A 222,429-nucleotide genomic window follows, 5' to 3' on the forward strand; every position below is an offset into this window, starting at 1 on the left:
CATCCAGGATGTCGTTGCCGGCGTAGCCGTACAAGCCCGGCGCTGCGCCGAAGCCGACCGCGTTGATACTGGCACCACTCTCATTGCCGTCGCCGCCGAAAATCGTATCGCTGCCGTTCGAGCCATATAGGGCGTCGCGCCCGGGACCGCCGTCGATGTAATGGGACTGCGTGGTCAGACCGCCCTGGTCCTCAAAGACGTAGTCATCGCCGGCGCCGCCGAACTCGTAGTTCGTGCTGACAGTATTGCCGCCCTCGATCAGATCGTTGCCGTCGCCGCCATAAAAGGTGCCCCAAGCCGAACTGCTCCAGCTCGCATACAACCAATCGTTGCCTCCGCCACCCTCCCAGTTGTCCGAGCCCGAGAGGCTGCTTCCCAGCGTATCGTTGCCTTCGCCACCATACATCGTGGACCAGTTCCTCGAGAGGCCGGCACTTCAATGAGCGGTAGCGTAGTGTCGGCGCGGCCAGCGTCATAACGAACCGATCACACATTGCCGGTTCCGAATGCGGCATTACGACGCGAGACAGAGACTGACAGTGACATCGCTCACAGCTAGGACACGGCTGAGATGGCGCGCATCTTCTCGATCATCAAAACAATCTCAGTGCAGTGAATTTTGCGCGTGACAGCAGAGCAGCGGACTGCAGACCCGGCTTTCAGAGTTCGAACACGAATTCATCGGTGAGATGCCGCAACAGAACAACCCGACGGGCAACTCAGCAAAACCTGTCAAGCCTCGCGCGCGAAAATATTTCGCTTTATCAGAAATACAACTCAGTGTATGGTCTGCCCGTCTCACCCGATCGAGGGGCGCTGCGCATCGTCACGGGTGTTGCGGTGAGATGCGGTGGACGCTGATCATGCAAGCGACGAACGCATGCGAGGCGGACGGTGAAGTCGTGTGGTCCTGACGCCCTAGTGGCCGGTGTCTCGTCGCAACACGCGAAGGCGTGATGCGGGGGCGGTGACAAGCAAGCCCAGTCTCGCCGGGGAGAGCACGAAGTAAGCCGTAAAACCATCGCGCAGGGAAAGCCGGATTGCTCCGGTTACACCTGTGGTCCTACCCCCGTGCTTTCTACCTTTGCACGGGACCCATGGGTGCAATCGGCACCCGGCTTTCCCTGCGCCCTCTGTTCAAGGAGAGGGCGGAACGAGAAGCAAAGCTCGGACAAATCATGTCGCGAGAATGCGGAGCTGTGGCCTCACCCACAACTGTCATCGCCCGGCTCGACCGGGCGATCCCGTACGCCGCGGCCTCTCGGCTCAAGCCCCCCTGTCTCTGGAATACTGGATCACCCGCTTTCGCGGGTGATGACACCGAACTAGCTGTTTGACAGTTGAATCAGAAACTCACCCCGTCATTGCGAGGAGCAACGCGGCGAAGCAATCCATCGCATCGCCAAGTTGAAACAGGGATTGCTTCGCTTCGCTCGCAATGACGTGGAGACGGTCTGCGAAACCAGGCTGACCTTACAGCCCGGTATACCCGGCCTTCACATGGTCGGTGCTGCCGTCGAGTTGGCGCAGATAGGTCAGTCCGCACACGGTCAGCCGATGCGTATCACGCTCGCCCGCCTCGAACAGAGTCTGCACGTACTCTGTCACCTTCGCCCGCGCTTCGTCGCTCGCAGCGGACGTGCGGTTGAGCAGCAGATCATACGTCTGCATGATCCGATCGATCGCGGCTTCCATTGATGTCTCCGGGTTGACGCTCAGGCGACCACCAGCGTCTCGGCCTCGAACTTCGCGATCGCCTTGTTGGCGAGGCGGAGCCGGTTCAACTCACCGCGCTGGAACAGCTTCACGATGATGCTGAGGAGGCGCTCATTGGTGGCGAAAGTGTCGGGAATGGCACCGGATTTGCGCAGATAGTTCGAGGCGATCGCGTAGGCGTCACCGACGACCTCGACATTCAGCACCTCGATCCCGCGTTCGACCAGCATATCCCTGCCTTTCTGTTGGCCAAGGGATAAGCTTCGGGGAACGCCTTGGTTCCTTGCCGGGCCCGATTTATTTTCGCAGGTGCAGCATGAAAAGCGCATCGGCCGGGCATGACCGATGCGTTGACTGGAGGAAGGCTGCCGGTCTTCTGGGCGGCCGGCTTGGCCATCAGGCGAACAAAGGAAGGATCAGAGGCGATACAGGATCTGGTCGGTCCAGAAGCGCTCGAGGCGATGCAGCGACTTGTTGAGGCTCGCGAACTCCTCGTTCGAGATGCCGCCGACCTGCTCGACCGTCTTGACGTGCTTCTGATAGAGCGCATCGACGATCTTGCGGACTTCCTGGCCCTGCGGGGTCAGACGGATGCGGACCGAGCGGCGATCGACACGCGAGCGCTGATGATCGAGGAAGCCGAGCTCGACGAGCTTCTTCAGATTGTAGGAGACGTTGGAGCCGAGATAGTAGCCGCGGGTGCGCAGCTCGCCGGCGGTCAGCTCCTTATCGCCGATGTTGTAGAGCAGCAGCGCCTGCACCGAATTGATGTCGGCGCGGCCGCGGCGGTCGAATTCGTCCTTGATGACGTCGAGGAGGCGGCGATGCAGCCGCTCCACCAAAGTCAGGGCTTCGAGATAGAGCGGCTGCACCGGAGCTTGACCGGTAGCGCGATCGGCGGCATCCGCCGCCGTTGTCGCAACGGCTTTCATCATGACACTTCCCCTGTTTGTCGTTTTTATCGACTTTATTTCGACGAAACTTGTGTCCCGCCTGATAGGTCCAACGTAAGGGGGCCGTTTGAATATCCGCTTAAATAAGAGAATAAAGAGATCATGAATTTAAGACAGTGAATCGTGGATTAAGCCCATGGATCAAGGGCTTTTCGCAACTTTTCATTGACGGTGGCAGCCCCCTGTTCACGCTTCGTCTGCCTGTCCTGTCACATTCGGAAACAGCTTCGTTCGAATTCGAAACGGTGGCGTAACGCGTATGAGGGAACCCTTTACGGTGACCGATCGGTTACCGGAAAATTCTCTGAAAATTTTATGGGGTCACGTCGCGGGATGTGCACGCGCTGCACGTAAGCGGCCGGCCACGTGTTGCGGCAGGCAGACCAGTTCCGCCGTCGACCAGCGCAAAGCCGGCTAGCGCGTGCGCCAAGATCCGAAAGAAATGGGTCCCGACGGCAGGTCCCGCAGAGACGCTCCCGCGATGGGGTGTCTCGAAAGGGGTACGATCTGTGGCACCCACGTAACAGAACCAATAGCGCTGTCTTCTCGTTGCGCGCACGACAGCCATATATTGGCAGCCGGTATCCGCTATTCGTCGCGCTGTCGCGGCGAGGCAACAGTCGATCCCGCCGTCGCGGCGTGCGGATCTATGGCGGGCGTTCGCGCGCCGCCATCCAGGCGAGCGCGAGATAGGCCGCGAGCATCACGGCCTCGAGCCCGACCACGGTGAGGCTGCCGCCATAGATGCCGGGAAACATCAGCTCGATGACCGCCATCGAGACAACAGTGGTCAGCCAGACCACGGCGCCCCAGGGCGTCGCGAGCCAGAGACCGACGGCCGCGACGAGCTCGATGACAGCGAAATAGATCGTCGCGGTCTGCCAGGCCATCGACTGGTTCTCGAAGGCCTCCTCCTCGCCGCCGACGAAGCCGGTGACCTGAGCCCAGTGATAGAGGCCCTTGGCGACCGAGACGACGGCCATGATGCGCAGGAAGATGACGAGGCGCCGCGTCCACGCATTGTCGTCCGGCTCGATCCGGTCGGATGAGATCGCGCTCACCGAGATGGCGTTGTCCCGCGCCTGATCGCGTGCAGAGGTGTCAGACATCCGAATCGCCGCAGAACGGCTGCCAAATGGGGTTCATGGCGCAGTCTTGGCCCGCCAGCCGCGCAAAATCAATTGCCGTTGCGGCAAATCAAGGGCGCCAAGGATGCAATAGGGGTGCAATAGCGGCGCAATGACGGCGCCCCTGTCAGGTGCTAGAACTGGACTTATATCAGGTCCAGACCAGCCGTCCCCGAGGAGAGAAGACATGGCGATCAAATTCGGGCGCCCGATCGAACTGCGCGATGCGCCGCGGCGCCAGACCGAGGCCCTCGCCTCCCCCTCGCTCGACCTCACGATCCGGATGCGCCGCAACCGCAAGACCGAGTGGGCTCGCCGCCTGGTGCGCGAGAACGTGCTGACCACGAACGATCTGATCTGGCCGATGTTCGTAGTCGACGGCCACAACACCCGCACGCCGGTGGTCTCGATGCCGGGCATCGACCGCCTCACCGTCGACCAGATCGTCCGCGACGCCGAGCGCGCGGCCAAGCTCAATATTCCCTGCATCGCGCTGTTCCCCTTCACCGAGCCGTCGCTGCGCGACGAGCAGGGCTCGGAGGCGCTCAATCCTGACAATCTGGTCTGTCAGGCGGTGCGGGCGATCAAGAAGGAATTTCCCGATATCGGCGTGCTCTGCGACGTCGCGCTCGATCCCTTCACCAGCCATGGCCATGACGGGCTGATCGAAGACGGCAGGATCCTCAACGACGAGACGGTTGCGGTGCTGGTCAAGCAGGCGTTGACCCAGGCCGAGGCCGGCTGCGACGTGATCGCGCCGTCGGACATGATGGATGGCCGCATCGGCGCGATCCGCGAGGCGCTCGACGACAACGGTTTTGGCGACGTGCAGATCATGTCCTATGCGGCGAAATACGCCTCGGCGTTCTACGGCCCGTTCCGCGACGCCATCGGCTCGGCCAAGACGCTGACCGGCGACAAACGCACCTACCAGATGGACAGCGCCAATTCCGACGAGGCGTTGCGCGAGGTCGAGCTCGACATCGCCGAGGGCGCCGACATGGTGATGGTGAAGCCGGGCATGCCCTATCTCGACATCGTCCGCCGCGTGAAGGACAATTTTGCGATGCCGACCTTCGTCTACCAGGTGTCCGGCGAATACGCGATGATCGCGGGCGCCGCCGCCAATGGCTGGATCGACGGCGAGCGCGCGATGATGGAGAGCCTGGTCGGCTTCAAGCGCGCCGGCGCCGACGGCATCCTCACCTATTTCGCACCGCAGGCCGCCGAGAAGATCAAGGCGGAATCGTAAGTGCGCTACACGGGTCCGGCCGGCGCGGTTGGACGTGGACCGCACAGCGGGCGCAGCGCCTCGCGCTCGCCCTGTGACAGCACCGTCAGCGGGTAGATCGGCGCATTTGTCTCGCGCTTGAAGAACGGATGCGGCCAGGTCCTGCCGCGCAGGCGCCAGCCCAACACCTTGCCGATCACGCGCAGGATCAGCGACGGGTTGAAGCCGGTCGATCCCTTCGGGGCTTCGCCGATGGCATATTTGCCGAGGATTGCGCCGGTTGGCTTGCCGAAAACCTCGTCCACGCGCGACGCGCCGCCGTCGAAGGCCTGCACCGCAATTCCGACGAACGGGACGGCAGGTGTCAGCGAGTTGCCCACCGGCGAATTGCAGCAGGTGGTGTGCCATCGGTACAGCCCCTTTGGCGTCAGCCGCAGCCCGGCGATCTTGTCATGTCCCTGCACGAAGCTGAGCGACGCCGGGGCGACCTGGACGATGTCGGTGCCGCCGTGGACATCGAGCAGATCGGCCCGGCCGACCCGATGCATGAACGCCTGGCAATCGTCGCAGTAGCAGACGACGCGATTGACAGCTGTCGGTGCCGCGTTCGTGACCACGCCTCGAACCTCTCCGCAGCGGCAGCGCAACCCGATTTGTGTCCCCATATGTCCCCCGTCGTCGCACAACCTCCAGCCTACACCGGGGCGGGCGCTTCCGGCCGCCGAATCGCCTGATTATTTCGGCTAGTTGATGTTCGCGCGGACTTGGCAGGCGAGCCTCCTGCTCCCATGTCCTGCGCGGGACTTTCATCGGAGGTTGGTCATGTCCTATGGCAACGACAGCGGCACCTGGCGCAACGACGGCGGCGTTCCCCCGCATGCGTTCGATCCGTTGATGCAGCCGGACTTGTTCCGCGGCGTGCTGACGCGACGCGTGTTTGCGTTCCTGATCGACCTCGTCGTGCTGTCGGTGCCGGTGATCCTGGCGGTGATCTTCATCGCGGTGTTCGGCGTCGTCACGCTCGGCCTCGGCTGGGCGCTGTTCTGGCTGGTGTCGCCGGCCTCGATCGTCTGGGCCATCGTCTATTACGGCGCCTCGATCGGCGGGCAGCACTCGGCCACCATCGGCATGCGCATGATGGATCTGGAACTGCGCACCTGGTACGGCGCGCGCGGCTATTTCGTGCTCGGCGCCACCCATGCGGTGCTGTTCTGGGTGACGATCTCGTTCCTGTCGCCGCTGGTGCTGCTGATCGGACTCCTCAACGGCCGCCGCCGGCTGTTGCACGACATCATCCTCGGAACCGTCGTTATCAACAGCTCGGTCCGGACCCAGGTCAGCCCGGCCGCGCGGGCCTATTATTAGGCCCCCCTAAACCAATTGACCGTTAGCCTCCGGAGGGCGATGCTAACTCGGCTGCCTGTATTGTTTGTGGAGCCCGACGATCTGACGTGACCCAGCACTCGCGTGATACCCCCCAGTTCTATCTGACGGCGCCCTCACCGTGCCCGTATCTGCCGGGCCGGCACGAGCGCAAGGTTTTCACGCACCTGGTCGGCGACAAAGCTGGCGATCTCAACGACTTGCTGACCCATGGCGGCTTCCGCCGCAGCCAGTCGATCGCCTACCGCCCGGCCTGCGACGCCTGCCGGGCCTGCGTCTCGGTCCGGGTGGTCGCCAACGAATTCCGCCCCTCCCGCAACTTCCGCAAGGTGCTGGCCCGCAACGCCGACATCATCGGCGAGCAGCGCACCGCGGTGCCGACATCAGAGCAATATTCGGTGTTCCGGGCCTATCTCGACCGCCGCCACCGCAACGGCGGCATGGCCGACATGACGGTGCTCGACTACGCGATGATGGTCGAGGACAGCCATGTCGAGACCCGGATCATCGAGTACCGCAAGCGCAATGCCGACAGCGCCATCACCGGCCGCGGCGACGAGCTGATGGCGGTGGCGTTGACCGACGTGCTCAGCGACGGGCTGTCGATGGTCTATTCGTTCTTCGAGCCGGGGCTTGAGGCCCGCTCGCTCGGTACCTTCATGATCCTCGATCATATCGCCCGCGCCCGCCGCCAGGGCCTGCCCTACGTCTATCTCGGCTACTGGATCGAGGGCTCGAAGAAGATGGACTACAAGGGCCGCTTCCTGCCGCAGCAACGGCTCGCGCCGTCGGGCTGGCTGCGCGTCGACGCCACGGGTGAAGCGCTGGCCGAGCCGCAGGACTAGAGCATTTTCGGTTCTGATTGAATCAGAACCGAAGCTCTAGATTCTTGTTTTGACGCGTTTTCTTCACGCGAACCGGCGTCCACTTCGCTTGAAAACGCTCTGGCGCGTCAGACGCTCTAGGTGCCGAAGAACGTATCGATCAGCAGCTTCACGTTCAGGATCACGATCAGCCCGGCGACGATCCAGGCCGTCACCGCAACCGGCAGCGAAATCGCGAACGTGCCCATCTTGCGCTTGTCGGACACGAAGCGCACCAGCGGGATCACCGCGAACGGCAGCTGCATCGACAGCACGACCTGGCTGAAAACCAAAAGCTGTGCGGTGCCGCTCTCGCCATAGAGCGCAGCGACCACGATGACCGGGACGATCGCGATGCCGCGCGTCACCACCCGCTGCGCCCAGTTGGGCATCCGCAGGTTCAGAAAGCCCTGCATCACGATCTGGCCGGCCAGCGTCGCCGTCACCGTCGAGTTGAGGCCCGACGCGAGCAGCGCCACGGCAAACAGCGTCGAGGCGATGCCGAGTCCGAGCAGCGGCGACAGCAGCTCGAACGCCTGGTCGATTTCGGCGACGTCGGAATGGCCGCTCTTGTGGAAGGTCGCGGCCGCCAGCACGAGGATGGCAGCATTGACGAACAGCGCCAGCATCAGCGCGATGGTTGAGTCGGTGGTCGCCCATTTGATCGCATCGCGCCGCCCCTCCTCGGTGCGCGGATAGGCGCGGGTCTGCACAATCGAGGAGTGCAGATAGAGGTTATGCGGCATCACGGTGGCGCCGATGATGCCGATCGCGATGTAGAGCATCTCCGGATTGGTGACGATCTCGCGCGACGGCATGAAGCCGCCGATCACGCCGGCAATCGGCGGCGCGGCGGCTGCGATCTGGACCACGAAGCAGACCGCGATGACGATCAGCAGCGCGATCACGAAGGCTTCGAGGAAGCGGAAGCCGCGGTTCATCAGGAGCAGCAGCAGGAACGCGTCGAGCGCCGCGAGCAGCGCGCCGCCGATCAGGGGAATGCCGAACAACAACTTCAGCGCGATTGCAGTGCCGATCACTTCGGCGAGGTCGCAGGCGATGATCGCAGCCTCGCAGGCGAGCCAGAGCACGAAATTCACCGGCCGGGAATAGGTGGCGCGGCAGGCCTGGGCGAGATCGCGGTCGGTGGCGATGCCGAGCCTTGCCGCAAGCGCCTGCAGCAGGATCGCCATCAGGTTCGAGAGCAGGATGACCGACAGCAGCGTGTAGCCAAACTTCGATCCGCCGGCGATATCGGTGGCCCAGTTGCCGGGGTCCATGTAGCCGACCGAGACCAGATAGCCGGGTCCGGCGAAGGCCAGCAGCCGCCGCCACCACAGGCCGCCGGTGGGCACAGCGACGGTCGCGTTCACCTCTGGAAGGCTGCGCGTGTGTCCGGCGTCACCCCGCCAGCCTCCTGGCAAGGTGGTGGGAAGGGAAACGGAAGGCATTTCAGGGGTCCGAGCGTCCATGCTGCCAAGATGGCCGAACTCATTCGTTATTGCAACTCATTTGCAACTGCATCTAGGCTCACGAAGGCGCGACCGCCGCCCCGCCTTCCCGGCACCGCAAAAACCCGCCGCATCCAGGCCCAGGGCGGAGGGATCGCCAGCGATGCCGCACCGAAGGGATCGCTCGTCCAGCGGATCGCTTGCGGACAATCACCAGAACGGGCGCGAGCGTCAGGCCGATGCAGCGGTAACCACAGTGCATGTTCGGCGCAGCGGATCGACGCCGATGCCAATTTCGCGCGTGACACCATTCGCATGGCGAGGACGCTGACGCGTTGTCTGAAAACGGGTGGGATCGGACGTCGTCCAACCACACAGTATGGCCAGATCGAATGTCCCAGGGATTCTGCCATGTCCGCCGATACGCCTCGCCTGCCGGCCACCTTCAATCGCCTCGCCTGGTCCAACCTCGCCGCGCAATCGGCCGAGCAGATCGCGCTTGCGGCTGCGCCCATCGTCGCCGTGCTGCTGCTCGGCGTCGGCGAAGGCCAGACCGGCCTGTTGCAGACCGCACTGACGCTGCCCTTCATCCTGTTTGCGATCCCCGCGGGCCTCTTGGCCGACCGCGTGTCACGGCGGTGGGTGATGGCGGGCTCCGAGGCGCTGCGCGCGGCCGCACTTGCCGCGATCCTGCTGCTGTTGTGGCTTGGCCTGATGACGCTGCCGCTGCTCGCTCTGCTCGGCTTCGTCGCGGTCTGCGGCACGGTCGCCTACAGCGTCGCAGCGCCCGCGCTGGTCCCGTCGCTGGTGACTTCACAACAATTGCCGGCCGCTAATGCTCGCATCGAGCTTGCGCGCACCGTCGCCTTTGCCAGCGGCCCCGCGCTCGGCGGCGTGCTGGTCGGCTGGGTCGGCGCTGCGCCCGCATTCGGCTTCGCCGCGGCGCTGTCGGCGATCGCCGTCGTGCTGCTCGCCGGCATCTACGAGCCGGCGCGTCCGCCCGCGCCGCGACGTCATCCACTGCAGGACATCAAGGAAGGCGCGGCCTTCGTGATGCACCACGCTTTGCTGCGGCCGGTGTTCATCACCCAGTTCATCTTCAACACCGCATCGTTCCTGCTGCTCGCCGTGTTCGTGCCCTATGCGGTGCGCCATCTCGGGCTCAGCGCCACCGGCGTCGGCACGACGCTCGCGATGTACGGGGTCGGCATGGTGGTCGGCGCGCTGTTCGCAACCCGCGTGATGAAGCGGCTGGCGTTCGGCACCGTGATCGGGCTCGGCCCGGTCACCGGCTTCGTCGCCGCGGCCGTGATGGCGCTGACGACGTGGTTTCCGACCCCGCTGCTCGCGGGCCTCAGCTTCTTCCTGCTCGGCGTCGGTCCGATCCTGTGGGTGATCTCGACCACCACGCTGCGGCAATCGGTGACGCCGCCCTCGCTGCTCGGCCGCGTCTCGGCGATCAACATCATGAGCTACGGCGCCCGCCCGCTCGGCTCCGCGCTCGGCGCCATCGTCGGCGGGTTCTACGGCGCCGAAGCCTGCCTCTATCTCGCGGCCGCGATCTTCGCCGCCCAGGCGCTGGTGATCCTGATGTCGCCTGCGGTGTCGCTGAGGCGGCAGCCCGACATGGTCGGTGAACCGGCGCGGTGCTAGCTCTACGTTTTCGTCATTGCGAGCGAAGCGAAGCAATCCATTCCTCCTCTTGCGGAGAGATGGATTGCTTCGTCGCTTCGCTCCTCGCAATGACGGGAGGGTTCAGCTCGCCAGATAGCGCTCGTATTTGCCGCCGACGACCTCGTCGGCGGCAACAGCCGGATCCAGCGTGTAGAGATCCTGCGCGTGGCCGATCCCGCGCAGCACGAAGCGGCCGGTGGAGACCAGATAGTTGCGGCCGGCGGCGTCGAGCCCGGTGCGGAAGTCGGTCGAGGTCAGCAATTCCCGATCGACCGAGGCGCACATCGAGGCGATCCGGCTGACCTCGTTGACGGCGGGCCCGACCACCGTGAAATCCAGCCGGTCCTCGCTGCCGATATTGCCGTAGAAGACCTCGCCGACATGGAGCCCGACATAGGCCGACGTGGTCGGTCGCCCCTCGTTCTCGCGGCGATCATTCAGCACCCGCATATTATGACGGAATCTGTGCTCGGCCCGCAGCGCCGCGCGCTTGGCGCCCGTCATGTTCTCGCTGGTGAACATCGCCAGCACGCCGTCGCCGATCAGCTTCAACACCTCGCCGCCGGCATCGTGGATCGCATCGATCGAGGCCTGCGCGTAGTCGTTGAGGAACGGGATGATCTCGTCGGGGCCGATGCGCTCGCTGATCGCGGTCGAGCCGCGCACGTCGGAGTACCACAGCACGGCCTTGATCTTCTCGGTGATGCCGCGCTGCATGCGCCCGCGCAACACCTGCTCCGCCGTCTCGCGGCCGAGATAGACCCGCCCGAGCGTGCGCGCGATCTCGACCTGCGCCGCCGATTTGATCGCGAGCCCGAGCACCGGCACCAGGTCGCGCAGCGCCGCCATGTGGTTGGCATCGAACCCATCCGAACGGCGGGTGGTGTAGTAGGAGTAGAAGCAGTCCATCTCGCCGATCGTGCCGGCCTCGCCGAAGCGATGCACGAACGCGGCGAAATGCTTGTGGCCCTTCTCGGCAAGGTCGCCGATCATCGAAAAATCGTGCGAGCCGGTGAGATCAATCACCATCTCGTCATGTCCGTTTTCGAGCATGTGGTAGAAGGCCGACCGCCGCCAATTCTGGCCGGCCTCGCCGCTGCTGGTCGAGCCGTATTCGAAGATGTCGGCCTCGTTGCTCTCGCCGTCGTTCCAGCGGAAGCCGCGTCCCTCGAAGATCGGATGCAGGGTGTCGATGAAGACGATCGCCCGCGACAGCGGCATGCCCCCAGCCCGGCAGCGCTCGCAGAAGCCGCGCAGCAGGTCGTTTTCCGGCAGGCCGGTCAGACCCCGGCGGACCAACCAATTCATGAGGCGCAAACGGGGCGTCAGTTCCATACTTTGGATTATGCCGGGCAGTTGGTGCGGGAGGAAGGGCTGGTCGTCGCGTGATAGATGCGGACGCCAATGCAGCATTGCAAGGCCGCCAGCCTCACCATTTCGCGCGGAACACCGCCGCTGAAGTCTGAGATTCCCGCTTCCCTTTGCTGCGGCCTTCGCGCACAAGAGCGCATGGACAATGATGCCAGCCCGCCAAATCCGATCCGACGCTTCATGCAATGGGCGATCACCCCGCCGCAATCCTATGGGGTCTATCTTGCCGGCCTCATCCTGATCTTCACCCTGTCATTCTACGCCGGCACGCTGAAACCGAAGCACGTGCCCGGCCCGCCGGCGACCGCGCTATCAGCCCCGCGCAGCTGATCAGGCCGCTTTGGTCTCCGACGTCGCGATCCAGATTCCGGCGAATACCGCGATCAGGCCGACGACCAGATTGACCGTGATCGGCTCCCCGACCATTTGCTTGGCGAGCAGGCCTGCGGCGATCGGATTGACCGTCATGGTGTTGGCAACGCGGGTTGGCGATGCCCGCTCCAGCGCCAGCACCCACAGGATGAAGGCCAGCGCGCCGCCGGCTATGCCAAGATAGAGCCCCGCGATCCATTGCGACGTGCCGAAATCGCGCAGGGTCGCCAGGCTGCCGGTGAACGTCCCCACCGCCACCAGCGCGGCCGCACCCGCACCCATGCCCACGGCGAGGAAGCCGAGCGCGCTCGAGCGGCGGATGAACGGTCGCGACAGCACGTTGTAGAACGCCATGCAGAGCACCGCGGCGGCCATGATCAACTCGCCGCGCCATGCCCCCGGCGGCGCCGCCGACAGCCCGGAGGCCAGCGCGGCCGCCACGCCGAGCACGGCAATCGAGACCCCGGCCGATTTGCGCATCGTCAGCGGCTCGATGCCGAGCAAGGCGCCGACCACCATGGTCGAGAGCGGCAAGGTCGCCAGCGCAAGGCTGGCGCGCGCCGCCGTCGTGTAGGATATCGCAAGATTGTAGAGCACGAAGAACACGCCGAAGAAGGCGACGCCGAGCGCTGCGACCGCAGGCCAATCCTCGCGCCGCGGCCATTTCGCGCCGAGCAGGACCGCGGCGGGGAGCACGCAGAGAAACCCGATTGCCCAGCGCAGGATCGCCAGCGTGATCGGGTCGGCGTTACCAGCCAGATAGCGCGTGATCGCCGCCGCCGTACCGCCGAGGCAGCTCGAGACCAGTGCAATCGCAACGCCGATCCACTCGCCCATCCTGCACCCCATGCGTTTCGCGTTCGCTTGTGGCATCTTGCCGAGCGAGATCATTCCGGCAACTACCTGACAGGTACTCATGTCGCAGCAGCACGATTTTGCAGCCAGCCTGCGCTGGTGGCGGCAGCGCAAGGGCCACTCGCAACTCGAGCTCGCCGGGCGTGCGAATATCTCCCAGCGCCATCTGAGCTTCCTCGAGCTCGGGCGCGCCGCACCGAGCAGGGACATGGTGATCCGGCTCGCTGCCGCGCTCGACGTGCCGTTGCGCCAGCAGAACGCGCTCTTGGTCGCGGCCGGCTTCGCGCCGGTATGGCGGCAGACCGACCTTGCCGCGCCGGAGCTCGCCCAGATCCGTCGCGCGCTGGATTTTATACTCGCGCAGCAGGAGCCGTTCCCGGCGGTCGTGGTCGACCGGCACTGGAATCTGCTGCTCGCCAATGCTGGCGCCGGGCGGCTGGTGGAATTCCTGGTCGGACCATTGGCTCCCGGCACGCCGGTCAATCTCGCCGACGCGCTGGTCGCGCCCGACGTGCTGCGCCCCTATCTCACCAACTGGGCCGAGGTGGCCGGCTATTTCGTCCGCAGCGTCGAGGCCGATGCCGCCGCCGACGGCACCACCGCGACGGCGGAATTGCTCAAGCGCCTGGTGTCCCATGACGGTGTCGAAGCCGCGTTGGCCGCACCGCCTGCGGGGCCGGCGTCCGGACCGGTGCTGCCGATGCTGTTCCGCAAGAGCGACGTCCGCCTGCAGCTGTTCACCACGATCGCGACGCTCGGAACGCCCCAGGACGTCACGCTGCAGGAGCTGCGCATCGAAAGCTTCTTTCCGATGGACGAGGCGACGGCGGCGCTGTTCCGGAATTGGTCGAAAGCGAGCGGCGCCAAAGCGGCTCAATCATAGAAGTCCGGCGACATTTTCAGTCCGTCGCGCTGCGCTTTGTCGTGGTTGATCCAGAGCTGCGCCTTTTCCTTGGTCAGCGTGTCGGCGATCTTCTGCATCGAGGCCAGCGTCTGGTCCTTGCTGGCGTTCAGGCTCGGCACGCGCCGATTGTCCCAATTATCCTTGAAGTGAACGGCATCGCCGGTGAGCACCACCGCGCCGGCCTTCGGCAGCTTCACCAGCAGCGATTGGTGACCGGGCGTGTGGCCCGGTGTCGACAGGATGGTGACGCTGCCGTCGCCGAACACGTCGCGATCGCCCTCGAGCTTCGTGGCGGGATGCTCAGGCTTGAAACGCGGCGCGTTGTTGGTGCCAGGCCACTCATATTCTGCCTTCTGCACATACAGCATCGCGGCCGGGAACAGCTCGACATTGCCGATGTGATCCGGATGGGTGTGCGAGACGGCGATTGCCTTGATGTCCGACGGCTTGACCCCGAGCTGGTCGAGCTGCGCGGCAAGCGTCTTCGGCCGCCGCCAGGTGACCGCCTTGGGATCGGCAGGCGCCAGGCCGTTCGGCATCTCCGCCACCGCGTCGGGAATGCCGGTGTCCCACAAAAACCAGCCCTGCGCGTGTTTGATCAGATAGCAATTGTCGACGAAGTCCATCGACTTGCCTTCATTCACGCCGGGCGACCAGCGTGAAATGTCACCCGCGACGCCCTCGCCGCAGTTGAGGATGTACAGCCTCTCGACACCGGAATTCGCAGGCTGAGCATATGCCTGCGGCAACGCGGCCACGACCCAGAACAATATTGCAAGACCGATTGCCTTCATCATGTTGCCTTCCCTGGTCGAGCCGATCGCTTCAATGCGCGTGGTCGTGGTCCGCACAGGTCTCGACCTCGACTGTGACGTGGCTGAGGCCGGACAGGCCGCCGAGCCGGCGCTTGTAGGTCGCAGGCGGCAGCGGGTGATCCGAGACTACCGAGATCACGGCGGCGCGGTGGCCGGGGCCGACCTGCCACAAATGCAAATCGGTGACGCGGTCTCCTTTGGTTTCGATGCGTTCGCGGATGGTGGTCTCCAGATGCGTGTCGGCGCTGACATCGAGCAGCACGGCGCCGGCCGCGCGAATCAGGCCGTAGGCCCAGCTCGCGATCACGATGCTGCCGATGATGCCGACCAGCGGGTCGGCCCAGACCCAGTTCGCAACCATCGCGACCAGCAGCGCGCCGATCGCCAGGATCGAGGTCGCGGCGTCGGCCAGGACATGGACGTAGGCGGCGCGCAGGTTGTTGTCATGGTGATGGTGGTGGTCATCGTCATGGTGATGATCGTGGCCATGGCCGTGATGATGGTGACGATCATGGTCATCACGCAGCAGCCAGGCGCTGGTGAGGTTGACGGCGAGACCGAGCGCCGCGACCATGATCGCCTCGCTGTAAGCGATCGGCACCGGGTGCAGCAGCCGGTCGATGCTCTCCCACGCAACCTGGATCGCGATCATGGCCAGGATGATCGCGCTGGAGAACGCGGCGAGATCGCCGAACTTGCCGGTCCCGAACGAGAAGCGTGCATTGCCGGCCTGGCGCCGCGCCAGCAGATAGGCGAGCCCTGCGATGCCGAGCGCGGCCGCATGCGTCGCCATGTGCCAGCCGTCGGCGAGCAGCGCCATCGACCCGGACAGCCAACCTGCGACGATCTCGCCGACCATCATCACGGCCGTGAGCGCCACCACGATCCAGGTCCGGCGCTCGTTCTGGGAATGCCCGGCACCGAGGAAGACGTGCTCGTGGGTCCACTGATTGATCGAATGCGAGTGCATGGCAAGTCTCCGATAAACTGCGCGATCGCGATGCGATCGGCGCCGGTGCTAAAGCGCGATGAGATGAGGTTGAATCATTGTCGCGCCTTAGCTTCTTGTCTGAGCATGATCTTTCCGGAAAACCGCTTCGCACTTTTCCGGATCATGCTCTAGACCATTTCCGCCGGCGCCAGCCGACAGGTCTCGCTGCTGATTTCGACCTGCAGCGTAGCATGGTGAATGCTGAACCGCTCCGACAGCTTTGCACAGACCTGATGCAGGAACGCATCGTCATGTCCGCCGGGGCGCACCAGGTGTGCGGTCAACGCGGTTTCGCTCGTGCTCATCGCCCAGATGTGCAGGTCGTGCACCTCGGTGACGCCCTCGAGCGCGGCCAGATAATCCCTCACTTCCTTGAGATCGATGCCCCTTGGTACCGCATCAAGCGCGAGGTTGACGCTGTCGCGGGCGAGTTCCCAGCCGCTCAGCAGTACGACCACGGCGATGACTAGGCTGATCGCGGGATCGAGCCATTGCCAGCCGGTCGCCATGATGAGCAGCGCGGCGACGACGACGCCGAGCGAGACGCCGGCATCGGCCGCCATGTGCAGATAGGCGCCGCGCACATTGAGGTCGCTGTCGCGGCCGCGCATGAACAGCAGCGCGGTGCCGCCATTGATCAGGATGCCGAGCGCCGCGACCCAGACCACGGTCCAGCTTGCCACCTCGGCAGGCTCGCGGAAGCGGTTGATCGCCTCGACCGCAATGCCGCCAACCGCGATCAGGAGCAGCCCGGCGTTGAACAGCGCCGCCAGGATCGAAGCGCGGCGGTAGCCATAGGTATGGGTATCGGTCGGGCGCTTGCCGGCGAGCCACGCCCCGCCCCAAGCCAGCAGCAGCGCGATGACGTCGGAGAGATTGTGAACGGCGTCGGAGACCAGCGCCAGCGAGTTGGCGGAATAGCCGAAGATCAGCTCCGCGACGACGAAAGCGGCGTTGAGCGACGCGCCGATTGCGAAGGCCGTGCCAAAACTGTCGGGCGCATGGCTGTGCCCGGCATGGGAATGCTCGTGAGAATGACCGCTGTGGTCATGGTCGTGGTCGTGATTGTGCGCCATGGCAACCGTCGCCCGCTATCGTCGGCGACGGTTATAGCGCGGCAAAATGTGGATACTATCACACCGCGCTCGCCGAAGACCGTAGGGCGGACCAGCCGAAGGCGTAATCCGCCGCGACAAGAATGGCGGGTTACGGCTTGCGCCTAAGCGCCCTACGCAACTACTCCACGCCGCGATTGAACTTGTTCGACTTCGGCAGGCCATGGGCGAGCCGGCCGGCGTCGGCGCGGTTGCCGCGCCAGTCGGCCAGTTCCTTCAGGGTCATGCTGTGCTCGCGGCCGGCGGAATCCTTCCAGGTCAGGCCGGTCTTGGAATCGAACACCGCGACATCGGACAGCGAGGCACTGGTGTATTTCTGCAGGCGCATGCCGCGGCCGCGCGCCATCTCCGACACCTGGTCGAGACCGAACAGCACCATCTTGTGGTTGGTGCCGATCACCGCGACGGTGTCGCCGGTTACGGTCGTGATCGCACAAGCCTCGTTCGGCGCATCGACGATGAGCACCTGCTTGCCCTTGCGGGTATTGCCGACGCAGTCCTCTTCCTTGACGACAAAGCCCTGCCCCTCGCTGCTCGCGATCAGGAACTTGCGCTCGCCCTTGTTGACGAACAGCGAGATGATCGCGGCGTCCTGCTCGAGGTCGATGAACATGCGGATCGGCTCGCCATGGCCGCGGCCGCCCGGCAGCTTGGCGACGTCGAGCGAGTAGAACTTGCCGTTGGTGGCGAACAGCAGCAGCTTCGAGGTGGTCTCGGCAAAGAACGAGTGCTCGAGCTTGTCGTCGGTCTTGAAGGCGAGCCCCGAGAGATCCTCGACGTGCCCCTTCAGCGTCCGCACCCAGCCCTTCTCGGAAATCACGACGGTGCACGGCTCGCGCTCGACCAGGGCCTCCTCGATCGCGGCGAGATCATGCTCGGGCGCATCGGCGAAGGTGGTGCGGCGCTTGCCGAGCGGCGTCTTCGGCCCAAAGATGTCGCGGACCTTGCGCACCTGGTCGCTGACCTTGGTCCATTGCTCGCTCTCGGAACCGAGCAAGCCCTCGAGGCCCTTCAGCTCCTTGCGCAGATCCTTGTCCTCGGTGCGGATCTCCATCTCCTCCAAGCGGCGCAAATTGCGCAGGCGCATGTTGAGGATGGCGTCGGCCTGGACGTCGGAGAGCTTGAAGGTCTTCATCAAGACCGGCTTGGGGTCGTCCTCGGTGCGGATGATCTTGATCACCTTGTCGAGGTTCAGAAAGGCGATCAGCTGTCCGCCCAGGATTTCGAGCCGGTGCTCGATCTGGGTCTTGCGGAAGTTGGAACGGCGGATCAGCACGTCACGCAGATGGTCGAGCCATTCGCGCAGGCACTCGGCAAGGCCGACCACCTTCGGAATGCGGCCCTTGATCAGCACGTTGAGGTTCAGCGAGATCTTGCTTTCCAGCTCGGTCAGCCGGAACAGCGACTCCATCATCAGCGCCGGATCGACGGTGCGCGACTTCGGTTCGATGACGAAGCGGACATCCTCCGCGGATTCGTCGCGCACGTCGCCGACCAGCGGCAGCTTCTTCTGGTCGAGGAGCTCCGAGATCTTCTCGTGCATGCGCGACTTCTGCACCAGCCACGGGATTTCGGTGACGACGACCACCCAGGCGCCGCGGGCGCCCTCCTCCACCGACCAGCGGGCGCGGGTCCGGAACGAGCCGCGGCCGGTGGTATAGGCCTCGATGATCGATTCCTTGGAATCGACGACGATGCCGCCGGTCGGGAAGTCTGGGCCCTTGACCCATTTCAGCAGCGCCTTCGACTTGGCGTCGGGCTTCTCGATCAGATGCAGCGCGGCGTCGCAGAGTTCGGCGGCGTTGTGCGGCGGGATCGAGGTCGCCATGCCGACCGCGATGCCCTGCGCGCCGTTGGCGAGCAGGTTCGGGAAACCGCCCGGCAGCACCACGGGCTCTTTCGACTGGCCGTCGTAATTGGCGCGGAATTCGACGCCGTCCTCGTCGATGCCGTCGAGCAGCAGCCGCGCGACCTCGGTCATGCGCGCTTCGGTGTAGCGGTAGGCGGCCGGATTATCGCCGTCGATATTGCCGAAATTGCCCTGGCCGTCGACCAGCGGGTAGCGCGAGGAGAAATCCTGCGCCAGACGCACCATGGCGTCATAGATCGCCTGGTCGCCATGCGGATGGAACGAGCCCATCACGTCGCCGACGATCTTGGCCGACTTCTTGAACGCCGCGCGCGGGTCGAGCCCGAGCAGGTCCATGCCGTAGAGGATGCGCCGGTGCACCGGCTTCAGCCCGTCGCGGGCGTCCGGCAGCGCGCGGTGCATGATGGTCGAGAGCGCATAGGCGAGATAGCGCTCCTCGAGCGCATCGCGTAGCGGCACCTCGTGAATCTCGGCTGGCTCTTCCGGCGGTATCTGTCGTTTTCCCATGGGGAGGCGTTAAACCTTGGCGATGAATCGGGCAAGCCGCGAATCACCGGGAATTTAGGTTGCGAATCGGGCTTAAGGAACCGCGGTCCGGCTCCGCCGCCGGGTCACGGCGTTGATAAATCCGTCGCGGGCGTCGGAATGGCCCTGGCCGCGCGGCTCCAGCACGTGGCGGAGCAGGAACAGGCCGGTGACCTGGAAACCGTCGAGCAGGTCCTGATCCGACCAGCTGTTGGCGCCGGCTTCGCCTTCGCGCAGGAATGCCGGCAGCGGCAACAGCCGGTCGCGCCACGGCTCGCCGGCCGTGCGGGACACGGCGCCGCCGGATTTCGGCGACACGTAGACCAGGTCGGTGGTCTCCCCGGTGGCCGCGCAGTTGTCCAAATCGAGCCCGAAGCCGAGCTCGGTCAGCATCGCGAGCTCAAACCGGATCAGGTGCACAGCGGCAACGCCGGCGTCATCGAAATCGTCGAGCGTCCCCTGCAGCATCTCGTAGATGTCTTCATGCGGATCGCGCTCCGGCAACAGCCGCGCCAGCGCCGCCAGATGCGTGACGCCATAGACGGCGTGCGACGAGGCCAGCAGCGTCGCCGCCCGCAGCCGGGTGCCCTCCAGCGCATACATCCCGAGATGCTCGTCGAGCCGCGCCCGCCACACCGCGGTGACGCTGTTGCCGGGCTGCAGCAGCGGCCGCATCCGCGAGCTGGCGCCGCCGCGCACCAGGCCGAGATGGCGGCCGTGCTCGCGCGTCAACAGCTCGACGATGGCGGAGGATTCGCCATGCCGCCGCACGCCCAGCACGATGCCTTCGTCGGTCCATTCCATGGTTGCAAAAGTATCATGTGGAGCGGATCAGCGCAGCGTAATCCGCCGATATCGCCAGGAAGTTACACGGCGGGTTACGCTTCGCTAACCCGCCCTACGCAGGCTTACGCGTTGAACCAGCCCTGCGCGTCGCCGGTGAAGGAATAATACAGCCCGGCCGTGGTCAGGATGCAGGACACCACCTCGATGGCGCTGTCGAGCTCCAAGCCCCTTTCGCCCATCACCTGCACCAGCGAGATCACCGACAGCACCAGCATGGCAGCCAGCGCCCAGCGCGGCCAGTTCTTGCGGTGCCGCGCGGCGAGCCGGACGAAATACACCAGGAGCAGGATCATGCAGCCGGCCGTCAGCGTCTCGCCCGTGATCATCTGCTCGGTCCTCACGACACTCGGCGTTCGGTCCTGGAACGCCACCGACAGCGCGTCGAGCGTCAGCGACAGATAGAGCAGCACCTCAAACCACAGCACGTTTCTGGGCACATTCATCGCTCTGGGCACGCTCATTGCTCTGGGCACGTTCAAACGCCGATCTATTCCTTGGGGAATTCCAGTCCCATTTCCCGGTAGCGGTCGGGATCGTCGCCCCAGTTCTCGCGCACCTTGACGAACAGGAACAGATGCACCGGCACGCCCATGATCTCGGCGAGCTCGGCGCGCGCCTGCGCGCCGATCGACTTGATGGTGGCGCCGCCCTTGCCGAGCACGATCTTGCGTTGGCTCTCGCGCTCGACATAGATCGTCTGCTCGATGCGGATCGACTTGTCCTTGCGGTCGGTCCAGCTGTCGGTCTCGACCGTCGACTGGTACGGCAATTCCTGATGCAGATGGCTGTAGATCTTCTCGCGCGTGATCTCGGCGGCCAGATGCCGCATCGGCGCGTCCGACATCTGGTCTTCGGGGTAGTGGAACGGCCCCTCGGGCACCATCTGCGCCAGCGTCCGCCGCAGATCGTCGACGCCATCCCCCGACAACGCCGAGATCATGAATGTGTGCTCGAAGCGCATGCGTTCGTTGGCGGCCTGCGCCATCGCGAGCAATTTTTCCCGCTGAACGAGGTCGACCTTGTTCAGCACCAGGATCTTGGGATGCGCGACGGATTCGAGCTTAGCCAGAATCGCCTGCGCCTCCTCGTCGATCCCAGCCTTGGCATCGAGCAGCACGCAGACGAGATCGGCGTCGTGGGCGCCACTCCAGGCGGTCGACACCATGGCGCGGTCGAGCCGGCGCCGCGGCGCGAAGATGCCGGGCGTATCGACCAGGATGATCTGCGCATTGCCCTCGATCACGATGCCGCGGATCAGCGCGCGCGTGGTCTGCACCTTGCGCGAGACGATGGTGACCTTGGAGCCGACCAGCGCATTGACCAGCGTCGACTTGCCGACATTGGGCGCACCGATCAGCGCGACGAAGCCGCAGCGCGTCGCGTCCGCCTGCCCCTTGGCTTCGTCAGTCATTGGTGCCGACGCCTTCACGCTCGATCATCGCGGATGCTGCTGCTTTCTCGGCCGCGCGCTTGTTGCCGCCGAGCCCCTCGGCGGAGGCCAGTCCCGGCAGGTCGACCGCAACGCGGAATTGCGGATCGTGGTGCGGGCCGGTGCGTTCGACCTCGCGATAGACCGGCGTCGGCAGTCCCTTGCCCTGCGCCCATTCCTGCAGCACGGTCTTGGGATCGCGCAGCGGCCGGCGCAGCTTGTGCATCCGCTCGGTCCAGTTGCGCTCGACGAACTGGCGCGCCGCCTCGTAGCCGCCGTCGAGAAAGATCGCGCCGATCACCGCTTCGCAGATGTCGCCGAGCACGGATTTGCGCAGCCGCGCGCCTTCGACCGCCTTCACCATGCCGAGCTTGATGTCCTCGAGCAGTCCGAGCGACTTGGCGACGTCGGCGCAGCTCTCCTTGCGCACGAGGTCGGCGAGCCGCTTCGACAATTCGCCCTCGTCGGCCTTGGGGAACGCCCGGAACAGCATGTCCGAGACGATCAGGCCGAGCACGTGGTCGCCGAGAAATTCCAGCCGCTGGTAGCTGTCAGCGCGGTTGCGGGTGGCGGGCTTCAGCGCGGAGACGTGGGTGAACGCGGTCGTCAGAAGCGCCGGATCCGAGAAATTGTAACCGATGCGCGCCTCGGTGCCGGCGATCGCGGCCTTCTCTTCGGCCGCCTTGACGGCCTTGCTGCGCCGCTTCTTCGGCGCAGCCGTGCCCTCGGCGGCAGGCGTCGGGCTCGGCTCGCCGGCGGGCGCTTGATCGTTGATGGCTGCGGTGTCGTCGTTCATCGCACGATGGAGAATAGGCGGTTCCACCGCACCGCGAACGGCCAGCGCCAGATCATCCAGGCCTGCTCGCCCTCGGCGATCGAGAAGAAGATCATCTGGGCCCGCCCGATGATGTTCTCGAACGGCACGTAGCCGACCTGCGACAGGAAGCGGCTGTCGGTGGAATTGTCGCGGTTGTCGCCCATCATGAAGAAATGGCCGGGCGGAACGGTGTAGACGATGGTATTGTCCATGTAGCTGTTGTCGGTGCAGTCCAGCGCCTCATAGCTGACGCCGTTCGGCAGGGTTTCCTTCCAGCGCTTGACGCGGGCGGTTGCATCCGCCGAGCCGCAAGGGTCCTCGCCGATGAAGTCGCTCAGCCGTTCCCGCTTGATCGGCTCATCATTGATGTAGAGCAGCCCGTTCCTGACCTCGATCCGGTCGCCCGGCAGTCCGATGACGCGCTTGATGTAGTCGGTGGAGTCGTCGCGCGGCAGGCGAAACACCACGATGTCGCCGCGGTTCGGCTCCGAGCCGAAGATGCGCCCCGAGAAGATGTTCGGCGAGAACGGGATCGAATAATGGCTATAGCCGTAGGAATATTTCGAGACGAACAGGTAGTCGCCGACCAACAGCGTCGCCTTCATCGAGCCCGACGGGATGTTGAACGGCTGGAACAGGAAAGTGCGGATGACGAGCGCGATCAGAAGGGCATGGATGACGACGCGGATGGTCTCGCCAAAGCCGCTCTCAGATTTGGTTCCGGTGGTCGCGCTCATTGCTTTCCCAATTCCCGCGGGCCCAGATGCCCGCGCGGTGGCAGAACGTTCTCTCCACGCGAAGCGCTCGATCCCCGCGTGAGGAAAATGGCCTTGATTCTGATCTTGAGGGCAAATCCCGACCTAAACCCGAAATTCGCGTCTCGCTCGATATACCCAGCGGCGTTTTAGACGGTTGTTCGCAAGGGCGCAATCAATCGCCGCCTCAAAACTTCGCAATTCATTGAAATGTCAATGATTTTTTAGTTTGCTAAAGTTTTCCGGCCGATTCCGGCGCCCTGCGCTCATCTGGCCGGAGCAACCGCCGAAATTATGACGAAGGCCTGAGCCAGCGGCCAATCGTCCGTGATCGAAAGGTCGATCTGCGCTTGCATGCCCTCCGGCGTCAGTTCCTGGAGCCGGGCCAGCGCCCCACCGGTCAGCCGCATCGAGGGCCGCCCTCCCGGCAGGTTGACCACCCCCATGTCCTTCCACCACACCCCGCGCCGGATACCGGTGCCGAGCGCCTTGGAGCAGGCCTCCTTCGCGGCGAAGCGCTTGGCGTAGGTCGCCACCACCATCTTCTCATTGTTGGCCCGGCGCATCGCCTTGGCGCGCTCGGCATCGGTGAAGATGCGATCGAGGAATCGCTCGCCATGGCGCTCGATCACCTTCGCGACCCGCGTGATATCGATCAGGTCGGAGCCGATACCGATGATCATGCGCCGACTGCGCCTTGCGCCCTGGCGCGGCCACGATCCATCGCCGCGCGCATCTCACGCACTGTGCCTGCGATGCCGACGAACAGCGCCTCGCCCATCATGAAGTAGCCGATGTTCAGCTCGCGGATTTCGGGCAGCGCGGAGATGATCTCGGCGGTGTCATAGTCGAGCCCGTGGCCGGCGTGGACCTCGAGCCCGGCCGCCTGCGCGAGCTTGGCGCCATCGATGATGCGCTTCCATTCGGCCGCCGCCTTGTCGGTGTGACCGTCGACCGCGGCGTCGCACCAGCCGCCGGTGTGGATCTCGATCACCGGCGCCTTCAGCTTCGCGGCCATCTCGATCTGCCTGGGATCGGCGGCAATGAACAGCGAGACCCGGATGCCGGCATCATTGAGCCGCGCAATGAAGGGCGCCAGCGCATTGTGCTGGCCGACCACGTCCAGGCCGCCTTCGGTGGTGAGTTCCTGACGTCGCTCCGGCACCAGGCAGACGGCGTGGGGCCTGGTGGCGAGCGAAATCCGCAGCATGTCGTCGGTCGCCGCCATCTCGAAATTCAAAGGCTTGGAGATCTCGGCCTTGAGCCGCGCCATGTCCTCGTCGCGGATGTGGCGGCGATCCTCGCGCAAATGCGCGGTGATGCCGTCGGCGCCGGCTTCGATCGCGGCCAGCGCCAGCCGCACCGGATCGGGCCGCGCCCCGCCGCGCGCATTGCGCAGGGTCGCGACGTGATCGACATTGATACCGAGGCGCAGCGGAGGAGCATTTGACATTTTCTTGGACCTGCAAATCTAACTCGTCATGCGCGGGCATAGCGGCCCGAAGGACGGCGTCGCTTCCGCTCGCCTATGTCCCGCGCATCCATCTTCAACCATTGACGCGCTCGACCTTTGCGACGACGGCCTTGGCGCGCAGTTGCGCGATGATAGCGAGGAGATGCTTGAGGTCATAGACCTCAAGATCGATGGTCAGCTCCGTGAAATCCGGCGACTGGCGCGACATGTGGATGTTGTCGATATTGCCGTCGTGCTCGGCGATCACGGTGGCGATCTGGGCGAGGCTGCCGGGCTCGTTCACATTGTGGACCAGGATACGCGCCGGGAAACGCTGCGGCATGGTCTCGTCGATGTCCCAGCGCACGTCGAGCCAGCGCTCCGGCTCCTCCTCGAAATCCTTCAGCGCCGGCGACTGGATCGGATAGATCGTGATCCCCTCGCCCGGCGTCACGATGCCGACGATCCGGTCGCCCGGCACGGCGCCGCCGTTCGGCGCGAATTTCACCGGCAGGTCGGAATTGATGCCGCGCACCGGGATCACCGAGGTGGCGCGCGCCGGATGCGGCGGGGTCTGCGTCTTCAGCTTGGCGGCGAGCCCCTTCTTGGCGCCATAGCGCACCAGGCGCTCTTCCTTGTAGTCGGGATACATCGCGCGCGCGACATCGGAAGCCTTGATCTCGCCGCGCCCGACCGAGGCCATCACGTCCTCGATCGAGGAACGCGCGAGCCGCGGCAATGCGCCCTTCAGCTTGTCGTCGGCATATTCGATCTTGGCGCGGGCAAACAGGCGGTCGACGATGCGGCGGCCGAGGCCGGCATACTGGTCGCGCACGGCATCACGGGTGGCACGCCGGATCGCGGCCCGCGCCTTGCCGGTGCGGGCGAGCGCTTCCCAGGCCGATGGCGGCGCAGACTGCGCCTTCGAGGTCAGCACCTCGACCTCGTCACCATTCTGCAACTCGGAGGACAACGGCGCGAACTTGCCATTGATCTTGCAGCCGACCGCGCTGTTGCCGACACCGGTGTGCACGGCATAGGCGAAATCGATCACATTGGCGTTGCGCGGCAGCGCGATCAGCTTGCCCTTCGGCGTGAAGCAGAACACCTGGTCGTGGAACAGCTCGAGCTTGGTGTGCTCCAGAAACTCTTCCGGATTGGCGCTTTCCGAAAGGATGCCGATGGTGTGGCGCAGCCAGGCGAAGGCGTTGGACTCGTGCTTCATCCGCTCGTGCGGCGAGCCCGCCCCTTCCTTGTAGAAGGCGTGCGCGGCGATGCCGAACTCGGCGATCTGGTTCATCTCCTCGGTGCGGATCTGCAGCTCGACGCGCTGCTTGCCCGGACCGATCACGGTGGTGTGGATCGAGCGGTAGTCGTTCTGCTTCGGCGTCGAGATGTAGTCCTTGAAGCGGCCCGGCACCACCGGCCAGGTGGTGTGGACGATACCGAGCGCGCGGTAGCAGGCGCCGACATCATCGAGGATGACGCGGAAGCCGTAGATGTCGGAGAGCTGCTCGAAGCCGACCGACTTGCGCTCCATCTTGGTCCAGATCGAAAACGGCTGCTTGCGGCGACCGAACACCCGCGCGGTGATGCCGTTCTTCTGCAGGTTCTTGGAGAGCTGGCTTTCGATCTCGCCGATTAAATTGCGGTTGCGCTCGGCCAGCGCATCGAGCCGCTGCTTGACCACGGCATAGGCCTCGGGATCGAGCACGAAGAAGGACAGGTCCTCGAGCTCCTCGCGCATCTCCTGCATACCCATGCGGCCGGCGAGCGGCGCATAGATGTCCAGCGTCTCGTCGGCGATGCGGCGGCGCGAGGCCGGCGGCACGAATTCCAGCGTGCGCATGTTGTGCAGGCGGTCGGCGAGCTTGATCAGCAACACGCGGACGTCGTCGGCAATCGCCAGCAACAGCTTGCGCAGATTCTCGGCCTGCTTGGCCTCGCGCGACACCAGCTCCAGCCGCTTCAGCTTGGTCAGGCCTTCGACCAGCGCCCCGATCTCGTGGCCGAAGACATGATCGATCTCGGCGCGCGTCGCCTCGGTGTCCTCGATCGTGTCGTGCAGCAGGGCCGCGACGATCGTGGCATCGTCGAGCTTGAGGTTGGTGAGGATCGCGGCGACCTCGAGCGGATGCGAGAAATAGGGATCACCGGAGGCACGGGTCTGCGTGCCGTGCGCCTTCATGGCGTAGACATAGGCGCGGTTGAGCAGATCCTCGTTGGTATCGGGGTTATAGGAGCGGACGCGCTCGACAAGGTCATATTGTCGCATCATGCGCGTCCGCGGCTTGGCCGGCCGCTCCGCCGCGGACGACGCCGGCGCCACCGCGACCGTTTCGGTTGCAGCCTGCATCTGGATGGAACTGCGGCGTCGATACGCCATGAACGCGATGCCTCTCCCGCGGGACCGGAACGTCCCACCTTGCTCAATCTAGTGCGCTTTCGAATGAAGCAGCACCCTGCGCGGGCCTTGGAACCGTTCAATTTCCCGCGCCTGCATAGGACGCACCGTAACAGCGAAATTGTCAACAAAAGCAAAGGCCCGGAGCAATGTCCGGGCCTTTTTCAAATCAATCCGAAACGAGGAGCTTATTCGTCTTCCTCGGGCTGCTCCTCCGGGGGCGCCAGGCCTTCGAGGCCCTTCAGCAGCTCTTCCTCGGTCATCCGTTCGACTGCGACCTCGGTGTCGTCGGCATCAACGCTGGCACCGGCGGAACCGATCAGCGGCACGGTGTCGGGCTCGGGCTCGTCGACCTCGACGAACTTCTGGAGCGAGTGCACGAGTTCCTCTTTCAGGTCTTCCGGCGAGATCGTCGAATCGGCGATCTCTCGCAGCGAGACCACCGGATTCTTGTCGTTGTCGCGATCAACCGTGAGTTGCGAGCCCGACGAGATCATCCGGGCGCGATGCGCAGCCAACAGGACGAGGTCGAAACGATTGTCGACCTTATCAATGCAATCTTCGACGGTGACGCGAGCCATCTCGAGGCGCTCCGTGGTAAAAGGAACCGAACATGTTGGTTATGAGGGTTAGTTATAGGGCTAGCCCCGGTTTCGCAAGGTAAAATTTGTGATTTGCCTTCCCAACAGGCTCTGATAACCCGATCTGCCGGGGCCAGAAGGGCCGGAGCGTCTGACGACATGGCTAGGTTGCTGTCCCAGACAAGTAAATCTCTTCATTGCAATGTCAAAGGTCTAGGCTTTTTGCCCTCGCCTCACCATAATTGCGGTGGTGACTGTCGTGGGGAAAGATTCACAGAACTTTAGGCAGCAACGCAGGAAATTGCGCGCGGTCGTTCGCCGCTGCGCTAAAAACACTAACAACCACGCGAGAACACTTTGATGTCGTCACCTGTTTCCAACAAGATCGCGCTCTTCATCGACGGAGCCAATCTGTACGCAACCGCAAAGACGCTGGGCTTCGACATCGACTACAAGCGCCTCCTCAAGGAATTCCAGAGTCGAGGCACGCTGTTGCGGGCGTTCTACTACACGGCGATCATTGAAGATCAGGAGTACTCGTCGATCCGTCCGCTGATCGACTGGCTCGACTACAACGGCTACACCGTCGTCACCAAGGCCACCAAGGAATTCATCGACGCCAGCGGCCGCCGCAAGGTGAAGGGCAATATGGACATCGAGCTCGCGGTCGATGCCATGGAACTTGCCGAACACATCGACCAGATGATCCTGTTTTCCGGCGATGGCGACTTCCGTTCCCTGGTCGAGGCAGTGCAGCGCCGCGGCGTCCGCGTCACCGTCATCTCCACCATTGCCAGCCAGCCGCCGATGATCGCCGACGAGCTGCGCCGCCAGGCCGACGTCTTCACCGATCTCGTCGAGCTGCAATCCAAGCTCGGCCGCGATCCGTCCGAACGTCCGGCCCCGCGCGAACCGCGTCACCACTCCCCGCAATTCCTGCAGCGCGCGACCACCACCATGGCCCCACGGGGAGCCGATGACGATTTCGACGAGTAACCTCGTCGCCGCACCTACGCGCCCCGACAGCAACTGTCAGCTCTGTGTCAGGCTGGCCGACTTCCGCGCACAAGCGCGGGCCCTCCACCCGGACTGGTTCAACTCGCCGGTGGAGTCTTTCGGCGACCCAAATGCGCGGCTGTTGATCGTCGGGCTCGCGCCGGGCATGCAGGGCGCCAACCGCACCGGCCGTCCCTTCACCGGCGATTATGCCGGTGACCTGCTCTACGCGACCCTGCTCGAATATGGCTTCGCCAGCGGCGTCTATCAGGCGCGCCCGGACGACGGCCTCAAGCTGGTCGACAGCCGGATCAGCAACGCGGTGCGTTGCGTGCCGCCGCAGAACAAGCCGCTACCGGCCGAGATCAACACCTGCCGGCAATTCCTGAGTGCCACCATCGCCACGATGCCGAAGCTGCGCGCGATCGTGCTGCTCGGGCGAATCGCCCACGAATCGACGCTGAGGGCGCTGGGCATCCGCTTGGCCGCGGCCCCCTTTGTGCACGGTGCAGTGCATAGCGCGGGTCCCTTCAAGCTCTACGACAGCTATCACTGCTCGCGCTACAACACGAACACGGGCGTGCTGACCACCGACATGTTCCGTAAGGTCTTCGCGACCGTGCGGAAGGATCTCGGCTAGAGCTTCGGATTATCCCTCAACCACTGCAGCACGTCGCCGGCGTTCCGGTCGGGCGGGAACACCGGATAGAACACGTGGGCGATGCGCGCATCGTCGACGACCAAAGCGAGCCGCTTGATCAGCGTCAGGCCCGCCACCGACATCGTCGGCAATCTCAGCGTGTGCGTCAGCTCCAGCGCTTCGTCCGACAGCACCGGGAACGGCAGGTGCAGGCGCGACGCCATTTCGGTCTGGTACGCATTGCTTTGGGTCGACAGCCCGAACACCTGCGCGGCCCCGGCCGCCTTCAGATCGGCGAACAGGTCGCGGAACGCGCAGGTTTGCGGCGTACAGCCGCGGGCGCCGGGGATCATGTCCCAATCATCGACCAGCCCGATCTTGCCGGGCTCGCCGGTTCGTGGATAGGCGAACACCACGGTGCGGCCCTCGAGCGCCGACAACGTGACCGACGTGTCGTTGGTGGCGCGCAAGGTCACCGGCGGGATCGTCATGCCGGTCAGATGCGCCGCGCCGCCGTCGTCCGTGGGCGGTGGGATCTTGCTCCAGTCGACATCGGTCAGGCTGCTCTGGCTCATCGCCCAAATCTCCGTGGGTCGTCATTGCGAGCCAACGGGTCGCGCCAACGCGCGCCCGATGATAAACTTGGCGAAGCAATCCACAGCGCCGCAGTGGATGGATGGATTGCTTCGTCGCTTCGCTCCTCGCAATGACGGCTTGAATTCTATCCTCGCGCCCGCATTAGGCGGCCCTTCTCGCGGCCCCAGTCGCGCTTCTTCTCGGACTCGCGCTTGTCGTGCAGCTTCTTGCCCTTGGCGATCGCGAGCAGCAGTTTGGCACGGCCGCGCTCGTTGAAGTACAGCTTCAGCGGAATGAGCGTCATGCCCTCGCGGTCGACAGCGCCGAGCAGCTTGTTGATCTGCTTGCGATGCAGCAGCAGCTTGCGCGGCCGCTTCGGCTCGTGGTTGAAGCGGTTGGCCTGCAGATATTCGGGGATATTGGCGTTGATCAGCCATATCTCGCCGTTCTTGGAATCCGCATAGGATTCCGCGATCGTGCTCTTGCCGCTGCGGATCGATTTCACCTCGGTGCCGGTCAGCGAGATGCCGGCCTCGATCGTATCCTCGATGGCGTAGTTGAAGCGGGCCTTTCGGTTTTCGGCGACAACCTTGATCGGACGTTCGTTCTTGTCGGCCACTTTAGCCCTTCTTGAGGAGGTCGCGGATTTCCGTCAGCAGCACGACCTCGTCGGACGGCTTCGGCGGCTCGGCGGGCTTGGCCTCATCCTTGCGCTTGAACTGGCTCATGGTGCGAATGACCAGGAACAGCACGAATGCGACGATCAGGAAGTTGAGCGTCAGCGTCAGGAAGTTGCCCCAGGCCAGCACCGCCCCCTGCTTCTTGGCGTCGGCCAGATTGGTCGCGTTGACCGCCTTGGAAAGTCCGGTGAAATAGTTGGAGAAATCGAGCCCGCCCGTGATCGCGCCGATGATCGGCATGATGATGTCGCCGACCAGCGAGGTGACGATCGCGCCGAAGGCCGCACCGATGATGACGGCGACGGCGAGGTCGACGACATTGCCCTTCATGGCGAATTCGCGGAATTCCTTCAGCATGCCCATCCCCTTCTCTTCGACGTTGCGCACGGCATTGTTCACGGCAGGTCCGGTCCGGCTCAGTTGATCAGGCCGGCATGCACCATGGCGCTGCGGACGGCAGTGCGGGTGGCTTCGGTGACCGGCACCATCGGCAGGCGCAGCTTCTCGTCCAGCTTGCCGAGCAGCGACATCGCGTATTTCACCGGCGCCGGGTTGCTCTCGATGAACAGATTGGTGTGCAGCGGCATCAGCTTGTCATGGATCTTCAGCGCCGTGGTGACGTCACCCTTCTGCCAGGCGGTCTGGAATTCCGAGCACAGCCGCGGCGCGACGTTCGAGGTCACCGAGATGCAGCCATGGCCGCCATGCGCCATGTAGCCGATGATGGTCGCGTCCTCGCCGGACAGCTGGTTGAAGTCCTCGCCCATCGCGGCGCGCTGCTGCGAGACCCGCACCATGCTCGCGGTCGCATCCTTGACGCCGGCGATGTTCTTCAGCTCGAACAGCCGCTTCATGGTGTCGACCGACATGTCGATCACCGAGCGCGGCGGGATGTTGTAGATGATGATCGGAATGCCGATCGCATCGTTGATCGCCTTGAAGTGCTGGTACATGCCTTCCTGGGTCGGCTTGTTGTAGTACGGCGTCACGACCAGCACCGCATTGGCCCCTGCCTTCTCCGCGTGCTTGGCGAGTTCGATCGCTTCCTTGGTCGAATTCGAACCGGCGCCGGCGATCACGGGCACCCGGCCCTTGGCCTCCTCGATGCACCACTCGACCACCCGCTTGTGCTCGTCATGGCTGAGCGTCGGGCTCTCGCCTGTCGTGCCGACCGGCACCAGGCCGTGCGTGCCCTCGGCGATCTGCCAGTTCACGAGGCTGCGGAACGCCGCCTCGTCCACCGAGCCGTTCTTGAAGGGCGTCACCAAGGCAGTGAATGACCCCCGGAATTTTGTCTTGGCTGCCATGGACTTCCTCCAAACGCTTCAGGCTATAGGCTAGGTCGACGGACCGTTCTTGTTGGCGCGCTTCACGTCTGTGCGACCGGCACCCGGTCGATGCGAAACGCCACGAAAGGCAATTCATATCGGGTCTGGCCGACAGGCGAAAGGGCCGCACCGTACCTATTCCCAGCCGGTTCCAGCCGCGATTTTGCCGTGGTGCTGGCGCAAACAGCCGCACCGGCAGACTTCTTAGTATTTTGTCCACGTTTTCAATCAAATAAGAAACCCATGTAAGAAACCCATGGCCCGAACGACCAGATGATTCGGGGCCGCAGAGGATTTCCGTGATCCGTTCCGCCCGCGCAGGCACTTTGCGATCGACGGCGCTGGCGACGAGCCTCGCGCTCGTTGTCGGCCTTGCCGTCATCACATCCGATGCATGGGCCGCCGCGGATGCGCCGGCAACACCGTCGGCTGCCGACAACGCCGCTCCCAAAGCCGCGACTCCCAAGGCCGCCACTCCCAAAGCCGCGGCACCGAAGTCTGCCGCTCCCAAGGCGGCTGCTCCCAAGGCCGACGCTCCCAAGGCGGCTGCTTCAAAGCCAGCCGCAACCAAGAGCGACTCCGCAAAGACCGACGCCGCGAAGACAACTGCGTCCGGCGCGGCCAAGACGGACGGTGCCAAGACCGTTCATCCCAAGACCACCGATTCCAAGAGCGCGGGGTCAAAGACCGACACGCACAAGACCGCCGCGCCCAAGACCGCCTCGCCAGCTTCGACGGGAAGTCTGCCGAAGAAACCGGCGCCCGCCAGCGTGGCCGCACCCGCGCTGGTTCCCGCGACCCGCCAGCATGCCGCCCCTGTCGTGCGCAAGCCGGTGGTGCCTGCGGCGGTGGCCGCGACATCGTCAACGTCGCAGTCGGACAAGGACGCGGTCGCCAACGTCGTCGAGCTGCTGCGCAAGCGCAGGCCTTCCGACGCCACCGAGGCCGAGGCCTCGATCTCCGATCCGGTCGCGCGCAAGCTTGCCGAATGGCTGATCCTGCGCAGCGAGGACAATGGCGCCTCGGTCGAGCGCTACCGCAGTTTCCTCGACGCCAATCCGAGCTGGCCTTCGCAGACCTTCCTGCGTCGCCGCATCGAGGCCTCGCTGTGGGACGACCGTCGCGACGATTCCGCGGTCTGGGCTTGGTTCCAGAATGAATCGCCGGTTTCGGCCAAGGGCCGGCTCGCGCTCGCCAAGGTGATGATCGGCCGCGGCGACCGCGGCAATGCCGAGCGCCTGGTCCGCGAGGCCTGGCGCAACGACGGGATGAGCGAGGACACCGAAACCGCCGCGCTCGATCTGTTCGGCTCGTTCCTCACCGCCGGCGACCACAAGGCGCGCATGGACACCATGCTCTACGGCACCGACAACGAAGCTGCCGGCATGCGCGAGGCCAAGCGGCTCGGCTCCGGTTACGTGGCGCTGGCCAAGGCACGTATCGCTGCGACCCGCAAGGGTTCGAACCTGCGCGCACTGCTGGAAGCGGTGCCGGACGAACTCTCCGGCGACACCGGCTATTTGTTCGCGAAGATTCAGTTGCTTCGCCGAGAGGAGAAATTCGCTGAGGCTGCGCGGCTGATGCTGAGTGCGCCGAAGGAGGCCTCCCGCCTCTACAATGTCGACGAATGGTGGATCGAGCGCCGGCTGCTAGCGCGCAAGATGATCGACACCAACGAGTTTCGCACCGCCTATCTGATCGCGCGCGACGCGGCGCTGCCGGCCCGTGACATCTACAAGACCGAGCAGGAATTCACCGCCGGCTGGATCGCGCTGCGCTTCCTCAACGATCCCGCCCTCGCCGCGCAGCATTTCGCGCGGATCGGCGTCGGCAGCGCCAACCCGACTGCGCTGGCGCGTGCCGGCTATTGGCAGGGCCGCGCCGCGGAAGCCGCCGGCCGCGGCCAGGAGGCACGTGCCGCCTATGCACGCGCGGCCGAACAATCCACCAGTTATTACGGACAGCTCGCGCGCGCAAAACTCGGCCTGCCGCAGATCGAGCTGAACAGCGCGCCGCGCGGCCGCGGCGCCGATCGGCTGGAGATCGTGCGCGCGGTGGCGCTGCTGTACGAAATCGACGCGCGCGAGCTCGCGATCCCGATCTTCGGCGACCTCGGCGACAATGGCGATCCGGAAGCGCTGGCCGGCCTCGGCGAGCTGACCGCACGCAACGGCGACGCGCGCGGCATGCTGCTGATGGGCAAGTCCGCGCTCAACCGCGGACTGCCGTTCGACCACTACGCCTATCCGGTCAACGGCATTCCGTCGTTCCGCCAGGTCGGGCCGGAGGTCGAGCAGAGCGTCGTCTACGCGATTGCGCGCCAGGAGAGCGCGTTCAATCCGGCCGTGGTGTCGCCGGCCCAAGCCTACGGCCTGATGCAGGTGACGCCCGACGCCGGACGTTACGTCTGCAAGCGCGCCGGCATCGGCTTCGACCTCAACCGGATGAAGACCGACCCGGTCTACAACGCGACGCTTGGCGCCGCCGAGCTCGGCGGCCTGCTCGAGGACTATCGCGGCTCCTACATCCTGACCTTCGCCGCCTACAATGCCGGCCGCGGCAGCGTGAAGAAGTGGATCGAGCGCTATGGCGACCCGCGCGATCCCAAGGTCGACGCGGTCGACTGGGTCGAGCTGATTCCGTTCTCGGAGACGCGGAACTACGTCCAGCGCATCATGGAGAACCTGCAGGTCTATCGCGCCCGCTTCGGCGGCGGGACCCGGTTGCAGATCGAGGCCGACCTGCACCGCGGCGCCAGCGTGGAATGACCCGGCGGGAGCGGTTTTCAACAGGCTTGCGACGGATCGCGGCCGAATCCCGACGCAACTCATTGTTATAATTAGAATTTCGTGCGATTTGCCGCGTCAGCGCCTCACGATTGGCGCTCCATATAAAGGCTCCAGGGCGGCCGTCGGCGCAGCTGCCACCAAATCACCTTGTCGCAATCTGAATCTGCCGCTTGCGGCTCAGCGCCCTCTCGGGCATATCGGCGCCATTGGAGACGTGGCCGAGTGGCTGAAGGCGGCGGTTTGCTAAACCGTTATAGGCTTGTAAAGGCCTATCGAGGGTTCGAATCCCTCCGTCTCCGCCATCGACTTGGTTGTCCAGCCCGGAGACATGGGTGACGACCTCGTGCCGAACGGGTTGTCGGTGGGTTGCAAGGATTTCTGCTCCAGGTCGAAATATCCGAGATCGCAGTGCGTGAAGCTGACGAGTCAAGTGCCCTCGTCGTCCTCCTTGATGCCGAGTTTCTCGCCAGCCAGGACGGTTGATCTCACAGGAATTTATTTACCCTTTCGGCACCACAAATCGGTCGAAATAAAACTCCGGAAGCGAAGTACCGCGATACTCGTTTCCGGGCGCGACGCAACAGGCAGGAAGCTCCATGACTGATTATAACTTGGAAGGTCCCGTCTGGTCGTCGAAGACCATCACGTGGAGCTTCGCGACGGTCAATTTCTCCGGGCAGCCTGACACATTCTCAACGTTCTTCCAGCCCGGTGAGTATGAACGGGAAATCATCGATGCCTTGAAGCGATGGTCCGCCGTTGCCGATGTGACGTTCGTCGAGGTGGCGGATTCTGCGAGCGTCGACATCCGTTTCGGACTCGGGACTTTTGACGGCCCTTACGGGATTCTGGCTGAGACATCGTACTACTACTCCAACGGCGACTTTCTGCCTGATGTCACAGTCAGCTTTGACCAGGCTGAAAACTACACGTCGTCCTCCAGCGGTTTGACGCTTTCGGGAGGAATAAGTTTCGAGGCCGTTGCAACGCACGAAATCGGCCACGCATTGGGCCTCGATCATTACACCGGCGGCCCGGCGATCATGAACCCCTACGCCAGCGCTGATATAACCAACCTGACGCAGTCGGACATCGATGGCATTCAAGCGCTCTATGGACCGCCCTCGAACCAACCGCAGGTTCCTGCAGGTGACATTGTCACCAACGGCACGGCGGCGAATGATGTTTTGCTTGGAGGAAGCGCGGCCGATGCGATCTACGCGCTCGCCGGTAACGATTATATTTATGCCTACGGAGGCAACGACCTTCTGTTCGGTGGCGATGGCCTTGACGTGTTGCTTGGTGGGATTGGAGACGACGCGCTTTATGGCGGCACGGGCTTCAATTACCTTTTTGGCGGCGACGGCAACGATACCCTTTCTGGCTCGGGGGGAGCCTCGCCGTCCGATGTCAACGTGATGTACGGCGAAGCCGGCAATGACTTCCTCTATGGGGGAACCGGCACCAACTATTTTTACGGCGGCGCTGGCGCCGACACCATGTTCGGTGGCTCCGGTCTCAACATCTTCATCTCGTCAGGCGAGAGTGATGGAAACCTCATCTATGGGGGTTCGGGCCAGAACTACGTTTATGGTTCGAACGGCGGGGACACGGTGACCGGCGGCAGCGGCGTCGACGTTTTCCTTATGGGATCAGGCGCAGATGTAATCAGCGGCGGCGGTGGCGTTGATTATGCGTGGGGCGGCGGCGGCTCGGATACGTTCAACATCAGCGATGCCAACTCAGAGATCATGGTGATACAGGACTTCAACACAGGCGGTGTCCACGACATCTTGAGCTTCACCGGGACCTCCCTGCATTCCTTTGCCGATGTGCAGGCCGCCGAGTTCTATTCGCCAGGGATCAACACGACCATCATCACCGACGCGGCGGGCAACGCTGCCTGGTTGATCGGCCTCGCCCCCGGACAACTCAACGCCAGCATGTTCAGCTTCGCTTAGGAAGCTCGATCGCCGATGTTTGTCAGGCCGCGATGCACGGTGCGCCGCGGTCAAGGCAACGCCGTCGAAAGCATGAATTGAACCCCACCGACGTCAGCCGCCGCCGCGGGTGGACGGATCGAGATTTCGGTTCTCGCCCGGCGGGATCGGCCCGTAGCCCGGATAGACGTAGTGGCCCGGAGGAGCCACCTGCTCGCTTGGACCGGTGGTGACGTGCTGTCGCACGCGGCGGTGATGTGCCGTTGCGGCGTCGGCGGCGGCGCTCCACAGCATTGCCAATAGTCCCACCATCAAAGCAGCACGCATCGCCTTGGCTCCGGTTCTCCGTAATATGATGCGCCGACCGCAAGGCCGCCAGCGTTGGCGGCCTCACGATCGGTCACATCGACGGGATTGAGCCACGATCTGCGTCGCGCTCAGGCGCGCCGCATCCTCAGCAGCGGCCGCGGAAAGGCCTGCGCGCCGGCGACGCCGAGCAGCGCGAGGCCGCCGCCGATGACGTGGAAGGATCGGACCGGCTCGCCCAGCATCACGATCGCGGCCGCAGCGAGACGGCTATCGCTCCGCAGCCGCCGACTGGGCCATCGGCCCCAGGATCCACTCCCTAAACGCCGCGATCTTCGGAAGCCCCTGCCTGTTGTCGGGGCAGACGAGATAATACGCGAACTCCTCCAGATGCACGGTCTCGAGCAGCTGGATCAGTTCGCCGCTCTCGATCTCGTTTGCGACCATCGCCGCCGGCAACAGGCCCGCGCCCTGCCCGGTCAGCACCGCCTTCAGCAGCAGACCGCTGTCATCGAACGAGGGTCCGCGCGGCGTGCGCACCTCCGCAATGCCATTGGCCTGAAACCACAGGCTCCACCCCTTGCGATCGGCGTCATGCACCTGCGGCCAGCCGGCGAGCTCGCCTGAAGATGTCGGCCGCCCGAGACGCGCAACCAGCGACGACGAGGCCACCACCACCATCTCGACCGTGACGACGCGGTCGCTGCGCAGCCCCGGATAGCGGCCGAGGCCGTGGCGCACCGCGACGTCGACGCCGCTGCGCGAGAAATCGACCAGCGTGTTGCTGGTGACGATCCGCAGATCGATCTCGGGATGCGCATCCTGAAACGACGCCATGCGCGGCACCAGCCAGGCCGACGCGAAGAACGGCGTGACGCTGACCGTCAGGGTGCCGACATCGGTCGATGCAGCGACGCGACGCGACGCATCCACGATCTGGCGAAACGCATTGCGGATCGACGGCAGATAGTCGCGCCCGGCGTCGGTGAGATAGATGCCGCGCGGCACCCGTTCGAACAGTTTGACGCCGAGATGGGCTTCGAGCGTCTTGAGCATCTGGCTGACCGCGCCCGGCGTCACGCACAGTTCCTCGGCCGCGAGCTTCACCGAGAGATGGCGGGCGGCGGACTCGAACGCCTTGAGCGCGTTCAGGGGTGGGAGCCGGCTCTCCATGATTTAGATTTTCTAATCTCAATCCCCCAGCAAATCTGGTTTGCCAACTCGGGGCTTCCGGGCGCTCTATCAGCCTATCCTATGGCTGAAAGCCGCGTCAACGCAGGGAAACCCGGACCATAAGAATTAGATTTTCTGATCCTTAGCTACGGCGTCCGACGCGGCATTCGGCCCCCATGGAGCAGCGACATGACTGAGGTTCCACACAAGCTCGCCCTGCATGAGATCGACCCGGGTGGCCACGCCGGCAGACTGGTCGATCGCATCAACGCGTCGCAGGTCGGCAGCCTGCCCGGCACATTGGAGTTTCAATGGCTCGAAGCAGGACGCGGCCAGATCCGCGGTCGCTTCGACATCGCCGCAAAACACTTCTCGCCGCACGGGCTGCTGCACGGCGCAAGCCTCGTCGCATTGGCCGACACCGCGTGCGGGTTCGGCTGCCTTGCGTCCTTGCCGGACGGCGCCATCGGCTTCGCCACCTCGGAGTTGAAGACCAACTTCATCGGCGCCGCGCGCGAAGGCGGCGTGAGCTGCGAGGCCCGTCTCGTTCATGGTGGCCGCACGACCCAGGTGTGGGATGCCGAGATCAAGAGCGAAGCGACGGGCAAGACCATCGCGCTGTTTCGCTGCACGCAGATGCTGCTCTACCCGCCGGGAAAGACTGGCGGTCACGCGGCACCGGGAGAACGATCGTGAGCAATGCCGCCATGCACGCCGGTTATCAAAAAGCAAAACCGTTCTACGGCTGGTATGTCGTCGCCGCAGCCTTCGTCGTGACCTTCATCGGCTTCGGCAGCGCCTACACTTTCTCGTCCTTCGTCGAGTCATTGCAGCGGGAGTTCGGCGCCTCGCGCGGCTCGGTGTCGCTGGTGTTCTCCTTTGCGGGCTTCCTGTATTTCGGCCTCGGCGTCGTCTCCGGCCCGCTCGCCGATCGCTGGGGCGCGCGCAGGCTTGCTGGCCTCGGAATGGCGCTGGTTGGTGTCGGCATGGTACTGGCGGGACAGGCGGCGACCATCCTTCAGGTCTATGCCGCCTACAGCATCGGCATCGGCGCCGGCGTCGGCTGCGCCTATGTCCCGACGCTGGGCGCGGTGCAACGCTGGTTCGTCAGGCGGCGCGGTTTTGCATCGGGCCTCGCCGTCAGCGGGATCGGGGTCGGGACGCTGGTGATGCCGCCGCTCGCGACCTGGCTGATCACAAGCCTCGGCTGGCGTGATGCCTATGTCATGCTGGGCGTTGTCGCCGCCGTCGCCGGCATCGGAGCATCGCTCCTGATCGCCGACGATCCGCGCCGCTACGGCACAGGACCGGATGGCGATCCGCTTGAAGCGGTTTCCGGCGCGCCGCTGCGCCAGGGCGTCTCGATCCGCGGCGCGGTCAAGACCGCCCGCTTCGCCGGGCTTTATGCGGCCTGCCTGATCAGCGCGTTCGGGGTGTTCGTGCCCTTTGTGCATCTGGTGCCCTTCGCCGTCGACCATCAGGTGGCGCCGGCGCTCGCCGTGCTGCTGCTCGGGATGATCGGCGTCGGCAGCACCGCCGGCCGCTTCTTCCTCGGCGGCATCGCCGACCGGGTCGGCCGCGATGCGTTCCTGATTGCGATGTACATCGGCATGGCCGTCTCGCTGGCGATCTGGGCGATCGCCGGCAGCTTCTGGTTGCTCACCGTGTTCGCGCTGCTGTTCGGCGTATTCTATGGCGGCTGGGTTGCGATCCTGCCTGCCGTGGTCACCGACCATTTCGGCGGCCGCAATGTCGGCGGCGTCATCGGCATCCTCTACACCAGCGTCGCGGTCGGAACGCTGCTGGGACCGAGCGCCGCGGGCTTCGCCTACGACGTCAGCCACAGCTACTTCATTCCGGTGGCGATCAGCGCGGCCGCCAATGTGGTCGCAGCGCTGATCGCGATGGCGACGATTCGGACCTCCTCGCCGATCGCGTCAGTCGCGCAGCATTGACGCCTCATGAGACGGTCGCCGCTCGACCATGCTACGCTCGCGATCATGCACTTCGCCTCGCCCAATGCCTGGAATTACCGGCCAGCTGACGATGCCGGCATCGTCGAGCTGGCATCGTGGCGCGGTGCCGGCTCGCTTGGCCTCAGGCCGCATTTCCATGACGAGAGCCAAATCGTGCTGGTGCTGTCGGGGTCGCGCGCCTTCCGCATCGACGGCACGACCGTGACGGTGCCTGCGGGCCATGCCGCGCTCATTCCGGCGGGACTGCTGCATGCACCGATCGCGACACCGGACGAGGAAACGGTCTGCCTGAACGCGTATGTTCCGGCGGGCCGCACCTCCTCATCGCTGCGGGTCATCAGCGTCGGGGCTCGCTGGCAACGCGTCGACCAGATATTGCCCGAACAGATCCTCGAGATCGCCGACGACATCCTGTCCCGCGAACCGTCCCACTCGGCCGGCCTCGCCGACAGGACGACGCTCGGCGTCACCCTGACAGAAAGTGCCGGGCCGATCGGCGCCATCGCCGCAGGCTTCGGGCGAAGCCGCGAAGGCTTCAGCCGCATGGTGAGGCGCGAGCTCGGCGTCTCACCGCACGCCTTCCGGGTGCTGAGCCGGCTCAATCTTGCGCGGCAATTGCTGCGCGCGGGCGAACCGATCGCAGCAGTTGCGGCCGATACGGGGTTTTCCGACCAGAGCCACCTCACCCGCCTGTTCCGCCGCACCTTTGGAACCACACCGGGCGTCTACTGGCGCGATTGAAGCGGCGTCGCAGACGTTCCAGACCGTCCGGCGCCACACCCGCTAGCCTGTTCACCCTGCAAGGGGTGAAGGATGGACATCGAGACAAGTCTTCTGCTGCTCGCGGCCGGTGTCGCGGGAGGCATCATCAATGCGCTGGCGGGCGGCGCGACGCTCATCACGTTTCCGGCGATGCTGGCGGCAGGCCTGCCCGCTGTGATCGCCAATGCGTCGAATGCGGTGGCGATCTCGCCGGGGCATCTGATCGCCGCGCTCGCCGACCGCGGCAGGCTGCCGCCGCCGACACTGCGCACGATCAACTTCGTTGCCGCCTCCACGCTTGGCGGCGCAATCGGCGCCGGGGTCCTGTTGCTGCTCCCCGAGCGGCTGTTCGTGCTGCCGGTGCCGGGCCTGATCGCGTTTGCAACGCTGCTGTTTGCCTTCGCGCCGCAGATCCAGAGCTGGACCGTCGGGCGGCAGACGAGCGCGGCCTTGCCCTCGACCGGCGCGAGCAGTGCTGTTCTCGGGTTGGCGTGTGTCTATGGAGGTTTCTTCGGCGCCGGACTCGGCGTCATCCTGACCGCGGTGCTGTCGATCACGGAGCCCAACGACATCCGGGCGATCAAGGCGTTGAAGAACCTGCTCGCGACCTGCGTGTCGCTCGCCGCCACATTGATCTTCATCGTGCAGGGAGCGGTGCGCTGGCCGGAAACGTTGGTGATGCTGGTCGGCGCCATGATCGGCGGCTATGCCGGTGGCTATTTGATCCGGATCCTTCCCGCGGCCATCGTCCGGCAGTTCGTGCTCGTGGCCGGAGCCGTGATGACCGTGGTCTACGCCGCGCGCTACTGGTTCTAGATGGAGCGAGGGAGCCAAGGCTGGCTCCCGGCTCGATTTTGGTCGAGTTAGTGCGTCGTCATCCAGGCGCGGGCTTCGCGCTGGGCGGCCGCGATCTCGACATCGGACATCTGCTCGGCGACTTCGCGGCGGTGCGCGATCGCGTCGGTGCGTCCCTTGAGCGCCGCCAGGTTGAACCATTTGTGCGCCGCGACGAGGTTGACCACGCCGGAGCGGCCGCTCGCCCAGTACATGCCACGTTCGAACAGCACGTCCTGGATCGCAGTCGCAGCTACCGGGATGGCACTGTCCTGATCGATGACCCCCTGAAACATTGTCGTCATTCCCCTTTTTGTTGTTGGCCGCCCTCCCCCGAGCGCGGCCCCCGTCCACTGTTGAAACACCCTGTTATGTCAGGGCTGATCTATGGATCATGCCCCGCGCTGATCCCTGGGATCACCGCTCACCGTTTGCCGGCTTGTTGGGATGATCATGGCCCATCAAATTTGAAGAGCGGTTTAAGTATCGCGATGAACGGGATGTAAATCGGCGCCGCCAAGCGGGTTTCCCGGAATCGTAGAAGTGCCTGTGCCGCAGGCATTTCCATGCATTCGTGAACGCCGGTTTACCCTGGTGTTTTGGACAACGATAACCATCGCGGCCAATGGCCGACGCCGCCGGCCGCTCGCAGCGGCCATCCGTTTCAAACTTTTACGGAGGGGCCGCAGGGGGGCGCAGATCCCGGCCGACGATCCGCGGGACGTTGAGCGCGATCGGCGCGGGCGCAAACGAACGCGAGGCCGTGCGACCGAACGTCAATCCAGAACTGGAATGGGGAAATGGGTGCCGGGGCGCGAACTGCGCAGGCCGCCGGAACGAGGGGGTCGGCGAACACGTCAGGACCAGATTTCAACTCGGCATTCTCGCCGGTGAAATTGCGGAACCAAGCAGGCTCCGCACCGAACGAAGAAATCTCTGTTTCTTCTGCCGGACCGGTTTTGGGAAGGTTGCCCTCTCCGAAATTCGATCCAGCCGTTTGACCTGATGTCTCGCCGACACCCTCTTTCGTCAGCCAGAGCCTGGGGGTGGGATGTGCCTCTCAGCAGTCCGTCCGGTGGCTCTCGCGACGTGCCGGCATAAGGCCGCCGGCAATCCTCTCAAGGCGAGAGGGTTACTTCTTCTTGGCGACCTTGCGGGTCTTCTTCGCAGTCTTCTTCACTGCGCTCTTCGCCTTCTTCGCCTTCTTTGCCTTCTTAGCCATGTTGCCCTCCGGTATGTGAGATGGCTCTCTACTTCGCTGCGTGCACTCGGGAATCGATATGCACTACTTCCCGAATACACCAACGGATTAAAAAAAACAGTGTCCCGCTTAAGGAAGTGTTGACGCAGCGATGGTCGTACGCGCAGCGCGCGTCGCCGACCAAATCGACGATGCATTCGCGCGACGATGCAAGAAACGCAGCAGCGGCCGACATCGGCATTTGTCAACGTTACAGGAAACGCCTTTATTGCAGGCTCTTTTTGAATTCGCATTCAGTCAATCAACGCGCGATCGTCGTTGCGTTGAGTCGCGAGCTGTGACGAAAAGCGGCGCGGCGCGGGCGCCGAGTCGCAACTTTTGGCAACGAAAAATATTTCGTGGGAAAGATGGCTTTCGCCTCGTTTGAGGTCATCCAGACCCGATTCCGGACGAATCGTGGCTCCGACGATTCGGCGCCGAGGAGCGTCGTCACCACCGCGGACGGAGGGTGTGAGCCAAGATCACGCCGCGTTCACGCGCGCGCGACGACACCAAAGGTGACGGGATGAGAGCATGATCCGGTTGGATCATGCGCCAAGGACAACATCATTGTCCTGTTCGTTCAGATGCCGAGCTTGGACTTCAATAGCTCGTTGACCGCCTTCGGGTTCGCCTTGCCGCCCGACGACTTCATCACCTGACCGACGAACCACTGAAGGGCAGCGGGCTTCGCCTTTGCTTGCTCGACCTTGTCGGGGTTGGCCGCGATGATGTCGTCGACCACCTTCTCGATCGCGCCGAGGTCGGTGACCTGCTTCATGCCGCGCGCCTCGACGAGCGCGCGCGGATCGCCGCCCTCTTGCCACACGATCTCGAACAAGTCCTTGGCGATCTTGCCGGAAATCGCTCCCTCGCCGATCAGATCGACGATCGCAGCGAGTTGCTCGGCCGACACCGGCGAGGCGGCGATCTCGACGCCTTCCTTGTTGAGACGGCCGAACAGTTCGTTGATCACCCAGTTGGCGGCAAGCTTGCCGTCGCGTGCCTTGTCCGCAAGACCTGACAGCACCGTCTCGTAGAACTCCGCGCTCTCGCGCTCGGCCACCAGCACGCTCGCATCGTAGGGCGACAGACCGAAGCCCGTAATAAACCGGGACTTCTTCTGGTCCGGCAGTTCCGGCAGATGCGCCTTGAGATCGTCGACGAAGGCCTGGCTGAACTCGAGCGGCAGCAGATCGGGATCGGGGAAGTACCGGTAGTCGTGCGCCTCTTCCTTGGAGCGCATCGAGCGCGTCTCGCCCTTGTTCGGGTCGAACAGCCGGGTTTCCTGGTCGATCGAGCCGCCGTCCTCGATGATCTCGATCTGGCGCCGCGCCTCGTACTCGATCGCCTGGCCGATGAAGTTGACCGAGTTCATGTTCTTGATTTCGCAGCGGGTGCCGAGCGCGGCCTCGCCGTAACGGCGCACCGAGACGTTGACGTCGGCGCGCAGGCTGCCCTTCTCCATGTCGCCGTCGCAGGTCCCGAGGTAGCGCAGGATCGAGCGCAGCTTGGTGACGTAGGCCTTGGCCTGCTCGGCGTCGCGGATGTCGGGCTTGGAGACGATCTCCATCAGTGCGACGCCGGAACGGTTGAGGTCGACATAGGACATCGTCGGCGACTGATCGTGCAGCAACTTGCCGGCATCCTGTTCCAGATGCAGCCGCTCGATCCCGATGGTGACGCTACGGCCGCCGTCGAGCTCGAGCGACACCTCGCCCTCGCCCACGATCGGCGACTTGTACTGGCTGATCTGGTAGCCCTGCGGCAGGTCCGGATAGAAATAGTTCTTGCGGTCGAACACCGAGCGCAAATTGATCTTCGCGTTCAGCCCGAGACCGGTGAGCACCGCCTGGCGGACGCACTCCTCGTTAATCACGGGCAGCATGCCCGGCATCGCGGCGTCGACCAGCGAGACATGGGTATTGGGTTCGCCGCCGAATGCGGTGGATGCGCCGGAGAACAGCTTTGAGTTCGAGGTGACCTGGGCATGGATCTCCATGCCGATCACGACTTCCCAATCGCCGGTGGCGCTCTTGATCAGTCTGTGCGGGGCGGCAGGTGCGGTCATGGGTCTCGTTGTCCGGATAAGGTGATATCTGGGAAGCATTGGGCTTCGCGCAACCGATCGCGCCAGTCAAGCCGCCTTGCGGCCCCCATTGCAGCCCCCTTGCAGCCCGCGCCGGCACGTGAGGCGCAGATTAAAGCCCTCGCCGGAACTGCTGATAGGCCTTGCTTGCCCGCAGCGCGTCGGCGCCGCCCACAACCAGCTGGTCGACCTGCTCGGGCGGCAGCGAAAGCCGCGTCGGAATAGCGTTCAGGATGCCGGCACGCTCCGGTCCGAGCCGGTCGAAGCCGAGCCGCTCGACATAGATCGCGACGTCGCCGCACTTCCAGCCGGCGCCGACGCCGAGCCTCGTGCGATCCGCCGCCGACAGGCCGCAGCGCCAGCGCTTCAGCTTGCCCGACCAGTCGTTGGCGAGCGCTGTGAACGCCGCGTAGCTCGAGCGCACGCTGGCATCGATCGCGGTGTCGGCGGCGGCCGACACCAGCTCGACGCCGTTCGGCCCTTCCAGCGTCTGCACGAAGTCGCCGGAGATGCCGCGGCCGGCGTCGACCACCAGGAACAGGATGCGCCTGAGCTTGGCTGCCTGCCGTTCGTTCAAAGGCTCGTACGGACGCTGGGCTGCGAGCAGCCCGATGCTCAGCCCCGACAGGCCGTAATTGTCGACGAGGCCGCCGTCGAGCAGTTTGACGTAGCGCATCGAGCCGTCGCGGTAGCGCGCCTGGGCCTCGGCGTAGGAGCGCAGCAGCGGCTGCGCGTTCGGATCGTTGCGCACCCGCTCGAGCCACGGCGGCAGCGGCGCCGCGCAGCCGCCGGGAAAGGTTTCCAGCACGATCGGCGCAAATGCCAGCGGCACCGCGGCGGATGCGGCGACCGCTTCGGCGATACGATAGGAGCGGATGTCGCTGCACAGCGCATCGAACGCCGTCTTGCCGAACACGAACGGCGTGCGGTTGTAGATGTCTGACGCGTTGATCCAGACCCGCGGGCGGCGGTCGTCGGGCAATGCCTCGAACCGCGCGCCATTGAACAGATTGCGATCGAGCCAGTCGGTGAACTGGCTGTCGTTGACGCCGCCGCCCAGCGCGCGCCCGATATTGCCGAGCGAGATCCGGGTCTTCAGTCCCTCCTCGGCGTTGCGCAGCAGGAAGCGCTCGCGGAAATCGTCGAGCGCGGCGCGCCGCTTCAACCCGAAATAGGCGGCGGTGATGGAGCCGCCGGACACACCGGAGACAAAGTCGACGCGGTCGAGCAGCGTCTTGGTGCCTACAGCGCTGGAGCGCGTGCGGTCGAGCTCTTCCAGCACGCCGAAGGAAAACGCCGCGGCGCGCGTGCCGCCGCCGGAGAACGACAGCGCAAGCAGCAGGTCGTCTTCATAGCTTGGCATGTCGCTGATGCCGTTGGTGTCGGCAGCCACGGCGCCGAGCGGCACATTGCCGGGCAGATTGTAGACGGACGCGCAGCCGGCAAGGCCCGCCGCCGTCACGGCCACCAGCAGCGCTGACAGCCATCCCCCTATCCCCGACCCACGCACGAATACTCTCTTGCCGCTGGCCCCCGCCCGGTTCCGTTAGCCTATCACGGCCAATCTGGGCGGCGGCATGGCGGCCGAAACAGGGTTAATGATCGCGGTGCCTCGGCACCGGCAAACTCAGGCGCTCTACGTCAAAAGCGTGGAAACGATCCGCTCCCACTCCGCCTCGAGCGAGTCCTTGGCAACCGGCTGATTGGCGTGGCGATACCAGTAGTCGGCATTGCCGAGATCGCCCTCGACGCGATGCAGATGGGCATGAACCCAGGCCGAGCTGGCGTCGCTGCCGTCCTTCACGAAGTCGTGCGCCTTGTGCCAGTCGCCCTTCTTCGCCCACCACATTGCCGCAAGTTGCGGCGACAGCGCCGCATCAGGCGCAGCGTCCGCGAGACTGGCGCGGAAATCCGTCATCGCTCACCACCATTTCGGCGGCGTGAAGCGGCCGGCCGCCTGTTCGATCACTTCGCCGAGTGAGAATAGCGTCTCTTCGTCGAACGGTCGACCGATCAGCTGCAGGCCGAGCGGCAGACCCTGCGCGTCCTTGCCCGCGGGCACGGCGATGCCGGGCAGGCCCGCCATGTTCACGGTCACCGTGAAGATGTCGTTGAGATACATCTCGACCGGATCGGCACCGCCCTTCTCGCCGATGCCGAACGCCGCCGACGGCGTCGCCGGCGTCAGGATCGCATTCACGCCCTTGGCGAAGCAGTCCTCGAAATCCTTCTTGATCAGCGTCCGCACCTTCTGCGCCCGCAGATAATAGGCATCGTAGTAGCCGGCGGAGAGCACGTAGGTGCCGATCAAGACGCGGCGGCGCACCTCGTCGCCAAAACCGTCGGCGCGGGTGTTCTCGTACATCTCGATGATGTTCTTGCCCGGCTCGCGCAGTCCGTAGCGCACGCCGTCATAACGCGCGAGGTTCGACGAGGCCTCCGCCGGCGCCACGATGTAATAGGCCGGCAGCGCGTATTTGGTGTGCGGCAGCGACACCTCGACGAGCTCGGCGCCGGCAGCCTTCAGCCATTGCGCGCCCTCGCTCCAGAGCTTTTCGATCTCGGCCGGCATGCCGTCGAGCCGATACTCCCTGGGAATGCCGATCTTCATGCCCTTCACGGACTTGCCGATCGCGGCCTCGTAATCAGGCACGGCGATGTCGACCGATGTGGTGTCCTTCGGATCGTGCCCCGCCATCGAGCGCATCAGGATCGCGGCATCGCGCGTCGTACGCGCGATCGGACCGGCCTGGTCGAGCGAGGACGCAAAGGCGACGATGCCCCAGCGCGAACAGCGGCCATAGGTCGGCTTGATGCCGACGGTCGCGGTGAACGCGGCCGGCTGGCGGATCGAGCCGCCGGTGTCGGTCGCGGTTGCGCCCATGCAGAGCGACGCCGCCACCGCCGAGGCCGAGCCGCCTGACGAGCCGCCCGGCACCAGCGTGGTGTTTGAGCCCTCGCGGCGCCACGGGTTGGTGACCGGGCCGAAGCAAGAGGTCTCGTTCGACGAGCCCATCGCGAACTCGTCATTGTTGAGCTTGCCGAGCAGCACCGCGCCGTCGCGCCACAGCTGCGAGGTCACCGTCGACTCGTAGGGCGGGGTGAAGTTGCCGAGGATTTTTGAGCACGCCGTGGTCCTGATATCGCGGGTCGCGAACAGATCCTTGATGCCGAGCGGAATGCCGGCGAGCGGTCCGCCCTCGCCTTTTGCAATTTTCTCGTCGACAGCCTTGGCCATCTCGCGGGCGCGGTCCGGCGTCTCCAGCACATAGGCATTGAGCACGCGCGCGGCTTCGATGGCGGCGAGATGCGCATCGGTCAGCTCAACGGCGGTGAAAGACTTGCCCGCCAGGCCCTCGCGGGCCTCGGCGATCGTCAGCGATGTCAAATCGGTCATTTATTGATCGGGCTGCAGAAGAAGGGAGAAAGGGTCTTGTCGTTGGCGGGGTCGTCCTGCCGCGCCTTGGCGTTTTCCTTGGCGCGCGCAGCGTCGAGCGCCTCGAGGTGGTCGAGCACGGCGTCGATCGCCTCGTTGGGATCGGCGACCTTCCCCTTGCGCTCCATCACATCGAGGAAGTCCAAATAGGCCTTGTAGGCCTTCTCATCGTCGCAGAGCAGACACATCGGACTTTGTCGCTTTTGTTTGACGCGTTTTCTTCACGCGAACCGGTATTCACTTCGCTCGAAAACGCGATGCTAGAGTTACTCGACCACCTTCGGCACCAGGAAGAAGTGGTTCACGGTATCGGGCGCATTGCGGACGATGTCGTCGGCGATCTCGCCGTCATTGACCAAATCGGCGCGCTTTTTCATCTCCATCGGCGTCACCGAGGTCATCGGCTCCACGCCGTCGATATTCACTTCCGACAGCTGCTCGACAAAGGCCAGCATCGCGTTCAATTCCCCCTGGAGATGGGGAACTTCGGCGTCGCTGACCGCGATCCGTGCCAGATGGGCGATGCGGCGGACGGTCGTGGCGTCTACGGACATTATATAGGGCCCCAAGGCTGAAAAGGTCAGCCCGCCGTATAGCAGAGGCCGGTTTTGCGCCGCAACCGCGCCGGGCGCGCGGCTGGCCTCAGCCCCCCTGTCGGACGGCCGGTCAGGCGCCCGGCAGCCGACGATTCCGGCGGCAAAACCCGCGACGAAACCACTTTGCGGACCCGGCGCAGTCGTCCTGAAACATTCGCGGCGCCTACTCGCCTCAAATAGAAAAGTACGGGAGTCCGTCATGTCGATGCGTGAGACCACCCCCCAGCCGGGAGGCTGGGACCCTGCCCTCTGGTCGATCGGTACCGCGATCGGTGTCGCGATCCTTTACGTGGCCTGTCTGGTCTGAACGAGACGAGAAATAGCCATGTCCCAAGCAAAAATTCTGCAGGACAAGGCCGAGATGTTCGAGCGCCGCGCCGAAAGCGCCACGGATCCGATCTCCCGGCAGCACTACAAGGAAATGGCCGCGCATTATCGCAGGCTTGCGACCGAGCATCTGGAGATCAACCAGAGCGAGCCCGCGCGTCAGGCCTGAGATAGTGCCCCCATCCGCGCCAGCGCGGCGCCGGCCAGCGCCCGGGTCAGCTCGGCTGCGGGCATTTCCTTGCCCATCCGCACCGCCTGCCCGGCCCACAGATTGGTGAAATCGACCTTGCCCTGTTTCTCGGCAGCCGCCTTCAGCGGGCCGAGCGCGGTCGCCGCATGCGGGAATGCCGGCGCGTCCGGTGAGATCGGGCCGACCTCACGCATCACGCGGTTGGCGACGCCGCGCGCCGGACGGCCGGTCATCACATTGGTGATGACGGTCGATTCGTCGCTGGCCTGCGCCAGCGCGATCCGGCCTGCCGCGGTCACCTTGGACTCCGGGCAGCGCAGATAGGCGGTGCCGATCTGCACGGCGGAGGCCCCGAGCGCGAACGCGGCCGCGATCCCGCGTCCATCCGCGATGCCGCCGGCCGCGACGACCGGCAGCTTCACCGCATCGACGACCTGCGGCAGCAGCGAGAACGTGCCGGGCTGCTCGGCGATGGTCCCGGTCAGGAACATGGCGCGATGGCCGCCGGCATCGGCGCCTTGCGCGATGATCACGTCGACGCCGTTCTCCTCGAGCCAGATCGCCTCCTTCACGGTGGTGGCCGATGACATCACGGTCGCACCCGCCGCCTTCACCCGCTGCAGCAGTTTTGCCTCCGGCAGGCCGAAATGGAAGCTGACGATTTCGGGCTTCAGCTCCTCGACCACCGCACAGAATGCCGCATCGAACGGCGCACGGTTCGCGGCGTTGATCGGCGCATCCGGATCGAGGCCGTGTTCGCGATAGTAAGGCGCGAGCCGCTGTCGCCATTGCGCCTCGCGCGCCGGATCGGCGTCGACCGCCTTGTGGCAGAAGAAGTTGAGGTTGATCGGCGCTGACACGCGCTGGCGGATGATGTTGACCTGCTCACGCGCCTTCTCGGCCGACAGCATCGCACATGGCAGCGAGCCGAGCCCGCCGCCCTGTGCCACCGCGATCACCAGCTCCGCATCCATCACGCCGGCCATCGGCGCCAGCACGATCGGGAACTCGGTCTTGAAACGATCGATCAATCGACGGTCTGGCCACATGGTGTGTCTCGCGCGTGTTCAGGTCAGAGAGGAAAGAGAATTGCGCCGGCCGAGCAGGCTTTGCTCGGCTTCGGTGACGATGCGGCCGACGATCTCGGCCGCCGGAACGATATCATGGATCAGCCCGACGGACTCGCCGGCAAACACCGCGGCGATGTCGAAATTGCCCGCAGCGCGCGCAGCGGCGTATTCCGCCGCGATCTCGTCCGCGCGCTGCATCAGCTCGATCTCGCGGCCGCTCCAGCGCTGCAGATGGTCGTTGGCAAGCGATCGCGCGGTGAACGGCGCCGGCCACATCAGCTTGCGCGACCAGTCGAACACCACGCCGCGCACCGTCTCACCGCTCTTCGCCGCGCAGATCAGCTGCTTCGCCTGCTCCGGCGCGTCGGCCTCGACGCTGGCATAGAACCGCGTTCCCATCAGCACGCCGGAGGCGCCGAGCATCATCATCGCCGCGAGGCCGCGCCCGTCCGCGATGCCGCCGGCCGCAACGACCGGCACGCGCCCCGCCGCGAAGTCGATGATCGCAGGCACGATGTCGAGCGTGGTGCGCGAGGCGCCGTGACCGCCCGCCTCGGTGCCCTGCGCGATCAGGATGTCGGCGCCGCAATCGAGCGCCGCTTGCGCCATCTCCTCGCTCTGCACCTGGCAGATCAGCAGCGCGCCGGCCGCCTTGATCTTGGGTGCGAACGGAGCGGGATCGCCGAACGACAGCATCACCGCGCGCGGCTTCGCGTCGAGCGCGATATCGATCAGCTCGGGCTGCTTGGCGAGGCTCCAGGTGATGAAGCCGATGCCGAACGGACGGCCAAATCCCCTGAGCGTCGCGGCCTCCGCCTCGAGCCAGGCGCGGTCCCCGTAGCCGCCGCCCAAAATGCCGAAGCCGCCCGCGTTGCTCACCGCCCTGACCAGCCGGCTCCCCGTGATCATGGCCATCGGCGCCAGCAGGATCGGATGTGTGATGCCCAGACGTGCCGTCAATTCGGTGCTGATCGGCATGCGCTCGCTCCCTGTTCTGGACTTGCTCTTCTGGACTCGAAGCCTAAGCGGGCCTAACATTCTCGGAAAATGAATACTATAGAACGCTACCATCTCTAATTCAGAACGGTGGTCTCCCATGGAATTGACCGACCTCCTCACCTTTTCCACGGTTGCCCGGCTCGGCGGCATCACCCGGGCTGCAGAAGAGCTCAACACCGTGCAGTCCAATGTCACCCAGCGCATCAAGGCGCTGGAGGCCGAGATCGGCACCGCGCTGTTCGAGCGTCACAGCCGGGGCATGTCGCTGACCGGCGCCGGCCGCCGCCTGTTGCCATATGCGCAGCGCATGGCGGCGCTGTCGCGCGAAGCCGTGCTCGCCGCGCGTGACGATGGCGAGCCGAAGGGTCCGCTGTCGATCGGCTCGATGGAGACCACCGCCGCGGTGCGGCTGCCGGCGCTGCTTGCCGAATTTCATCGCCGCTATCCGGCGGTGCGCCTGACCTTGCGCACCGCGCCGACGGCCGACCTCGTGGCCGCCGTGCTCGATGGCTCGCTCGACGGCGCCTTTGTCGCCGGCCCGATCGAGCACGCCGAACTCACCGCAACGCCCGCATTCGCGGAGGAACTGGTGCTGGTCACCGCGCAGCGCTGGACGTCGCTCGCCGCGTTGCGCGCCGGCACGCCGGAGTCGGGCCCTACCGCGCTGGTGTTCCGCACCGGCTGCACCTACCGGCAGCGGCTCGAACAGGTCTTCACCGAATTCGGCTGGCCGTCGGCGGTCCGCTTCGAGTTCGGCACGCTCGACGGCATGATCGGCTGCGTCGCCGCCGACATGGGCGTCACCCTGCTGCCGCGCGCCGTCGTCGAGCGCGATCATGTGCAGCGCGACGTCCATATCCACAAGCTCAACCCGCAGCACGCGCTTGTCGAGACGTTGTTCATCCAGCGCCGCACCGCGCACCAGTACAGTCCATTGCAGGGTCTCGCCGCATGCCTTGGCGGCGACGAGCGGGTGATTGCCGCCTGAGGCAATCCATGTCCGCCCAGCACCGCATCGATCGCCGCCTCGTCCGCATCTAGAGCCTGATATCGTCGACCGTCTCTATCCGGCGCGGGCCGACGGCGGTCGCCTCGTGGGTGTCGACGGAATCGAGCTCGCCGAAATCGAGCTTGGTCAATTTCGTCAGGTCCGCGATCGAGACCTGGAAGACCTTGACGTCCGCCTCGGACAGCTTCTCCTCGATCCGGTCGATATCCATGATGAGGTCGCGCTGGCTCATCAGGAACGCAGCAGCCTTCAGTCCGCCATTGTCGTCGTCCTTGGTGATCAGGATCTTCCAGAAATATTTTGGGATCTGCACGCCGCCGAAGCTCGGGTCCTTGTGCGCCTTGCCGGCCGGATTGGGCAGATCTCCGCCGTCGGCGTCGGGCCCGTCGAACACCGGCCCGTTCATGACGATGCCCTTCTTCTCGTCGTTTAGCAGCACGTCGCGCGTATAGTCCTCCAATCCGGCCCACAATTGCTTGCCCTGGTTGAACGAGAAGAACTGCGGCGAGCAGTTGGTGAAGTGGAAGGAATCGTCGCCATGCTGCTTGGCCTGCTTGACCGTATCGCCCCACGTGGCGTCGAGGCGGCGGACCAGGTGGCCGCGATCGAACGGATTGGCGCTGCGGTCAGCTTCGAAGGTCGATTGCTTCTTGTAGAACTCGTCGCCGATCTGGAACTCGGGGTCGATGCGGGTATCCTTGAGCCAGGAGTCGCCCTCGCGCTTGCCGACATCCTGCTGCTTGCCGCCGTCGATGTTGACGCAACTGAAGAAGGCGAGCTTCCGCTCCTTGTTCATCACCACGCTGTAGTTGAAATATTTCAGCTCGGACTTCCCCGAACTGCCCTTGAGCGTCGTCACCTTCGATTTCAGCCCGGCCGGAATCTTCGGCAGCGGCACCGACAGCTTGCCGCTGCCGATGAAGTTGGCCTTGTATCCCGGCCGCGAGCCGAGCGTGGTCTGGTCGATGTGGACCGCCTCCATCGCCATGCCGGTTGCGGGTCCGATCTGCGGTCCGGCAGGGACGATCGGCGGCGCTGTGACCGCCGGCGGCGCGGCGGGCGGCGCTGCAAGCGGCATGACCAGCCGCTTGATGACAGGCATCGGAACGCGGATCGGCACCACGAGGGTGGTCGCATCGCCGGTCTGCTCCAGCCACAGATTGGCGCCGGCGATGGGCGGAAGCATGCTGAGGCTCTCGGATCCTGGCGGCTGTGACGGCGGCCGAGGCGGAGGCGGCGCCTGCTGATCGAGCACCGGCTTGATCACCGGATTTGCGGCGACTGCGACCTTGAGGTCGGCGACGATGGCGCTGACGCGGCCCCCCTCATTGGCGATCCAGTCGATCAGCGTCTCGTCCATCGAGGCATCCCAGACCTTGCCGTCCTTGGTCAGGGTACGCCCTTGCGAATCCTTCCTCGGCACGCCGCTGTGATGCAGCGCGATCACCTGCCAGAACCGGTTGAAGGCCGGAGAGCCCGAGGATCCGGCAGTGGTGTCGGTCATGTACCAGACGAAGTCGCCGACATATTTGAGCAGCTTGTTCTCGCGCACACAGACCTGCTTGAGCTCGCCGCCGGGATGCTGGATGATGGTGAGATATTCGCCGGGATCGCCCTTGCCGGGCTCGCCGTTGAGTGGCAACCATCCCCACTCGGCAAGCTCGCGTCCCCCCGCCTGTGAGGTTGGCGCCACCGCGACAATCGAAAAATCCAGCCGGTCATTGGTGTAGAAAAATCTCTCGGGCAGAAAGCCGAACCGGACCGGCGTGCGCTCCATCCCGGCAATGTCGAACTCATAGTCGAAATCCGCGATCGAGTTGGCGGCGTCGGCGGGCTTGCCGAAGACATGATGGTTGGTCATCAAAAGACCTGGACCGATCAAGAAGCCGGTCGCGTAGCCGACCAGGTTGGCGCGTGCATCCTTCAGCTGAATGCGGCAGATCGAGCGCGACGCCAGCGTCCCCTTGGCCAGGTAGTTGATGCTGTCGAGGTCGTTGCCCTGGATAATCCGCTCGAGCCCGATCTGGACCATGGTCGGATCGTCGGTCTGCTCCAGGAGCTGGCGCTGGCGCAGCTGCTTCCGCTCGACCGACATCTTGATCGGACCGTCGCCGAGCTTGCGGTTGAGCTCGGTCGGTGAAAAATCGGCTTGCTTGAGGCGTTGCTCCGAGGCGGCGATGAGACTCGGCTTGATCAGCATGATGGTCTCCGCTCAAAATGAAAAAGGAAATTTCCGCGCGCGAGACCGGCGGAGCGCGCATCCGCAAAAGTCGCATCATCGAAACGAATCGGCGGTCGCCGGGATCGCAACCTAAAATGATACTATACTTTACATTCCCGTATATGGAGAACAGATGTTCGTGAAGGAAGCGCGACATCCGGAACGACAATTTGCCGCACCGGCCACGCGCATGGTAAGCGCTAGCGCCATGCCCGCCCCCATCCTTCCCTTGATCGAAGCCGCGCCGCACTGGCCCGACCGCGGCGCGCTTGTCGGCCTCGACCTCGGCACCAAGACCATCGGCGTTGCCGTCTCCGATCCGGACCGGCGGCTTGCCACCGGCGTCGAGACCATCAAGCGCAAGCAATTCAAGGCCGACGCGGCCCGGCTGCTCGCGATCGCGGCCGAGCGCAACGCCGTCGGCTTCGTGCTGGGCCTGCCGATCAACATGGACGGCAGCGAGGGCCCGCGCGCGCAATCGACCCGGGCGTTCGCCCGCAATCTCGCGGGCCTCACCGCGCTGGCGATCGGGCTGTGGGACGAGCGGCTGTCGACCGCGGCGGTCGAGCGCGAGCTGATCGGGATGGACGTCAGCCGCGCGCGCCGCGCCGAGGTGATCGACGAGCACGCCGCGATCTTCATCCTGCAGGGTGCACTCGACCGGCTCGCGAAGCTGCGCGGGGACCGCTGAGGATGGCCGTGGTGATCGCGGCGCTGCTGCCGGTGTTCCTCCTGATCGTGCTCGGCTTCGTCCTGAGGCGCACGCTGATGCGGCTCGACACCGAATGGCACGGGCTGGAACAGCTGACCTATTACGTGCTGTTCCCGGTGCTTTTGGTGCAGACGCTGGTGAGGGCCGATCTGACCAAAGTGCCGGTCGCAGGCGTCGGCGGCGCGCTGCTGCTCGCCGCGCTCGTGATGAGCCTGCTGTGTCTCGCGCTGCGTGGCCCGCTCGCCCGCGCCGGGGTCGATGGCCCGGCTTTCAGCTCGATCTTCCAGGGCGCGACCCGCTGGCAGACCTATGTCGCGCTGTCGGTGTCGCGCAATCTCTATGGCAGCGTCGGGCTGGCGCTGGCCTCCGTCGCGATGGTCGCGATCATCCCGCTGGTCAACGTCTTCAGCGTCGCCGTACTGGCGAAATATGCCTCGTCCGAGAAGCGCACTGTGGGCGCGATCGTGATGACGGTCGTGAAGAACCCGCTGATCTGGGCCTGCGTGATCGGGCTCGCCATCAACGTCGCGCACATCGCGCTGCCGCAGATCTGGCACGATGTCGCCGACGCGCTGGGCGGCTCGTCGCTCGCGATCGGCCTGCTCGTCACCGGCGCCGGCCTGCATCTGGAAGGCATCTTCCGCCCCGGCCTCGCCGCCAGCGCCGCGCTGGTCCTGAAGCTGGTCGCAATGCCCGTCCTGACCGTCGCACTCGCCGTGTGGTTCGGCGTCAGCGGCGCCAATCTCGCCATCGTCGCGGCCTGCGCCGCGGTGCCGACCTCGCCGTCAGCCTATGTGCTGGCGCGCCAGTTGGGCGGCGACGCCCCGCTGCTCGCCCAGATCATCACGCTGCAGACGATTCTGGCGGCGGTCACGATGCCGGTCGTGATTGCCGCGGTCGGGCTTTAGACCTCCTCATAAGATCATCACGTCCGCTTCTGCTGACAGGTAGCCCGTCGCTCGAAGAATGGCGCCACGCGGCCCGCGCATTCGCCATCGATCCTGCCCCATGCTTTACTCCGCCTCGCCGTAAGAAGTGCTCCGAAAGAGCCAAGAATATTCAGGGAGAGAATTTGATGACGATCGCGCGACGAAATCTGCTCAAAGCGGGAGCGTGCGGAATCGCCGCGTCACTGGGTGCGCCCTTTGTCGGCCGCCCCGGATGGGCTGCGGCCCCGGCTCATACCTTGAAGCTGACGTTTGCCGATACTCAAGCGCATTCTCTCTACGAGGTCCTGAAGCGCTTCTCGGAGGACGTCTCGAAGCGGACCTCCGGTGCGGTCGAAATTCAGGTGTTCAGCATCGGTCAGCTTGGCAGCGGGACCAACATCCTCACCGGCCTGCAGACCGGCATCGTCGATTTTTGCGCTCACACATCCGGCTTCATCGACACCATCTTTCCCAAGTTTCAGGTGCTCGACCTTCCGTTCCTGTTCCCCGATTCGGCTTCGGCAGAAAAGCTGCTCGACGGGCCCGTCGGCTCCAAATTCATGGATATGCTCCCGACCAAGGGAATCTATGGTCTGGGCTGGGGGCACTGGGGGTGGCGCGTCGTTTCGACCATCGATCGCAAGGCTCCGGAGCCTTCCGACATGAAGGGATTGAAGATCCGTGTCCAGCCCGGCGCTATCTTCGCCGCGACGTTCAAGGCGCTCGGCGCAAGCCCGGTCGCCATCGACCTGACCGAAGTCTACCTCGCCCTGTCGCAGCGCGTCATCGATGCCGTCGAGACGCCGATGATCTCGCTCGCTGCCACCAAGCACGATGAGATCGTCAAAACGATCAATCTGACCAATCAGGTTTACAACGTCGGTGTCATGATGGCGAGCAAGTCGAAGTTCGACGCGCTGCCGAAGGACGCACAGGAGGCAATCCGCGCCGCCAGCGCAAATCTCACCAAGGATTGGCGTTCGACGATCGCCACGGCGAGCGAGCAACGAGCAGCCGGCTACAAGGCCAAAGGCCTGACCATCGTGGAACCGAACCGCGACGATTACCGCAAGGCCACCGCAAGCGTCTATCCGCAGTTCAAGGATATCATCGGCGCCGATCTCTACGATGCGGTTCTGAAGGAAGTCGGACATGCATGAAGCGCTCTCGCCGGTGGCTGACGGCGAGCTCGCGAGACCTCATCCTGAACGACAGGAGTCAGCGCGCGGGCCGGTGGCCAATGGGGTCCGCGCAGCGCTCAACGGGATAGACATGGCGTTCAGGGCGATCCTTGTGATCGCGCTGGTGATCCAGCTCGTGATCGTGCTTGTCGGCATCGTCTCTCGGTTCTGGTTCGACGAGTCCATCTTGTGGGCCGACGAGGCTGCGAAGCTGTTCCTGTCGCTGACGGCATTCGTCGGCGGGGCGCTGGCGTTCCGGGCCCGCCATCACACGACCGTCGAATTCCTGACGGCGAAGTTCTCGCCCCGCTGGCGCAATTCGCTCGCGATCGGCATGGACCTGCTGGTCCTGATCGCCGCGGTCGTGGTGGGCGATGTCTCGCTCGACCTGATCTCGATTTCCGCCACGTCGGATACGCCCATCCTCCAGATCAACCAGGCCTGGCTGGTGCTCCCGCTCGCTGTCGGGCTCGGGCTGACCGCCCTGTTCGCGCTCGAGCGTCTGGCGTTTGAAAGTCGGGCCAGCGATCTGATTCCCGCAGCCGTCGTTGTCGCGCTGCTTGTCGGGCTGATCTACGCGGCGAGCGCGATGCCGCCATCGCTGCACCTGCCCAACGGAACGGCGCTCGCCGTCATGCTCGTTGCTTTCCTGCTTGCGATTCTGCTCGGCCTCCCGGTCAGCTACGCGATGCTCCTTGGATCGGTGACCTTTCTCATGGTCAGCGGCGTCGCGCCGCTGATCGCCGTCGCCCAGAACGCCTTTGACGGCACCAGCAACTATATTCTGCTCACCCTGCCGTTCTTCATCTGGGCGGGCCTGATCATGGAGAAGGGAGGCATCAGCCTCCGGCTGGTCCGCTTCGCCATGACGCTCGTGGGTCACATGCGCGGCGGCCTGCTCCAGGTGGTCGTTCTGACCATCTACATGGTTTCGGGTATCTCCGGCTCCAAGATCGCCGACGTCGTCGCGGTCGGCTCCGTGCTGCGGCGAGAGCTCCAGCGCCAGGGCTACAAGCCCGAACAGGGCGCCGCGGTGCTGGCGGCCTCCGCGGCCATGTCGGAGACGATCCCTCCAAGCCTCGCGATGCTGGTCCTGGGTTCGGTCGCTCCGATCTCGATCGGAACCCTGTTCATCGCCGGATTGATGCCCGCAGCGGTTATCGCGTTGTTGCTGATGCTGTTGAACTATGCGTTGTCGCGACGCGCCAACACGCCATCCGCCCCGCGCGCGACCGCATCCGAATTGCTGAGCGCGACAGGCGGGGCCATTCTGCCGCTGGTCATGCCCGTGATCATGGTGATCGGCATTCGCTTCGGTGTCGCTACCCCGACCGAGGTTTCGAGCGTCGCCGTGCTCTATGGCCTGGTGCTCGCATTCGGCATCTACCGCGCCGTAGGCCTGGCGGCACTGTACGAAATTGCCGTGGAATCCTGCCTCCTTGCGGGGATGGTGCTGTTCATCATCGCAGCGGCGTTCTCGTTTGGATGGACTTTGACGGCCGCGAACCTGCCGGCGAACCTGGCCATGTTGCTGCATTCCGCCGGCGACAACCAAACGGTCTTCATCCTCGGAACGATCGTGCTCCTGATCGTCGTCGGCTCGCTTCTGGAAGGTCTTCCGGCGCTGATCATTCTCGGCCCGCTGCTGATGCCGATCGCGACCGGCTACGGCATCGACATCATCCACTACAGCATGATCATCATTCTCGCGATGGGCGTCGGCATCTTCGTCCCCCCGATCGGCATCGGTTTCTATGTGTCCTGTTCGGTGTCGAACAGCCGGCTGGAGGCGACCGGACGCGCCATGCTGCCCTATCTCGCCGTCCTGCTCCTGGGCGTCCTGATCGTGGCTTTCGTCCCCTGGTTCACGCTCGCCGTGCCGCACCTGATCCAGGGACGCTGATCGCGAGAGACGGCTGTGGGAGCGGCTTTCAGAATGATCCATCACTCGGTGGATCGGAGCACCGGCCATGCCCGTCTGCTTGGCCGACATCCGCGTCCTCGCTGCCTATCGGGGACAGTCGTCGGGCGCAGCCTTTCCTGCGAACCGTGCACTCGTCCAGTCGAGCACGGCTTCGGTGCTGGCCTGAGCTGCCCTTCCGTGTCCGATATTTGGCATCGAAAGGATGCGCACTTTGCTGCCAGCGCTACACAGCGCCGCGGCATAGTTCTCCGTCACCTGAGGTCGAATGATCACGTCATCCAATCCTTGGGCCAGAAAGACCGGAACCTCGGCAGGCAGGGCGCCGGGCGAATTCTCGGTCAACAGCGTGTGCCAGGGCTCAACGTCGGACGGATGCTTGGTCGTCAGGAAATACTGTTGCAGCGGCCGCTCGGTGCGTTGACGGATCCATATGTCGAACGGTCCTTCGATGCATTCCTTGGCAAGTTCGTCGATGGCCGGCATGGCCCTCCGGTCAACCACCCTATCCATCTTGGCATCAAAGACTCTTTGCCAGGACCACAACGTCATCGCCGTAATGTTTTTCCCACCGACAGAATCGATGTCTTCGTTCATTAGCTTCACGAGGTCGGTGGCGGGGGCCGCCGCCGCGACACCGAGCAGCGCCAGTTCGGGCGCGTAGGCTTTTGCAATGATGCCTGTGAACAGCGCGGCATGGCCACCCTGCGAATGGCCCCAGACCACAAATCTGCGGCCGCCTCCGGCACCTGGCAACTGGGCGGCAACCCGGGCGGAGTCGATCACTGCACGGGCCTCGCTGATGCCGACCAGATAGGGATGCGGACCCTCGGTCCCTAGTCCAGGATAGTCGGTTGCGGCAACCACGTAGCCGTCGCGTACGAACGACCGCAGCCCCTGGATCTGCTGAAATAAGAAGATAGCCAGCGACGGCGCACAGCGCGGTACGATTCCCGACGTTGGATGGGCCCAGGCCACGATCGGCCTGCCAGCCTGCGGCGGATCACCCGACGGCACAATCACGACGCCCGACACGAGGATCGGCTTGTTGTCAAATCCGGTCGAGCGATAAAGCACACGGTAAGCTGTGGCGCCGAGGGGAGCGCCGTCGATCACCTCCTGCCGAACGAGCGTGCCGGGCGCTCCCGCAACCGCGGATGCCGGTGCACGGTAGAATGCGGTTTGTGCGCCTGCTGCCTCGGCACCGGTGAGCATGCACAAGAGTACAAGCGCGAACCTGAAACTCGTCGGCATGGCTCATGATCCATAGATGAACTTGAGTTCTCCGCTGACGCGGAGCGCAATGCTGACGCCATCAGACAAGAACTGGATACTGTCCAGCGTAACACCGCTGAGTTTTCCCTCCATGCGGAAGCCGTTCTTCAACGGCCGATTCAGCCGCTCATTGGCGGCGTTGAGGAGGTTTTGATACGCGAGGCCGTAGCCGATACCCGGAATTTCCTTCAGCTGATCGAGAATCTGATTCTGCAATTGGGCCGCCTCGGACCGATCGGGCGAACTGCTGGCCGCCAGATTGGAAATCCTCATCGATTGCTGACCGGAGTCGACGTTTAGCGCGCCCGACAGGTAGATCCATTCGCCCGCGGCGCTATCGCTAGCACCGGGTCTGACGATGCGAGCGCCGATCACGAGCTTGCCGGACGACGGATAGACCTGCACTTCCTTCACGGCTGAGCCGACCTTGCTGGCGGACAGAACCTGCATGATCTTGTCACGCAACGTGCCGTAGTCGACACGCACGGGAAGCAGGATATCGAACCTGCCGGGTTGGCTGATGCCGTTACCGAGCGGCGGCAGCGGCGTCGGTGTCAAGGCGGATGGTGCCTGGCCGACCAGCGTTTGTGCCGCGCCACTCAATTCAAGCACACCCGAAAGGCTTCTTGCATTGGCATGCACGCCAGCGAAGGCGGCACTTGCCGGCGTCATTTGCAGCCAGACTGGAGGATCCTGCGAAACCTGAATCGGCTGAAATGCCAGCTCCCAGGCCTTGGCTGCCTTGTCGCGCAGGTCGAGGCGTCGCGCCGCCTCCCTCGCATGCTGCCGTATCCGGCCGAGCTGTTTTCGGATGCTGGGTTCAGCGTATTTTGTCAGCGCGATATCACGCCCGAGAACATGCAGGACCGGCGGTTCACTCCAATGAAAGGAATCGGCAAAATTCAGGTTGATCGACCAGTCCTTGTTCAGCGTCGGTCTGGATTCGATGTCTACCACGGCCCGTCCTTGAGCATCGCCGTGAATGCGGGAGGTAAACCGGTTGGCACCCTGACCTTCGATGCTCCCAAAGATCGGAACCGAGCCGACGATGCGATCATCGTAGCCACGCAGAGAAACAGGTCCTCGATCGACAAAGCCGTCTACGTCACAGTTTGCTCTGACCCTGAACACCAGAACGCGCCGATTAACGCAGCCGATGCGTTCGTCAATAGTCGCCAGCCGTTTTGGAATATCGCGTTCGATCGCGGAAGCGATCGACGGCAATCCGAACTCAACAACCGCTGAAATTCTCGAAGTGGTCGACAGGGTTGACGGCTGATCGGGCATGACAGGTGGCTTTTCGGCCGCGACCGCCCGTCCGGCGAGGCATATGCCGCACAACAGAACGAAATGACCGAGACAATTCCGCGGCCCGCGCTGGTAGCGATCCATTTTCGCTTTCCCTGATCGAACTGATAATCCGCGCATGGTTCTTTGCGCGCAGCCTAGCAGGGGTTCGCATATCTCGCTCGCATGGCTGCAAATCAATTATGAGCCATGCGTTGAGTGCGGAACGGATCAACCGATCAGCCCGCCAGCCACCAGGTCTGGATCGTGGCCGCGAGGTTGTTCAGCCCGTGCAGCAGGATGGTCAGCCAGGTGGAGCCGGTGCGATAACGGAGGTAGCCGAACAGCAGGCCGATCGAGAGCACCTCGCAGAGGAAGAACCAGTCGTACTGGAGGTGCATGACGGTCCAGACGATCGACGACAGCAGGATCGCGCCGTAAGGGCCGAGCGAGCTTTCCGACCAGCCGCGATACAGCCAGCCGCGCGCGAACAGCTCCTCCCAGAGCGGCGCGGCGACAGCGAAGGCGATCACCAGGAGCCACAGCGCGCTGTGCTCCTGCGCCGATTTCAGCACATCGCCCATGAAGCCCGGCGTCACCTCGCGGCCGGCGGCACGGGACACCATGTCCCAGGCGCCGACCAGCACGACCAGCGCGACGATTCCGATGATGACGTTCTTCCACGACGTGCCGCGCAGCCCGAGATAATCGGCGAACGATATCCGGGTCCCGCGGATCGCCAGCCACAGCGCCAGCACCACCATCGGCAGGCCGGCGAGCACCGAGAGCGAGATCGTCAGGCCGTCGGCAACCACATGGGTGATGCCGGCCACCGACAGCTCTGCGCCTTGTGCCATGATGCGGTAGACGATGACGGCGACCTGGCCGAGGAACATCGCCGCGAAGATGACGAGGCCCCACAGCGCGGTGCCCCAGAACTTCCAGACCCGCGGGGGACGTGGTGGCGGTGTAACCGCCGCCGGCGGAGTATCGGGATTGAGTGCGTCCATCAGCAAACCTTCATGGCAGCGCCCGCGCCAGCAGCGCGCGCTGATCGGCATCGGATAGGTCCACCGCGCCGTACATGCCGGCGTGGCGTTCGGCAAGCCGTGTCGCCGCAAACAGCTCGGCATTCTCAGGCGAGACCTGGTTGAGCGCCGCGGCGGCCGCCAGCAGCGCAAGCTTCTCGACCGCCAGCCGTGCGATGCGCTCGCTGTCGGGGCGGCGGAACGATTGTCCGATCGACGCGACGGTCTCCGCGGCACCCGGCAGGCCCTTGGTCTCGTCAGCGAGCGCGCGCAGCACGGCGAGCGCGGCATCGGCCTCGCGGCCGAGCGCACGCAGCACGTCGAGGCACATCACGTTGCCGGAGCCTTCCCAGATCGCGTTGACCGGCGACTCCCGGTAATGCCGCGCCAGAATGCCCTCCTCGACATAGCCGTTGCCGCCGAGGCATTCCATCGCCTCATAGAGGAAGGCCGGCGCGCTCTTGCAGATCCAGTATTTGATCGCCGGGGTCAGCAGCCGCACATAGGCGGCCTCGCCTGCGTCGGTGGGCGCACGATCGAAGGCGCGGCAGAGCCGCATCACCAGCGCGGCCTGCGCCTCGACATGCAGCGCCATGTCCGAGAGCACCGCCTGCATCAGCGGCTGGTCGGCCAGATGTTTCTGGAACACGCTGCGATGGCGCGCGTGATTGAGCGCATGCGCCAGCCCCGAGCGCATCAGCCCGGCGGAGGCGATCGCGCAATCCTGCCGCGTCAGCTGCACCATCTGGATAATGGTGCGGATGCCCTTGCCCTCCTCGCCGATCAATTCGGCATGGGCGTCGTGGAATTCGACCTCCGACGAGGCGTTGGAGCGGTTGCCGAGCTTGTCCTTCAGCCGCTGGAAGTGGATCGCATTGACCGTGCCGTCGGGCGCAAAGCGCGGCATGAAGAAGCAGCTCAGCCCCTGCTCGGCCTGCGCCAGCACCAGGAACGCGTCGCACATCGGCGCCGACATGAACCATTTATGCCCGGTGATGCGCCAGGCATCGCCGTCGCGCTCGGCGCGCGTCATGTTGGCGCGCACATCGGTGCCGCCCTGCTTTTCGGTCATGCCCATGCCGAGCGTCATGCCGCGCTTGGTCCACCACGGCGCAAAGCTCGGGTCGTAGGCGCGCGTGCCGATCACAGGCATCGTCCTCGCCAGAATGTCCGGCTGTGAGGCCAGCGCCGCGACCGAGGCGCGCGTCATCGTGATCGGGCAGAGATGGCCGGTCTCGACCTGCGCCGCGATATAGAATTTTGCGGCGCGCACCACTTCGGCCGCCCCGCCGGCCGGCCTGCCGTCCGCGGTCCAGGTCGAGTTGTGCACCCCGGCATGCGCGGAGTGCGCCATCAACTCGTGATAGGCCGGATGAAACTCGACCTCGTCGCGGCGGTTGCCCCTGGCATCGAACGTCCGCAGTTTCGGCGTGTTCTCATTGGCGACGCGGCCGCGCTCCGCCATCACGGCAGATCCCCAATGCTTGCCGAAATCGGACAGCTCAGCCCTCGCCGCCGCGCCGCCATTGGCGGCGACGGCCGCGACCAGCGGCGCGTCCGCCGTGAACAGGTCGACATCCCAAAACGGCGGCGACTGGTTGAAGACGTCGTGGGTGGCGAACGGAGCCTGCGTCATGGTCTCCTCGAAGATCGGTCTCACTGCGCGGACAACCGGTCTCCGCCGGGGTGGATCACGGGCCAGCCGTGGCGCAATGGAATCGATGGATCATAAGCCTGCGCGCCGGCGCCGGGCAGCGAAAAAATGCGCTTCAGCCAGGACGTGTACTCAAAAATGGGCCCGCGCGGTGCAGGCAGGTGACTTCCGTTCTGGCCCCGAAGTCGGGCATCGGTGAGAGATGATGAAGGCATGTCCGCTAAGGGCCAGAACCGGAAGTCGCCGCAATCAGATCAGTGGAATTGATAGTTCAGCCCGACGCGCAAGATGTTGTCGGTGAAATGGGTGTGCGTGGTGATAGTGCCGCTGAAGGGCGATGTGATTAACCCCAAACCGGGCGGGTTGACGGACGCGCCAGGAAACGGGCCGATCGTGTCGAGCGATCCCAAGTCGACGTAGAGGTATTCCAATTTCCACGTCCAGCCCATCCCATACGAGATTTTACCCTCGACCCCTCCGCCAACCGCAAAGCCAACCTTCGTCCTGGAGTCGCTGAAAGCGTTCGCGCTGGGTGTAAGGGCAGCGTTGGTGTTTATTGACCCACTAACACCAGTAACGCCCGACACTTCGACGCGGCCAAAAGCCAAGCCGCCGGTCCCATAGACTAAAATCTGATCGGTTATCAAACCTCCAACACGCCCACGAACTGTCCCAAACCAGTTAATCTTGGCATCATACGTGGTCGCTGCGGTGCCGTTGAGCGTGCCAGTCAGAAGACAGGTCGGAGGGCCGTTATGAGGAAATACTACAGGCACTCCCGGTGGGCCCGCGGCCGCCAGCGTGCAAACTGTCGTTGAGAATGGAGCGGTAAACGTATTGCCCCCTCGCTCGCCCGAATCTTGAATATCGGCCTCGAAGCCCAACACCCATCTCGGGCTGAATTGATAGTTGTAGCCGACCTGACCACCGCCGCTGGCGCCATTTAGCTTTGCTGTATTCGAGCCCGCAACCGCAACGCTATTGTTTGGAAAGCCACCTAAGAAGGTTGGAAACACAACGGTGGTCGCGTTGCCTACGACATCGGCATCGGCATTGCCCCAGCTGTAACCGACGTTGCCGCCCACATACAATCCGGTCCAGCTATAGACCGGCGCGGGTGCGGGCGGCGGAGCCTTGACCGGGATTTCTGCCGCGAAAACGGGCGTTCCGACCAGCGCAATGGCTGCAACCGCATTTGCCAGCTTGTTCACTACGGCCTCCAACAATCGTCAAGGCTAACACGCTCCTACGGGCCGGGCTGTTACCCGTTCATCACGATGAAACATTTTTGCAGTGACGAAGTCCGAAATGGGTCATTTGCAGACGTTCACGGCCGGTCAAGCCATGTCCGCTCTACCGCTAGACGCTGACAATCCCGGATTTATCAGTGCCTGCCCTAGATGCTTCCATGCCTGGGCGCATGGCGGCCGAGCCAGCGGTCGACCCAGTCGCTCGCGCGAGTGCGGCTCGCCTCCTTCCTGGACGCCTGGACAGGAAAAATGTCGCCGCTGCTCAGTTGCCGGTTATCGGGATAGGCCACCAGCTGCAGGTTCGACTCATGCGCGGCGCCATCCATCGGAGAGATGTAGGCAAACCGGATCTCGATCTTGTGCTTGATGTCGGCGCCTTGCCATTTGGGATGGTGGCGCGACAGCAGCTCGACAAGCTCGCAAGGCAACAGATCGGAGGTCGAGCTCCGCGACCCCTCGGTCTTCTCCATGTAGCATTGCTCCTTGACGCTGCTGACGCGCGCGTCGATCGGCCGGAAGTTCACCCGCTTGTCGAGCTCGCCATAGGCATAGAAGCCCGCGACGCCGATAGCGATGATCCCGTAGAGCCCCAGACGCATCGTCGAACTCCCATCCTGCCCGACCGCCCTGACGGTCAGATCGAACGCGTCTTCTCCGCCTTGCTCTTGGAGGCCAGCACCGGCAACACGTCACCGGCGCGCAGCGGCTTGCCGTTAGGGAAGTAGGACATCTGCAGGCTCGACTGGTGCGTGGCTCCATCGACCGGTGAGACATAGACGACGCGCACCTCGATCTTGTGCTTCACGTCATAGCCCTGCCACTTCGGATGCTCCTTGCGCAGCAGCTCGGCAGTTTCGCAGCGAGTCAGGTCGGACGTAAACGTCGTCTTGGTGATGACCCCGCGCTCGACCTTTTCGAGATAGCACTGCTCGTTGACGCCGCTGATGCGCGCATCGACGCGCTGGTAGTTCGCGCCCTTGTCGTACTGGTCGTAGATCGCGATGCCGGCAGCGCCGACGACAATGATTGCAATGGCTCCGAAACGCATGCTTCGTGCTCCCGTAATGCCCGCACATGATGCGACTGCAATTAAGGAGTGTTGAACGCGCGCTCAGCTACTTCAGCGATGGCAAGCTTTGTCTTGCGAAAATGCCTCGGATTTGAAGGAAATCCGATCCGGCTTTTGGCATCGGCTATTTCGTCGCCGGCGCGATGATCGCTGCCTTCTGCTCCCAGGGCCCGGGATTGAGGATGAGCCCGGAGACTTTGCCCGCCGCGTCGCGGACGAACGCGATCCTGGTGTGATCCTTGTCGTCCAGCGTGAATTCGTTGTTCGATGTGGCGACGAGCGGCGTCGCCTTGCCTTTCTCAAACGCGAGGAGCGGCCAGGCCCCCGCAGCTTCCGCGACGAGCTTGCCCTGCTCGACGCGAAGCTGAAGCTGAACCGTATCGACACTCCGCGCGGCCCGCACAACGCTGAGCTCGCTTCCACCGTCCTGCCCCTTGCGGGCGGTCTTGATCCTGATTGCCGTGTCGGCCTGCCCTCGCAGCCGGGCCATCACGTCGCCGAGCGAACGTCCCATGAGCGGCGTGCCGTCGAGCTCGGTGATCAGATCGCCCGCCATGACGCCGGCCTTGGCTGCGGGGCTGTTAGGAAGCGGCCGATTGATCCTCAGGCCCTCCGGCTCCATCGTGACGAACGCCTCGATGCCGAGCCAACCAGTTTTGCCGTCGGCCAGGCCCTGCCGGTCGCGCGAACTCACCGAGGCGCCGAAATCATACATCCCGGCAAAATCCGCGAGCGCCTCAGGGCTCGCCATCGCTGATCCCGCCGGCGGGGCAGACAAGGACGGCCCGGCAACCGTCAATGCGCCATAGGCGAGATGGTTGATCCCGGCGTAGCGCAGCGCTGCGCGCCCCTTGCTGCCGGGCGTCGCCTGGATCATCTGCAAGCCGATCAGTTTCTCCGCCGGATCGATCCAGAAATAGGTGCCCCAATGTCCGGCCCAGGAATAGCTTCCGACGGCGCCCGGTATCCAGCTGTAGACGGGATTGGTGCGTATCCCGAAGCCAAGTCCAAAGGTCGTCCCAGCACGGCCACCGACTTCGTCACCGCCAAAGATGTGAACATCCGGGGATAGCGCGTTCGTCGTCATCTGCTTCACCGCCTGCGGACTGAGCAGGCGCACGCCATCGAGCTCCCCCTCGTTGAGAAGCATCTGGCAAAAGCGCAGATAGTCGGGCGCGGTCGACACCAGTCCGCCGCCGCCGGAAAACAGCTTCGTCGGCTTCGTGACATCCCAGATCGGTGGCCGTTCCGGCATGGGAGAGTCGACCAGACGGTCGAGCTTCTCTTTCGGCACATAGAATCCGGTGTCGACCATATGCAACGGCGCAAAGATGCGGCTCTGCAGGAATTGGTCGAAAGACTGGCCGGACACGACCTCGACAATGCGGCCGAGCACGTCGACGCTCCAGCCATATTCATGAACCTCGCCCGGCTGATGGACGAGCGGCACGCGGGCCAGGCTGGACACGAAGTCCGCCAGTGTCCTGTCGCGTCGCCATACGACCACCGAGCCGTAGAGCATATGAATCGCCTGAATTGCCACATCGGCGTTCGCGTCCGAGAGACCACGTTCCGGATAGGCAAAGTCCAGTTCCGGATAGATCAGGCCGGAGGTATGCCGCAGCAGATCGCGAACCGTCATCGGCCGCTTCGGCGGATCGAGCCCGTATTCCGTCTTGCCGGTGGCCGGGTCGGTCTTTCGGAACGCGACTCGCATCTCCGCAAGCTCGGGCAGATACCGCGCAACCGGTGCATCGAGGTCGAGCTTGCCCTCGTCGACCAGCATCATGGCGGCGACGCTGGTCACCGGCTTCGACATCGACGCGATCCAGAAGATCGAATCCGTCTTCATCGGAACGGTTTTGGCGCGGTCCTGAAATCCGATCGCCTGCAAATAGGCGAGCTTGCCGCCCTTGGCGATCGCGACGACGGCGCCGGGCAAAAGGCCGTCCGACGGCGAGAAGGCATCGAAGCGGCCCTGGTACCAAGGCGCGATCCGCGCCAGCCGCGCGGCGGAGAAGCCCAGGCTCTTGGCGTCGCCCGGCGTCGTCAGTTCGTCGGCGGACGCCGGCCCCAACAAACAAAGCGCGATCGAGATCGTCCGTATCGACGCGATCAGTTTCATCCGGGGCATCTCCACATCAACGCGGGGTCGCTGCTCGCCGCATCGACGATTGCACGGATGAGACCCCCGCGGCGCGCCGATTTCCGCGCGGGATTGGCCGAATTCTGTAAACGGCCAGATTTACTTCGGAATCGGCGACTGAATTTGACGGCGTGACGATGCCACGTCCGCCTTGCGCTGTTGGGGTGGGCAAATGTTTGAGCCCGCCTAGGTGAATTCGGTCCCGTATTTGAGGGCGATCGCGTTGATCTGGTCCCGCATCAATTGCTTTCGCGGCTCGCCGGGTCGGCTGCAGGTTTCGCGAAAGAAACCGTCGAGGCCCGGGGGCACCATGATCCACAGCAGAACCAGTTCCTGATCTGGGCTACTGAATCCATGCCACGTGTTCCCGGGTATGAAAATCGTTCCGCCTCTCTCGCAGGGGTGGCGCACATCGTTGAGTGTGACCGTGCCGCTGCCTTCCAGAACGTAGAAGGCTTCGTCCCTGTCGAAGTGTCGGTGAAGGGGAATGCCCGAGCCCTTGGGTAGCTGCTGAATACCCAGGCCGAGATGATTGGACCCCGTTATGGGATCGGCCTTGATGAAGATGTTGCCGCCATCACGAAAATGGATCAGGTGTTCACCCTCTCCGGCGCCAAGCACATAGCCCTGCGGCACCGGGCTGTGCGACTTCGCCTCGATTGGCTTGCTGTCTGGCATCGCGTGCTCCATCGGCCGATACGCAACAATGAAAAGGCCACAATAGCAAAATGCAGCGCGAGCGACGCCCGTGGCCAAGGCGGCTTTGGGTCATTTTCTACAGCGGCAGCTGTGGTCCTAGCGCGCCCGCGTGATCGGGAAATCATAGGCGGCTGCGCCCGCGCCCGGCAGCGAGAAGTGCCACCATTCCTTCGAATAATTCACAAAACCCTGGCGGGCCATCGCCGCGACCAGCCTGGTCCGCCAGCTCCGCTGCGCCGGCGTGATGGAGCTGGCAGCGGTATGACCCTTCACGTCGGAGCAGTCATAGCCGGTGCCCATGTCGACGCTGCCTTCGGGCGCCCGCGCCGCGGCCGGCGCGGTGCAGTCGGCGTAAGCGCGCGCTGGATCGAACGTCGGCGAATTGTCCGCGGTCAGATCGACCAGCGTCAGATCGAGTGCAGCTCCGGTCGAATGACCGGAATGGGTGGCGATGTAGCCGAGGCGGAACAGATCGGCTTTCGAGAACGCCGGGTTGTAGCGCCGCTCGGCGGCGGTCTCCCTGCCGTTCTTCGACCACGCCACCATGTCGGCGACGGCACGGGCCGGCCGGTAGCAATCGAACATCTTCAGCGACAATTTCTGCCGCGCCAGTTCCTGCTGCACGGCCTTGAGCCGCAGCCCGACCTCGCGCTTCACCACGCATTCCGCCGCGCCATAGCCCGCGAGCGGCCGGCCCATGAAATTGTTCGAACTGGCGTAGCGGATGTCCTGGATGATGGTCGGATCGATGTCGCGCAGAAACGCGAAGCCGCCGGGCAGGCCCTGGGCCACGCCTTGGGCAAGGGCCGGTGAGACCAGGCCCACAACAGCGACGAGGATCACGACAATTTTCACCAGCTCTCGCTCCGGCGCAGTCGCCGGGCTCGTCCCAGCGATCCACGTCTTGTTCCGGAAAAGCCAGCAAAAGCAAGGCGTGGATGGCCTGCGACAAGCCAGGGCACGACGGCGGAGAAACCGGGCCACATCTTACTCGGGGAAAACTCCCCCTAGCCCTCTTCGCGCTTGCCCCACCGGCCATCCGCGCCTATAGCTCTCGCTTTAATGACCCCATCATTGAAATCGACATTTGTCCTCGGTCACCGGCATCTGCTGGGCATCGAGGGCCTTTCCGCTGACGACATCACGGGCCTGCTCGACCTCTCCGAGGAGTATGTCGAGCTCAACCGCCAAGTCGACAAGAAGCGCGCCAGCCTGCGCGGCCGCACCCAGGTCAATCTGTTCTTCGAGGCCTCGACCCGGACCCAGTCCTCGTTCGAGATCGCCGGAAAACGCCTGGGCGCCGACGTCATGAACATGTCGGTGTCATCGATGTCGACCCGCAAGGGCGAGACCTTAATGGACACCGCGGTGACGCTGAACGCGATGCACCCCGACATCCTGGTGGTGCGCCACCACGCCTCCGGCGCGGTCGAGCTGTTGGCGCGCAAGGTTGACGGTTCCGTGATCAATGCCGGCGACGGCGCCCACGAGCACCCGACCCAGGCGCTGCTGGACGCGCTGACCATCCGCCGCAACAAGGGCCGGCTCGAGGGGCTGACGATCGCGATCTGCGGCGACGTGCTGCATTCGCGCGTCGCGCGTTCCAATATCTTCCTGCTCAACACGATGGGCGCCCGCGTCCGCGTGGTGGCGCCCTCCACGCTGCTGCCGTCCGGCATCGAGCGGATGGGTGTCGAGGTCGCGCGCGACATGCGCGAGGGGCTGAACGGCGCCGACATTGTCATGATGCTGCGGCTGCAGCGCGAGCGCATGAACGGCTCCTTCGTGCCGTCGAGCCAGGAGTACTTCCACTATTTCGGCCTCGACCAGAAGAAGCTCGGTTACGCCAAGCCGGACGCGCTGGTGATGCATCCGGGCCCGATGAACCGTGGTGTCGAGATCGACACTTTCGTCGCCGACGGCGCGCAGTCGCTGATCCGTGAACAAGTTGAAATGGGTGTGGCAGTGCGCATGGCGGTGCTCGAAGCGCTCGCCCGCAACCTGCCGAACGCGTGACGCCATGCTGACTGACCGCCGCCCCATCCTGCTCGCCAACGCCCGCGTCATCGATCCGTCCCGCGACTTCGACGGTCCGGGCGACGTCCTGATCGCCGACGGCGTGATCCGTGACGCCAAGCGCGGCATCGGCGCCGCCGGCGTCCCCGAAGGCACCGACATCGTCAATTGCGCCGGCAAGATCGTGGCCCCCGGCCTGATCGACATGCGCGCCTTCGTCGGCGAACCCGGCGCGAGCCATCGCGAGACCTTTGCCTCCGCCAGCCAAGCCGCGGCCGCCGGCGGCATCACCACCATCATCTGCCAGCCCGACACCTCGCCGGTGATCGACAATTCCGCGACCGTCGACTTCGTGCTGCGGCGCGCCCGCGACACCGCGATCGTCAACATCCATCCGATGGCGGCCCTGACCAAGGGCATGCAGGGCCAGGAGATGACCGAGATCGGCCTTCTGAAGGCCGCCGGCGCGGTCGCCTTCACCGACGGCGACCGCAGCGTCACCAACGCCCAGGTGATGCGGCGCGCGCTGACCTATGCCCGCGATTTCGACGCGCTGATCGTGCATCACACCGAGGACCCGAACCTGGTGGGCGAAGGCGTCATGAACGAGGGCGAATTCGCGACCCGGCTCGGGCTTGCCGGAATTCCCACCGCCGCCGAGTCAATCATGCTCGAGCGCGACATGCGGCTGGCGGGGCTGACCGGCGGGCGCTATCACGCGGCCTCGCTGACCTCGACCGAGTCGCTGGAGATCCTCAAGCGCGCCCGCGACTCCGGCTACAACGTTTCGGCCTCGGTCTCGATCAACCACGTCACGCTGAACGAGAACGACATCGGCCCCTACCGCACCTTCCTCAAGCTGGCGCCGCCGCTGCGCACCGAGGACGATCGCAGGGCGCTGGTCGCAGCTTTGGCCTCCGGGTTGATCGACGTCGTGATGAGCGATCACAATCCGCAGGACGTCGAGGTCAAGCGGCTGCCGTTCGCGGAAGCGGCGAGCGGCGCGGTCGGCTTGCAGACCATGCTGCCGGCAGCGCTGCGGCTGATCCACAATGGCGAGATGGATTTCAAGACGCTGATCCGGGCGATGTCGACCCGGCCGGCGGAACTGCTCGGCCTACCCGGCGGCACGCTGCGCGCAGGCGCCCCTGCCGACATCATCGTGATCGACGCCGACACGCCCTGGGTGCTCGACCGCGACGATCTCAAATCGCTGTGCAAGAATACGCCGTTCGACGACGCCCGCTTCTCCGGCCGCGTGACGCGGACGATCGTCGGCGGACGGACCGTGTACGAGCACGTCTAAAGCTAAAGCGTTTTCGGGCGAAGTGGATACCGGTTCGCGTGAAGAAAACGCGTCAAAACAAAAAATTGGAGCCCCGTTCCGATGCAATCGGAACGGAAAAGGCTCTAAATCTGAGTGGAACTCAACGCGCCGCGAGCTGCAACATCGCTTCCATCGTCGTTCCGACGACGATAGCTGCGACGTAAACGACAAAGAACAGCTGCTCCAACCGCCTGCGAACAGAAGCCATGATAAGCTCCCTCATTTCCAACGCCATGGTGCGGGTTGATGGTTAATATTTCATTGACGGAATTGGCCGAAATCGACCGGACCGGCCGTCCAGGGAACCGCCGCGATGTCTGCTGACGCGATGCTGCTGCCCGCCTTCCTGATCGGCTATCTCCTAGGCTCGATCCCGTTCGGCATGGTCCTGACCAGGCTCGCCGGCACCCAAGATCTGCGAACCATCGGCTCAGGCAATATCGGCGCCACCAACGTGCTGCGCACCGGCCGCAAGGGCCTCGCCGCGGCGACGCTGATCGGCGACATGCTGAAGGGCACTGTCGCCGTCATCATCGCGGGCACGATCGACGGCCCGAACGCCGCGATGCTGGCGGCGCTCGGCGCGTTCCTCGGCCACCTTTTCCCGGTCTGGCTCAGGTTTCGCGGCGGCAAGGGCGTCGCCACCTACCTCGGCGTGCTGCTCGGCCTGTTCTGGCCGGCGGCGCTGATCTTCGCCGTGATCTGGCTCGGCACCGCCTACACCACGCGCTACTCGTCGCTCTCGGCGCTGATCGCCGCATTCGTGACGCCGCTGTTCCTGTGGTGGTTCGGCCACAACGCCCTCGCCTCGCTGTTCGCCGTGCTGACGCTGCTGTTGTTCTACACGCACCGCGAAAACATCCAGCGCCTGCAGGCCGGCACTGAAGGCAAGATCGGCGAGAAGAAGTAGCGCAATCGCACCGCTACCGCTTCAGCGCATCCTCGACAAAGCTCGCCGCCGCCAGCGCCTTGGCATCGCCGCCAAACCCCGCGATCACGGTCACGCCGACCGGCAATCCGCCCTCGGCGATCAGCGTCGGGACGTTGACGCAGGGCACGCCCATCAAGGTCCAGAGCCGGTTGTAACGGGGGTCGCCGGTCGATGCCAAACCCGCGGGAGCGGCGCCCGGCGCCGACAGTGTCAGCAGCACGTCGACCTCGGCGAAGATCGCGGCCAGCGCCTGCCGCGCGCGCAGCGTGATGTCCATCGCCGCGTCGTATTCGGCCGGCGTGCCGCCCTTGCTCTCGTCGAGCCGGCCGCGCAGCAGCAGCGGCGGCATCGCATCGTAGTGCTGGCCATACTCCCAGGCGAACGATTGATGCGCCTCGAACTCTTGCACCACCGGATGGATCCGCCACGCCTCGGCGACGATCTCAGGCATCGCGAGTTCGCGAACGGTCGCACCCGCCTGCTCCGCCGCCCGCGCCGCCTTCTGCAACGCCTCCGCGCCGGACGTTTCAGGTGCGCCGGCAAAAGCCTGCGTCACCACGACGATGCGCGGCGCCGCGACCGAAGACGGCACGATCAGTTCCGGCCGCTTGGTCATCGCAGCCAGCCCCAGCGCGACATCGCGCACGCCGGCGCCGAACAGCCCGACGGTATCGAGCGTCCAGGAAAAACACTTCACGCCGACGGTCGGCAGCAGCCGGTAGCTCGGCTTGATCGCGGCGACGCCGCAGAACGAGGCCGGCCGGATCACCGAGCCGCCGGTCTGCGTGCCCAAGGCCAGCGGGATCATCCCGGCGGCAACCGCGGCGGCCGAGCCCGACGACGATCCACCCGGTGTGTGCGCGTGATTGTGCGGATTGAGGGTTGCGGTCGGATCGTTCGCCGCGAATGCCGTCGTCGTGGTCTTGCCGATGATAGTGGCGCCGGCCTGCTTCAGCGCCATCACGACAGGCGCATCGGCGCGCGGCTGATGGGCGCGATAGATCGCAGCCCCCATCTCGGTCGGGAAGTCAGCGGTATCGATGATGTCCTTGATGCCGACCGCAATACCGCGCAGCGGCCCGGCAGTCTGCCCCCGCGCCTTGTCGTCATGGCGGACGAAGGCGCCAATGGTCTTTTCCAACGCGCCGATCGCCTCCAGCGACTGGCCGATGGCGGCCTCGGGCGACAGCGCGCCCTGCTCGATACGCGCTTTGACGTCGGCAAGTGAGATCATGGTCGGCTTCCCCGGAATTGGCGACCGCTTGTAGCGCGTCACGCCCACTGCGCCAATGTCGTGGTTGATCACAATCCCAGGTTGGGCGAAGCTACGCTCCACATGCATGACCGGACGCCCAGCGCTGTAAAACTCACCGACACCGAGCGGCTCAACCGCCTGCGGCTGATCCGCTCCGACAATGTCGGCCCGCGCACCTTTGCATCGCTGCTGCGCCATTTTGGCGATGCGGCACACGCGCTGGAGCGCCTGCCCGATCTCGCGCGCCGCGGCGGCGCGTCGGGCCCCGGGCGCATCACGAGCGAGGCCGACGCGGTTGCTGAGCTCGCGGCCTGCGCGAGGCATGGCATCGACCTCATCGCGCCGGAGGAAGCGCATTATCCGGCGCGGCTTGCCACCATCGACGACGCGCCGCCGCTGCTTGCCGTGCGCGGCGCGCGCGACACCCTGATGCGCCCGATGATCGCGATCGTCGGCTCCCGAAATGCCTCCGGCGCCGGGCTGAAATTTGCAGGCACTCTCGCGCGCGATCTCGGCGACGCCGGCTTTGTCGTGATCTCCGGCCTCGCCCGCGGCATCGATCAGGCGGCGCATCGCGCGACCGTTGCGAGCGGCACGATCGCCGTGCTCGCCGGCGGCCACGACAGGATCTACCCGCCGGAGCATGAGGATCTGCTGGCTGCCCTGCTCGAGCGCGGTGCGGCGATCTCGGAGATGCCGCTCGGCCACGTACCGCGGGCGCGCGACTTCCCCCGCCGCAACCGGCTGATCTCGGGCGCCTCGCTCGGCGTCGTGGTGGTGGAGGCCGCACATCGCTCGGGCTCGCTGATCACGGCGCGGATGGCCGCCGAACAGGGCCGCGAGGTGTTCGCGGTGCCGGGCTCGCCGATCGATCCGCGCGACGCCGGCGCCAACGATTTGATCAAGCAGGGCGCCACGCTGGTCACCGAAGCCGCCGATGTCATCAGCGCGGTGACGCCGATCATGGAACGCCCCGTCATGCTTGGCGCGCGCGAGGAGGACGAGCCGCTGGACTTCGCCACCGATGCGTCCGATCGCGCCCGCATGATCAATCTGCTCGGGCCGAGCCCGATCAGCCTCGACGATCTGATCCGGATGGCCGATGTCTCGCCCGCCGTCGTCCGCGCGGTGCTGCTGGAGCTCGAACTCGCCGGCCGGCTCGAGCGGCACGGCGGCGGGCTGGTGTCGATGATTTAGCTTGCTACGCCGCCCGCACCGTCATCCTGAGGAGCCGCGCAGCGGCGTCTCGAAGGATGCACGGCCCCGATGTCGCCGAGTTGAGAGAACCGGGCCGTTGACCCTTCGAGACGCGCGCAAGAGCGCGCTCCTCAGGGTGACGGATCACTCGTTACGTCCGTCAAACCGCGTCCGCGCACCTTCGATCTCCGGCAGATGCGCGAACGCCCATTCGCCGAGCGCCTTCACGGGCTCCGCCAACCCGCGGCCGAGATCGGTCAGCTCGTAGTCGACCCGCGGCGGGATGGTCGGAAACACCGTGCGGGTCACCAGGCCGTCGCGCTCCAGGCCGCGCAGCGTGAGTGTCAGCATCCGCTGCGAAATGCCGCTGATCATGCGCTTCAATTCGTTGAAGCGCTTCGGCCCGTCGATCAGCATCATGATCACGAACACGCTCCATTTGTCGCCGACCCGCGCCAGCACGGAGGCGACCGCGCGGCAATCGCTGTGATCGGGACTGGGCCGCGGCGGCGGGGCAGTCACATGGATGTTCTCAGGTCTCATCGCTGTGCTCGGGTTTCAAAAATGTGCGTTCTTGCGGACATTTAGGGCGGTCACTCATATAGCGCCAGTTACAAACCTATACCAAAGGTGACCCCTGCCATGAAACTTCTGCACATCGACTCCTCGGTCCTCGGCCCCCACTCCGTCAGCCGACAGGTCTCGGCCGCCGCCGTCGAGCGGCTGCGCCAGGCCAATCCCGGCCTCGTCGTGAGCTACCGCGATCTCACCAAAACCCCGCTCGCCCACCTCTCCGGCCTGCATTTGGCCGCGAGCCAAGGCGCCGCGCCGGACCCGTCGGTGCGCGACGATATCGCGACCGGCCAGGCTGTGCTGGACGAGTTCCTCGCCGCCGACATCGTGGTGATCGGCGCGCCGATGTACAATTTCACCATTCCCTCCCAGCTCAAGGCCTGGATCGACCGCGTCCTGGTTGCGGGCAAGACCTTCAAATACGACGCCACCGGCGTTCAGGGACTGGCTGGCAACAAGCGGGTCATCATCGCGATCTCGCGCGGCGGCTATTACGGCGCCGACACGCCGATGGCAGCCCTTGAGCATCTCGAGACCTATCTGCGCGGGGTGTTCGGCTTCATCGGTGTCAGGAATCTTGAATTCATCCCGGCCGACGGCATCCAGGTCGGTCCCGAGCATCGCGAAAAGGCGGTTGCAGGCGCGCTGCAGGCCGCCGGCAGCCTGAACGCCGCTTAACCCCAGAACCACTGTCGTCACCTGCGAAAGCAGGTGACCCAGTATCCCAGAGACGGCCGTTATTGAACCGAGAGGCCGCGACGTACTGGATACCCCGCATGCGCGGGGTATGACAGTTGTGGGCGGGACGAGGTCTTGGCCAAGCGGCAAGCGTGATGCGCGGGCGACTCGCCGGATGCCTCAGAACCAGACGCCCTGAATGCCGGCGATGACGGCGACGAGGGAGATCAACAAGCCGATGCCGGAAAACAGCGCGACCGTCACGAACTGTGCCGTGTCTGAATTCTCGGACGCGGACGAAACTCTGATCGGAGTCGCAATACGAGCTGCTTTGGGCATGACGGCACTCCAAATGATTCCGTGGTGAAAAAATTCCCCGCCCTTTTCAGGAGTCCCGGGAGTACGTCAAAGGTTCAATTCACGCAATGATAGTCGCGCACGCAATCGGCCGGTATGAAGCGCTTCACACCGGCCGGTTCGTTACAATGAGAAACAATTTAGCCGCGATAGATCGGCGCGCCGGCGGGCGAAGCCGTTGCGCCGCCATCGATGAACAGTTCCTGCCCTTGCACATGCGCCGCGTCGTCGGACGCCAGGAACAGCACGGTCTTCGAGATATGATCGGGCTCGCCGATGCGCCCGAGCGGCGTGGTCTTGCTGATCCGCGCCTCGAACACCTTCTCGGCCTCAGGCGTTGCGATCGCCGCGCCCCAGATCGGTGTCCGCACCGCGCCCGGCGCCACCACGTTGACGCGGATGTTGCGCGGCGACAGTTCTGACGCCATCACCCGCGCCATCGCGCGCACGCCGGCCTTGCTCGCGGCATAGGCCGAGTAGCCGGGATTGCCGAGCACCGAAATCACCGAGCCGTTGAGGATGATCGACGCGCCGTCGTTGAGATACGGCGCGACCGCCTGCACCGTGAAGAACACGCCGGTGAGATTGGTGCGGATCACATTTTCGAAAGCAGCCAGCGTGGTGCCGCCGACCGGCGTCTGGCCGGGAATGCCGGCATTGGCAAACAGCACGTCGTATTTGCCGAACTTCTCGGCGCCCTGCTTTACCGCGGCTTCCAGCGCCGCGACATCGGTGGCGTCAGCCACCACCGCCAGCGCGTTCGGCCCGAGTTCCCTGGCCGCCGCCGCAAGCGTCTCCTTGTTGCGCCCGGTGATGACGACCTTGGCGCCCTCGGCCACGAACAGTTTTGCCGTCGCAAGCCCGATGCCGCTGTTGCCGCCGGTGATCAACGCCGTCTTGTTTGCCAGTCTCATGTCCGCCTCCAGTTGGTTGCATTATTAAACTTCATTGCCTACCTAGGGCATCAGGTTTAATATTGCAACCACACAAGACCGTGATGGCCCAACTTCTGGAGACCGCGCCGTGAAACGAACCAGCCTCGCAGGCGATTCTTGCCCGGTGGCCCGCGCGCTCGACGTGTTCGGCGACTGGTGGTCGTTGCTGATCATCCGCGACGCCAGCCTCGGCCGGCGCCGCTTCGGCGAATTTCAGGCGAGCCTCGGCCTCGCCAAGAACATCCTCACCACGCGGCTGCGCACGCTGGTCGAGCGCGGCATCCTGAAGATGGTCCCCGCCTCCGACAGCAGCGCCTATCAGGAATATCTGCTGACGCCGAAGGGCCACGGCATCTTTCCGATCCTCGTCGCGCTCCGGCAATGGACCGAGGAGTTCGACGAGCACCCGGACGAGATCGCGACCATCCTGGTCGACCGCGACAAGGGCAAGCCGGTGAAGAAGCTCGCGCTGTTTTCGCAGGACGGCCGCGTGCTTGATGCCGCCGACACGGCGCTGAAGCCGCGGCCTCCTGCGAAGCGCGCGCGGCGTGTATCGGCCTAACTCCATTCATCAAGATGTCAACGGTGTTGCCCATTCGACACGACGGGCAACTCAGCAAAAGCTGTTAATCCTCGCGCGTGAAAATATTTCGCTTTATCAGAAATGTAACTCCCTGCGCCCTCTGTTCAAGTGAGGGCGAAACGAAATGCAAAGCTCGGACGATTCATGCCGCGAGAACATAGATGTTTGTCTCAGGGACCGCGCAACACGCTCAGTGTCGTCCCGGCGAAAGCCGGGATCCATAACCACCGATGCTGCTTGTCGCGCAACGCTGGAACGACGAGTCCCGGTCACAACAACCGCCGCGGCGTATGGGTCCCGGCCTGCGCCGGGACGACGCCAGGGAAGGAGCCGTGGGCTCTCTCCGCTGTCATGCCCGCGCGTGTGGGCATCCGGTACGCCGCGGCCTCTCGGCTCAAGCAGCGGCGTCTCTGGAATACTGGATCACCCGCATGCGCGGGTGATGACACCCGTTGTCACGACAACTTCCTTCGGCTGCGGACACGCAACTGCTCATCGGCTTCCAGGCGGGCCATCGCGAACAGCCGGTCGAGGACCTCGAATTTGTGGCGCTGGGCGAGTTTGGCGAGTTCGGTCGCGGCGGCTGCGATCGGGACCAGAGCGTCATCCGGACCGCCGTCCCCACCTGTCTCGTCGCCCGCCGGATGCCTTGCGCTTCCGGCCGCCCCCTGTGCTGCTCAAAAGGCCTAGTCCGATTCCCACCCTATATATAAAGAGATACGCCGTTTCCGGCCGCAACTCTAGGACGTATTTTTCAACTCTTGGGATAGGAACTCCACAGCCTAGACCCTCCCTTCAATATCTGGCGATTTGACAGGGACCGCCTCAACACCCATGTTCGCCCCGACACGGCGGGCCGCGAGTCTAGCGGAACCCACCTTCAAGTTTTCCCGTAAGCTATTGGAATGACATGAATATCGTCATTGTTGAGTCGCCTGCCAAGGCCAAGACGATCAACAAATATCTGGGATCCTCCTATGAGGTCCTGGCGTCGTTTGGCCATGTCCGCGACCTCCCGGCCAAGAATGGTTCGGTCGATCCGGACGCCAATTTCCAGATGATCTGGGAGGTCGATGCCAAGGCCGCGGGCCGGCTCAACGACATCGCCAAGGCGCTGAAGGGCGCCGACCGTCTGATTCTCGCAACCGACCCTGATCGCGAGGGCGAGGCGATCTCCTGGCACGTGCTGGAGGTGATGAAGGAGAAGCGCGCGCTGAAGGACCAGAAGGTCGAGCGCGTGGTGTTCAACGCCATCACCAAGCAGGCCGTCACCGACGCCATGAAGGCGCCACGCCAGATCGACGGCGCGCTGGTCGACGCCTATATGGCGCGCCGTGCGCTGGACTATCTTGTCGGCTTCACGCTCTCGCCGGTGCTGTGGCGCAAGTTGCCCGGCGCCCGCTCCGCCGGCCGCGTGCAGTCGGTCGCGCTGCGGCTGGTCTGCGACCGCGAGCTCGAGATCGAGAAGTTCGTGCCGAGGGAGTACTGGTCGCTGGTCGCGACGCTGCTGACGCCGCGCGGCGACGCCTTCGAGGCGCGGCTGGTCGGCGCCGACGGCAAAAAGATCGCGCGGCTCGACATCGGCTCCGGCGCCGAAGCCGAGGACTTCAAGAAGGCGATCGAGGCCGCGCTGTTCAAGGTCGCGGCCGTCGAGGCCAAGCCGGCCCGGCGCAATCCGCAGGCCCCCTTCACCACCTCGACCCTGCAGCAGGAAGCGAGCCGCAAGCTCGGCTTCGCGCCGGCGCACACCATGCGCATTGCGCAGCGGCTGTATGAAGGCATCGACATCGGCGGCGAGACCACCGGTCTGATCACCTATATGCGAACCGACGGCGTCCAGATCGATCCGTCCGCGATCACCCAGGCCCGCAAGGTGATCGGCGAGGACTATGGCAACGCCTATGTGCCGGACGCGCCGCGCCAGTACCAGGCCAAGGCCAAGAACGCCCAGGAAGCGCACGAAGCGATCCGCCCGACCGATCTGTCGCGTCGCCCGGCCAGCATCGGCCGCCGGCTCGATACCGACCAGGCCAAGCTCTATGAGCTGATCTGGAAGCGCACCATTGCGAGCCAGATGGAGTCGGCCGAACTCGAGCGCACCACTGTCGACATCGAAGCCAAGTCCGGCGCCCGCACACTCGAGCTGCGCGCCTCCGGCCAGGTCATCAAGTTCGACGGCTTCCTCGCGCTCTATCAGGAAAGCCGTGACGACGAGGAGGACGAGGATTCGCGCCGCCTGCCCGCGATGAGCCAGGGCGAAGCGGTGAAGCGCCAGAGCCTTGCCGTCACCCAGCATTTCACCGAGCCGCCGCCGCGCTTCTCGGAAGCCTCGCTGGTGAAGCGGATGGAAGAGCTCGGCATCGGCCGGCCCTCGACCTACGCCTCGATCCTGCAGGTCCTGAAGGACCGCGGCTACGTCAAGCTCGAGAAGAAGCGGCTGCACGGCGAGGACAAGGGCCGCGTCGTGGTCGCGTTCCTGGAAAACTTCTTCTCGCGATACGTCGAATACGACTTCACGGCCGATCTCGAGGAACAGCTCGATCGCGTCTCCAACAACGAGATCTCCTGGCAGCAGGTGCTGAAGGATTTCTGGAGCGGCTTCATCGGCGCGGTGAACGACATCAAGGATCTGCGCGTCGCCGAGGTGCTCGATGCGCTCGACGAGATGCTGGGCCCGCACATCTATCCGCCGCGCGCGGATGGCGGTGACGTTAGGCAGTGTCCGACCTGCGGCACCGGGCGGCTCAACCTGAAGGCCGGCAAGTTCGGCGCCTTCGTCGGCTGCTCGAACTATCCGGAATGCCGCTACACGCGGCCGCTCGCGGCCGACAGCGCCGAGAGCGCCGACCGCGTGCTCGGCACCGATCCCGACACCGGGTTCGATGTCACGGTGAAGGCCGGCCGTTTCGGCCCCTACATCCAGCTTGGCGAGCAGAAGGATTACGCCGAAGGCGAGAAGCCGAAGCGCGCGGGGATTCCGAAAGGTACCTCGCCTGCCGATGTCGATCTCGAACTGGCGCTGAAGCTGCTGTCGCTGCCGCGCGAGATCGGCAAGCATCCGGAAACCGGGCAGCCGATCACGGCCGGCCTCGGCCGGTTCGGGCCGTTCGTCAAGCACGAGAAGACCTATGCCAGCCTCGAGGCCGGCGACGAGGTGTTCGACATCGGATTGAACCGCGCTGTCACGCTGATCGCGGAGAAGATCGCCAAGGGTCCGAGCGGCCGCCGCTTCGGCGCCGACCCGGGCAAGCCGCTCGGCGACCACCCGACGCTGGGCGCTGTCGCGCTCAAGAACGGCCGTTACGGCGCCTATGTCGCGGCCGGCGGCGTTAACGCGACGATCCCGAGCGACAAGACGCCCGATGAGGTCACGCTTGCGGAGGCGATCGCGCTGATCGACGAGCGCGCGGCCAAGGGCGGCGGCAAGGCAAAGGGCAAGAAGGCGAAGGCGGCAAAGCCCGCAAAAGCCAAGGCCGAAACGGCCGACGGCGATGCCGAGGCCAAGCCCGCCAAGAAGGCGGCGTCCAAGAAGGCCGCGGCGAAACCAAAAACGGATGCGACCAGCAAGGCGCGCGCGCCGGTCGCCTCCAGTGCCAAGACGTCGCCTGCAAAGTCATCGGCACCCGCGAAAGCGCCCGCGAAGAAGAGCGCCGGCAAGGCACGAGGATAAGTGAAACCAAAACCCGACCATGGCTTTCCGGGCCGGGACGCCATCGTCGCCTTCATCCGCGCCAATCCAGGCAAGATCGGCACCCGCGAGATCGCGCGCGCGTTCGGCCTGAAGAACGCCGACCGCATCGAGTTGAAGCGGATCCTCCGCGAGCTCGCCGACGACGGCACGGTCGCCAAGCGCGGCCGCAAGATTCACGAGCCGGCGGCGCTGCCGCCGACCGTGCTCGCCGACATCACCGGCCGTGACAGCGACGGCGAGTTGATCGCCACACCCGCCGAGTGGGACTCCGAAGAAAACGGCACCGCCCCGAAAATCCGCATCGAGACGCCGCGGCGGCCGAAGCCCGGCACCGTCGCCGGCGTCGGCGACCGCGCGCTGTTGCGGGTCGAGGTGACCAACGAGCGCGACGGCACGCCCTATCGCGGTCGCGTCATCAAGGTGATCGATCACGGGCGAACCCGTATCCTCGGCATCTTCCGCAAGAACCCTGATGGCGGCGGCCGCCTGATCCCGGTCGACAAGAAACAGGCCGGCCGCGAGCTCAACATCGCCCAGGCCGACAGTGGCGGCGCCGAGGACGGCGACCTCATCAGCGTCGATTTGATCCGCACCCGCGGCTACGGGCTCGCCTCCGCCCGGGTCAAGGAACGGCTCGGCTCGATCGCAAGCGAGAAGGCCATCAGCCTGATCGCGATCAACACCCACGACATCCCGCAGGTGTTTTCGGCTTCTGCACTGCGCGAAGCCGAAGACGCAAAGCCCGCGACGCTGCAGGGCCGCGAGGACTGGCGCGACGTGCCGCTCGTCACCATCGATCCGCCGGACGCCAAGGATCACGACGACGCGGTTCATGCCGAGGCCGATCCCGATCCGAACAACAAGGGCGGCTTCATCGTCCATGTCGCGATCGCCGACGTCGCCTTCTATGTGCGGGCGGGCTCTGCGCTCGACCGCGACGCACTGCAGCGCGGCAACTCGGTGTATTTCCCCGATCGCGTGGTGCCGATGCTGCCCGAGCGGATATCCAACAATCTCTGCTCGCTGGTACCGGGCGAACCGCGCGGCGCGGTCGCGGTGCGGATGGTGATCGGCGCCGACGGCCGCAAGCGCTCGCACACCTTCCATCGCGTGCTGATGCGCTCGGCCGCGAAGCTTGCCTACGCGCAGGCGCAGGCCGCGATGGACGGCAGGCCCGACGACATCACCGGCCCCCTGGTCGATCCGATCCTGAAGCCGCTGTGGTCGGCCTATGAGTTGGTCAAGCTCGCGCGCAACGAGCGCGACCCGCTCGATCTCGATCTGCCCGAGCGCAAGATCCTGTTGAAGCCCGACGGCACCGTCGACCGGGTGATCGTGCCGCAGCGGCTTGATGCACACCGGCTGATCGAGGAGTTCATGATCCTCGCCAACGTCGCCGCGGCGGAGATGCTGGAGAAGAAGGCGCTGCCGCTGATCTACCGTGTGCACGACGAGCCGAGCCAGGAGAAGGTGCACAACCTCCAGGAATTCCTGAAGACGCTCGACCTGCCCTTCACCAAGCAGGGCGCGCTACGGCCCGCGCAATTCAACCGCGTGCTGGCGCAGGTCTCGGGCGAGGACTACGAGCCGCTGGTCAACGAGGTGGTGCTGCGCTCGCAGGCGCAGGCCGAATATTCCGCCGAGAACTACGGCCATTTCGGCTTGAACCTGCGCCGCTACGCGCATTTCACCTCGCCGATCCGGCGCTATGCCGATCTGATCGTGCATCGCGCGCTGATCCGCGCGCTTGGCCTCGGCGAAGGCGCCTTGCCGACGGATGAGACCGTGGAGACGCTGGCCGAAATCGCCGCGCAGATTTCCGTCACCGAGCGCCGCGCGATGAAGGCGGAGCGCGAGACCACCGACCGGCTGGTCGCGCATTTCCTTGCTGACAAGGTCGGCGCCTCGTTCCAGGGCCGGATTTCCGGCGTGACGCGATCCGGCCTGTTTGTGAAGCTCGATGACACCGGCGCCGATGGCCTGATCCCGATCCGCACCATCGGGAGCGAATATTTCAACTACGACGAAACCCGCCACGCGCTGATCGGCTCGCGCAGTGGAACCATGTATCGGCTTGGCGATGTCGTCGACGTGCGGCTGGTCGAAGCCGCGCCGGTAGCGGGCGCGCTGCGCTTTGAGCTATTATCCGGCGGTCAGGCAATTCCGCGCGGCAGAAAACGCGACGGCGCAAGGCCCGAGCGCAGCGCTGCGGGATTTGGCAAGGGACCAGGCAAAGGAACTGGCAAAGGAACTGGCAAGAAGGCGCACAAGGAGCGGAAGGCGCGCAACAAGAAGGACCGCAAGCCGGCGAAGTCCAAGCCCGGCAAATCGAAGCGAGGCACGTCATGGAAGTGACACCGCCGACAGTGGTCTGGACTCGCGACGGAGCCGAGCCCGAGAAGCGCGACGTGTGGACCGCGATGAAGCGCGGGTTCCTCAGCCGCTGCCCGCGCTGCGGAAGAGGCAAGCTGTTTCGCAAGTTTCTCAAATGCGACGGCCATTGCCCGGTCTGCGACCTCGATTTCTCACCGCATCGCGCCGACGACCTGCCCGCCTATCTCGTCATCGTCATTGTCGGCCATATCGTGGTACCGACCGCGCTGTGGATCGAGACCGATTATTCGCCGCCGGTGTGGCTGCAACTTGCGATCTATCTGCCGTTCACGCTGTTCGCATCGCTGGCGCTGTTGCAGCCGGTGAAGGGAGCCGTGATCGGATTGCAATGGGCCCTGCGCATGCATGGCTTTGACGAAAATGCCCCTAGCGACATCCCACCGGTCTAGCTAAACCGGACCCCAAGAAGGAATGAAAGGGATGAAATGACTCAAGCTGCCGCACCCGCCGCCGTCGTCCACCAGGGCGAAAAAGAAGCCGATCATCATGCGTACTTCCGGCCGAAGGATGCGGCGACGCTGATCCTGATCGATCGCTCCGGTGCCAAGCCAAAGGTGCTGGTCGGCAAGCGCCACGACAAGGTGGTGTTCATGCCGGGCAAATTCGTCTTCCCCGGCGGCCGCGTCGACAAGGCCGACAACCGCGTGCCGGTCGCAGCCCCGATCACGCCGGAGCTCGAAGCCAATCTGCTCAAGGGTAGCCCGAAGATCACGCCCGGCCGCGCGCGTGCGCTGGCCAATGCCGCGATCCGCGAAGCCTGCGAAGAGACCGGGCTCTGCCTCGGCCGCAAGGTTGAGAAGACACCGAAGGTGGACGGTCCCTGGGCGCCGTTCGCCGCCGCCGGCCTGCTGCCCGATCCGTCCGGCCTGTTCCTGATTGCGCGCGCGATCACCCCGCCCGGCCGCGTCCGCCGCTTCGACACCCGCTTCTTCACCGCCGATGCCTCAGCGATCGCGCATCGCGTCGAAGGCGTCGTGCATGCCGACGCCGAGCTCGTCGAACTGGTCTGGGTCGAGATCGGCTCCGAGCCGCTCGCCGATGCGCACGCCATGACCAAGAACGTGCTCGCCGAACTCGACCGCCGTCTCGCCACCGGCCCGCTCCGCCACGACGCGCCGGTGCCGTTCTTCCATTTCTACGGCGGCAAGATGCACAAGGACGTGCTGGGGGCATGACCCCTGCTGCGCCGGACGCAATGTCAGGTCAGTGCACGGCTGACATCACCGAGGGCAGCATGTGCGCGGCGACCACCCTGTGTCCCTCCGGCGTGAAGTGAATGTGGTCCGGTTGCAGATAATTGCGCAGGACTGCATTCCACCACATCGGGATCACGCGGATGCCCCGGCTGCGAAGCCGCGCCTCGATCGCCGCGAGCTCGGCAGCTTGATCCCCTTGATGCAATCGCCTGGCGTTCCAGCCGCCCCCGACCCGGTCGAGCAGCACGATCTTCGTTCCTGCGGGGACCGCGGAATCGAGCCGGGCCAGCATGCCCGCGTTGGTATCGCCGTTGATGCCGGCGTTGGTGACTTGAACGTGACGGCCCTTCGCCGCCAGCATGCCTTCCAGTTGTGCCGGCCAGGCGTCCGAACTGCTGACGCCCCGGCCCGCGACATTGCTTGCGCCGATCGCAACGATCTGCGCCCGCGCCGGGCTGCCAAGACAGAGCGCGATCGCGACCAGGAAGCCCCCGATCAGCCATGGCCTTGCCGGATAGATCATGTCCCCCTCCACGATGACAAAGGCGTCGGGTTGAAAATATCCTCTGCTCGTCGCCCAGATTGCAAGATTCTTCTTAAGGACCCTCATGGCGTTGTCCGCGGCGCTCCCTATCTGTTCCGCTAACGACACCAAGAACGGAACGGGGCAATGGCGAAGCGTCAACTCAAGCTCGGCGCGTTCATGCGGCCGATCAGCATCCACACCGGCGCCTGGCGCTATCCCGGGGCCTGGCCTGACGCCAATTTCAACTTCGACCATATCAAGCAGCTGATCCGGAAGCTCGAGGCCGGCAAGTTCGACGCGTTTTTCATGGCCGACCACCTGGCCGTGCTCAACATGCCGATCACCGCGCTGAAGCGCAGCCACACCGTGACCTCGTTCGAGCCGTTCACCCTGCTCTCGGCACTGTCGGCCGTCACCGAGCATATCGGCCTGATCGCGACCGGCTCGACCACCTTCGACGAGCCCTATCACGTCGCCCGGCGCTTCGCCTCGCTCGACCACATCTCCGGCGGCCGCGCCGGCTGGAATATCGTCACCACCTCCAATCCGGACGCGGCGCTGAATTTCGGCCTCGACGATCACATGGAGCACGCCGAGCGCTATAAGCGCGCCCGCGAGTTCTACGACGTCGTCACCGGCCTGTGGGATTCCTTCGCCGATGATGCGTTTGTTCGTGACGTCGAGTCCGGGCTGTTCGTCGATCCCGACAAGATGCATGTGCTCAACCACAAGGGCAAATATCTCTCGGTCCGCGGTCCGCTGAACATCGCCCGCCCCGTGCAGGGCTGGCCTGTCATCGTGCAGGCCGGCGCATCCGACGACGGCAGGCAGCTTGCGGCCGAGACCGCGGAAGCCGTGTTCACCGGCGGCGGCAGCCTTGCGGACGGACAAAAACTCTATGCCGACATCAAGGGCCGGATGGAGAAGATCGGCCGCGATCCCGAGCATCTGAGGATCCTGCCCGGCGCCTTCGTGGTGGTCGGCGACAGCGTCGAGGAAGCCAAGGAGAAGCGCGCGTTGCTCGACAGCCGCGTGCATTACGAGAGCGCGATCGCCTCGCTCTCGGTGATCCTCGGCACCGACGCGTCCGGCTTCGATCCCGACGGGCCGTTGCCGTCGATCCCGGAAACCAATGCCAGCAAGAGCGGCCGGCAGCGCCTCGTCGACGTCGCCGCGCGCGACAAGCTCACCGTGCGCCAGCTCGCCCAACGCGTCGGCGGCTATGGCGGGCTCGCCTTCGTCGGCACGCCGCAGACCATCGCCGATCAGATGGAGGAATGGCTGACCGGCCACGGCAGCGACGGCTTCAACATCATGTTCCCCTATCTGCCGCAGGGCCTGTTCGAGTTCGTCGACAAGGTCGTCCCCGAATTGCAGAAGCGCGGGATCTTCCGCAAGGAGTACGAAGGCAAGACCCTGCGCGAGAATCTGGGCCTGCCGCGGCCGAAGAACCAGTTTTTCGAGGCCTGATCGGGCGCAGACGATCGATGCTAGTCGGCGTCGGGCTCGGTGCCGACATAGTCCTTCGGCCGCAGCTTCAGCTCGGCACCGAGCGTCTGCGCAAACTCGTTCGCCTCGTCGCGGCGGCTGAAGGAGGACACTATGACTGGCCTCGTGCCGCGGCCTCCGCACAGGCTCACGTGATACGCGGTGAAGCTGCAATCGGGATCGGAGTGATCGATGATACTGATGAACTTGAACTCGCTGAGTTGGCGCAGGCTGCGAAACTTCAGCGGACCGAATTGCCTGGTGACGATCAGCCGCCGCGAAATCGGGTCGACCTCGATGAAGTAGCGCAGCGTCGCCAGGATCAGTCCGGGCACGCCGATCACCAGCGCAAAGCCGGTCAGAAACAGCAGCCCGACCCAGTCCTCGCTCCAGTAGCCCGATCCCGTCAGATCGACCTTGAGGATCAGGCCGATGTTGTAAGCGAAGTAGAGGCCGCCTGCGAGGAACGGCACCGAGGCCAGGCGGAAGTACCACTCCTTCAGCCATTCGATGCGCACGCCCTGGCCGTCATGGGTGATTGCAACCGACATCCTGTCCTCTGCCATCAGCTGGAAACGGGAACAGGCGGTAGTCGGCAGTCCGGTGTGCCAGGTTCGACGAAAATCGCCCGTTTTGCAGCGAAAAGCCGCGAAATCAGGCCCGTTTCGGCCGGGAAATCCTTGACTTCCCACGGTTTATGGCTAGTTTCCCGGCCAAACGCGGGCCGATTTGGCCGGCTCCCGATATCTCTGCATTTTCGAGGTTTTGCACATGGCCAAGGCGGTCACCATCAAGGTCAAGCTCGTGTCGACGGCCGATACCGGCTTCTACTACGTCGCCAAGAAGAACTCGCGCACCATGACCGACAAGCTGGTCAAGAAGAAGTACGACCCGGTCGCGCGCAAGCACGTCGAGTTCAAGGAATCCAAGATCAAGTAAAATCGCCTGCTTCTGACGTTTCAAACGGGGCCCTTTGGGCCCCGTTTTTGCTTCGTGCCCAAGCATCATCCCTGATGCGTCCCGGACCGCCCCGGGCGAAGGGCTCGCATGATTGCAACCTTGGACGAGGGAAACGTCGGCGGCTATTCGGTCGCCTACGGCCGCGAGGACATCTACTTTCCGGTCTATGTCACGGCCGCCCTGGCCGCGATCTTCCTGACCGCGAGCTGGATCACGGGCGCGATCTACTGGCTGGCGCTGGCGGCTGCGGCGGCCGGCTTCACCTACTACAACATCCCCCTGCTGGAGGCCGGTCGTCCGACCATCGGGGCCAACCAGTACGGCATCTTCATCCAGGCCTTCGGGCTGATCCGCTGGCGCGCCATCGCGCGCATCGACCTCGTCGAGATCGCCGAGCGCGCGATGACCGTTCACGAGTTGCAGATCGCGCTCAATGGGCCGCTCGGCAGCGCGCTGGTGGCCGATTGGCGCAAGCGGCCGGCCTATCGGCTGCTGATGCGCTTGCCGTGGCGCATGGACCAGCGTGGCGTGGTGCGCGTCGATCTCGAGCCATTCGACCGGACGCCCGACGAGATCCACCGGACGTTCCTCAGGATGTGGCGCTACTACCGGAGCTAGCGCTTGAACGCCTCATCACGCAGATGCGCATCTGCGATTTGCGCATCCGGATTGTGCGTGATGGTCATGAACCAAACCAGGCTGAAGAACAGCGACCACGCTGTGTTCCAATAGAACCAGTTCATGGGATCACCTCGAACAGCTTTGACCCGCACCGGCCAGCGAAGATCGCCGGCCTTGCGGAACGCCGCCCAGTCTACTGCACGACCTCGCCGTGCAGCGCGAGATCCAGTCCTTCCCGCTCGATCTCCCGCGTCACGCGAAGCCCGACGAAGAGATTGATCACGAACAGGATGACCAGACTCACGACGGCATCATACACGAAGACGGTCGCGACGCCGATGCACTGATTGATGAACTGCCCGGCATTGCCCTCCAGAACGCCTGCCGTACCACCATACTGCTCGACCGCGAACACGCCCGTCAGCAGCGCTCCGACGATGCCGCCGACGGCATGGACACCGAAGCAGTCCAGCGCGTCGTCGTAGCTGAACATCCGCTTCAGCCCGGTGCATCCCCAGTAGCAGCATACGCCGGCGGCGATGCCGATGGCGAAGGCGCCGACCGGCCCGACGAAACCGGAGGCCGGCGTGATCGCGACGAGGCCGGCGACGGCACCCGAGCAGATGCCGACGACGGTCGGCTTGCCCTTCAGCGCCCACTCCACCAGCATCCAGGTGAAGCCCGCCACCGCCGTGGCGATCTGGGTCACCAGCATGGCCATGCCTGCCTGCATTCCCGCCGTGACGGCGGAGCCGGCGTTGAAGCCGAACCAGCCGACCCACAGTAGCGAGGCGCCGATGAATGTCAGCACCATATTGTGAGCCGGACCCGTCTCGACGCGCTTGCCAAGCATGATGGCGCACATCAGCCCGGCCACGCCGGCATTGATGTGCACAACGGTGCCGCCGGCGAAATCGAGAACTTTGACATACGCGGCGTCGTTGCCCGCCGAGAAGATCCCGTCAGGCCCCCAGACCCAATGCGCGATCGGCGCATAGACGAAGATCGCCCACAACCCGATGAACCAGAGCATGGCAGAGAACTTCATCCGCTCGGCGAACGCACCGGCAATCAGCGCCGGCGTGATGATGGCGAACGTCATCTGAAAGCAGATGTAGACAGACTCAGGAATGGTCGCGGCGAGTGGATTGGGATTGCCGATGCCACCCTTACCGATGTCACTCAGGATGTCCTTGAGGAACATGCGATCCAGACCGCCGATAAACGGCGTGCCGGCACGGAACGCCAAACTGTAGGTCAGGACGGCAAACAGGATCGTGACCAGGCAGGTGAGGGCGAAGCTGGTCATCACGGTATCGCCGACATTCTTCTTGCGCACCATGCCGCCGTAGAACAGGCCGAGGCCCGGCACCGTCATCATCAAGACGAGTGCGACGGATGTCAGCATCCACGCGGTGTCGCCGGAGTTTGGTGTGCACTTCTCGAGAATCTTGCCGCCGCAGGCCGGCGGCGCCGCGTCCTCGGCCAGCGCGAGGTCGCTGAACAGCAGGCACAGAAACGCTACTCCAAGCAGCGCAACCACTGTCCTCACGAGCTTCTGGCGCGTGTATGTCCCAGACTCCATCATCTTCCTCCCATCACAAGAAATGTTGCTGTTCGGAATGGGCGCGGCGCGTTCGGGGCGTGAGCACCGAGAGGCCACTTGCGCGTTCGGTTATCGGGATGTCTCGAAGTGCCGCGATGCGGGTGGCAGGATGCGGCGAAGTCAGAGCGGCATCACGCCGGACGTCGGGCACAAGGGCCTCCTGCTCGGCGGCGCGGCGAAGGCCGTGGTGCGCGGATGGCTGGAGAGTGACGGCGACTAGCCTCATCGCGGCCAGCCCTTCCCATAGTCCCCAAGCCGGAAAGCCTAAGCGACGGCGTCCGGCACGAATTCTAGCCAAATTCAATCAAGATTCGTGCCACCAGTGCGTACGGAGTAACGCTTTGAAAGCGCTGTTACTTCAATCGCCGTACGGAACCATGTCGCGCTGCGCTGCGCGTTCTCGCAGCAAGCGATCGACTGAAAAATAGGCAGACATCGGCGGCTGCCCACGGACGTGGCAGCCACCGACCTGGTCGGGATCGGAAGCTAGGCGGCCTTGAGCAGCGGCGGCTGCGCGGGCCGGATCAGCGCGAAGGCGACTTGGATGATGCCGCCGGCAAGGCCGAGCGCGACGCCGATCCGCCAAGCCATGGTGTAGGAGCCGAGCGAGTCGTAGATCACTCCGCCGCCATAGGCGCCGAGGAGGCTGCCGACCTGGTGGCTCATGAAGGCGAGGCCCTGGATCATCGCCTGCCAGCGCAGCCCGAACATCTCGGCGACTGCGCCCGCGACCAGCGGACCGACGCCCATCCAGAGGAAGCCCATGATGGCGCCGAACAGCAGCGTCGAGCCCGGCGTTGCCGGCAGCATGAAATACCAGGCGAGCGCCAGCGAACGCAGGATGTAGATCGCGCCGAGCAGCGCGAGCTTGTTCCAGCGCTGGCCGGCCCAGCCGAAGAACAGCGAGCCCAGCACGTTGAAGCCGCCGATCATGCCGAGCGTCTGTGCGCTCAGCATCGGATCGAGCCCGCAGATCGCGAGATACGACGGCAGATGCGTGGTGAGAAAGACGAGCTGCATGCCGCAGACCATGTAGGCGCAGGTCATCACCACGAAGGATGCGTTGCCGAACGCGGTCTTCGCCGCGGTCGCCGCAGTGGCGTTGCCGATATCGTCGGCCGCGGGCTTCGGCAGCGGAATGCTGTCGACGCGCCCTGCGAACCAGGCGGCCGGAATCATCGCGATCGACAGGATGACAAAGCCGGCGAGCCCGACGCGCCACCCGAATCCTTCATTGAGCATCTGGCCGAGCGGCGCCGAGAGTAGTGCGCCGAGCGAGCCCGCACCGGAGACGATGCCGAGTACGGTCGAGCGCACCGTCTCCGGCACCGCCCGCGCGGCAACCGACATCGCAATCGCCGCCGCGGTACAGGCCAGCGAGGTGCCGATCAACACGCCGCCGCCGATCATGACACTGACCAGCCCATGCGCGGTCGTCATCAGCACGAGGCCTGCGATATAGAGCAGCGCGCCGACCACCATGATGGGTCGGAAGCCGTACCGCACCGTCATCGCACCGGCGAGCGGCTGCAGGAAGCCCCAGGCGAGGTTCTGCACGGCTAGCGCCAGCGTGAAATCGGATATCGAGATGTGGATGTCGTGCGTCAGCGGCTGCATGAAGATGCCGAGGCTCTGCCGCAGCCCCATGCTCAGCGTGAGCATGATGGAAGCACCGATCAGAATGGGAAGCGTGGGACGCAGGACCTGCAACAGGGGCATTGTTCTTGTTCTCCCAAATGGGCACGGCACGAGTGCCGCGGCCTGCGATTCACGCTTGTTTTGGTTACACAGACCTGTGTACTTAGGCTACACAGGGGGCGAGCTGTCAAGCAAAGAGGATCACGGCCGGCGCATGGCTTCCCCGCCTCCCAAACAGACCATGAAAGAGCGGATCCTCGAGACCGCCGACAAGCTGTTCTACCTGCAAGGCATTCGCGCCATCGGCGTCGACACCATCGCGGCCGAGATCGGCATCAGCAAACGCACGCTTTACAATCACTTCCCGTCGAAGGACGCGCTGATCGAGGCTTATCTGCAGCGCCGCTTCGTGCAGCCCCGCCCCTCCGACAAGCCGCCGGCCGAGCAGATTCTCGCGACCTTCGATTCGCTGGAGCGGCGCTTTTCAGCGCGGGATTTTCGCGGCTGCCCGTTCGTCAACGCGGTGGCCGAACTCGGCCCGGAGGACGACGACCGGACCGTCAGAAACATCGCTGTTGCCTTCAAGGAAAGCCGCCGGGTCTGGTTTCGCGACCTGCTGCGGCAACTCGGCGTCGCCGATGCCGAGGGACTGGCGACCCAGCTCACGCTGCTGGTCGATGGCTCGATCGCGCAGGACCTGGTGCGCGACGATCCCGCCATGGCGCGCGCGGCGAAGGAAGCCGCCCGCGTGCTGCTGGCGAATGCGGGGGTCAAGGTCGGCAAAACCGATCCCGCAGCCAGGAAGCCAGCTGGCTGAATACGGTTGCGTCCCGAAGCGGCGTTTGGTTGGTAGCGCTGACGACGCGCGACGGCGTCCGAAGGAATATTCCGTCAGGCGAGATTGACAGCGACCGCGCCAAAGGGCCCGCGGCGCAACAGGGGAGCGACCATGGAAGATCTGAAGGTGACCGCGACCGGCTACGATTTCGCGCCGGCGCGCGCGGCCATGCAGCGTTATATCGACAACGATCTGCTGTCCGGCATCTCGTCGGCGGTCATGGTCGGCCGCGAGCTGGTCGATGTCAGCTGCGTCGGATGGGCCGACAAGGAAGCGCAGATCCCGCTGCGCACTGACCACATCTTCCGGGTCTTCTCCAACACCAAGCTCATCACCTCCTGCGCGGCACTGCTGTTGGTCGAGGATGGCCGCTTCCAGCTCGACGATCCAATCGAGAAATTCATCCCGCAGCTGCGCAACCGCAAGGTCCTGCTGAAAGGCGCGACGTCGATCGACCAAACCGAGCCCGCGAAGAGCTCAATCACCATCCGCCAATTGCTGAGCCACAGCGCCGGTCTGAGCTACGGCTTCTTCGATCCCGGCACCGTCATTTTCAAGGCGCTCAACGAGCGCGGAGTGCACAATCCCAATACGAGCTTGGCTGAGATGGTCGACGTGCTGGCCGATCTGCCGCTGATCTATCAGCCGGGCACGTCGTGGGAATACTCGCTCGCGATCGACGTCGTCGCGCGCCTGGTGGAAGTCGTCAGCGGCCAGACCTTTGACAAGTTCATCAAGGCACGCATCCTCGATCCGCTCGGCATGGTCGATACCGGCTTCGTTGTTCCGCAAGAGGATCAGGGTCGCCTTGTTGCGTACTACGCCGGCGCCGATCTGATGGAGCCGATGAAGCCGGGTCTCACCCGCACCGACAATGCGCCCTTCCCCGGCGCCTATCTGCGTCCGGTCGCAAGGCTCAATGGCGGCGGCGGCCTGGTGTCCACACTGCCCGACATGGTTGCGCTGATCCGCAGCCTGCTGCCCGGCGGACCGACGCTGCTGAAGCCGGACACGATTGCGCAGATGATGACCAACCAGTTGCCCGAGGGACAGTGGATCCGCTTCGCGATGATGGGCGAGCAACCCGGCAAGGTGCACGGACTTGCCGGCGGCCTGATCCAGAAGCCCTCGCCGATTGATCATCCCGACGCTGCCGGCGAATTCTATTGGGGCGGCGTTGCGGGAACGCAGTGGTGGATTTCGCCGAAGACCGGGATGGCCGGCGTCATGATGGCGCAGCGCCAGATGGCGTTCGTCCATCCGTTCTCGTTCGAGTTCAAGCGGATGGCCTACGACGCGGTGAAGCGCGGGCGCTAGGTTCATCTATCCTGTCGTCACCCGCGCATGCGGGTGACCCAGTATTCCAGAGGCAGTGTCGTTTAAACGAGAGGCCGCGGCGTACTGGATACCCCGCATTCGCGGGGTATGACGATGGATATGACGGTGTGAAACGCGGACGTTATGCCGCCGCAGAAACCACGCGGTTGCGGCCGTCGTGCTTGGCGCGGTAGAGCGCGGTGTCAGCTCGCTTGAGCACGTCGGTGACCTGCTCGCCCTTGCGCTCCAGCGTGGTGAGCCCGATCGAGATTGTGACCGTGATCCGCTTGCCGCCCTTTTCGACGGAAAAGGGCTCGCCTGCGATCGAGCGGCGCAGCCGCTCGGCGACCATGCCGGCGACGTGCAGGTCGGTCTCCGGCATCACGATCACGAACTCCTCGCCGCCATAGCGGCAGGCGAGATCGATGCCGCGGATCGACTTGCGAATCCGGACGGCGAATTCGCGCAGCACGTCGTCACCGGCGTCGTGGCCGTAGGTGTCGTTGATCGCCTTGAAGTAGTCGATGTCGAGGATCATCAGCGCCAGCGGCTTGCCGCGAACCGAGGCCTGCTCCGCGAGCGTCGCGAGGTGGCTCTCCATGTAGCGGCGGTTATTGAGGCCGGTCAGCGCATCGGTGATCGCCATCTCGATCGAGTTCTGCACATTATCGCGCAAATGATCGGTGTAGCGGCGGCGGCGGATCTGGGTGCGCGCGCGCGCCAGCAGTTCGTTCTTGTCGACGGGGCGCAGCAGATAGTCGTTGACGCCGATCTCGAGCCCGCGCATCAGCCGCGCGTTGTTGTCGGCATCCGAAATGGCGAGGATCGGCACCTGGCGGGTGCGCTCCAGCGAGCGGGCCTGGCTGCACAGCCGCAGACCGTCATAATTGTCGAGGCTGAGCGACACGATCAGCAGGTCGTAATTGCCCTCGGCGGCGTGGAACAGCGCGTCCGCCGGATTGATTTCGACATCGACGGTGTGCTCGGCAGACAGGATCGGCGCCAGCTTCTCGTAGGATGACGGCCGGTCGTCGACCAGGAGGATGCGGCCGCCGGTGCCCCGGTCGGCGATCGCGCTGCGCTCGGGCGCCTGCATGCCGATCTCGAGCGAGGTGATGGCGCGCATGCGCAGCTCGTCGGTCATCATCTTCAGCCGCGTCAGCGAGCGCACGCGCGCGATCAGCACGACGTCGGACACCGGCTTGGTCAGGAAATCATCGGCGCCGGCTTCAAGCCCGCGCACGCGGTCGGCAGGACTGTCGAGCGCGGTGACGATGACAACGGGAATGAAATGGGTCGCAGGGTTCGACTTCAACCGGCGGCAGACCTCGAAGCCATCCATGTCCGGCATCATGACGTCGAGCAGGATGATGTCGCATTCGGCGCGGGTGCAGATTTCCAGCGCCTCCGTCCCGTTGGAAGCAGTCAGCACATCGAAGTATTCGGCTGACAGGCGGGCTTCCAACAGCTTGACGTTCGCCGGAACGTCATCGACGACGAGGATACGCGCGGACATGGCACCACAACTCCCCTATCCGATAAAGCGTCGGACAGTCTCAATAAATTTGCCGACCGAGATCGGCTTGGACAAATAGGCTTCGCAGCCGCCCTCGCGGATGCGTTCTTCGTCGCCCTTCATTGCGAAGGCGGTGACCGCGACCACCGGAATCGCGCGCAGATCGGGATCGTCCTTGATCCAGCGCGTGACCTCGAGGCCGGAAACCTGCGGCAGCTGAATATCCATCAGGATCAGGTCGGGGCGCAGCTTGCGGACGAGATCGAGCGCTTCGAAGCCATTGCTGGTGCCCGAAGTCTGATAGCCGTGCGCTTCCAACAGATCGCGAAAGAGCTTCATGTTGAGCTCGTTGTCCTCCACGATCAGGACGGTTTTGGCCATCCCGTCCCTCCCAAACCCAGGAGACAGGCCCCGCTGCGGCACCTCACGCACCGCGCTTGGGGCGCGTCGAAAAAGTGAATTCAAACTAGCGCCAGAATCGGTCTAACCCGTTAATCCCGTAGTCCAAACGTCCGCGGTGAGGTTTCCGTTGCTTGAACACCTGCGGAAGACTCGGGCATGATGGGCCTCTCAATAGAGACCATAAGTTAACGGAAAGGCAAACCGGCGCGTTGAAAAAGCCTGTTCACAACCCCCGGGAAGTTGCTGAAATCGTTGCGATTCAGGCGCTCGGTTTTATTGCCGGCGATCCTGAGCGGCTGGGTCTGTTTCTGGCCGAGACTGGAATCGGTCCAGAGACGCTGCGGAACGCCGCATCCGACCCTCAATTTCTCGCGAGCGTGCTCGATTTTGTGATGCGCGACGACGCCACCGTGACGGCGTTCGCGAAGGCCTCCGAGCTGCACCCGACCAACATCGCTGCCGCCCGTCAGGTGCTGGGCGACCCGCAATGGGAGCGCGACGTGCCGTGACGACGGCACCGGCAGCTCACGACGGCCCCCTCAGTTTCTGCCGAGACTGCCTCGGCGATCTCGATATCAAGGTGAAGCGCTGCAGCCAGTGCGGGTCGCCGCGGCTGGTGCGGCATCGCACCCTGCCCGCGCTGACGCTCGCGCATATCGACTGCGACGCGTTCTATGCCACCGTCGAGAAGCGCGACAATCCCGATATCGCCGACCGCCCCGTCATCATCGGCGGCGGCAAGCGCGGCGTGGTGTCGGCCGCCTGCTACATCGCCCGCACCTACGGTGTCCGCTCGGCGATGCCGATGTTCAAGGCGCTGGAACTGTGCCCCGACGCGACCGTGATCCCACCCGACATGGCGAAATATGTCCGGGTCGGGCGCGAGGTGCGCCATGCCATGCAGGCGCTGACGCCGCTGGTCGAGCCGCTGTCGATCGACGAGGCCTTCCTCGATCTCGCCGGCACGCAGCGCGTCCACGGCATGATCCCGGCCAAGGTGCTCGCCAAATTCGCCCGCGATGTCGAGCGCGACATCGGCATCACCGTCTCGGTCGGGCTGTCCTGCAACAAGTTCCTCGCCAAGATCGCCTCCGACCTCGACAAGCCCAGGGGCTTCGCCACGCTCGACCAAGACGAGGCGCGCGAGATGCTCGCAAGCAAACCGGTCGGCTTCATCTACGGCGTTGGCCCTGCGACGCAGGAGAAGCTGGTGCAGCGCGGCTTCCGCAACATCGCCGATTTGCAGCGCGCCGACGAGAACGAGCTGATGAAGCAGTTCGCCAGCGAAGGCCGCAGGCTGTGGCGGCTGGCGCGCGGCATTGACGACCGCAGCGTGGTGCCCGACCGCGGCGCCAAGACCATTTCGAGCGAGACCACCTTCGAGACCGACATCCGCGACTTCGCAACGCTCGAACGGCTGCTCTGGAAGCTGTCCGAAAAGGTCTCGGCGCGGCTGAAGACTTCTGAGCTTTCCGGCTGCACCATCACGCTGAAGCTGAAGACCGCGGACTTCCGTCAACGCACCCGCTCGCAATCGATCCAGACCCCGACCCAGCTCGCCGCCAAGATCTTCGCGGTCTCGCGCGAGATGCTGGTGAAGGAGATCGACGGCACCGCCTTCCGCCTGATGGGCACCGGCGTCAGCGCGCTGCGCCCGGGCTCGCAGGCCAACGATTCCGACATGCTCGACCGCCGCTCGGCGCACGCCGAACGCGCCATCGACAATCTGCGCAAGAAGTTCGGCAACGCCGCCGTGATCAGGGGCATTGCGTATGAGGGGCCGGCAAAGCCGGCGGAGGAGTAGTCTCCAGTCGTCATGGCCGGGCATAGCCGTCCGAAGGACGGCGTCGCTTCCGCTCGCCTATGCCCGGCCATCCATCCAGAATGATTCTTTGAAGAGCGATGGATGCGCGGGTCAAGCCCGCGCATGACGATCGGTATCAATCCGCGACCGCGACCGCCTCGATCTCGATCAGCCATTCCGGAGCCGCGAGCGCGCTGACGCCGACGAGCGTACTGGCCGGCGGCTCCATGCCTTCGAAGAACGCCGAGCGCGCCTTGCCGATGATCGGGCGGAGCTCCGGCTTGTAGCCGACCACGTAGGTCGTGATCTTGACGATGTTGCCGTAGCTGGCTCCGGCGGCCTTCAGCGCCATGCCGAGATTTTGCATCACCTGCGTCGTCTGCGCGGCGAGATCGCCGGCGCCAACCACCCGGCCCTCCTCGTCCACGGACACCTGTCCCGAGATGTAGATCGTGCGCGCGCCCGACGCGACGACGACGTGGGAGTAAGCCGGATTGTGATGAAGGCCGCTGGGCCGAAGATGGTCGCGCTTGCTCATGATGTGCCTCCCTGACACGCGTGTTTTGGGAAGCGTACTCGCGTCGGACGGTTCCGGCCAGAGCGGTCTCGGAGTGCTCAGGCTTGCTCCGCGGTCGTCCCGGCGAAAGCCGGGACCCATAACCACCGAAGGTGATTGCTGCGCGACGTTGGGGCCACAGCCCCCTTCAACAACTCAACCCTGTGGTTAGTCCCGGGTCGCGCGGAGCCTGTCATCGGGCGGCGCTTCGCGCCGACCCGTTGGCTTGCCCGGGACGACGCCAAATGGGTGGCGCTAGCCAGCCATCACTTGCAAGGCTTGGAATCCCTAACGTCGAACTTGTCCAGCGCGCCCGAGATCACGAAATCGTTGTAATCCAGCACCAGCGCGCGGGAGACACCGTTCTCGTAGAGTTCGAACGACATCGCGTAGACCGGGGTCTGCTCGCCGTCCTTGGCCCGTGCGTCGCTGTCGTAATAGCTGACCGTCACCGGCCAGCGCGTCATCGTTTTCATCGCATCGCTCGCCGTCGACGGATCGGGCGACGACGGCGTGCGGTCGCCTGCGATCGGCCGGCCGATCACGGTCAGCGTGTTGTAGACCTTCTCGCCATTGTCGGAGCCGTCATAGACGGTCTGTTCGAGCACCGATTTGCCGTCGCGGGCGGCGACGATGATGTGCTGGATCTGCTCGGTCGGGAACAGGACCTTGCCGTCGATATTGAACGTCTTCTTCACCGGCTGGGTCAGCTTCACGGTGATATGATCGCCCACCCGCTCGGCGATGCCGTCCACCGGCGCCGGTTCGCTGTCGTTCATCCGCGTGTCGATCTTGAAGCGGTAGCTTTTGCCCGCCGCATCCTCCCAGGACGAGGAGCGCAGATCAGAGAGCGTCACCTTGCCCTCGCCGCTGTCGAGCTCCGACACCTGGCGGAATTCGGAGGTGTAGCCCTCGCAGGAGCTGCCGGAGAAATTGTAGAGGATGCGCCCGCGCGCATCGCTGACCGAATTGGAGCCGCGCGACTTCACCAGGCTCAAATCGTACAGCGCCTGATGCGCGAGAAACGGCCCGCTGGCCGCAGCGGCGGCCGGCCCCTGAACCAGACCGGACCCTGCGGCAACGGCAATCGACAGCACCAGGGCACGCGACGGCTTCCGAAACGGCAGGATCATGATTTCTCCTCAGGGAGGCAGGGATTCGCCACAATAGTGACGGTGGTATTGCGCCGCAACTGGGGCAAATTTTACAAAATGGCAATGTGCGCGGTGAAAATGCCGTCAATTTCGACCGCTTTCCGTGCGATTCCACACCCAACAGCAACGTTATTGCTGCCGTACCGTCGCTTGCAACCGGCGGCACGATGCGCGAAACAAACCCGGCCCTGACCGCGTTTCAGGCTTCGTGCAAATCCAATTTGGGGATCAAAAATGGCGGGTACCGTCGAACAGAAACTGGCGTCACAGGGCATCACACTTCCCGAGCCGACCTCCCCGGTCGCGAACTATGTGCCCTTCGTCCGCAGCGGAAACCTGCTGTTCGTCTCGGGCCAGGTCTGCTTCAACGCCGAAGGCAAGCTGATAGCCAAGGGCAAGCTCGGCGCCGGCGTCACGATCGAGCAAGGCACCGAGGCGGCGCGCGGCTGCGCGATCAATCTGCTGGCGCAGATCAAGGCCGCGCTCGGCGACCTCGACAAGGTCGTGCGCGTGGTGCGGCTCGGCGGCTTCATCAACTCCGCACCGGACTTCTTCGACGGACCGAAGGTCCTGAACGGCGCCTCCGACCTGATGGTTGCGGCGTTCGGCGACAAGGGCCGTCACGCCCGCACCACCGTCGGCGTAGCCTCGCTGCCGGCGGATGCCGCGGTCGAAGTCGAAGGCGTGTTCGAAGTCTCCTGACCGATGCGTGCCCCTGATTGGCTGACAAAGCGGCCGGTCGCCCATCGCGGCCTGCACGATGCCGCACGCGGCATCATCGAGAACATGCCGGCCGCGGCCACCGCCGCGGTCGCAGGCAATTTCGCTATCGAGTGCGATATCCAGCTTACCTCCGACGGCGAGGCGATGGTGCATCACGACGATGCGCTCGGCCGCCTCACCGAGGGCTCGGGCCTGCTGTCGACCAAGACCGCAGCCGAGCTGAAGGCGGTGAAGTTCAAGAATACCTCCGAGCAGATGATGACGCTCGGCGATCTCTGCGCGCTGGTCGCAGGCCGCGTTCCGCTGGTGGTCGAGGTGAAGAGCCATTTCGACGGCGACCGCAAGCTGGTAGCTCGGATGGCCGAGGTGCTGTCGTCCTATTCCGGCCCGGTGGTCGGGATGTCGTTCGATCCCGACCAGGTGCTGGCGCTGCGCGAGATCATGCCGGCCCTGCCACGCGGCATTACCGCCCAGCGCACCTATGACGACAGTTCCTGGACCAAGCTGACGCCGGCGCAGCGCGACAGCATGCTCTATCTGCGCCACGGCTTCAAAACCGAGCCGCATTTCGTCGCCTTCTGGGTCGACCAGCTACCGGCGCCGGCGCCCTGGATCGCCCGCAAGGTGTTCGGCTGCTCGCTGCTGGCCTGGACCGTGCGGACGGCGGAACAGCGCGAACGCGCCGCGCGCTACGCCGACCAGATCATTTTCGAGGGGTTTACACCGGGAACCTGACATGTCCCCTTGCAGCCTTGAAGTCGTCGCTGCGATGCACGATCTTGGCAAGGGCTGGTAAGGCGTTGGTCAAGCGTTGGTCGTCATCGGCGATGGCGGAATGCGGAGCATGATCCGGAAGTGGAGCCAGCTGTTCCGGAAAGATCATGCTCGAACGAGGCACCGGTCTTCATTCTCGATGGCGTCTTCTGAAATCACCCTAGAGGCTGTAGCTGACATCGGCGGCATTCCACCCGCCGAATGGGACGCCTGCGCCAATCCGAAGCCGGATGCGGACAGCATCCATCACCTCGACACGCTGGCCTCGCCCGGCTCCGCAGGCAATTGCCAGGCGACCGCAAGTTCAAGCTATAACCCGTTCGTTTCCCACGCTTTTTTCGCAGCCGCCGAAGCCTCCCATTCGGCCTGCCCGCGGACCGGCTGGGGGCCGCGGCACCTGGTGGCAAAGCTCGATGGCCGGATCGTCGGTGTCGTGCCCTGCTATCTGAAATCGCACTCGCAGGGCGAATACGTGTTCGACCGCGGCTGGGCCGAGGCCTATCACCGCGCCGGCGGCAGCTATTACCCGAAGCTGCAGGTCTCCGTCCCCTTCACGCCAGCGACCGGGCCGCGGCTTCTGATCCGTGACGGCGTCGACCGCGAGGCAATTGGCTCAGCGCTGGCGCGGGGCCTGCGGGCGCTCTGCAACGCCACCGAGGCCTCGTCGGTGCATGTGACATTTGCCCGTGAGGATGAGGCAAAATTCTTGGGCGCGCATGGCTTCCTGCAGCGGACCGACCAGCAGTTCCACTGGCACAATGCGGGCTACAAGACCTTCGACGATTTCCTCGGCTCGCTGAACTCGCGCCACCGCAAGGGGATCAAGCGCGAACGCCGCGAGGCGGTCGCCGCCGGGATCACCATCCACTGGCTGACCGGCTCCGACATCACCGAGGACGCTTGGGACGCGTTCTTCGAATTCTACATGGAGACCGGCTCGCGCAAATGGGGCCGGCCGTACCTGACCCGACAATTCTTCTCGCTGATCGGCGAGAGCATGAGCCGGGACGTGCTGCTTGTCATGGCCAAGCGCAACGGCCGCTGGATCGCGGGCGCCATCAACTTCATCGGCTCGGACACGCTGTTCGGCCGTAACTGGGGTGCGGTCGAGCACCACCCATTCCTGCATTTCGAGGTCTGCTATTATCAGGCGATCGACTTCGCGATTCAGCGCGGGCTCAAGGTGGTCGAGGCCGGCGCGCAGGGCGAGCACAAGCTGGCGCGCGGCTACCTGCCGCAGATCACCCATTCGGCGCACTACATCGCCGATCCCGGACTGCGCAAAGCGATCGCCGATTACCTCAAGCGCGAGCGCGACTATGTCGCCGAAGTCGGACGCGAGCTGGCCGAGGCCGGTCCGTTCCGGAAGACTGCCGACGACGACGCTTGACGTTTGGATCGCGACCGAGACATTAGACTTGCAGATTTAGACCTGCAAAATCCAGGGAGCCGCCGCCATGCCCGCCGCCTATGACAACAACAATCCCTTCGCAAAAATCCTGCGCGGCGAATTCCCCTGTTACAAGGTCTATGAAGACGAGCACGTGCTTGCCTTCCTCGACATCATGCCGCGCTCGCCCGGCCACACGCTGGTGATCCCGAAGGCCCCTGCCCGCAACATCCTCGACATCAAGGCTGACGACTACGCCCATGTCGCGCGTGCCGGCCACAAGATCGCCGCCGCTGCGATGAAGGCGTTCGAAGCCGACGGCATCACGGTGCAGCAGTTCAACGAGCCCGCCGGCGGCCAGGTGGTTTTCCACCTGCACATGCACGTGATGCCGCGCAAGGACGGCATCGCGCTGCTGCCGCCTGCGAGCCACAAGGAAGACGGCAAGGTGCTGGAGGCGAATGCGGCCAAGTTGATCGCGGCGTTGAAGTGACGCCCTCGTCGTCATTCGTTGGCCCATCCCACAAGGTTGATCACTGAGGCTGGTGATCACCCAAAGCTTAACTGGTTCTGGCGAGAAGCAAGTCGGCTTGCGATGAAGTCCATAAAGCTTTGGATTGCGCTTGAGAGATATCGCCGCGTCGGATGGAACAGGTAAAGCGGGACATCTTCGGGTCTCCACGCAGCAAGAACCGGCACGAGGCGCTTGTCGCTCACCGCATCCCGGCATATGTAGCTCGGAAGCAGCGCGATGCCTGCGCCAGCGATCGCGGCGTCACGCAGCAGGCTGTAGTTGTTGGCTGCGATGGATCCACTAATCGGCACATTGCGCTTGCCGGTCGCGCTCACAAGGGTCCACTCGGGTATCCGGCCCCCAGTCGGGAACCACAGGCAGGAATGCCGGCGTAGGTCGGTAGGCTGTTTCGGCTTTCCCCTATTTTTCAGGTAACCTGGGCTGGCGTACAATCCTCGATGCATCGCCAGTACCTTGCGTGCAATGAGCGAGGGGCTCCCAACGAGGTTCACTCGAATTGCTATGTCGACGCCCTCCTCGACGAGGTCGACGAGGCGAGACGTTGCATCGACCTGCACCTGTACCTCCGGATATTGACCGACGAATTCGCCGATCAGCGGGCCCAAGAAATTCACAGAAAACTCGACGGGAGCCGTCATGCGAATGAGCCCCCGCGGTGCCTGGTGCGCGCGTCTCAGCGCAAGTTCGGCATCCTCGATCTCAGCTATCGCTCTGACGCAGCGTTCATAATAACTCACGCCTAGATCGGTTGGCCTCACCTGGCGCGTGGATCGAGCCAGGAGCTGCACGCCGAGGCGTTTCTCCAAGCGGGCGATCTTTTGGCTCACAGTCGATTTGGGAAGGCCCAGCTTCTCGCCGGCCGCAGTGAAGCTCTTGGCTTCGACCACCCTGGCGAAAACGATAAGTTCGTCGAGGCTCATTTGATTGTCCATTTTTCCGAACAATATGTTTCGATCAGGCCAGCTTATCCATCTTTTCGAACAGAGGTAAGAGCTGCCGAAAGGTTCGCCGGATGCACCGGCCGAACCGCTGACCTCAGCCGCACGAACTGGGGCTCTCCACACCCGTCAAGGGGGGGATCGATGACAGCTCTGCGGAACGTCAGCTCGTTGTTTCGCTCGCTCAGCAAGTTGGGCGATCGCCTGGAGCCGCTTGGCTACCGGCTTTGAATATTCGCTGATCCTGTTGGCGCTCGCACTGGCCTTCCTCGTCAAGGGAGGCGGCCCGTATTCGGTCGATCGTTTGAGCGGCAGTGGAAATTAGGTCTCGCGCAGGCCGTCAAGGGAGGTCCAGGTGTTAGAGAGAAGAAAGAAAATAAATCTGATGTTCGCGAGCGCCGTCGGAACCACGCTCGAGTGGTACGATTTCTTTATCTTCGCCGCATGCTCCGTCCTGGTTTTCGACAAACAGTTTTTTGCGGCAAGTGATCCATTCCTGGCCACCCTGCTGGCGCTCGGCACATTCGCCGTCGGCTTTATTGCCCGTCCGCTGGGCGGCATTGTGTTTGGCGTTGTAGGTGATCGCATCGGGCGCAAGCGCCTGCTCGTTGCCAGCCTGATCGCCATGGGCGCGGGCACTTTCGTGATCGGTCTGCTGCCGACGTACGCGAGCATCGGCGTGGCCGCACCTATGCTTTTGGTCGCGCTTCGCATCGTGCAGGGTGTCGCGGTCGGCGGCGAAGCGACGGGTGCAATCCTCATCGTTGCGGAAACGATGCCTGCCGCACAGCGCGCCTTCTGGACCAGTTTCACAATGTTGGCCGGTCCGGCGGCCAATGTCATCGCAGCGAGCGCTATTGGCACTGTTCAGCTGATCTACGGCAACGACGCCTTCGTCGCGTGGGCCTGGCGAATTCCGTTCTTCCTGTCGGGGTTGCTAGTGCTTCTGGGATTCTGGACGCGCAGACAGGTGGAAGAGTCTTCAGCGTTTCTCGAGTTGGCCGCTCGCCCGGACAAGGTGGCGCATGCGCCGCTGCGTGAGGCGTTCACTCATCACTTCAGGGAGATGGCTCAGACGTTCTGCGTCAAGGCAGCGGAAAATACGCTGCTGTATCTCTTCTCGACCTTTCTCCTGCTGATGGCGACCAAATTCCTGGGCTTCTCGCGAGGTCAAGCTCTCAATGCCTTGCTCTGGGGCTCGGCGCTAGAAGTGTTCGTGATCCTGCTAGCGGCGCAGCTTTCCGACAAAGTTGGACGGCGCCCGATCATTCTCGTGGGCCTCGTCAGCAGCATCGCATCTGGCTTTGGCCTGTTCACCCTCGCTCCCGGGAGCAGCTACGTCCAGCTTCAGGTCGGCGTTGCTCTATGCCTTGCTTCCCATGGGGTCATTCTCGGTGCGATGGGTGCGTACCTGTCGGAACTGTTCCCAACGTCGGTTCGCTACACCGGTCTGTCCACGAGCTATCAGCTCGCCTCTGTCCTGGGTGGCTCCATCGCCCCGATCGTCGGAACCGTGTTGCTGGAAAAAACCGGAGCAAACTTGTCGGTCGCTTTCTATGCAGCCGCGATTGCATGCCCCGCGCTCATCTGGGTTTATCTCGCGCCGGAGACCAGGGCGCGCGAGTTCTCTTCCGACAAGGCCGGCCCGCACCTGGACCGGTATCCGCAAGCGATCACCGAGCAGCCGACATCGCAAACGCAAGAGCGCGTGCCCAACTGATGCCACCAAGCAAGATCTCTCAAAGAGAGAGCTATGAACGTCAATTCACTCCGTCTCGAAATCCCCCGGCTGCGGCGGGGCGAGCGGGGTGAACTCGCAGCGGTCGGGCTTGACGTCGATCAGGGGCGTCTCGTCGAGGCAGTCGAGCCCGCGCACCAGGATGACGTTGCCCTCGACGCCGACCAGCTTGACGATCGAGGTGCCGATCGGGTTCGGCCGCACCGGTGAGCGCAGCGAGAAGGTGCCGCGGGTGTTGCCGTTGTTCTTCGGGCTTTGCAGCACGATGTCGCGGCGCGACTGGTGCAGCCAGTACAGCACTTCGAGATTGCTGTAGAAATCGACGCCCTTGATCGCGGCAACCCAGGGCTCAAAGATCTCCAGCCGGCACACCGGGCCGTCATGCCGCCCCTGCCGCGGCGTCGCCAGCCGCGAGGTCCAGGGCGTGCGGATACGGCCGATGAAGACCAGGCCGGCATCGCGCGCCGCCGGCATGTCGACGGCGACCTCGCCCTGGCGCAATTCCATTTCACGTACCATGTGTCAGTCCAACGATATGTTCAGCGCCTTGACCACGCCCGCCCATCGCGCGCGATCCGCACCTACGTATTTGTCGATCTCGGCCTGGCTCTTCGGGCGCAGCGGCGGGAAACCGATCTTGACCAGCGAAGCGCGAAACGCCTCGTCGTTCAAGGCCCGGTCGAGGCTGGCCTTGATCTTGTCGGCGATCTCGTCAGGCACTTTCGACGGCGCTGCGATACCATACCAGACGCTGACCGCATAATCGGGATAGCCGCTCTCGGCAATCGTGGGCAGATCGGGCAAGTCGGAGATCCGCTCGGTCGAGCTAACGCCGAGCGCGTGCAGCATGCCGGATTTGACCGGCGGCAGCGCGGTGCCGAGCGTGTCGAACATCAGCTGGATATTGCCGGACAGCAGATCGGTCAGCGCCGGCCCGGCGCCCTTGTAGGGCACGTGGGTCATCTCGACGCCAGCCATCTGCTTGAACATCTCGCCGGCGAGATGAACCGTGCCGCCGGTGCCGGCCGATCCGAAATTGAGCTTTCCGGGATTCTTTTTGGCGTAGGCGACGAACTCGGCGATCGTCGTTGCCGGCACCGAGGGATGCACCTCCATGATCATCGGCGCGTCGGTGATCACCGCCAGCAGCCGAAAATCCCTGGTCGGTTCGTAAGGCAGCTTTTTGTAAAGCAGCGGATTGAGCACGAAGATCGAGGCTGCCGTCACGAACAGCGTGTAGCCGTCGGGATCGGAGCGCGCCACGGCTTCGGCGCCGATCGCGCCCTGCGCGCCGGCCTTGTTCTCGACCACGACCACCTGCTTGAGATCGCGCCCGAGATACTCACCGACGATACGGCCGAGCACGTCGGTCGGTCCGCCCGCGGCATAAGGCACCACCAACTTGATCGGACGCGCCGGATAATCGGCGGCAGGCGCCGGCAGCGCCGCCACCAGCACGGCGGCCAGAGCAACCATGAATGCCGATGATGCGCGCCGCTGCATGCCGTTTCCCCCGTTGTTGTTGTTGGGGACGAGAGTAGCGGATAATGCGTGCGCCGCAATCAGCCGAGCCAGTATTTGCCCGCCAGCATCACGATTTCACCCGCGATCACGCCGGCGAAGATCGATTTTCTCGTCAGCATGAACACCGCAAAGCCCGCTGCGACGGCGCCGTAGCGCAGCCAGTCCGGAACGCTGGCGAGCGCGCCCGGCGGCTGCACCACGATCTGCGCGATGATCCCGGCAAGGATCGCGGTGGCGACTGCCCTCACCCAGACCAGCAGCTCGGAATTCTCGTCGATGCCGCCGCCGAACCACAGGCCGAGCATGCGCCAGATCTGGTTGGGGATGACGCCGGCAACGAACAGGATCGCCAGCGCGTGCCAGTCGCCGATGAAGCCCGTCATGCGCGCGCCCTCACGCTGCCTGCCCTCGCCCGGTGCACGCCATAGGCGATGGTGCCTGCGACGACGCCGCTGACCAGGATGTCGACGCCGCTGTTCAACATCGCCGCCAGCGGGAACAGCAACAGCCCGAGCACCAGCGCGATGACGTCGGCGAGCTCGCGGCAGTTGCGCGCGGTCGAGAACAGGAAGGCGAGCGGCGTCAGCATCAGCATGCCGGCGGCCAATAGCGGCGTGAGGTTGGCGGCGAGCGTGTAGCCGATCGTGTTGGCGATCAGGCAAACGGTCACCAGCCCGCAGCCGAGCCCGTGGATGAAGGCGATCCGCCTGATACGCGGCACCTGCGGCAGGAAGCGGAAGCACTCGACCCACAGCGTCACCGCCGTCAGATGCGCCACCAGGATCAGATGCCGCCGCTTGGTGTCCTCGGTGCGCATCATCGGCAGCACCGACACCACCATCGGAAACAGCCTGATCGCGCTGACGGTGACCGCGATCGCCGACTGCAGCACGGTGGCGCCGGAGCCGAGCGTCGTGATCACGATGATCTGCGCGGGCCCCGCCCAGACGAACGCCGTGCTCGCCAGGGTCCAGCCCAGCGAGAAACCGGAATCATGCGCCAGCGCGCCGATGCCGAGATAGGTCGCAAACAGCACCAGGGTCAGCACCGTCGCGCCGATCGACCGCGCGCCCCACAGGAAAGCGCGGAACGAGGTCTGCCATTGCGGAGAATCGAGCGGAGGAAGCGCCACGGGATACCGGATGGTTTTGCAATGGCGGCGGCTTAGGGCGCGATGCTCAAGCGGTCAAGCGAATGGCTGCACAGATCCGGTATGCAGTAGCCCGGATAACCTCTGTCCGTCATTCCGGGGCGATGCGCCAGCATCGAACCCGGAATCTCGAGATTCCCCGGTGCGCAACTGCGCACCTGAGGTTCACGCTTCGCGTGCCCCGGAATGACGATGATGCGAAGCGCAATTCGAGATATCCGGATTTCGCTTCGTCCGGGCTACGGGACTTAGACATCACGCCCTGTTCTTCAGCACGAAGCACGCGCCGCCCGCCTTGCGGATGCGGCTGCAGAGGCCGTCGGCCTCGGGGCGCGTATCGGCGCCGATGCGCACCTGGTAGAAGGTGGCGCTGCCACGGGTCCGCAGCCGCGAGCTCAAGAGGCTCGGATCCTGATCGCCGATCACGCTCGACAGCCGCTTGATGGCCCGGGCATACATCGCAAGTGCCTTGTCGCGGCTGAAGCCGGCGGCGAGCTGCACGCCCCACAGCTTGGCGGCCGACAGCGTGACGTGCTGCTCGAGCCCGGCCACGAACGGATTGGGCGCGCGCTTCAACAGCGCCATCAGCTGGCGGCAGCTCGTGGTCGGCGCGCGCGCCGGCATCTTGCCGCTGCGGCCGGCGGCGGCCCAATCGTCGACGCTGGAGCCGGTGATCGCGGTGACATAGTTGCGCGTCTCCTGCGGCATGTAGCCCGAGCCGGCGAGCCAGTCCTGGATCCGGCGCGGGCCGGCATTGTAGGCGGCCGCCGCAAGGCCGAGATTGCCGAACTGGTTGCGCAGCTCGCTCAGGAATTCGGCCGACTTCGGCAGCGCCTGTACCGGATCGAGCGGATCGAGCAGTCCGCGCTCGTTGGCGGTGCCCGGCATGAACTGCGCGATGCCCTGCGCGCGCTGGCCGTTGCGGGTGACGGGCCCCACCGCATCGGCCTGGAAGCGGCTCTCCTGCCAGATCACGCGGGCGAAGAATTCGAGCGGCAAATCGTTGGCCCGCGCCGCCGACTCGATCATCAGGCACATCGCCTCGCGGGTGTCGCTCTCGCGCGCGTCATCTGCGGGCTTGTCGGCCGCGGGCGTGTCCGCTGGAGGTGCCGCAGGTTTGTCGGCCTGCGTCCCCGGAGGCGTCGCAGGCTGCTCCGCTGGCAGAGCCGCGGGAGTCTCGGCAGGCGTGGCCGGCTTGTCCGCCGGCGGCGATGCGGGCTGCTCGGGGCCTGGCGGCGTCGCCGGGGCTGCGGCAGGCGCGTCCTCCGCGCCGGCGCCGACCGGCGGCAGCAGCGTCAGAAGCATGACCAATGCGGCGCAAAGACCCGTTCGCATCGCAAATCTGTTCCCGCGCAACGCGGCTTGACACCGCAGTCTCGTGGTCTAGCTATGGACCGAAATGATGGCGCGCAAAAGGGAGCGCAAAATGGCCGCAGCCTCCGACGATCAAACAGGCTTTGCCCCCGACGACGACGCCCCGATCGGCTACATGAAGCGAACCCGCGATTATTACGCGGCGATCGGCTACACCACCCCCTACCGCTGGGCGCATTACACCTCCGCCCCGTTCCAACCCCTGAACAAACCGCTGAGCCAGTCCCGCGTCGCCATCATCACAACGGCGGCACCGTTCGATCCCATCAGGGGCGACCAGGGTCCCGGCGCAAAATACAATGGCGGGGCAAAATTCTATTCGGTCTATGACGGCGACACGTCGCAGCCACACGATTTGCGGATTTCGCACGTCGCCTATGACCGCACCCACACCGCGGCGACCGACAGCGGCACCTGGTTCCCGCTGGCGCAGCTCAAGCGGCTCGCCGCGGCCGGCAAGATCGGCGAAGTCGCTCCGCGCTTCTTCGGGGCGCCGACCAATCGCAGCCACCGCGTGACCATCGAGACCGACGCGCCCGAAATCCTCAAACGCTGCCGTGACGACAAGGTCGACGTCGCGGTGTTGGTGCCGAACTGCCCGGTCTGCCACCAGACCGTCAGCCTGGTCGCGCGGCATCTCGAAGCGAACGGTATCCCGACCGTCGTGATGGGCTGCGCCAAGGATATCGTCGAGCACGCCGCGGTGCCGCGCTTCCTGTTCTCGGATTTCCCACTCGGCAACTCCGCCGGCAAGCCGCATGACGAGGCCTCGCAGGCGTTCACGATGGAGCTTGCGCTGCGCGTGCTGGAGCAGGCTCCCGGTCCGCAGACCACCGTGCAATCGCCGCTGCACTGGAGCGAGGACGCTTCGTGGAAGCGCGACTACAGCAACGCCGACGCACTGAGCGCCGAGGAGCTGGCGCGCCTGCGCCGCGAGTTCGACGCGCAGAAGGAGATCGCGAAAGGCCTGCGCGTCGCGTAGCACAAAGCTGAGCGTCGAAGGCCATCGCTTGCCAAGCTGACAGTGTCATCGCCCGGCTCGACCGGGCGATCCAGTATTCCAGAGACACTGGTCAGTGACGGAGAAGCCGCGGCGTACTGGGTCCCCCGGTCAAGCCGGGGGACGACACGCGAAGGCAAAATGCCTACGCGCGCACCGGGACGACATCATGTGACGTCCCTTGCTCGTTGCCCGCATAACGCCGCGCCAGCGCCGCGCAGGTCATCAGCTGGATCTGGTGGAACAGCATCAGCGGCAGCACGATCAGCCCGACCGACTGGCTGGCCAACAGCACGCTCGCCATCGGCAGTCCGCTTGCGAGGCTCTTCTTCGAGCCGCAGAACATGATGGCGATCCGGTCGGCGCGGGAGAAGCCGAGCAGCTGGCTGCCGAAATGGGTGATCAGCAGCACGGTTGCGAGCAGCAGTGCATCGAGGCCGAGCACGATGGCCATCTGGGTCGCATTGACCTGGTGCCAGATGCCGTGGCTGACGCCGTCGCTGAACGCGGTGTAGACGATCAGGAGGATCGAGCCGCGGTCGACCAGGCCGAGCATCGCATGATGCCGCTCGACCCAGCGGCCGATCAGCGGCCGCGACAATTGCCCCGCCACGAACGGCAGCAGCAGCTGCACCACGATGTCGAGCGCGGCATTGCCCGAGAACCCGCCATGGCTCGAGAGCAGCACGCCCGCCAGCAGCGGCGTCGCGACGATGCCGAGCAGATTGGAGGCGGTCGCCGAGCACAGCGCCGCCGACACATTGCCATGTGCGATCGAGGTGAAGGCGACCGACGACTGCACGGTCGACGGCAGGATGCAGATCAGGATCACGCCCGCCCACAGCGCCGGCGTCAGTAGATGCGGCGCCAGCGCATGCGCTGTGAGCCCGAGCAGCGGGAACAGCGCGAAGGTCGAGAGGAAGATCACGAGGTGCAGGCGCCAGTGCCGGGCGCCCACCAGCGCCTCCGACGTCGACAGGCGGGCGCCGTGGAGGAAGAACAGCAGCGCGATCGCAGCATCGGTGGCATAGCCGCCGATCACGGTGCCCTGCCCGTGCAGCGGCAGCAGCGTGGCGAGGCCAACCATGCCGACGATGGCGGCGATGTAGGGGTCGACGGGCACGAATGAGCGCAGGCGGGTGATGGTCATGGCGGCTCCCTTTCCTTGATGGGAAAGTGCGTCTTCGCAGGGCGATTGTGAACCGCTCTTACCGATGTTATTGTCATTACGTTATGTAATGACGGACCGCCGGCATGCTCGACCCGACCCAGCTCGAAACCTTCCTCACCGTGGTGCAGACGCAGAACTTCACCGAGGCCGGCCGCCGCCTCGGCCTGAAGCAATCGACGGTGAGCCAGCACATTCGCAAGCTCGAGGCCGCCGCCGGCCGGCGCCTGTTCGTGCGCGACACGCATTCGGTCGTCCTCACCGCCGACGGCGAGGCGATGACCGGCTTTGCGCGTCCGATCCTCGAGGCCAATGCGCGCGCCCGCGATTACTTCGCGGGGTCGCAAATACGCGGCAAGGTCCGGTTCGGCGCCGCGGAGGATTTTGCCAATTCGCGCCTGCCCGATCTGCTGCGTGACTTCGTCCGCCGCCATCCGCAGGTCGATCTCGAGCTGACGGTGGGCTTGAGCGCCGTGCTGTACCAGCAGCTTGACGCCGGCGAGCTCGATCTCGTGCTGGGCAAGCGGCGGCCCGGCGACGCGGCGGGGCAATTGGTGTGGCAGGACCGCCTGGTGTGGACCGCCGCGCCCGGCATGCGGCTTGATCCCGAGCAGCCGCTGCCCCTGATCCTCTACCCGCCGCCGAGCGTCAGCCGCAGCGTGGTGCTGGAAGCGATGGAGCGGTTCGGACGGCCCTGGCGCATCGTCTGCTCCAGCGGCAGCCTCAGCGGCCTTCGCGCCGCGGCGCTGGCCGGCCTCGGCATCACGCCGCAGGCGCAGGGCCTGATCCCCGACGGATTGGAAGCGATGCCGGCGTCAGGCCTGCCGCCGCTTGGCAGCGTCGAGTTCGTGGTCCGCACCGCGCGCCGGACCAAGCGCGGCCCGGCGGTCGAATTGGCGCAGGCCATCACCGCGCACGGCGGCCGGCTGCGGCCCTAACCACGGCGATGTCAGCTCGGATCGGTGCTGCGGCAGACTAGCTGCACCTCTCCCGCTTGCGGGGAAGGTCGGATCGCATCGTTAGATGCGATCCGGGCGGGGGCTCTCTCCACGATACGACTGGCGGAGAGAGCCCCCACCCTAGCCCTCCCCCGCAAGCGGGAGAGGGAACGCAGTTCCGATGTGGCCTGCGCTCGCTCTATCCGAGCATCTGCAGCGTCAGGCGGACGGCGCCGCCGCGAGTTGCACCGCGCCCAGCATGCCGGTTCGTTCGTGGCAGCCGAGATATTCGAAGAACTGCTCGTCGGCGGCGGCGACGGTGACCTCGTGATACAGCCTGAGCTTCGCGCTCGGCCCCAAGGTCGACAGATACTTCATCGCCGCGCCAAAGATCCTGACATGGGTCGGATGCGATTCCGCCCAGCGCTCCAGCGCCGCCAGCGACTTCCACCAGCTCTGGCCGTAGGATTTTTCGGTCAGCCGCCCCTCGGCGTCGACCACGCGCAAGTAGCGGTTGGCGTAGCAGCCGATCGGCACGCCCTCGTCGCGCAGGAAATCCATGCCCTCGCGCAGCACCGGCTCGACATCGTCGAGATACATCTTGCGTTCCGACGCTTCCGTGTCGCTCCAGTCCTGCCCGGAGCGGATCAGGCAGAGATTGTCATGCGCGACCACGCGGATGCGCGCGCCGTCGCGGATCACGCGCGGCTCGCCGTTCGGCGACATCGCGTCGGTTTGCGACAGCGGAATGCGGTCGCGCATGCCGCCCCAATAGGCGTGCTCCTGCACCTCGCCGCTCATGCCGTCGGCAAGAACGGCGACGCCCTCCGGGCGGCCGAGCGACGAGAACAGCGTCTCGTAGCGCGCAACATGCGGCCGCAGCACCTCGATGAAGCGGCCAACGCCGCCACCCGCCGCGCCGCCACCGGTCCAAGCCTCGCGCGCGCCGTCGAACCAGGCATCGAAACGCCCGGCATCGTCCCAATAGGCCACCGAGACGACATTGGTGAAGCCGGCCTGGTCGATATATTGCGCGCGATCCCAATGGGTCGGGCCGTTGTCCCCGGCAAAGCGTTTTGCGATTTGCGCCAGCGCCTCGGCCGCTGCGGCGGTCGGCTCGCCACGAAACTGCACGCCGAAATAGGCCATGATGACGCTTTTGACCGCGGGCTTGTGGCGCGCGACGAACGATGGATAAGGCGGCGCGTAGTCGTCGGGCACGCGACGATGACGGGACCGTTCTGCTTGCAGATGAGTGGGAATCGCGGATTCCATGGCAGTCGCCTCCGTTTGGATTTCCCGATGCTTCAGCTCGCGGCCGCGTCGATCTCCTCAAAACTGTCGAGCGGCAGCGCGAAATGTTCGACCCGCTTCGAGGGCTTCTTGTTCAGCAGCAGACGCGTCACGTCGGGGCGCGAATAATGCCCGGCCGGATCGGCGGCGTTCTTGGCGATCCCGATCGCGCCGAGATCGATATCGGCGAGCAGCAGGCCTTCCTGATCGGGCGGCAGTTTCTCGGCAATCGAGCTGCCGTCCGGCCCGTAGATCGCCGCGTGTCCACCGCCGACATGCAGCAGCCCGTGCTTGTCCTCGCGGTCGCACATCTCGTCGATCATCGCCTGCGAGACCGTGGCGCAGGGCGCCAGCACGAAGCAGGAGCCTTCGACCGCATAAACGCGCGAGGCCGCGTTGTTGACCTCCCAGCCGAGCGCCGGCGCGAACGGATCGTACAGCGAGAAGCTCGGCCAGGCCGCGACATGCACCTGCTCGTTCTGGGCGTACATCGCGTATTTCGACAGCGGCTGCAGGTGCTCCCAGCAGCACAGCGCGCCGAGCCGGCCGATGCCGGGGCGGTCATGCACCGCAAGGTCGCTGCCGTCGCCCTCGCCATAGACGGTGCGCTCGGCATGGGTCGGCCGCAGCTTGCGCCGCTTGGCGATGGTCTCGCCGTCGGGTCCGATCAGCCATTGTGCGAGGTAGAGGCTGCCGCCGTCGCGCTCGGACAGGCCGAGGACTGCGGTCATGCCGGCCTTCTTCACCGCCAGCCTCAGCTTCTCGGCCTGCGGGCTGTCATAGCTCAGCGAATTGTCGAAATAGCGCTGCACAAACCCGCGCCCGATCGCCCAGGCCGGCGAGTCCAGCCAGATGTACCAGGGATAGCCGGGGATGAAGGCCTCGGGGAACGCGATCAACTTTGCCCCTTTCGCGGCGGCCTCCTCGATCAGCGCGATGCTCTTCGCAACGGAGGCGTCAAGGTCGAGCCAGGCCGGTGCTGCCTGCACCACCGCAACGCGATATTTCGGATGTTCGATACCCATGATGTCCTCCTCGCGCCGGCCATTCCGGCCGGTTCGTACTTGATCGGCCCTATCAGCCTCTGACATCATGCTGCCCCGGGACCGGGAATGCCGTTCGACCAGGACGGAAGGAAAATTCGACTGCGGAGGCGATTCCCCAGCCGTCCCCGGTACGAAGCTTGCTTTGTTGGAGTGGTCAGCGTTTGCACTCGTGAAGGGAGGAAATCATGCCGGCCCTGTTCACCACGGACAACGCGCCCACGCATCGGCGCCTCGCGCTCTGGCGGGACATCGTCTGCGACGTGTTCGTGCAGCTCGACTGCAAGTCCGAGCTCGGCAGCGCCTTCCACGGCGCCATCACCAGCGCGCAACTCGGCGCGGCGAAATGCTCGGTCGTCTCGTCAGGCCAGCAGCGGGTGCTGCGCACCCCGTCGCGGATCGCGCGCGCCAGCGAGGACTTTGTCCTCGTCGCGCTCGGCCAGCGCGGCTGCGGCGCCGTGCTGCAGGACGGCCGCGAGACCGTGATCCAGCCGGGCGAGTTCGCGTTCTACGACACCACGCGGCCCTATGAATTGCGCTTCGACGACGACTTCACCCAAACCATCTTCCAGGTGCCGCGCGCGATGCTGCACCGGCGCTTTGCCGGCACGCAGGGCCTCACCGCGACCACGTTCTCATCGGATCGTCCGGTGCAGCGGCTGGCCTGGCAGTTTATCTCGGGCCTCTCCGACGTCGCCGACAAGCTCGATCCGGACAGCGCGATCCGCCTCGCCGATCAGGCCGCCGACCTGCTCGCGATGGCGATAAGCGAACGGCTCGGCGGCGCGGCGCTACAGGCCTCGACGCACCGCTCGGCGCTGCTCTACCGGCTGAAGGCGCATGTGCTCGCGCACCTGCAAAACCCCGATCTCGGCCTCACCGAGACCGCCGCCGCGCTCGGCATCTCGCCGCGCTATGTCAACAGCCTGCTCGCCGACGAGGACACCTCGTTCCAGCGCTTCGTGCTGGCGCAGCGGCTGGAGCGCTGCAGGCGCGACCTCGCCTCGCCGGCGCACGCCCATCGCCATATCGGCGAGATCGCGTTCGCCTGGGGCTTTAACGATCTCTCGCATTTCGGCCGCGTGTTCCGCGACCATTACGGCCTGTCGCCGCGCGATTGGCGGCACAGCCGGCTGCCGAACTGACTTCCGGGTCCTTTGCGGCGCAAAATAGCCGGGAATCCGGACCTTAACACATGCAAACAATTTACACTAACTGCAACGGGTTCCGTTGGTACCCTTCTTTTCGCTTTGGCGGAGCGGTACATTCCTGCCGTTCATTTGGAGTATTTCCCATGCAGGACCGGCGCCAGAGCCCACGCGACAAGGTACTTTACGGTGCGGTTGCGGAGATCAATGAGCGCGGCTCGACGATGGATTGTGTCGTCCGCAACATCAGCGAAGGTGGCGCCTGCGTCGAATTCGGCGACGCCACGCGGCTGCCCGAAGAGATGAATCTGAGCATTGCGCGCAAGGGCCGCTCGTTCCTCGCGCGCCTGATCTGGCGCCAGGCCAACAAGGTCGGCCTCGCCTTCCGGATCATGACCTCGGACACGCCGGTCAGCGATCTCGACGAGCGGGTCCGCCGCAGCGAGATCAAGAAGCGGCAGCTGCAACGTCGCATCAAGGAGTTGCTCGGTCAGGGCTAAGGCGTCCACGCGCGGCTCGCCGGCCTCGTTTCGATCGCTGCCGGCGTCTGCCATTTCGGGGGTTGCAAAGGTCAGGCTAATCCAGCATCCGGTAAGCCCGCCGATGCTGGAACCGAGAGCAACTTCACGACATGTCGTCCGCGATCATTGAGCATCCCGACGGGCTGCCGCAGCCGCAGCGCAATTGGGCCATTCTCACGATCGCGCTCGGCCTCGTGATGGCCGTCGTCGACGGCTCGATCGCCAACGTGGCGCTGCCGACCATCGCCCGGGATCTCGACGCCAGCCCCGCATTCTCGATCTGGATCGTCAACGGCTACCAATTGGCGATCACGATCTCGCTGCTGCCGCTGGCCTCGCTCGGCGAGATCATCGGCTATCGCCGGGTCTATCTGGCGGGGCTCGTGCTGTTCACGCTGGCCTCGCTGTTCTGCGCGCTGTCGCACACGCTGCCGCTGCTGACGGTTGCCCGCATCCTGCAGGGATTTGGCGCCGCCGGAATCCTCAGCGTCAACACCGCGCTGGTCCGCTTTATCTATCCGCATTCGCTGCTCGGCCGCGGCATCGGCGTCAACGCGCTGGTCGTCGCGATCTCGGCCGCGGTCGGCCCGACCATCGCCTCGTTCATCCTGGCGATCGGGACCTGGCCCTATCTGTTCGCCATCAACGTCCCGCTCGGCATCATCACGCTGGCCCTGGGCTGGCGCTTTCTGCCGCATACCATGCCCGCCGTGCACGCCTTCGACTGGCAAAGCGCTGCGATGAGCGCCATCGCATTCGGATTTGGCATCAGCGCGATCGACAGCGCCGGCCATGGCGAGGCGCTGTATCTCTGCGCCCTGGAGTTCGCCATAGCCGCGGTCGCCTCGCATTTGCTGTACCGGCGGCAGCAGCATCTGCCCTCGCCGCTGCTGCCGGTCGACCTGTTGCGGATCCCGATCTTCGCGCTGTCGATCGGCACCTCGATCGCCTCGTTCTGCGGCCAGATGCTGGCCTTTGTCGCGATGCCCTTCTACCTCGAGAACCATTTCGGATATTCCGCGGTGCAGATCGGCCTCCTGATCACGCCCTGGCCGATCGCGGTCGCATTCGCCGCGCCGCTCGCCGGCTGGCTGGTCGAGCGCTATCCAGCCGGCCTGCTCGGCGGCATCGGCCTACTGCTGTTCGCATTGGGATTGGGCACGCTGGCATTCATGCCGGCCCACGCGACGCCGATCGACGTGATCTGGCGCATGGCGCTCGCCGGCGCCGGCTTCGGCCTGTTCCAGACCCCCAACAACCGCACCATGATCGCCGCCGCCCCGCGCGAGCGCTCGGGCGGCGCCAGCGGCATGCTCGGCACCGCGCGCCTGCTCGGACAGACCATCGGCGCCGCCCTGGTGGCGTTGCTGCTGGCGCGCTATCCGGCCGACGGCACAAGGCTCTCGCTCATGGTCGGCGTCGGCTTTGCGCTGGTCGGTGCAGTGCTCAGCACGCTGCGGCTGTCATCCGTCGGCAGCCGCGGCGCCGACCAAGTGCGAGTCCATGAGGGCCAGCGCCTAAAGGGCGAGTGACGCCGCGCGCCCTCCATCGCCGCGAACAAAAAGGCCGGCTGTTAGCCGGCCCTTTCATTTAATTAATCGTTCGCTGGCGCCTCAGGCCTTGACCATCGGCCCCTTCGAGGCCGGCCCCTTGGTGCCGCCTCCGCCGCCGTTGTTGGGACCGCCCTTCGGCGGCTTGCGCTTGCGCGGCGGCAGATTTTCCGGCTTCGGCGTGACAGGGCCCTCGACATATTCGAAGCCGATCTTGTCCTTGTCGGTCGCCTCGTCCTTGACCAGGACGACGCGGACATGTCCGCCGCCCTTGAGCTGGCCGAACAGCACCTCATCCGCGAGGGGCTTCTTGATGTGCTCCTGGATGATGCGCGCCATCGGACGCGCGCCCATCTGCTCGTCATAGCCGTGCTCGATCAGCCATGCCTTGGCGGGCTCGGACAGCTCGATCGTGACGTCGCGGTCGGCGAGTTGCGCCTCGAGCTGCAGCACGAACTTCTCGACCACCATGCCGATCACGTCGGCATTGAGGTGCGCGAAGGAGACGATCGCATCCAGCCGGTTGCGGAATTCCGGCGCGAACTGGCGGTTGATCGCCTCGTGGTCGTCGCCTTCCCGCTTCGAGCGGGTGAAGCCGAAGGCCTGCCGCGCGAGGTCGGCCGCTCCCGCATTCGTGGTCATGATCAGGATCACGTTGCGGAAGTTGACCTGCTTGCCGTTGTGGTCGGTGAGCCGGCCATGGTCCATGATCTGCAGCAGCACGTTGTACAGATCCGGATGCGCCTTCTCGATCTCGTCGAGCAGCACCACGCAATGCGGATGCTGGTCGACGCCGTCGGTGAGCAGGCCGCCCTGGTCGAACCCGACATAGCCGGGAGGCGCGCCGATCAGGCGCGACACGGTGTGCCGCTCCATGTATTCGGACATGTCGAAACGCAACAGCTCGACGCCAAGCGAGGCTGCCAGCTGCTTTGCGACCTCGGTCTTGCCGACGCCGGTGGGGCCCGAGAACAGATACGAGCCGATCGGCTTTTCCGGCTCGCGCAGGCCGGCCCGCGACAGCTTGATCGACGCAGCCAGCGCCTCAATCGCCTTGTCCTGGCCGAACACCGTGCGCTTCAGCGTCTGCTCGAGATGCTTCAGCACCTCGGCATCGTCCTTCGACACGCTCTTCGGCGGGATCCGCGCCATGGTCGCGATCGTGGTCTCGATCTCCTTGATGCCGATCGTCTTCTTGCGCTTGCTCTCGGCGACCAGCATCTGCGCCGCGCCGGACTCGTCGATCACGTCGATCGCCTTGTCGGGCAGCTTGCGGTCGTGGATGTAGCGCGACGACAGCTGGACGGCCGCCTCGATCGCCTCATTGGTGTATTTCAGCCGATGGTAATCCTCGAAATAGGGTTTCAGGCCCTTGAGGATCGCGATCGCGTCTTCCACCGTCGGCTCGTTGACGTCGATCTTCTGGAAGCGCCGCACCAGCGCGCGGTCCTTCTCGAAGTGCTGACGGTATTCCTTGTAGGTGGTCGAGCCCATGCAGCGGATCGTGCCCGAGGCCAGCGCCGGCTTCAGCAGGTTGGACGCGTCCATCGCGCCGCCGGAGGTGGCGCCGGCGCCGATCACGGTGTGGATCTCGTCGATGAACAGGATGGCGTTCGGGTGCGCCTCCAGCTCTTTCAGGACCTGCTTGAGCCGCTCCTCGAAATCGCCGCGGTAGCGGGTGCCGGCCAGCAGCGTGCCCATGTCGAGCGAGAACACGGTCGCGGCCGCCAGCACTTCCGGCACATCGCTGTCGACGATGCGCTTGGCGAGGCCTTCGGCGATCGCCGTCTTGCCAACGCCGGCTTCGCCGACGAACAGCGGGTTGTTCTTCTGGCGGCGGCACAGCACCTGGATCGCACGGTTGATCTCGGCATTGCGGCCGATCACCGGATCGATCTTGCCGTCACGCGCCTTCTTGTTGAGGTTGACGCAATAGGTATCGAGCGCCTCGCCCTTTTTCTTGGCGTCCTCGTTGCCCTTGGTCTCGGTTTCCTCGTCGACGCCGCGCACCGGCCGCGCCTCGGAGACGCCGGGCCGCTTGGCGATGCCGTGGCTGATGTAGTTGACGGCGTCGTAGCGCGTCATGTCCTGCTCCTGCAGGAAGTACGCAGCATGGCTCTCGCGCTCGGCGAAGATCGCGATCAGCACATTGGCGCCGGTCACTTCCTCGCGACCGGACGACTGGACGTGAATCACCGCGCGCTGGATCACGCGCTGGAACCCGGCCGTCGGCTTCGCATCGTCGGCGCCGTCGGTCACCAGGTTCTCGAATTCGGTCTCGAGATAATTGACGAGGCTGGTCCTGAGCTTGTCGAGATCGACGCTGCAGGCCCGCATCACCGCCGCCGCATCCGAGTCATCGATCAGCGACAGCAGCAGATGTTCGAGCGTCGCGTATTGATGGTGACGCTCGTTCGCGATCGCCAATGCACGATGCAAGGATTGTTCAAGGCTTTGAGAAAAAGTAGGCATTCGCGTCCTCTATGGCCCCCGGCCATCATGATCGCCATTACCGGGTCAGGCAATAACAACCTTCGTGATCGCCATTGATATAGTTACGACGGATCGTGGCGAAAGACCGGCCCCAACACGATGGTTTTCCTCTAAATTGCAGGCACCGGAACGTCGCATGCGGTCCACGCCCGTGATCATACGGGACGCGCGGTTGCGTCATAAAACGCGATGCAAGACCCGTTCCGCGGCCCGCGGCGGGTCAATCGTTCCAGCGAACTACTTCTTTTCCATCACACATTGCAGTGGATGCTGATGCTTGCGCGCGAAGTCCATGACCTGCGTCACCTTGGTCTCGGCGATCTCATAGGTAAACACGCCGCACTCACCGATCCCGTGATGGTGAACATGCAGCATGATCTTGGTCGCCGCCTCGGCGTCCTTGTTGAAGAATCGTTCCAGCACGTGAACGACGAACTCCATCGGCGTGTAGTCGTCGTTCAGGATCAGGACACGATACAGGTTCGGGCGCTTGGTCTTCGGCTTGACCTTGGTGATGACCGAGGTCGACGGGCCGGTGCCCGCGCCGTTGCGGTTGTCGTCATTGCTCATTGTCGGCGCGTGCGCGGCGGCGACCGCCGGCATGGACGAAACCGGCTCGGAGATCAGGGCTGTAGACGTAAGTCGCAACATGGCTCAGGCGTTCGAATTCCCCAAGGGAAACCGGTTGGCGATTGGAAGGTGGTCGCGATGGCCGCAAGACGGATCGCGGAACCCCCAGCAATGCTTTCCAGATTGCCGCTTCCGGTTCGATCCGGCGGCCGGATCGACCTCCCGAATATGGGCCTCGCGACGCCCTGCCGCAAGCGCAGAACCGCAGCGGCCCACCGGTCCGATTCCCGGCGCGGCAACCCTCGGAAGGTTAATCATTTCTGCCTGATTTGACAAAGGACTCGGGCAGCCAATTTAGACGCCATTGAGGATAGCGAACGCTTTTGCCCCGATTTTGAGCCTTCCGCAGGGCCGGCTGCCGGGTTTCCCCAGCCCGATTCACCATCTGTTTAGCCGCGCGCGTAGAGATGGCCCAGCAATCCATTTTGACGAGAGCCCCATGCTTGGTTCAGCCATTTTCAATCGCTTCCGCTCGGCTGCCCGCCGGTTTTCCGGGGCAACTGACGGCAATGTCGCGGTGATCTTCACCCTCGCAATCCTGCCGCTGATCGCCTTCGTGGGTGCCGCGATCGACTACACCCGCGCCAACACCGCCCGCTCGTCGATGCAGGCAGCGCTCGATTCGACCGCACTGATGCTGTCCAAGGATCTGACCATGGGCAGCATCACGGCCGCCCAGATCCCGAGCAAGGCGCAGACCTATTTCGCCGGCCTTTATACCAACAAGGACGGCCAGGGCATTGCCGTCTCGGCGACCTATACGACCCCGACCGCCAGCACGGCGGCGACCATTCTGCTGAACGGATCCGGCTTCATCAAATCCGATTTCATGCAGCTTGCCGGTTTCCCGACCATGAATTTCAGCAGCTCGACGACCACCACCTGGGGCAACGTCAAGATGCGCGTCGCGCTCGCCCTCGACAACACGGGATCGATGAAGGACGACGGCAAGATTACCGCGCTGCGCAACGCGGTGGCCGCAACCGGCGGACTGATCGACCAGCTCAGCGCGCTGAGCAAGAGCAACGGCGACGTCTACATCTCCGTCATTCCGTTCGCCAAGGTCGTCAACGTCGGCACCAGCAATTCCGGCCAGAGCTGGATCGACTGGACCGACTGGCTCAATCCGCCGACCACGCAGCCCGCCAACGGCACCATGCAGGCAAGCCTGCCGATGAACTGGCATGCGGTCGGACCGGGTGCGAAATGCCCCTGGACCACCAGCAGCGGCGGCTTCAGCTGCGTCAAGAACCCGACCAGCACGTCGACCACGAACTACATCCCCTCGAGCGGGACCTATTCCGGCTACATCTGCCCGAGCGTCGATGCCAACTCGCACACGCGCTACAATGGCTGCTGGGTAAGCACACAGGTCGGCACCACCGCGCAGGTATTCTGCACGGGGTCGTCGTCCTGCGCCTGCCCAACGGATTCCACGGGCAACGCCGTCTCCGGCTGCAGTTGCGCGACCAGCGGCGGCGTCAAGTCGTGCTCCGGCTATATCTATACCCACAACTGGACGCAGCCAGGCCCCAACGACACGACCGACAATCTGGGCCAGCCCCGCGTCAGCGCCGTTGTCGGATGGACCAACAACAAATGGACCGCGACCACCCAGACACCCACCGTGCAGAACGACTGGCGGCAGGCGTCCACCAATCCGATCAGCAACTGGACGGGCTGCGTCGCCGACCGCACCCAGCCGAACGATGCGACCGGCGTGCTGCCGGCGTCGTCCGACGTCACCACGTTGTTCCCGGCCAACGAGTACTATGAGAACAGCACTTACTACTGCAACACCAGCGTTTCGACGCCGCTCGAGGCGATCATTCCGCTAAGCTACAGCTGGACTACGCTCAAGAATGCGGTCAACGCCATGCAGCCGACCGGCGGCACCAACCAGGCGGTCGGACTGGCCTGGGCCTGGCAGTCGCTGCTGGTGGGCGGTCCGCTGAACGCACCGGCGGAGGATTCCAATACGACCTACAACCGGGTCATCATTCTCTTGTCCGACGGTCTGAACACCGAGGACCGCTGGCCCGACTACGGCGACGGCAGCTCGCAGGCTTCCGGCAATCCGATCGACGCAAGGCAGGCGCTGATGTGCCAGAATCTGAAGGCCGCGACGGATAGCGGCGGCCGGCCGATGTACACCATCTACACAATCCAGGTGAACACCGGCACGCCCGCCGATCCGACCTCGACCGTCTTGCAGAACTGTGCGAGCAGCGCCGACAAATTCTACATGCTGACCAGCTCCACCCAGATCGTGACGGCGTTCAACTCGATCGGAACGGCGCTGAGCAAGCTGCGGCTGGCGAAGTAACCGCCCGCTTCACGCACAACAAAAAAGCCCGGCCGCAACGGCCGGGCTTTTCGTTTGTCTTTATCTGTGAGGCTTACTGAGCAGCCGGCGTGAACTTGGAGACCAGGCCCTCATAGGGCTTGAAGGTCTGCTTGGCGCAGTCGCTGTACAGGCCGGCGATCTTCTGCGATTCCGCGACGAAGGTCTCGTAGGACGAGCGCAGGTACTCGGTCTGCGCCTCGAGCGCCTTGTCCAGCGACTTCACGCCCGACAGCTTCTCGACGAACGACTTGGTGTCTTCAAAGGACTTCTTGGCATAGTCGCCATAGGCGGTGGCAATGGCCTGGACGCCGCTCTGCAGGTTATTCGCGGAGGCGGTAACCGACTCCATATGCTCTTTGCCGTAGCTCTGAATGTCTTCGATCTTGACCATGGATAGAATGTCCTTTTCCCAGACTTGAACGCGCAAATTCCCATGCCGGGAAGCTCCCGGCCCCCTGACGGCAATAGGAATATCGCATCGCACAATAAAGTCAACAAATATTGTGCAACGCACAATCAGACAGCCCGAATCTTCGGCATTTGCGCTAAACCCCGGGCAACTGCGCAACGGTTGCTTAATCTTTTGGAAACTCGGTCCGCCTAACCTGATTCCCGGGCTCTTGTTCGCCTTCCAACAGACGGCTCCGAAAGCTGTTTGTGAACAACACCTTAGCTAGAAGAGCGACCTGAGCGGCCACCGCGGCGAATGGGTTCTGCCCGAAGTGGTTGGTTGCGCAGGCAAGGATCGATGGCCGCCGGGCACAATTTCGCCTCACGAGCCAGTGATCTAGATAGAAATTGGGACGGGGAAGTAGATGCTTCGAACAACCTTGGCCTCCTCGCGGGCGCTGCGAGTTGGCGTTCTTGGGCTCGTTACCGTCACGACGGCGATCCTGATCACCAGTGATAGCGCGGAGGCGCGCCGGCACCGGCGCCACTACGCACGGCACCACAACAGCGAGCCCGCGCGCGAAAGCTACAGCCCGCAATTCGCGACGATCATTGTCGACGGCAACACCGGCTCGGTGCTGACATCAAACAGTCCCGATGGCCTGCGCCATCCCGCCTCGCTCACCAAGATCATGACGCTCTATCTGCTGTTCGAGCGCCTCGATTCCGGAAAGATGAAGCTCGACACCGAGATGCCGGTGTCGGAGCACGCCTCCGAACAGGACCCGACCAAGCTCGGCCTGCGGCCCGGCCAGACCATCAGGGTCGAAGACGCCATCAAGGGCCTGGTCACCCGTTCCGCCAATGACGCCGCAGTCGTGATCGCCGAGGCGATCGGCGGCAGCGAAGACGATTTCGCCCGCATGATGACCCGCAAGGCCCGCGCGCTCGGCATGAGCCGGACCACCTATCGCAACGCCTCGGGCCTGCCGAACGACGAGCAGATCACCACTGCGCGCGATCAGTCGACGCTCGGCCGCGCGATCCAGGACCGCTTCCCGCGCTACTATCGCTACTTCTCGACGACGGCTTTCAATTTCCGCGGCCACACCATCACCGGTCACAATCGCCTGCTCGGCAGCGTTGAGGGCGTCGACGGCATCAAGACCGGCTACACCCGCGCCTCCGGCTTCAACCTCGTGACCTCGATCCACCGCGGCAATCGCTTCCTGGTCGGCGTGGTGCTCGGCGGCCGCAGCGGCGGTTCCCGCGACGCCATCATGCGCAACCTGCTGGCCGAGAATATCGGCAAGGGTGCGACCACCCGCACGGCCGCCGCGATCACCGAACGCAATCCGGCCGACGCCAATGTCGAGGTCGCCGATGCGGACGATGCGCGCGCTTCGGCGGAGACCACGCCGGTCGCAGCGGCGGAGCCCGCCGCGCCTGCCCCGATGCCGGCGCCGCGCCCGGCCAAGCCCTCCCTGATGGCGGCCGCAGCCGCCGCCCTGCCGCCGCCCCCGGCAAAGCCGGAGCCACAGGCCAAGCCCGAGCCGGCGCCTCTGACCTCAGGCGTGATCCAGACCCAGCCGATCGCCGCGATCCCGGGCTCGGCTGAACCGATGAAGCCGGTCAAGGTGAAGACCGTCCAGGTCAAGGCCGGCCAGATCAAGCTCGCCGCTGCCGGCCCGGCGCAGGCCGCGCCCCCGATCACCAGCACGATCCTGTCGCGCGGCGAGATCCCCGAGACCTCCAATGCGATGATGGCGCGCGCCGCCGAGACCTCGAGACCGGAGATGCCGCCGCAGCCGGCCAATTTCGGCACCGGCAACGGCATCCTCGGCGTGCTGCCGGCTTCGGCCGTGCGTGCGCCCGCCCCGCCGGCGCCTCAGGCCGTGGCGTCGATCGAGCAGCCCACCCGCAGCCTGCAGGCCGCGCCGCAGACCAGCGCCGCCAAGCCGAGCGCCGCGCACACCGGCTGGATCATCCAGGTTGGTGCGCTGGAGACCGAGGGCGAGGCCAACAAGCGTATCGACCTCGCGCGCAGCTCGGCCCGCGGCCTGCTCAGCAAGGCGGATCCGTTCACCGAGGTCGTCGCCAAGGACAATCGCAAGCTTTACCGCGCCCGCTTTGCCGGTCTCGAGCGTGACCAGGCCGAAGCGGCTTGCAAGACGCTGAAGCGCGCCGAGATTTCCTGCATCACCGTTCGCAACTGATCGACGCCGAAGTTTCGTTTCTGATTGAATCAGAACCGAAACTCTCGCTTCTTTGTTTTGACGCGTTTTCTTCACGCGAACCGGTATCCATTTCGCTCGAAAACGCTTTTGACTGCTGATCTCAAAGGGCCGGCGCCAAAAGCGCCGGCCTTTTGCTTTGCATGCCGCCACAAGAAAAGCCGGGCCGTCAGCGCGCGGCGCAATCATGAAACTTCTCGTCAAGCTTTTACGGTTAAGTTTTCCCGAAAGAAGATCGGTCACGCCGGACAGCGGCAGGCCAGACAGGGCGTCGATCAGAGACGGAAGGCAGCTCTCGGCTGTGGCGTTGTTGGCGTAGCCGGAGTTAGAGATGCGTGCGAAGCAGAGTGTCCTTGGCCTCGTTCACACGGGCCGCGAGGTACGTCGAGCCCCCTTGGTCGGGATGGAGTTTCTTCATCAAGGTGCGGTGAGCCCGGCTGATGTCGTCACGCGACGCGCCCGGCTGCAGGCCAAGGATCTGATAGGCCTCCTCCTCGGTCATTTTGCCGCTCGCCGCCGCACGGCCCTGCCCCCCTGCCCGGTGGCCCTGCGCGTCCTGACGCCAGGCGGGAAAGCGGCGGTCCAGATAGCTTTCAAGTAGCGCGACGCTCTCGGCGTCGAAGCTCGGGACCATCGCCAGGAGCTGCGACAGGTCGAACTCGTCGAGCGTGCGGCCGGCCTGCGGTCCGGCCACGATCTGGCCGCTGAGCACACCGCTGCCGTGATCGAGGCTCATGTCGAGATATTGCGAGCGCACCCGCGAGCTCTGCCCCGCACTACGCGAACCACCGAACATGCCGCCGAAATTGGGGAAACCGGTGTTGCCGAACGGCGACCAGCCGAGCAGTCCGGCGCCGAAGATGCCGAGCGGAATCGCCACCGCCAATTCGCCCCGCACGCCGGTAAAGGCGGCAACGGCGAGCGCTAGCACCCCGCCTCCGATCTTGATCGCGCGCGCAAGCACGGCGGGATTGGCCGCACGAAACATCTGCAGCGCGGAATACAGGACGACAATTGCGACGACGCCGGCGATCAGGGTTGGCATGCGCAGAATATAGGCGGCCCGGCGACAAAAAGCATGCGAAGCTTCGTCTCACCGGAGCGTGAAGCGCAACCGCGTGGCGCCGGCCCCCGCCATTGAGTAGCTTGCGCCGACCGCACCGGAGGACAGTCGATGGCGATTGACGGACTGATCAGCCTTCGCAGCAATGTCGGGCCGAAGCAAACGGCCGATCGGCTCAAGTCCGAACTCGAGACGCTCGGGCTGACCCTGTTTGCGCAAATCGATCACGCCGCGGGCGCCGTCGGCGCCGGTCTCGCGCTCCGCCCCACCGAGCTCTTCGTGTTCGGCAATGCGAAGGGCGGCACCCCGCTGATGCAGGCCACACAAACGATCGGGATCGATCTGCCGCTCAAGGCGCTGGTCTGGCAGGACACCGGCGGCGACACCTGGCTCTCCTACAACGATCCGGCCTGGCTCGCCGAACGGCACGGCGTTGCGGAGACGACCCAGGCAGTGACCGCCGCCATGTCGGCGTTGCTCGGCGCAATTGCAAAGACCGTGACGTCAGGCGGGGCCTGACGCGGCGCACCCCCTACTTCATCTGGCCGATCAGCTTCGCCGCTCCGCTTGCGGTCTTGGCCAGCTGCAATAGCGCCTCGCGGCCACCCGCGGCATAGGCCGCGGCGGCGCGCAGCAGCTCGCGGAGCTGCGCGGCTGCGCCGGGATCGAACCTGCACCATGCGCCGCCGGTCAGCCGCGCGATCTCGCGGAACGCGTGCTCGGCAGCCGCGTCGTGACCTTCCTGGAACATGAAGACCGGTACCTTGAGCAGGCCGAGCTCGCCAGCCTTGGTGCAGAGGTCGTCGACGCTCTCCTCCATCGCGTCGCCCACGAACACCAGCGCGCGCACGCCTGATCCGACCGCTTCGCGGCGCGTCTCCGACAAGACCTTGCCGATCTGGGTATTGCCGCCCTGGCAATCGATCTTGGTCATCAGCCGCGCGAGCTGCGCGCTGTCGGAGATCCAGCCGGTGGCACGGCATTCATTGAAGCCGCGGTAGTACACCAGGCGAATATCGAGGCTGCCGAGCGAGCCGGCCTCGCGGAACATGTCGGCTTGCAGCGTGCATGCCATGTCCCAGGTCGGCTGCCGGCTCATCGTGGCGTCGAGCGCGAACACCAACCGGCCGCGTGCGCCGGCGCGATGCGGCGACATCGCCCGCGCCTTCGCCACGAACGCGGCGATGTCGTTCGCGGTCGACGACGGCACGTCCGGAGTGTCGGCCGGGCGTACATCGCTTCCGGATGTCGGTTTGATTGTCTTGCCGGCCATCAGCGCTTGCCTCGTGCAGCAAACACTATGTGGGCCGCGCCATGGGATTGGTCAACGTAGCGGATCGATCAAGATCGCGGGCCCCTCTGCCCGGATGGGATCCCGGGCGGCGCCGTCAATTGGTGATCGACGGGTCCTTCTTCGTCTCGGTCTTGGTCAGCGAGAGCGACTTCTTGACCTTGTCGGTGAAGGTCTGACGCTTCTCGATCGGCACGTAGAGCGAGACGGGACCGGGCTCCAGAATCTTCGGCGGCGCATTCCTTGTGTCGACCGCCGCGACATCGCTGTCGGTATCGGCAAGGAATTTATCGAGCATCGCCTGGATCGAGTCCTTGGCCTTCTCGGGCCCGGTGTCGCGCATGTCGTTGTGCTGGAAGTTGGTGTTCACAACGGTGATGCCGGCCTTCTCGCACTCCTCCGCATCGGGAACGACGCCGGGATCAGGCTTGAACTGCGAGTCGTGGGAACGGAACGACAAAATCTTGAACCTGCCGTCGGTCATGAACGGCACGCGCAGATTGTCCAGCGTCACCACCTTCTTGATTTCGTCGGGATACTGCTTGGCGAAATACATCGCGATGTCGCCGCCATTGGAATGGCCGACCATCGTCAGCTTGCTGTAATCGGCGTTCGGGTGACGCTTCTTCATCTCCTCGATCGCGAATTTGATGTTGGTGATGCCGCGCTGATATTGCGGCAAGCGGCCGACATAGATCTCGCCGACCTTGGTCACCATCGGTCCGTCCGACGGCAGGTCGTTCTGAATGCTGATGGTCAGATAGCCGCGCGCTGCGAACACGTTCGCGAGGAAGGAATATTCGGTGAATTTGACGGTATTGCCATGATTGAGGATCGCAACCGGCAACTTGATCATGCCAGCGTCGGCCTGCATCTCCTTGTCGAAGCGCACGGCAACGTCGACTGCGACCGGCCGCTCATCGCGCGTCGGATCCTTGAACATGAGAGTTTCGTGACGGATCGCCCACTTGCTCGCGGTGAAGTAAGCCGCAGTGACCACCACGCAGAGCGAAAGCAGAACGGAAATTCCACGCTTCATGACGTCCTCAAGGCGCCCGCCTTACAGGGCTGATTTTCGCCGGAAGCTCTTCGGCCTCCTTTTTTAGAATATATGTCACAGCGCCGTGACAGGAAGTCCAAATATTGTGGCTTCGACGCCATAACGTTGTGCGCTGCACCTATAGTTTGTGCATTTGCTTCTACCGCATTGGCGCGACGGCACCGCAGCACCTCACCTGCCGGCATGCCGGATAAGGGAACGATGGCATCCCGAGTCAAACCAGATTTCGGCTGCTTTGTTCCGGCTTTTTGGCCACTCTGTGGCAAAAATCACCGGAAAACCACGGATTTCAACCGATTTCGGTGTAAATGACCAGTTTCAGGCCGGGATCGTCATTGGCCTGGAAACTGGCGTATTCGAAACGCAGCCGGCCGCGCCTGGGGTGGCTGAGCGTCTTCCGGCCGGCGACGCTGCTGCCGACATCGTGGGTTCCCCACCACGCATCGAATTCCGGGCAGCCCCCGCGCAGCCGCGTCAGCAGGTCGAGGAAGGCCGGATCTCCGGCCCAGAGGTCGTGCGTCCGGCGGAATTGGGCCACCATCCGCCGCGCCTCCTCGCCCCAGCCGGCAGCAAACAGCCGGCGGGTCTCGGGATTGGTCAGCATGCAGATCAGGGTGTTGCGCTCGCCTTCAGGCAGGCGGCCGAAGGCAAAGACGTCCTCGGCGGCCGCATTCCACGCCAGCACGTCCCATCGCCGTCCCGTGACATAGGCCGGCTGGTTGAGGCTCTCGACCGTGCGGCGGATCGCAGGCGGCACGATCTCGGCCACGAACGGCCGGCGATCGCCGTCCTTGGCGAGCGCCCGCAGATGCGCGTGCTCGGCCTTGCTCAGCCGCAGCGCCCGCGCCAGCGCGTCGATCGTGGTGGCCGACGGGCTCACCGAGCGTCCCTGCTCGAGGCGGATGTACCAGTCGACCCCGATGCCGGCGAGTTCAGCCACTTCCTCGCGGCGCAGGCCGGGCGTTCGGCGCCGCCGGCCGACCGGCACGCCGGCGAGCTTGGGCGTCAGCTTCGCTCGCCGCGATCGCAGGAAATCACCAAGCTCGCTTTGCCGTGCGGTGGCCATCCCGGGCTCCCTCTGCGTGGGTCTGATTATCCTAGGATAATACCAGGTCTTCTTCGCTGCAACGGACCGCACGATCATGCCGATCTCAGCCCAAGCGCGAGGCAAGTGCGAGACAAGGAAGAGATCAAATGAAAGCAGCAATCTTGAAGTCGTTCGGTTCGCAGCTCGCGATCGAGGAGATTCCCGCGCCGGTCATCGGCACCGGCGAAGTCGTCGTCGACGTGAACGCGACCCGCGTGCTGTCCTATGCCGACGAGGTGTTCAGCGGCGCACGCAACTACCTGCTCGAGCTGCCGGCCGTTCCCGGGCCCGGCGCGATCGGCCGGGTGCGCGCCGTCGGGCCGGACGCGACGCATCTCGTCGCGGGCGATTGGGTCTATTGCGATCCCACCTTCCGCTCGCGCGACGACTCTATCTCGCCCGACATCACGCTGCAGGGCTGGAGCGCGCGCGGCGAAGGCGGGCTGCGCCTGCAACGCCACTTCCGCCACGGCTCGTTCGCCGAGCAGACGCTGGTGCCGACCGAGAACGTCAAGCGGATCGGCAGCATCGATGCGGCCGACGCGCCGTCATGGTGCGCGCTCGGCACCTGCCTCGTACCCTATGGCGGCTTGCTGGCGGCGCGGCTGCAGCCGGGAGAGACGGTGCTGGTGAGCGGCGCCACCGGCAATTTCGGCAGCGCCGGCGTCGCCGTTGCGCTCGCGATGGGCGCCGCCTGCATCGTTGCGCCAGGCCGTAACGAGAAGGTGCTGGCCGATCTGGTCCGGCGGTTCGGACCGCGCGTGCGCCCGGTCAAGCTCAGCGGCAACGAAGACGACGATCGCCAACGCATGCGGAAGGCTGCACCGGGGCCGATCGACTGCGTGCTGGATTTGATGCCGCCGTCGGTCTCGACGACCACCGTCCGCGCCGCGATCATGACGGTGCGCCCTTACGGACGGGTCGTGCTGATGGGTGGTGTCGGCATGCAGGGCGGACCCGGGCTCGACCTGCCCTATCCCTGGATCATGCGCGAATGCATCAGCATTCACGGTGTCTGGATGTATCCGCCGGAGGCCACCTTCGGGCTCGTCAACCTCGTCCGCGCGGGCCTGTTGCAACTCGATCAGTTCGAGGTGACGACCTTCGATCTCGATCACGTCAACGACGCTGTGGCACATGCGGCCGCCAATGGCGGGCCGTTCCGGATGACGGTGCTGGAGCCGAACTGAAACGCGTCAGGAATAAGAATCGAGCCACAAGCGCATCAATGCGTCACTCGGCTGGCCGATACCTCAGTCCGGCTGGCCGATTCCTCGGACGTCATCCGGTTCGAGCGGGTCGGACGCGTGCTTTGCCAGCGCGAGCCGTCTGAATTCAGTCGGTGTCACGTCGGTGGCCGCCTTGAAGGCCCGATTGAACGGGCCGACCGACTGGAATCCGGCATCCATGGCGATGGTCAGCACAGGCACTTGCTTTTGCCCGGGGTCGGCCAGGGCCGCCTTGGCTTCATCGATCCGGTAGCCATTGAGGAAGGCATTGAAGTTGCGGTGCCCGAGCCCTTCATTGATCAACTGCCGCAGCCGGTATTCCTGAACGCCGAGCTCTGCGGCCAGCGCGCCGATGGTCAGTCCTTCACGCCGATAGGCGCATTCCACGGTCATCAGCCGCTGCAACCGGCGCAGCAATTCGGCGTCGACCGCGGACGGCTTATCCTCTCCAGGTGCCACAGCACTGGTCTCGCCCGGAACCCTGTCCGTGGTAGGCAGAAACGCGGATGCCTGCTGCATTCTGGCCGCCTGAAACAGGCTCCATCCACTGAGGCTCAGCAGCACCCAGAGCCCAACCGCGTTGGCGATGCTCCAAACGGAGGAGCCGAACGCGGGCCAAAGGCCGTGAAAAAAACCCGCGAGGCTATAGGTCACCGCGCCGACCAGGACGACGGCGCGCAACCGCCGTCGTCCCGCCACCAGGTCCAGGCGCCACGTCGGGAGTATCTGCGCCGCAGCCAAGAGAGCGAGGCCGAGATAGACCAACGACAGCGGTTGATCGAGGTCACCTCTGAGCACGGTTCTTGCGGGCCAGACGTCAAACAGTTGCGCGCCGGGAATGGCGACCAGCAAGGCACCATGCCAGGGCCGCAGCACGAAATCGTCATCGAAGGTCGCGCGCGCCCAGAGCCAGAGCAGGACCGCCCCGCTGCTGGACAGAGCGGCCAGGATCAGGCTCCAATATGGCCATGGCCGCGGAAATCCCGGCGCTGAGGAAATCGCTGATGCCGCGACGGCGACCAGCAGGGCGGCGCTCAGGCGCGCCGGCGTGTCCCTGCGGTCGCGCAGCAACACGCCGGCGATCAGCAACGACAATCCGACGGCCGCGCCCCGACAACCCAGATCGATCGCCATCAACGCGCTGCTGCTCACGATCGCTAGCTGCCGATGATGTCGTGGACTTCCAGCGGCTTGTCGACCTGGCTGAACCATTCCGCCCGGTTGGCGGCCCGGCGGCGGCCGCGCTCGTCGAGCGGCAGCTTGAGCTGGCGTAATAGGCCCATCACCTCCTCGCGCGCGGTGACGTGCCCGAGATTCGGGCGGGTGCCGAGCGTCGCCTCGTCGATGTCGTCGAGCGCCGTCAGCCCGCGCGGGAAGAATTCTCGATAGACCACCCGCTCGGCAAAGCCGTCGACCGAACGGAACCCGAGTTGCAGCGACAGCTGCTTCAGGCCGTCGGCGACCAGCTGCTTGTTGCGCGAGCCGAGCATCGACAGGCGGTTGCGCACCACGATCCAGTCGGTCGAGGCGCCGTCGAGCTGGCGCCGTTTGCGTCTGGTGTCGCGCACCATCTCGGCATAGTGGCTCTCGCCGGTGACCGCGTAGGTCGCGGCATCGACGGTGCCCAGGACGTCGAAATCGAGGAAGCTGTCGTTGATCGGCGTCACCAGCGTATCGGCCATCGAATGCGCGAGCCGCATCAGGTAGCTGTCCGAGCCCGGCGTATCGATGACGATGAAATCATGGGCGCGTTCCACGGCGCTCACCGCCGCCATGAACTGCAGGAATTCGGCGTTCTCGTTCTCCTCGATCTGCATCGTCTCGCCGTACTTGATGCAGTGGTGCGCCGGGAGCTCGAGATCGAGCCCGGAGCGCCGCGCCCAGGCCTGGCGATTATTGATGTAGCGGGTGAAACTTTGCTGGCGGCAATCAAGATCGATGCTGGCGACGCGCTGTCCGGCCTTCAAGAGCGCGACCGCGATATGCAGGGCGGTGGTCGACTTGCCCGAACCACCCTTCTCGTTGCCCAGCACGATGACATGTGCGGAGCCGGACTGACCCTGACTAGCCTGCACCAACATGATTCAAACCCCGGCAATGATCTTCAAATCGCGCACGGCTGCGGTCAAGTGAAATGCATCACCGCGAGAGGAAATCAGTTGCAGCCGTCCTTAATGATGAATCGATCAGGCAAGATGGCTGCGTCGATCGGCGGCATGACTGCGTGATCCACGCGCGTCCGGGATCGGGTAAGGCTGGTCGCGACACGGCGGTTTGCCGATAGCGGTGCGGACTTGGTAAGCTGCGCCACCCGCCGAACCGCAAACATCCCACCCCGATCGCCCACGAGTTGAGACCAGATGCCGAGAAATCCCACCGTCGTCCGTACCGTCCCTGCCCTTCGTCGCGCCGTCGACGCCTTCCGCGCCAAGAAGGCGGCCGTCGCGTTGGTCCCAACCATGGGAGCCCTCCATGACGGCCATGTGTCGCTGGTACGGCTTGCCAAGCGCCGCGCCAAGCGGGTCGTCGTCTCGATCTTCGTCAACCCGACCCAGTTCGCGCCGACGGAAGATTTCGGCTCCTATCCGCGCACCTGGAAGGAAGACGTCGCCAAGCTCGCCGCCGAAGGCGTCGACCTGATCTGGCATCCGGAGGTGAAGGCGATGTATCCGGACGGCTTCGCCACCCGGATCGTGCCGGAGGGTCCGGCCACCGCCGGACTCGAGGATCGCTTCCGGCCGCATTTCTTCGGCGGCGTGGCCACCGTGGTCGGCAAGCTGTTCACCCAGGTCCGGCCGGACGTTGCGATCTTCGGCGAGAAGGATTTCCAGCAGCTCCGGGTCGTCACCCAGATGGCTGTTGACCTCGACCTCGGCGTCAAGGTGATCGGGTCCAAAACGGTGCGCGAACGCGATGGCCTCGCGATGTCCTCACGCAACGTCTACCTCTCGGCGGAGGAACGGCGCACCGCCCCCGAGCTGCATCGGGTGATGAAAGAAACGGCAGGCCGCCTGCGTGCCGGCGAGGACACCGCAACCGCGATGGCCGCCGGCGCCGCGCTGATCACCAAGGCGGGCTTCGTGCTCGATTATCTCGAGGTTCGTCACGCCGCCTCGCTGGCGCCGATCGGTTCGCTGAAGGAAGGCCCGATGCGGATGCTGGTGGCGGCACGGCTCGGCAGCACGCGCCTGATCGACAACATCGCGGTGTAGCCATGCTGGGTTGAGCTTGCTCCCCTGCCGCGACGCAGGGATGATCGCGCCTTTCAGGGGCGGTCGGAATGAACAATCTTTACAGGCTAGGCATTCTTCTCGGTATCGCGCTGCTGACCACCGGCCTGGCGCAGGCTCAGACCCGGCCGCCAGTCGGCGGGGTCAATTCGTCGCCCGGCGCGATGATCTTCTATGTCGCGCATGGCGCACTCGATTCGTGCGGCCCCGGCTGCTCGGACTGGATCGCCGCCGAGGGCGTCGTGCAATGGGACACCTACAAGCGGCTGCTGGCGATCCTCGACCGCCAGGCCGGGCACAAGCTCCCTGTCGTGATCAATATCAAACAGGGGTCCGACCTCACCGTCGCTGCCAGCCTCGGCCGGATCCTGCGCGGTCGCGGCATCGACGCCGCGGTCGCGGCGACCGAGGTCGAGGCCTGCAACGGGAAATCCGACGCGGACTGTTTTGCACTGAAACGCCCTGGCGGCCCGCTGGATGCGAAGGAAAAGCTCTCCGATGTCCCCTGCGAGCTTGCCTGTGTATTGGTGCTTGCAGGCGGCGTGCATCGCAGCCTGCCGCCCGGCAATCGCGTCGTCCTGACCGCCAGAATGGCGATCACCAACCGGCTCGCGCCCAACGTCTCGGACGAGCACCGCGAAAGCCTGACCTCGATCTTCACCGATCAGTTCCGGCGCTATCTCGGCGAGATGGGGATCGATCACGAACTGCTCGACGTCACCGTCAACAGAGCGGGTGGCCGCTATGTCGAAATCCCGGCATCCGAATGGGGCCGGCTGCATCTCGTGACGCAGTCGCAGTGATCCTCGGCAGCCGCCGTCCGATTGCTTACAGCAATCCGATTGTTCAGAGCAATCCGAGGTCGCGCAGCTCGCGGCGCATCGGCTCGGGCATCGATGCCACGCTGGCCGCGCTCGATTTGGTGAGATCTGCCGGCGCAGAGTCCGCGGTCAGATAACGCCAGCCCTGGAACGGCCGCATCGGCCGCGGCGAAACCGCGATCACCTTGGGCTGCATCACCAGCCGGCAGCGTCCGATGCCGTCCTTGTCGCGGAACGGCTCGATGGCGATGATCTTCTCGCGCGCGGCGATCTCGCCGCGGATCACCCAATAGAGCGAGCCGCCGGCAAGGAGCTCCTCCTCGCGCTTCGGCGTCATCCGCGTGATGTGGACGTGACGGAGCGGCAGGCCCTTTTTCTTCGCGGTCGCCATCCGTTCGGCGACCCAGCCCTTGAGTTCCTTGACGGAGTCGCAACCGACGGCGAGCTTGATGAGATGAAGCGGCATGTGCCGGATGTAGCGGCCGGCGCGCGCTTTGAAAAGGGAGCGCTATCCGCGGCGGTGGATATCGGGACTTACTGCGCGAAACAGTGCAATGGCGACGGCTGAGGCCGCCGTCATCGCGCTCATCGTCACGCTTATTCCTGGCCCTCGGCCGCCGCCGGCGCACTCGCAGCGGCGGGTGCCGGCGCGGGCGCGGCGGCAGCCGGCGCGATCTGGACCGGGCGCTTCGCCGCCGGTGGCCGCTTCGGAGCGGCAGGCGGCGCGGCGGCAGCACGGGCGGCCGGCGGCGGAGCCGCGGCACCCGGCTTCGCCGACGGTTCAGGCGTCATGATGCTGACCGGCGGCGTCGACGCCGCGCTCGGGAACTCGGCGTTGGTTGGCCTGCCCGTGGGAATCGACTGCGGCAGCGCCGCGACCAGACCGGCGGCCGACGGCTGGCCAGCGGGCGCGTTCCACGACGAGGCGTAGCGCGTGACCAGGTTCTCGTAGGTGCGCTCGTTCATGTTGGCGATGATCTGATGATTATCGCCGAGCGAGCGGAACGCGGGGCACGCGGTCGGTGTGCAGTGGTCGCGCGCCATCAGCGCGTAGGCGACCAGGCCGTAACGGTCATGCTCGATGGCGCGGCGCAGTGCCTGCAGCTCGGTGGTCGAGTTGCGCTCCGCCGCGGCGAGGTCGCCGAGCGCGGTCAGGCGCGAGACCTGGGCCGCCGCATAGCTGACTGCCGCCGCCGCGGTATCCGATGCGCCGAACAGCACCTTCTCGCAGGCATTGAGAACGGCATCTCCGGCGAGGTCGTCGACGCAGGCCAGCGCCGGCACCGTCTGGCCGGTCAATTGCGCGGTGCGTGTCTCGGCCGGCGACGCCGTTCCGCCCTGCCCGAAGCCGCGGATCGTCGCGGCGACCGCAACCGCGATCGACAGCAGCGTGATGACGGTCAGCGCGCCGTTGGCGACGGATTTTTCCGCGCGCAGCAGCGTGACCAGAACGACCACCCCAAAGAACCCGGCGGCGGCCAAGGTCAGCCACATCGGGAAGGTCGGCGAGCGCCACACCTGATCCAGCGAAGTCCAAGCCCAGTTCATGCGCGATGTCCCTCAACGCAGCGTAAGCACAATCGGCGATGGCCAACGCCGCCACCCCGGCACTCGACCTTCAGCAGAATGTGTCTGCGAACAGGGCCTTTTGACGGCGACGGCGCGGAACCCGCTCCAGCCACCGGCTTGCGCACAACTCCGTCAGGACAGCGCGAGCTGACTCTCCTTGGCCACCCGTTCGAACGCTTCGGTCGAGCTCTTGATTCGATACTGGCAGTCGTCACCATCGGTCGGCAGCAGGCGGATCACCTGGTAGGTGCCGCTCGCGGCGGGGCGCGCCACATTGCTGGCCGTGAAATAGACGGTCTCGCCAATCGAGTACTTATGCTTCAACGCCCTCTCCATTTTCTTAGAGATTGCTGGCTGAGCTGACAGTCCCGATAGCTCTGGCCGGCATTTTGAACCCTGCGGCAACCTAGCACAGGGCAGGGCTCAAAATCCAGCAACATTGGGGCATGGCGAAGGTGCGGTTTTTGCAGGTTTTTCAGGGCGATAGGCAGCAATTTATGTGCCAGCCAGAAATTGCCCGCAGACCCGGCCGAAACCGGGTTCCACCGTCCCTCAGGCGGTATGCGGCAGCTTGCCGTTGGGGCTCGCGCTGTCGACCGCCGTCGGCAGTTGCTGGGCCAGCACCTTGGACAGTTCGTCGACCGGAATGTTGAACTTGGCGGCAAGCTGCCTGACGGTGTCGCTGCCGAGCACCTCCTGAAGCTGTTCGGCCGTGATCGGCAGGTTCTGGCCGGTGCCGATCCAGGATTTAACCTGCTCACCAAGCCCGGCTTGCTGGAGCTTGGCGACGATCGCCGACAATCCGCCCTGCCCGCCATTGCCCATCACCTCGCCGAGCACGACTGGGATCACCGTTGCCCCGAGCTGGCCAAGCATGCCCTTCAGCTCCGGCGAGTTCTCCAGGGAATCCAGAATGCCCATGGTCTAAGTCCTTTCACGACTTGCAAAACCGGTCGTTCGGATTCGACGCCTTCGGCCCCGCGGCGTCAAGCCGCGATCTTTGCCGCCGCTGTCACATTTCGGAAGCGCAAGACGCAGTCAGGCGTCCTCGAATCGATCGATCCGCAGCGTCTCGGCAAGGCCGTCTCGCGTCCATTCCTGGAACGCCGGCAGCGACATCATCGCGTCGACATAATGCTGCGCCTCGACCTTCACCGGGATTGCATAGGTGCGGAAGCGATGCACTACGGGGGCGTACATCGCGTCCGCCCCGGAGAAGGCCCCGAACAGGAACGGGCCCTCTTTGCCGTAGCGCGCATGGCACTCGGCCCAGATCTCCTGGATCCGCGCCACATTGGCGCGCGCATCGTCCGACAGCGCGACAGCGCGGATCGGCCGGTGCAGGTTCATGCCGCACTCGCTGCGCAGCGGCACAAAGCCCGAATGCATTTCGGCCGAGATCGCACGGGCATGCGCGCGCGCGGCGCGATCCGATGGCCACAGCTTCGACTCGGGAAATCTTTCGGCGAGATATTCGATGATCGCCAGCGAATCCCACACCGCGACGTCGCCGTCGATCAGCGTCGGCACCTTGCCGGCCTTGCTGAAGCTCAGGATGCGGTCCTTGTCGGCCTTGTTGTCGGTGTAGAGCGGAATGAAGACTTCCTCGAACGGGATGGCGTTGGCGCGCAGCGCCAGCCAGGGCCGCATCGACCATGACGAATAGTTCTTGTTGCCGATGACGAGCTTGAGCATGTCCGGAGAATCCTGTTGCCACCGCATTTTGCCATAGTGCATTGCACGCGTTCAACCTGTACATGACGCGGAACGCCGCGCGGCGCGGCAGCCGCGCATTGACGGAGGCAGCCGCGCGTTCACGAAGGAAGGCACCATGACCGGCTATTGGGCCGACATCCTGGCCGTCAGCTTCTTCGCGCTGGAATGGCTGGTCTACGCCATCACACTGGAGCACAGCGCCTATGGGCGCGACAGCCTGTCGGCGCGGATGCATGTCTATCGCGAGATCTGGGTGCGCAATCTGCTCAACCGCGAGGCGCGGATGGTCGATATGCAGATCATGGCCAGCTTGCAGAACGGCACCGCGTTCTTTGCCTCCACCAGCCTGATCGCGATCGGCGGCGGGCTGGCGCTGCTGCGCGCCACCAACGACGCGCTCGCGGTGCTCGGTGCATTGCCGGTCAACCTCTCGCCCTCGCCCGCGCTGTGGGAGATCAAGTGCATCGGGCTGATCCTGATCTTCATCTACACGTTCTTCAAATTTGCCTGGGCCTATCGCCTGTTCAACTATGTCGCGATCCTGTTCGGCGCGATGCCGCCGGCCGGCCAGCGCGACACGCCGGAGGCCGAGGCCCACGTGGTCCGCACCACGCGGCTGTTCGAGACGGCGGGCCGGCACTTCAACCGCGGCCAGCGCGCGTTCTTCTTCGCGCTCGCCTATCTCGGCTGGTTCGTCAGCCCCTGGGTGCTGTTCGTCACCACCGCCGCCGTCGTGATCGTGATCTGGCGCCGGCAGTTCGCCTCGAATGCCTGGCAGGCGATGGGAAGCTGACGCTCGTCCCTGCCCTACGACGCGAAGTCGTGCGGCGTGAAGTCGAGGTCGAGCACCTTCCATTCGCCGTAGCGATCCCTGGGCAGCATCGCGTAGGGCTGGCAGGCCTCCAGCGCATCGGTCGCGCTCTTCAGCAACAGCGGCCCCTTGGCCGACGCGCTGGCCTCGATCAGCAAGGGCGATGAGGCGAGCTTGCCGTCGGGCTTCATGAACACCCTGAGCTTGACCCTGACGTCGTCGGCACTGCTCAGCGTCGGCGGCAGCTTCATGCAGCTCTTCAGATGACGGCGGAATTCGGCTGCTACGCTGGAGCCGACGTCGGCCTTCTCGGTCGCCGCCGCGTCGAAATTGTCCTTGCCGGGTCCGGGGCCGGCCGGCGCGTCGGCGGGGGCCTGCACGGAGATATCGGGCGGCAGCCCGAGCATGACGTTGTATTTGACCGAGAGATCAGGTTCGGGCTGCACATAGGCGGGTGATGCCTGCGGAGCCGGTTGCTGCGGCATCGGTGGAGGCGTCGGCGGCGCGGGCGGCACGGCCGCCGCCGTCTGCTGCGGCGACGGGCTGGGCTTGGGCGCCGGTGGCGTCGGCTGCTTCTGCGCGGGCTGCGGCGCGTTCTGTTGCGGCTGAGGTGCAGGCGTCTGCGCGGAGGGCTCCGGCTTGGCGGTGTCGATCGGCTTGTCGAGCGACGGCAATTGCAATTCGGGCGTCGGCGACGGGCTCGGCACCGGTTCGGGCTCGGTCTTGATCTCGGACTTGGCCGCCTCCTGCGGCGTCACGATCTCGACCGGCACCGTGTCAGCGGCGACGGGATCGAACTGATGGACCTCCGAATAAAGGAAAATCAGCGCGAGCAGCATCAGGTGTACGAACACCGACGCCATCAGATCCGCGTTTGGCCGAAACTTCATCCCACTCGATCACGTCGTGATGCTCCCCTGCCCGGCACCATAGCGGGCAATCAGGACCGGCCTCAATCCCATTCTGGTTCGGGCGGCGGATTCCGGCGGGGAGCCACCGCCCATCATCAGCGCGCAGCAACGTCTCAGTAGCACGCGCGGTTGCGTGTCCTGCAGGGCCGGTTGTTGGCTTGCCCGGTCGTTTGCCCGGCCTTCTTGGCACCGGCCTTCGGCGGGTTCTGCTGGGCGACCGCATCAGTCACTAAAAGCGGCGCCGTTACAGCACCCGCGAACAGAATACTCAAGAGAACGACTATGATTTTCATCGAAACCTCCCTTGAAAATGTCGGCCGGGAAAATCGGGCAAAAGAGATCGGCCGCAGCAAGGCGAACGGAAAAGGATTTCGAAGTCAAGGTATTTTGGAACCAGAGATTGCAAGCAGGGCCGAAGACCAGTCAGGCGATGCAGCGGGTCACCCGGTGGCCGGGCAACGCGCCCATGCGCAATGCGCCGACTATCGCGCGTTGCCGCTGCCGATTGCCGAAATCTCGCGCATGTCTTCATCCGACAATTCGAAATCGAAGATGCCGATGTTTTCCTGGAGCCGCTCGAGCTTCGAGGTGCGCGGGATCGCGGACACATTCTGTTGCAGCAACCAGCGCAGGCAGACCTGGGCGGCGGTCTTGCGATAGCGGTCGCCGATCCGCCCCAGCGCACGGTCGCCCTTGACCCGCCCCTTCGCGATCGGGCTGTAGGCGACGAAGCCCATGCCATGGCGCGCGCAGGCTGAGATCACATCGGTCTGGTCGAGATAGGGATGGTACTCGGACTGGTCGCAGGCGAGCGGCTCGGGGCACGCCGCCACGGCCTCCTCGATCAGCGCCACGCTGAAGTTCGACACGCCGATATGCCGCGCCAGTCCCGCCTGCTTGACCCGCGCCAGCGCGCCGAGCGTCTCGGCCAGCGGCACATGCGGATTGGGCCAGTGCAGCAGCAGCAGGTCGACCTCGGTCAGGCGCAGCCGCGCCAGGCTCTCCCTGGCGGAGCGTTCGAGATCCTTTGCCATGAAATGCGTGGTCCAGACCTTGGTGGTCACGAACACATCGTCGCGCTTGACGCCGGAGGCGCGCAGTCCCTCGCCCACCTCGCGCTCATTGTCATAGATCTGGGCGGTGTCGATGTGGCGATAACCGAGCCGCAGCGCCTGCTCGACGATGCGCGCGCAGACCCGCCCGCGCAATTCCCACGTGCCGAGCCCGATCGCGGGGATGCTGGCGCCGTTGCCTTCGACGACTTTCATCCGCCCATTATGCGCGCGTGACGACAGCCTGCCAACTCACGTATCGGTTCCGCAGGCGGTCGCGGCGGGCTTACCGCTCCACCTGATAGCCGTCGGTCAGCGTCTTCAGGAAGGCGATGACGTCGGCTTCCTCCTGCGCCGTCATCGCAGGCGTGTCGCCCAAATGGCGCTCGAACGGCGGATCGCTGACGTCGACATTGCCATGGTATTTCCCCGGCAGGTCGTCGTATTTGCGTACTGTTCCGTCGGCTGCACGGGGATACACCTTCTCCGGATTGGTATCGCGGAAATTATAGAAATCGAGCACCTGCTCGAGGCTGCTAAAGACACCGTTGTGGAAGAAGGCGCGGCGCGTTGCGGTGTTGCGCAAGGTCGGCGTCAGAAACATCCCGCAATATTGCGTCTGCTCAGCGACGTCGGTGCGCTGCGGACCGCAGACCCCGAGATCGAAATAATTGGCATCGGCGTTGCCTGCGAGCGCGGCATTGCGCGGCGCGCCGAGCGCCTCGTACTGATGGTCGGTGAACAGCGGCGGCAGGCCGTCACGGGTCGGCGCCGAGGTATGGCAGCCGGCGCAATTGGCCTTTTCCGGATCGTTGAACAATTGCAGGCCGCGCAGCTCGGTCTCGCTCAGCCGCGCCTTGCCCTCCAGCCAGTAGTCGAACTTGCTGGTGTAGGGATGGAAGCTCACCTCCTCCACCTGATAGCGCGCCACCGCGAACATCGCCTCCGCGACCAGGAGCCGCCTGTTGTCGAAGATGCCGGCGCCGAACAACTCGACGAAGCGCTTGGCGTAGGGCTCGCCGCGCAACTTGTCGGCCACGATGTCGAGGCTGCCGCCATCCATCTCATTGGGGTCGAGCAGCGGCATGATCGCCTGATCCTGCAGCGTGTCGGCGCGGCCGTCCCAGAACAGGCCGCCCTGCGGCACGATGTTCGCCGCCGACGCGGCGGTCGCGGTCGCGGTCTTCTTCGCGCGCGCGGCTTGCTGGCCGATTGCTGCCATCTGCGCGAGGTCGACGACGTTGTCGTCTTCGTCCTTCTCGGGGCCGATGCTGAAATTCGGGTGACGTTCGAGATAGGTCAGCGACGGAACGGCGCGCGCGCCCTGCCGCTGCAGCGTGCGGCCGCCGAGCATCACCGGTCCGTCATTGGGCGGCCCGTAGGCGTGGTCGGGGCTGTGGCAGGAGGCGCAGGACAACGCGCCCGACGACGACAGCGACGCGTCGTAGAAGATCTCGCGGCCGAGCTGCGCCATGGAAGAAAGCGGCGCGACGGGCGGCCGCCTGAGCTGCACCGGGTTCGGATTTGTCCCCGGGAGTCCTTGGGTCTCGACTGCCGCAACGGCGCCGGCCATGGAGAGCAGGCCAGCGCCGAGAAGCCAAAGAGTGCGGCCGTTCATACCAGGTCCAGTGTCGTTAGGGCGCTTTCGCGCAAACTGGGGACCAGTTCGCGCGAGTAAAACGCATCAAGACCGTAAGCAGAGCTTCGGTTCTGACTGGATCAGAACCGAAGAGCTTTAGTGATGATGGTGATCATCCGGCGGGCTGACGATGACCGTGCCGGCCGTCGGATCGAGGAACAGCGCGTCCTGCCGGTACTCGTGGTCCTGGCCGTGGCCGCGATCGAAGTCAAACATGTCAGCGATCGATTCGACGCTGTCGTCGAATGCGCCGCCGCCAAGACGCTGGCCGTGCAGCCAGTTGTCTTCGATGAAGCGAACCACGGAGGCCTGCGAGATGCGGGTGTGGCTGACGAAGTTCCTCTTGGCGAAGGGCGAGATCACCAGGAACGGAACGCGCGTGCCCGGCCCGCAGCGGCCGTTCACCGGCTTGCCGTCGAGGCCCTTCGGCTGCGTCTGCTTGCCGATACCGCGGCCGCACTGGCCGGGACCGTTGATTTGATCGGCGGTCGGATCATACGAGGCGCTGGTCGGCGCAACGTACTGGTGGTCGTACCAGCCGTCGGAGTCGTCATAGGTGATGATGACCGCGGTCTCGCCCCACTCCTTCTGCTTCTGCAGGAAGTTGATCAGCTCGACATTGCCGGCCTGCTCGTCGAGCGGATCGGAGTTGCCGGGATGACCGTCCTGATAGGCCGGCATCTTGATGTAGGAGACGGCCGGGAAGTTGCCGGCTTTCACCGAGGCGTAGAAGTCGTCGAGATCGTAGGCGTGATTGGCCGGATCGACAGTCTTGCTGCCAGGAACGTAGGTGTGGCCGACGGCGTTCACCGAGCTCGGCCGCGCATGGGTCGGGTTGGCGGTCGACTTGTAGTACTGGAACCAGGCGTGATGCGGGATGTAGTCCACGATGGTGCCGTTGACGTTGCTCGAGAAGGTGCTGCGGCCGCAGTTGGTGGTGCCGTTGGTGTTCTTGAGCGTCAGGTCGAAGCCGCCCATGAAGCTGCCCCAGCTGATCTGCTCGGCATTGAGCAGGTCGCCGATGTTCTTGCTGGTCATCAAGACCTGGCTGGTCGTGCTCGAGCAGGAGTCGTAGGCAGGATCGGTATCACCGATCAGCGTCAGGCCGCCCTGGCCATCGGCGATCGACGATGACGTGCCGACGATGTTCTGCGCACCGTTGGTCTGGCCGGAAACCACCTCGAGCGCGCCGGGCGTCGACGGACCAAAGGTGTCGGTCCAGTGATTGTCGCTCATCGCGAAGTTCTGGGCGTAATTCCAGAACGCGGTGACGGTGTTGCCGTCGAAATAACCCATCACCTGCCCGTTGGTGCCGAAGGCGCCGACGCCGCCGGCAGTGCCGCGCCCGGTGAATTCCGGAAACAGATCTTCCTTGCCGTTGTCGACCGCCTGCTGCTCGGGCGTGTAGGAGTGGTTCTGCGAGCGCGTGTTGGCCTGGGTGCGGTCGAGACGGAACGGATTGGTCGCGCCGGTGCCGTTGGCCGGATTGAGGTTCGGGTTGTTGGTCAACAGATTGGCGTTGGCGAGATTGTTCACCTTCGGCGTATGCGGCTTCGCAACGAAGGGAATCGAGCCCGACGGATTCGTCGCCTTCGGGTAGGTCGCGAAGTAATGATCGAACGAGCGGTTCTCGTTGAAGATGACCACGAGATGCTTGATCGGCGTGGCGGTGTGAATGTCGTGCGGATGACGATGATCGCGGTCGTGATCATCCTGCGCGGCGGGAGCGCTGCTCGCGATCGCCGCGGCGACCACACAGAATCCGACCGTTGAAAGGAATTTCGCCTTCACTTCTTGCCCCATTTTTTAAGGATTTATGACGTCAACGTGCGACACATTAGCCAGCGCGCGTAACAGCTCTGTGTCGGTTTTGCGATTGCCGCATCATCGCGACATAATCGTCGCGCGTTCGATTCACGCGGCGGTTGCAGCGCGCGCGAACGGATATTGAATCGATGTCATTGAAGCGATGCCGGCAAGCGCGTCGGCGTTATGCGCAGCCCAACCCTACTATCTTGCTCTCAGTGCCGCATCCGCTACCCGTATGGCTTCCGCCTGGTCATCCGACGCAATAATCGCTTCATAGATGGCCTCGTGAAGCTGTCTGGAGTCGGGAGAGAGGGCAAATGCCAGTGCTGCCGCCGCACGCGCTTTGCGAAATACGAGTAAAGCCTGTGACGACGTGGCGTCAGATTCCCCGCTGAGCTTGAAGTATTGCTCGTCAAACCGCGCGGTTAAGGAGTCGAGCCTCTGCCGCACACCGGGCTGGGCGCTTCCGCCATGACGAAGAAGGACCCGGCCAAACCCGGTGATATCGAATCAAGACGCAGGAGATTCTCCATCACGGAACCTTCAATGGTGTTACGGGAGTTTCTCCAACTCCCTCAATGAGCAATGCGCAGGAGACGTAAATCGGACGTGTGGCGCCAGCCACGCAAAAACACGCTCATCAGATCAATTCATTTTAACTACTTGATATCGTCATATCCGTAGAATTTTGGATTTGACAGAATTTGATTGACCAGCGACTCCGCCTGACTCTCCAGGTCAAGGTGGGTCAGAATCTCGATCATTTTCGATTGATCAACTGCACGGACTGCCTTGTCCCATTCTGCCAACCGGCCAGAAACGACGATCCGTTCGTTCAATGTCATGCCAGCGTAAGGTGATTGCACATTCTGGCTCCGTGAACGCAACTCGTGGCGCGCATGTAAGCGGAAGATCGTCCACTGCCCAACCGTGTCACGAGACTTGCTGCGCCTCACGGGGAATAACATCGGAGCTGCCGAACTGATAGCCCTACTCTTTCATCCCGTGATCGAAGCACTCACGCTCGGGGATTGCGCTGCGGCCCACGGCCGCTTTCGACCTGCGAGAGGATCGCCGACGATCCGGTTGTATTCGTCGGGCTCCTCGATGTTGATGGCGTGGCCGCTATTCGGCATCACCGCGAGCGCGGCCGACGGGATGCTCTGCTTCATCAGGATGCCCGGCAGCAGGCACGGCCAATCCGCGTCGCCGGTGATGATCAGCGTCGGCACATTGATGCGCTTCATCTCGTCGACCAACGTGTAGAGCGACGGACGCTCCTTCCACCCCGGGTGCGGTCCCGCCGAATTGCCAATTACTGAGTTGCCTGATGTCAAGCCCCGGAGAAGGCGTCTTCAGTTTTTCCGAATTTGCTCTTGACGCGGACCCCAACTCACCGGTCTAATGCCGCCGTCTCACCCGATGAGGGGCGCTCGCGATCGTCACGAACGTTGCGGTGAGATGCGGTGGACGCCGATTGCGCAACTGACGAGGACGCAAGAGGCGGACGGCGAAGTCGTGCAGGCCTGACGCCCTAGCGGCAGTGTCCTCTCGTAAAGCGCGCAAGCGTTTTTGCGAGGGCGGTGACAAGCAAGCCCGGTCTCGCCGGGGCGAGCACGTATAAGCCGTAAGCCATCGCGCAGGGAAAGCCGGAGTTCCCGGTTACACCTGTGGTCCTACCTCCGGTGCTTTTTGTTGCACCGGACCCATGGGTGCGATCGGCACCCGGCTTTCCCTGCGCCCTCTGTGTGAGATGAGGGCGGAACGAAGAGCAAAGCTCGGACAGAACATGTCGCGAGAACGCGAATGTGTGAATCACAACTCGCGCAACACACTCAATGTCGTCCCGGCGCAGGCCGGGATCCATAACCACAAAAGTCTATTGTTGAGCGTCGCTGGAACGACGAGTCCCGTTCACTACAATTGCTGCGGCGTATGGGTCCCGGCCTTCGCCGGGACGACACTGAAATTGTGGCGCATATGCGCAATCAATTGGTTGAGGACGGAGCCCGCCGTATCAGTTCAAGCCGCCGTCGGCTCGCTCGACAGCGCCGCGAACACCGTTTCCGGCGAATGGGCGATCACGGCGAGCAGCGCGCGGGCGGGGCCGCGCGGGGCGCGCTTGCCCTGCTCCCAGTTGCGGATGGTTTCGACGGGCACGCCGAGCTTGGCGGCGAATTCGAGCTGGGTCAGTTGCGCGCGGCGGCGCAGATCACGCACGACCAAGGCGCGCACCGCCGGTTGCGAGGTTGCGGGCGACATGGTCGGCACCGCCGGGTGTGCGGGCACGAGCGGGACTTCCTGTCCGTCGCGCAGTTCGACGATCCGTCCGTCCGCCTTGAGCCGCAAGCGCTGCATGATGGCCCCCGTGATGGCCCCTTGGAGATGGAAGCATCATCCGCGAACCCCGTTAAGGCGCGATTAACGATAAACCAGCCGGCTGGCGCTGGCCTATTTCAGCCCGAACCACAGCGTGGCGATGCCGAGGAACGAGAAGAAGCCGACCACGTCGGTGACGGTCGTGACGAAGGTGCCGGAGGCAACCGCGGGGTCGGCCCGCACCCGATCCAGCACGATCGGAATCAGGATGCCGCCGAGCGCGCCGGCGACCAGGTTGCAGATGATCGCAAGCCCGATCACAAGGCCAAGACCGGGGATCTTGAACCAGGCCACCGCGGCGATGCCGGTGATCACGGCAAAGGCGATGCCGTTGACGAGACCGACCATAGTCTCGCGCAAGACGACACGCATCGCGTTCGCCGATCCGAGCTCGCGCGTGGCAAGCGCGCGCACCGCGACCGTCATGGTCTGGGTCGCGGCATTGCCGCCCTGGCTCGCCACGATCGGCGCCAGCACCGCGAGCGCCACCATCTTCTCGAGCTGGCCCTCGAACAGGCCGAGCACCGACGAGGCCAGGAACGCAGTGGCGAGATTGACCAGCAGCCAGTTGAAGCGGCCGCGCGCGATGGTCCAGACCGTGTCGGACAGCTCTTCGGGATGGGTGACGCCGCCCAGCGCCTTGAGGTCCTCGTCGGCCTCCTCCTCGATCACGTCGACGACGTCGTCGATGGTGATGACGCCGACCAGCCGGTCGACGGTATCGACCACGGGAGCTGCGACCAGATTGTACTTGCCGAACATCCGCGCGACCTCTTCCTGGTCCTCCAGCGCGGAGACGCGGCGACGGTCCTCGTCGATCAGGTCCTTGACCGGGACCGGGCGACGGGTGCGCAGCAGCACGTCGAGCGGCACGGCGCCGAGCAAGTGCTTGTCGGCGTCGACGACATAGATCTCGTAGAAGCGGTCCGGCAGATCGGGCGTGTCGCGCATGTAGTCGATCGCCTGCCCGACATTCCAGTCCGGCGGCACCGCGATGAACTCGGTCTGCATCCGCCGGCCGGCGGAATTCTCCGGGTACAGCAGGCTGCGCTCGATGTCCTCGCGCTCGGCCGCCGGCAGCTTCTCCAGGATCTCTTCCTGGTCCTCCTCGTCGAGGCTTTCCAGGAGCTCGACGGCGTCGTCGGATTCGAGTTCGCGGACGCCCTCCGCCACCGTCTCCGGCTCGAGCTCCTCGAGGATCTCCTCGCGGACCGTCTCGTCGACCTCGTTGAGCGCCGAGAAGTCGAAATCCGTGCCGGTGATCTCGACCAGGGTGACGCGGTCGTCCGGCTCCAGCGCCGCGATCAGGTCGCCGAGATCGGCCTCGTGCAGTTCCGCGACCACCTCGCACAGCAGCGGCCGGTCCGCGGCGTGAATGGCCCGGGTGACCTCCGCGACGAATTCAGGGCGCAGCTCGCCCTCCTCGTCCCGCATCGGCATCCGGGCCAGCGGGTCGGTCTCGGCGGGTTCGGCAACGTCGAAATTCTCGGCCATGCCGTGTTTCGCCGGTTTGACAGGAGGGGAAAAACTGCTCTGATGAGTGCGGAACGGATTACCTAATCGGCGGTGCCCAGTGCAATGAGAAATATTGCAATGAGAAATATGTCGAGCGGCCAACGGTCAATCCTGAACGTCGTCGCGGCGCTGATCGCCCTCGCGCCGGCTGCGCTGATCGCCTCCGCGCAGGCCGCCGAGTGCCAGCGCAACGACGCGCTCGGCACCTCGCGTGTGCTCGAGGTCGATCCTGCGACCTATCCGCGCGTCGGGCTGAAGAGCTTTCCGCAGACCCTGCCGCTGCGCGACGGCGAGATCGTGCTGACCTTCGACGACGGCCCGACGCCGGGCACCACCGACAAGGTGCTGGCGGCGCTGGCGAGCGAATGCGTGCGTGCCACCTTCTTCATGGTCGGCCGCAACGCGGCTGATCATCCCGATATGGTCCGCAAGGTCGCGCGCCTCGGCCACACCATCGGCTATCACACCTGGGACCATCCGCATCTCAACAAGCTCCCGTTGGACCAGGCCGAGGCGAACATCAATCGGGGGATAGAAGCGGTCGGCAAGGCCCTGCGCGGAACCGAGAGCACGACCCCAAGCACGCCGTTCTTCCGGTTCCCGTACTTCGAGTCGACGCCCACCCTGCTGAATCACCTGGAAAAGCGCGGTATCGCGGTGTTCGGAGCCGATTTCTGGGCCAGCGACTGGGTCAAGATGTCGCCCGAGGAGGAACTCAAGCTGCTTACCGGGCGGCTCGAAGGCCACCGCAAGGGCATTATCCTGCTGCATGACGCGCAAATGCGAACAGCCGAGATGCTGCCGGCCTTTTTAAGGTATCTGCGTGAGCATAATTATCACGTCGTCCACATCGTCCCGGCGGCGATGAAGACCGTGTCCGACCGGTCACATTGAACCCGGAACCAGAACTGGATTACAGACCGTTAAGGCGGCGTTCATGGCGCCATACCTAAGGATTCGTCAGTGCGTTTGGAATGCGGCCGAATTTGATGATTGCGAACGTCCTGGTGACTATCCGGAAGCGGTCGCGGACCGTGATCGGCGCGGCGCTGCTCGGCTGCTGCTTCATGGCGCCGCAGGCCGTTCGCGCTGCGGATTGCCCGGGTAACCCCAACGCACTCGGCACCTCGCGAACCCTCGTCGTCGATCCCATGGAGCATCCGCGGATCGGCACCATGCAGTATCCGGAGACACTGCCGCTCGCCGATCACGAGGTGGTGCTGACCTTCGACGACGGCCCGCTGCCGAAATACAGCAACCAGGTGCTGGCGATCCTCGCCAGCCAGTGCGTCAAGGCGACCTTCTTCACCATCGGCTCTCAGGCCCGGTTCAATCCGGAGGGCGTGCGCAAGCTGATCGCGGCCGGACATACCGTCGGCACGCACAGCCAGAACCATCCTCTGACGATGAACAAGATGCCGCTCGAAAAGGTGAAGCAGGAGGTCGACGACGGCATCGCCTCGACCCTGGCCGCGCTCAACGGCGACAAGAGCAAGCTCGCGCCATTCTTCCGGATTCCCGGCCTGATGCGCGCCGAGATCCCGGAAGCCTACCTGGCCTCGCAGGGCATCCAGGTGTGGAGCGCCGACTTCCCGGCTGACGACTGGCGCCACGTCTCGCCGCAGCGGGTCTATGATCTTGCGATCCAGCGCATCGAGGCCAAGCACAAGGGCATCCTGCTGCTGCACGATATCCAGCCGCGCACGGTGGCAGCGCTGCCGCGAATCCTCAACACGCTGAAGGAGCGCGGCTACCGCATCGTTCATGTGGTCCCTGCAACGGCGGACCGCCCGGCGACACCGACCGAGCCGCAGCAATGGTTCATGCATCCGCCGACCGAGACGGTGGCGATCACGCGCTGGCCGAAAATTCCGAACTTCGTGTTCACGGCGACCCGGACGCTGCCTGCACCTGTCTTTGCAGACATGGACTGGCGCGACGCCGACATCCTCGATCACGCGCAGCGCAGCCGAATAGCGGGGCCTGTCCGCACGCTGTGGCCGCAGCCGCAGCTCGCGCAGCTGGCGGCGGTCTCGACATTGCCGATTCCCTCGTCCGACGTGTTTCGTGTTCCCGAAGCGCTGGACCTGACCCTGCTCGCGACGCGATCGGCGGCCAGTCGCCGGATCGCGCAACGTCCGACAATTGCCCCGGGCGCCGTCGGACCGCGCGCGCAGGCGATCTCCGCGCGCCAGGCCAGGCATCCGAAGCAGGCCGCGCATCAACCTCCCGCTGCGGCTCACGGCAGAGCCCACGCCGCGCCCGGACACGCCGCGCCGCCGGCTGCGAGCAATGCCTCGGTCCGCCTCGCCAAACGCAACCCACGCGCCGAAGCGTCGGCCGGCAAGCGCGTGGCCGACTGAGGAACTAACTGGCGACGATCTTGGCGACGCAGAGCAGGATCACCAGCGCCAGGAAGAAGATGTCGATATAGGATTTGATCTCGCCGGCATGCCTGAGCTCGGTGACACCGGCGACGATCTGCCGGCGCGAGGCGGTCGCATTGGGCCCCTCGCCGGCCGCCGCTGCCAGCCGCCGCGTCTCGCCTTCGAGGCGCTCGATGCGCTGGAAGAAGGTGAACGAGCGCAGGCCCGAGAATGCATGCATCGCCGCATAGACCAGAATCAGGATCGCGACCGTCGCGCGCTGCTCGTACTTGTCGAGCAAGTTCAGCGTGAAATAGACCAGCCCCAGGAACACGAAATTGGAGAGGACACGGTAGGCGTAGCTAGCAAAGATCATCAGGCGCTCCGGGTGGGGCAGGCTTTACGGCCGCGCACCCGCGAAACTACCCGCGCGGTGTTACAGGATCCCGTCGGCCGGCACCTCCGCATCACCGGCCGGCTCCCGATCCGGACGCCACGCCGGCATCGCCGGCGTGCAGTCCCTCATCGAAAAATCCAGCGATTTCAAGGATCAGCTGAGGTGTGGTGCGCTCGGAGGGACTCGAACCCCCACGGTGTTACCCACTGCCACCTCAAGGCAGCGCGTCTACCAATTCCGCCACGAGCGCTAAGGATGTCGGATGGAACCCTAAGGCGCCGCCGCATCGACGGGGCGATGTAACAAATCATGCATGCAGGGACAAGGCGCTAAATGCGAGAATTAACTGCGAACTCCGGGAGATTTCGGCAGCATTTGCTTGACCTCGACCGCAATCCTGTTGCGGTCGACCAGCACCACGCCGCTGGCCACCGGCAGGTTGTTGGCGAGGATCTTGACCTCGTCGGCCTCGGTGGCATCCAGTTCGATGATGGCGCCGCGGGACAGCCGCATGACCTGATGAATCCGCATGGTGGTCGTGCCGAGGACCACCATGAGATCTACGCTGACTTTATCGAGGGTGGGCACTTATGAACCGCCGAACCGGAACTAAATTGTGCATTCACCTGACCACGTTAGGGTTAGCTAATGGTTAACGACCGCCAAAGCCTCGATTTGACGACCTTTGCGCGCCCTTCGGGCGGCGGCGCGGTCGAATGGCGGATTTCGGACGGCCCGGTGCCCTACCCCGATTCCCTCGCGACGATGGACGCAAGGGTGGCGGCGATCGCGGCCGGCGAGGCAGCCGAGCTGGTGTGGCTGCTCGAGCACCCGCCGCTCTACACCTCCGGTACCAGCGGCAAGGCCGATGACCTGCTCGCTCCGCGCTTTCCGACCTTCCAGAGCGGCCGCGGCGGCCAGGTCACCTATCACGGCCCGGGCCAGCGCGTTGCCTATGTGATGCTCGACCTCAAGCGGCGCCGGCCGGACGTGCGCGCCTATGTCGCCTCGCTGGAGGAATGGATCATCCGCACGCTCGCCGCCTTCAACGTCCGCGGCGAGCGCCGCGAAGACCGCGTCGGGGTCTGGGTACGGCGCCCGGACAAGGGACCGGGCTTTGAGGACAAGATCGCCGCGATCGGCGTCCGGCTGCGCCGCTGGGTCTCATTCCACGGCATCGCGATCAATGTCGAGCCGGAGCTCTCGCACTTCCAGGCGATCGTGCCCTGCGGCGTGGTCGACCCACGTTACGGCGTCACCTCGCTGGTCGATCTCGGGCTGCCGGTCACGATGGCCGATGTCGACATCGCGCTCCGGCACACCTTTTCCGAGGTGTTCGGCGACAGCGCGGCGCGCCTGCCGGAAGCGACGGCGCTGTGACCTGATGCGCAAGTGGTTCCTGGTCGCGTTGATCGTTCTGGCCTCCGCAAGCCTGGTCTATCGCCTGCTGGACACTCCGGTCGAAAAACTTCGACAGAACGCAACACTGCAGCGCGTGCAGGATTTCATGACGCGTCATGGCAGCGAAAAGCCGGTCGCTTTCGTCGGCGACAGCCTGGTCGAAAGCGCCAGCTTTTCGCCTGCGATCTGCGGACGACCCGTCTTCAACGCGGGTTATGCCGGTGCGATCGCTAGCGGCGTGCTTCAACTGGTCAAGGAGTTCGAGCGCATCAAATTTTCCCCGGGCATTGTCGTGATCTCGGTCGGCGTCAATGACAGCCTCGTGGTCGACCGGCGTCCCTTTGCCGAGTCCTATCAGGAGATCGTACAGCGGGCCGGCGCGCATGGCGCCAAGGTCTTCCTCGTGTCGCTGGCACCGATTGCCGGATCGGGCGTGCTGGCAAATGCCATCGACCGGTCGCGCTTCGCCGACATCGACCGGGTGATACGGCAGACCGCCCGTGATCGTTCGATCCCGCTCATCGATGTCGGCACGTTGCAGACGCAGGCGAGCCCCCAGGTCGAGGACGGCATCCATCTCAGCGCAGATGGCTATGCCGCCTGGACCGGCACGATCGAGAGCACAATCGGCGGGCAGTGTCCTTGAGGCGCGCGCCAGCCGGACAACTGGCAATCATGCCGCTGCTTGCTGCGGCGCGACCTCGAGCTTGCCGGCAATGTAGCGGCGCTCCTGGGTCAGGCCGCCGAAGCCGTAGGCATCGCCCTTCACCTCGTCGACATGGGCGTAGCTCTCGGTGTGGAGCGGGCCGAGCAGTTCGCCCATCCGGCTGAACAGCGCGGCGAGATAGGCCGCCTTCTCGTCCTTGGTGTTGGTGCCCTCCGTAACGTGGATGTCGAGCCAGTAGCTCGCGAGCCCCTGCTCGGCGAGCGACTTGCCACCCGCGAACCAGTCGGCGGCATCGGCCGACTTCACGATGATGGCGGTGACCTTCGGATCCTTGTGCAGGATCCCTGCGGTCAGGTCTGACACCGCAGCGGCGATATCGGACTTCAGCGACGGCCTCTCGCGCGAGGTCGCATAGGTGACGGTGATGAGCGGCATGATCGGTCTCCTTGAATTCGGTTGGCGCGGGTCAACCGCGCCTCCCCTAGCTAGACCTTTCGCCATCATCTTGGTATCTTATCTAGATGGATAGCAATGATAACGATTGTTGATCATCAATGACGACGCTCGATATCGATACCGTGCAGGCCTTTCTCCTCGTCGCCGAACTGCAGGGCTTTACCCGCGCCGCCGAGGCGCTCGGCACCACCCAGGCGGCGATCAGCATGAAGTTGCAGCGGCTCGAAACGCTGCTCGGCAAGCGGCTGGTCGAACGCTCGCCGCGCGCGGTGCGGCTGACCGCCGACGGCGCCGCCTTCCTGCATCATGCCCGCGCGCTGATCGAGGTACATGACCGTGCACTCTCCGGCGAAAAACCAACACGGCAGCAGCTCACGCTCGGGATCAGCGACCACGCCGCAGGTCCGGAGCTGGTGCCGCTGCTGGAGCGGCTGCACGCAATGGCCTCGCAGCTCGCCCTCGCCGTGACCATCGGCTTCTCACGCGAAATGCTCGACGCCTACGATGCCGGCGAGCTCGATGCTGTGATCGTGCGCCAGGAAGGCAGCCGGCGCGGTGGCGAGAAATTGACCGAGGACGAATTCGGCTGGTTCGCCACCAAGCGCTTCGTGTGGCCGCGCGGCGAAGCCTTGCCGCTGGCGACGCTCGCGCCGCCTTGCGCGGTACGCGCCTTGGCGGTCCGGGCGCTGGACAAGGCCGGCATCGCGTGGACCGAGGGCTTCGTCGGCGGCGGTGTCACCGCGGTGGTAGCCGCCGCACTCGCAGGGCTTGCGGTCGCGCCGCTCGTCCGCCGGATCGCGCCGCCGGGCCTGATCGACATCGGACCTGCGCACAGATTGCCGCGGCTCGGCATGTCAAAAGTGATGCTGCATTCGAAGGTCAGCGACCCCGCCAAGTTGGCCGCATTGCGGACCCTGGCCGCGACGTTCCGCAGCGTGGCGTCTGCAGCGTAGTGCGGGCACTGCTCTGCGGCATCACGAAGAATGCTCGGCGGCTTCCAGCTCTCGCACGACAAACCAGTAGGTCAGACCCGCAACGAATCCGGCTGCGACGAACAGACAGACGAGTCCTGATGTCCAGACGGCCGGAGACCGCAGCAGCACCGTGATGCTGAGCGCGCCGATCGCAGCGCCTGCGCCGGCGAAGAACCCTGCGGATCGGATCCGGAGCTCTTCGCTAAGCCAGATCGCGATCGCTGCGGGAATCGCGGTCAGCAGGCATGTGATGACGAAAACCAGGAATGAGGGAAGCAGAAGCGCGATGACGCCTCCCAGCAGCCTGATGATGTCGCCGCCGGATGCGACCATCAGGAGGGTCTGGGCAACGCCAGAGAGAACCGCAGTTGCGGCTCCGCATCCGGCGAACCAACCTCCGAAAGCATGGGAACAGCTGCTTGACATGCCGCCCTCCTCACAGGATCGCATCGAACGCGCTACGCAAGGTTTCGTGCCGGAACACAAAACCGTTGCTCAACGCCTTGTTCGGCAGCACCCGCTGGCCGCCGAGCAGCAGCTCATCGGCAAAATCGCCACCGACTGCGCGGAGCAGCGCGGCAGGGACACGGAAGATCGCGGGCCGGTGCAGGCGGCGCCCCAGCTCCTCGGTGAATTTCGTGTTGGTCACCGGGATCGGCGCGGTCGCGTTGACAGGGCCGGACAGTTCGGGCCTCGCGATCACATGCGCGATCAGGCGCACCAGATCGTCGCGCTCGATCCACGACATCCACTGCTTGCCCGAGCCGAGCGGACCGCCGAGACCGAACTCGAACGGCGTCAGCATCCGCGTGATGAAGCCGCCGTCGGTGCCGACCACGAGACCGATCCGCAAATAAGCCACACGCACGCCGTGATCGGCAGCAGGCCTGGCCGCATTCTCCCACGCTTCGCACAGCTCGTGACTGAAGCAGGCGTGGGATTTCGCCGATTCCGTCAGCACCTGGTCCTGCCAGAGCCCGTACCAGCCGATCGCCGAGCCGCTCACCAGCACCGACGGCTTGCGCTCGAGGCGCGCGATCAGCCTGACGACCTCCGCCGTCATGTCGATCCGCGAGGCGAGGATCTTCCGCCGCTTGGCCTCGGTCCACAGGCCATTGCCGATCGGTTCGCCCGCGAGATTGACGATGGCGTCGATCCCTGAGTCGGAAGGCAACTGGTCGAGGCTCGTGATCAGCGTCACCGGCGGCGCCAGCATCTCGGCCTTCGCGGGGTTGCGGATCAGCGCGATGACCTGATGGCCTGACGCGGTGAGGCTTGCGACCAGGCGGCTGCCGATGAAGCCGGTCGCGCCGGTGACGAGCACGGTCTGCCGCGCCGGCAATTTCTCAACCAGCGTCGTGGCCGGCACGCTGGCCATCCGTCCGAGGCGTCTTGCCGCGGCGAAGTCTCGCGCACCGAACAGCGCAGCGCCGAAGGCTACGGCCGTCGCGAACAGACTGAGCAGACCCGCAGAGGCTGGCGCGACGGCCGTCGGCAGCATTGCCCAGCCGATCAGGACCGGCACCAGCAGCACCAGGATCGCGCCATAATTGATCGCCAGCAGCGTATGGTTGATCCGTTCGCTCGGCGGCAGCTTTCGGCTCAGATCCTCCTCGACGAAGTCCATCAGCGTGATGACGACCTCGACGACCAGCACGGCCATGACGGCGATCGCAAAAATGCCGTGCACCTCGAGCCAGCCGAGCACCAGGAACAGCAGCGCGTAGAGCATGTTCCGCACACTGTGCAGCTGCAGCTCATGGCGCTGCGACGGACGCCAGGCCAGCCGCTCGGTGAATTCGTGGTGATAGAAGGTGTCGAACGCCCCCATCGCGATCTGGATGGCGACGAGCGTCCAAAGCAGCGGCGTCATGACGAGGCCTCCCTGAACACGGCGGACTGACGGATCAGCCGGCCCAAACGCGGGTGGATGATCTCGAGCGTGAAGCGGAAGTCGCCGCAGCCGAGATCGGAATGGGTCACGGTGAGAGCGCCGGGCGTGAGCCATTCGGGCAGCTGCAGGCGAAACGGGCCGAACTGCAGCGAATAGCCGACGCTGCGAAACACTAGCGCCTCGTGCTCGACCGCGATCCGCAGCGCCATGCTGACGCCGAAGCCGACATACTCCTCGAGGCCGGTCGGACCGGCAAAACGCTTGGCGGAATGAATCACCTGCGGGAAGCCGTCGCGGCGCGCGCAGATGCGGGTCCAGATCTGGCCGCCGCTTGCCGCATCCTCGGTGACCGTGACGATCATCGGCACGCCGGTCTCGGTGCCGGTTGGAAGCGGACCGCCGATCAGCCGTGCGACCTGTGCCAGCCACCAGCCGGCGCGGCTGCTCGAGGCTTCCTCGACCTCGCCGACATAGACGACGGTGTTGCCGTCCTCGAAGCGTTTCGAAAAACGCCGCCAGATCGCAACCGGCAGGCGGCCCCAATCCTCATCCGGCAGCAATGCGCGGAAGCGATGGTCGTCGAGCAGTTTTGTATCCGGGACCGGCGATGTCTTGAGGCTGGATATCCTTGCTGACGCCATCGCACACTCCCGTTACGCCGCCGCCTCTATTTGGCCCTGCCTGTGGGCAGGAAACTTACGATCTTCTCGCCGAGCCTGATCAGCGCGACCAGCCGCGGCCGCGGCACGTTCAGCATTTGCGTGTACCAGCGGTCGACGAGCTCGGTGAATGTCAGCATCTCCTTCAGCCGCTTGCTGGCGAGCGGACTGATGGCGGGATCGTCGGCCGCGTCGGAGACGCAGGCGCGCAGCGCCGCCAGCGCGGGATCGATCTCGCGCTCCTTGCGCCCGGCCGCGATCTTGGCCGCGACCTCCCAGATATCGGCCTCGGCCTCGAAGTGGTCGCGACGGTCGCCGAGGATCGGCACCCGCCGGATCAAGCCCCAGGACAACAGCTCCTTGATCGAATTGGAGACGTTGGAGCGCGCCATGCCGAGGGTGTCGGCGATGTCCTCCGCGGTCATCGGCGCTTCGGCAAGATAGAGCAGCCCGTGGATCTGGCTGACCGAACGGTTGACGCCCCATTCGTCGCCCATGTCGCCCCAATGCAGGATGAAGCGCTCGACGACGGCAGGCAGTTTTTTCTTGGCGGTTATTTCTGTCATGACAGAAATATCAGACCATTCGGAGCGGAAGTCAAGAGCCGCCGGCGCCGCTCGTGAGGGGGGCGCGCGACCCGGAAGGCCACCCTGTGTGACGCACCGGTGAGTGCACTTGATCGTGGGTGACGCGTTTTCCTTTGTGGTTGCCGAGGTCTTCGGCCAAGCTGATCGGGGTGGACCATTTTGGGCCGTAGACCGGGCTCTCGATGTGAGCCGGCTTCACGGCCGCCAGGGAGATCGCCGATGCCAGCGTCAGACGAGGAGTTCGTCGGGTCCATTCCAGAGCTTTACGACCGGCTGCTGGTGCCGATGATCTTTGAACCCTATGCGCGCGATTTGGCTCAACGCGCGAAGGCTCTTGGCCCGCACGAACTGCTCGAGACGGCCGCGGGCACCGGCGCCGTCACCCGCGCACTGTCGTCGGCGCTCGGCCGCGCCACGAGGATCACAGCGACCGACCTGAATGAACCGATGCTCGAACGGGCGAAATCGCGGATGCCGGACGCGACCGATATCAGGTGGCGGCCGGCCGACGCCCTCAACCTGCCGTTCGACAATGCGAGCTTCGATGTCGTCGCCTGCCAGTTCGGCGCGATGTTCTTCCCCGACAAGCCCAAGGGTTACTCGGAGGCGCGTCGTGTCCTGAAGCCGGGCGGCCGCTTCCTGTTCAACATCTGGGATCGCATCGAAGACAACGAGTTTGCCGACGTGGTGACCCAGGCATTGGCGGAGGTCTTTCCAGCCGATCCGCCGCGATTCCTGGCACGCACGCCTCATGGGCACTATGCGGTCGACCCGATCCGGGCAGATCTTGCGGCCGCGGGCTTCAGCAAGATCGAGATCGATACCGTCCGGAAGCAAAGCCGGGCGAATGCGCCTCGCGATCCGGCGATCGGTTTTTGCCAGGGTTCGCCCTTGCGCGGCGAGATCGAGGCGCGCGGCGGGATCGGCCTTGATGCTGCGACCGAGCACGCCGCAGCAGCGCTCGCGCACCGCTTCGGCAAGGGCGCGATCGAAGGCCGCATTCAGGCGCTGGTGATTTCAGCCGTCGCGTAACAACGTGCTTCAGACCGTCGGCAGGACCGAGAACCGCTCCCCTGCCCGGCGCTGGTTCAAAAGATCGGGATTGACCGCCGTAGCCTGCACGGCATCGACGCGCGCAGAGAACGGACCGCGGTTACATGCTGCGATCATGTCGGTGACGACGTCGTCAGCTCCGGCAAACACCGCCTCGACGCCGCCGTCGCGGCGGTTGCGGACCCAGCCTTCGAGGCCGCGCGAAGTCGCCTGCTCGTCGACCCAGGCGCGGTAGCCGACGCCCTGGACACGGCCGCTGATGGTGACGTGGCGGATCACGCCGCTCATTTCTTCAGACCGAGGAACTCGCCGCTGCGCGCCTTGGTCTCCGCCTCGCGCATCACGCGGCCGGTCAGTTCGGGAGAGGCGATGCCTTTGAGGTTCTTCGGCGAGGTGCCTTCGCGCAGCGCCTTCAGCGTCTCGTAGACGGCCTGGGTAGCGGCGGCGAACGGCGCATGGCCCTGCAGCGCGATCCTGACACGCTGACTGGTCAGATAATCCAGCGCGGTCATCTCCTCCGGCGCGCCGCCGAGCACGATCGGCAACGTCGTCGCGGCCGAAAGCGCCTCCAGTTCGCCGCGCGACTTGATGCCGGTGAAGAACAGGCCGTCGACGCCGACCGCCTCATAGGCCCTGGCGCGTGCAATCGCATCGTCGAGACCAGCGATCGAGACGGCGCCGGTCCGGCCGAGGATCACGAGCGACGGATCGCTGCGGCCGTCGAGCGCGGCCTTCATCTTGCCGACGCCTTCCTCGAGCGAGATCAGCTGCGTCTTGGCCTGGCCGAACGCCTGCGGCAGCAGCGTGTCCTCGATGGTGAGGCCGGCGGCACCTGCGGTTTCCACTTCCCGGACCGTGCGGCGGACATTGAGCGCATTGCCGTAGCCGTGGTCGGCATCGACAAGCACCGGCAGGCTCGAAGCACGCGACATCCGGCGTATCTGCTCGGCGAACTCGGTCAGCGTGATCAGCGCGATATCGGGATCGCCGAGCACGGCGAGCGAGGCGACCGAGCCACCGAACATGCCGAGTTCGAACCCGAGATCCTCGGCAATCCGGATCGAGGTCGCGTCATAGACCGAGCCCGGGCGAATGCAGGTTGACCCACTCAGAATCGATCGCAGTGCTTCGCGGCATTTGCGGAAGGCCATGGTGTTTTCTCCATCCACGTCATTGCGAGGAGCAAAGCGACGAAGCAATCCATTCTTGTTTGTGAGGAGAAATGGATTGCTTCGCTGCGCTCGCAATGACGAGGCAGTTGCTCTTGCTAAGCGAACTCCAGGATCAGCGCATCGACCGCGAGCGTGGCGCCGGCGGCGGCGTGGATCTTCTTGACCGTGCCGTCGCGCTCGGCGCGCAGCACGTTCTGCATCTTCATGGCTTCCACGACCGCCAGCGTCTCGCCGGCCTTGACCTCCTGGCCCTCGGCCACCGCGATCGACACCACGAGACCGGGCATCGGGCACAGCAGCTTCTTGCCGGTGTCGGCCGCCGAGGTCACCGGCATCAGCCGCGCCGACGTCGCCTCGGTCTCGGTGAAGACGTAGACCGGCACCTCATAGCCCTGATGCGCGAGCCGGAAGCCGTTGTTGATGGCCCGCACCTGCAAGGCGACAAAATTGCCGTCGATGGTGCCTTGCCAGACCGGCTCGCCCGGCGCCCAGCTCGACACGAGGTTGTGCGGATTGCCCGGCAGGCCGTCGGCGCCGATGAAGCGCACCGCGATGGCGTCATCCTCGCGCGCGACGTCGAGCGCGATCTCGGCGCGGTCGAGCCACACCGCGCGGCGGCGCTCACGCTGCACCACGCGGCCACCCATCTGGCCGGAAATCTGCCGCTTGCGTTCGCCCAGCACGTGATCGATCGCAGCACCGACCGCGGCCAGCCGCCGCGCGATCTCACCCTCGGGCGCGCGCGCCGAAAACCCCTTCGGGAATTCCTCGGCGATGAACCCGGTCGAGAGCCGGCCCTCGCGCCAGCGCGGGTGGTTCATCAAGGCCGACAGGAACGGAATGTTGTGCCTGATGCCGTCGACGTAGAACGCATCGAGCGCGGTCGCCTGCGCCTCGATCGCGGCCGCGCGCGACGGGGCGTGGGTGACGAGCTTGGCGATCATCGGATCGTAGTGGATCGAGATCTCGCCGCCTTCCTGGACGCCGGTGTCGTTGCGGATGGTGATGCCGTCATGGCTGGCCTCGGCCGGCGGACGGTATTTCACCAAGCGGCCGATCGACGGCAGGAAGTTGCGGAACGGATCTTCGGCGTAGACGCGGGACTCCACCGCCCAGCCGGTCAGCGTCACGTCCTTCTGCGCGAGCGCGAGCTTCTCGCCGGCCGCGACGCGGATCATCTGCTCGACGAGGTCGATGCCGGTGATCAGTTCGGTGACGGGATGCTCGACCTGCAGGCGGGTGTTCATCTCCAGGAAATAGAAGCTCTTGTCCTGGCCGGCGACGAATTCCACGGTGCCGGCCGAATCGTAGTTCACCGCCTTGGCCAGCGCGACCGCCTGCTCGCCCATCTTGCGGCGGGTCTGCTCGTCGAGCAGCGGCGACGGCGCCTCCTCGATGACCTTCTGGTTGCGGCGCTGGATCGAGCACTCGCGCTCGCCGAGATAGATCACGTTGCCATGCTTGTCGCCGAGCACCTGGATCTCGATGTGCCTGGGATCGGTGATGAACTTCTCGATGAAGACGCGGTCGTCACCGAACGACGACTTCGCCTCCGCCTTGGCGAGGTTGAAGCCTTCGGCGACCTCCGATTTGGAATGCGCGATGCGCATGCCCTTGCCGCCGCCGCCGGCGGACGCCTTGATCATCACGGGATAGCCGATCTCGTCGGCGATCTGGACGGCGTGCTTGTCGTCCTCGATGACGCCGAGATGACCCGGCACGGTCGAGACCTTGGCCTTGGCCGCGGCCTTCTTGGATTCGATCTTGTCGCCCATCGCGGCGATCGCGCCGGGATTCGGGCCGATGAACACGATGCCGGCAGCTTCCAGCGCGCGCGGAAATGCCTCGCGCTCGGACAGGAAGCCGTAGCCGGGATGCACGGCCTCAGCGCCCGTCTTGCGGCAGGCCTCGACGATCTTGTCGATCAAAAGATAGCTCTCGGCCGCGGCGGGCGGGCCGATCAGCACGGCTTCGTCGGCCATCTCGACATGCAGCGCGTCGCGGTCGGCCTCGGAATAGACGGCAACCGTCTCGATCCCCATACGGCGCGCAGTCTTGATGACCCGGCAGGCGATCTCGCCGCGATTTGCGATCAGGATTCGTTTGAACATGCTCTTCTTGCTTGGGCTTTTTTCGACTTGAATTTGTCTATTGGGTAGGATCCTCCCCGCGCAATCCGGCACGGGCGATTGGCCACTCCGTCGTACAGCAAATTGCCCCGGAGGCAACGGTCTAATGCAGACCCCGCCCGGTGCTTGGCCAGTCCTTGGCCAGTCCTTGGCGGTAGCCTGAGGGGTATTTCAGCCCGAATAGGTCTTGAAGCGGCCGCGCGAATGCGCCTTCGCCACGGCTTTCATCAGCTCGCTGACCTCGTTCTCCAGGAATTCATTGGCAACGATCAGCGCCCGGATGGTTGCGCGCAAATTGCCGCCGCAAGCCGAGATGGCCTGATCGACAGCCGCTTCCAGCCCGTCATCGTCGTCAGATTCGGGCCGTGCAGACATCATGAGGTATCCGGGATTCAGTTGGCGCAACATGTTCCTATTTTGTTCTCATCAAGTCAATCGGATCTTTGATCGGATGCCACCGCGCACGCGGCTCGCACGAACGGGCCCGCTCTCGAACGGGCCTTGGTTGGATCGCGCCGGCCTGTGCTAGAAGTTCGGCTGCCCGCCCCAAGACCTGCCATCAAGATCTGACGCCCAAGCCCTGACGTCCAAAACCTGACGCCCAAGCCCTGAAGTGAGAATGATGCGGTTTCGAAATCCGGTCGCCACGACGCTTCTCCTGACCAGCCTGTCTGCGACGCTCGGCCTGTCTGCGACGCCCTGCCTGTCTGCAACCCCCGCCCTCGCCGCCTCAGCGGTCATCAAGGATGCCGGCGCCATTCAGCTCGGCAACACGACCTATCGGCTCGACGGCATCGACGCGCCGGCCGCCGATCAGCTCTGCATCGACGAGCATGCCGATGTCTGGAGCTGCGGGATCGAGGCGCGCGACCAGCTCACCAAGCTGATCGGCGGCAAGCCGATTCATTGCGACGATATCGGCGTCGACCCCACCTTCAAGAAGCGCCGCCTCGGCGTCTGCAAGATCGAGGGCGACCCGACCAGCCTAAGCGAGCTGCTCGTCCAGAAGGGCTACGCGCTCAATGTCGAGACGTCGGCCACTGGCCGATTCAAGCCGGATGAAGCGACCGCGAGGGACAATCGTGCCGGGCTCTGGAAGGGCTGCTTCGTGGCGCCGCGCGATTTCCGGACCGGCAAGAAGGACGGCGCCCTGCTCGGCAACGCCTGTCCGGCCGACCGCGACAAGCAGATCCGCGATGCGCTCTTCCCCGATGACCTGCCGATGCCGGCAAGCTGCAACATCAAGGGCAAGTACGCCGTGCGCGCCCGCGTCACCGGCAATGTCGGCATCTATCACCTGCAGGCGTGCCGCAGTTACCCCGGCCTCGACAATCCGGATCGCTGGTTCTGCTCCGAGGAGGATGCCCAGGCCGCCGGGTTCCGCAGGGCCTATAATTGCCGTCCGCCCAAAGACCAAGCCAAGACCAAGTGAAGAGCAAGTGACCGCGATAAATCACGCTGGCAAAGCCGCCTTGTCCTGTGTGAAAATGCGCCAAGAGGTTGCCGGCGCGTATGACCCCACCCGATCCCGCTGATGTGCTCCCCGAAACTGCGGCAGCCGAACGGCTGCGGCAGCACCTTGAGGAGATCGCGCGCGAACGCGATCGTGCCCATCGCGAGCTCCAGCAGCGCGAGGCCGAGCTGGCGCGGATCCAGCGCATTGCCCGGGTCGGCGGGCTCGAGATCGATTTCCGCGACGGCGTGCGCAACCGCCGCTCTCCCGAATATCTCCTGGTGCACGGGCTGCCGCCCGAAGAGGTCAACGAGACCTATGAGAACTGGGTTGCGCGCATTCATCCCGAGGACCGCGAGCGCACCATCCAGCATCTGTTCGGCGTGCTCAAGGCCGGCGGCGAGGACTACACGGCCGAATACCGCATCATCCGCCCGAACGACGGCGAGAGCCGCTGGATCCGCGTCGTCGCCAAGATCGAACGCGACCGCAACGGCCGAGCGCTGCGGCTGGTCGGCGCCGATCTCGACGTCACCGATCAGATGCTGGCGCAGGAGACCCTGCGCGAGAGCGAGGAACGCTTCCGCCTGATCGCCGACAGCGCGCCGGTCCCGATCTGGGTGACGAAGCTCGACCGCACCCGCTCCTTCGCCAACCAGGCCTATCTCGATTTCCTCGGCCTGCCATTCGAGGAAGCGGTCGTGTTCGACTGGCGCAAGGCGCTGCATCCGGATGATCTGCCGAATATCCTGCAAGAGCAGATCACCGGCGAGCTCTCGCTCAAGCCGTTCGTGCTCGAGGCGCGCTACCGCAATGCGGCCGGCGACTGGCGCTGGCTGCGTTCGGAATCGCAACCGCGCTGGGACCCGACCGGCAAGCATATCGGCTTCATCGGCGTCGCCCACGACATCACGGCCGCCAAGGAAGCCGAGATCGAGCTGCGCAAGCTCAACGAGTCGCTGGAGCGGCGCATCCTCGAGCGCACCGCGCAGCTCGAATCCCGCGAAGCCCAGACCCGCGCGATCCTGGAAACCAGCCATCAATACCAGATGCTGCTGAACCGGGATGGCGTCCTGCTCTACACCAACCAGACTGCGCTCGCCGGCATCGGTACCGATGCCGCCGATGTCGTCGGCAAGCCGTTCTGGGACACGCCGTGGTTCGCCGCGACCGACGGCATGCCGCGCCTGATCCAGAATGCCTTCGCGACCGCAATGCGCGGCGAGGAGGTCAAGATCGAGCTGCTACTGCGCCTGCCGGCGGGCGAGCGCTATTTCGATTTCGCGATGCGGCCGCTGCACGACCAGCACGGCACGATCGTCGGCGCGGTGCCGGAGGCGGTCGACATCACCGAACGGCGCCGCGGCGAGGAAGCGCTGCGACAGTCGCAGAAGATGGAGGCCGTCGGCCAGCTCACCGGCGGCGTCGCGCACGACTTCAACAATCTGCTCACCATCATTCGCTCGGCGACCGACTTCCTGCGCCGCCGCGAGCTGCCGGATGAACGCCGCCGCCGCTATATCGACGCGATCGCCGAGACCGTGGAGCGGGCGTCCAAGCTGACCGCCCAGCTATTGGCGTTTGCGCGCCGGCAGCCGCTCAATCCCGAAGTGTTCAATGTCGGCACCCAGGTCGACAGCGTGACCCAGCTGATCCGCCCGCTGGTCGGCGGACGGATCCACATCGAGATCAGGATCGACGATCCCGACTGCTTTGCGATCGCCGATATCGGCCAGTTCGAGACTGCGTTGATCAATCTTGCGGTCAACGGCCGCGACGCGATGAACGGCGAAGGCCTGATGACGATCAGAGTCAGGAAGGCCAACAGCATCCCTGCCCTGCGCGGCCAGGCCTCGCGCAGCGGCGATTTCGTGACGGTCTCGATCCAGGATACCGGCACCGGCATCTCGCCGGAAAATCTCGACGCGATCTTCGAACCGTTCTTCACGACCAAGGAGGTCGGCAAGGGAACGGGCCTCGGATTGAGCCAGGCCTTCGGCTTCGTCAAGCAATCCGACGGCGACATCGAAGTCACCTCTACGCCCGGGCACGGCGCGATCTTCACCATCTATCTGCCGCAGGCGATGCGCCCGGCCGACACCAAGGTCGCAGCCAGCGCGGGCACCGAGCAGACCTCGATCGGCCGCGGCTATCGCGTTCTCGTGGTGGAGGACAATGATGATGTCGGCCAGTTCTCCACCGAGCTGCTCGAGGATCTCGGCTATTCGGTCAAGCGCGCCGCCAATGCCAACGCGGCACTCGCGATCCTGTCGGAGAACGAGTTCGCCGCTGACCTCGTGTTCTCCGACGTGATCATGCCCGGTATGAACGGCGTCGAGCTCGCAGGCGTGATCCGTCACCGCTTTCCCGGCCTGCCGGTGGTGCTGACCAGCGGCTACAGCAACGTGCTCGCCGAGAACGCGCATAGCGGCTTCGAGCTGATCCAGAAGCCCTATTCGGTCGAGGCGCTGTCGCGCACGCTCAGGAAGGCGATCGCCGAGCAGCGGGCTTCCAAGCCCTGATCCCGCCTTCGGGCGCGCCCTATTCGATCACCACATGCGCGACGCCCAGCTGAAGGATGCCAAGCGCGCGGGCCGCCGTGGTCGAAACGTCGATGATCCGTCCGCGAATGAACGGGCCGCGATCATTGACGCGGCACCGGATTGATTTCCCGTGATAGGACACCGTGACCATGCTGCCGAACGGCCGCTTGCGATGCGCACAGGTCATCTCGCCGCTCCTGCCGATGCCGTGATAATAGGACGCAAGGCCACTCTCTGCGGTTGCCATGGACGAGGCAAACAGCAGCATGGCCGCGGACGTAGCTGCGGTTTTCATTGATCGCCTGCCGGTCGAGCCCCGCAAGGGAACGCGGTTCCGGCAAAACAGTTCCCGTCAATATTGGGGAGACGGCGCCAGTCGGCGCCCTAGGTGTTTAGTCCCGGCATTTGCTGGAGCGGATTGAGGGTGAATCGTTCGGGCTCCTTTGTCCAGGCTTTGCAGATATATTCGTAGGGCGTGAGGCCCTTCAGGGTCTTCAGCCGCCGAGCGTAGTTGTATGCGTTAATGAAGTCAGCAAGGTGTGCTTCGAGCTGATCGTGTCGATCGTAATGATAGCGTTGGACGGTCGCTTCCTTGATCGTGCGGTTCATGCGCTCGACCTGCCCATTGGTCCAGGGATGCTTGATCTTGGTCAGCCGATGTTCGATGCCATTCTCTTGGCAGCGCATATCGAACATATGTGTCACGTATCTTGCCGTCGGGCCGTCCGCGTAGCGCGGCAAGAAGGTGAACTGGATCCCATTGTCGGTGAGAACCGTATGGATCTTGTAGGGCACAGCCGCGATCAGAGCTTCGAGGAAGGCGGAGGCGGAGGTCCTTCCCGTCTTCCTGACCAGTTGCACGAAGGCGAACTTGCTGGTGCGATCGATGGCGACGTAGAGATAGAGCTTGCCTTCAGCGGTCTGGAGCTCAGCAATGTCGATGTGGAAATAGCCGATCGGATAAGCCTTGAACTTTTTCTTCGGAGGCTTACTGCCTTCGACCTCCGGCAATCGACTGATGCCGTGGCGCTGGAGACAGCGATGCAGGGATGATCGCGTCAGATGTGGGATGGTCGGCTGAAGCGCATAGAGGCAATCGTCGATTGCGGCAATAGCGTATGCCGCCGGAAAGCAACAATGATCGCCTCCTCCTCGATGGAAAGCACGGTCGATTTGGCTTCCGTTGGGCCTGTCGGGAGATCGGCGACTGTCTCGCGCCCCTTCCACTTCGCGACGGTCTTTTGGTTGATCCCGTAGCGCCTGGCGAGCGCTCTCAGGCTCTCTTGACTATCTTGTATTGCTCGACGGATTGCCTCCGTCGTGGTGGCGCAGCCGTGTAAAACCTGTCCCATAGCGCATCCTTCGAATCGTGCGATAAGAATGCACCATCAAAGCTTGGGACTAAATACCTAGGCCGCGTCCTCGACCGCATCGGCTGCGAGCAGCGTCCGGACGTCCTGCGCGGGAACCGGCTTGCTGAACAAATAGCCCTGCATCTGCGTGCAGCCGAGCATCTGCACGGTGTCGCGCTGCTGGTCGGTCTCGACGCCCTCGGCGGTGGTGATCATGTTGCGGTCGGCGGCGATCGAGACCACCGCGCGGATGATCGAGGCCGAGCCGCTGTTGCGGGTGACTTCCTTGACGAAGCTGCGGTCGATCTTGATCTTGTCGAACGGGAAGCGCTGCAGGTATTGCAGCGACGAGTATCCGGTGCCGAAATCGTCGAGCGCGATGTGGACACCGAGCGCGCGGAGCTGGCCGAGCGTGACCAGCGCCGCATCGTCGTCGGCGATCAGCACCGCCTCGGTGATCTCGAGCTCGAGCCTGCGCGGGTCGAGCCCGCTCTCGGCGAGCGCGCTCGCGACCTTCAGCGCCAGCGTCTCCGACTTGAACTGGACGGGGGACACGTTGACCGCGAGCCGCACATGCGCGGGCCAGGCCGTCGCCTCGGTGCAGGCAGTGTGCAGCACCCATTGCCCGATCTCCTCGATCAGGCCGGTTTCCTCGGCAAGGGGTATGAACTCGGCCGGCGAGATCATGCCGCGCACCGGGTGCCGCCAGCGCAGCAGCGCCTCGCAGCCGGTGACCTCGTCGCTGCGCAAATCGACCAGCGGCTGATAGTGCAGCTCGAAGCCGCCGTCGGCCAGCGCGGTTCGCAAGTCGGCCTCCAGCGCCCGACGCAGATTGGCGTGCTTCTCCATCGCCGGGTCGAAGAACCGATAGGTCCTGCGACCGGCCGCCTTGGCGGCGTACATCGCCAGATCGGCGCATTTGAGCAAGTCGAACAGGTCGGAGCCGTGGCGTGGTGCGATCGCGACGCCGATGCTGGCATCGCTCGACAGCCGATGGCCGAGACAGTCGAACGGCGTGCGCAGCGACTGATAGACGCGCGCAACCAGGTCGCTGACGTCGTCATCCGAGGCAATGTCGCGCTGGACGATGGCGAACTCGTCGCCGCCGAGCCGCGCGATGAAGTCGCCCGAGCCGACCGATTGGCGCAGCTTTTCGGCAACGCGCCGGAGGAATTCGTCGCCGATCAGATGACCCAGCGTGTCATTGATCCGCTTGAACTCATCGATATCGATATAAAGAATCGCGAACTCGCGCGCCGTCGGCTCGAGCAGCAGCCCTTCCGCGTGGCGCTGCAGCAGCGTCCGGTTCGGCAGATTGGTCAGGGCATCGTAATGCGCGAGATATTCGATGCGCGCCTGCGCGCGCCGCCCTTCGGTGACGTCCTCGAGCGTGGTGGCCCAGCCCCCGTCGGGCGAGCGCTTGTAGATCAGATGGATGCTGCGGCCGTCCGGGATCGTGATCACAGCGTCCTGGACTTTGTCGCTGTCCGGGTTGATGAAGCGCGCGCAGTACGCATCGACATCGCCGACGAAAGAGCCGGTCGCCTGGCGATGCAGGATCAGGTCGCGCAGATGGCATCCCGGCTTGGCGATGTCGGGCGAGAGGCCGAACATGTCGATATATTGTTGATTGCAGATCACGAGCCGCGCCGAGTCATCGAACAGCAGCAGACCCTGCGTCATGGTGTTGATGGCGGTGTCGAGCTGCTGGCTCTGCTCGGACAGCCGGCGCTGAGCCGCGTCGTGCTGCCGCCGCAGCTGCCGCACGATCAGGAAGATCGTCATGATGACAATCAGCACCGCGAGCACCGCAGCGCAGAACTGCAGCTTGGTCTGGGCACGCCAGTCCTCCAGCGCGCTCGAGGTTCGCGTGGTGGCGAGGATCAGGATCGGAAAGTGCGACAGTGACTTCACGGCCCCGACATTTTCGTCGCCCGACGCGCCGACGAAGCGTCCCGACAGATTGCCGCCAAGACTGATGACCTTCCGGAACGCCGGCTGATCGGCGATGTTGCGGCCAACCACGCTGGCATCCTGCGGATAGCGCGCGATGATGGTACCGTCGCGGTGGATGATCGAGATCACGGTGTCGCCGTTCAGCGCCAGCGAGGCCACGAAATCCTCGAAATGGCTCGGCTCGACGCCGCGGCTCGCAAAGCCGATGATCTCGCCATTGCGCCCGGTGATCTTGCGCGCAAAGATCGTGGTCCAGTTGCCGGTCACCTTGCTCATCGCCGGCTCGACGATCACGGGCGACGTGGGCCGTCCCGAGGTGAACTCCTGGAAATAGCGCCGGTCCGCGACGCTGATGTCGGGCACCGGCCACATCTCAGACGAGTTGATCAGCCATCCCTTGGCATTGAACAGATTGAGCCCGCCGACATGCGGCAGTGTCGCCAGCCGCGTGCGCAGCATTTCGTGCGCGCTCAGCAGGGACATGCTCTTTTCGAACTGATCGGCGGTCTCGACCTGCTCGGCCCGCAAATAATTCACGACGTCGTCGTGGACGTGCTGGAGATCGACAAGCTGCTGGTCGAAATGCCGCGACAGCAACAGCGCGGTGTTGTTGAGCTCGCGTTCGGACATCTCGAGCGCACGCTCGCGAAACTGCAGCGCAAGATAGCCGGTGCCAAGCGTGATCGCGAGCACCAGCAGCGCGGCACTCAAGACGAGCCACTGGATGGCGCCCATCCTTGTGGTGCGCGACACACCTTTGATCGACAGCCGCCGGTATTCCGGCATCGCGCTGTTCGTGGAGACAACCGACATTTTCCGCCCCTTGCGGCTGCCCTTGTAGGGGAACACAACCCAAGGGGCGGTTAGGAAAATCAGTTATCGGACGGTTAAGAGGAATGCAGACCAGAAGCGATCCACCGTCAGGAGACAGCTCCGGACGCCGCGCCGGCCTCCTTCAGGCTGCACTCGATCAGCGCCCCCTCGATGGTGAATTTCGAGAACGGTGAATATGGCGTCGCGACCTTGAGCGCAGCGAAGAATTGCGAATCGCCCGGGCTCTTCAGAAGAAAACGGATATGGGTGGCCGACAGCGCATCCCTCGACAGCCAGACGACACCCGAGAACAGCGCCACGAGCATCTGCCCGTAACTGCCGGAATCGGTGAGGCCGAGATCATAGATCGGAGAGACGTTGACGAACCGCGCACTGAGCGCCGGCCCGGTATACTTGCTCATCAAGAGACGTCTCACCTGGCAGACCGCATGGACGCGCTCGCCGTCGGTCAGGTGATACAGCCCCTGGCTGTCGCCCTCTCTCGACGCCAGCGCCTCGAAAGCGGTGATGCCTCCGATGGTGGAAAAATCCTCACCGACGCCTTCAGCGTCCTTCCTCCATTGTGCCTTGATGTGACGCCAGGACCGCTCGGGATCCTTGAGTGGCAGAAGCCGCATGGTTGACCGGCGGTTAGCGCGGGGGGCAGTTGATCGCGGGATATTATGTAGCAGGCATTAAGCCTTTGCTTACAGCGGTAGCGTGGTGCGTCAGCGCCCGCGAGGTGCCTCAAACCGTTCATACGAAGATCGGCTAGAATCTACTGCTGCATTCAAGCGGCGATAGGCAGTCGGCCAAGTCCACCACCGCCGATTGCAGCGGGCTCCGAAGTCCCACCCGATGGCCGGACGGAATACCCACGACCGGCGAACGCGTCGACGCAATTCATCGACGCGAATTGTTCTGTTCAGGAAAGGCAGCAGCTCGATGTCTCTGAAGGCGCGATCTGGGGCTGCGGCGCGCAGCACGCGCTTTGTGTCTCGCCCGGCTTCTCGTGCGCGACGCGCGCGGTTCGCTCGCCGGTGCCGTCGCCATAGACGATGCTCTCGCCCGTCGTATGGAACGTCTCCCACGCGATCCCGGCGGGATCGTCGATCCACGACTTCTCCGACTTGGCATAGCAGCACACCGTCTGGCCCTGCTCGATGACCTCGCCGCCTGCCTTGCGCAGCCGTCCATAGACCTCGCCGAGCTCTTCCGCGCTCTCCACCTGAATGCCGAGGTGATCGAGGCCCGGCTCGCGGCCGCGGCTCGAGATCGCGAAGTTGACGCGGGGATCGTCGAGCATCCATTTGGCATAGTCTGACTTCACGACCGTAGGCCCAGCCCCGAACAGCGCCGAGTAGAAGCCGATCGATTGCGAAATGTCCTTGACGGCGACGTGAACATGCATGCGCTTCATGGGGGAGTCCTTCCGGGCGGCGACGCTGGATGGATATTCCACCCCAGGCATGCTCAGATATCAACATCGATATAACGAGGTTCACCTGCGCGATGGATGCGCTCACGCTGTTCGGTTTGTTCGCCGTGACCATGATGCTCGTCTGCTATGCGGCCGAAGATCGCAGCCCCTGGTTCATCCTGGCCTTCGCGGTCTCCTGCGCGCTCGGCTCGGCCTACGGTTTCCTGCAAGGCGCCTGGCCGTTCGGGCCTGGTCGAAGCGATCTGGGCCGTCGTCGCGGCGCGCCGCTGGCTGATGCGCCGAACCGCAGATAGCGTGTAACGTTATAGTATCCACGGCCAATCTGTCGCGAACCCAAACTTGAATGTGCGCGGTCGCGGCGCTAATGAGGTGCCATGGACGCTTCGCGCACCATGATTCAGTCTTTCCTTCACGCAACAGGATCGCGCCGCTGGCGCAGCCTGCTTGCGGGACTGATTTCGCTTGCGCTGGTGCTGTCGCTGTTTCACCCCTGCGCCTGCGACAGTGTCGACGACACTGGATCTGCTGTCTCGATCGCACAATCGAGCAGCGAAACCGGCGATAAGGCTCCTGCTCATCCGGCTTCGCTTCACTGCGATCACTGCCTGACGCACGTCGCCCCCATGATCCCGCAGGATACTGTGATCGCCATCGCGTACGCGCCGCATACATATAGTGACGCGAGCGTGCAGCCGCCGGCTTCAGCCGGTCACCTCTCCCCGTTCAAACCACCACGCGCCTGATCCGGCCGGCTTAACCGGCCGCGACTCGCCGCCGTCAGGCGGCGAGCATGTTTCCGCACAGAACGAAGTTGCGACGGCGCACGGCCAGGAGCGTGCGCTGCGGAGGCGCAGATGAAACGGATCATTCTATTTTTCGCCGGCGTCGCCGCCGGCATTGCACTGGTCGTTCTGGCAGCCGGATGGATCGGCTGGCCGGTCCAATTTCCGGCCACGACGCAGGAGACTGCGACCGCGGGCACAGCGAAGGCCGAGGCCAAGCATGAGGCCGCCGGACATATCGAGCTGAGCGAAGACCAGATTCGCGACGCCGCCATCACGCTCGCGCAAACCAGCGGCGGCATGTTGAAGCGGCATTTCCTCGCGCCGGGTTCAATGATTCCCGACGCCGACCATATCGGCCGCGTCTCGGTGCGCGTGCTTGCGACGGTCACGGAACTGCGCAAGCGCCTCGGCGACGTCGTCGAGAAGGGCGAGATCGTGGCTGCGATCGAAAGCCGCGAGGTGGCCGACGCCAAGAGCGAATACCTCGCCGCGCGGCTCACCAACGATCTCCGGCAAACCCTCTACGCCAGGCAAAAGACGCTGGTCGAGACCCGGGTCGTGTCGGAGAACGAGTTCCTGCGCACGCGGCTGACCGCGAACGACGCCCAGATCAAGCTCGACGGCGCACGGCAGAAGCTGTTTGCGCTGGGCCTGTCGGAAAGCGAGATCGCCGACCTGCCGAACCAGCCGCCGGAGAGCCTGCGAACCCAATTCCTGCGCTCGCCAATCTCAGGCCGGGTATCCGAACGGCGCGTCGATCTTGGCGGACTGATCGGGCGCGAGGGGCAGGAAAGCGAACTCTACGTCATCGTCAATCTCGACGATGTCTGGGTCGATCTGGCGGTTTCACCCGAGGACATCGCCGCGGTCCGCGAAGGTCTGTCTGTCAAGATTCGCGCCATCGGCACCGAGGATGAGACCAGTGCGGATGTAATCTTCGTCAGCCCCCTGCTCGACCGCGATACCCGGAACGCGCGCGTGATCGCGACCCTGCCCAACAAGGACCACCGCTGGAAGCCCGGCACCTTCGTCACCGCAGAAGTGCCGCTCGGAGACGCGCCGTCGACCGTGATCGTCTCGAAGAAGGCGATTCAAACCATCAAGGGGACGCCGACCGTGTTCGTGCGGGATGCCGATGGCTTTGAGGCCAGGTCGGTGCGGACCGGCCGTGAAGACGACGACGATATCGAAATCGTCGCCGGCCTGTCAGCCGGCGAAACTATCGCGGTGCAGAACACCTTCACGCTGAAGGCCGAGATCGAGAAGGACGAGGCGGAGCACGACCATGATTGAGCGCATCATCGGCCTTGCCATCCAGCGGCGCTGGGTCGTCGTCACTCTCGCCGCGATCGCGATGTTCCTCGGTGGCCTTGCGCTGACCAGGCTGCCGATCGACGCGGTGCCCGACATCACCAACAAGCAGATCCAGATCAATACGCTCGCGCCGGCACTGTCGCCGGCGGAAATCGAGAAGCAGGTCACCTTCCCGATCGAGACCGCACTAGCAGGGGCGCCCGGGCTGGAAAGCACGCGGTCGCTGTCACGCAACGGCTTCTCGCAGATCACCGCGGTGTTCAGCGAAGCGACGAATATCTATTTCGCCCGCCAGCAGGTCGGCGAGCGCCTGACGGAAGTCCGGGCACGCCTGCCGCAAGGCGTCGAGCCGCGGATGGGCCCGACCTCGACTGGCCTTGGCGAAGTCTACATGTGGTCCGTGCATTTCTCCGGGCAGCCGGCGCCGGCCAACGGCGCGCCGGGTCTGCAGAGCGACGGACGCTTCCTCACGGCTGATGGCCAGATGCTGCAAAGCGACGTCGAGAAAGACGCCTATCTGCGCACGGTGCAGGACTGGATCATCAAACCGCGGATCAAAATGGTGCCGGGCGTCGCCGGGGTGGATTCGATCGGCGGCTACCTCAAGCAGTACCACGTCTATCCCGACGCGGCGAAGCTGATCGCGCTCGGCCTCACCTTTGCCGACGTCGCCAGGGCCATCGAGAGCAACAATGTCAGCCGCGGCGCGCGCTACATCGAGCGCAATGGCGAAGGTCTTGTGGTTCGGTCCGGCGGCCGTCTCCAGAACATCGATGAGCTCGGCGCCGTCGTCGTCACCACCCGTGGCGGGGTTCCGATCAGGATACGCGACATCGCAACCGTGTCGATCGGCGGCGAGACCCGCACCGGCAGCGCCAGCGAAGACGGCCGCGAGGTCGTGGTCGGCGTGGCGCTGATGCTCATCGGCGCCAACAGCCGAACGGTGTCGGCCGCAGTCGACGCGCGTCTTCGGAGCATCACGCCGTCCCTGCCCCCCGGTGTCGAGGTCACGACGGTGCTCGATCGCACCGAGCTCGTCGATGCGACCATCGGCACCGTGGCTCGTAACCTCTCTGAAGGCGCGTTGCTCGTGATCGCGGTGTTGTTCATGCTGCTCGGCAATTTCCGCGCCGCGCTGATCACGGCCCTGGTGATCCCGATCGCGATGCTGATGACGGCTATCGGCATGTGGCAGGGGCGCATCAGCGCCAATCTGATGAGCCTCGGTGCACTCGATTTCGGCCTGATCGTCGACGGTGCCGTCATCATCACCGAGAACAGCCTGCGTCACCTCGCCGAGAAGCAGCGCGCCCTTGGCCGCGTGCTGACGCGCGACGAGCGGCTGGCGACGGTGCACGCCTCCGCGGTCGAAATGGTCCAGCCGAGCCTCTACGGCCAGGCCATCATTCTGCTGGTCTATGTACCGCTCCTTACCTTCACCGGGGTCGAAGGCAAGATGTTCGAGCCGATGGCGCTAACGGTGATCCTCGCACTTGCCGCGGCCTTCGTGCTGTCGCTGACCCTGGTTCCCGCGCTGATCGCGATCTCCATCAGCGGCCGCGTACAGGAGGAGGAAAACCGCCTCGTTGCCACACTGAAGCGCTGGTATCACCCCCTGCTGCGGCGGGCGGTTGCAACACCGATCCCGGTCATCGCAGTGGCGGTCGTGCTGTTCGGGGCCGCCCTGTTCGGTTTCTCTCGCCTCGGCCAGGAGTTCATCCCGTCGCTCGACGAGAAGAACATCGCGATGCACGCCCTGCGGATTCCCAGCACGTCGCTATCGCAGTCGCAGGCGATGCAGCTCTCGGTCGAAAAGACCGTCAGCCGCTTTCCGCAGGTGTCGTTCGTCTTTTCCAAGACCGGCACCCCGGAAGTGGCGAGTGACCCGATGCCACCGAATGCGTCCGACACCTTCATCATGCTGAAGCCACGTGAGCAGTGGCCGGATCCGTCGATGACCAAGGAGCAGTTGATCGGGGATATCTCGAAGGCGGTCGGCCGGCTGCCTGGCAACGTCTATGAATTCACCCAACCGATCCAGATGCGCTTCAACGAACTGCTCGCCGGCGTTCGTGGCGACATCGCGGTCAAGGTGTTCGGCGACGAGTTCGAGCCGATGCAGAAGGCTGCCAACCAGGTTGCGGCGGCGCTGCGGAGCGTGCGCGGCGCGACCGACGTCAAGGTCGAGCAGACGAGCGGCCTCCCCATCCTCGAGATCAAGGTCGACAAGGCGGCGATTGCCCGGCGCGGTTTGAGCGTCTCCGCAGTGCACGACGTGATCGGTACCGCGGTCGGCGGCCAGGATGCCGGCGTCGTGTACGAGGGCGATCGCAGCTTCGACATCGTGGTGCGATTGCCGGAGAGCGTGCGCTCCGATCTCGAGGCGTTGAGCAATTTGCCGGTCGCATTGCCGAAGGCAACGCCGAACTCACCTGTGCAGAGCCTGCCGCTCAACCGCGTCGCGCAGTTCTCCTTCACCGAAGGGCCGAACCAGATCAGCCGCGAGAACGGCAAGCGCCGCATCGTGGTCACCGCGAATGTCCGCGGCCGCGATCTCGGCTCGGTGGTCGAGGAAGCCCAGGCCAACGTCGCACAATCGGTGAAGCTGCCGCCGGGCTACTGGATGACCTGGGGTGGCCAGTCGGAAAATCTCGCGGCGGCGCGCCAGCGCCTTGCCGTCGTGGTGCCGGCCTGCTTTGCGATGATCTTCCTGTTGCTGCTGGCGGCGATGGGCTCGGCGCGCGATGCCCTCTTGGTGTTCAGCGCGGTGCCGCTGGCGCTGACCGGCGGCATCGCGGCGCTGTGGCTCCGCGGCATGCCGTTCTCGATCTCGGCGGCGGTCGGCTTCATCGCGCTCTCAGGCGTTGCGGTGCTGAACGGGCTCGTGATGCTGAGCTTCGTCCGGCAATTGCGCGAGCGCGGCGTGCCGTTGCGGGAGGCCATCGAGCAAGGCGCCCTCACCCGTTTCCGGCCCGTCGTGATGACCGCGCTGGTGGCCTCGCTCGGCTTCGTGCCGATGGCATTCGCCACCGGAACCGGCGCCGAGGTGCAGAAGCCGCTCGCCACCGTCGTGATCGGCGGGCTGATCAGCGCAACCCTGTTGACGCTTGCCGTGCTGCCTGCGCTCTATGCACGGTACGGACATGCCGGTAGTGCTGCGCGCAATGAGAGAGCCGCGACTCAGCCCGCGGAATGAAGGTGTGCTGACCGGCCGTCGCCAAGAAAAATCCGGCAGTTTCGGCGCCGAGCAGACACTGTAACATTTCTGTCATGTGGCAAAACTAAACGAAGGCGGCGGCGGGCTGCCGCGGGCTTCATTTGGGGGAATTAAAGAATGCGTCGAGCCATTACGTTACTGTCCGCGAGCATGATCGCGCTTTCGGCGGGCGCCGCCGCGGCGCAGAACGCCAAGCCCCGCAACCTCATCCTGTTCGTTCCGGACGGCCTGCGCGGCGGCATCGTGACGCCGGAGACGGCACCGACGATGGCCGAGATCCGCGACAAGGGCATCAACTTCAAGAATTCGCATTCGCTGTTCCCGACCTTCACGATGGCGAACAGCTCGGCGCTCTCGACCGGGCACTATCTCGGCGACACCGGCACCTTCTCCAACACGATCTATACCGGCTACACCTCGGTGCCGGCCGGCGACACCGTGGTGCCGTTCATCGAGAACGACGCCGTGCTCGCCGATGTCGACGATCACTTCAATGGCGACTACCTCAACGAGGAGACGCTGTTGAAGATGGCCCGTGGCCAGGGCTTTAGCACCGCCGCCATCGGCAAGGTCGGCCCGACTCTGCTGTTCGACCACACCGATCGCGGCAAGAACACGATCGTGGTCGACGATTCCACCGGCGGCAAGACCGGCGTGCCGCTCTCCGACGAGGTGAAGGAGGCGCTGACCAAGGCCGGCCTGCCGCTCGCCACCCCGAGCCGCGGCGACAACGCCAAGGCCGGCGACGCCAAGACACCGGGCACGACGGTCGCCAACGTCGCCCAGCAGGCCTACATGGCCGATGTCGCGACCAAGGTCGTGCTGCCGATGTTCAAGGCGCGCAACAAGCCGTTCGTGCTGGTGTTCTGGTCGCGCGATCCGGACGGCAGCCAGCACAACACCGGCGACAGCCTCAACACGATCACGCCGGGCATCAACGGCCCGACCTCGATGGCCGGCATCAAGAATGCCGACAACAACCTCGCCCAGCTCCGCAAGGCGCTCGACGAACTCGGGCTTTCCGCCAACACCAACATCATGGTCTCCTCCGACCACGGCTTCTCGACGATCTCGAAGGAGAGCAAGACCAGCCCCTCGGCCAAGATCGCCTTTGACGACACGCCGAAGGATTTCCTGCCGATGGGCTTTTTGGCGATCGATCTCGCCAAGGCGCTGAACCTGCCGCTGTTCGACCCCAACGACAAGAACGCCAAGGTCACCGACAACGCCCATCCGAAGGCCGGCAACGGCGTGCTCGGCCAGGACCCGGCCAAGCCCGATGTCGTGATCGCGACCAATGGCGGCTCGGACCTGATCTATCTGCCGAACCGCGACAAGAAGCTCGCCGACCGCGTCATCAAGGCGCTGCTCGAGCAGGATTATGTCAGCGGCCTGTTTGTCGACGACAAGCTCGGCAACTTCCCCGGCACGCTGCCGATGTCGAACCTCAATCTGAAGGGCAAGGCAGTGACGCCGAACCCGTCGATCGTGGTCAATTTCCGCTCCTGGTCGAGCGGCTGCGCGATCCCGACCAATTGCTCGGTGCAGATCGCCGACACCGTGCTGCGCCAGGGCCAGGGCATGCATGGCAGCTTCAGCCGCGGCGACACCTTCAACTTCACCGCGGCGATCGGGCCCGACTTCAAGGCGGGCTATGTCGATCCGCTGCCGGTCAGCAACGCCGATGTCGGCATGACCGCCGCGCAGCTGCTCGGCCTGCGTGCGCCGAACAATGGCGGGCTGATCGGCCGGGTGATGTCGGAAGCGCTGCCGAACGGCATCGTGCCGAAGATGGCCGAGGGCACCCTGATGTCGAAGAAGCCGTCGGCCAATGGCCTGCGCACTGTGCTGAAATTCCAGCGCGTGCTCTCGACCCGCTATTTCGACGTCGCCGGATTCCCGGGGCGGACGCTCGGGCTCGAGGAGACCGACGGCAAACAGAAAACGGCGGGGAAGTAATCCCCGCCGCTCTCGTCAAGATTAGTCACTCGGGATGATGGCCTACATCATCCCGATGTCGAACACGTTGGGCAGTTGGGCTGCGAGCGGCAGCGCGGTCGCGCCGACCAGCGTCGCCACCATCGCCGCCAGCGCACGGCCGGTGCGGCGCTGGCCGCGCATCTGGCCCGCGATCCATTCCAGAACCTTGGTGTCGATCTTGGCGCCTTGCGTCGGCGCCCAGCGATCGATCTCGGTGTCGGGCGACAGCGCCACCGTCCGCGGCGGCACCGGCAGGCCGGACTCCGAGGCGGCATGATGGGCGATCGCCTTGGCGAGCAGATCGTCGAACCTGCCGTCATCGCTGCGCTCGGCGGCGGCCTCGTTGATCGAAAACAGTGCCTCGATCTCAGCCCGGCTGACCGGCTGATGCTCGACCGCGGCCGCCGTCAGGATGAGCGCGCACCAGGCTGCGTCATCGGCGTCGAGTGAGCGGGAGAAATGGATACGGCCCTTGGTGGTCGGGCCTTCGCCGGTGATCACGCCGTCGCGCACGATGGTCAGCGCATGGGCAGCGGTCTTGCGGCAGGATGGATGTAACGCACCGCTGAGAGCCTCAGCGGTCTTGGTACTTGGGGCGGACATTGTGGGAGCTTTCAATTCCTATCTTAGGCCAGCTTTTCCATGCGGGCGTAAACGAGTGGTTAATGATTCGAAACTTGCGTTCCGAGATTTTTAGATGGTTGCCAATTGGTCGCTTTGGAAGCTGTCACGGTTCAGTCCTATAGCAGCCGGGGCCGGCGTGATGACGGCGATAAGCGGCTTTATCTGGGCATTTCCAAGCTTTTGTGCCGCATCTGATATTTCGTCGAAGGGGGTTGGATCAAAACAAGTTGCTTGGAATTCCCCAGCCGTGAGAACAATCTCACCTTTTTCATGAACCAGTTCACTTAAGTCTTGTCCCGTCCTATAATGGAACCGATCGCCTCAAATACAAATTCATATGCAACATCAATGAGATGAGGTAAAATCATGACACTTCCGATTGGCACGACCGCACCGGACTTCGAGGCCCAGACCACCGAGGGCAAAATCAAGTTCCACGACTGGATCGGCAACAGCTGGGCCCTGCTGTTCTCCCATCCGAAGGACTTCACCCCGGTCTGCACGACCGAACTCGGCGCGCTGGCCAAGCTGAAACCGGAATTCGACAAGCGCGGCATCAAGCTGATCGGCCTCTCGGTCGATCCCGCGGATCGTCACGCCAAATGGGCCGAGGACATCCTGGAGACGCAGGGCGCCGCCCCGAACTATCCGCTGATCGCCGACACCGACTTCAACGTCTCCAAGCTTTACGAGATGCTGCCGGCCTCGACGTCCGGCGATCCCCTCACCCGCACGCCGGCGGACAATCAGACGGTGCGCAACGTCTTCATCATCGGCCCCGACAAGAAGATCAAGCTGGTGCTGGTCTATCCGATGACCACCGGCCGGAACTTCCAGGAGATCCTGCGCGTCATCGACTCGCTGCAACTCACCGCCAAGCACCGCGTCGCCACGCCTGCCGACTGGAAGCAGGGCGAGGACGTGATCATCGCGGGCTCGGTGACCAACGACGAGGCCAAGACGATCTATCCGCAGGGCTGGAAGGAGCCGAAGCCCTACATCCGCATCGTGCCGCAGCCAAAGTAACGGCAGATACGCATCCTCCGGGTGGCCCGCGCGCAGCCTGTTATCGTCTGGTTCCGCGACGATCTGCGGTTGTCGGATCACCCGGCCCTGCACGAAGCCGCCAGCCGCGGCGTGCCCGTGGTTGGCCTCTATGTTCGCGACGAACAAAGCCCTGCCCTGAAACCTCCAGCCGCGCGCCCCCTCGGGGGCGCGACGCGCTGGTGGTTGGCGCAATCGCTGCGCACGCTCGGCAGGAGTCTCGAGGCAATCGGCGGAACGCTGGTGCTGCGCACCGGACCGGCCGCGTCCGTGATCGCCACGCTGGCGCGTGAAACCGATGCGCGCGCCGTGTTTTGCAACGACATCGCGCAGACGCCGCATCAAGCTGTCGCCGCCGACGTTGAGGCCGCGCTGGCAAGCGACGGAAGAGACTCGCAGATTTTCCCCGGCGACCTGCTCGTCGAACCCAAGGCCATCCGCAACAAGGACAACCGGGGACTGCGCGTCTTCACGCCATTCTGGCGGCGCGTGCAGGGGCTTGGCGATCCGCCGAAGCCGCTGCCGGCGCCGAAGAAGCTCACCTCCGTCAGCGGCATCGCCAGCGAAGCCGTCGACGATTGGGGCCTCGAACCTGTCAGGCCGGATTGGGCCGGCGGCCTGCGCGAGAACTGGACGCCGGGCGAAGCCGCGGCGCAGGCGCGGCTGAAGGCATTCCTCGACGATCGCGTCCGCGGCTACACCGACGACCGCGACCGGCCCGACCGCGACGGCACCTCGCGCCTGTCGCCGCATCTGCGCTTCGGCGAGATCAGCCCGCGCCAGCTCTGGCACGCCGCGCGTTTCGCCGCCGCCGAGCACCCGCGCCTGGCCGGCGACATCGACAAATTTCTCAGCGAACTCGGCTGGCGCGAGTTCTGCCGCCATCTGCTGTTCGACGTCCCCGACCTGGCCGAGCGGAATCTGCAGCAGCATTTCGACGCCTTTCCGTGGAAGCGCGACGCGCGCGCGCTGAAGGCCTGGCAACGCGGCCTGACCGGCTATCCGATCGTCGATGCCGGCATGCGCGAGCTCTGGCACAGCGGCGTGATGCACAACCGGGTGCGGATGGTGGTCGCTTCCTTCCTGGTGAAGCACCTTTTGATCGACTGGCGCGCCGGCGAACAATGGTTCTGGGACACGCTGGTCGATGCCGATGCCGGCTCCAATCCGGCGAACTGGCAATGGGTCGCCGGCTCCGGTGCCGACGCCGCGCCCTATTTCCGCGTCTTCAATCCGATCCTGCAGGGCGAGAAGTTCGATCCCGACGGCGCCTATGTCCGGCGCTGGGTCCCGGAGCTTGCGCGATTGCCCAACGAGCTGATTCATCAGCCCTGGACCGCAACGCCGATCGAGCAAGCCGGCGCCGGCGTCGAGCTCGGCACGAGCTATCCGCGGCCGATCGTCGATCACAAGCAGGGCCGCGAACGTGCGCTTGCGGCCTACGCGAAGATTCGCGGCAAGGATTAGAGCAAGGATCAGGTGCGACGGTTGACCAGCAGCACCGCCGCGGCGCAAGCGGCCATGCCGGCGATCGCGACGTAGTCTAAACGTTCGCCGAACAGCACATAGGCCATCAGCGCGGTCACCGCCGGCACCAGATAGAACAGGCTCGCGACCGAGGTCGCGGCATGGTGGCGGATCAGCCAGTACAACAGCCCGATCGAGCCGATCGACAGCGCGAACACCAGCCAGGCCAGCGCCAGCACGAACTCGCTGGTCCAGTGCACGACATTGCTCTCGAACAGGAAGGCGCCTATGCCGAAGAAGATCGTCACCGCGATGTATTGCACCAGATTGCCGGCGCGCCAGTCGATCTGGTTGCAGTAGCGGCGCTGATAGAGCGTGCCGAGCGTGATCGAGATCAGCGAGACGCCGGAGGCGAGCCAGCCCCACCCCGCTTCGCCCGTCATCGGCCGGTTGTGCAGGATCAGCACGACGCCGGCGAGGCCGAGCACCAGCCCGCCCCATTGCAGCGGCGTGACGCGCTCGCCAAGCCAGCGGTTGGCAATCGTCGAGGTCAGGATCGGCTGCAGCCCCGGGATCAAGGCCGAGAGCCCGGCGGGAATCGAATGCGCGATCGCAATCGCGGTGCCGCCGAGATAGAAGCCGTGCACCAGAAGGCCGGCGACTGTGCTGTGAAACACGCCCGTCCGGTCCGGCCATTTCGGCCGCGCGACCGCGGCGATCACAGCCATCACCACCACAACGAACGCCATCCGGATCGCCAGATAGGTCAGCGGCTCCGCATTGTTGATGACGTATTTGGTGCCGATGAATCCCGTGCTCCACAGCACGACAAAGATCGCCGGCGCCAGGCGAGCGGCAGTTTCCTCGAAGCTCTTGTTCATTGCCGACAGTCATTGCCTGAAGATAAGGCGGCGGGCAATCGCGAATTTTTGCGGGTTGATGCGCCGATGCCATTGCCGTTCGCGTTTAAACAGGCGGTGTCATCACCCGCGCATGCGGGTGATCCAGTATTCCAGAGACGCTGATGCTTGAGCCGAGAGGCCGCGGCGTACTGGATCGCCCGGTCGAGCCGGGCGATGACAGATGTGGGTGGGGACGCAGCTTCGCATTCTCGCGACATGATTTGTCCGAGTCCTGCTCTTCGTTCCGCCCTCTCTTCACACAGCTTCATTTCTGATAAAGCGAAATATTTCGCACGCTAGGCGTGACAGGTTTTGCTGAGTTGCCCGTCGGGTCGCGATGTCGTGCCGAACAGCAGTTCGGCCACAGGCCGTCTGAGCGATGCAATCACGACGATGTGTCCTCAACGATGCCATGCAGGTTTGTCGGATGCGGCGCGCTGCCCTCGCGGATACCCTCCAAGTCAATTTCGCAGCGTCGATCGCGGCGCCTTCCTGATGACACCGGGATCTGCCGTTGCCGATTACCGGCGGCCAAGAATACTGCACAAGAAGAGCCGGCCACGAGCCGGACAAGAAAAAGAAAAATGGACCAGGTGGCATTGGTCGTTGTTCGGGCGGTCGAGAGCGGCGCGACGACGACAAAAGGTATTATCGGCGTGACCGGATTGTCCCGCCTCAAGGTCGAGCGAGCGTTGGGCACGCTGGAGAAGCAGAAACTGCTGTTCCGTGAAAGCCAGGGCTCATGGGCTCTCGGTTTTCCGGTGGCGCCGCCGGTTCGGCAATGCGGTTCATGCACCGCCTGCTGCAAGGTGCTTGAAGTGACCGATCTCGGCAAACCGGTAAACACCGTCTGCAACCACATCCTGTCGGGCGGCGGATGCGAGATCTACGACCGGCGTCCGCGGCAGTGCCGCTCATTCAGCTGCGGCTGGCTGCAAGGCCATCTCGACGACGACTGGTTTCCCGCGACCGCAGGCATGGTGGCGCATTTCGGGCTCGACACACTGAACGTGCAGGTCGATATCGATGCTCCCGACCGCTGGCGAGAGGAACCTTACTTCAGCAAGCTCTGCGAATTGTCGCTCAAGGGCCTCAGGGTGAGCGAACGACGCCCCTATGCCACGCTCGTCATCGTCGGCGACGACAGGTATCTGCTGCTCGGACGGACCATCGTCCCCGATCCAACGCTGTTCGGGACCGCCTTCGTGCCGATCACACACGATACCTTCCACTACTGGAAGGCCAAATCCCTCGAGCATCTGCGGCGGCTGAACGATCGCGTCATGGAGATCCAGCGCATCCAGCAGGAGTTCGGCTATTGCGCCATCCCCGACGATGACGAGCCCACCCCGCCCTATCGGCCTGCTCTGCTGCAGAAGTCGACGGAGCCCGGTGCGATACCCACGACGAGGTGACCGCGTCGCATTCGACCAACTCGCCTGCACAAGCGAACTGCCGGGCTTACTCGGGCAACCCCGCCTTGCGGAAACCTTCAATCAACAGCTTCGCGTTTGATTGCCCACCCCGAGCAATCCACATCGATATTGTAAAGCGGGGATCGATCTCGAGCAAACGAGCCGCTGCCTCATGGGCTTCCACGTCGCGCCCGAGGTGAGCGAAAGCCGATGCGAGACAGCGGTAGCCTCCTGCATTATTGGGGTCCTGACGAAGAACCCTTTTTCCCGCTTCGATTGCGTCGTCAAACCGGTGAAGCTCAATAAAAGCCAACGCCATTCCGAGAAATGACCGATAAAGCAGCGGGTCGACGGGGCTCACGCGGATAGCGCGTTGAAAGCTCTGAATCGCTTCTTCCGACCGGCCCGCAATCTTGTACACAAAGCCTCTGTTGAGCCATCCATCAAACAAATTCGGATTGAGGGCGACCGCGCGGTCGGCCATTTCGATTTCACTTTCATGGTCGCCGACCATGAAGGCCGAGACGACAGCCGCGGTTGCCAATGTATTTGCATCGTTATTGTCGATGCTCAGTGCGAGACGAGCGAATCGAACGGCTTCGTTGCGGTCGAGTTGGGGATCGGTGGAATAGCCCAGAACCAGATTGAGCGCGTGGCTGATGCTTGCCAGGCATGCCGCCGAGGCGAGGCGCGGCTCCAGTTCCAGAACGTGGTGAGCGAGCCTCGTTGCCTCAGCGATCCCGTCACGGGTCGCGCTATAAAAGTGCGGCAATGCCCTGAGAAGAAGGTCATATGCGGTAAGGTTCTCCGGGCGCCGCCGCGTAGCCATTCCAATCTCCGTTCGGAGCAGCTTCGGCTGAATGGCTGAAACAACGGCGACCGCGACTTCGTCCTGGAGCGCAAAGACGTCCGTCAAGTCGCGCTCGAAGCTATCCGCCCAAACGTGGGTGCCCGTCACTGCGTCGATCAACTGCCCCGCGATGCGGACCTTGCCCGACGCCTTCGTACGGAGCCCTCAAGGACATACCGCACACCAAGCTTACGCCCGACTTCCTTGATATCGATGGCCCGGCCCTTGAACGTAAAGCTCGAATTGCGGGCGATCACGAACAACCACCTGAATCGCGACAGTGCGGTCGTGATCTCCTCGACCATCCCGTCGGCGAAGTATTCCTGCTCCGGATCGCCGCTCATGTTCTGGAATGGCAGGACGGCGATCGACGGCCGCTCAGGCACCGTCAGCGGCCTGTTTGAGGATTCATCGTCGGAAGGCGCCAAGGCAGTGGACGCTTCATTCGCTTCGCGGACCGAGCCGACGAAACGAAAGCCCTTGCGGGGTAGTGTCCTGATCAGGCGTTGTTCCTCACCGGAATCGCCTATTGTACTGCGGGCGACATTCAGACGGGTCGTCAGCGCCGCATCGGACACGCTGCGCCCGTCCCAAATGGCGTTGATGAGTTCGTCCTTGCTGACGACCCGCTCCCTGTTGCGGATCAGATAGTCGAGCAGATCGAATACCTGTGGCGTGACCGGAACCAGGTCCGCGTCACGATGCAGTTCGCGCCGGTCCGTGTCGAATGCGTACTCCTCGAAGAGATAGCGCAAGGTGCCAATCCCTCGGGTGGGCCTCCGGTTGTTGCAAGGCCGCCTGGCGCAAAGAATAAGCTGCCGGTGAGGAAAATGTAAGCCGCCCGTGAAGCGCGCACAATCGCGCTGAGGCACCTTGTCCGGGTGGAGAAGAGGTGCAGCAATGAGCACGACCTACACGACGACGAGTTTAGCCCGGACGACCGCATCCACGCCGCGTGGCCCCCGCACCCTCCAAAGTTTTTGGGGTGCATTTCAGGAATGGCGCAAATGGGAGCGGCTGCGCACCGATCTTTGCAGCCTGAGCGATCGGGAGCTGATGGATATCGGGATTGGGCGTGGCGAGATCGACTACGTCGCCTCGCACCGGGATACCGTTCCGCGAGGCATCCGATCCGCCGGATGATGCTGATGTCGGCGGGTCTATCGCTGGCGTCGTGGGCGATCTTCAACGAAGCGAGCAAACTCCATTGGTCACATCGTCCGCAGTCCGAATCCTTGATCTCGCTTGCTCTCGCCGATCTTGCCTGCAGAACATGTTCAGAAACCCAGACGACATCCGCATCGCGCATCGCAACTTCAACGCGCGCGGGTGATCAAAATTCGAGTTGTCACCTTTCCCGTTTTCTGTGTGAACTGCTTCACCTGCGTTCGCAGGCAGGCATTCCAAGATGCGGGCTCGACGCGAACAGAGGAGTCGCTGACATGAGCGACAAGCCATCAACCGGAATGCCCGACTGGCTCACGACGGACATGCTGGTGATCGCGATCTCCATCGCGATCATCGCGCTTGGTATCTGGATCGCTCCCTAAAGCGCGATGAGATTGGGTCGAATCGTCATCGCGCTATAGTTCTTTTGTCTAAGCATGATCTCCGCGCAAACGCTCCGCGTTTGTCGCGAGGGAAAACCGCTTCGCACTTTTCCGGATCATGCTCTAGCCTCGCGCAGCCTTGAAGCGCCGTCATCACTCGAGGCGATATTTTCTTCCATTCTTATTCGGGTCGGTATTGTCGCTTGTCGAGAACACCAGGACCGGGCCGAACCAATTTGTTGTGTCCCGGTGAAGTTCGAACCGGCCGGCGCCTTTGGTCTCGATCTCCCGGCGGTCGCTATTGGCCGGGCCGAGAGGTCGATCATCCTCATACAGTCGCGCAGCGTTGAGCTCGCCGCTGAAATACTTGACGGGGATCAGGTAGGCGTGTCCCTGCAAAAAACGGAAGGTGCCGCGGAGCGTTGGATCGGCCGGGCTCGGAGGCAACAGATAAAGCAATGCGCTCGACGCCAGGGCAAAAAGCGCCGATCCGATCACGATGCGCGTGGTGGCAGATATCCTGAACGACACGTTCTCTCGGGCCCTCGCTTGCCGGGCCCCTCCTCTAGCGCGCGCCTTGATCGCGGACAATGATTGGGCCTCGGCCGGGACCGCAAAGGCCGCACAGCCGAAGGGCGGCACCGGCGTGAGGCCGGAGGACCCGGCCGGCAAGACGTTCCCTGCCCCGGCCCCGTCTCGATACGGCCCGAAGTCCCTGGAGATACGGCCAGGAACAGGCATCCCAGCTGCCCGGCCGGGCCGGCGGGCCTCGCAAATGCGTGATCCTGCGTGACCGTTCCCTGCCTTCATTTGGGCATCGATCGGGAACAGGCTATTCTGCGGAGATGCCAGGATGGCATGCCAGGGCGGCCACCGCAGGGGGGTGCCTGCAATTGACCGATCGATCCCGCGATTCAATGCAAGATGTCGACTTGCGGAATTTTGTGCGGGTCATCTCGGCCTGCACACTGGGGCTTTGGGCATTTGCGGCCGGTCTGTTGATCGGGGTGTTTTGGCTCTCGTAATTCATCGTCACGCGAGACCATGCGGCGCCAGCTGAGGCGCGTGCCCCTACCCGCCGCTGAGATGATGGGCGGCCACGAACAACACAAGCCCGCTCAGCACCAGCGCCGACGCGGCGCCGGCAACGCTGCGCGCGAGTTCAGCCTTCGAAAGATTGGATCTGGTTGCCATCACAACCTCCTGTGCGTACGAGCCGAGGCCCAGCCGCTCCGGCGGTCGGGCTCGCTGGTGGAGCACAATCGCATCATGCGGATGAACGGATCATGAGCGAACGGCAGCATCGCTGCGGCCGTGCCCGGCAAGTCGAAGGCGTCAGTTTTGACGGGTGTCGGACGGCGACGTCAGGCCGAAGACCTCAAGCGCAAACCCGAAGAGGATGGTTCGGAGCGCTGGCGCGCCCGCACCTACCACTCGTCCGGACAGGGATCGACGATGTTCCAGAGATCGACCCCGTTCTTGATCTTCTTCATCTCGGTGGTGAGCCCGCCATTGCGGCGGATCCAGTTCTTCACCGTGTCGGGGTAGTAGGACATCAGGTCGGAGGTGCCGTCGAGGCTGGTGACCTTGATGCCGAAGGTGAAGGCCTTGTCGTAATAGGCCTGGTGGAAGCCGATGCTGGCCTTCGGCGTGACGCAGATCTTGTTCAGCGGCACGATGCCGAACACCAGCGTGCAGGCCGAGTTGCAGATGCCGTCGATCACGACGCGCTCGCGGCGGTCGCGGACCTGCTTGTACTTGGCCTTGTACTCCTCGACATAGCCGCCGTGGTCGCGCGTGATGTGCAGCACGGCCCGCGCGGGCGTCGCAGCCAGAACCGGGAGCAGCAAGGCGGCAAGGAGCGTGATGCGCATGGAACGTTCGAGACCGAGGGAATGCCAGATCCGGGCGGACCTGACCGCAAGACTCTGGCCGGACTGTGTTGGCAATCCGTTAAGCATCCGCAAAAAGGCAAAATTTGGCGCGCTGTGACTGATTTCCCGCAGCTTTTCGCCCGATTCCGGGTTAAATGGGCTTCGGATCGGCCCGAAATGCCGATTCCAGCGTGAATGCCCGGAGGCAGCCCATGACCAAGACCAAGCTTTTCGCCGCCCTCACTGTGACTGTTTCCCTGGCCATCCTGCCCCTCACCCCGGCGGCCTCGGCCCACCCGCGCCACCACCGGCATCACTACCACCACGCCCATTGGGGCCTGCCCTACCACATCAGCTATCTGCACAATTACGGCCCGGGCCCGGCCGCCGGCACTTTCGCCTATTACGACGGCCCCTCGCGCAACAAGTGCTACCAGAGCTCGGCCGCCTATATCGGCCAGGATCGCCGCCGCCATCCCTGCTTCTGAGGGCTTCGCGGGACACGGCCGGCCGGACGCGCGGGCACCGCCTGGCGGCCGCGCGGGGCTGCTGGCCCTCACCGCCCAAGTCTGATAATCGACCCGCAACGCGCTCGTAGCTCAGCTGGATAGAGCATCGGATTTCGATTCCGAGGGTCGGGAGTTCGAATCTCTCCGAGCGCGCCAATAAAGTCCATCAATTGGCTTGAGACAGACCGGAACGGTATTGCCGGTTTGCAGACCGGCTTGCAATTCACGTTTCGCTAACCTGCTGCTCAAGCTCCACAACAGCCTGCTCTGCCAACTCGAATTTGCCGCCGAGATCGTGCGCCTGCAAGATGCGCTCGATGTCCTCTGGGCTGCGCCCGGTGAGCGCGGCGATAACCCCCTGGACGACGCTCCTACCCGCTTCGATTCTATCCGGCGGCGGGTCGAGATCGGGCTAACGGCGAGGAGATAAAATGGATGGCCTAAGTCGCGGTCGCAAATCAGCGATCTTCTTTGCACTGGTTATTATGCTGCCTTCTGCTGCGCAGACGCGGCCGACGGCGCATGCATGGGACGAGTGGCGTGTGGTTGACAAGGAGTGTCGCGATGTCTTGCCTCCTCAGGCAAAGATACGCGCATGCCTCGACTTGCTCGGGGATCGACGACTCTCGGCCGCCTATGTCGCTCCGATCAATGGCGAAATATCGAGCGCGTTCCAAAGCCTGCGGGACTACAGCAACGCCATCAAATACAAGAAGATTGAAATTGAACGCGCGCTTGCCCCGGTGAAGCAACTCCCTTCGTCGGGCGAAGCGCTCCCAGCAACCTTTGGCGCAATGTCCCTACGTTACACGGAGCTCGGGACACTCCAGGCGCTCAATCGCCTGGCCAACTTCAACAGTCAGTCCGATGAAGCGCGCCGAGGTGCCACCGACGAGCAGAACAATTACAACCTGGCGCTTCAGTACAACCCGATGAACTACAGGACATATCGATACCGGGCTGAAATTCGCAGCCTGTTCTGTGATAGCGCGTCTGCGGCTCAAGACCTGGAGGCCGCGGTCAGGTTTGCCGAGACAGCTGGAGATCAGACTGCAGCTCGAGACTACAAGCGCGCCACGCTAGGCGCTTGCATTCCAACGTGGCGCCGAGAATAGATCTGCCGGGGCAGTGTCCTCCACCGTAAAAATCCGGAGCGAGCTCGCCGCCGGCGCCGAGCCCGCGTGCGACCGCTCCTACCGTGCTCTTACGGGCCCGACACTGGCAAGCAACTTGCGACGCATGCGTGAATAGTTCGGCGCCAACCATTCTCGGTGTGCCGAACTCAAACATTCGGAGCACCAAGATGAACATGCATCCTCGTTTTGAGACAGCCCGCGAAAGCACTCCACGAGAGTTGACGATCAGCAAAATATTGGCCGATCTGGTCCTCGCCTGTCAGACGATCCAGGACGACATCACGGCCGAGGAAGTGCGCGCTGGGATTTCCGACCGATCGGACAGAAGGTATTCGATTTTGGCAAGGTCGCTGAACGAGCGGTACGATAATCTCAAGGGAACCATTGCCACCCTTGAAAGGCGTCTCTCAGAAAGAGAACTCGGCGCAGGCATGAAACCATTTCCATGACCCCCCCGCCATGCACCCCCTTTCGTCAGCAGTGCCCGGAAGAGCGACAGCGACAATGACCGAAATGGCGGCGCGGTAAGAATTTTAGTTCTACCCGATAATAATGCTTAATCAGACGCAATCAGAGGAGTAGCGTCGCAAGTCCCTCGGTATCAGTCAGGGACGCGCCCCATGTCTGCTCTCCATGCAAAGCTGGAACGATTTGAGGTTCTTGCCGCCGAATGCGAAATGATCGCTAGCCGTGTGCAGGATGGGAGCAGTCGCGAACTATATCTGCGGTTGGGTGCGCGCTATCGCGACCTGGCGACCGATATGCGGACCGTGATCGCGAGCGTCAACAAAGCTGCGTAGCCGCAGCAAAGACCTCATTTCCGGCCTCCGGTGGACGCCAGCATATTCAAGTCCCACCCGGCGGTTGTGAACGGCTCAAGTCACGGCAACGATGCTCGTCACGAGCCTGCTTCCGCTCGCTGAACGCGAACGTGAGGCGTTGTGAATGCTGTCATGTTGAAACGACGCCAAGTCGGGACTTACATCAGGTTCGCACACCACCACGCTTGGGAGATTTAGCGTGTTCCGAGCAGCAATCTTCATCGCTACCTGTCTGGCTGTAACGTCGCCATCGCGAGCTCAGCAGGTGCGGGTCATCACGGGAGACATCGAGCACATCTACGGGCCTGGCGGTGAGGTCCTCGACGACGCCGATCTGCGCGCACGAAATGAACGCGCCTTTGAAAGAAGAACGCAGCTTGATAAACAGCGCGCGATCGAGATGCGGCAAATCGAGGCAGAGAAAGAGCGATTGAGGTTCGAGCGCGACCGAGCCGCGCTCGCCTATGCAACTGGTCCGACATTGGACTCGACATACGGCAGCGGGCTTTTCGCTTATCGCCATCGGGGCCACGGGAGGATGGGTGTCGCCCCCAGAATGGGCGGTTCGCGACGATGACAATATAAATACTCATCTTATCAATATCTTGCCGGCTCTCCGAGCGCCTGTGAACCACGGGCGCGAGTGCCTCGGGCCCCCCGCCCACCCCGCCTAATAACCTCCGCGTGAACGAAACATCATTTCCTGGCCCTCGAAGCGAGCCCGAAACAAACGGCGCTCAGCATCCCCGGTGTTTTCATCACCTGAACATTTCCGGGGTAAAGCCATGCAGCAAGACAACGGCATCAAATTCCAGGATCTCGACCAGGTTTTGCGTACCGCACAGATCAGGCGTTCCGCCGACCTGGGTCTCTGGATAAGGCAGTACATCCAGAATCTCGGTCTCGCTCGCCAACAGAGAGCGACCGACAGAAAGCACGCGATTGCAACGCAGTCCGACACAAAGCTTCTGGCCCACTGACCCAAGGGAGCGACGACGATGTGGACCCACAAAGTACGCATGCTGGTGGTCGTAAGTCTGCTGGCCGGTGCGGCTGTCATGCTGCTGGCGATGGCTGCTCCTCACCCCGTTTCGAGCGCTGCGCTCGGCAGTGAGTGGCAATGCAGCAAGGCCGGGTTCGTCCTCACGACCTGCCGTCAGGTCCCACCAGCCTGAACCGCTTTGGCATGGGCGGTGCAATGGAGACCATGCTGGGGATTTCAGTGTCCCAGTTCAGGAAGGAAACGCCGCCGGGCGTGTATTTTTGAAACCGGCGGCGTCTTTTCTTGAAACACCCTGCCTCGAGGGACAGGCCTCAAACGGGAAGCCGGTCACAAGCTGCTCGGCTGATCGCAGCACCGCCAGCGCGCCCTCTCGATAGACACCGCGCCGTGATACCTCCCGGCTTGTGATAGTCCGCTTACTCACGCAGCACGCTGCTGATGTCACGATCTGAAGGCATCGATCGCGTGAGCGAGGAGGATGCCAACACTCACAATGAAAAGTATGGAAATCGCTGCGTCAAACATAATGGGCACAGCAAAACGGGCCGTCCGCGATCAGTCAAAAGAAATTCCATCGGCACGAATGTATCGCTCGACGGTTGATGCGTCGGTGCAACAGGGATCGGCGTCTCCCGCAGCAACCGGAAGTATTGAGCAAGCTCTAGATTCATCGTGACGTTCTGTCGTGCGACCACGGTGCCGGCCGATCTGCCGGTCGTTTCCGGCAGACCGGCCTCGCCTCAATGATGAGCCGACACGCTCTTCATGCACTGGGACACGAGATCGGCACCGGCGAAGTGGCCGACGTCGCCCAAGCTGATCATGCCGACCATCCGCTTGCTCTTGTTGATGACGGGCAGCCTGCGGACCTTCAGGGTCTCCATGTGATGCACCGCCTTTGCCAGATCGTCATCTTCCCGGCAGCAGTGGATGCCCTCGGTCATCACATCGCGCGCGGTGGCGCGCATAGAGTTGAAGTCCTTGCTCGCAACACCTTTGCAGACGATATCGCGATCCGTCACCATCCCGATCAGACGATCGTCCTTTCCAATCGGAATACAGCCGACGTCGTGCCCTTGCATCAATCTTGCGATTTCGGTGATCGGGGTATCGGGGCTCACCCAATCGACGCCCTTGTGCATCACGTCCTTGACCTTCATGGAGGACCTCCCTTGCAAGGCAGCAGCCCCCTCGCTTGCAACTATACAGCAGATCGGGCGTGACCGCATGTGGGCCGCGCCTTGATCAGGGCGCGCCGACAGATGGTCGCGCCATCCACCGCATCAGTCGTGCGCGCTGATGCGGCCGCGCAGAGCGTTGGCGGTCAGGCGTGCGAATTGCGCACGACCGAGATGCAGCAGCGTCTCATGATCGCCGGCTTCAATGTAGACGTCGGGCTGCATCTCGATGCTGTCATCGACGATAACGTCAAGCCCGTAACAGATGCCGGCGGCGGGAACCGCCCCGTGCGCGCAGTCCGCGAACAGACGATCGATCTCGCTTTCAGCGGCCATGGCGATATCGTCGCCGAATCTCGCCCTCAGGTCCTCAAGCCTGAGGTGATGTGAGGCCGGCAGCACGGCGAGCATGTAGCCGCCGTCGCGACGCAACACGATCGCCTTGGCCAGGCGATCGCCTGAGACGTGACATGCCTGGGCGCTATGGGTGGACGACATCGTCAGCACATGCGGGATTTCGTCGTACGCAATGTTTTCGGCAGCAAGATATTTGTGCAGTGTGGGAGAAATGGTCATGACGTCACCTCTGGTGCGACATGCAACCATCCACCGTGGCCCTGCCCGCCGCACGATGAGCGGTAGCGTGGTTCTCGACGCAGAGCATAAGTCCAGTTGCTGGGCACTGCAATTCGCCTGCTAATTTGGGCGCCGCGCCAGGTTCAAGTTCCGGGCCTTGTCCAGATTGCGGGTATCGGCCAGCGCCGCCGCGCCCGGCAGGAGGGCCGACGCAAGGTCGGTCTCGGTGAAATCGGCGCCGGCGAGATTGGCGTCGGACAAGTCGGCTCCCACGAGGTTAGCGCGGCTGAGATTGCAATTGGCCAGATTGGCGTTCTGCAGCTTCGCGAATTCGAGATCGGCGCGCGAGAGATTGGCGCCGCTCAGATCCGCATTCCGCAGATCGGCGGAATTGAGCACGCCGCGCATCATGCCCATCGATTGGTTGCGCATATCAGCGCTCAAATCGGCGCCCGCAAGTTTGGCCCCGATCATGCTGGCGCCGGAAAGATCGGCGGTGATGCGTGCGCCGCTCAAATTGGCACCGCCAAGCCTGGCGCGTTGCATCTGGGTGCCCAGCAGCGATGCCCTGACGAGGGATGCGCCGGTCAAATCTGCGTCGATGAGCCAGGCCTGGTTCAGGATGGCCCCGTCGAAGCGCGCGCCCTTCAGGCTGGCGCGGTTGAGTTTGACGAGGCGAAGATTGCCGCCGGAGAAGTCGAGCCCCGAGAGATCGAGGTGCGACAGCCGCTTTCCCTCCAAATCTGCCGTGCGTCGGTTCACCGGCTGTTGACGTGCCGCCTCGAGCAGCGTGTCGACCTCGGCGCGCGTCATCTCCGACGTCGTCATGTCGGGACTGTTGAGGTCGACATCGCGCAGCATGTCCTGCGCGACGGCGTCAATCGGATCCACCAGCAGCGCCGCCATCGCTACAAAAGCAAATGCGAGACGAAACAGCATCGCTGTCTCCGCTTTCCGGCCTTCAGAGTATGAAACCGGATCATGATCCTGGCAATGCTCGTGACAGCGACCGCCGCGTCATTGTGCCACGGCTGAAGCAATACTGCCCATCTTCATCGGCCGAGGCGCCCAGCCTCCAACCAGATGTGTTGGGCTGACGCGAACCGCGCCGCACGCCATGATCCGCTAGCCCCGCACGCCCCTCGCCGCAAACCAGCGCCGGCACGCCCGGCTGAAACTCGTCGCATCGGTGTAGCCGAGCGCGGCTGCCATCTCGTCGCGGGATTGGGTGCCTGCCGCGAGCATCACCCTCGCGCGCTCGCGCAGCACGGCGTCGAGCAGCGGGCGGAAGGCGCCGCCCCCCTCCGCCAGCCGCCGCACCAGCGTGCGCCGCGAGGTGCCGACGAGGCGCGCAGCTTCCTCCTCGCCGAGCCGCTGCGGCAGGCGCGACGCAATCAGGTTCTCCACGATCCGTGTCAGCGCCTCACTGTCCGAGCGCGGCTTCTCGATCGTCTCCAAGGCTTCGATCGCCTTGGCGTGCAATTCCGGATCGGCAAACGGCGACGGTCGCGCGCACAATTCTTTCGGCACATCGAACAGGAAGGCGGCCGCGTTGAACTTCACCGCGCAGGCATAATGCGGCACGAGCCGCTCGGCGTCCGCAGGCGGCGCCCAGGGAAATTGCAGCGTCGCCTGGCCGATCGCATCCTCGAGCAGCTGCGTGTACACCGCGTGCACGTTGAGGCTGACGGCGAGCGCCACGGCGTGCCACAGCGCGTCATCCATCGCCACCGCGGGAGAAATTTCGATCTGGATCGCGCGCGCGGTGCGGCGCAGCCGGTTGCGGATGAAGGGCGCGCGGGTCGATCCGAAGCGCGCGCCGGTGATCAAGGCATCCTCGATGGTCGGTGCCGTCCGGGTCGCGACGTCGAGCGCTCCCTGCAGCGATGTCGACCAGACCGCAGCGGCCGACAACGGCCACAGCTCGCCATGCCGGCGGGTGATGTTGGCGGCCAGCACCACCAGCCCCGACACCGGCATGTGCGCACCCGGCTGGTCGAGCGCCTCGAGCCGGATCCCCGTGCCCTTCAGCAGCTCGTCGCGCTCGCCGCGCGTCTTGCCGAAGGCGCGGACCAGCGCGCGTGCATAGCTCACGGTGACCGGCGCGCGGAGGGCATCTGTGTCAGATCCCTGCATGGTGTCGGCGGCCTCCCCGGGCTGTCTGACGAAATGGGCTTGGCGCAAAATGCCACAAATTTGGCCTGTTGTGAACTGGCGGCGCAGGCCCGCCTCGCGGCATTCTTGATGCAACAACGGCGAATGCCGACGCGACGCGAGATGCTGGAGGGAATGCGATGATCTTCACGGGCACCAATGCCGCTGGCGAAACCATCACCTATCGGGACGGCAAACGCTATCTGTGGATGCTCTCGTTCATCCCGCCGCTGATCCCGCTATTGTCCTACTGGCTGTTCCTGCGGACACACAATCCGCTGGTGACGCTGATCCCCTTCGTCTTCATCTTCATCCTGATCCCGCTGCTCGACGTCCTGTTCGGCGAGGACACCCACAATCCGCCGGCGGAGGTGGTCGCCGCGATGGAGGCCGATCCGTATTATCTGCGGCTGGCGCGCTTCACCGTGGTGTTTCCCTGGGTGAACTACGTCGCCCTGATCGCCTTCTTCGGCACCCAGGAGCTGCCGTGGTGGTCCTACGTCGCGCTGCTGCTCGGCGTCGGCACCATCAATGGCGGCGCGCTCTTGATCGGGCACGAGCTCGGCCACAAATCCGACCGGCTCAACATCATGTTCGGCACGCTCGCCAATTGTGCGGTCGGTTACGCCCACTTCCGCGTCGAGCACAATCGCGGCCACCACACCTGGGTCGCAACGCCCGAGGACCCCGCCAGCGCGCGGTTCGGTGAATCGATCTATGCGTTCGCGCTGCGCGAATTGCCGGGCGCCTTCAAGCGCGGCTGGCGCAATGAGGCCGAGCGGCTGACCAGGCGCGGCGAACCGGTCTGGTCTGTCAACAACGAGATCCTGCAGGGTTTTGCGCTGACATTCGTGGTCGCGGCTATATTGATCGCGCTGTTCGGCTGGAAGGTCGCCCCCTTCATCGTCGCGCATCATTTCCTCGGCTGGTATGCGCTGACCCAGGCCAACTATGTCGAGCATTACGGGCTGCTGCGCGAAAAACTGCCGAACGGCCGCTACCAGGCGGTCGAGCCGCGCCACTCCTGGAACACCAACCACATCGTCTCGAACCTGATGACGTTCCATCTGCAACGTCATTCCGATCACCACGCCAACCCGATGCGCCCCTACCAGTCGCTGCGCGATTTCGACGACATTCCGCGGCTGCCGAACGGCTACACCGGCATGTTCGGACTGGCGGCGATCCCGCCGCTCTGGTTCCGGGTGATGGACCCGAAGACACTGGCCTGGGCCGGCGGCGACAAGAGCAAGCTTAATCTGCGCGACCAGCCGGCGAGTTCGTGATTGCAACTGTCGCCCGGCCTGCAAAACAGGCCGGGCGTCGTCGTCAATGCGCTGCGCCCGCACTCATCGCGACACGTAGCCGGCCGCGAGCGGCTTGAAGCGATAGATCAGATACGGAGCCTTGTTCTCGCCCTTGCCGCCGTGGAACATCGCGGCCGCGGAGATCTGCGACGCCGATACGTACATGTAGCCGTCCGCGGACGCCGTGATGCCGTCGGGCCAGACCATCTCCGCATCGCTCAGATAGGTGCGATATTTGCGATCGGCGCCGATGACGCCGACCGACTTGCTCTCGACTGCGGTCAGATAAAGATTGCCGGCATAGTCGATCGAAAGCCCGCCATTGTTCGGCTTGTCTGAATAGCGCTCGACCTTGGCGCTGAGCTCGGGTGGCGTCAGCTTCTCGTCGTTGAGATCGGCAACCCGCACGCGGTAGATCGAGCGGCCGCTGAGCGGCGCGAAGTAGACCCATTCCGACCTGACATCCATGGTGATCCCGTCACAGCCGACCTTGATGATCGATGGCTTGCCGTCCTTGCCCGACACCGTGAGATCCTTGCCGTCCACCGTGATCGGCAGGTCTTCGGGGATCGTGGAACGGTCTCCGTCAAGCACGCGCCTGGCGCGCCCGGTGTCCATGTCGATGATGATGATCGCGGCATGCGATCCGTCGCCGCCCGGGCCGATATTCTCGTCGGCGATGTAGAACTTGCGATGCTTCTGATCGATCACGATGTCCTGCGGCTGCGATCCCGTCCGCGTGACGGGATCCGGCATGTAATAGATGCGCTCGAGCCGGTCGCTGCGCGTATTCCATCCTACCAGTTTTGGCGTGATGTTGGTGCGGAAGCCCATGTCGATGATCCAGACCACGCCATTCTCGTCCGAGCGGAGCCCGAGCACGTTGTCGAGATACTGATCGGTGCCCTTCCGCGGCGTATTCCACTCTGCGCTCGGAAACGGCTGGAATGTCGTCGGCGACGTCAGCTTCGCGACCCTGATCTCCGGACTGAAGAACGGGTGATGGCTGAAGATCAGCTGGTTGTCCGGCGTGATGGCGATGTTGCCGACCGACTCGGGCAACCGCGCCACGATCTCGGCACGGACCGCCGGCTCGTCCGCACGCGCAACTGATAGCAATACGTTCGCCGTCATCGCGGCGATCAACAAAATCCCTCGCTTCACGCGGGTCCCCTCCCTGTTGCCGTTGATGTGTCGTTGCACGCCGGACCGGCCTTGATCGGCAAGGTTCGGCTTTGCGGGACCAACGTTGCGCGCTAAGTTGGGCGCTGACAATTACGCACAGGAATGTCCGGTAGTATCAGGGAGTGAACCATGAAGGGGCGCGATGCGAAGAGCTATGATTGTGCGGCCGGCTGCCCCGTCGAGGCGACGCTCGATCTGATCGACGGCAAGTGGAAGGCCGTGATCCTCTATCACCTGCTCGGCGATACCATCCGATTCAACGAACTCGGGCGGCGGCTGTCGCGGATTTCACAGCGCATGCTCACGCGGCAGCTTCGCGAGCTGGAAGCCGCTGATCTGATCCACCGCGAGATCTATCCGGAGGTGCCGCCGCGCGTCGAGTATTCGCTGACGGCGCGCGGGCGTTCGCTCGAACCCGTGATCCACTCGCTGTGGAGCTGGGGCAACGCCTATCTCGAGGAGCGAGGCGCTGCGCCGCGCGCGCTCAACGGGGCGTCAGCCTCGGCACAACGCGCCGGGTAGAGCGGAGCAGCGCATGCCGCGGACGAACCTGCTCAACTGGGCGGTCCGGCGCCTGGTGATCTGGCTACTCGTGCTCGGCGGCGGATATCTCTTGGTGTTCGGCGGATCGTCGACGTCCAAGCCGATCCGCAAGAAGATTTCGATCGAGGTGGCGACACCGAACGGCACGGCACGCGGCGCATCCGTGATCGAGATGGTCCACTCGCATGCACCATGGTGGTACCCGGCCGCGGTGAAGGGCGCGACCTCCGAGCGGGGCGAAGCGCCCTACGCCGATCTTGGCGGCAGGCGCTATGTGTTCGTCACCATCAACAACCAGCTCGACGAGAGACCGATCTCGGAAAGCCTTCTGCCGGAATCGATACAGGCCGATGGCAGCTTTCAAGCGAACAGGACGCCGATGATCGTGACCTTTGGCGATATCGAGGATCCGAACACGATCCGGAAGCTCGAGCCCGGCGCATTCGAGCGGGCGTTCGGATCGGGCTATCGTTTGGTGAGCCTAACCGCGACCGATACGCAGGATCCGCCCACCAACGGAACGCTGGCGCAGAAATTTCCGGTGCTGCATCGGCAGCTATCGATGCCGACCCGGCAGCGCGTGCCGCAGCCCTATCAGCGCGGCGATCTCCGAGTGATCAACTGGCGCGCCTTCGAGACGCCGCCAACACCGTGAGCCCTGTGTAGTCTACGCTGACCGCCGCTTCATCGCGCCGATGCCGAGGAATGAACCGTCGACGGACGGATATTGGCTGGTGAATTCGAACGTATCGAAGATCGGCGCTTCGAACTCCTTGAGGGCCGTCCAGAGCAGCGTCGTATCCGGACAGGCCTGGGAGTGGACGTCGTGATGCACGATGATCCTGGCGTGGGCGCGGACCAGCAGATGGTCCAGCATCGCACCGCGCAGGCTGTGATCGCCGTCGATAAAGACGAAGTCCGGCTTCACCCGATCGACATAGGCACTGACGACCGGCGCGGTGGAGAAGGCCTGAAGATAGACCGGCTCGATCTCCGCCCGCTCGCGCAGCAGGTCGAAATAGGCCGTGATGAACGGTGTCGGATCGATCGGATCGACCGCGATCACGGTCTTGAGGTCGGCGCCGCTATTCCGGAGCCACTCCGCAACCAGGATGAACATGCCGCCCCAGCGGCAGCCGATCTCCATGTACGATGAGACGCCGGACGCGTTGCGCGCGAGCCAGGCCAGATACGGCGCAAGCTGGCTCGGATACTGCCAGAGGTGCAGGCCCTTGCCGAAGCTCGCCGACAATTCCGGCGGCTGCTCGCGCAGCAGCTCGTCGTTGAGGCCGAGCGCGGGGATGAACTCCCGCTCGAGGAATGCCACGTCGGTACGCTCTGCTGCGCTCAGTCCGGCGATCGCATCGACTGCCTCACCGACGGAATCGGAGAGATCGGCAAAACGCTGATATCGGTCGGCTTGAGCCTGCGGGACGTTGAGCATCGGCACCATCAACTCTGACGGAAGGGCAAGAGGAGACCGCAGCTGATGCGCCCCCGATGGTTGAACGGCGAGCGCCTCCGTCTCGGGCGCAAAATCTTGCGCTCGGGCCGCAAATATTCCGCCTGGCGTCCCGTGCATTTACGGGAAACCCGCCAACCCACATTCGGGTCGCGCCGGGCGCGCAGCCACGCAGCGCCTTTAACTGCTCGGGATCTTGCGCCGCACCGCCTCCAGGCCGGCGTCGGTGACGCGATATCTCCGCCCCACCTCCGGGATGATCCAGCCCTTGTCGATCATGCCGGCTAGCGTGCTCGGGCCGACCCCCGCGGGAAACGGCCGGCGATGTTTGATCGCGTCGATCGCGACCCGCTCGAGATGGGTGGCGACATGCGACGGGCGGGCACGAAACGCCTTGGCGATGATGAGAACCGACAGGACCTCGGCGCGCCGGCGCACCGCCGACGCGCTGCGGGTTAGTTCGTTGCTGATCTCGAGAGCATTCTTGCCGGCCCCGGCGAGCTGGCGGAGCTTCTCGTCCTCGTCCGAGCTCCAGCGCCGCACGATCCCCATCTGCCCCTCACCGCCTGGATACCCACCTCAAACAAAATGCATACGCAGGCGGCGCTGATTTGCCATGTGACTTTCGGCACCTCTTGAGGTGACGTTCGAGCTATCGCCATCAAGAGGGCCGATCGCGATGCCGCGCGCTGCGGCGCTCAGAGCATGATCCGATTGATCGGATCTTGCTCTGGTCCCTTTGTTTGGTCGCATTTTCTTGACGCGAACCGGTGCCCACTTCGCTGGAAAATGCTTCAGTGCTTGCTGGGTTCGAGCGTGATGAGCACGCCGGTCGGCTCCGGCTCGTGCGGCCGAAGCGACGTCAGCTCCGGATCGCTCCACTCGGCGAGACTCACGACCTCGCCCGTCTGCCCCGGCTTGTCAGAGGTCTGCGCCAGTTCGAGCACCTTGAGTCCGCTGGTATCGACGAAGAAGGTGTGCTCGCCGAACACGCTGTTCAGTTGCGCCACCGCCGGATGATCCTCCGGCAGCACCTGGGCGTTCAGTTGCGTCATGGTCTGCTTGACTTGCGTGGCATTAAGCTTCATCCGCTGCTCCTTCTTGTTGGTTCCGGCCTTGACCGGTTTCCCTGGCTGGCTTCCTTGGTTGGTTTCCCTGGCTGGCTTCCTTCCCGCCCACGCCCCTCGTTCGGGGGCTTCGAAGTCTCGAACCGATCAGGCAACGAAACGTTCCGCACGCGCGACGCATTGACCGCGGGCGTGCGGGTTCCATGTCCATCGATGCGGGAAGCACGGCTTGACGTCACGCATGCGCCCTTCACGGCGCGGAAGGCTTCTTCCTCGCAAGTCCTTCGAGATGCACGCGGCGCGCGGCGGACTTGCGTGCGCGCTCCCTGGTGCGGCAGGCCCGACAACGCACGGCCGTGGTGAACACGTCGCCCTTGGCGGTCTCGTACCACCATTTCTGCTGCAACGGAGTCCACACCTCGGCAACGCCGCAGTCCTTGCACACGAACGGCTCCGGTCGATAGGTTCCGCGCTCGACGAAATCGGGGATCGAATAGCTGTTCGACGGCGCCAGCTCGCTCGTCACCACTGGAACCTCGCCGCGCGCCAGCGCAATCTTGTAGTCGCGAAGACGGCGCTGTTCGGCGGCACGCTGCGCCTGCAGGCGACGCCATTCCTCGGCCTTGCGCCGCTTGGCGTCGATCTCTCCGCGCTTCTGCTTGCTGCTTTTCACGGCGCACACATCCAGGCCAATGCCCTATGGCGCATAGCGGAACCAGGGCGTGTACTCTAAATCCGCGATGTCCGCTCCCCCAACGGCGACGCGGAAGCGGACATTGCACAAAGTCCGAGACGGGCAAGAAGCCGACATGCTGCGGTTTATACCGTGACGTCCGCTTCACCCCCGACACCGGACTTTCGATAGCCAGTGCGGCACGTCCGAAAAGGGCCAAAAGGAGACGTACTGAAGCGACGCACGGTTATGCGAGCAACGATAAGGAGGCGGTTGCGCAGTTCCCGTGGCCCGTTCAACTCTCGGTCGAGGCGTGGGAATATCGCCGGCTAAGGCTCCGGCGGCGACGCCCGTCGGGGTTCACAATCTAGCTGGCACTTTTTTGAATGGCGGTTGGCAGCGTGTCGGATTTGTGCTTTTTGCAATAGGCCGCAACCTTTTCCGAATTCTTTTGCAAACGGTCGTAGTCCAAGACATTATTTTTTGCGGCCGCGTTATAGTAACCGCTCATGAAATACCTTACGAAATCCCGATCTGCTGAACCGTATCCTAGCCAATTTCCACAAGTGATCTTGTTCATGTCCAGCCTGATCTGAGCCGCGGCTGGCGCTGAGGCCGCGCCTATCAAAATCACAGAAACGACAAAAGTCCTGCATCTCATAACGATCCTCCAAACTCTCGAGCCGTCAATTCTTGCCTACCGATTGTTGCAAGCCATACATAACGCTTTCCGCTGGATGGTATTGGCACCATGCCTTTACGTTGGCGATATTTTGTTGATGCAAGGCAAGATCCACAAAAGTCCTGCTGTTCTGATAACTGAACCAGCCGCTCATCCAGGCAGAAAATTTATCCGACTGTGACTGCGGCATAGCGAGATATTGGCTACATATGATCTTGCCCATATCAATGGTTACCTGCGCATTCGCAACGATCGGAACTATCGAGACAGCAAACGTCAGACTGATCAATCTACATCTCATCGGGGTCGTCCTTGATGCTGATCTACCCGGGATTATGGAGAGGACTGCGGCCACAACGACGCAAGAAAACGGAGTGTCGCGCCCGCTCATGTTGATCTAGATCAACAGAAGTCCGCTTGGGGTCAAAAGCCGACCACGACACCTCGCTCGACCTTGGCCAGCTTCCCTCCCGGCAGCGGACATTACGGCATTCCGAGCAAACGTCAGCTAAGGGCCAATAGCAGCCCTTCCAGCGCCGCGCCAGCGCAACAGGTTTTCAGTCGTAGTCGACGAGATCGCGAACCTCAAAGGGCTTTGGCCCGAGCGTCGATGCCTTCGTGGCGGTGCCAGGCAGAATCTCGAAGTCAGGCGTGAACTGAACAAGGATGGCGCGCAGCCGGTCGAATCCACTCCGATCGCCCTCGAATCGCGCTTTGCCGGACGCGAGCAAATCGTCGAAGGACGCTTGACCCATCATCACTTGATTGAGATCGGAGCGATTGACGGTAACTGTCAGATCCGGGTTCTTCGCCTGGAAGCCCTTGATGTTGGTGAGTGTCGCATTGCTCATCTCGATCGCGTGCTGCTCGCCGTTATCTGGCGTGGCGAGGTTGATGGTAAACCGAATCCCATCGGCCTTTTTCGGATCCATGCTAATGCCAATGAAGTCGAGCCACTGTTCGGTGGACATCGCGCGCACGACGTCCGGTCCTGTGCTACGTGGGGGAACGCCCCCCGGGAGACCGTTGCGCAGTTCAAAGGCACCTTGCAGGAAGCTGTTGCGCACGCTGGTACTCTCCGCCCGGTAACCGAGTTGCTCGTACGCATCGGCGAGCAGCCGCCGCGCTTGCTGGTTATGCGGCTCGGCGAAGACCAACTTGTTCAGGATCTCGGTCGCAAGTAGATACTTGCCCTGCCCCAGCAATTCCTCGCTCTTCGCGACGATCTTTGCCGGGCCGCCCATCATCTCCACATACAACGGCGCCGAATCCTTCGGCGATAGGGGGATTAGATTGACCGGATTGCCGTCATAGTGCCCGAGGAACCGGTTGATAACTGCCCGTGAGTTATTCTGCACGTCACCGTGATAGCTGCGCACAGCCCATTGGTCGCGCAGGCTCTTCGGCACCTCGTACACGTTGTGTATCTCGTTGAGGGTCACCCCCCAATTAGCGTAGTGCAGCGCCTGGTTATTCAGGTTGGCATAGGCATCGCGTTGCGCGCGCAGGACTTCCTGAATACGCGCGTTACCCCAGCGCGGCCAGCTGTGTGACGCGAACATTACATCGGCCTCTTGCCCAAATTTGTACAGCGCTTCGTTGATCTCCTTCGACCAGTTCAGGGCGTTACGCACCCGCGCGCCACGCAGCGTGTAGATGTTATGGACGGTGCCGGTGATGATTTCCGACGTCCAGAGGGCTTTGAATTGCGGGAAGTAGGTATTCATCTCGACCGGCGCCTCGGTGTCCGGCGCGTTCTGGAACACCATCTTCACGCCGTCGAGCGTAATCTCCTCGATGTTCTTACCCACCAGCCGGTTCGGCGCAATCAGCCCGGTGTTGCCGTTGGCCACGTTCTTTCCGATCGCCTGATCGACATGGCCATGCGGTCCGCGTTGCAGCAGCACGGCGTACTGCCACTGCGTGCGCCGCGACATCGCATTGCCAGCCAGCACGTTCTCGGCGATCGCCTCCTGCAGGAAACCTTCCGGCGCAATCAACATCACCTTTCCACTGGTGGCGTCGGCCTCGTCGACGACTCCGCGTACCCCGCCAAAGTGGTCGACGTGTGAGTGTGAGTAGACGACCCCCACGACCGGACGCTTGCCGAGCTTGTCGTTGATGAACTCGAGCGCCGCCCGTGCGGTCTCCTGCGCCGTCAGCGGATCGAAGACAATCCAGCCAGTATCGCCTTTGATGAAACTGATGTTGGCGAGGTCGTAACCGCGCACCTGGTAGATGCGGCCCGGAACCACTTCATACAACCCGTAGGCCATGTTCAAAACGGCCTGCCGTTGCAGCGACGGATGGATGCTCTCAAAGTCCTTGCCGGTCAACAGCCAGCCGTAGCTGGCCATATCCCATGCAACGTGGCCAGCGTCGGCCATGATCTTCGTGTAGGGAGGCTCCGCGATGAACCCTCGCTTCGCTTCGTCGAAATCGCGCTTGTCCGCGAACGGAAGTTCGGCCTTCTGGCCATTGCGCAGTTCGATTGTGAACTTCGACGGTGGCTTTCCAAGCGGGTCGAAGTGCTGGGCTGCACTCGCGCCGCCGTCTGTTGGAATCAACGAGGCGCCCGGGGTTTGGCCATACGCGTCAAACGACAACAAACCCGCAAACAATACCGACAGCCCGATCAGCAATTGAACGCTTCTTGTCATTGATACCCCGCTGATGCTGTGATAGTTGGCGCCGAATAGACAAAGTAAGGGCATACCGGGTTGTACCGGTTGATCTAAATCAAGGTCGTCTGCTTTGGGTCAAACTCGGAAGTCGGAACGCGCAACCGTGAGGTCCGCTTCACCCCCGACACCGGACTTTCGATAGCCAGTGCGGCATGTCCGAAAAGGCCATCTTCGGAAGCATTGTCGCATTGACGCGATGACCAGTTCAGCACGATGATCGGGCATTAAAGCGTGCGAAAGGGGCCGCAGCATCCAAGGATATTCCCTGATGATCTACGAGGCCGCGCGTCACGAAGCCCTCAATGGGTCAAGTTGGAACGAAGCGACTTCACGCGAATACATTCAACGCATTGCAGCCGACGCCAACGCAACGTTTTCTCGCCGCGACCTATGGCCAACACATCCGCTGGAGGAAGCCCGTCCGGGCACTCGCTTTCATAATTTATATGTTGGCGCGGGTGGTGTTGCGTGGGCGCTCAACCACCTGAGGCGTATCGGAGCCATTGTCGATCATCCCGATTTTCAGGAAGTAATACCTGAATTAAGGGAGGCCAACCGCGCCCAGATCGAAGGCGGACGGTGGCGCAGCCACGGCGCCGACGGCCTTCTGATCGGTGACGCTGGACTGCTTCTAGTTGCAGGCCGATTGGCGGGGCTGAACACCGTCGCAGATCAATTGGGAGCCGCTGTTGATAATAGTAAGGACAATCCCGTGCGTGAATTTATGTTTGGGTCTCCGGGGACAGCAACCCTATCACTCGCGCTGTTTGAGGAAACCGGTGATGACATTTGGGCGTCGCGGTTTCGTCGCGATATCAGGCTTCTGTGGGATCGGCTTGAAACTTGCGAGGGCGCGGATTGCCTGATCTGGGAGCAAAATCTTCAAGGGCATAAGGCGACACATCTAGGCGCAGTTCACGGCTTCGCGGGAAATGCCTTTCCTGCGTTGCGCGGCCGACATCTCTTGCCCGAGAACGAACAAAAACAATGGCTGGATTGCATTTCTCGCACGCTGCGGGCGACGGCATTGCGCGAGGGGGAGTTGATCAATTGGCCGCAATCGGTTGGCAAACATCGACCGGGCCGCACCGCAATGCTGATGCAGCACTGTCATGGTGCGCCTGGCATTGTGAACACCATGGCTACCTTTCCGGGCCCAGCCATTGACGATCTCTTGACTGCGGCTGGCGAGACGATCTGGCAAGTTGGCCCGCTGAAAAAAGGTAGCTGCATCTGTCACGGCACGGCTGGAAACGGCTTTGCGTTTCTCAAATTGTTCAAGCGCACCGGAAGAGAGATGTGGCTGGATCGTGCTCGACAGTTCGCGGCCCACGCAATAGGCCAGTGTGAGGCAGCAAAGCAGCAGTATGGTCAGTACCGCTACACGTTGTGGACCGGCGATCTAGGGCTTGCGATCTTCCTCTCAAAATGCATTGAAGGCGACGATCTTTTTCCAACCGAAGACTTTTTCTAGCCAAGCATCCAATTTCCGCTGTGAGTCAAAACCGGCAATGCTCTGGGTGAGCAAAAATGTCTGCCTAGACCCCAAAGCCGACGTCCGCGTCGTTATGGGTGCGCGGCCAAAATGCCGGGCAGCACCACCTCATCGATGATGGCATCATTGATGCGCCGCTGTTCGGCCGACGGCTTGTCATAGTTGCCGCAGCATTGCGCGACGACAAGGTCGAGCGCGGGGAATACATAGAGGCGCTGACCGCCCCAACCGATGCCGGCGGCCCAGCGTTCGGGATGCGGCAATACTGCTGCGAAGGACGCGCCGAGATACCATTGGTAGCCGTAGCGGCCGCCATTCTCCATCACGACCGCCGGCGCGAGCACGCGCGTCAGCCAGTCGCGCGGCACGATCTGCCGGCCGCCCCACGCGCCGCCGGCGCGCACGAGCTCGCCGATCTTCAGGAGGTCGCGCGGCAACAGGCGCAGGCCCGAGGCCGCGCGATACTGGCCGTCGCCCACCCCCTTCGCCCAATCGACAGGACCAAACCCCAACGGATCGAACAGCACGCGGCGGCAATAGGCCAGCAAGTCCTCGCTGGTGCCGTTCGAGATCAAGCGCCCCAGGATCGCGGTCGCGCCGCCGCAATAGGTCCATTTGGTGCCGGGCTCGGCAACAATCGGCCGCTCCAGGATGAAGCGGAAGCGGTCGGGCGCCGCCTCCATCGCGATCTCCGAGTTGCGCAGATCGTCGCCATAGGGAACGGTGAGTTCGTCCCATTCGAGGCCGAGCGTCATCGACAGCACGTGATGGATGGTGATGCGGTCGCGGCCCACCTGGCGCGCAAGATCGGCATATTGCGGAAACTGGTCGTACAGCTTCGCCTCCGGCGGCGGCACCTTGCCGGCGGCAAGCGCAATGCCGTAGGCAAGACCGATCACGCTCTTCGATACCGAACGCAAATCGTGCGGCACATCAGGGCCGAACACGACGTTGGCGAGCGGCCCGCGGCCTTCCGCCTCATCGTCCCCCTTGCCGTAATGCTCGAACACGAGCCTGCCACCTCGGCTTACCAGCAGCGCATGCAGGCCGCTGATCGTGCCGGCACTCTCGGCCTGCGTCAGGCGACGGGCGATCTCCTCGGCCGTTGGTTGCGCTGACGCGACCCGCGGCGCGATCAGGCTCGCGCCAAGCCCGGCCAGGACGCTGCGGCGATCGAGCTTTATCGTTGGATTGAGATTCTGCGGCATGTGCATCATCGCCATCCTCCCGATGCCGGCATCGTCAGCCGGCGTGCTGTTCGGGTTTGAGCAATCGGTAGTGCAGGCGCGCATAGCTGCCGAGCTTGCCGATCGCCGCGTTGACGGCGAACAGCAGCAGCATCGCAATTCCGGCGCTGGCGGAGATCAGGCCGATGCCCGCCACCGCGCGCAGCACCAGCTTGGCGATCGACGCGACCGCGGCGAGCTTGAAGACGCTGACCAGGAGCCCGATCCCAACGATGCCGAGCACGAACATCACGAGGCCGAGGATCAGCACGGTGAGCAGCGCCGCGAACAGCAGCGGCAGCAGGAAGAAAATGTCGACCGCGGCAAGCCCGCCGAGCGCCAGCAGCGCTGAAGCTGAATTGCGCAGGCTGTGGTCATCCTCCCAGCGCCGCAGGCCGGTCTCGGTGCGCAGCTCACGCGCCAGCCGCGAGGGATCGCCGAGCGCGACCGCGACGTCCTCTTCGCTGCGTCCCGCCGCAAGGCCCTCGTCGAAATAGGCGCTGTAATCGTCGAGGATGTCCTCGGCCTCGCGCGCCGGAAGGCCGGCCAATCCGTCGGAGAGACGTCGCAGGAAGACGGCCCGGTTCATTTGCGCTCTCCGAGCAGCTGATCGACCGCGTCCGTGAAGGCCTGCCATTCGCGCTTCTGGGCGGTGAGTGCCGCGCGTCCCGCCGGCGTCAGCCGGTAGTATTTCCTCGGCGGACCGCTGCTCGACTCGACGAGGCGCGTATCGACCAGCCCGTCATCCTGCATGCGGCGCATCAGGGGGTAGATCGTGCCCTCACCCATGCCGATGCGTGAAGCGAGCGTGCTCGCGATCTCATAGGCATAGCTTTCGCCACGGGCCAGCAGCGCCAGCACGCACATCTCGAGCGCTCCCTTCTTGAGCTGAACCTGGATCGTCGATTCCGCCATCGAACTCCTGCGGGTGTTGGGTGCTATATATAGCAAGGTACCATGTAATGCAAGGTACTTCCGAGCAACACCGCTTCAAGCCCGATGATCCCGGCTACGGCCCCCGATCGGCGATCAACTCGGACGCTACGCCCGCTCCTTCGCGACCGGCCGCATGTGAATCAGAGCATCGAGCACGACGACGAGGACAGGGCGCTGCTCGTCGTTGGTCAACTCCGTCCTGAAGATCACGACAGCGTCGCGCCGCTCCGGCCTGATGGTGATCCTCTGGATCTGCGACTGGCCGGTCAGCGTGGCTCCCGGGCGGACCGGACTGGGCAATCGAATCTCCAGGCTCCGCCCGACGATCCCTGCCACCTTGCTCCAGATCGCCTCGACGACGAGGCGCTGATAGATCGCAATGGTGTTGAAGCCGCTTGCGATCAAGCCGCCGAACGGACCCGCCGCAGCCGCAGCGGGATCGGTGTGGATCGGCACGGGGTCATACTTGCCGGCGAAGGCAACGATCTCGGCCTCGCCGATCGTATAGCTGCCGAGCTGGAACGTGTGGCCTTCGGTGAGATCTTCCGCATACAGCATCGCGCACCTCCGCGAGGCACAACGATAGACGATCGCTGCGGGCTTTCCATGACCTCTGACGTCATGAACTTCGCGCACGCGACGCCGGGCGCGAAGACGTGACGCGAGCGGCATCGGCCGCTCGCGCAATGCGCATGCCGCGCTATTGCAGCCGTGCCGCCCTCGCCTTGGCGGCCTTCACGGTGTTCTCCATCAGGCAGGCGATCGTCATCGGGCCGACGCCGCGCGGCACCGGCGTGATCGCGCCGGCGATTTGCACCGCCTCGTCGAAGGAGACATCGCCGCGCACCGTGTAGCCGCCGTCCGGCTTCTCGACGCGCGTGGTGCCGACGTCGATGACGATGGCCTGCGGCTTGATCCAGTCGCCGCGCACGAGGCCGGCCTTCCCCACCGCACTGACCAGGATATCGGCCTGTCGGCAGATCTTGCTGATGCCGCGGGTGTGGATGTGGGTCTGCGTCACGGTGGCCTGCTCCTGCAGCAGCAGCGCGGCCATCGGCTTGCCGACGATGTTGGAGCTGCCGATCACCACGGCATGCGCACCGGTGAGATCAGGCCGGATCGATTTGATCAGGCGGAGACAGCCGAGCGGCGTGCATGGCACCAGCGCATCGTCGCCGTGAAACAGCCGGCCTGCGTTGAGGGCATGCAGGCCGTCGACGTCCTTGGCGGGATCGACCGCCGCCATCACGCGCAAGGCGTCGACATGGGCCGGCAGAGGCAGCTGGACGAGGATGCCGTCGATATCGTCGCGCGCGTTGAGCGCCTCGATCCTGGCCAGCAGATCGGCCTCGCTGGCGTCATCAGGCAGGCGTTCGACCTCGCCGCGCAGGCCGAGCCGTTCGGCCATCCTGACCTTGCTCTGCACGTAGATCTGGCTCGCCGGGTCACAGCCAACCAGCACGACCGCCAGCCCCGGTGCGCGGGGCAGCCGGTCCAGTTCGCTTGCAACCTGATCGATGACAATCTGGGCATGTGCATGCCCATCGAGAACATTCGCCGTCATGGGACCTCCGTTTCGAAGCGGTGCCCAGGCGCGCGGCGTTCAGTCTCTGCGCTCCCCGATGGTAGTCCATCCAAGCGCCAGTCGCGCAGATGGCGTGGTCATAGCCGCCCGGCCTGCCAAAGGCAAATCACGACGCCGGGCGAGCGAATTGCCCTGCTTTTTGCCGGTGGATCGGTGCCGGGCGGGCCACGTCTGGGGTAGGATTCGAGCAAAACTTGCGCTAAGCCTCGGCGCTTGCCGGGCTTTTCCGATCCTGGCGCCTCCTTTCCGGTCATCACACCATTTCGGACATTTTCGACATGAGACATATCATCCTCGCGCTGGCGCTCCTCTGCCCGGCTGCCGCGCTTGCACAAGGCACCACCCCTCCCGCCGCGGCCGACAAGCCGGCGGCGGCCGAGCAGCCCATGATCGGCGACAAGCCGCTGGTTCAGGTCGGCAAGAAGCCGGCTGCCAAGAAGGGTGAGAAGCCCGCGGCACCCGGCAAGCCGCAATCGGTCGCGCAGAAGCTCCAGGCCTGCGGGGACATCGACGACGCCACCAAGGAGCGGCTGCTCTGCTACGACGAGATCTTCAAGCCGCAGCCCAAGCCGAAGGCGGCGCCTGCCAAGGGCGTCAACGAATGCCGCTTCGTCAAGGAAGAGGACGAGCGGCTGACCTGCTACAACGGTTTTGCCGACAAGATTCCGCGCCTGCCGCGGTAACCGCGTAGCGCGGCACCTGCGCAATCGGCGCCCGGCGACCGGCCTGATATCGCGGACATGAAAATGCCGCCGCGAGCATTCGCGGCGGCGTATCGATGTGGGCTAGGGAGATCCCGCTTACCAGGTCCCGAAGCCGCCAAAGAAGGCCATGCGCGGCTGCTGCTGCGCGATACGGTAGGGCTGGTACATCCCGGGCTGCGCCAGCCGCATCGGCTGCTGGGGATGGGGGTGGTACCGCGCGACCTTGCGCTTCTTCGGTGCTTGCGGCTGGGCCTGCGCCGGCTGCTCGGCCGGTTTGGCTTCGGCCACGACCGGCCCCTTGCCCGCGTCAGCCTTCTCCGGCGGAATGAACTGGGCGAACGTATTGCGGACGCGGGACTGCGCCGACGCATCGCGGTCAGCCGGCGGGGCTGCAGCGGCCACCACATTCACCTGCGACGGAGCGATGGCCGGCACGCTGGTGTCGTACACCACCCGCTCCGGCAATTTCTGGGTCGACTTGATGCGCACCATGGTCTTGTCGACACCGGGCGACGACAGGCCCTGGCTGGTGACCACGGCCTCTTGCGGCACCACGAGGTTGACGACGAAGAGCAGCGCAAGCAGCACACCACCCATGTACAGGAAATAACGCGCCACAGGCATTTTGGTAGCTCCCCCCGCGCTACGGGCGCGGTTCATCTCGGCGCGACGACATCAGTCATCGCGCAACGAACTCATCGTTTGCGCATGATCACCCGGACAGGCGCCATCGCGCTCCCGGGTCGTTCTCTAACGGTCGGCTTATTAGTTAGTTCCTGCCTGGCCGTTACGGTTCACCCGGCAAGTCAATTCCCGGTCACTTTTTCGGGAATGGGGATTAAACGCGGCTGGCGGTCACGACAGAGCATTTCGCCTTGTTTGCGTTAACGTTGACGAACCCGATCAGCATCCGCGAGTAGGTCTTGCGGCTTTTCATGGCAATGGTGTCTGATATCAGCCGCTTGCGCTCGGTCAGGGGGCTGCCGTCACGGCGGATGAATGCGCAGGCGATCTCGATGTCCTTGACCGCGAAGTCATTGGCGTTGCGCAGAGTCAGGGTCACCAGCGCCTTCGAGCCCAGCCCGCCGCGCCGCCATGATTGCGAGGCGATCCGCAGCTTCTCCAGCGGCGACCGTTCAGCGCCTTGCTCCGACGGCTTCGCCGCCTCGACCGCCTGCGGGGCGGTCGCCATCCCGACCGTGGCCGGCTCATCCGCCGGCGCGGTTGGGGCGGCCTTTGCGGGCTGAGCGGGCTCGGCCTCGGTCGATGTGTATTGCGTAGTGCGGATGACGGCGGGCGAGATCGGCCACAGCTCCTGGTCCCCGGCATCGCTCGGCTCGGGGAGCATGAACCACGCGGCGATCCCGGCTATGGCGATGACCGACAGCAGCAGGCTGGCATAGAAGCCGCCCTGACCGAGACGTCCGGCGGCAGTCCTTTGAAACGACAAGCCGATCCGCATCGTGGTGCCCTCACCCCCTGGACGCCCGATCGAGCCGCCGCACACCGGGGAAGCCACGCAGGCATCGCGCCGAGCGGTTTCCGGACGGCCGCAGGCCGAGCGGCCACGCGAGAAACAATCGCTGACGGCCGGAATGGTTTCATTCCGGGACGACAATCTTGCGACTGCGGTGACGGAGGGATGGCGTCACGGCCGACCGCTCGCTACTTTCGCGCGCGAGAGCGCGTGCCGTGCCCCCAGCTGCGCAAGAACAAAAAGGAGATCGCAATGCCTGTCGTCACCTGGGACCACGTCCATCTGCGCAGCCCCGATCCCGAGGCCACCGCAACCTGGCTGCGCGACATTCTCGGCGGCGAAATCATCCGCGGCCCCGGCCGGATCGACGTCCAACTCGGCGGCGCCCAGGTGTTTATCGCGGAGGTGACGCAAGGCGACGGCGTCAACGCCGCCCCGGTGACGCCCTATCAGGGGCTCGATCATTTCGGACTGACGGTGAAGGACATCGATGCGGTCGCGGCCGAGATCAAGGCCAAGGGTGTCGAGTTCACCAAGGAGCCGACCACGATCCGACCCGGCGTGCGGATCTGCTTCATCCGGGGCCCGCAGGGCATCTCGATCGAGTTACTCGAGCGCGACAAGAAGTACGTGTGACCGACGATCCCCTTCGCTACGTCATGCTGCCGGGCATGAAGCAGCGGATCGTGACGCCCATGTAGCTCTTGATCGGCCAGACCATGGTGCGGCCCGCACGGTTCGGCACGGTGACCACGGCCTCATCGGGAACATCGAACCACTGGCCGTCGAGACGCACGCGATAATGTCCGTCCTTGGACTCCCAATCGACGTCGCTGACCGCGCTGCCGTCGGCATCCGAGCAGCACGGCCCCTTGCCGCTGCGTAGACTGTCGAACCATTCCTTGAGCGGTGAATTGGCATAGCGGCCGTCGGGATCGCGCGCGTGCGCGATTTGCACGGCCACCACCGACACCAGCGTCACCAGTCCGAGCCTGAGTGACACCATCATGAGGCCCGCACGACGGGCCGAAGTTCCATTGGCACTGCGAGGGCGCGCCAAACGGCCGCCGGACTCAATCCAGTCTGTCATCTGTTCGCTCCAGCACTCACCGGCCAGTGCAACCAGAGCTATGCATTTCGCGGGCCACTTTGATTCGCGCGTACGGTCCGCTGTCATCGCGCCGTCACACTGCCTGGCAGGAACCGAGGGTTCACCCGAACGCGGGAGACCCGGGAATCAACCTGCCGCATTGCACGAGGTTGCCCGCTTTGGCATAAAAAACCAATCCGGATTGCTGCGGGCGCGGCAGCCGGTACATGGGACGTTATGAAGAACGGGCTCTACTCAATTCACGTCACCCTGCTGGACGGTCGCGTCGGTAAGGGCAGCGGCGTCATTCTGTTTCGCGACGGCCAGATTCTGGGCGGCGACGCCTACCTATATTACACCGGCAGCTACACGGTGAAAGGTGACGCCTTCAAGGGCGAAGTCCTTGTGCAACGCCACACCACGCCGCGCGACACCGACAACCCGCTGTTCGGCGGGCCCGCCCCGGTCGGCATCGGTGTCTCCGGCACCTTCACCGACACCCGTGGCACCATGAGCGGCACCGCGCTGGTCGGCAAGGCCAGCCTGATCTTCAGCGCCACGCTGCACAAGCTCGCGGATATCAATTAGCGATTCAGAGTGCTGACGATTCCGTCGCCGTCACCCTGAGGAGCGCGCTCTTGCGCGCGTCTCGAAGGATCGACGGCCACCGGCCAGGCCGTGCATCCTTCGAGGCTCGCGCCGCTCGCACCTCAGGATGACGGAGCAAAAGCGAATGACGTTCCGGCCACCGCGAGTCCCACCTACTCCGCGGCCTGCTCCAGCGGTGCGACGCGCGGCAGGATCATCTGGATGCGCGTGCCGTTGCCCGGCGCGGAGTCGAGCGAGAGCCGTCCGCCGAGCCGCGTGGTGACGATGCTGTAGACGATGTGCAGGCCGAGGCCGGTGCCGCCCTGGTCGCGCCGCGTCGTGAAGAACGGATCGAAGGCGCGGCGGCGGACATCGAGGCTCATGCCGCAGCCATTGTCGGCGAAGATCACCTCGACATTGTCGCCGCCGGACGCATGCACCTGGATCTCGACCTCGCCGGCCTTGCCGTCCGGGAACGCATGCGCGACCGCGTTAAGGAACAGGTTGGTCAGCACCTGGCCATACGGCCCCGGATAGGAATTCATGATCAGGTTCGGCTCGCAATCGACGTTGAGCGTCAGATTGTGCTTGCGCAGGCCGGGCCGCAGACTCATCACCACCTGCTCGGTGAGGTCGCCGAGATCGAAGGTGCGCTGGTCCGAATAGTTGCGGTCGGCGGCGACCTGCTTGAACGACTGGATCAGTTCCGCGGCGCGATTGAGATTGGCGACGAGCTGCGAGGACGCGTCGCGCGCCGTGTTGAGGAAATCGTTGAGGCTCGAGCGGCGCAGGTCGCCGCGCTCGACCTGGGTCGCGAAGATCGCGGTCTTGCGCTCCAGTGCGGACGCCACCGTCAGGCTGATGCCGACGGGATTGTTGACCTCGTGGGCGACGCCGGCGACGAGGCGGCCGAGCGCGGCGAGCTTCTCGGCCTCGATCAGCGAATTCTGCGTCTCGCGCAGATTGCGCAGCGCGGCCTCGGCGGAGTCCTTGGCCTTGCGCATCTCCTGCTCGGAGCGCTTGCGATCGCCGATGTCGAGCGCGACCGTGACGATGTTCTCGATGTCGCCCTGCGAGTCCAGGATCGGCAGCTTGTTGACCAGCCATTGCCGCATGTTGCCGGCCGAGTCCTTGTACTCCTCCTCGTAGAAGCCGAGCTCGCGCCGCACCGACAGCACGCGCTTGTCGTTCTCGTCGGTCTTGGCCGCGCCGTAGCGCGACATCAGCTCGGCGGTGGTCTGGCCGAGCGCGTCCTGCGGATCGATGCCGAAGATTCCCGCCATGTAGCGGTTCATCATCACATAGCGCAGCTCGCTGTTCTTGACGTTGATGACGGCAGGCACCGTGTCGATGACCATCTGCAGCATGCGGCGGCCTTCGGCGATGGCGTCTTCGGCGCGCTTCTGGTCGGTGATGTCGCGCACCGTGCCCTCGTAGCGGATCACCTCGCCCTCGTCGTTGCGTACGACGGTCGCGGAATCCGACAGCCACAATATGGTGCCGTCGCTCGCGCGCACCTGGTATTCGTAGTCGCGCACCGTGCCGTCGCGCTGCATCAGCTTCTGATACTGCTCCCGCGCCGCCGGATCGACATAGACGGTGGTTGCGATGTCGTCGATGCCGTTGATCAGGTCCTGCGGCGTGGCATAGCCCATCATGCGCGCCAGCGCCGGATTGGCGTTGAGCAGCGTACCGCCCGGCGTCGTGACGTAGATGCCGTCGACCGACGCCTCGAACAGCTTGTGGTAGCTCTCCTCGGCGAGCCGCTGCTCGGCGAGCGCGCGCAGCGCCGCCTCGCGCGCGTTGTCGGCGTCGACCAGGGTCTGGCGGAACACTTCGGCGGCGCGCGCGATGTCGCCGATCTCGTTGTCGAGATCGGCGCCGGGAATGAACGCGCTTTTCTCGCCGCCCGCGACCTTGCGGATCGATCCGGCGATCCTGGCGAGCGGGCGGACGGTGCGGCGAACCACCAGCACCGAGGCGAACAGGCCGATCAGCACGCCCGCCGTGCCGAGCACGATGCTCTGCCATTTCGCTTCCGCCAGCGTCCGCGCAAAATCGCGCGCCAGCACATGGCCGCGACGGCTGGAGAGCTCGCGCAACAGCTCGGTCACCTTCTGAATCAGCCGGCCTTCGGCGCCGAGCACCTCCCTGTCGATGTCGGCGATCTGGCCCTCGCGGACCGAGACCGCGATGATGGCCTCGGCATAATTGTCGATGGCGCTGCGCAAGGCGGGGTCGGTGACGGTCATCGCCCGCATGCTTTGCGCGGCCTGCTCGGCGGCGGACGTATTATGCGCCAGGAGCGCGGTGGCAATCCGGCTCTGGTCCTGTGACAGCGCGTTGGCCAGCGCCGCATCGCCGCTCGAGTCGACCGCCTTGTCGAAGGCGTCGCGCAGCGCCGGCAGCCCGGCGACGATCTCGGCGCGGCGGCTGAGCAGCGTCGAGATGCGCTCGATCCCGCCGCGATAGGTCGCGAGCCGCTGGGTGACGCCGTCGATCATGTCCTGCTGCTCGGGCGCCAGCTCGATCCGGGTCTTTTTCAGGATTTCGCTCAGCGACTGGGCCGCCTGCGCGACCTGGGCCGACTGCGACTGGCTGCCGGGCTCGGTGACGAAGTCCCGCGCCGCCAGCCGCAGCTCGTTGGTGCGGCGGTCGATGTCCTCCGCGATGTCGCCGACGCTTTGCAGCCGCTGCAACTCGGCGAAGGTCGTATCGATGTGGCGGATCGCGATGACGCTGGCCGTGGATGTGATGATGATCACAGCCAGCACCAGCAGGAAGCTGCCGAATGTGAGCTGGCCAATTGAGAGGGAGAACGCACGCGGCGCTTGCGAATTCGGCGGCAATTCAGCGGTCATGTCATCAAGGCCGGGGTCCAATACGCCCAATATACGGGAAAATACGGGCTTTGGGTAAACATGCTAGGCGGCTGAGCGGGCCGGCGGTGTGATCTGTGTCACCCCGATGATAGCAGCCGGTGGCTGATTCCGGCACAGGGCGACGTCGGGCCTAGTCGGGCGGGATGCCGGCTTCCTTGACCACCCTGGCCCAGAGGGCGACATCCGCCTTGATGATGTCGGCGAAGCGCCCGAGCGGCGTGCTCCTGGCGTCGCAGCCGGCGACATCGAGCTTCTTCCGCACCGCGGCCGAGGCCAGCGCCGTTTCCAGCGCCGCGCTGATATGTTCGACCACCGGCCGCGGTGTGGCCGACGGCACCACGAAGCCGAACCACGGCGTCACCTGCGCCTCGGCATAGCCCTGCTCGGCCAAGGTCGGCACATCGGGGAAATATTTCGAGCGGCCGTCGCTGATCGCTCCAATGAGCCAGATGCTGCCGGACTGCACCTGGGCCAGCGCCTGGTTGGCCGACAGGAAGCTCGAGGTGATCAGGCCGCTTGCGATGTCGGGCACCATCTGCGGATAGCCGCGATAGCCGATCGCGGTGACGTCGATCCCGGCCAGCCGCTTGAACAGTTCGAAGCCGAGATGGCCGGTCGAGCCCTTGCCGGGATGGCTGTAGTTCAGCGTGCCCGGCTTGGCCTTGGCGAGCGCGACGTAGTCGGCGACGGTTTTCACCGGCAGCGAGGCCGGGACGATGAAGAAATTCGGCGCGAGGCAGATCTGGCCGACCGGCGCGAAGTCTTTCACCGGGTCCCAGCGCAGCTGCGTGCTGAGCGCCGGGCTTGCGGCGAAGAAGGTCGTCACCAACAGCCACGTGTAGCCGTCGGGCGCGGCGCGCGCGACCTCCTCGGCCGCGATCGAGCCGTTGGCGCCAGATTTGGCCTCGACGACGATCGTGCCCTTCCACTGCTCCTGCATGTCCTGCGCGACGATCCGCGCGAACACGTCGGCGACGCTGCCCGGTGCATAGGGAAGCACGATGCGGATCGGCCGGCTCGGAAAATCCTGCGCGCGCACCGCGCCCGCCATCGCCAGCAACACCAGGCACGCACCGGCAATGAGGCTGATCCGCCGCAGCATCGTCCCGTTTCCCTACCCCGTGATCTCGTTGCGGGCAGGATGCAGGGACTGGCCGGCGGCAGCAAGGCGCCGGTTTCGGCTGGCGAAACTTCAGACGCCAGGATCGTCATCGCGGCGATGACCTCAGGCGGTGGCGATCTTTCGCGCAGGGATCGTCATCGCGGCGACGCCGATCACGACGCAGGCGAGCCCGATCCAGGCCGTCGGGCTCAGCCGCTCGCCCAGAAATGCGACGCCGAGCGCAACCCCGATCGGTACCCGCAGATAGGCCTGTGCGGTGGTGCCGACCGAGCCGAGGGTCTGGATCAGGCGGAAGTAGATCACGAAGGCGATCGCGGTCGAGAACACCGCAAGCGCCAGCAGAGCGAGCAGCGAGCTCGTCGACGGCGACAGGGTCCAAGGCCGTTCGACGGCGAGGCTGAGCGGAATGAGGATCGCGGCGCCCGCGATCAGCGAGCCGGCGGCAGGCGCCATCGGATCGAGCCCCTTGAAGCCGCGGCTGAAGATCGCGGCGCAGGCGTAGCAGATGGTGGCGGCGACGATCGCGACCTCGGCCAC

General features: G+C 64.4%; 223 protein-coding genes, 3 tRNA genes, 2 pseudogenes and 1 riboswitch (2 of these 229 cut by a window edge). Of the genes and pseudogenes, 87 read left to right on the plus strand and 141 right to left on the minus strand.

Annotated features, from left to right (window positions below; translation table 11 throughout):
* The 5 genes from G6P99_RS26475 to G6P99_RS26495 form a co-directional block, all read right to left on the minus strand.
* A protein-coding gene (locus tag G6P99_RS26475) for a calcium-binding protein (RefSeq protein WP_051346247.1) crosses the window boundary here: on the minus strand, nt 1-406 show its beginning. It extends 656 nt beyond the left edge of the window; the window shows 406 of its 1,062 coding nt (coding positions 1-406); it begins with the start codon at nt 404-406; the stop codon falls past the left edge of the window.
* 1,067 nt (nt 407-1,473) lie between these two features.
* On the minus strand, nt 1,474-1,695 hold the full coding sequence (locus G6P99_RS26480; protein WP_021078384.1) for a hypothetical protein: 222 nt from the start codon (nt 1,693-1,695) through the stop codon (nt 1,474-1,476).
* Nucleotides 1,696-1,715: 20 nt separating this feature from the next.
* Nucleotides 1,716-1,946, minus strand: coding sequence for a hypothetical protein (locus G6P99_RS26485; RefSeq protein WP_029081125.1), 231 nt, complete (start codon nt 1,944-1,946; stop codon nt 1,716-1,718).
* A 186-nt stretch (nt 1,947-2,132) separates the two neighbouring features.
* Nucleotides 2,133-2,651 (minus strand): transcriptional regulator LdtR, encoded by a 519-nt coding sequence (gene ldtR, locus G6P99_RS26490; protein ID WP_018271925.1) that lies wholly within the window; start codon nt 2,649-2,651, stop codon nt 2,133-2,135.
* 665 nt (nt 2,652-3,316) lie between these two features.
* Nucleotides 3,317-3,778, minus strand: a complete 462-nt coding sequence (locus G6P99_RS26495) for a DUF6163 family protein (protein ID WP_029081124.1) — start codon at nt 3,776-3,778, stop codon at nt 3,317-3,319.
* A gap of 205 nt (nt 3,779-3,983) precedes the next feature.
* Between G6P99_RS26495 and hemB the strand changes: the two genes are divergently transcribed.
* A complete protein-coding gene (gene hemB, locus G6P99_RS26500; RefSeq protein ID WP_029081123.1) occupies nt 3,984-5,048 on the plus strand; it encodes a porphobilinogen synthase in 1,065 nt (354 codons plus the stop codon).
* Between the two features lie 5 nt (nt 5,049-5,053).
* Here the strand turns inward: hemB and G6P99_RS26505 are convergent, their stop codons facing one another.
* Entirely contained in the window at nt 5,054-5,644 is a 591-nt protein-coding gene (locus tag G6P99_RS26505) for a DUF6151 family protein (protein WP_198031165.1), read from the minus strand.
* A gap of 205 nt (nt 5,645-5,849) precedes the next feature.
* Between G6P99_RS26505 and G6P99_RS26510 the strand changes: the two genes are divergently transcribed.
* On the plus strand, nt 5,850-6,392 hold the full coding sequence (locus G6P99_RS26510; protein WP_029081121.1) for an RDD family protein: 543 nt from the start codon (nt 5,850-5,852) through the stop codon (nt 6,390-6,392).
* An 86-nt stretch (nt 6,393-6,478) separates the two neighbouring features.
* Entirely contained in the window at nt 6,479-7,255 is a 777-nt protein-coding gene (locus tag G6P99_RS26515; RefSeq protein ID WP_029081120.1) for an arginyltransferase, read from the plus strand.
* Between the two features lie 116 nt (nt 7,256-7,371).
* Here the strand turns inward: G6P99_RS26515 and G6P99_RS26520 are convergent, their stop codons facing one another.
* Entirely contained in the window at nt 7,372-8,745 is a 1,374-nt protein-coding gene (locus tag G6P99_RS26520) for an Nramp family divalent metal transporter (RefSeq protein ID WP_029081119.1), read from the minus strand.
* Between the two features lie 390 nt (nt 8,746-9,135).
* On the opposite strand from G6P99_RS26520, the gene G6P99_RS26525 reads away from it, so the two are divergent.
* Nucleotides 9,136-10,377, plus strand: a complete 1,242-nt coding sequence (locus G6P99_RS26525; RefSeq protein WP_029081118.1) for an MFS transporter — start codon at nt 9,136-9,138, stop codon at nt 10,375-10,377.
* 102 nt (nt 10,378-10,479) lie between these two features.
* Here G6P99_RS26525 and G6P99_RS26530 read toward each other — a convergent pair whose 3' ends face one another.
* Nucleotides 10,480-11,733 (minus strand): adenylate/guanylate cyclase domain-containing protein, encoded by a 1,254-nt coding sequence (locus G6P99_RS26530; RefSeq protein WP_029081117.1) that lies wholly within the window; start codon nt 11,731-11,733, stop codon nt 10,480-10,482.
* A gap of 174 nt (nt 11,734-11,907) precedes the next feature.
* Here G6P99_RS26530 and G6P99_RS26535 point away from each other — a divergent pair, with 174 nt between their 5' ends.
* Nucleotides 11,908-12,099 carry a hypothetical protein gene (locus G6P99_RS26535; protein WP_029081116.1) on the plus strand — a complete coding sequence of 64 codons (192 nt, stop codon included), beginning with the start codon at nt 11,908-11,910 and terminating at the stop codon, nt 12,097-12,099.
* On the opposite strand, the gene G6P99_RS26540 is transcribed toward G6P99_RS26535, so the two are convergent.
* A complete protein-coding gene (locus tag G6P99_RS26540) occupies nt 12,100-12,978 on the minus strand; it encodes a DMT family transporter (protein WP_029081115.1) in 879 nt (292 codons plus the stop codon).
* Nucleotides 12,979-13,057: 79 nt separating this feature from the next.
* Here G6P99_RS26540 and G6P99_RS26545 point away from each other — a divergent pair, with 79 nt between their 5' ends.
* Complete coding sequence (locus G6P99_RS26545; protein ID WP_029081114.1) at nt 13,058-13,879, plus strand: helix-turn-helix domain-containing protein; 822 nt, start codon at nt 13,058-13,060, stop codon at nt 13,877-13,879.
* On the opposite strand, the gene G6P99_RS26550 is transcribed toward G6P99_RS26545, so the two are convergent.
* The 13 genes from G6P99_RS26550 to rpoZ form a co-directional block, all read right to left on the minus strand.
* Complete coding sequence (locus G6P99_RS26550; RefSeq protein ID WP_029081113.1) at nt 13,870-14,697, minus strand: N-acyl homoserine lactonase family protein; 828 nt, start codon at nt 14,695-14,697, stop codon at nt 13,870-13,872. The two genes, G6P99_RS26545 and G6P99_RS26550, sit on opposite strands and share 10 nt — an antisense overlap.
* A gap of 28 nt (nt 14,698-14,725) precedes the next feature.
* Nucleotides 14,726-15,685: a CDF family Co(II)/Ni(II) efflux transporter DmeF gene (dmeF, locus tag G6P99_RS26555; protein ID WP_029081112.1), complete on the minus strand. Its 960-nt coding sequence runs from the start codon at nt 15,683-15,685 to the stop codon at nt 14,726-14,728.
* Nucleotides 15,686-15,834: 149 nt separating this feature from the next.
* Nucleotides 15,835-16,782 carry a cation diffusion facilitator family transporter gene (locus G6P99_RS26560; protein ID WP_029081111.1) on the minus strand — a complete coding sequence of 316 codons (948 nt, stop codon included), beginning with the start codon at nt 16,780-16,782 and terminating at the stop codon, nt 15,835-15,837.
* 160 nt (nt 16,783-16,942) lie between these two features.
* Nucleotides 16,943-19,198, minus strand: coding sequence for a DNA topoisomerase IV subunit A (gene parC, locus G6P99_RS26565; RefSeq protein ID WP_165123942.1), 2,256 nt, complete (start codon nt 19,196-19,198; stop codon nt 16,943-16,945).
* A 72-nt stretch (nt 19,199-19,270) separates the two neighbouring features.
* Nucleotides 19,271-20,020, minus strand: a complete 750-nt coding sequence (recO, locus tag G6P99_RS26570; protein WP_029081109.1) for a DNA repair protein RecO — start codon at nt 20,018-20,020, stop codon at nt 19,271-19,273.
* Between the two features lie 104 nt (nt 20,021-20,124).
* Nucleotides 20,125-20,505, minus strand: a complete 381-nt coding sequence (locus G6P99_RS26575) for a hypothetical protein (protein ID WP_029081108.1) — start codon at nt 20,503-20,505, stop codon at nt 20,125-20,127.
* Between the two features lie 44 nt (nt 20,506-20,549).
* Nucleotides 20,550-21,473: a GTPase Era gene (gene era / locus G6P99_RS26580; RefSeq protein ID WP_029081107.1), complete on the minus strand. Its 924-nt coding sequence runs from the start codon at nt 21,471-21,473 to the stop codon at nt 20,550-20,552.
* Nucleotides 21,466-22,287, minus strand: a complete 822-nt coding sequence (gene rnc, locus G6P99_RS26585) for a ribonuclease III (protein WP_029081106.1) — start codon at nt 22,285-22,287, stop codon at nt 21,466-21,468. Before rnc ends, era begins: the two co-directional genes overlap by 8 nt.
* Nucleotides 22,284-23,045, minus strand: coding sequence for a signal peptidase I (lepB, locus tag G6P99_RS26590; RefSeq protein ID WP_029081105.1), 762 nt, complete (start codon nt 23,043-23,045; stop codon nt 22,284-22,286). Before lepB ends, rnc begins: the two co-directional genes overlap by 4 nt.
* A 284-nt stretch (nt 23,046-23,329) precedes the next feature.
* Nucleotides 23,330-23,746, minus strand: a complete 417-nt coding sequence (gene acpS / locus G6P99_RS26595) for a holo-ACP synthase (protein WP_021078359.1) — start codon at nt 23,744-23,746, stop codon at nt 23,330-23,332.
* The gene (locus G6P99_RS26600; protein ID WP_029081104.1) at nt 23,743-24,516 is read right to left on the minus strand and encodes a pyridoxine 5'-phosphate synthase; all 774 of its coding nucleotides are present in this window, start codon (nt 24,514-24,516) and stop codon (nt 23,743-23,745) included. Before G6P99_RS26600 ends, acpS begins: the two co-directional genes overlap by 4 nt.
* A 94-nt stretch (nt 24,517-24,610) precedes the next feature.
* Nucleotides 24,611-26,902, minus strand: coding sequence for a RelA/SpoT family protein (locus G6P99_RS26605; RefSeq protein ID WP_165123945.1), 2,292 nt, complete (start codon nt 26,900-26,902; stop codon nt 24,611-24,613).
* A 206-nt stretch (nt 26,903-27,108) separates the two neighbouring features.
* On the minus strand, nt 27,109-27,501 hold the full coding sequence (gene rpoZ / locus G6P99_RS26610) for a DNA-directed RNA polymerase subunit omega (protein WP_016844003.1): 393 nt from the start codon (nt 27,499-27,501) through the stop codon (nt 27,109-27,111).
* Nucleotides 27,502-27,861: 360 nt separating this feature from the next.
* Here rpoZ and G6P99_RS26615 point away from each other — a divergent pair, with 360 nt between their 5' ends.
* Entirely contained in the window at nt 27,862-28,497 is a 636-nt protein-coding gene (locus G6P99_RS26615) for an NYN domain-containing protein (protein ID WP_029081102.1), read from the plus strand.
* Complete coding sequence (locus tag G6P99_RS26620; protein ID WP_029081101.1) at nt 28,478-29,137, plus strand: uracil-DNA glycosylase; 660 nt, start codon at nt 28,478-28,480, stop codon at nt 29,135-29,137. The genes G6P99_RS26615 and G6P99_RS26620 overlap by 20 nt, the downstream gene beginning before the upstream one ends.
* On the opposite strand, the gene G6P99_RS26625 is transcribed toward G6P99_RS26620, so the two are convergent.
* The 4 genes from G6P99_RS26625 to dapA form a co-directional block, all read right to left on the minus strand.
* Nucleotides 29,134-29,712: a peroxiredoxin gene (locus G6P99_RS26625; protein ID WP_029081100.1), complete on the minus strand. Its 579-nt coding sequence runs from the start codon at nt 29,710-29,712 to the stop codon at nt 29,134-29,136. The two genes, G6P99_RS26620 and G6P99_RS26625, sit on opposite strands and share 4 nt — an antisense overlap.
* 146 nt (nt 29,713-29,858) lie before the next feature.
* A complete protein-coding gene (smpB, locus tag G6P99_RS26630; RefSeq protein ID WP_029081099.1) occupies nt 29,859-30,332 on the minus strand; it encodes an SsrA-binding protein SmpB in 474 nt (157 codons plus the stop codon).
* A gap of 1 nt (nt 30,333) precedes the next feature.
* The gene (gene mscL, locus G6P99_RS26635; protein ID WP_029081098.1) at nt 30,334-30,750 is read right to left on the minus strand and encodes a large conductance mechanosensitive channel protein MscL; all 417 of its coding nucleotides are present in this window, start codon (nt 30,748-30,750) and stop codon (nt 30,334-30,336) included.
* Between the two features lie 59 nt (nt 30,751-30,809).
* Complete coding sequence (gene dapA, locus G6P99_RS26640) at nt 30,810-31,700, minus strand: 4-hydroxy-tetrahydrodipicolinate synthase (protein ID WP_029081097.1); 891 nt, start codon at nt 31,698-31,700, stop codon at nt 30,810-30,812.
* A 323-nt stretch (nt 31,701-32,023) separates the two neighbouring features.
* Between dapA and G6P99_RS26645 the strand changes: the two genes are divergently transcribed.
* The 3 genes from G6P99_RS26645 (at nt 32,024) to G6P99_RS26655 (ending at nt 36,471) form a co-directional block, all read left to right on the plus strand.
* Nucleotides 32,024-34,489, plus strand: a complete 2,466-nt coding sequence (locus tag G6P99_RS26645; RefSeq protein ID WP_371261174.1) for a lytic transglycosylase domain-containing protein — start codon at nt 32,024-32,026, stop codon at nt 34,487-34,489.
* Between the two features lie 229 nt (nt 34,490-34,718).
* A tRNA-Ser gene (locus tag G6P99_RS26650) sits at nt 34,719-34,812 on the plus strand.
* 294 nt (nt 34,813-35,106) lie between these two features.
* Nucleotides 35,107-36,471 carry a matrixin family metalloprotease gene (locus tag G6P99_RS26655; protein WP_084518463.1) on the plus strand — a complete coding sequence of 455 codons (1,365 nt, stop codon included), beginning with the start codon at nt 35,107-35,109 and terminating at the stop codon, nt 36,469-36,471.
* 93 nt (nt 36,472-36,564) lie between these two features.
* On the opposite strand, the gene G6P99_RS26660 is transcribed toward G6P99_RS26655, so the two are convergent.
* Nucleotides 36,565-36,777 carry a hypothetical protein gene (locus G6P99_RS26660; protein ID WP_029081080.1) on the minus strand — a complete coding sequence of 71 codons (213 nt, stop codon included), beginning with the start codon at nt 36,775-36,777 and terminating at the stop codon, nt 36,565-36,567.
* A 249-nt stretch (nt 36,778-37,026) separates the two neighbouring features.
* A complete protein-coding gene (gene gcvA, locus G6P99_RS26665) occupies nt 37,027-37,929 on the minus strand; it encodes a transcriptional regulator GcvA (protein ID WP_205751515.1) in 903 nt (300 codons plus the stop codon).
* Between the two features lie 189 nt (nt 37,930-38,118).
* Here gcvA and G6P99_RS26670 point away from each other — a divergent pair, with 189 nt between their 5' ends.
* The 4 genes from G6P99_RS26670 (at nt 38,119) to G6P99_RS26685 (ending at nt 41,483) form a co-directional block, all read left to right on the plus strand.
* Nucleotides 38,119-38,625 (plus strand): PaaI family thioesterase, encoded by a 507-nt coding sequence (locus tag G6P99_RS26670; RefSeq protein WP_029081079.1) that lies wholly within the window; start codon nt 38,119-38,121, stop codon nt 38,623-38,625.
* A gap of 11 nt (nt 38,626-38,636) precedes the next feature.
* Nucleotides 38,637-39,884, plus strand: coding sequence for an MFS transporter (locus G6P99_RS26675; protein WP_165128991.1), 1,248 nt, complete (start codon nt 38,637-38,639; stop codon nt 39,882-39,884).
* Nucleotides 39,885-39,890: 6 nt separating this feature from the next.
* A complete protein-coding gene (locus G6P99_RS26680; RefSeq protein WP_029081077.1) occupies nt 39,891-40,646 on the plus strand; it encodes an AraC family transcriptional regulator in 756 nt (251 codons plus the stop codon).
* 72 nt (nt 40,647-40,718) lie between these two features.
* Nucleotides 40,719-41,483 (plus strand): sulfite exporter TauE/SafE family protein, encoded by a 765-nt coding sequence (locus tag G6P99_RS26685; protein WP_165123948.1) that lies wholly within the window; start codon nt 40,719-40,721, stop codon nt 41,481-41,483.
* A gap of 47 nt (nt 41,484-41,530) precedes the next feature.
* Here the strand turns inward: G6P99_RS26685 and G6P99_RS26690 are convergent, their stop codons facing one another.
* The 7 genes from G6P99_RS26690 to gatC form a co-directional block, all read right to left on the minus strand.
* Nucleotides 41,531-41,797, minus strand: coding sequence for a hypothetical protein (locus G6P99_RS26690; protein WP_029081075.1), 267 nt, complete (start codon nt 41,795-41,797; stop codon nt 41,531-41,533).
* 1,527 nt (nt 41,798-43,324) lie between these two features.
* Nucleotides 43,325-44,812, minus strand: a complete 1,488-nt coding sequence (gene gatB / locus G6P99_RS26695) for an Asp-tRNA(Asn)/Glu-tRNA(Gln) amidotransferase subunit GatB (RefSeq protein WP_029081074.1) — start codon at nt 44,810-44,812, stop codon at nt 43,325-43,327.
* Between the two features lie 130 nt (nt 44,813-44,942).
* Nucleotides 44,943-46,304 (minus strand): patatin-like phospholipase family protein, encoded by a 1,362-nt coding sequence (locus G6P99_RS26700; protein ID WP_165128993.1) that lies wholly within the window; start codon nt 46,302-46,304, stop codon nt 44,943-44,945.
* Nucleotides 46,305-46,466: 162 nt separating this feature from the next.
* A complete protein-coding gene (locus G6P99_RS26705; protein WP_029081072.1) occupies nt 46,467-46,748 on the minus strand; it encodes a hypothetical protein in 282 nt (93 codons plus the stop codon).
* Nucleotides 46,749-46,751: 3 nt separating this feature from the next.
* Nucleotides 46,752-48,227, minus strand: coding sequence for an Asp-tRNA(Asn)/Glu-tRNA(Gln) amidotransferase subunit GatA (gene gatA, locus G6P99_RS26710; protein ID WP_029081071.1), 1,476 nt, complete (start codon nt 48,225-48,227; stop codon nt 46,752-46,754).
* The gene (locus G6P99_RS26715; protein WP_029081070.1) at nt 48,224-48,454 is read right to left on the minus strand and encodes a hypothetical protein; all 231 of its coding nucleotides are present in this window, start codon (nt 48,452-48,454) and stop codon (nt 48,224-48,226) included. Before G6P99_RS26715 ends, gatA begins: the two co-directional genes overlap by 4 nt.
* A gap of 78 nt (nt 48,455-48,532) precedes the next feature.
* The gene (gene gatC, locus G6P99_RS26720; RefSeq protein WP_029081069.1) at nt 48,533-48,820 is read right to left on the minus strand and encodes an Asp-tRNA(Asn)/Glu-tRNA(Gln) amidotransferase subunit GatC; all 288 of its coding nucleotides are present in this window, start codon (nt 48,818-48,820) and stop codon (nt 48,533-48,535) included.
* A 367-nt stretch (nt 48,821-49,187) separates the two neighbouring features.
* Here gatC and G6P99_RS26725 point away from each other — a divergent pair, with 367 nt between their 5' ends.
* Nucleotides 49,188-49,358 (plus strand): hypothetical protein, encoded by a 171-nt coding sequence (locus G6P99_RS26725; RefSeq protein WP_156928589.1) that lies wholly within the window; start codon nt 49,188-49,190, stop codon nt 49,356-49,358.
* Here G6P99_RS26725 and G6P99_RS26730 read toward each other — a convergent pair.
* Together G6P99_RS26730 and G6P99_RS26735 are read right to left on the minus strand one after the other, a co-directional pair.
* On the minus strand, nt 49,349-50,428 hold the full coding sequence (locus G6P99_RS26730; protein ID WP_029081068.1) for an NAD(P)H-dependent flavin oxidoreductase: 1,080 nt from the start codon (nt 50,426-50,428) through the stop codon (nt 49,349-49,351). The two genes, G6P99_RS26725 and G6P99_RS26730, sit on opposite strands and share 10 nt — an antisense overlap.
* Nucleotides 50,429-50,446: 18 nt before the next feature.
* Nucleotides 50,447-51,427 (minus strand): NAD(P)H-dependent flavin oxidoreductase, encoded by a 981-nt coding sequence (locus tag G6P99_RS26735; RefSeq protein ID WP_029081067.1) that lies wholly within the window; start codon nt 51,425-51,427, stop codon nt 50,447-50,449.
* Nucleotides 51,428-51,545: 118 nt separating this feature from the next.
* Here G6P99_RS26735 and G6P99_RS26740 point away from each other — a divergent pair, with 118 nt between their 5' ends.
* A complete protein-coding gene (locus tag G6P99_RS26740) occupies nt 51,546-52,436 on the plus strand; it encodes a LysR family transcriptional regulator (RefSeq protein ID WP_029081066.1) in 891 nt (296 codons plus the stop codon).
* 49 nt (nt 52,437-52,485) lie between these two features.
* On the opposite strand, the gene G6P99_RS26745 is transcribed toward G6P99_RS26740, so the two are convergent.
* Nucleotides 52,486-54,657, minus strand: a complete 2,172-nt coding sequence (locus tag G6P99_RS26745) for a DNA/RNA non-specific endonuclease (RefSeq protein WP_165123951.1) — start codon at nt 54,655-54,657, stop codon at nt 52,486-52,488.
* A 229-nt stretch (nt 54,658-54,886) separates the two neighbouring features.
* Between G6P99_RS26745 and ruvX the strand changes: the two genes are divergently transcribed.
* The 4 genes from ruvX to G6P99_RS26765 all read left to right on the plus strand — a co-directional run bounded on the left by ruvX (nt 54,887) and on the right by G6P99_RS26765 (nt 59,403).
* On the plus strand, nt 54,887-55,369 hold the full coding sequence (gene ruvX / locus G6P99_RS26750) for a Holliday junction resolvase RuvX (RefSeq protein WP_029081064.1): 483 nt from the start codon (nt 54,887-54,889) through the stop codon (nt 55,367-55,369).
* Between the two features lie 2 nt (nt 55,370-55,371).
* Complete coding sequence (locus G6P99_RS26755) at nt 55,372-56,298, plus strand: AEC family transporter (protein WP_029081063.1); 927 nt, start codon at nt 55,372-55,374, stop codon at nt 56,296-56,298.
* Nucleotides 56,299-56,465: 167 nt separating this feature from the next.
* A complete protein-coding gene (locus G6P99_RS26760; RefSeq protein ID WP_165123954.1) occupies nt 56,466-57,479 on the plus strand; it encodes a TRAP transporter substrate-binding protein in 1,014 nt (337 codons plus the stop codon).
* Nucleotides 57,472-59,403 (plus strand): TRAP transporter large permease subunit, encoded by a 1,932-nt coding sequence (locus G6P99_RS26765; protein WP_245284675.1) that lies wholly within the window; start codon nt 57,472-57,474, stop codon nt 59,401-59,403. The genes G6P99_RS26760 and G6P99_RS26765 overlap by 8 nt, the downstream gene beginning before the upstream one ends.
* 105 nt (nt 59,404-59,508) lie before the next feature.
* Here the strand turns inward: G6P99_RS26765 and G6P99_RS26770 are convergent, their stop codons facing one another.
* The 10 genes from G6P99_RS26770 to G6P99_RS26815 all read right to left on the minus strand — a co-directional run bounded on the left by G6P99_RS26770 (nt 59,509) and on the right by G6P99_RS26815 (nt 70,678).
* The gene (locus tag G6P99_RS26770) at nt 59,509-60,675 is read right to left on the minus strand and encodes an alpha/beta fold hydrolase (RefSeq protein ID WP_165123957.1); all 1,167 of its coding nucleotides are present in this window, start codon (nt 60,673-60,675) and stop codon (nt 59,509-59,511) included.
* A 3-nt stretch (nt 60,676-60,678) separates the two neighbouring features.
* Nucleotides 60,679-62,088, minus strand: a complete 1,410-nt coding sequence (locus G6P99_RS26775) for a DUF4403 family protein (protein WP_165123960.1) — start codon at nt 62,086-62,088, stop codon at nt 60,679-60,681.
* A gap of 134 nt (nt 62,089-62,222) precedes the next feature.
* Nucleotides 62,223-62,993, minus strand: a complete 771-nt coding sequence (locus G6P99_RS26780) for a CPBP family intramembrane glutamic endopeptidase (protein WP_029081061.1) — start codon at nt 62,991-62,993, stop codon at nt 62,223-62,225.
* Between the two features lie 10 nt (nt 62,994-63,003).
* Nucleotides 63,004-64,647 carry an isovaleryl-CoA dehydrogenase gene (locus G6P99_RS26785; RefSeq protein WP_029081060.1) on the minus strand — a complete coding sequence of 548 codons (1,644 nt, stop codon included), beginning with the start codon at nt 64,645-64,647 and terminating at the stop codon, nt 63,004-63,006.
* A 272-nt stretch (nt 64,648-64,919) separates the two neighbouring features.
* Nucleotides 64,920-65,876, minus strand: coding sequence for an outer membrane protein (locus G6P99_RS26790; RefSeq protein ID WP_165123963.1), 957 nt, complete (start codon nt 65,874-65,876; stop codon nt 64,920-64,922).
* A gap of 185 nt (nt 65,877-66,061) precedes the next feature.
* Nucleotides 66,062-66,514, minus strand: a complete 453-nt coding sequence (locus G6P99_RS26795; protein WP_165123966.1) for a hypothetical protein — start codon at nt 66,512-66,514, stop codon at nt 66,062-66,064.
* A 35-nt stretch (nt 66,515-66,549) separates the two neighbouring features.
* Nucleotides 66,550-66,963 (minus strand): hypothetical protein, encoded by a 414-nt coding sequence (locus tag G6P99_RS26800; protein WP_165123969.1) that lies wholly within the window; start codon nt 66,961-66,963, stop codon nt 66,550-66,552.
* A gap of 145 nt (nt 66,964-67,108) precedes the next feature.
* Nucleotides 67,109-69,109: a serine hydrolase gene (locus tag G6P99_RS26805; protein WP_035976839.1), complete on the minus strand. Its 2,001-nt coding sequence runs from the start codon at nt 69,107-69,109 to the stop codon at nt 67,109-67,111.
* Between the two features lie 207 nt (nt 69,110-69,316).
* Nucleotides 69,317-69,808 carry a cupin domain-containing protein gene (locus G6P99_RS26810; RefSeq protein WP_198031161.1) on the minus strand — a complete coding sequence of 164 codons (492 nt, stop codon included), beginning with the start codon at nt 69,806-69,808 and terminating at the stop codon, nt 69,317-69,319.
* Nucleotides 69,809-69,925: 117 nt separating this feature from the next.
* On the minus strand, nt 69,926-70,678 hold the full coding sequence (locus G6P99_RS26815; protein ID WP_029081057.1) for a M15 family metallopeptidase: 753 nt from the start codon (nt 70,676-70,678) through the stop codon (nt 69,926-69,928).
* A 213-nt stretch (nt 70,679-70,891) separates the two neighbouring features.
* On the opposite strand from G6P99_RS26815, the gene G6P99_RS26820 reads away from it, so the two are divergent.
* The 3 genes from G6P99_RS26820 (at nt 70,892) to plsY (ending at nt 74,082) form a co-directional block, all read left to right on the plus strand.
* Nucleotides 70,892-71,845 carry an aspartate carbamoyltransferase catalytic subunit gene (locus G6P99_RS26820; RefSeq protein ID WP_029081056.1) on the plus strand — a complete coding sequence of 318 codons (954 nt, stop codon included), beginning with the start codon at nt 70,892-70,894 and terminating at the stop codon, nt 71,843-71,845.
* A gap of 4 nt (nt 71,846-71,849) precedes the next feature.
* A complete protein-coding gene (locus tag G6P99_RS26825; protein WP_029081055.1) occupies nt 71,850-73,151 on the plus strand; it encodes a dihydroorotase in 1,302 nt (433 codons plus the stop codon).
* A 334-nt stretch (nt 73,152-73,485) separates the two neighbouring features.
* The gene (gene plsY / locus G6P99_RS26830; protein WP_029081054.1) at nt 73,486-74,082 is read left to right on the plus strand and encodes a glycerol-3-phosphate 1-O-acyltransferase PlsY; all 597 of its coding nucleotides are present in this window, start codon (nt 73,486-73,488) and stop codon (nt 74,080-74,082) included.
* Between the two features lie 13 nt (nt 74,083-74,095).
* On the opposite strand, the gene G6P99_RS26835 is transcribed toward plsY, so the two are convergent.
* Nucleotides 74,096-75,337, minus strand: a complete 1,242-nt coding sequence (locus G6P99_RS26835) for an amidase (protein WP_165123972.1) — start codon at nt 75,335-75,337, stop codon at nt 74,096-74,098.
* Between the two features lie 102 nt (nt 75,338-75,439).
* Between G6P99_RS26835 and dprA the strand changes: the two genes are divergently transcribed.
* Nucleotides 75,440-76,555, plus strand: a complete 1,116-nt coding sequence (gene dprA / locus G6P99_RS26840; RefSeq protein WP_165123975.1) for a DNA-processing protein DprA — start codon at nt 75,440-75,442, stop codon at nt 76,553-76,555.
* Nucleotides 76,556-76,699: 144 nt separating this feature from the next.
* On the opposite strand, the gene G6P99_RS26845 is transcribed toward dprA, so the two are convergent.
* Complete coding sequence (locus G6P99_RS26845) at nt 76,700-77,098, minus strand: winged helix-turn-helix transcriptional regulator (protein WP_029081051.1); 399 nt, start codon at nt 77,096-77,098, stop codon at nt 76,700-76,702.
* Between the two features lie 99 nt (nt 77,099-77,197).
* Between G6P99_RS26845 and G6P99_RS26850 the strand changes: the two genes are divergently transcribed.
* Nucleotides 77,198-77,806: an FMN-dependent NADH-azoreductase gene (locus tag G6P99_RS26850; RefSeq protein WP_029081050.1), complete on the plus strand. Its 609-nt coding sequence runs from the start codon at nt 77,198-77,200 to the stop codon at nt 77,804-77,806.
* Between the two features lie 180 nt (nt 77,807-77,986).
* Here G6P99_RS26850 and G6P99_RS26855 read toward each other — a convergent pair whose 3' ends face one another.
* Both G6P99_RS26855 and G6P99_RS26860 read right to left on the minus strand, forming a co-directional pair.
* Nucleotides 77,987-78,145, minus strand: a complete 159-nt coding sequence (locus G6P99_RS26855; RefSeq protein ID WP_165123978.1) for a hypothetical protein — start codon at nt 78,143-78,145, stop codon at nt 77,987-77,989.
* A 158-nt stretch (nt 78,146-78,303) separates the two neighbouring features.
* On the minus strand, nt 78,304-79,077 hold the full coding sequence (locus tag G6P99_RS26860) for an SDR family NAD(P)-dependent oxidoreductase (RefSeq protein WP_029081049.1): 774 nt from the start codon (nt 79,075-79,077) through the stop codon (nt 78,304-78,306).
* Between the two features lie 109 nt (nt 79,078-79,186).
* Here G6P99_RS26860 and G6P99_RS26865 point away from each other — a divergent pair, with 109 nt between their 5' ends.
* From G6P99_RS26865 to G6P99_RS26885, 5 genes are all read left to right on the plus strand, one after another.
* Nucleotides 79,187-79,660, plus strand: coding sequence for a winged helix-turn-helix transcriptional regulator (locus G6P99_RS26865; protein WP_029081048.1), 474 nt, complete (start codon nt 79,187-79,189; stop codon nt 79,658-79,660).
* Between the two features lie 931 nt (nt 79,661-80,591).
* Entirely contained in the window at nt 80,592-83,351 is a 2,760-nt protein-coding gene (gene topA, locus G6P99_RS26870) for a type I DNA topoisomerase (protein WP_029081047.1), read from the plus strand.
* A complete protein-coding gene (rnr, locus tag G6P99_RS26875) occupies nt 83,352-85,727 on the plus strand; it encodes a ribonuclease R (RefSeq protein ID WP_029081046.1) in 2,376 nt (791 codons plus the stop codon).
* Nucleotides 85,718-86,155, plus strand: coding sequence for a DUF983 domain-containing protein (locus G6P99_RS26880; protein ID WP_029081045.1), 438 nt, complete (start codon nt 85,718-85,720; stop codon nt 86,153-86,155). Before rnr ends, G6P99_RS26880 begins: the two co-directional genes overlap by 10 nt.
* Nucleotides 86,156-86,191: 36 nt before the next feature.
* Nucleotides 86,192-86,941 carry an NUDIX hydrolase gene (locus tag G6P99_RS26885; protein ID WP_029081044.1) on the plus strand — a complete coding sequence of 250 codons (750 nt, stop codon included), beginning with the start codon at nt 86,192-86,194 and terminating at the stop codon, nt 86,939-86,941.
* A 28-nt stretch (nt 86,942-86,969) separates the two neighbouring features.
* Here G6P99_RS26885 and G6P99_RS26890 read toward each other — a convergent pair whose 3' ends face one another.
* Nucleotides 86,970-87,485, minus strand: coding sequence for a GDSL-type esterase/lipase family protein (locus tag G6P99_RS26890; RefSeq protein WP_246709625.1), 516 nt, complete (start codon nt 87,483-87,485; stop codon nt 86,970-86,972).
* A 147-nt stretch (nt 87,486-87,632) separates the two neighbouring features.
* On the opposite strand from G6P99_RS26890, the gene G6P99_RS26895 reads away from it, so the two are divergent.
* Entirely contained in the window at nt 87,633-88,958 is a 1,326-nt protein-coding gene (locus G6P99_RS26895; RefSeq protein WP_029081042.1) for an LLM class flavin-dependent oxidoreductase, read from the plus strand.
* Nucleotides 88,959-88,978: 20 nt separating this feature from the next.
* On the opposite strand, the gene G6P99_RS26900 is transcribed toward G6P99_RS26895, so the two are convergent.
* A complete protein-coding gene (locus tag G6P99_RS26900) occupies nt 88,979-89,527 on the minus strand; it encodes a hypothetical protein (RefSeq protein WP_165123981.1) in 549 nt (182 codons plus the stop codon).
* Between the two features lie 220 nt (nt 89,528-89,747).
* On the opposite strand from G6P99_RS26900, the gene rpmG reads away from it, so the two are divergent.
* Together rpmG and G6P99_RS26910 are read left to right on the plus strand one after the other, a co-directional pair.
* Nucleotides 89,748-89,915: a 50S ribosomal protein L33 gene (gene rpmG, locus G6P99_RS26905; RefSeq protein WP_027537094.1), complete on the plus strand. Its 168-nt coding sequence runs from the start codon at nt 89,748-89,750 to the stop codon at nt 89,913-89,915.
* Between the two features lie 108 nt (nt 89,916-90,023).
* Nucleotides 90,024-90,554, plus strand: a complete 531-nt coding sequence (locus tag G6P99_RS26910) for a hypothetical protein (protein WP_029083313.1) — start codon at nt 90,024-90,026, stop codon at nt 90,552-90,554.
* Here G6P99_RS26910 and G6P99_RS26915 read toward each other — a convergent pair.
* The 3 genes from G6P99_RS26915 to G6P99_RS26925 form a co-directional block, all read right to left on the minus strand.
* Nucleotides 90,551-90,679, minus strand: a complete 129-nt coding sequence (locus G6P99_RS26915) for a hypothetical protein (protein WP_256375187.1) — start codon at nt 90,677-90,679, stop codon at nt 90,551-90,553. The genes G6P99_RS26910 and G6P99_RS26915 overlap by 4 nt on opposite strands.
* Nucleotides 90,680-90,750: 71 nt before the next feature.
* Nucleotides 90,751-92,145, minus strand: a complete 1,395-nt coding sequence (locus G6P99_RS26920; protein WP_166460129.1) for an ammonium transporter — start codon at nt 92,143-92,145, stop codon at nt 90,751-90,753.
* A 504-nt stretch (nt 92,146-92,649) separates the two neighbouring features.
* Nucleotides 92,650-93,882, minus strand: a complete 1,233-nt coding sequence (locus tag G6P99_RS26925; protein WP_165123987.1) for an MFS transporter — start codon at nt 93,880-93,882, stop codon at nt 92,650-92,652.
* Between the two features lie 133 nt (nt 93,883-94,015).
* Here G6P99_RS26925 and G6P99_RS26930 point away from each other — a divergent pair, with 133 nt between their 5' ends.
* Both G6P99_RS26930 and G6P99_RS26935 read left to right on the plus strand, forming a co-directional pair.
* Complete coding sequence (locus G6P99_RS26930) at nt 94,016-94,618, plus strand: TetR/AcrR family transcriptional regulator (protein ID WP_035977595.1); 603 nt, start codon at nt 94,016-94,018, stop codon at nt 94,616-94,618.
* A 132-nt stretch (nt 94,619-94,750) separates the two neighbouring features.
* Nucleotides 94,751-95,956, plus strand: coding sequence for a serine hydrolase domain-containing protein (locus tag G6P99_RS26935; protein ID WP_246709627.1), 1,206 nt, complete (start codon nt 94,751-94,753; stop codon nt 95,954-95,956).
* A 142-nt stretch (nt 95,957-96,098) separates the two neighbouring features.
* On the opposite strand, the gene G6P99_RS26940 is transcribed toward G6P99_RS26935, so the two are convergent.
* Together G6P99_RS26940 and G6P99_RS26945 are read right to left on the minus strand one after the other, a co-directional pair.
* Nucleotides 96,099-97,472, minus strand: a complete 1,374-nt coding sequence (locus G6P99_RS26940) for a PleD family two-component system response regulator (protein ID WP_029083308.1) — start codon at nt 97,470-97,472, stop codon at nt 96,099-96,101.
* 15 nt (nt 97,473-97,487) lie between these two features.
* Nucleotides 97,488-97,853 carry a response regulator gene (locus G6P99_RS26945; protein ID WP_028336390.1) on the minus strand — a complete coding sequence of 122 codons (366 nt, stop codon included), beginning with the start codon at nt 97,851-97,853 and terminating at the stop codon, nt 97,488-97,490.
* A 230-nt stretch (nt 97,854-98,083) separates the two neighbouring features.
* On the opposite strand from G6P99_RS26945, the gene G6P99_RS26950 reads away from it, so the two are divergent.
* Together G6P99_RS26950 and G6P99_RS26955 are read left to right on the plus strand one after the other, a co-directional pair.
* A complete protein-coding gene (locus G6P99_RS26950) occupies nt 98,084-98,383 on the plus strand; it encodes a DUF3572 domain-containing protein (RefSeq protein ID WP_029083307.1) in 300 nt (99 codons plus the stop codon).
* A complete protein-coding gene (locus G6P99_RS26955; RefSeq protein WP_156928793.1) occupies nt 98,362-99,678 on the plus strand; it encodes a DNA polymerase IV in 1,317 nt (438 codons plus the stop codon). The genes G6P99_RS26950 and G6P99_RS26955 overlap by 22 nt, the downstream gene beginning before the upstream one ends.
* A gap of 136 nt (nt 99,679-99,814) precedes the next feature.
* Here the strand turns inward: G6P99_RS26955 and G6P99_RS26960 are convergent, their stop codons facing one another.
* Nucleotides 99,815-100,216, minus strand: a complete 402-nt coding sequence (locus G6P99_RS26960) for a RidA family protein (protein WP_165123990.1) — start codon at nt 100,214-100,216, stop codon at nt 99,815-99,817.
* A 284-nt stretch (nt 100,217-100,500) separates the two neighbouring features.
* Complete coding sequence (locus tag G6P99_RS26965; RefSeq protein ID WP_029083304.1) at nt 100,501-101,367, minus strand: cell envelope integrity EipB family protein; 867 nt, start codon at nt 101,365-101,367, stop codon at nt 100,501-100,503.
* Between the two features lie 255 nt (nt 101,368-101,622).
* Between G6P99_RS26965 and G6P99_RS26970 the strand changes: the two genes are divergently transcribed.
* From G6P99_RS26970 to G6P99_RS26985, 4 genes are all read left to right on the plus strand, one after another.
* Nucleotides 101,623-102,090: a RidA family protein gene (locus G6P99_RS26970; RefSeq protein WP_029083303.1), complete on the plus strand. Its 468-nt coding sequence runs from the start codon at nt 101,623-101,625 to the stop codon at nt 102,088-102,090.
* Between the two features lie 3 nt (nt 102,091-102,093).
* Nucleotides 102,094-102,846 (plus strand): glycerophosphodiester phosphodiesterase, encoded by a 753-nt coding sequence (locus G6P99_RS26975; RefSeq protein ID WP_029083302.1) that lies wholly within the window; start codon nt 102,094-102,096, stop codon nt 102,844-102,846.
* Nucleotides 102,847-103,024: 178 nt separating this feature from the next.
* Nucleotides 103,025-104,275, plus strand: coding sequence for a GNAT family N-acetyltransferase (locus tag G6P99_RS26980; protein WP_165123993.1), 1,251 nt, complete (start codon nt 103,025-103,027; stop codon nt 104,273-104,275).
* 67 nt (nt 104,276-104,342) lie between these two features.
* Nucleotides 104,343-104,768, plus strand: a complete 426-nt coding sequence (locus G6P99_RS26985; protein WP_029083300.1) for an HIT family protein — start codon at nt 104,343-104,345, stop codon at nt 104,766-104,768.
* A 56-nt stretch (nt 104,769-104,824) separates the two neighbouring features.
* Here the strand turns inward: G6P99_RS26985 and G6P99_RS26990 are convergent, their stop codons facing one another.
* The gene (locus G6P99_RS26990; protein WP_035977608.1) at nt 104,825-105,730 is read right to left on the minus strand and encodes a LysR family transcriptional regulator; all 906 of its coding nucleotides are present in this window, start codon (nt 105,728-105,730) and stop codon (nt 104,825-104,827) included.
* A gap of 403 nt (nt 105,731-106,133) precedes the next feature.
* Between G6P99_RS26990 and G6P99_RS26995 the strand changes: the two genes are divergently transcribed.
* Nucleotides 106,134-107,468: an MFS transporter gene (locus tag G6P99_RS26995; protein WP_165123996.1), complete on the plus strand. Its 1,335-nt coding sequence runs from the start codon at nt 106,134-106,136 to the stop codon at nt 107,466-107,468.
* A gap of 45 nt (nt 107,469-107,513) precedes the next feature.
* Here G6P99_RS26995 and tsaA read toward each other — a convergent pair whose 3' ends face one another.
* From tsaA to G6P99_RS27020, 5 genes are all read right to left on the minus strand, one after another.
* Nucleotides 107,514-108,005 carry a tRNA (N6-threonylcarbamoyladenosine(37)-N6)-methyltransferase TrmO gene (tsaA, locus tag G6P99_RS27000; RefSeq protein WP_029083299.1) on the minus strand — a complete coding sequence of 164 codons (492 nt, stop codon included), beginning with the start codon at nt 108,003-108,005 and terminating at the stop codon, nt 107,514-107,516.
* A 3-nt stretch (nt 108,006-108,008) separates the two neighbouring features.
* Nucleotides 108,009-108,989 (minus strand): Bug family tripartite tricarboxylate transporter substrate binding protein, encoded by a 981-nt coding sequence (locus G6P99_RS27005; protein ID WP_029083298.1) that lies wholly within the window; start codon nt 108,987-108,989, stop codon nt 108,009-108,011.
* A 59-nt stretch (nt 108,990-109,048) separates the two neighbouring features.
* On the minus strand, nt 109,049-109,393 hold the full coding sequence (locus G6P99_RS27010) for an AzlD domain-containing protein (RefSeq protein WP_029083297.1): 345 nt from the start codon (nt 109,391-109,393) through the stop codon (nt 109,049-109,051).
* Nucleotides 109,390-110,142, minus strand: a complete 753-nt coding sequence (locus tag G6P99_RS27015; RefSeq protein WP_029083296.1) for an AzlC family ABC transporter permease — start codon at nt 110,140-110,142, stop codon at nt 109,390-109,392. The genes G6P99_RS27010 and G6P99_RS27015 overlap by 4 nt, the downstream gene beginning before the upstream one ends.
* A 273-nt stretch (nt 110,143-110,415) precedes the next feature.
* Nucleotides 110,416-111,495 carry a lytic transglycosylase domain-containing protein gene (locus G6P99_RS27020; protein ID WP_334261682.1) on the minus strand — a complete coding sequence of 360 codons (1,080 nt, stop codon included), beginning with the start codon at nt 111,493-111,495 and terminating at the stop codon, nt 110,416-110,418.
* Nucleotides 111,496-111,586: 91 nt separating this feature from the next.
* Between G6P99_RS27020 and G6P99_RS27025 the strand changes: the two genes are divergently transcribed.
* The gene (locus G6P99_RS27025) at nt 111,587-112,516 is read left to right on the plus strand and encodes a glycine/sarcosine/betaine reductase selenoprotein B family protein (RefSeq protein WP_029083294.1); all 930 of its coding nucleotides are present in this window, start codon (nt 111,587-111,589) and stop codon (nt 112,514-112,516) included.
* 163 nt (nt 112,517-112,679) lie between these two features.
* Here the strand turns inward: G6P99_RS27025 and G6P99_RS27030 are convergent, their stop codons facing one another.
* Complete coding sequence (locus G6P99_RS27030; protein WP_035977593.1) at nt 112,680-113,684, minus strand: bile acid:sodium symporter family protein; 1,005 nt, start codon at nt 113,682-113,684, stop codon at nt 112,680-112,682.
* Nucleotides 113,685-113,788: 104 nt separating this feature from the next.
* On the opposite strand from G6P99_RS27030, the gene G6P99_RS27035 reads away from it, so the two are divergent.
* Nucleotides 113,789-114,640 carry a LysR family transcriptional regulator gene (locus tag G6P99_RS27035; protein ID WP_029083292.1) on the plus strand — a complete coding sequence of 284 codons (852 nt, stop codon included), beginning with the start codon at nt 113,789-113,791 and terminating at the stop codon, nt 114,638-114,640.
* A 219-nt stretch (nt 114,641-114,859) separates the two neighbouring features.
* On the opposite strand, the gene G6P99_RS27040 is transcribed toward G6P99_RS27035, so the two are convergent.
* Together G6P99_RS27040 and G6P99_RS27045 are read right to left on the minus strand one after the other, a co-directional pair.
* The gene (locus G6P99_RS27040) at nt 114,860-115,915 is read right to left on the minus strand and encodes a phenylacetaldoxime dehydratase family protein (protein WP_029083291.1); all 1,056 of its coding nucleotides are present in this window, start codon (nt 115,913-115,915) and stop codon (nt 114,860-114,862) included.
* A gap of 32 nt (nt 115,916-115,947) precedes the next feature.
* Complete coding sequence (locus G6P99_RS27045; RefSeq protein WP_029083290.1) at nt 115,948-116,958, minus strand: carbon-nitrogen hydrolase family protein; 1,011 nt, start codon at nt 116,956-116,958, stop codon at nt 115,948-115,950.
* A gap of 206 nt (nt 116,959-117,164) precedes the next feature.
* On the opposite strand from G6P99_RS27045, the gene G6P99_RS27050 reads away from it, so the two are divergent.
* From G6P99_RS27050 to G6P99_RS27060, 3 genes are all read left to right on the plus strand, one after another.
* Entirely contained in the window at nt 117,165-118,121 is a 957-nt protein-coding gene (locus tag G6P99_RS27050) for a helix-turn-helix domain-containing protein (protein WP_165124002.1), read from the plus strand.
* A 149-nt stretch (nt 118,122-118,270) separates the two neighbouring features.
* Nucleotides 118,271-118,624, plus strand: coding sequence for a PilZ domain-containing protein (locus tag G6P99_RS27055; protein ID WP_029083289.1), 354 nt, complete (start codon nt 118,271-118,273; stop codon nt 118,622-118,624).
* A gap of 131 nt (nt 118,625-118,755) precedes the next feature.
* Nucleotides 118,756-120,177 carry an MFS transporter gene (locus tag G6P99_RS27060; RefSeq protein WP_051346557.1) on the plus strand — a complete coding sequence of 474 codons (1,422 nt, stop codon included), beginning with the start codon at nt 118,756-118,758 and terminating at the stop codon, nt 120,175-120,177.
* Between the two features lie 81 nt (nt 120,178-120,258).
* On the opposite strand, the gene clpA is transcribed toward G6P99_RS27060, so the two are convergent.
* Nucleotides 120,259-122,667 (minus strand): ATP-dependent Clp protease ATP-binding subunit ClpA, encoded by a 2,409-nt coding sequence (gene clpA / locus G6P99_RS27065; RefSeq protein ID WP_029083288.1) that lies wholly within the window; start codon nt 122,665-122,667, stop codon nt 120,259-120,261.
* A 258-nt stretch (nt 122,668-122,925) separates the two neighbouring features.
* Entirely contained in the window at nt 122,926-123,258 is a 333-nt protein-coding gene (gene clpS, locus G6P99_RS27070; RefSeq protein ID WP_029083287.1) for an ATP-dependent Clp protease adapter ClpS, read from the minus strand.
* Between the two features lie 499 nt (nt 123,259-123,757).
* Between clpS and G6P99_RS27075 the strand changes: the two genes are divergently transcribed.
* A complete protein-coding gene (locus tag G6P99_RS27075) occupies nt 123,758-125,644 on the plus strand; it encodes a TadE/TadG family type IV pilus assembly protein (RefSeq protein ID WP_029083286.1) in 1,887 nt (628 codons plus the stop codon).
* A 73-nt stretch (nt 125,645-125,717) separates the two neighbouring features.
* Here G6P99_RS27075 and G6P99_RS27080 read toward each other — a convergent pair whose 3' ends face one another.
* The gene (locus tag G6P99_RS27080; RefSeq protein ID WP_029083285.1) at nt 125,718-126,056 is read right to left on the minus strand and encodes a phasin family protein; all 339 of its coding nucleotides are present in this window, start codon (nt 126,054-126,056) and stop codon (nt 125,718-125,720) included.
* Between the two features lie 424 nt (nt 126,057-126,480).
* On the opposite strand from G6P99_RS27080, the gene G6P99_RS27085 reads away from it, so the two are divergent.
* Nucleotides 126,481-128,271: a D-alanyl-D-alanine carboxypeptidase gene (locus G6P99_RS27085; protein ID WP_029083284.1), complete on the plus strand. Its 1,791-nt coding sequence runs from the start codon at nt 126,481-126,483 to the stop codon at nt 128,269-128,271.
* Nucleotides 128,272-128,614: 343 nt separating this feature from the next.
* Here the strand turns inward: G6P99_RS27085 and G6P99_RS27090 are convergent, their stop codons facing one another.
* A complete protein-coding gene (locus tag G6P99_RS27090) occupies nt 128,615-129,334 on the minus strand; it encodes a DnaJ domain-containing protein (protein ID WP_029083283.1) in 720 nt (239 codons plus the stop codon).
* Nucleotides 129,335-129,463: 129 nt separating this feature from the next.
* Between G6P99_RS27090 and G6P99_RS27095 the strand changes: the two genes are divergently transcribed.
* On the plus strand, nt 129,464-129,871 hold the full coding sequence (locus tag G6P99_RS27095; protein ID WP_029083282.1) for a DUF302 domain-containing protein: 408 nt from the start codon (nt 129,464-129,466) through the stop codon (nt 129,869-129,871).
* Nucleotides 129,872-129,884: 13 nt separating this feature from the next.
* Here the strand turns inward: G6P99_RS27095 and G6P99_RS27100 are convergent, their stop codons facing one another.
* The 3 genes from G6P99_RS27100 to G6P99_RS27110 all read right to left on the minus strand — a co-directional run bounded on the left by G6P99_RS27100 (nt 129,885) and on the right by G6P99_RS27110 (nt 132,769).
* The gene (locus tag G6P99_RS27100; protein ID WP_029083281.1) at nt 129,885-130,625 is read right to left on the minus strand and encodes a hypothetical protein; all 741 of its coding nucleotides are present in this window, start codon (nt 130,623-130,625) and stop codon (nt 129,885-129,887) included.
* Between the two features lie 115 nt (nt 130,626-130,740).
* Nucleotides 130,741-131,682 carry an alpha/beta hydrolase family protein gene (locus G6P99_RS27105; protein WP_051346556.1) on the minus strand — a complete coding sequence of 314 codons (942 nt, stop codon included), beginning with the start codon at nt 131,680-131,682 and terminating at the stop codon, nt 130,741-130,743.
* A gap of 310 nt (nt 131,683-131,992) precedes the next feature.
* Nucleotides 131,993-132,769, minus strand: coding sequence for a helix-turn-helix transcriptional regulator (locus G6P99_RS27110; protein WP_029083280.1), 777 nt, complete (start codon nt 132,767-132,769; stop codon nt 131,993-131,995).
* A 128-nt stretch (nt 132,770-132,897) separates the two neighbouring features.
* Between G6P99_RS27110 and G6P99_RS27115 the strand changes: the two genes are divergently transcribed.
* Nucleotides 132,898-133,980, plus strand: a complete 1,083-nt coding sequence (locus tag G6P99_RS27115) for a zinc-binding dehydrogenase (protein WP_029083279.1) — start codon at nt 132,898-132,900, stop codon at nt 133,978-133,980.
* Nucleotides 133,981-134,043: 63 nt separating this feature from the next.
* Here the strand turns inward: G6P99_RS27115 and G6P99_RS27120 are convergent, their stop codons facing one another.
* Together G6P99_RS27120 and G6P99_RS27125 are read right to left on the minus strand one after the other, a co-directional pair.
* Nucleotides 134,044-135,153, minus strand: a complete 1,110-nt coding sequence (locus G6P99_RS27120; RefSeq protein WP_035977590.1) for an AraC family transcriptional regulator — start codon at nt 135,151-135,153, stop codon at nt 134,044-134,046.
* Between the two features lie 23 nt (nt 135,154-135,176).
* A complete protein-coding gene (locus G6P99_RS27125; RefSeq protein ID WP_029083278.1) occupies nt 135,177-136,100 on the minus strand; it encodes a division plane positioning ATPase MipZ in 924 nt (307 codons plus the stop codon).
* Between the two features lie 279 nt (nt 136,101-136,379).
* Between G6P99_RS27125 and panC the strand changes: the two genes are divergently transcribed.
* Complete coding sequence (gene panC / locus G6P99_RS27130) at nt 136,380-137,231, plus strand: pantoate--beta-alanine ligase (RefSeq protein WP_029083277.1); 852 nt, start codon at nt 136,380-136,382, stop codon at nt 137,229-137,231.
* Nucleotides 137,232-137,299: 68 nt separating this feature from the next.
* Nucleotides 137,300-138,052: a hypothetical protein gene (locus G6P99_RS27135; RefSeq protein WP_084518593.1), complete on the plus strand. Its 753-nt coding sequence runs from the start codon at nt 137,300-137,302 to the stop codon at nt 138,050-138,052.
* A gap of 43 nt (nt 138,053-138,095) precedes the next feature.
* Here G6P99_RS27135 and G6P99_RS27140 read toward each other — a convergent pair whose 3' ends face one another.
* The 5 genes from G6P99_RS27140 to G6P99_RS27160 all read right to left on the minus strand — a co-directional run bounded on the left by G6P99_RS27140 (nt 138,096) and on the right by G6P99_RS27160 (nt 141,334).
* Nucleotides 138,096-138,536, minus strand: coding sequence for a DUF1489 family protein (locus tag G6P99_RS27140; RefSeq protein WP_024581318.1), 441 nt, complete (start codon nt 138,534-138,536; stop codon nt 138,096-138,098).
* A 131-nt stretch (nt 138,537-138,667) separates the two neighbouring features.
* Entirely contained in the window at nt 138,668-139,618 is a 951-nt protein-coding gene (locus G6P99_RS27145; RefSeq protein ID WP_029083275.1) for a hypothetical protein, read from the minus strand.
* A 153-nt stretch (nt 139,619-139,771) separates the two neighbouring features.
* Nucleotides 139,772-139,975 carry a hypothetical protein gene (locus G6P99_RS27150; RefSeq protein ID WP_018272021.1) on the minus strand — a complete coding sequence of 68 codons (204 nt, stop codon included), beginning with the start codon at nt 139,973-139,975 and terminating at the stop codon, nt 139,772-139,774.
* Nucleotides 139,976-140,191: 216 nt separating this feature from the next.
* Nucleotides 140,192-140,560, minus strand: a complete 369-nt coding sequence (locus G6P99_RS27155; RefSeq protein ID WP_029083274.1) for a YidB family protein — start codon at nt 140,558-140,560, stop codon at nt 140,192-140,194.
* A gap of 117 nt (nt 140,561-140,677) precedes the next feature.
* Nucleotides 140,678-141,334 carry a glutathione S-transferase family protein gene (locus tag G6P99_RS27160; RefSeq protein ID WP_029083273.1) on the minus strand — a complete coding sequence of 219 codons (657 nt, stop codon included), beginning with the start codon at nt 141,332-141,334 and terminating at the stop codon, nt 140,678-140,680.
* A 136-nt stretch (nt 141,335-141,470) separates the two neighbouring features.
* Between G6P99_RS27160 and G6P99_RS27165 the strand changes: the two genes are divergently transcribed.
* A complete protein-coding gene (locus G6P99_RS27165; RefSeq protein WP_029083272.1) occupies nt 141,471-142,148 on the plus strand; it encodes a DUF599 domain-containing protein in 678 nt (225 codons plus the stop codon).
* 14 nt (nt 142,149-142,162) lie between these two features.
* On the opposite strand, the gene G6P99_RS27170 is transcribed toward G6P99_RS27165, so the two are convergent.
* From G6P99_RS27170 to mgtE, 9 genes are all read right to left on the minus strand, one after another.
* Nucleotides 142,163-143,056 carry a hypothetical protein gene (locus G6P99_RS27170; RefSeq protein WP_165124005.1) on the minus strand — a complete coding sequence of 298 codons (894 nt, stop codon included), beginning with the start codon at nt 143,054-143,056 and terminating at the stop codon, nt 142,163-142,165.
* Between the two features lie 134 nt (nt 143,057-143,190).
* Nucleotides 143,191-143,370 (minus strand): hypothetical protein, encoded by a 180-nt coding sequence (locus G6P99_RS27175; protein WP_029083270.1) that lies wholly within the window; start codon nt 143,368-143,370, stop codon nt 143,191-143,193.
* Nucleotides 143,371-143,559: 189 nt separating this feature from the next.
* Complete coding sequence (locus tag G6P99_RS27180; RefSeq protein WP_029083269.1) at nt 143,560-144,345, minus strand: aldo/keto reductase; 786 nt, start codon at nt 144,343-144,345, stop codon at nt 143,560-143,562.
* Nucleotides 144,346-144,415: 70 nt separating this feature from the next.
* Nucleotides 144,416-145,747: a cytochrome-c peroxidase gene (locus G6P99_RS27185; protein WP_029083268.1), complete on the minus strand. Its 1,332-nt coding sequence runs from the start codon at nt 145,745-145,747 to the stop codon at nt 144,416-144,418.
* A 117-nt stretch (nt 145,748-145,864) separates the two neighbouring features.
* Nucleotides 145,865-147,559 carry a phospholipase C gene (locus G6P99_RS27190; protein WP_029083267.1) on the minus strand — a complete coding sequence of 565 codons (1,695 nt, stop codon included), beginning with the start codon at nt 147,557-147,559 and terminating at the stop codon, nt 145,865-145,867.
* 677 nt (nt 147,560-148,236) lie between these two features.
* On the minus strand, nt 148,237-148,443 hold the full coding sequence (locus G6P99_RS27195) for a hypothetical protein (protein ID WP_029083265.1): 207 nt from the start codon (nt 148,441-148,443) through the stop codon (nt 148,237-148,239).
* Nucleotides 148,444-148,575: 132 nt separating this feature from the next.
* On the minus strand, nt 148,576-148,824 hold the full coding sequence (locus G6P99_RS27200) for an alpha/beta fold hydrolase (protein WP_156928790.1): 249 nt from the start codon (nt 148,822-148,824) through the stop codon (nt 148,576-148,578).
* Between the two features lie 775 nt (nt 148,825-149,599).
* Entirely contained in the window at nt 149,600-149,935 is a 336-nt protein-coding gene (locus tag G6P99_RS27205; protein ID WP_029083263.1) for a helix-turn-helix domain-containing protein, read from the minus strand.
* Nucleotides 149,936-150,028: 93 nt separating this feature from the next.
* Nucleotides 150,029-151,450, minus strand: a complete 1,422-nt coding sequence (gene mgtE, locus G6P99_RS27210; RefSeq protein ID WP_029083262.1) for a magnesium transporter — start codon at nt 151,448-151,450, stop codon at nt 150,029-150,031.
* 99 nt (nt 151,451-151,549) lie between these two features.
* On the opposite strand from mgtE, the gene G6P99_RS27215 reads away from it, so the two are divergent.
* Both G6P99_RS27215 and G6P99_RS27220 read left to right on the plus strand, forming a co-directional pair.
* Nucleotides 151,550-152,365, plus strand: coding sequence for a polysaccharide deacetylase family protein (locus G6P99_RS27215; RefSeq protein WP_246709629.1), 816 nt, complete (start codon nt 151,550-151,552; stop codon nt 152,363-152,365).
* A 95-nt stretch (nt 152,366-152,460) separates the two neighbouring features.
* The gene (locus G6P99_RS27220; RefSeq protein WP_029083260.1) at nt 152,461-153,834 is read left to right on the plus strand and encodes a polysaccharide deacetylase family protein; all 1,374 of its coding nucleotides are present in this window, start codon (nt 152,461-152,463) and stop codon (nt 153,832-153,834) included.
* 4 nt (nt 153,835-153,838) lie between these two features.
* Here G6P99_RS27220 and G6P99_RS27225 read toward each other — a convergent pair whose 3' ends face one another.
* The 3 genes from G6P99_RS27225 to G6P99_RS27235 form a co-directional block, all read right to left on the minus strand.
* Complete coding sequence (locus G6P99_RS27225) at nt 153,839-154,213, minus strand: hypothetical protein (RefSeq protein WP_029083259.1); 375 nt, start codon at nt 154,211-154,213, stop codon at nt 153,839-153,841.
* A gap of 186 nt (nt 154,214-154,399) precedes the next feature.
* Nucleotides 154,400-154,484, minus strand: a tRNA-Leu gene (locus G6P99_RS27230).
* A gap of 92 nt (nt 154,485-154,576) precedes the next feature.
* On the minus strand, nt 154,577-154,822 hold the full coding sequence (locus G6P99_RS27235) for a FliM/FliN family flagellar motor switch protein (RefSeq protein ID WP_165124007.1): 246 nt from the start codon (nt 154,820-154,822) through the stop codon (nt 154,577-154,579).
* Between the two features lie 60 nt (nt 154,823-154,882).
* On the opposite strand from G6P99_RS27235, the gene lipB reads away from it, so the two are divergent.
* The gene (gene lipB / locus G6P99_RS27240) at nt 154,883-155,614 is read left to right on the plus strand and encodes a lipoyl(octanoyl) transferase LipB (RefSeq protein WP_029083258.1); all 732 of its coding nucleotides are present in this window, start codon (nt 154,883-154,885) and stop codon (nt 155,612-155,614) included.
* A 4-nt stretch (nt 155,615-155,618) separates the two neighbouring features.
* Nucleotides 155,619-156,281: an SGNH/GDSL hydrolase family protein gene (locus G6P99_RS27245; RefSeq protein ID WP_029083257.1), complete on the plus strand. Its 663-nt coding sequence runs from the start codon at nt 155,619-155,621 to the stop codon at nt 156,279-156,281.
* A gap of 27 nt (nt 156,282-156,308) precedes the next feature.
* Here G6P99_RS27245 and G6P99_RS27250 read toward each other — a convergent pair whose 3' ends face one another.
* On the minus strand, nt 156,309-156,737 hold the full coding sequence (locus G6P99_RS27250; protein ID WP_029083256.1) for a tautomerase family protein: 429 nt from the start codon (nt 156,735-156,737) through the stop codon (nt 156,309-156,311).
* A gap of 119 nt (nt 156,738-156,856) precedes the next feature.
* Here G6P99_RS27250 and G6P99_RS27255 point away from each other — a divergent pair, with 119 nt between their 5' ends.
* On the plus strand, nt 156,857-157,711 hold the full coding sequence (locus tag G6P99_RS27255; protein WP_165124010.1) for a LysR family transcriptional regulator: 855 nt from the start codon (nt 156,857-156,859) through the stop codon (nt 157,709-157,711).
* Between the two features lie 21 nt (nt 157,712-157,732).
* Here the strand turns inward: G6P99_RS27255 and G6P99_RS27260 are convergent, their stop codons facing one another.
* From G6P99_RS27260 to G6P99_RS27275, 4 genes are all read right to left on the minus strand, one after another.
* Entirely contained in the window at nt 157,733-158,065 is a 333-nt protein-coding gene (locus G6P99_RS27260; RefSeq protein ID WP_029083254.1) for a hypothetical protein, read from the minus strand.
* A 103-nt stretch (nt 158,066-158,168) separates the two neighbouring features.
* The gene (locus G6P99_RS27265) at nt 158,169-159,605 is read right to left on the minus strand and encodes a TIGR01777 family oxidoreductase (protein WP_029083253.1); all 1,437 of its coding nucleotides are present in this window, start codon (nt 159,603-159,605) and stop codon (nt 158,169-158,171) included.
* Nucleotides 159,602-160,267 carry a DUF4166 domain-containing protein gene (locus tag G6P99_RS27270; RefSeq protein ID WP_029083252.1) on the minus strand — a complete coding sequence of 222 codons (666 nt, stop codon included), beginning with the start codon at nt 160,265-160,267 and terminating at the stop codon, nt 159,602-159,604. Before G6P99_RS27270 ends, G6P99_RS27265 begins: the two co-directional genes overlap by 4 nt.
* A 26-nt stretch (nt 160,268-160,293) precedes the next feature.
* On the minus strand, nt 160,294-160,851 hold the full coding sequence (locus G6P99_RS27275) for a GbsR/MarR family transcriptional regulator (protein WP_029083251.1): 558 nt from the start codon (nt 160,849-160,851) through the stop codon (nt 160,294-160,296).
* A 240-nt stretch (nt 160,852-161,091) separates the two neighbouring features.
* On the opposite strand from G6P99_RS27275, the gene G6P99_RS27280 reads away from it, so the two are divergent.
* Nucleotides 161,092-161,904: a class I SAM-dependent methyltransferase gene (locus G6P99_RS27280; protein ID WP_029083250.1), complete on the plus strand. Its 813-nt coding sequence runs from the start codon at nt 161,092-161,094 to the stop codon at nt 161,902-161,904.
* Nucleotides 161,905-161,913: 9 nt separating this feature from the next.
* Here G6P99_RS27280 and G6P99_RS27285 read toward each other — a convergent pair whose 3' ends face one another.
* The 4 genes from G6P99_RS27285 to G6P99_RS27300 form a co-directional block, all read right to left on the minus strand.
* The gene (locus tag G6P99_RS27285; protein WP_029083249.1) at nt 161,914-162,213 is read right to left on the minus strand and encodes an acylphosphatase; all 300 of its coding nucleotides are present in this window, start codon (nt 162,211-162,213) and stop codon (nt 161,914-161,916) included.
* Complete coding sequence (locus G6P99_RS27290) at nt 162,210-163,076, minus strand: isocitrate lyase/PEP mutase family protein (RefSeq protein WP_029083248.1); 867 nt, start codon at nt 163,074-163,076, stop codon at nt 162,210-162,212. The genes G6P99_RS27285 and G6P99_RS27290 overlap by 4 nt, the downstream gene beginning before the upstream one ends.
* Nucleotides 163,077-163,192: 116 nt before the next feature.
* Entirely contained in the window at nt 163,193-165,208 is a 2,016-nt protein-coding gene (locus G6P99_RS27295; protein WP_165124013.1) for an acetyl-CoA carboxylase biotin carboxylase subunit, read from the minus strand.
* A gap of 189 nt (nt 165,209-165,397) precedes the next feature.
* Nucleotides 165,398-165,604, minus strand: a complete 207-nt coding sequence (locus G6P99_RS27300; RefSeq protein ID WP_016840474.1) for a hypothetical protein — start codon at nt 165,602-165,604, stop codon at nt 165,398-165,400.
* Between the two features lie 244 nt (nt 165,605-165,848).
* Between G6P99_RS27300 and G6P99_RS27305 the strand changes: the two genes are divergently transcribed.
* Both G6P99_RS27305 and G6P99_RS27310 read left to right on the plus strand, forming a co-directional pair.
* Entirely contained in the window at nt 165,849-166,658 is an 810-nt protein-coding gene (locus G6P99_RS27305; RefSeq protein ID WP_029083246.1) for a thermonuclease family protein, read from the plus strand.
* Nucleotides 166,659-166,738: 80 nt separating this feature from the next.
* On the plus strand, nt 166,739-169,201 hold the full coding sequence (locus G6P99_RS27310; protein WP_165124016.1) for a hybrid sensor histidine kinase/response regulator: 2,463 nt from the start codon (nt 166,739-166,741) through the stop codon (nt 169,199-169,201).
* A 19-nt stretch (nt 169,202-169,220) separates the two neighbouring features.
* Here the strand turns inward: G6P99_RS27310 and G6P99_RS27315 are convergent, their stop codons facing one another.
* The 5 genes and pseudogenes from G6P99_RS27315 to G6P99_RS27335 all read right to left on the minus strand — a co-directional run bounded on the left by G6P99_RS27315 (nt 169,221) and on the right by G6P99_RS27335 (nt 174,763).
* A complete protein-coding gene (locus G6P99_RS27315; protein ID WP_029083244.1) occupies nt 169,221-169,517 on the minus strand; it encodes a septal ring lytic transglycosylase RlpA family protein in 297 nt (98 codons plus the stop codon).
* A gap of 89 nt (nt 169,518-169,606) precedes the next feature.
* Nucleotides 169,607-170,574, minus strand: a pseudogene (locus tag G6P99_RS27320) (IS481 family transposase).
* A 57-nt stretch (nt 170,575-170,631) separates the two neighbouring features.
* Nucleotides 170,632-173,343, minus strand: a complete 2,712-nt coding sequence (locus tag G6P99_RS27325; RefSeq protein ID WP_165124019.1) for a bifunctional diguanylate cyclase/phosphodiesterase — start codon at nt 173,341-173,343, stop codon at nt 170,632-170,634.
* 107 nt (nt 173,344-173,450) lie between these two features.
* Nucleotides 173,451-173,981: a hypothetical protein gene (locus G6P99_RS27330; RefSeq protein WP_165124022.1), complete on the minus strand. Its 531-nt coding sequence runs from the start codon at nt 173,979-173,981 to the stop codon at nt 173,451-173,453.
* Nucleotides 173,982-174,268: 287 nt separating this feature from the next.
* On the minus strand, nt 174,269-174,763 hold the full coding sequence (locus G6P99_RS27335) for an ArsI/CadI family heavy metal resistance metalloenzyme (protein ID WP_029081661.1): 495 nt from the start codon (nt 174,761-174,763) through the stop codon (nt 174,269-174,271).
* Nucleotides 174,764-174,855: 92 nt separating this feature from the next.
* Here G6P99_RS27335 and G6P99_RS27340 point away from each other — a divergent pair.
* From G6P99_RS27340 to G6P99_RS27360, 5 genes and pseudogenes are all read left to right on the plus strand, one after another.
* Nucleotides 174,856-175,084, plus strand: a pseudogene (locus tag G6P99_RS27340) (hypothetical protein).
* Between the two features lie 74 nt (nt 175,085-175,158).
* The gene (locus tag G6P99_RS27345; protein ID WP_156928642.1) at nt 175,159-175,527 is read left to right on the plus strand and encodes a hypothetical protein; all 369 of its coding nucleotides are present in this window, start codon (nt 175,159-175,161) and stop codon (nt 175,525-175,527) included.
* Nucleotides 175,528-175,638: 111 nt separating this feature from the next.
* Complete coding sequence (locus tag G6P99_RS27350) at nt 175,639-176,862, plus strand: efflux RND transporter periplasmic adaptor subunit (protein ID WP_029081662.1); 1,224 nt, start codon at nt 175,639-175,641, stop codon at nt 176,860-176,862.
* A complete protein-coding gene (locus tag G6P99_RS27355) occupies nt 176,855-180,079 on the plus strand; it encodes an efflux RND transporter permease subunit (RefSeq protein ID WP_029081663.1) in 3,225 nt (1,074 codons plus the stop codon). The genes G6P99_RS27350 and G6P99_RS27355 overlap by 8 nt, the downstream gene beginning before the upstream one ends.
* A gap of 138 nt (nt 180,080-180,217) precedes the next feature.
* Nucleotides 180,218-182,059 carry an alkaline phosphatase family protein gene (locus G6P99_RS27360; RefSeq protein ID WP_029081664.1) on the plus strand — a complete coding sequence of 614 codons (1,842 nt, stop codon included), beginning with the start codon at nt 180,218-180,220 and terminating at the stop codon, nt 182,057-182,059.
* Between the two features lie 42 nt (nt 182,060-182,101).
* Here G6P99_RS27360 and G6P99_RS27365 read toward each other — a convergent pair whose 3' ends face one another.
* Entirely contained in the window at nt 182,102-182,683 is a 582-nt protein-coding gene (locus G6P99_RS27365) for a hypothetical protein (protein ID WP_029081665.1), read from the minus strand.
* A gap of 387 nt (nt 182,684-183,070) precedes the next feature.
* On the opposite strand from G6P99_RS27365, the gene G6P99_RS27370 reads away from it, so the two are divergent.
* Entirely contained in the window at nt 183,071-183,730 is a 660-nt protein-coding gene (locus G6P99_RS27370; protein ID WP_029081666.1) for a peroxiredoxin, read from the plus strand.
* Between the two features lie 21 nt (nt 183,731-183,751).
* Nucleotides 183,752-185,215 carry a cryptochrome/photolyase family protein gene (locus tag G6P99_RS27375; RefSeq protein ID WP_029081667.1) on the plus strand — a complete coding sequence of 488 codons (1,464 nt, stop codon included), beginning with the start codon at nt 183,752-183,754 and terminating at the stop codon, nt 185,213-185,215.
* An 8-nt stretch (nt 185,216-185,223) separates the two neighbouring features.
* On the opposite strand, the gene G6P99_RS27380 is transcribed toward G6P99_RS27375, so the two are convergent.
* On the minus strand, nt 185,224-186,096 hold the full coding sequence (locus G6P99_RS27380; RefSeq protein ID WP_029081668.1) for a DMT family transporter: 873 nt from the start codon (nt 186,094-186,096) through the stop codon (nt 185,224-185,226).
* A 605-nt stretch (nt 186,097-186,701) separates the two neighbouring features.
* Here G6P99_RS27380 and G6P99_RS27385 point away from each other — a divergent pair.
* Nucleotides 186,702-187,532 carry a YkgJ family cysteine cluster protein gene (locus tag G6P99_RS27385; protein ID WP_165124025.1) on the plus strand — a complete coding sequence of 277 codons (831 nt, stop codon included), beginning with the start codon at nt 186,702-186,704 and terminating at the stop codon, nt 187,530-187,532.
* A 46-nt stretch (nt 187,533-187,578) separates the two neighbouring features.
* Here G6P99_RS27385 and G6P99_RS27390 read toward each other — a convergent pair whose 3' ends face one another.
* Both G6P99_RS27390 and G6P99_RS27395 read right to left on the minus strand, forming a co-directional pair.
* A complete protein-coding gene (locus G6P99_RS27390) occupies nt 187,579-188,502 on the minus strand; it encodes a tetratricopeptide repeat protein (protein ID WP_246709631.1) in 924 nt (307 codons plus the stop codon).
* Nucleotides 188,499-189,137 carry a winged helix-turn-helix domain-containing protein gene (locus G6P99_RS27395; RefSeq protein ID WP_246709633.1) on the minus strand — a complete coding sequence of 213 codons (639 nt, stop codon included), beginning with the start codon at nt 189,135-189,137 and terminating at the stop codon, nt 188,499-188,501. Before G6P99_RS27395 ends, G6P99_RS27390 begins: the two co-directional genes overlap by 4 nt.
* 145 nt (nt 189,138-189,282) lie before the next feature.
* Here G6P99_RS27395 and G6P99_RS27400 point away from each other — a divergent pair, with 145 nt between their 5' ends.
* Both G6P99_RS27400 and G6P99_RS27405 read left to right on the plus strand, forming a co-directional pair.
* Nucleotides 189,283-189,525 (plus strand): DUF1127 domain-containing protein, encoded by a 243-nt coding sequence (locus G6P99_RS27400; protein ID WP_084518492.1) that lies wholly within the window; start codon nt 189,283-189,285, stop codon nt 189,523-189,525.
* Complete coding sequence (locus G6P99_RS27405) at nt 189,522-189,932, plus strand: hypothetical protein (RefSeq protein ID WP_165122992.1); 411 nt, start codon at nt 189,522-189,524, stop codon at nt 189,930-189,932. The genes G6P99_RS27400 and G6P99_RS27405 overlap by 4 nt, the downstream gene beginning before the upstream one ends.
* Nucleotides 189,933-190,085: 153 nt before the next feature.
* Here G6P99_RS27405 and G6P99_RS27410 read toward each other — a convergent pair whose 3' ends face one another.
* The 3 genes from G6P99_RS27410 to G6P99_RS27420 all read right to left on the minus strand — a co-directional run bounded on the left by G6P99_RS27410 (nt 190,086) and on the right by G6P99_RS27420 (nt 191,806).
* Complete coding sequence (locus G6P99_RS27410) at nt 190,086-190,463, minus strand: hypothetical protein (protein ID WP_245284707.1); 378 nt, start codon at nt 190,461-190,463, stop codon at nt 190,086-190,088.
* 540 nt (nt 190,464-191,003) lie between these two features.
* Nucleotides 191,004-191,126, minus strand: coding sequence for a hypothetical protein (locus tag G6P99_RS27415; protein WP_256375172.1), 123 nt, complete (start codon nt 191,124-191,126; stop codon nt 191,004-191,006).
* A 233-nt stretch (nt 191,127-191,359) separates the two neighbouring features.
* Nucleotides 191,360-191,806: a hypothetical protein gene (locus tag G6P99_RS27420; RefSeq protein ID WP_029081670.1), complete on the minus strand. Its 447-nt coding sequence runs from the start codon at nt 191,804-191,806 to the stop codon at nt 191,360-191,362.
* A 212-nt stretch (nt 191,807-192,018) separates the two neighbouring features.
* Here G6P99_RS27420 and G6P99_RS27425 point away from each other — a divergent pair, with 212 nt between their 5' ends.
* The 6 genes from G6P99_RS27425 to G6P99_RS27450 all read left to right on the plus strand — a co-directional run bounded on the left by G6P99_RS27425 (nt 192,019) and on the right by G6P99_RS27450 (nt 194,849).
* A complete protein-coding gene (locus G6P99_RS27425; RefSeq protein WP_029081671.1) occupies nt 192,019-192,294 on the plus strand; it encodes a hypothetical protein in 276 nt (91 codons plus the stop codon).
* A gap of 100 nt (nt 192,295-192,394) precedes the next feature.
* A tRNA-Arg gene (locus G6P99_RS27430) sits at nt 192,395-192,471 on the plus strand.
* A 275-nt stretch (nt 192,472-192,746) separates the two neighbouring features.
* Nucleotides 192,747-193,430 (plus strand): hypothetical protein, encoded by a 684-nt coding sequence (locus G6P99_RS27435; RefSeq protein WP_029081673.1) that lies wholly within the window; start codon nt 192,747-192,749, stop codon nt 193,428-193,430.
* A gap of 188 nt (nt 193,431-193,618) precedes the next feature.
* The gene (locus tag G6P99_RS27440; protein ID WP_029081674.1) at nt 193,619-193,900 is read left to right on the plus strand and encodes a hypothetical protein; all 282 of its coding nucleotides are present in this window, start codon (nt 193,619-193,621) and stop codon (nt 193,898-193,900) included.
* A gap of 171 nt (nt 193,901-194,071) precedes the next feature.
* Complete coding sequence (locus G6P99_RS27445) at nt 194,072-194,251, plus strand: hypothetical protein (RefSeq protein WP_029081675.1); 180 nt, start codon at nt 194,072-194,074, stop codon at nt 194,249-194,251.
* Nucleotides 194,252-194,471: 220 nt separating this feature from the next.
* Complete coding sequence (locus tag G6P99_RS27450; protein ID WP_156928643.1) at nt 194,472-194,849, plus strand: hypothetical protein; 378 nt, start codon at nt 194,472-194,474, stop codon at nt 194,847-194,849.
* A gap of 181 nt (nt 194,850-195,030) precedes the next feature.
* Here the strand turns inward: G6P99_RS27450 and G6P99_RS27455 are convergent, their stop codons facing one another.
* The gene (locus G6P99_RS27455) at nt 195,031-195,186 is read right to left on the minus strand and encodes a hypothetical protein (RefSeq protein WP_156928644.1); all 156 of its coding nucleotides are present in this window, start codon (nt 195,184-195,186) and stop codon (nt 195,031-195,033) included.
* Nucleotides 195,187-195,270: 84 nt separating this feature from the next.
* Here G6P99_RS27455 and G6P99_RS27460 point away from each other — a divergent pair, with 84 nt between their 5' ends.
* Complete coding sequence (locus tag G6P99_RS27460; protein WP_165124029.1) at nt 195,271-195,447, plus strand: hypothetical protein; 177 nt, start codon at nt 195,271-195,273, stop codon at nt 195,445-195,447.
* A gap of 568 nt (nt 195,448-196,015) precedes the next feature.
* Here G6P99_RS27460 and G6P99_RS27465 read toward each other — a convergent pair.
* The 4 genes from G6P99_RS27465 to G6P99_RS27480 form a co-directional block, all read right to left on the minus strand.
* Nucleotides 196,016-196,435 (minus strand): CBS domain-containing protein, encoded by a 420-nt coding sequence (locus G6P99_RS27465; protein ID WP_165124032.1) that lies wholly within the window; start codon nt 196,433-196,435, stop codon nt 196,016-196,018.
* Nucleotides 196,436-196,558: 123 nt separating this feature from the next.
* Complete coding sequence (locus tag G6P99_RS27470; protein WP_029081679.1) at nt 196,559-197,029, minus strand: aminoacyl-tRNA deacylase; 471 nt, start codon at nt 197,027-197,029, stop codon at nt 196,559-196,561.
* A gap of 120 nt (nt 197,030-197,149) precedes the next feature.
* Nucleotides 197,150-197,968, minus strand: a complete 819-nt coding sequence (locus G6P99_RS27475; protein ID WP_165124037.1) for a pentapeptide repeat-containing protein — start codon at nt 197,966-197,968, stop codon at nt 197,150-197,152.
* Between the two features lie 186 nt (nt 197,969-198,154).
* Nucleotides 198,155-199,165 (minus strand): helix-turn-helix domain-containing protein, encoded by a 1,011-nt coding sequence (locus G6P99_RS27480; RefSeq protein WP_029081681.1) that lies wholly within the window; start codon nt 199,163-199,165, stop codon nt 198,155-198,157.
* A 158-nt stretch (nt 199,166-199,323) separates the two neighbouring features.
* Between G6P99_RS27480 and G6P99_RS27485 the strand changes: the two genes are divergently transcribed.
* Complete coding sequence (locus G6P99_RS27485; protein WP_029081682.1) at nt 199,324-200,469, plus strand: alkane 1-monooxygenase; 1,146 nt, start codon at nt 199,324-199,326, stop codon at nt 200,467-200,469.
* Between the two features lie 63 nt (nt 200,470-200,532).
* Here G6P99_RS27485 and G6P99_RS27490 read toward each other — a convergent pair whose 3' ends face one another.
* Nucleotides 200,533-201,654 (minus strand): L-dopachrome tautomerase-related protein, encoded by a 1,122-nt coding sequence (locus tag G6P99_RS27490; protein ID WP_051346343.1) that lies wholly within the window; start codon nt 201,652-201,654, stop codon nt 200,533-200,535.
* Nucleotides 201,655-201,804: 150 nt separating this feature from the next.
* Between G6P99_RS27490 and G6P99_RS27495 the strand changes: the two genes are divergently transcribed.
* On the plus strand, nt 201,805-202,197 hold the full coding sequence (locus tag G6P99_RS27495) for a winged helix-turn-helix transcriptional regulator (RefSeq protein WP_035977000.1): 393 nt from the start codon (nt 201,805-201,807) through the stop codon (nt 202,195-202,197).
* A 13-nt stretch (nt 202,198-202,210) separates the two neighbouring features.
* A complete protein-coding gene (locus G6P99_RS27500; RefSeq protein WP_029081684.1) occupies nt 202,211-202,873 on the plus strand; it encodes a hypothetical protein in 663 nt (220 codons plus the stop codon).
* A gap of 12 nt (nt 202,874-202,885) precedes the next feature.
* Here the strand turns inward: G6P99_RS27500 and G6P99_RS27505 are convergent, their stop codons facing one another.
* The 7 genes from G6P99_RS27505 to G6P99_RS27535 all read right to left on the minus strand — a co-directional run bounded on the left by G6P99_RS27505 (nt 202,886) and on the right by G6P99_RS27535 (nt 208,744).
* Nucleotides 202,886-203,662: a hypothetical protein gene (locus G6P99_RS27505; RefSeq protein WP_156928645.1), complete on the minus strand. Its 777-nt coding sequence runs from the start codon at nt 203,660-203,662 to the stop codon at nt 202,886-202,888.
* Between the two features lie 198 nt (nt 203,663-203,860).
* Complete coding sequence (locus G6P99_RS27510; RefSeq protein WP_029081686.1) at nt 203,861-204,232, minus strand: hypothetical protein; 372 nt, start codon at nt 204,230-204,232, stop codon at nt 203,861-203,863.
* Between the two features lie 242 nt (nt 204,233-204,474).
* On the minus strand, nt 204,475-204,768 hold the full coding sequence (locus tag G6P99_RS27515; protein ID WP_029081687.1) for a hypothetical protein: 294 nt from the start codon (nt 204,766-204,768) through the stop codon (nt 204,475-204,477).
* Between the two features lie 229 nt (nt 204,769-204,997).
* On the minus strand, nt 204,998-205,420 hold the full coding sequence (locus G6P99_RS27520) for a zinc-ribbon domain containing protein (RefSeq protein WP_035977001.1): 423 nt from the start codon (nt 205,418-205,420) through the stop codon (nt 204,998-205,000).
* Nucleotides 205,421-205,787: 367 nt separating this feature from the next.
* On the minus strand, nt 205,788-206,000 hold the full coding sequence (locus tag G6P99_RS27525) for an HdeA/HdeB family chaperone (protein ID WP_245284709.1): 213 nt from the start codon (nt 205,998-206,000) through the stop codon (nt 205,788-205,790).
* A gap of 106 nt (nt 206,001-206,106) precedes the next feature.
* Nucleotides 206,107-206,391 carry an HdeA/HdeB family chaperone gene (locus G6P99_RS27530; protein ID WP_223974847.1) on the minus strand — a complete coding sequence of 95 codons (285 nt, stop codon included), beginning with the start codon at nt 206,389-206,391 and terminating at the stop codon, nt 206,107-206,109.
* Between the two features lie 268 nt (nt 206,392-206,659).
* Nucleotides 206,660-208,744, minus strand: coding sequence for an alkyl/aryl-sulfatase (locus tag G6P99_RS27535; RefSeq protein WP_246709636.1), 2,085 nt, complete (start codon nt 208,742-208,744; stop codon nt 206,660-206,662).
* Nucleotides 208,745-209,054: 310 nt separating this feature from the next.
* Between G6P99_RS27535 and G6P99_RS27540 the strand changes: the two genes are divergently transcribed.
* Nucleotides 209,055-210,260 carry a lanthionine synthetase C family protein gene (locus G6P99_RS27540; RefSeq protein ID WP_165124047.1) on the plus strand — a complete coding sequence of 402 codons (1,206 nt, stop codon included), beginning with the start codon at nt 209,055-209,057 and terminating at the stop codon, nt 210,258-210,260.
* A gap of 92 nt (nt 210,261-210,352) precedes the next feature.
* On the opposite strand, the gene G6P99_RS27545 is transcribed toward G6P99_RS27540, so the two are convergent.
* The 5 genes from G6P99_RS27545 to G6P99_RS27565 all read right to left on the minus strand — a co-directional run bounded on the left by G6P99_RS27545 (nt 210,353) and on the right by G6P99_RS27565 (nt 214,007).
* The gene (locus G6P99_RS27545) at nt 210,353-211,498 is read right to left on the minus strand and encodes a serine hydrolase domain-containing protein (protein ID WP_198031176.1); all 1,146 of its coding nucleotides are present in this window, start codon (nt 211,496-211,498) and stop codon (nt 210,353-210,355) included.
* Nucleotides 211,499-211,523: 25 nt separating this feature from the next.
* Nucleotides 211,524-212,096: a DUF1700 domain-containing protein gene (locus G6P99_RS27550; RefSeq protein ID WP_029081692.1), complete on the minus strand. Its 573-nt coding sequence runs from the start codon at nt 212,094-212,096 to the stop codon at nt 211,524-211,526.
* The gene (locus tag G6P99_RS27555; protein WP_029081693.1) at nt 212,093-212,422 is read right to left on the minus strand and encodes a PadR family transcriptional regulator; all 330 of its coding nucleotides are present in this window, start codon (nt 212,420-212,422) and stop codon (nt 212,093-212,095) included. The genes G6P99_RS27550 and G6P99_RS27555 overlap by 4 nt, the downstream gene beginning before the upstream one ends.
* A gap of 126 nt (nt 212,423-212,548) precedes the next feature.
* Complete coding sequence (locus G6P99_RS27560; protein ID WP_029081694.1) at nt 212,549-213,001, minus strand: MaoC/PaaZ C-terminal domain-containing protein; 453 nt, start codon at nt 212,999-213,001, stop codon at nt 212,549-212,551.
* Nucleotides 213,002-213,143: 142 nt separating this feature from the next.
* The gene (locus G6P99_RS27565; RefSeq protein WP_029081695.1) at nt 213,144-214,007 is read right to left on the minus strand and encodes a bifunctional 5,10-methylenetetrahydrofolate dehydrogenase/5,10-methenyltetrahydrofolate cyclohydrolase; all 864 of its coding nucleotides are present in this window, start codon (nt 214,005-214,007) and stop codon (nt 213,144-213,146) included.
* 15 nt (nt 214,008-214,022) lie between these two features.
* Nucleotides 214,023-214,102, minus strand: a riboswitch (ZMP/ZTP riboswitch).
* A gap of 204 nt (nt 214,103-214,306) precedes the next feature.
* Here G6P99_RS27565 and G6P99_RS27570 point away from each other — a divergent pair.
* A complete protein-coding gene (locus G6P99_RS27570; RefSeq protein ID WP_029081696.1) occupies nt 214,307-214,711 on the plus strand; it encodes a hypothetical protein in 405 nt (134 codons plus the stop codon).
* A 117-nt stretch (nt 214,712-214,828) separates the two neighbouring features.
* Here G6P99_RS27570 and G6P99_RS27575 read toward each other — a convergent pair whose 3' ends face one another.
* Complete coding sequence (locus tag G6P99_RS27575; protein ID WP_205751516.1) at nt 214,829-215,356, minus strand: hypothetical protein; 528 nt, start codon at nt 215,354-215,356, stop codon at nt 214,829-214,831.
* 214 nt (nt 215,357-215,570) lie between these two features.
* Entirely contained in the window at nt 215,571-216,251 is a 681-nt protein-coding gene (locus G6P99_RS27580) for a hypothetical protein (RefSeq protein WP_156928646.1), read from the minus strand.
* A gap of 210 nt (nt 216,252-216,461) precedes the next feature.
* On the opposite strand from G6P99_RS27580, the gene G6P99_RS27585 reads away from it, so the two are divergent.
* Nucleotides 216,462-216,845 carry a VOC family protein gene (locus G6P99_RS27585; protein WP_029081698.1) on the plus strand — a complete coding sequence of 128 codons (384 nt, stop codon included), beginning with the start codon at nt 216,462-216,464 and terminating at the stop codon, nt 216,843-216,845.
* A gap of 16 nt (nt 216,846-216,861) precedes the next feature.
* Here the strand turns inward: G6P99_RS27585 and G6P99_RS27590 are convergent, their stop codons facing one another.
* Entirely contained in the window at nt 216,862-217,299 is a 438-nt protein-coding gene (locus tag G6P99_RS27590; protein WP_084518494.1) for a hypothetical protein, read from the minus strand.
* A gap of 237 nt (nt 217,300-217,536) precedes the next feature.
* Here G6P99_RS27590 and G6P99_RS27595 point away from each other — a divergent pair, with 237 nt between their 5' ends.
* Nucleotides 217,537-217,887 carry a GrlR family regulatory protein gene (locus tag G6P99_RS27595; protein ID WP_029081700.1) on the plus strand — a complete coding sequence of 117 codons (351 nt, stop codon included), beginning with the start codon at nt 217,537-217,539 and terminating at the stop codon, nt 217,885-217,887.
* A gap of 173 nt (nt 217,888-218,060) precedes the next feature.
* Here G6P99_RS27595 and G6P99_RS27600 read toward each other — a convergent pair whose 3' ends face one another.
* The 3 genes from G6P99_RS27600 to G6P99_RS27610 all read right to left on the minus strand — a co-directional run.
* Complete coding sequence (locus G6P99_RS27600; RefSeq protein WP_029081701.1) at nt 218,061-220,748, minus strand: PAS domain-containing sensor histidine kinase; 2,688 nt, start codon at nt 220,746-220,748, stop codon at nt 218,061-218,063.
* A 151-nt stretch (nt 220,749-220,899) separates the two neighbouring features.
* Nucleotides 220,900-221,871, minus strand: a complete 972-nt coding sequence (locus G6P99_RS27605) for a Bug family tripartite tricarboxylate transporter substrate binding protein (protein ID WP_029081702.1) — start codon at nt 221,869-221,871, stop codon at nt 220,900-220,902.
* 123 nt (nt 221,872-221,994) lie between these two features.
* Nucleotides 221,995-222,429, minus strand: the 3' portion of a protein-coding gene (locus tag G6P99_RS27610; protein ID WP_029081703.1) for a DMT family transporter. Its footprint extends 477 nt past the window's final position; 435 of the gene's 912 nt are visible here — the last part of the coding sequence; its start codon lies off the right edge, out of view; its stop codon occupies nt 221,995-221,997.

The sequence above is a fragment of the Bradyrhizobium sp. 6(2017) genome (assembly GCF_011058295.2).
Taxonomy (GTDB): domain Bacteria; phylum Pseudomonadota; class Alphaproteobacteria; order Rhizobiales; family Xanthobacteraceae; genus Bradyrhizobium; species Bradyrhizobium septentrionale.

Coding starts and splice junctions, on each gene's coding strand:
- G6P99_RS27245 (WP_029083257.1), top strand. CDS start 155,619: ATGCGCAAGTGGTTCCTGGTCGCGTTGATCGTTCTGGCCTCCGCAAGC.
- G6P99_RS26895 (WP_029081042.1), top strand. CDS start 87,633: ATGGCGAAGCGTCAACTCAAGCTCGGCGCGTTCATGCGGCCGATCAGC.
- G6P99_RS26740 (WP_029081066.1), top strand. CDS start 51,546: ATGGAATTGACCGACCTCCTCACCTTTTCCACGGTTGCCCGGCTCGGC.
- rnc (WP_029081106.1), bottom strand. CDS start 22,287: ATGAACGACGACACCGCAGCCATCAACGATCAAGCGCCCGCCGGCGAG.
- G6P99_RS27350 (WP_029081662.1), top strand. CDS start 175,639: ATGAAACGGATCATTCTATTTTTCGCCGGCGTCGCCGCCGGCATTGCA.
- G6P99_RS27090 (WP_029083283.1), bottom strand. CDS start 129,334: ATGCCAACCCTGATCGCCGGCGTCGTCGCAATTGTCGTCCTGTATTCC.
- G6P99_RS27035 (WP_029083292.1), top strand. CDS start 113,789: ATGCTCGACCCGACCCAGCTCGAAACCTTCCTCACCGTGGTGCAGACG.
- G6P99_RS27595 (WP_029081700.1), top strand. CDS start 217,537: ATGAAGAACGGGCTCTACTCAATTCACGTCACCCTGCTGGACGGTCGC.
- G6P99_RS26845 (WP_029081051.1), bottom strand. CDS start 77,098: ATGAGACCTGAGAACATCCATGTGACTGCCCCGCCGCCGCGGCCCAGT.
- G6P99_RS27170 (WP_165124005.1), bottom strand. CDS start 143,056: ATGAAGTTTCGGCCAAACGCGGATCTGATGGCGTCGGTGTTCGTACAC.
- G6P99_RS26535 (WP_029081116.1), top strand. CDS start 11,908: ATGGACAATGATGCCAGCCCGCCAAATCCGATCCGACGCTTCATGCAA.
- dmeF (WP_029081112.1), bottom strand. CDS start 15,685: ATGCACTCGCATTCGATCAATCAGTGGACCCACGAGCACGTCTTCCTC.
- G6P99_RS27075 (WP_029083286.1), top strand. CDS start 123,758: ATGCTTGGTTCAGCCATTTTCAATCGCTTCCGCTCGGCTGCCCGCCGG.
- mscL (WP_029081098.1), bottom strand. CDS start 30,750: ATGCTGAAGGAATTCCGCGAATTCGCCATGAAGGGCAATGTCGTCGAC.
- G6P99_RS26540 (WP_029081115.1), bottom strand. CDS start 12,978: ATGGGCGAGTGGATCGGCGTTGCGATTGCACTGGTCTCGAGCTGCCTC.
- G6P99_RS26655 (WP_084518463.1), top strand. CDS start 35,107: ATGACTGATTATAACTTGGAAGGTCCCGTCTGGTCGTCGAAGACCATC.
- G6P99_RS27040 (WP_029083291.1), bottom strand. CDS start 115,915: ATGGAATCCGCGATTCCCACTCATCTGCAAGCAGAACGGTCCCGTCAT.
- G6P99_RS26935 (WP_246709627.1), top strand. CDS start 94,751: ATGGAAGATCTGAAGGTGACCGCGACCGGCTACGATTTCGCGCCGGCG.
- G6P99_RS27445 (WP_029081675.1), top strand. CDS start 194,072: ATGTCTGCTCTCCATGCAAAGCTGGAACGATTTGAGGTTCTTGCCGCC.
- ldtR (WP_018271925.1), bottom strand. CDS start 2,651: ATGATGAAAGCCGTTGCGACAACGGCGGCGGATGCCGCCGATCGCGCT.
- G6P99_RS27020 (WP_334261682.1), bottom strand. CDS start 111,495: ATGCGAACGGGTCTTTGCGCCGCATTGGTCATGCTTCTGACGCTGCTG.
- G6P99_RS27105 (WP_051346556.1), bottom strand. CDS start 131,682: ATGAAGCGTGGAATTTCCGTTCTGCTTTCGCTCTGCGTGGTGGTCACT.
- G6P99_RS27225 (WP_029083259.1), bottom strand. CDS start 154,213: ATGATCTTTGCTAGCTACGCCTACCGTGTCCTCTCCAATTTCGTGTTC.
- G6P99_RS26945 (WP_028336390.1), bottom strand. CDS start 97,853: ATGGCCAAAACCGTCCTGATCGTGGAGGACAACGAGCTCAACATGAAG.
- tsaA (WP_029083299.1), bottom strand. CDS start 108,005: ATGGTACGTGAAATGGAATTGCGCCAGGGCGAGGTCGCCGTCGACATG.
- G6P99_RS27325 (WP_165124019.1), bottom strand. CDS start 173,343: ATGTCGGTTGTCTCCACGAACAGCGCGATGCCGGAATACCGGCGGCTG.
- G6P99_RS27545 (WP_198031176.1), bottom strand. CDS start 211,498: ATGATGCACATGCCGCAGAATCTCAATCCAACGATAAAGCTCGATCGC.
- G6P99_RS27145 (WP_029083275.1), bottom strand. CDS start 139,618: ATGAACTGGGCTTGGACTTCGCTGGATCAGGTGTGGCGCTCGCCGACC.
- G6P99_RS27515 (WP_029081687.1), bottom strand. CDS start 204,768: ATGAAGCTTAATGCCACGCAAGTCAAGCAGACCATGACGCAACTGAAC.
- G6P99_RS27510 (WP_029081686.1), bottom strand. CDS start 204,232: ATGGGGATCGTGCGGCGCTGGAGCTCGGACGAGGACGAGAAGCTCCGC.
- G6P99_RS27570 (WP_029081696.1), top strand. CDS start 214,307: ATGAGACATATCATCCTCGCGCTGGCGCTCCTCTGCCCGGCTGCCGCG.
- G6P99_RS26605 (WP_165123945.1), bottom strand. CDS start 26,902: ATGGCGTATCGACGCCGCAGTTCCATCCAGATGCAGGCTGCAACCGAA.
- G6P99_RS26965 (WP_029083304.1), bottom strand. CDS start 101,367: ATGATCCTGCCGTTTCGGAAGCCGTCGCGTGCCCTGGTGCTGTCGATT.
- G6P99_RS27265 (WP_029083253.1), bottom strand. CDS start 159,605: ATGACGCCGCTGCTTTGGACGCTCGTCGCCATCCAGATCGCGATGGGG.
- parC (WP_165123942.1), bottom strand. CDS start 19,198: ATGGGAAAACGACAGATACCGCCGGAAGAGCCAGCCGAGATTCACGAG.
- G6P99_RS27400 (WP_084518492.1), top strand. CDS start 189,283: ATGAGCACGACCTACACGACGACGAGTTTAGCCCGGACGACCGCATCC.
- G6P99_RS27175 (WP_029083270.1), bottom strand. CDS start 143,370: ATGAAAATCATAGTCGTTCTCTTGAGTATTCTGTTCGCGGGTGCTGTA.
- G6P99_RS27280 (WP_029083250.1), top strand. CDS start 161,092: ATGCCAGCGTCAGACGAGGAGTTCGTCGGGTCCATTCCAGAGCTTTAC.
- G6P99_RS26735 (WP_029081067.1), bottom strand. CDS start 51,427: ATGCCGATCAGCACCGAATTGACGGCACGTCTGGGCATCACACATCCG.
- panC (WP_029083277.1), top strand. CDS start 136,380: ATGCCGAGAAATCCCACCGTCGTCCGTACCGTCCCTGCCCTTCGTCGC.
- G6P99_RS27415 (WP_256375172.1), bottom strand. CDS start 191,126: ATGGCAACCAGATCCAATCTTTCGAAGGCTGAACTCGCGCGCAGCGTT.
- G6P99_RS27605 (WP_029081702.1), bottom strand. CDS start 221,871: ATGCTGCGGCGGATCAGCCTCATTGCCGGTGCGTGCCTGGTGTTGCTG.
- G6P99_RS27295 (WP_165124013.1), bottom strand. CDS start 165,208: ATGTTCAAACGAATCCTGATCGCAAATCGCGGCGAGATCGCCTGCCGG.
- G6P99_RS26960 (WP_165123990.1), bottom strand. CDS start 100,216: ATGAGCAAGCGCGACCATCTTCGGCCCAGCGGCCTTCATCACAATCCG.
- G6P99_RS26825 (WP_029081055.1), top strand. CDS start 71,850: ATGCTGACTGACCGCCGCCCCATCCTGCTCGCCAACGCCCGCGTCATC.
- G6P99_RS27200 (WP_156928790.1), bottom strand. CDS start 148,824: ATGAAGCGCATCAATGTGCCGACGCTGATCATCACCGGCGACGCGGAT.
- G6P99_RS26765 (WP_245284675.1), top strand. CDS start 57,472: ATGCATGAAGCGCTCTCGCCGGTGGCTGACGGCGAGCTCGCGAGACCT.
- G6P99_RS26625 (WP_029081100.1), bottom strand. CDS start 29,712: ATGAGCCAGAGCAGCCTGACCGATGTCGACTGGAGCAAGATCCCACCG.
- G6P99_RS26890 (WP_246709625.1), bottom strand. CDS start 87,485: ATGATCTATCCGGCAAGGCCATGGCTGATCGGGGGCTTCCTGGTCGCG.
- G6P99_RS27250 (WP_029083256.1), bottom strand. CDS start 156,737: ATGCCGCTCATCACCGTCACCTATGCGACCTCGCGCGAGAGGCCGTCG.
- G6P99_RS26795 (WP_165123966.1), bottom strand. CDS start 66,514: ATGCGTCTGGGGCTCTACGGGATCATCGCTATCGGCGTCGCGGGCTTC.
- dprA (WP_165123975.1), top strand. CDS start 75,440: ATGCATGACCGGACGCCCAGCGCTGTAAAACTCACCGACACCGAGCGG.
- G6P99_RS27205 (WP_029083263.1), bottom strand. CDS start 149,935: ATGCAGCGCTTGCGGCTCAAGGCGGACGGACGGATCGTCGAACTGCGC.
- G6P99_RS27080 (WP_029083285.1), bottom strand. CDS start 126,056: ATGGTCAAGATCGAAGACATTCAGAGCTACGGCAAAGAGCATATGGAG.
- G6P99_RS26955 (WP_156928793.1), top strand. CDS start 98,362: ATGGGAGCGCGACGTGCCGTGACGACGGCACCGGCAGCTCACGACGGC.
- G6P99_RS27335 (WP_029081661.1), bottom strand. CDS start 174,763: ATGAAGCGCATGCATGTTCACGTCGCCGTCAAGGACATTTCGCAATCG.
- G6P99_RS27550 (WP_029081692.1), bottom strand. CDS start 212,096: ATGAACCGGGCCGTCTTCCTGCGACGTCTCTCCGACGGATTGGCCGGC.
- G6P99_RS27590 (WP_084518494.1), bottom strand. CDS start 217,299: ATGACAGACTGGATTGAGTCCGGCGGCCGTTTGGCGCGCCCTCGCAGT.
- G6P99_RS27505 (WP_156928645.1), bottom strand. CDS start 203,662: ATGCTCAACGTCCCGCAGGCTCAAGCCGACCGATATCAGCGTTTTGCC.
- G6P99_RS27155 (WP_029083274.1), bottom strand. CDS start 140,560: ATGGGCATTCTGGATTCCCTGGAGAACTCGCCGGAGCTGAAGGGCATG.
- G6P99_RS26975 (WP_029083302.1), top strand. CDS start 102,094: ATGCGTGCCCCTGATTGGCTGACAAAGCGGCCGGTCGCCCATCGCGGC.
- gatB (WP_029081074.1), bottom strand. CDS start 44,812: ATGACCGCACCTGCCGCCCCGCACAGACTGATCAAGAGCGCCACCGGC.
- topA (WP_029081047.1), top strand. CDS start 80,592: ATGAATATCGTCATTGTTGAGTCGCCTGCCAAGGCCAAGACGATCAAC.
- G6P99_RS27370 (WP_029081666.1), top strand. CDS start 183,071: ATGACACTTCCGATTGGCACGACCGCACCGGACTTCGAGGCCCAGACC.
- clpA (WP_029083288.1), bottom strand. CDS start 122,667: ATGCCTACTTTTTCTCAAAGCCTTGAACAATCCTTGCATCGTGCATTG.
- G6P99_RS26980 (WP_165123993.1), top strand. CDS start 103,025: ATGGCGTCTTCTGAAATCACCCTAGAGGCTGTAGCTGACATCGGCGGC.
- G6P99_RS26615 (WP_029081102.1), top strand. CDS start 27,862: ATGTCGTCACCTGTTTCCAACAAGATCGCGCTCTTCATCGACGGAGCC.
- G6P99_RS27420 (WP_029081670.1), bottom strand. CDS start 191,806: ATGCGCATCACGCTCCTTGCCGCCTTGCTGCTCCCGGTTCTGGCTGCG.
- G6P99_RS26690 (WP_029081075.1), bottom strand. CDS start 41,797: ATGTTTCAGGGGGTCATCGATCAGGACAGTGCCATCCCGGTAGCTGCG.
- G6P99_RS26775 (WP_165123960.1), bottom strand. CDS start 62,088: ATGGATCGCTACCAGCGCGGGCCGCGGAATTGTCTCGGTCATTTCGTT.
- G6P99_RS27300 (WP_016840474.1), bottom strand. CDS start 165,604: ATGATGTCTGCACGGCCCGAATCTGACGACGATGACGGGCTGGAAGCG.
- G6P99_RS27285 (WP_029083249.1), bottom strand. CDS start 162,213: ATGAGCGGCGTGATCCGCCACGTCACCATCAGCGGCCGTGTCCAGGGC.
- G6P99_RS26575 (WP_029081108.1), bottom strand. CDS start 20,505: ATGAATGTGCCCAGAAACGTGCTGTGGTTTGAGGTGCTGCTCTATCTG.
- G6P99_RS27220 (WP_029083260.1), top strand. CDS start 152,461: ATGATTGCGAACGTCCTGGTGACTATCCGGAAGCGGTCGCGGACCGTG.
- G6P99_RS27180 (WP_029083269.1), bottom strand. CDS start 144,345: ATGAAAGTCGTCGAAGGCAACGGCGCCAGCATCCCCGCGATCGGGCTC.
- rpmG (WP_027537094.1), top strand. CDS start 89,748: ATGGCCAAGGCGGTCACCATCAAGGTCAAGCTCGTGTCGACGGCCGAT.
- G6P99_RS27560 (WP_029081694.1), bottom strand. CDS start 213,001: ATGCTGTATGCGGAAGATCTCACCGAAGGCCACACGTTCCAGCTCGGC.
- era (WP_029081107.1), bottom strand. CDS start 21,473: ATGACTGACGAAGCCAAGGGGCAGGCGGACGCGACGCGCTGCGGCTTC.
- G6P99_RS26725 (WP_156928589.1), top strand. CDS start 49,188: ATGTCCCAAGCAAAAATTCTGCAGGACAAGGCCGAGATGTTCGAGCGC.
- G6P99_RS26990 (WP_035977608.1), bottom strand. CDS start 105,730: ATGAGCCTCGACGAACTTATCGTTTTCGCCAGGGTGGTCGAAGCCAAG.
- G6P99_RS27010 (WP_029083297.1), bottom strand. CDS start 109,393: ATGACGGGCTTCATCGGCGACTGGCACGCGCTGGCGATCCTGTTCGTT.
- G6P99_RS26715 (WP_029081070.1), bottom strand. CDS start 48,454: ATGTGTCTGCTCTGCGACGATGAGAAGGCCTACAAGGCCTATTTGGAC.
- clpS (WP_029083287.1), bottom strand. CDS start 123,258: ATGAGCAATGACGACAACCGCAACGGCGCGGGCACCGGCCCGTCGACC.
- G6P99_RS27115 (WP_029083279.1), top strand. CDS start 132,898: ATGAAAGCAGCAATCTTGAAGTCGTTCGGTTCGCAGCTCGCGATCGAG.
- G6P99_RS27330 (WP_165124022.1), bottom strand. CDS start 173,981: ATGCGGCTTCTGCCACTCAAGGATCCCGAGCGGTCCTGGCGTCACATC.
- G6P99_RS26755 (WP_029081063.1), top strand. CDS start 55,372: ATGGCCGTGGTGATCGCGGCGCTGCTGCCGGTGTTCCTCCTGATCGTG.
- G6P99_RS27565 (WP_029081695.1), bottom strand. CDS start 214,007: ATGACGGCGAATGTTCTCGATGGGCATGCACATGCCCAGATTGTCATC.
- G6P99_RS27435 (WP_029081673.1), top strand. CDS start 192,747: ATGGATGGCCTAAGTCGCGGTCGCAAATCAGCGATCTTCTTTGCACTG.
- ruvX (WP_029081064.1), top strand. CDS start 54,887: ATGCCCGCCCCCATCCTTCCCTTGATCGAAGCCGCGCCGCACTGGCCC.
- G6P99_RS26530 (WP_029081117.1), bottom strand. CDS start 11,733: ATGGAACTGACGCCCCGTTTGCGCCTCATGAATTGGTTGGTCCGCCGG.
- G6P99_RS27315 (WP_029083244.1), bottom strand. CDS start 169,517: ATGAAAACCGCAGCTACGTCCGCGGCCATGCTGCTGTTTGCCTCGTCC.
- G6P99_RS27025 (WP_029083294.1), top strand. CDS start 111,587: ATGGCCGCAGCCTCCGACGATCAAACAGGCTTTGCCCCCGACGACGAC.
- G6P99_RS26850 (WP_029081050.1), top strand. CDS start 77,198: ATGAAACTTCTGCACATCGACTCCTCGGTCCTCGGCCCCCACTCCGTC.
- lipB (WP_029083258.1), top strand. CDS start 154,883: ATGGTTAACGACCGCCAAAGCCTCGATTTGACGACCTTTGCGCGCCCT.
- recO (WP_029081109.1), bottom strand. CDS start 20,020: ATGGAATGGACCGACGAAGGCATCGTGCTGGGCGTGCGGCGGCATGGC.
- gcvA (WP_205751515.1), bottom strand. CDS start 37,929: ATGGAGAGCCGGCTCCCACCCCTGAACGCGCTCAAGGCGTTCGAGTCC.
- G6P99_RS27525 (WP_245284709.1), bottom strand. CDS start 206,000: ATGAACAAGATCACTTGTGGAAATTGGCTAGGATACGGTTCAGCAGAT.
- G6P99_RS26810 (WP_198031161.1), bottom strand. CDS start 69,808: ATGCCAGACAGCAAGCCAATCGAGGCGAAGTCGCACAGCCCGGTGCCG.
- G6P99_RS27255 (WP_165124010.1), top strand. CDS start 156,857: ATGACGACGCTCGATATCGATACCGTGCAGGCCTTTCTCCTCGTCGCC.
- G6P99_RS27050 (WP_165124002.1), top strand. CDS start 117,165: ATGCCGGCCCTGTTCACCACGGACAACGCGCCCACGCATCGGCGCCTC.
- G6P99_RS26920 (WP_166460129.1), bottom strand. CDS start 92,145: ATGATGGAGTCTGGGACATACACGCGCCAGAAGCTCGTGAGGACAGTG.
- G6P99_RS26985 (WP_029083300.1), top strand. CDS start 104,343: ATGCCCGCCGCCTATGACAACAACAATCCCTTCGCAAAAATCCTGCGC.
- G6P99_RS27355 (WP_029081663.1), top strand. CDS start 176,855: ATGATTGAGCGCATCATCGGCCTTGCCATCCAGCGGCGCTGGGTCGTC.
- G6P99_RS27260 (WP_029083254.1), bottom strand. CDS start 158,065: ATGGTCGCATCCGGCGGCGACATCATCAGGCTGCTGGGAGGCGTCATC.
- G6P99_RS26620 (WP_029081101.1), top strand. CDS start 28,478: ATGACGATTTCGACGAGTAACCTCGTCGCCGCACCTACGCGCCCCGAC.
- G6P99_RS26910 (WP_029083313.1), top strand. CDS start 90,024: ATGATTGCAACCTTGGACGAGGGAAACGTCGGCGGCTATTCGGTCGCC.
- G6P99_RS27360 (WP_029081664.1), top strand. CDS start 180,218: ATGCGTCGAGCCATTACGTTACTGTCCGCGAGCATGATCGCGCTTTCG.
- G6P99_RS27600 (WP_029081701.1), bottom strand. CDS start 220,748: ATGACCGCTGAATTGCCGCCGAATTCGCAAGCGCCGCGTGCGTTCTCC.
- G6P99_RS26510 (WP_029081121.1), top strand. CDS start 5,850: ATGTCCTATGGCAACGACAGCGGCACCTGGCGCAACGACGGCGGCGTT.
- G6P99_RS26485 (WP_029081125.1), bottom strand. CDS start 1,946: ATGCTGGTCGAACGCGGGATCGAGGTGCTGAATGTCGAGGTCGTCGGT.
- lepB (WP_029081105.1), bottom strand. CDS start 23,045: ATGAGCGCGACCACCGGAACCAAATCTGAGAGCGGCTTTGGCGAGACC.
- rpoZ (WP_016844003.1), bottom strand. CDS start 27,501: ATGGCTCGCGTCACCGTCGAAGATTGCATTGATAAGGTCGACAATCGT.
- G6P99_RS27110 (WP_029083280.1), bottom strand. CDS start 132,769: ATGGCCACCGCACGGCAAAGCGAGCTTGGTGATTTCCTGCGATCGCGG.
- G6P99_RS26995 (WP_165123996.1), top strand. CDS start 106,134: ATGTTCGCGAGCGCCGTCGGAACCACGCTCGAGTGGTACGATTTCTTT.
- acpS (WP_021078359.1), bottom strand. CDS start 23,746: ATGATCATCGGTATCGGCTCCGACCTGATCGATATCACGCGGGTCGCG.
- G6P99_RS26930 (WP_035977595.1), top strand. CDS start 94,016: ATGGCTTCCCCGCCTCCCAAACAGACCATGAAAGAGCGGATCCTCGAG.
- G6P99_RS26835 (WP_165123972.1), bottom strand. CDS start 75,337: ATGATCTCACTTGCCGACGTCAAAGCGCGTATCGAGCAGGGCGCGCTG.
- G6P99_RS27475 (WP_165124037.1), bottom strand. CDS start 197,968: ATGCTGTTTCGTCTCGCATTTGCTTTTGTAGCGATGGCGGCGCTGCTG.
- G6P99_RS26940 (WP_029083308.1), bottom strand. CDS start 97,472: ATGTCCGCGCGTATCCTCGTCGTCGATGACGTTCCGGCGAACGTCAAG.
- G6P99_RS27500 (WP_029081684.1), top strand. CDS start 202,211: ATGCCGCGGACGAACCTGCTCAACTGGGCGGTCCGGCGCCTGGTGATC.
- G6P99_RS27495 (WP_035977000.1), top strand. CDS start 201,805: ATGAAGGGGCGCGATGCGAAGAGCTATGATTGTGCGGCCGGCTGCCCC.
- G6P99_RS26785 (WP_029081060.1), bottom strand. CDS start 64,647: ATGACGCAGGCTCCGTTCGCCACCCACGACGTCTTCAACCAGTCGCCG.
- G6P99_RS27215 (WP_246709629.1), top strand. CDS start 151,550: ATGAGAAATATGTCGAGCGGCCAACGGTCAATCCTGAACGTCGTCGCG.
- G6P99_RS27480 (WP_029081681.1), bottom strand. CDS start 199,165: ATGCAGGGATCTGACACAGATGCCCTCCGCGCGCCGGTCACCGTGAGC.
- G6P99_RS27045 (WP_029083290.1), bottom strand. CDS start 116,958: ATGGGTATCGAACATCCGAAATATCGCGTTGCGGTGGTGCAGGCAGCA.
- G6P99_RS26770 (WP_165123957.1), bottom strand. CDS start 60,675: ATGCCGACGAGTTTCAGGTTCGCGCTTGTACTCTTGTGCATGCTCACC.
- G6P99_RS27540 (WP_165124047.1), top strand. CDS start 209,055: ATGATCTACGAGGCCGCGCGTCACGAAGCCCTCAATGGGTCAAGTTGG.
- hemB (WP_029081123.1), top strand. CDS start 3,984: ATGGCGATCAAATTCGGGCGCCCGATCGAACTGCGCGATGCGCCGCGG.
- G6P99_RS27465 (WP_165124032.1), bottom strand. CDS start 196,435: ATGAAGGTCAAGGACGTGATGCACAAGGGCGTCGATTGGGTGAGCCCC.
- gatA (WP_029081071.1), bottom strand. CDS start 48,227: ATGACCGATTTGACATCGCTGACGATCGCCGAGGCCCGCGAGGGCCTG.
- G6P99_RS27160 (WP_029083273.1), bottom strand. CDS start 141,334: ATGCTCAAGCTCGTCATCGGCAACAAGAACTATTCGTCATGGTCGATG.
- G6P99_RS27575 (WP_205751516.1), bottom strand. CDS start 215,356: ATGCCTGTGGCGCGTTATTTCCTGTACATGGGTGGTGTGCTGCTTGCG.
- G6P99_RS27365 (WP_029081665.1), bottom strand. CDS start 182,683: ATGTCCGCCCCAAGTACCAAGACCGCTGAGGCTCTCAGCGGTGCGTTA.
- plsY (WP_029081054.1), top strand. CDS start 73,486: ATGTCTGCTGACGCGATGCTGCTGCCCGCCTTCCTGATCGGCTATCTC.
- G6P99_RS26880 (WP_029081045.1), top strand. CDS start 85,718: ATGGAAGTGACACCGCCGACAGTGGTCTGGACTCGCGACGGAGCCGAG.
- G6P99_RS26600 (WP_029081104.1), bottom strand. CDS start 24,516: ATGTCAAATGCTCCTCCGCTGCGCCTCGGTATCAATGTCGATCACGTC.
- G6P99_RS26730 (WP_029081068.1), bottom strand. CDS start 50,428: ATGTGGCCAGACCGTCGATTGATCGATCGTTTCAAGACCGAGTTCCCG.
- G6P99_RS26560 (WP_029081111.1), bottom strand. CDS start 16,782: ATGGCGCACAATCACGACCACGACCATGACCACAGCGGTCATTCTCAC.
- G6P99_RS26745 (WP_165123951.1), bottom strand. CDS start 54,657: ATGCTGATCAAGCCGAGTCTCATCGCCGCCTCGGAGCAACGCCTCAAG.
- G6P99_RS27185 (WP_029083268.1), bottom strand. CDS start 145,747: ATGAACGGCCGCACTCTTTGGCTTCTCGGCGCTGGCCTGCTCTCCATG.
- G6P99_RS26550 (WP_029081113.1), bottom strand. CDS start 14,697: ATGATGAAGGCAATCGGTCTTGCAATATTGTTCTGGGTCGTGGCCGCG.
- G6P99_RS26925 (WP_165123987.1), bottom strand. CDS start 93,882: ATGCCCCTGTTGCAGGTCCTGCGTCCCACGCTTCCCATTCTGATCGGT.
- G6P99_RS27135 (WP_084518593.1), top strand. CDS start 137,300: ATGAACAATCTTTACAGGCTAGGCATTCTTCTCGGTATCGCGCTGCTG.
- G6P99_RS26480 (WP_021078384.1), bottom strand. CDS start 1,695: ATGGAAGCCGCGATCGATCGGATCATGCAGACGTATGATCTGCTGCTC.
- G6P99_RS27485 (WP_029081682.1), top strand. CDS start 199,324: ATGATCTTCACGGGCACCAATGCCGCTGGCGAAACCATCACCTATCGG.
- G6P99_RS27470 (WP_029081679.1), bottom strand. CDS start 197,029: ATGACCATTTCTCCCACACTGCACAAATATCTTGCTGCCGAAAACATT.
- G6P99_RS27100 (WP_029083281.1), bottom strand. CDS start 130,625: ATGGCCGGCAAGACAATCAAACCGACATCCGGAAGCGATGTACGCCCG.
- G6P99_RS26820 (WP_029081056.1), top strand. CDS start 70,892: ATGACCCCATCATTGAAATCGACATTTGTCCTCGGTCACCGGCATCTG.
- G6P99_RS27460 (WP_165124029.1), top strand. CDS start 195,271: ATGTGGACCCACAAAGTACGCATGCTGGTGGTCGTAAGTCTGCTGGCC.
- G6P99_RS27385 (WP_165124025.1), top strand. CDS start 186,702: ATGGACCAGGTGGCATTGGTCGTTGTTCGGGCGGTCGAGAGCGGCGCG.
- G6P99_RS26915 (WP_256375187.1), bottom strand. CDS start 90,679: ATGAACTGGTTCTATTGGAACACAGCGTGGTCGCTGTTCTTCAGCCTG.
- G6P99_RS27345 (WP_156928642.1), top strand. CDS start 175,159: ATGGACGCTTCGCGCACCATGATTCAGTCTTTCCTTCACGCAACAGGA.
- G6P99_RS26885 (WP_029081044.1), top strand. CDS start 86,192: ATGACTCAAGCTGCCGCACCCGCCGCCGTCGTCCACCAGGGCGAAAAA.
- mgtE (WP_029083262.1), bottom strand. CDS start 151,450: ATGGCCGAGAATTTCGACGTTGCCGAACCCGCCGAGACCGACCCGCTG.
- G6P99_RS26520 (WP_029081119.1), bottom strand. CDS start 8,745: ATGGACGCTCGGACCCCTGAAATGCCTTCCGTTTCCCTTCCCACCACC.
- G6P99_RS26545 (WP_029081114.1), top strand. CDS start 13,058: ATGTCGCAGCAGCACGATTTTGCAGCCAGCCTGCGCTGGTGGCGGCAG.
- G6P99_RS26780 (WP_029081061.1), bottom strand. CDS start 62,993: ATGGACGCACTCAATCCCGATACTCCGCCGGCGGCGGTTACACCGCCA.
- G6P99_RS27030 (WP_035977593.1), bottom strand. CDS start 113,684: ATGACCATCACCCGCCTGCGCTCATTCGTGCCCGTCGACCCCTACATC.
- dapA (WP_029081097.1), bottom strand. CDS start 31,700: ATGGCAGCCAAGACAAAATTCCGGGGGTCATTCACTGCCTTGGTGACG.
- G6P99_RS26495 (WP_029081124.1), bottom strand. CDS start 3,778: ATGTCTGACACCTCTGCACGCGATCAGGCGCGGGACAACGCCATCTCG.
- G6P99_RS27555 (WP_029081693.1), bottom strand. CDS start 212,422: ATGGCGGAATCGACGATCCAGGTTCAGCTCAAGAAGGGAGCGCTCGAG.
- G6P99_RS27380 (WP_029081668.1), bottom strand. CDS start 186,096: ATGAACAAGAGCTTCGAGGAAACTGCCGCTCGCCTGGCGCCGGCGATC.
- G6P99_RS27055 (WP_029083289.1), top strand. CDS start 118,271: ATGCAGGACCGGCGCCAGAGCCCACGCGACAAGGTACTTTACGGTGCG.
- G6P99_RS26970 (WP_029083303.1), top strand. CDS start 101,623: ATGGCGGGTACCGTCGAACAGAAACTGGCGTCACAGGGCATCACACTT.
- G6P99_RS26680 (WP_029081077.1), top strand. CDS start 39,891: ATGAGACGGTCGCCGCTCGACCATGCTACGCTCGCGATCATGCACTTC.
- G6P99_RS27005 (WP_029083298.1), bottom strand. CDS start 108,989: ATGCAGCGGCGCGCATCATCGGCATTCATGGTTGCTCTGGCCGCCGTG.
- G6P99_RS27150 (WP_018272021.1), bottom strand. CDS start 139,975: ATGGAGAGGGCGTTGAAGCATAAGTACTCGATTGGCGAGACCGTCTAT.
- G6P99_RS26855 (WP_165123978.1), bottom strand. CDS start 78,145: ATGCCCAAAGCAGCTCGTATTGCGACTCCGATCAGAGTTTCGTCCGCG.
- G6P99_RS26525 (WP_029081118.1), top strand. CDS start 9,136: ATGTCCGCCGATACGCCTCGCCTGCCGGCCACCTTCAATCGCCTCGCC.
- G6P99_RS27290 (WP_029083248.1), bottom strand. CDS start 163,076: ATGGCCTTCCGCAAATGCCGCGAAGCACTGCGATCGATTCTGAGTGGG.
- G6P99_RS26800 (WP_165123969.1), bottom strand. CDS start 66,963: ATGCGTTTCGGAGCCATTGCAATCATTGTCGTCGGCGCTGCCGGCATC.
- G6P99_RS26670 (WP_029081079.1), top strand. CDS start 38,119: ATGACTGAGGTTCCACACAAGCTCGCCCTGCATGAGATCGACCCGGGT.
- G6P99_RS27125 (WP_029083278.1), bottom strand. CDS start 136,100: ATGTTGGTGCAGGCTAGTCAGGGTCAGTCCGGCTCCGCACATGTCATC.
- G6P99_RS26685 (WP_165123948.1), top strand. CDS start 40,719: ATGGACATCGAGACAAGTCTTCTGCTGCTCGCGGCCGGTGTCGCGGGA.
- G6P99_RS27120 (WP_035977590.1), bottom strand. CDS start 135,153: ATGGCGATCGATCTGGGTTGTCGGGGCGCGGCCGTCGGATTGTCGTTG.
- G6P99_RS26900 (WP_165123981.1), bottom strand. CDS start 89,527: ATGTCGGTTGCAATCACCCATGACGGCCAGGGCGTGCGCATCGAATGG.
- G6P99_RS27140 (WP_024581318.1), bottom strand. CDS start 138,536: ATGCCGCTTCATCTCATCAAGCTCGCCGTCGGTTGCGACTCCGTCAAG.
- G6P99_RS27165 (WP_029083272.1), top strand. CDS start 141,471: ATGACCGGCTATTGGGCCGACATCCTGGCCGTCAGCTTCTTCGCGCTG.
- G6P99_RS27275 (WP_029083251.1), bottom strand. CDS start 160,851: ATGACAGAAATAACCGCCAAGAAAAAACTGCCTGCCGTCGTCGAGCGC.
- G6P99_RS26760 (WP_165123954.1), top strand. CDS start 56,466: ATGACGATCGCGCGACGAAATCTGCTCAAAGCGGGAGCGTGCGGAATC.
- G6P99_RS27305 (WP_029083246.1), top strand. CDS start 165,849: ATGCGGTTTCGAAATCCGGTCGCCACGACGCTTCTCCTGACCAGCCTG.
- G6P99_RS27270 (WP_029083252.1), bottom strand. CDS start 160,267: ATGGCGTCAGCAAGGATATCCAGCCTCAAGACATCGCCGGTCCCGGAT.
- G6P99_RS27585 (WP_029081698.1), top strand. CDS start 216,462: ATGCCTGTCGTCACCTGGGACCACGTCCATCTGCGCAGCCCCGATCCC.
- G6P99_RS27425 (WP_029081671.1), top strand. CDS start 192,019: ATGACCAAGACCAAGCTTTTCGCCGCCCTCACTGTGACTGTTTCCCTG.
- G6P99_RS27060 (WP_051346557.1), top strand. CDS start 118,756: ATGTCGTCCGCGATCATTGAGCATCCCGACGGGCTGCCGCAGCCGCAG.
- G6P99_RS26860 (WP_029081049.1), bottom strand. CDS start 79,077: ATGAGACTGGCAAACAAGACGGCGTTGATCACCGGCGGCAACAGCGGC.
- G6P99_RS27405 (WP_165122992.1), top strand. CDS start 189,522: ATGATGCTGATGTCGGCGGGTCTATCGCTGGCGTCGTGGGCGATCTTC.
- gatC (WP_029081069.1), bottom strand. CDS start 48,820: ATGTCCGTAGACGCCACGACCGTCCGCCGCATCGCCCATCTGGCACGG.
- G6P99_RS26675 (WP_165128991.1), top strand. CDS start 38,637: ATGCACGCCGGTTATCAAAAAGCAAAACCGTTCTACGGCTGGTATGTC.
- G6P99_RS26705 (WP_029081072.1), bottom strand. CDS start 46,748: ATGACGGATTTCCGCGCCAGTCTCGCGGACGCTGCGCCTGATGCGGCG.
- G6P99_RS27440 (WP_029081674.1), top strand. CDS start 193,619: ATGAACATGCATCCTCGTTTTGAGACAGCCCGCGAAAGCACTCCACGA.
- G6P99_RS27085 (WP_029083284.1), top strand. CDS start 126,481: ATGCTTCGAACAACCTTGGCCTCCTCGCGGGCGCTGCGAGTTGGCGTT.
- G6P99_RS27095 (WP_029083282.1), top strand. CDS start 129,464: ATGGCGATTGACGGACTGATCAGCCTTCGCAGCAATGTCGGGCCGAAG.
- G6P99_RS26805 (WP_035976839.1), bottom strand. CDS start 69,109: ATGAAACTGATCGCGTCGATACGGACGATCTCGATCGCGCTTTGTTTG.
- G6P99_RS26660 (WP_029081080.1), bottom strand. CDS start 36,777: ATGCGTGCTGCTTTGATGGTGGGACTATTGGCAATGCTGTGGAGCGCC.
- G6P99_RS27310 (WP_165124016.1), top strand. CDS start 166,739: ATGACCCCACCCGATCCCGCTGATGTGCTCCCCGAAACTGCGGCAGCC.